The following is a 222,275-nucleotide window of genomic DNA, read 5'->3' on the forward strand; positions in this document are numbered from 1 at the left end:
CGAAGGTGCGCGCCTGGCTGCTGGTCACGTCCATTTCGAGGAAACCTTCGCAGATCGCGCCGATCCAGTAGTCCAGGCGCTGGGGCTGCGGCACGGCGTCGGTCGACCAGGTCTGGATGGCGGCGGGAGTGACTTGGGTGACTTGAGCGACGGCGTGGGTCATCCCGCAACATAGCCAGCCCGGGCGCGTTTGCCAAGCGGGTATAGACGCCCTCCGACGGCGGGCGGCGATGGCCCCCGGCACAATGACCGTCACTACGACCACCACCAACCGCATACGCATGAAGGGCGCAACGAACATGAGCAAGCAAAGCGATTTCGGACTGATCGGCCTGGCCGTGATGGGCCAGAACCTCGTGCTGAACGTGGAAAGCCGAGGCTTCCAGGTCAGCGTCTACAACCGCACCGAGGCCACCACCGAGGCCTTCGTCGCCGCGAACCCGGGCAAGAAACTGGTCGGCGCCAAGACGCTCGAGGAGTTCGTCCAGAGCCTGGCCAAGCCCCGCAAGATCCAGATCATGGTGAAAGCCGGCGCGCCGGTGGACCAGGTGATCGAACAACTCATTCCGCTGCTGGACAAGGACGACATCGTCATCGACGGCGGCAACAGCCTCTACACCGACACCGAGCGCCGCGACGCGTACCTCTCGAGCAAGGGCCTCCGCTTCATCGGCGCGGGCGTCTCGGGCGGCGAGGAAGGCGCGCGCAAGGGGCCCTCGATCATGCCGGGCGGCCCGCTCTCCACCTGGGAGGTGATGAAGCCGATCTTCGAGAGCATCGCGGCCAAGGTGGACGGCGAGCCCTGCGTCATTCACATCGGCCCCGGCGGCGCGGGCCACTACGTGAAGATGGTGCACAACGGCATCGAGTACGGCGACATGCAGCTGATCTGCGAGGCCTACAGCCTGTTCAAGGCCGCGGGCTTCACGACCGACGAGATGGCCGCGATCTTCAACGAATGGAACGACGGCGAACTGCAGAGCTACCTGATCCAGATCACCGCCAAGGCGCTCGAGCAGAAGGACCCGGAAACCGGCAATCCCATCGTCGACATGATCCTGGACAAGGCCGGCCAGAAGGGCACGGGCCAGTGGACGCTCATCAACGCGGCCGAGAACGCGGTGGTCATCAGCACCATCAACGCCGCGGTCGAGGCGCGCGTGCTCTCCTCGCAGAAGAAGGCGCGCGTGGCGGCCAGCAAGGTGCTGCAGGGGCCGAAGGTCGAACTGTCCCTGGAGAAGAAGGCGCTGGTGGCCAAGGTGCACGACGCGCTCTATGCCTCCAAGGCGATCAGCTACACGCAGGGCTTCGACCTCATCAAGACGATGGGCGACAAGAAGGAGTGGAAGCTCGACCTGGGCGGCATCGCGTCGATCTGGCGCGGCGGCTGCATCATCCGCGCGCGCTTCCTGAACCGCATCACCGACGCCTTCCGCACCGATCCGGCGCTGGGCAACCTGATGCTCGATCCGTTCTTCAAGGACCTCCTGAACCGCACGCAGCAGAACTGGCGCGAGGTGGTGGCGCTGGCGGTGAGCAACGGCATCCCGGTGCCGGCGTTCAGCGCCTCGCTCGCCTACTACGACAGCTACCGCACCGAGCGGCTGCCGGCGAATCTCCTGCAGGCGCAGCGCGACTTCTTCGGCGCGCACACCTACGAGCGCACCGACAAGCCCGAAGGCCAGTTCTTCCACACCGACTGGCCCGAAGTCATCGGCTGAACCGGCTTCGGCCCGGCGCCGCGTCAGCGTCTTGCGGACCTGCCAGAATCGCGGCCACGCGCTGCCGGGGGGCGGCGCGGCCTTCATGTCGGGTAGGGACTCATGGACACAAGAAAAAAATGGATGGTCGCGGCGCTCGCGGCCATCGTGCTGGCGGGTGCGGGCGTGGCCGTCGTCAAGATGCGGCGGCCGCATTTCGAGGGCGACATCAACGCCCTGAACGTGGACCTCGCGGCGCCCTTCGCCTACGTCTCCACCCCCGCGCTCTCGCGCCTGCCGCGCGACATCGTGCAGGCACCGGTGGTGCGCGACGTGCTCACCGAGGATTTCGCCTTCTATTACGAAGACCAGGAAGACCGGCTGAGCCTGCGCGGCGCGATCAAGCGCATCGCCTACGAGCGCGAAACCACCTGGTCCGACCAGCTGCTGGCCACCGCCCTGGACGAGCCGGCCGAGATGGCCTGGTGGCCCGACGCCAAGGGCGCCCCGCGCTACTGGGCGCTGACCATGACCCGCGGCGCCGTGGCCACCGCCCTGCAGGGCCTGGCGGGCATCGCCGCCAAGGATTCGCAGCTGAGCATCATCGGCACGCTGAAGGCCAACGGCAGCGACGTCGATGCCTACGCATTGGTGCTGTCGCCGCGCCGCACGCTGGTGCTGCTGTCGCAGGGCAACCGCGTGGTGGTGCTGAGCGATGCGGGCCTGCTGTTCAACAACGAGAGCCAGGCCAGCGCGTCGGCGCTGGAGGTGGTGGCGGGTCTCCTGTCCGGCGACGCCCGCTCGCAATCGGCCTGGCGCCGCGGCTTCGGGCTGGGTGAACAGGCGGCCGGCGCAACGGGTGCAACGGGCGGCTCGGCGATCGTGGCCGATGCGCGGCTGCTGTCCTTCGGCTACCAGCATTTCTTTCCGGGCGTGCAGACGGTTCGCTTCGACGTCGCGCCGAACGGCGCCACGCTGCGCACCTCCGTGCGCGTGAAGGCATCCGGCACGCTGCCCGCCGCGCCGGGCGACCGCGAGCTGTGGTCGGCGCTGCCGGCCAACCCGGCCGCCTGCACGCTGCTGCCGGTCGAATGGGGCCAGATGGAAAAGCTGATGGAAGACGCCCCGCCGCCGCCCTCGGCCACCGGCGACACCCAGCCGGTCGAACCTCCCAACGCCGATGCGATGAAGGCCCTGGCCGCGCAGTTCGACGGCCCCGCCGCCATCTGCTGGTATGCCCGCTCGCAATTGCACACGCCGCTCTTCGTCGCGCGGCTGAAGGCGTCCGCCGGCCCCGAGACCGATGCGACGCTCGCGGGCCTCGCGAGCTGGGTGATCTCGACCAACGCCGCAAGCACCGACCCCGCCGCGAAACCCGGCATCGGCAAATGGCAAAGCCAGGTGAAAGGTCCGTGGGGCCCGTATGCCGATGGCGATGACAAGGCCTACCGGCCCACCCTCACGCGGCAGGGCCGCTGGGTCGCCTTCTCGCCCGATGACAAGCTGGTCGAACTCGCGCTGAACACCCAGGCCAAGCGCTACCCGGGCGTGGCCGATACGCTGCCCCCGGCGGGCGGCGCCACGCTGGTGGTCGGCGCGCCCGCGCAGATCGCCGACCTGCTGCAGCGGGAAGCCATGGCCGTGCTGCCCGCCGACCAGGAGATCCTGCGCCAGGCCGCCCGCCAGCACCTGGTGCCGCGGCTGGATGCGCTGCGCAAGCTGCCGCCCGCACGGGCCGTGGCGCAAGGCGCGGGCGACGGCAACGGCTGGGTGCCGGTCGAGTGGCAGGCGATGACGGCCGCGGCACCGGCGCAGCAGCCCAAGTGACGCGCCCGTCCATCACGGCCGGCATCGACCGCCGGACGGCGCTCGGCCGGGGCGCGGCGCTGGCGCTGGCGTCCGCGATGCCGGCGCTGCCCGCGCTTGCCGCAGCGGCGGCAACGCCATCGCTCGATCGCGAACAGTCCGCGCATTTCCGCGACTGGATGACCCTGCTGATCCACGAGCAGATCGAGCGCGGCCCCACGCCGCGCTGGACGCACCGCGACTGCGCGGGGCTGGTGCGCTTCTCGGTGGCCGAATCGCTGCGCGAACACGACGTGGCCTGGCGGCGCGCCAACGGCCTGCTGGCGCGCCGCCTGCCGCCCGACATCGACCCGGCCGCCGCGGCGCCGCTGCGCAACACCTGGCGGCGCGCCGACGGCACGCGCGACGCCTACGTCGGCGCGCTCGAGCTGGTGCAGGAGAACACGCGCTTCGTCACGCGCCAGCTGCAGCAGGCGCTCCTGGGCGACATGCTGTTCTACGACCAGGGCGACGAGCAGCACCTGATGGTGTGGATGGGCAACTACATCGCCTATCACACCGGCCGCGTGGAGCCCGGCGACAACGGCCTTCGCGCCGTGCGCGCCACCCAGCTGCTCGGCTGGAGCGACACGCGCTGGCGCCCGTCCGACGACAACCCCAATTTCGCCGGCGTCTACCGGCTCGCCTTTCTCGCACGATGACCATGCACACACCCGTCCAGTCCCTGCGGCCCTTGTTGCGGCGTCTCTTTCCACTGGCGCTCGCGGCGGCCACCGCGTTGGCGGCGATGCAGCCGCTCGCCACCCACGCGGCGCCCGATGCGCAACCCCAGCCGCTGGAGAACAGCCGCTCGCCCTACGCCGGCGAGCCCTTCTTCCTGCTGTCTGACGCCACCTTCGCGAGCGACCAGACGGCCCTCGTGCGCCTGGAGGTGAACCAGCCCTCGGCGCTGGAGCAGGTGGGCGGCGTGGACGTGCTGGTCTACCGCATTCCCGACGCCCTGGCCTTCCTGCAGAAGCAGAAGAACCTGCACCGCGTGCAGGTGGGCGCGCGCCCCGCCGACGAGGGCCTAGCCAACACGCTGACCCATCTGTGGGACAGCTGGGTGGTCAAGTCGCGCCTGGCCTGGCAGCGGATGTTCTCGGCCAGCGCGCGCCGCGCGGTGACGCAGCAGGCGCCCGAACTGAAGACGTCCGCCAAGCTCACCCAGCCCTCGGTCTTCGAGGAGCCCCGGCAGTTCCGCCCGATCCCGGGCCTGCCGGTGGTCGAGCGCTTCCGCTACCCGGTGCACAAGGCCCAGCCGATCGGCCTGCCCAAGGGCGTGAAGCTGGAAGGCTCCAGCAGCGAATTCATCACCGCCTCGCAGGGCAACGTGTTCGTGCCGGTGGGCAAGCGCGCGCCGGGGCTCTACCTGGTGGAAGCCATCAGCGGCCAGTTCCGCGCGACCACGCTGCTGTTCGTCTCGGACACCGTGGCCATCACCAAGGTCTCGGGCGACCAGATGCTGGTGTGGGCCGCGCAGCGCGCGGCCGGCGCGCCGGTGGCCGGCACCAAGGTGGTGTGGACCGACGGCGTGGGCGTGCTCAAGAGCGGCGAGGCCGATGCCCAGGGCCTGGTCAAGCTCGACCGCCCATCGCCCGAGCAGACCTACGTGTTCGGCCAGGACCCCGCGGGCGGCGTCTTCATTTCCGAGAATTTCTACTACGACAGCGAGATCTACAACGCCAAGGTCTACACCGTGACCGACCGCCCGCTGTACCGCCCGGGCGACTGGGTGAACGTGAAGGTGAGCGGGCGCGAATTCCGCAGCGCCCGCGAATTCGTCGCGCTGAAAGACGCCGACCTGGCGCTCGCCGTGCTCGACCCGGCCGGCCAGGTGGTGCATGCGCAGAAGCTCGCCTTCTCCGGCGCCAAGGGCGCCGACGCGCGCTTTCCGCTGCCCGACAACGCGGTGGCCGGCGGCTACGAGCTGCGCCTGGCCATGGGCGGCGACACCTACACCGCGGCCTTTCGCGTGGCCGATTACCAGAAGCCGCATTTCGACATCGTGCTGCTGCCCGAGAAGGCCGACTTCAAGACCGGCGAAGCCGTCGGCGGCAAGCTGCAGCTGAACTACCCCGACGGCAAGCCCGTGGCGCGGGCGCGCGTGAGCCTCACGGCGCGCTCGCAGAAGCTGGCCATGGTGAACGGCGAGCTGGACTACGCGGGCCAGTTCTCGGTGAAGCTGCAGCAGGCCGAGCTGGAGACCGACGGCGATGGCGTCGCGAAGTTCTCGCTGCCCGCGGCCACCGAGCCCAGCCGATACCTGCTCACCGCGCTGGCCACCGACGGCGCGGCCTACCGCGTGCGCACCTCGCGCGAGCTGCTGGTGGAGCGCGGCGCGGTCTCGTTCCGCCTCGCGGCCGAGCGCCAGTTCTCCCAGCCGGGGCAGGCGGTGGCCTTCAAGCTCGCGGCGAGCCAGCGCAGCGGCGCCACTGCAGCAGCGGACACACCCGCCGCGGCCGCCACGCCAGCGCGCCCCGCCACCTGGGAATGGGTGCGCCTGGAAGACCGCACCAAGCAGTCCGGCCCCATGCCCGCGGGCGACATGCTCTCGGTCAACTTCCCGGCGTCGGGCAGCTACACGCTCTCGCTGCTGGACGACAAGGGCCGCATCGTCGGCGCGGCCAGCCATTGGGTGAGCGGCGACGGCGTGAAGGCGCCCGCCGGCAGCGTGGGCATGGTGCTCGATCGCGCGAGCTACCGCGCGGGCGACACGGCCCAGGTGCTGGTGAGCTTTCCCGAGCCCGTGGACAACGCGCTCCTCACGCTGGAGCGCGACCGCGTGGAAGCCACCGCGCTCATGGGCCGCAATGCCGACTGGATCAAGAGCGAGCGCGTGGCACCCACGCAGTGGAAGTTCACGCTGCCCGTGCGCGACGCCATGAGCCCCAACATGACCCTGTCGGTCGCCTACGTGAAGAACGGCGACTACGTGTTCCAGAACCAGGGAATCATGGTCGAGCAGGAGCGCATCGCGCTGGCCTTCACGCCCGACAAGGCGGTGTACGCGCCGGGCGACACCGTCACCATCGACGTGAGCGCCACGCTGGCCGGCAAGCCCGTGGCCACCGACCTGGCCGTGGGCGTGGTCGACGAGATGATCTACGTGCTGCAGCCCGAGATCGCCCCGGCCATCGGCGATTTCTTCTATCACCCGCGCCGCAACAACGTGCGCACCAGCGCGAGTCTTTCCTTCATCGGCTACGACCTGGCGACCAGCAAGCTGGGGACGCTGCCGGGCGCGCGGCAGGTGAACGACCGCGCGGTGAAGGTGCTGGAGCGCCCGCGCCGCGACAACATCGACACCGCCGCCTGGGAGCCGCGGCTGGCGACCGATGCTTCCGGCCACACCCGCTTCAGCTTCACCATGCCCGATTCGCTCACGCGCTGGCGCATCACCGGCCGCGCCATGAGCGCCGCCGGCGCGGTGGGCCAGCAGGTGAGCTGGGTGCGCTCGGACAAGGCCTTCTACGCCAAGTGGACCAGCCCCGACTGGCAGCGCCAGGGCGACAGGGCGCAGGCCTCGCTGGCGCTCTTCAACCAGACCGGGCGCGACGCCAAGGTCGAATGGACCGCCAGCGGCGCGGGCGTGGAGCGCAAGGACACCGTCACGGTGCGCCCCGGCGTCAACTTCATCGCCCTGCCGCTCGCCGCCGGCGACGCCGACAGGACCGGCGCGGTCGCCGTCACGCTGCGCCAGGACGACCGCGTGGTCGACAAGCTCGACGTGCCGGTGCGCCGCATCCCGGTGGCGTGGCGTGCACCGCGCGACAAGGCGCTCGACATGTCATCGGGCAATGCGCCGCTGGCCCTTCCGTCCGACGCATCGCGCGTGCGCGTCTCGCTCGCGCAGGACGCCGCGGCCGGCGCCTTCAGCCAGCAGATCGACGCATTGATCGACACCCCGCGCGGCGGCGTGGAGCAGACCGCAAGCCGCATGCTGCCGCTGTCGCTCGCGCTGCAATCGCTGTCGGCGGCGCAGCAGCCGATGGCGCCGGCGCTCGCGCAGCGCCTGGCCACCGCGCGGCTCGCGCTCGCGCAGATGGCCGGCCCGCAAGCGCAGTTCGGCTGGTGGGGACGCGGCATGCCCAACGATGCCTTCCTCACCGCCTACGCCTACTACGCCGACTGGCGCGCCACCCAGGCGCTGCGCGTGACGCTGCCGGCCTCGAACTGGCAGCGCCTGCTCGACGTGTACGCCAAGGACGGCCAGAAGCTGCCCCCGCTGCAGCGCGCGCTGGCGCTCTCGTGGATGCAGGAGATGGGCCTGCCCGTGGGCTCGATGGCCGGCGGCCTCGCCGACCAGTTGGCCGCCCAATCGGCCAGCGACGCCACGCAGCTGGCGCAACGCCGCGGCAGCCTCGCGATGGTGGACACCGCCGCGCCCAATCCCCCGGACACCCGCGACATGGCGCTCGTGCTGGCGGTGCAGACCGCCGGGCCGGCGGTCGCCAGCGCCAAGGCGCGCGCCGCCGCCGACGAAGCCGCCGCGCGCCTGGCCGCCGTGGATGCACCGCTGGTGCAGGCGCTGCTCATGGCCACGCAGCGCGCCGGCGCCGACAAGGCCGCGGCGGTGCTCGGCCAGATCCGCGCCGACACGCCCTCCATCGACCGCGCGCAAACGCTGCTGTGGCTGCATCGCGCACTAGGCGGCAGCAGGCTCGCCGCCACGGATGCGCCGTCCCTCGGCGCGCCCTGGGTGCGCGCGACCGACGGCACCGGCACGGGCTGGCGCCTGCCGCCCGGCACCGCCGCGCCGGCCACGCTGGAGCTGCCCGCCGGACAGAAGGCCGCCTGGGCCTTCGTGCGCTACGAGAGCAACGAAGCGCAGGCGCCCGCACTCGATGCGAAGGTCGAGCGCACGCTGTGGCGCGTGGTCACCCAGCCGCGTCCCGCGCCCGAGCCGCCAGCAGCGGCAGCGGCGCCGGGCCAGCCCACGCCGGCACCGGCGCCGAGCGCACCCGCCTCCACGGTCAACGACGGCCGCATCACGGTGAAGCTCGAGGCCGTGAAGCCCGGCACGCCGCTGGACACCAATGCGCTCTACCTGGACCAGCTCACCGTCACCGCCCCGAAGGCCATGCGCTGGAGCCTCGTGGAGGCCGCGCTGCCGCCGGGCGCGGCGGTGGAAGAAAGCACCTGGGGCATCGACATGGCCGACAGTGCCGGCAAGCTGCAGCCGATGGAGCGCGCGCAGAGCCAGTCCACCGCGCAGGGCTACGCCGTGCCGGTGGACACGCTCGCCGCGGGCACGCCGCTGACCGTGCGCCACCTGGTGCGCTTCGCGCAGCGCGGCACCTTCAAGCTGCCGCCGGCGCGCCTGTTCCGCGTGTATGAGCCCGAGGCCAAGGCCTTCGAAGGCAACGGCCACTGGGCCAGCGTCGAAGTGCGCTGAGCGGCGGACGGCGAGCCCCCATGAAAGCGGCACGAATGCTCTCGCGACTGGCGATGCCGGGCGCCGGTGCGTTCGCGCTTGCGGCCGCGCTGGTGCTGCCCGCCCTCGCGGCGGCGCCCTCCAAAGTGCCGCCGCGCCTGGCCTGGCTCACCGACGAAGGCATGGTCGCGGTCGAACGCACGCCGCGAGGCACCGAGGCTCTTGCGAATCCGACGAATCCGACGAATCCGACGAACGCGACGAACCCGACGAATGTGCCGAACGCAGCGGGCGGTTTGCAGACGCCGCTGGGCAGCGTGTGGAAGCTCTTCGTCTACAGCTACCTCGCCGTCAACGCCACGCAGGAGCCGGCCTACCGCTGCGCCAGCGCGGAACGCCGCACCGACGACGAGTACTGCTGCGACCCCGGCGCCAGCATCGGCCGCGAACAGGCGCTGGCCCAGTCCTGCGGCCCCTATTTCGAGCCCGCGCGCCTGGGCCTGGACGCCGGTGGCTGGACGCGCTTCTGGCGCGACAACGACGCCCCCGACTGGCTGCAGCGGCTGGACGCCATGAAGCCCGAGACGCAGGTGCCGGTCGCCGACCTGCTGGCCGCGCTGCGCCAGGTGCCCGCCCCCGCGCGCACGGCCGCGCGGCAGGCGCTGCAGCCCGTCACGGTGCGCGACGACGAAGTGCTCGCCGCGCTGGGCGGCGGGCCGCGCCTGAAGACCTGGTCGTGGCGCGAAGGCACGCAGCCCGTCGGCGGTGCCGCCGGCTGGCTGGCCGACGGCACGCCCTTCTGGTTCGGCGACGCCGGCACCAGCCGCAGCGCGCTGCGCGCCGAAGCCCCGTGGATGGCCGCGCAGTGGGCCGCGCACGGCCTGGCCGCGCCCGTGCCGGACGCCGCGGCCGTGAGCGCGCAGCCCTGCATCGCGGTCGATTTCTTCCAGCGCTATCCGATCGCCAGCGTGCAGCGCGCCGCCGCGGGCAACACCGCCGCCGCGCCGGCCGGCCCGTTGCGCGGGCGCTACCGCATCGCCTTCCAGAACGGCTCGCAGCTCGCGATGGAGGCCGTGCCGGCGCAGGTGCTGCGCTACGGCGCGGACGGCCCGCGCATCGCCGCGCGCCTGCCGCTGGAGGACTACGTGGCGCGCGTGGTCGATCGCGAAGGCGATGCGCGCCAAACCGAAGCCGCCCGCGCCCTGGCGATCGCGGCGCGCAGCTACGTGCTGCAGAACGCCACCGAAACCGAGGGCTGCCGCCAGATCGCCGACGACAGCCGCGCACAGCGCGTGAGCCCCAATCCACCGAGCGCCGCGGCGCGTGCCGCGGCCGCTTTCACCGAAGGCCTGGTGATCGACGGGCAGGCGGTGCGCTATCACGGCGACCAGGCATCGCCCGGCGTCATGTCCTGGCAGGCCGCGGTCGCCGCGGGCCGCCAGGGACAGCCGTTCGCGGCCATCCTGCGCACCGCCTACCCGCGCGGCAGCCTCGCGCCCTTCCGCGCCGAGGCCGACTGCACGCCCCTGCCCCTGGCGCAGCAATGGCTGGCCGAACGCCAGCAGCGCTGGCGCCGGGTGCTGCGCGCCGAGGCCGGCTTCCAGCCCGTGGACGACACGCTGCGCGTGTGCCAGCTGGCCATGGGCGTGCCCCATTCCGACCAGCGGCGGCTGGTGATCCGGGTGCGCGAGTGGCACAGCCGCGAAGGCCGCGTCTCGCTCATCCACGAATACCTGCACCTGGCCTTCCGCGACCATCCCCACGGGCAGGACGAAACCTTCATCGAACGGCTTGCGCAGCAACTGGCAGACTCATGAATCACTCTTCGACGGCGCGCCGCGCCACCCTTGCGGCCATCGGCCTTCTCTGCGGTCTCTCCAGCGTCGCGGCGCTGGCCCAGGCCACGCTCGACACCCCGCGCGGCGGCTGGCGCAACGCGCCGGCCCAGCAGCAGGACTTCGTGCAGGAAGTGCACTACCCGGCCAGCAGCGTGAACGCCAACGGGCGCTCGGAAGCCTCGCTGATCCGTGGCCGCATCGCCGCCACCCCCAAGACAAAAGACGCCAAGGACACGGCCCCGCGCACGCCCGCGCGCCTCATCGTGGACGGCATCGCCATTCCGCTTTTGACCGACGAGAAGGGCAACTTCGCGCGGCCCTGGTCGTTCGGCAGCGGCAGCCACGGCGTGGAGGTGCGCTCGCCCAACGGCGAAGTGGCGCGCTCCCAGTTCTACGAGACGCAGGCCAGCCGCGTGCCCGTCAAGCTGCGCGTCGTGCTCAGCTGGGACAGCGACAGCACCGACCTGGACCTGCACGTGGTCTCGCCCGACGGCCAGCACGTGTTCTACGGCGCGCGCGTGGCCCCCAACGGCGGCGCACTGGACGTGGACGTGACGACCGGCTTCGGCCCCGAGATCTTCGCCACGCCCAGCCCGGTGCAAGGGGCCTACCACGTGTTCGTGAACTACTTCGGCGCGGGCGAGCAGCGCGAGGCGGTCACGACCGCGCAGGTGGCGATCCTGCAGGACGAGGGCACGCCCCGCGAAAAGCAGCAGGTCTTTCGCGTGCCGCTGCGCAAGCCCGGCGAGCTGACGCTGGTGCATTCGTTCCTCGTGCCCTGAACATTCCTGAAGAGGGAGCGAGGGAGCAAGGAAGCGAGCGAGCGAGGGGATGCCACGTTGACCTGCCCCGGGGTGCGTGGCACAACCGGGCGATGGCAACGCAAGCGCCCTCCCCCGATCCTTCGTCACGCTACCCGCGCCACCTGGCCGAGGACTGGCAGCTGGCCGACGGCACGCATGTGCGCATCCGGCCGATCCACGCGGACGACCTCGCGATGCACACGGCGTTCGTCGCGGGCCTGTCGAACGAAACGGGCTACCACCGCCTGCTTTCGCCGCGCAAGCCCCAGCCCGACGAGCTCTGGCGCATGACCCACATCGACTACGACCGCGAGCTCGCGCTCATCGCGACCACCGTGGTCGATGGCGCAGAGCAGCAGATGGGCGTGGTGCGCTACGTGCGCGGCGACACGCCCGAGACGGCGCACGTCGCCGAGTTCGCCGTGGTGATCGGCGATGCGTGGCAGCACCGCGGCGTCGCGATGAAGCTCTTGCGCAAGCTGATCGATGCGGCGGCCGCGGCCGGCGTGCAGCAGCTGGCGGACATCACGCTCTACGACAACATCGGCATGCTCGCGCTCGCGCGCAAGCTGGGGTTCAAGGTGCAGCGCGACCCGGGCAATCCGAACGTCACGCGGCTGCGGCTGGCGCTGGATGCGCCCGCGCAGTGAACAGGCCCTAGCCCAGCAACCCGAGCTTGGACACCACCTTGCCCAGCGGTTTGCGCTCGCCGACAAGCGCCACCGCCACATAGCGAAGCGCCTCGCCCGGCACGGCAGCCACGGCTTCGCCGAAGGCCGTGTAGTTGGTGGTCTGCTGGCCCTGCACCGGAAAGTCGACCACGTCGCATTCGGTCGTCGCCATGGCCTTGTGGCGCACCGCGGCCAGCTCCTCCTGGCTCGCGCCGAGCACGGCGATGCCGATCGGGATGAGGCCCGGATGCACGCCGCCCGACGCATCGACCAGCGGCGCGCCGACCAGGCCCGGATGGCGCTGGCCCACGGTAAGCGCCACCACGGCCGCGGCGTTGGCCGCGAGCCCGGCGGGCAAGGCGTTGTCGACGACGATCACGCAGCGCTCGGGCAGCGTGGACGAAAGAGAAGGTACGGAATCGTTCATGAAAAGGCTTTGCGAGATTTCGAAGACGAAGAAGACGGTGATGGCGGGGAAGGCGCATCGAGCCGCCGCAGCGCATGGCCCACCTCGGCGCGGAACTGCGAGAGCGCGTGCAGCGACGCATCGGCGGGCACGAGGGCGCTCCACAAGAGCTCGGTGAGCTGCGACGCGGTCTGCTCGATGTCGGGTTTCTTGCCGGAGACCACGTAGTCCCAGAGCACGTGCTCCATCGCGCCGAACACCATGTCGCGCACGAGCCGCAGCGGCACGCCGTCCCGCAGCTCGCCGGCCTCGCGCGCGGCCGACAGCGCATGCATGAACGGCGCGGTGTAGCGCCGCTTGAGGTCGGCGATGACGCCGCCGAACGCCGCATCGGCCGTGCGCCCTTCGCTCAGCACCAGCGCGCAGAGGCCGGCGCCCTCGCCCATCAGGTTGACCAGGTGCTTGCGCACGACGAAGGACAGCTGCGCGCGCAGGCCGCCCAGCTGCGGCAGCTCGCGCTCGACCTCCCCGGAGATCTGGTCGTACCAGCGGCGGATGACTTCCAGGCACAGCTCGCGCTTGCTGCCGAAATAGGTGAACACGGTGGCCTCGGAGACGCCCAGGCGCTGGGCGATCTCCAGCGTGGTGGTGCGCTCGAAGCCCTTCTCGGCGAAGACTTCTTTGGCGACCGCGAGCAGGCTCTCGATGCGGCGGCCGGCTTTTTCGCTGCGCGCGGCGCGGGGCGGCTTCGTGGTGTCGACTTTGGGCATGGTCAGATTTTTGAGTATTACTTGATCATAAGTCACTCTCAAAAATACCGAACACTCAAATAAATTGAGCATTACTTGAAAATCTGCGCCATGCCGCCCCGCGGCCGGCGCCGCGCTCTGCCACCGCGCGACTACCAGCCGGACCCCCTCCACATGCGGCCTTTTGGTAAAGCACCACACCAAAGAGATGGCGAGAGCAAACTTAAATCTACTTCCTTATGATGCGAAACCTTTTTCCGCCGGAAGCAGAGAACCCTCGCCATGGTCCAGCTCGCGTTGCGTCGTCCTTACACCTTCATCGTCATGGCGATGCTGATCGTGCTGGCCACGCCCTTTGTCCTGGCGCGCATGGCCACCGACATCTTTCCGGAGATCAACATCCCGGTGGTCAGCGTCATCTGGAACTACACGGGCCTGCCGGCCCAGGAGATGGGCCAGCGCATCTCGGGCCAGGTCGAGCGGGGCCTCACGACCACGGTGAGCGACATCGAGCACATCGAGTCGCAGTCGCTGGCGGGCGTCTCGATCATCAAGGTGTTCTTCCAGCCCACGGCCAACATCGAGATGGCGATCTCGCAGGTGGTGGCCTCCATGCAGGCGCAGGTGCGGCAGCTGCCGCCGGGCATCACGCCGCCGCTGGTCATCAAGTATTCGGCCTCCAGCGTGCCGGTGATCCAGCTGGCGCTCTCCAGCCCCACGCGCTCTGAGAATTCGCTCTTCGACGCCACCGTCAACCAGCTGCGCCCGCAGCTCATCACCGTGCCGGGCGCGGCCATTCCCTTTCCCTACGGCGGCAAGAACCGGTTGATCTCGGTCGACCTGGACACCCAGGCGATGCAGGCGCGCGGCCTGACGCCGGCCGACGTGGTGAACGCGGTCAACACGCAGAACCTGATCCTGCCCTCGGGCACCGCCAAGTTCGGCGCCACCGAATACAGCGTGCGCATGAACGGCTCGCCCGACGCCATCGCGGGCCTGAACGACCTGCCGGTGCGCACCGTGAACGGCGCCACCACCTACCTGCGCGACGTGGCCTACGTGCGCGACGGCTTCTCGCCGCAGACCAACATCGTGCGCCAGGACGGCGTGCGCGGCGTGCTGCTGTCGGTTCTGAAGAACGGCGGCGCCTCCACGCTGGACATCGTGGCGAACATCCGCGCGATGCTGCCGATCGCCACCCAGTCGATGCCGCAGGACATCAAGGTCACGCCGCTCTTCGACCAGTCGGTGTTCGTGAAGGCGGCCGTGAAGGGCGTGGTGTTCGAGGCCATCCTGGCCGCCGCGCTCACGGCCGCGATGGTGCTGCTGTTCCTTGGCAACTGGCGCAGCACGCTCATCATCGGGCTCACGATTCCGCTGTCGATCCTGGCGTCGATCCTGGTGCTGTATTCGCTGGGCGAAACGCTCAACCTCATGACGCTGGGGGGCCTGGCGCTCTCGGTGGGCATATTGGTGGACCAGGCGATCGTGACCATCGAGAACATCGAGCGCCACCTGCACATGGGCACGCCGCTCAGGGAAGCCATCGAGGTCGGCGCGGGCGAAATCGGCAGCGCCGCCTTCGTCTCCACGCTGTGCATCTGCATCGTGTTCGTGCCGATGTTCTTTCTCTCGGGCGTGGCGCGCTTTCTGTTCGTGCCGCTGGCCGAGGCGGTGGTGTTCGCGATGCTGGCCTCCTACCTGCTCTCCCGCACGCTGGTGCCCACGCTGGTGATGCTGCTGATGGGCGGCGTGCATGCGCAGCCGGTCCACGGTGCCGTGGCCAAAAAACCCAGCGCACTGCAGCGCGTCTACCAGAGCTTCGACCGCCGCTTCGAGCGCGTGCGCCGCGCCTACACGCTGCTGCTGTCGGTGGTGCTGTCCAAGCGCGGCGGTTTCATCGGCCTCTTCCTCGGCTTCTGCCTTCTTTCCTGCCTGCTGTATCCGGCGCTGGGCCGCGACTTCTTCCCGACCGTGGACGCGGGCCAGATCCGCCTGCATGTGCGCGCGCCCACCGGCACCCGCATCGAGGAAACCGCGCGCCTCACGGACCGGGTGGAAGTGGCCATCCGCGAGCTGGTGCCCGCCGACCAGCTCGAAACGATCCTGGACAACCTGGGCATTCCCAACAGCGGCATCAACCTCTCGTACAGCAACGCCGGCACCATCGGCACCTTCGATGCGGAGCTGCTGCTCTCGCTGAAGGACGGCCACCGGCCCACCGAGGAATTCGTCTCGCTGCTGCGCGCGGAGCTGCCCAAGCGCTTTCCGGGCATCGAGTTCTTCTTCCAGCCCGCGGACATCGTCACGCAGATCCTGAACTTCGGCCTGCCCGCGGCCATCGACGTGCAGTTCAGCGGCGCCGACACGGCCGGCAACGCGGCCCGCGCGGCCGAGCTCACGAAAGCGATCAAGCAGATCCCGGGCGCGGTCGATGCGCACGTGCACCAGCGGCTCGATGGCCCCAGCCTCAACCTGCAGATGGACCGCACGCGGCTGCAGCAGTACGGCCTCACCGCGGCCAACGTCGGGCAGAACGTGCTGATCGCGCTCTCGGGCAGCTCGCAGACGGCGCCGGCCTTCTGGCTCAATCCGGTGAACGGCGTGGTCTACAGCATCGCGGTGCAGACGCCGCAGTACAACATCGACTCGCTCGATTCGCTGCTCAACATCCCGGTAGGAACCGGCGGCGCTGCGGCGGCAACTGGCGCCTCGCAGCAGCTGCTGGGCAACCTGGTCGATGCGCAGGCGGCGCGCCAGCCGGCCATCCAGTCGCGCTACAACATCGCGCCGGTGATCGACGTCTACGTGAGCGTGCAGGGCACCGACCTCGCGAGCGTCGCCTCCAAGGTGCAGGTGCTGGTCGACCAGATGCGGCCCAAGCTCTCGCGCGGCAGCCAGGTCACCATCCGCGGGCAGGTGCAGACGATGCAGTCGTCGTTCATCGGCCTGGGGGTGGGCCTCGTGATGGCGATCGTGCTGGTGTACCTGCTGATCGTGGTCACCTTCCAGTCGTGGCTGGATGCGGCCATCATCATCACCGCCCTGCCCGCGGCGCTCGCGGGCATCGCGTGGATGCTGTTCATCACCGGCACCACGCTGAGCGTGCCCGCGCTCACGGGCGCGATCATGACCATGGGGGTGGCCACGGCCAACTCCATCCTGCTGGTGTCGTTCGCGCGGGAGCGCCTGCAGGCGGGCATTCCGCCGCTCTCGGCCGCGCTCGAAGGCGGCGCCACCCGCATCCGCCCGGTGCTGATGACGGCGCTGGCCATGATCATCGGCATGATCCCGATGGCACTGGGCCTGGGCGAAGGCGCCGAGCAGAACGCGCCGCTGGGCCGCGCGGTCATCGGTGGCCTGCTTTTTGCCACGGTGTCGACATTGTTTTTCGTACCCGCCGTGTTCGCGGGGGTGCACAGTCGGCTTGCGCACCGCAAGGCAGCACGTGAAGAGGCCGGCCATTCGGCTCACACGCCAGCGGGCGCAGCGCCCCAGGAGAACTAGTACGTGACCCCCACGCTCATTCACTTCATGTATTCGCTGCCCCCCGAGGGGGCCGCAGCTCGCCTTGGGGGCGGCCCGGCGCCGAGCTGGTCATGACGGAGCAACGCCACTCGGCATTGGCCATCCACCCCATCGCCGCCGAAGAGGGCGAAGGCGAACTGCTGCGCCGCCGGCAGATCGTCAAGCGCACGCGCTGGCTCGTCGTGATCGTGCTCGTGCTGCTGGCGCTCGGTGCGGCGCGCACGGTGTTCGTGCGCATCGCCAACGCGCGCGCGCTCGAAGCGGGCACGAGCGAACGCGCCAAGCTCCATGTGCAGACCGCGCTGCCGCGCACGCCCACCGCCGGCCAGACGCTGGCGCTGCCGGGCACGCTGCAGGGCTTCGTGCAGTCGCCGATCTCGGCGCGCGCGAGCGGGTACCTCAAGCGCTGGACCAAGGACATCGGCAGCCGCGTCGAAAAGGGCGAGCTGCTCGCGGAAATCGAAACGCCCGAAATCGACCAGCAGCTCTCGCAAGCGGTCGCCGCACGCGCGCAGGCCGCCTCGGGCCTCGGGCTCGCGCAGAGCACCGCCGAGCGCTGGGAAAACCTGCGCAAGAAAGACGTGGTCTCCCAGCAGGACCTGGACGAGCGCCGCAGCGCCGTCGCGCAGGCCACCTCGAACGTGGCCGCCGCCGATGCCAACGTGCAGCGCCTGAAGCAGACCGAAGGCTTCAAGCGCGTCGTCGCGCCGTTCGCGGGCGTCATCACGCGCCGCAACGTCGACGTGGGCGACCTCATCGACGCGGGCGCGGGCGGCGGTGCCGGGCGCGCGCTCTTCATGCTGGCGCAGACCGATCCGCTGCGCGTGTACATCAACGTGCCGCAGGCCTATGCGCAGCTCGTGAAGGCCGGCCAGCCGGTGGTGGTGACGCAGGCCGAGCTGCGCGGCCAGAGCTTCAAGGGCGAAGTGGCGCGCACCTCGGGCGCCATCGACGCGAGCACGCGGATGATGCAGGTCGAGGTGTCGCTGCCGAACCGCGACGGCGCGCTGCTGCCGGGCGCCTACGTGCAGGTGTCACTGCCGCTGGCCGCGGCCCGCACGATCACGGTGCCGGCCAATGCGCTGCTGTTCCGCGCCGAGGGCACGCGCATCGCGGTGGTCGATGCGCAGGGCCGCATCGGCTTGCGCGCAGTGACGCTGGGCCGCAACTACGGCGAGAGCGTCGAGGTGACCGACGGCCTCGGCAACAACGACCGCATGGTGCTCAACCCCTCCGACTCGCTGGCCGAAGGCGACGTGGTGACCGTGGCGCCCGATGAACCCGCCCCCGCCGCGAAGGCAGCCGCGAAGAAGGAACCGGCGTGAGACTGCGGGTCATTGCCGCCGCGACCCTGCTCGCCGCGGCGCTGCTCGCCGCGGGCTGCGCGGTCGGGCCCGACTACAAGACGCCCGAGACGCCCCTGCCCGTCAGCTGGACGCTCGAGGCGCCCTGGCGCGAGGCCACGCCGAACGACATGGCCGATAAGGGCCCGTGGTGGAAGCGCTTCAACGATGCGCAGCTCGACGCGCTGCAGGACAAGGCCCTCGCCGGCAGCCCGACGCTGGTCATCGCCAACGCGCGGCTGGCCCAGGCGCGCGCCAATCTCGATGCCAACTCGGCCAGCCGCTTCCCGCAGCTGGGCCTGGGCGCCCGCGCCTCGCGCCTGAAGATCTCCGCCAACCGGCCGCTCACCAACTACGCGACCACCAATGCGTCGACCGTGCAGAACGACTTCGCGCTGTCGCTCAACGCCAGCTACGAACTCGACCTCGCGGGCCGCGTGCAGCGCACGGTCGAAGGCGCCACGGCCTCGGCCGAGCAGTCGGCCGCGGACCTTGCGAACACGCGCCTCGTGCTCACCGCCGACGTGGCGAACAACTACTTCAACCTGCGCTCGACCGACGTCGAACTCGATGTGCTCTCGCGCTCCATCGGCCTGCAGCGCCGCGCGCTCGAGCTGGTCACGGCGCGGCACGACCTGGGCGCGATATCGGGCCTGGACGTCGCGCAGCAACAGGCGCTACTGGAGACCACGCTCACGCAGGTCGACGTGCTGAGAAAGCAGCGCGCGCAGTACGAGCACGCGCTCGCCACCCTCACCGGCACGCCCGCGCCGAGCTTCGCGCTGCCCGCGGACCTGCGCGAGATCCGCCCGCCCGCGGTGCCGCTGGGCGTGCCGTCCGAAATCCTCCAGCGCCGGCCCGACGTGGCGTCGGCCGAACGCTCGATGGCGGCCGCGAACGCGCAGATCGGCGTGGCGACCGCGGCCTTCTATCCGAGCTTCATCATCTCGCCGACCGTGGGCGTGGACAGCCGGTTGATCGAATCGCTGTTCAACGGGCCCAGCCTCCTGTGGTCGGTGGGCGTGTCGGCCACGCAGGTGCTGTTCGACGGCGGCCGCGTGCGCGCGAACGTCGATTTCGCCAAGGCCGGCTACGACGCGACCGTGGGCAACTACCGCCGCACCGTGCTCACCGCGATGCAGGAAGTGGAAGACGGCATCACCGGCCTCTCCGCGCTCGACAGCGCCACCACGCAGGCGCAAGCGGCCGTCGCCGCCGCGCGCCGCGTGCTCGACATGGCGACCAGCCGCTACGAAGGCGGCGCCTCGACCTACCTGGACGTGATCACCGCGCAGCAGTCGCTGCTGACGGTGGAGCGGCAGGCCGCGCAGCTGCAGGGGCAGCGCCTGCTGACCGCGGTGTTTCTCGTGAAGGCATTGGGCGGCGACTGGGAAGGTGCCGCCACGCTGGGCTCGGTCGCGCGAAAGGAATGACGGCAGCGCGCCGTGCACGCCATCGCGCGTGAACGGCGCTGCGCCGCGGGTTCATCTCGAAGTGGTAGAAGGCCATCGGCCATCAGGCATCAGCCATCAGCCATCAGCCATCGAAGAAGGCGATGTCCGATGGCCGCTTCAACCATCAGAGAAAGAACAAACAATGACATCACATCTCTCGATCCTCACCCGGCTCGCCATCGGCGGCCTGATCGCCACCGCGGCGCTCGCCGCCTCGGCCGAGGACGCGCACACGCACTGGGACTACCGCGGCAAGCTCGGTGCCAAGGCATGGGGCGACCTGGAGCCGGGTTTCGCGACCTGCAAGCTCGGCAAGCACCAGTCGCCGGTCAACATCAAGGCGCGGCAGGCGAAGAAGGCGGCGCTCACGCCCATCGGGTTCGACTACGCCGAGGGCAGCGGCGAGACGGTCAACACCGGGCACACCATCCAGGTCAATCTCGCGAACGGCGGCACCCTGCACCTGGCCGACGGCGACTTCAAGCTCGTGCAGTTCCACTTCCACACGCCGAGCGAAGAGCGCATCGACGGCAAGGCCTACCCGATGGTTGCGCACCTGGTGCACAAGAGCGATGCGGGCCAGCTCGCGGTGGTCGCGGTGCTGCTGAAGGAAGGGCATGAAAACGCGGCGCTGAAGTCCGTGTTCGATGCGCTGCCGTCCAAGGCCGGACAGGCCGAGCCGCTGAAGGCAGCGCTGAACCCGTCGGACCTGCTGCCGGCCCGGCGCGACTACTACCACTTCACCGGATCGCTGACCACGCCGCCCTGCAGCGAAGACGTCAGCTGGCAAGTGCTCAAGCAACCGGTGGAAGTTTCCAGAGGCCAGCTCGCGGCATTCCGCAAGCTCTACCGGATGAATGCACGGCCGGTGCAGCCGCTGAACGGCCGCGTGCTCGAGCAGAGCTGAGCGCCGGACGTCACCGCCCGCAGGCTCGCTAGAACAGATTGCCCTGCCCCACCGCCCCCGGCGGCCGGAACGCGGTGATATCCAGCGGAATGCGCTCGCGGTTGAAGCCCAGGCGCTTCGTCGCCTTCTGGAAGCGCTGGTGGATCAGGTCGGCCCAGAGGCCCGAGCCCTTCATGCGCGTGGCGAAATCGGCGTCGTAGTCCTTGCCGCCGCGCATCTCGTGGATGCGCGCCATGATGCGGTCCGCGCGCTGCGGGTAGTGCAGCGCGAGCCATTCCTTGAAGAGCGGCGCCACCTCCCAGGGCAGCCGCACCACCGTGTAGAAGGCGCTGCGCGCGCCGGCCTCCCAGGCGGCTTCGAGCACGTGCTCCATGTCCTCGGTGACGAACGGAATCTGCGGCGCCACGCTCACGCCCACCGGCACGCCCGCCTCGGCCAGCGTGCGGATGGTGCGCAGCCGCCGGTGCGGCGCGGCCGCGCGCGGCTCGAGCTTGCGGGCGAGTTCGCCATCGAGCGTGGTCACCGTGATGTACACGGCCACGAGGTGCTCGGCCGCCATCGGCGCGATCAGGTCGAGGTCGCGCTCGATGGCGCTCGATTTGGTGACCAGCGCGAACGGGTGCCGCACTTCCTTCAACAACTCGATGACCGAGCGCGTGATCCGCAGCTCGCGCTCGATGGGCTGGTAGCAGTCGGTGGCGGTGCCGATCGCGATGTAGCTGGGCTTGTAGCTCTTGCGCCCGAGCTCGGCGCGCAGCACCTCCACGATGTTGCGCTTGGCGATGAGCTTGGTCTCGAAATCCAGGCCCGGCGAGAGATTCAGGTAGCTGTGCGTGGGCCGCGCAAAGCAGTAGATGCAGCCGTGCTCGCAGCCGCGGTAGGGGTTGAGCGAGCGGTCGAAGTAAATGTCGGGCGATTCGTTTTCGGTGAGCACCGACTTCACGTCCTCGAAGCGCACCTCGGTCGCGAGCGGCATGAGCTCCTCGGCCTCGGCCACGCCCTCTTCGAGCGTGCCCCAGCCGTCGTCGAAGGCGTCGCGTTCGTCCTTGGAGAACCGGTGCGCGAGCCGCGTGGCCGCGCCTCGGCCCTTGATGATGTGGATGGGAATGGTGGATTCGGATGCCATGGCAAATCCTCGGAATGGAATTTACTGTTTATTCATACAGTATTTCACCATTCTCCGGCGCCCGGTGATTTTTCTATTTCTCTATTGACAGAAATTTAGGAAATCCTAGACTCGACCGCATGGAACTCACAGAAATTCAACGCAAGTTCGTCGTCCACTGGGGCGAAATGGGCTCCATGTGGGGCGTCAACCGCACCGTCTCGCAGATCCACGCGCTGCTCTTCGCCCACGGCAAGCCGATGCACGCCGAAGAGCTCTCCGACACCCTGGGCGTGGCCCGCTCCAACATCAGCAACAGCCTGAAGGAACTGCAGGCCTGGAACCTCGTGCGCGTGACCCACATCCTGGGCGACCGGCGCGATTATTTCGAGACCAGCGTCGATGTGTGGGAGCTCTTTCGCACCGTGGTGCGCGAGCGCAAGGAGCGCGAGTTCGACCCCACCATCCGCGTGCTGCGCGAGCTCGTGTCCAGCCCCGATTTCCAGAAGGAGCCGGCCGATGCGCAGGACCGCATCCGCTCCACCATGGACCTCATGAACAAGCTCGCCACCTGGGCCGACGAGATGCTGCGGCTCTCGCCCGGCACGCTGGACAAGGTGCTCACGCTCGGGGCGAGTGTGCAGAAGTTCGTGCGCGGCGATGCGCCCGCGGCACCCGCTGGCAAGGGCGACGATCCCGATGCGCACCACGCCAGCCTGCCGATGATCTAGCCACCCCTTTTTTTGCTTATCTATTTCTGTTTTGACTGAAATATCGAGAACCAAGAACACCATGAGCCGCACCGCCGCCACGACCTACCCGCTGACCGTCTACTACGACGCCACCTGCCCGCTCTGCGTGGCCGAGATGGGCGCGATGCGCGCACGCGATGCAGCCGGCCGGCTGGACCTCGTCGACTGCTCGCCCCTCGGCTTCGCCGCCGGCCCGGCGCCGCGCGAGGCGCTGATGACCGCGATGCACGCGGTCGATGCGAATGGCCGCGTGCTGTCCGGCGTCGCCGCGATCCGCGCCTGCCGCGCCGCCGTCGGCCTGCCCGCGGGCGGCGCACTGCTCGATGTGCCGCTCGTCGGCGCCCTCGCCGACCGCGCCTATGCCGTGCTCGCGCGCAACCGCTACCGCCTGCCGCGCTGGCTCGTCGCGCGCCTGGCGGGCCGCGGCGCCATCGCGCCCGCCACCTGCGCCGACGACCACTGCCGCCTCTGAACCGATCACGCTGTCACGCCCCCAGGGAACACAAGAACCAACGTCCGAAAGCGCCTCGATGCCCACCGTCTTCCAGCCCGACTTCCGCATGCCCTCCACCGCAACGCATCCGCCGGCGCAGGCCACGCCCATCACGACCGAGGACACGCAGGACTACTTCACCGAAGTGGCGGTCGACTACAGCGCCTGGAGCCCGAGCTACAACATGCACTTCGGCTTCTGGCGCGCGGGGCTCAACCCGCTGCGCCGCGAAGGCATGCTGGTGGAGATGAACCGCGCCGTCGGCCGCGCGCTGCGGCTCGATGAGATGCAACCCGCCGCAGGCCAACGCCGCTGCGTGATCGACATGGGCTGCGGCGCCGGCGCCACCGCACGCACGCTGGTCGGCGACGACGCCTCGCTCTATGCGGTCACCGTCACCAACGTGCCGGTGCAGAACCGCATCGCCGCGCGGCTCGATGCCGCGGCCGGCGTGGCCGATCGCGTCGCGCACATCGAGGCCGACTACACCCGCACGGGCCTGCCCGCCGCGCAGGCCGACGGCGCCTGGGCGGTGGAGAGCGCCTGCTACGCCGAAGGCACCGCCAAGGCCGACTTCGTGCGCGAGGCCGCGCGCCTGCTCAAGCCCGGCGCGCGGCTCGTGGTGGTCGATGGTTTCCTGCTGCGCAGGAACCCGGGCCGCATCGCCCACTGGCTGCACCGCCTCTGGGCCGACAGCTGGGCCGTGCCCACGCTGGCCACGCGCGACGACTTCATCGCGGCGCTGCGCGACCACGGCTTCGGGGACATCGAATTCAAGTCCCTGCGCTGGCGCGTCGCGCCGAGCGCGCTGCACATCCCGGTGCTGGCCACGCGCTTCACGCTGGCCGAGCTCTGGAAGGCGCGCGGCAGGTTGAGCCCGTGGCGCCGCAAGCACATCGTGGCGAGTTATTGCGCGCTCGCGCTGGGCATGTTCTGGCGCGACTTCGACTACGCCATGGTGACCGCCACGCGCAACAGTTGATAAAACACAAAGAGGAGAAGATTTTTCGATGAGCACCGAACCCGAAGAAAGCAGGCTCTCCGAGCTCGCCCCCCTCCACGCCGATTCGAACGACGCCGAAGAGCCGCCCCGCCGCCGCATGCCCTTCGCCTGGTTCTGGCCGCTGCTGGTCGGCGCGGCCGCCGCGCTCGTGCTGCGCATCGCCTTCAGCGGCGGGCCGGGCCATCCGTTCTCCGCCATGCTCGGCGCCTTCGTGTACCTCGCGCCCGCGGTGTGCGGCGCGGTCACGGTGTACATGGCCGAGCGCATCGAGCGCCGCAGCTGGGGCTACTACATCTGGGCGCCGTGGGTCTCCACGGCCCTCTTCGTCATCGGCACGCTGCTGGTCTTCATCGAGGGGATGATCTGCGCGGTCGTCATCGTGCCGCTCTTCGCGGTGATGGGCAGCATGGGCGGCCTGGCGATGGGCCTGGTGTGCCGCGTCACCAATTGGCCCAGGCCTGCGCTCTACAGCTTCGCGATGCTGCCGCTCGTGCTCGGCGCCATCGAGCCGCACCTGCCGAACCCCGACCAGTTCTCCACCACCTCGCGCACGCTCTTCATCGCCGCGCCCACCGAGCGCGTGTGGCACGAGCTCAACAATGCGCGCGACATCCAGCCCGCCGAAGTCGATGACGCGTGGGCCTACCGCATCGGCGTGCCGCTGCCCCTGGCCGGCGTGACCGAGGAGACGCCCGAGGGCCGCGTGCGCAAGGTGCTGTGGCAGAAGAACGTGCACTTCGAGGAGGTCATCACCGAGTGGCAGCCCGGGCGCCTCCTGAAGTGGCGCTACCGCTTCGCGCCCGACTCCTTTCCGCCCGGCGCGCTGGACGACCACGTGATGATCGGCGGCCAGTATTTCGACCTGCGCGACTCGGCCTTCACGCTGACCCCGCGCGATGGCGGCACCGAGCTGCGCGTCGATGTGGCGTGGCGCGTGAGCACGCGCTTCAACTGGTATGCGGACCGCGTCGCGGGCTTCCTGCTGAACGACGGCGCCGAGCACATCCTGCGCTTCTACAAGGCGCGCAGCGAAGGCACCGTGGCGGTGGCTGCGCAATGACGCGCGACACCGCGCCACCGGTCTTCCAACAAGCGCTCGGCGCGGACTGGGAACGCCTGGGCGACGTGATCCGCCGCCACTACACGATGACGCCGTTCTCCGACGACTACGTGTGCGTGCGCGGCACCATGAACGAAGTCCATCACGCGCCCTGGGCCGCGCTGCTCATGCCCTTGGGCCGCCTCTTCGGCGCGCTCGTTCCCTACACCGGCACCGGCGTGCCGATCGAGGTGCACTACCGCTGCCACCCCGAAGACGCGAACCTGTACTGGGACCGCGTCTTCCACTTCGCGGGCCGCCAGCCCTTCCACTTCCGCTCGCACATGGAACACACCGCGCCGCACGGCGCCGAGGTGATCGAGTACGTGCGCTTCGGCATCGGCATGCGCCTGGCAGTGAGCGCCGAAGACGGCGCGCTGGTGTTCCGCGACCGGGGCTACATCTGGCGCATCGCGGGCCTGCGCATTCCGCTGCCACTCGGCCTTTTCATGGGCACGGCCTACGTCGAGGAACGCCCCGACCCCGCGAGCCCCGAGCACTTCACGATGAAGATGCTGCTGCGCCACCGCTGGTTCGGCGACGTGTTCCGCTACAGCGGGCGATTTCACCTGCCCGCGCACCCGGCATCGCGCGTGGGATCACAATGAGCGCACCATGCCGCGCCGCCCCGAAAACCTCTACCCCCAGTACCACGCCCACGTCTACTTCGCACCCGACACGGTGGCGCAAGCGCGTGAACTCTGCGAGCGCGCGGGCCGCGAGCTGATGGTCGTCGTGGGCCGCGTGCACGAGCGCCTCGTCGGCCCGCATCCGCACTGGAGCTGCCAGATCGCCTTCGACGCGGCCGAGTTCGACCAGGTCATCGCATGGCTCGATGCCAACCGCAAGGGCCTCGATATCTTCGTGCACGGCGTGACGGGCGACGACCTCGCCGACCACACGGCGCATGCGATGTGGCTCGGTGAAGAAAGCGCGCTCGACCTGCGGATGTTCCGGCGCTAGCACCTGCGCCGGTCGCCTTACGGCAGGCTGCGGATGCGCAACGCGGCGGACGCCGTCTCGTCGAATGCGAGCCGCCCCGCGAGCGCCTTGTGCTCGTCGTAGGGCACCTCGTAGCTCCACGCCACGTCCTTCGCGTGCTTGTGCCGCGTCTCCGCGTCGAAGTAGCTGGCCTGGCCCTTGAACGGGCACTCGGTGACGGTGGCCGAGGGCTTCAAGAATTCCATCCGCGCGTCCTCGCGCGGAAAGTAGAAGCGCGGCGGATGGCCGTCCTCGTCCACGCGCAGCACGTTGCGCGAATCGGCGACGGTTTCGCCGTCGATCTCCACCGTCATGCGGGCGTCGACGATGGATTCTTCGACCTTGTGCTCGGGCGAGTTGTGATGGCCTGGGGACTTGCTCATGGGTTGGGTTCCTCTGTGTCGGGTTGTCAGGTTGTCAGGTTGTCAGGTTGTGAAGGGATAGGTGTCGGGCAGGTCCGCCGCATCCGATGCGGCGTCCCACGCGGCATGCGCCTCGAGCGGGCGCACCGCCCGCGTCGTGTCGATGTGCACCAGCGCATCGAACTGGCCCGCGGGCTCGGCCTCGAAGTAGTGGCTCTGGCGTTCGGTCTCGGGCCGGTAGATGACGCCGATCGCGCGCTCCAGCAGGCGCTGGCGCAGCAGCGCCACGTGGGCGCCGTCGCCGCGCAACGGCAGCATGAAGCGCCCGATGCCGGTGTCGTGCAGCAGGCGCTCCACGCTGCCCGCGAGCGAGGGCACGACCTCTTTGCGCTCGAGCGGCGCATCCCAGTCGGAGGCCGCCGCCACGGTGCCGCGGTGCGTGGTGAAGCCGACCAGGAAGGCGTCGCCGCCATGGCGCTCGCGCACCAGCTGGCCCAGCGTCAGTTCGCCGCGGCGCTGCCCCATCTCGGTGGCGCGCGCGTCGCCGACGTGCGAGTTGTGCGCCCAGACGACGATCTTCGCCGGCGCGTCCGCGCGGCCGAGGTGCTGGGCGATCGCATCGAGCGTCCCGGCCATGTGCGTATCGCGCTGGTTCCACGACGACGCGTTGCGCATGTACATGCCGCGGTAGTACGACTCGGCATTGCGCACGAGCCGCGCGTTCTGCTCGGCGTCGAACGCGGCCTCGGCGTCGAGTGGCCCGGTGCGTTCCCGCGCGGCGGCGCGCTGCACGTCCACCAGCATGGCGACGACCTCTTCCTCGCAGCCCTCGGCGCCGCGCAGGCCCGTCATCATTCCGTAGACCTGGCTGTCGTCGCCGAAGCGGTCGAAGCACGCGTAGCGCTCGCGCGCGAGCGGCGCGACGTCGGGCCGATGGCGTTCGAGCCAGGCGAGCACGCGCGCCATCGAGGCGTGCAGGCTGTACATGTCCAGGCCGTAGAAGCCGCACTGCGCGGCATGCGCGCGGCCAGCGTCGAAAGCGCGCAGCCAGCCCACGAAATCCAGCACATCGGCGTTGCGCCACATCCAGGTCGGAAAGCGCTCGAAGCCCGCGAGCGCCTCGTTCGCCGAGGCAGCGGACGCATCGCCGCCCGTGCCGCGCACGAAGGCGTTGACGCGGTAGGCGTCGGGCCAGTCGCCCTCCACGGCGACCGCGCGAAAGCCGCGCTCGGCGATCAGACGTTGCGTGATGCGTGCGCGTTCGCGATAAAACTCGTGGGTGCCGTGCGAGGCCTCGCCGAGCAGCACGAAGCGCGCATCGCCGATCGCATCGAGCAGCGCCGAATGATCGTCGTCGGGCGACAGCGGCACTGCGGCGGCGCGAATGGCCTCGACGTCGGCAGAGCGGTTCATGGCACCGCATGCGCGTGGCGCGCAGGTTCAAGATGCCGGGCTTCGGCCAGGAGCCGACGGACCTCCTCGTCGGTGGTCTGCGAAAAATCCGCGTACCACTCGCCAACCGAGAAAAAGGTCGCGGGGCAACGCACCCCGAGCACCTCGTCGGCTTCGGGCCGCAAGAGCGCGATCGCGTCCGGCGACACCACCGGCGCCGCCGCGACCACGGCGCCCGCACCCAGTTGCCAGAGCCCGCGCACTGCTGCCAGCATCGTGGCGCCCGTGGCCAGGCCATCGTCCACCACGAGCACCTGGCGTTCGCAGACGTCGTGCGGCGGTTGGCCGCCTCGGTAGTCGCGCTCGCGCCGTTCGAGCTCCGCGCGCTCGGCCTCGATCACTTCCTCGATAGCGGCGGGACCAAGGCCAAGCCCCCCCACCACGCCCTCGTTGATCACCGAGACGCCGCCTCCGGCAATGGCGCCGAAGGCGTACTCCTCGTGCCCGGGAATGCCGAGCTTGCGCACCACGTACACGTCCAGCGGCAGTCCCAGCCGACGGGCTACTTCCCACGCGACCGGCACGCCGCCGCGCGGCAGCGCCAGCACCACGGCGTTTGAAAAGTCGCCATGCGCGCTGAGCACCTGGGCCAGCAGGCGGCCTGCGTGTGCGCGGTTGCGGAATTCCATGCCTCGATGTCCTTCGATGGCATTTCAATCTCCGCGCAACGCGCAGCGGCGTCTGTCGGAAGCGGCGTGTACGGGCGTAGGAATGGTCGGACCCGGCGCGGCCCGCGCGCGCCTAGAACTCCGCGTCGAGCTCGTCGATTTCCTCGGGCTCCTGCTTGGCCGCGGCCACCCATTCCTTCATCGCGGGCAGTTCCATCACGCGCTTGCAGTAGGCCGCGCAGGTGCTGTCGAGCGCCACGTCGTAGCTCAGGAACCGCGTGACCACCGGCGCATACATCGCATCGGCGATGCCCGGCTGCTTGCCGAACAGGAACGGCCCCCCGTAGGCCTTCAGGCACTCGCGCCAGATGGCCACGATGCGGTCGATGTCCGCCTGCGCGCGCGACCACACCTTGAAGTTCTTGAAGTGGGCCTTGATGTTCATCGGCAGCGCGCCGCGCATCGAGGCGAAGCCCGAATGCATCTCGCCGCAGATCGCGCGGCAGTGGGCGCGCGCGGCCGCATCGGCCGGCAGCAGCCCGGCCTTGGGCTTGATCTCGTTGAGGTACTCGCCGATGGCCAGCGTGTCCCACACCTTCACGCTGCCGTGCTGCAGCGAGGGCACCAGCATCGAGGAGGACAGCAGCAGCATCTCGGCCTTCATGGCCGGGTCATCGGGCGGAATGATCTTCTCGCTGAAGTCCAACCCCGCCAGCCTGCACATCAGCCAGCCGCGCAGCGACCACGCGCCGTAGTTCTTGCTGCTGATGGTGAGAACGGGTTTGGCCATCGGGAAGCTCCTTGACGTTGCATGCCCTGCGTGCAAGCGCCATGCCACCCGGTTGGCCCGCAACTTGCCTGCACCCCCTGCATGCTGTACCGGGCCTACCAGAACCAAGCCGACCTTCTCTCGCCCTTGCGGCTCGCGGCGCAGTACTGGGGCAAGGCCCTCTGGAAAGACGGCGCCGACCGCACCATGTCGCGGCGCCTGGCGGCCCAGTTCGAGGTGTTCTCGCGCATGCGGCTGACCCACTCGCGGCCGGCCTACGGCATCGATTCGGTGATGGTCGATGGCACGCAAGTCGTTGTCCACGAAGAGAAAACCCTGGTCTCGCCGTTCGGAACGCTGTTGCACTTCCGAAAGGACATCAGAGCGGTGCACCCGCCCGTGCTGCTGGTTGCACCACTGTCGGGCCATTTCGCGACGCTGCTGCGCGAAACCGTGCGCACCCTCTTGCGCGACCACGACGTGTACCTGACCGACTGGCACAACGCGCGCGACGTGCCGCTGTGGCACGGCGGCTTCAGCCTGGACGACTACACGCTGCAGCTCATCCAGTTCCTGGAGACCATCGGCCCCGGCGTGCACATGGTGGCGGTCTGCCAGCCCTGCGTGGCGGCGCTGGCCGCGACCGCGCTCATGGCCGAGGACGACAACGCCGCCACGCCGCGCAGCCTCACGCTCATGGCCGGGCCGGTCGATTGCCGCATCAACCCCACGGGCGTGAACGTGCTGGCCACCAGCAAGCCCATCGAGTGGTTCCGCCGCAACCTCATCAGCCACGTGCCGTGGCCGCACGCGGGCGCGATGCGGCGCGTGTACCCGGGCTTTTTGCAGCTCTCGGCCTTCATGAGCATGAACCCCGAGCGCCACAAGAAGCAGTTCCAGGACATGTTCCAGCACCTGGTGGAAGGCGACATCGAGAAGGCCCGCACCATCGGCAGCTTCTACGACGAGTACCTCGCGGTGAACGACCTGCCGGCCGAGTTCTACCTGGAGACGGTCGAGCGCGTGTTCCAGACCTACGACCTGCCGCGCGGCGTGCTCACCGTGGGCGAGCGCACGGTGAACCCCGCGGCCATCCGCCGCACCGCGCTGCTCACGGTCGAAGGCGAGCGCGACGACATCTGCGCGGTCGGGCAAACCGTGGCCGCGCAGGACCTGTGCACCGGCATCCGGCCGTACCTGAAGACGCACCACCTGCAGGCGGGCGTCGGGCACTACGGCGTGTTCAGCGGCAGCAAGTGGAACGCGCAGATCTATCCGCGCGTGCGCGAGACGATCCACGCGGCGGCCGAGCTGCACTGAGGCCGCAGCGGCCTCACGCGGGTTTCAGTCCCACCGTTTCGCGGCCGCCTCTTCGTACTCCTGCGGCGTTCCGCAGAACACGATCTCGCTGCGGTCGACGAGCTCGTAGGCCACGCGCCCGCCCTTCTCGATCAGCGCGTTGTAGCAAGGCGCGATGTAGTACTCGCCGCGCGTCATCGCCTGCCTCGCGCGCTGGTGCGCGAAGGCCTCGTCGAAGACCCGCGCATCCGCGAAGTGATAGAGGCCGTCGCTGCAGAGGTTGGAGATGCGCTCCTTCTCCGTCGTCCGAAGCACCGCATGGTCCGGGCCCGGTTCCACGAACGACCAGTGATCGCCCTCGCCCTCGAACACCTCCAGGTACCCCAGCGCATCGGCCGCCCGGGGCGACTTGCTGAAGCCCGGGCGGATGGTGTCGATGTTGAAGACGTACAGCGCATCGCCCGGCGGCATCTGCCGCAGCCCCTGGTGCACCGTGTCGGCCTGCCCGAGCGTGTCGCCCTCGATCTCGACGATGCGGAAGTCCTTCACGCCCAGGGTCTTCAGCTCCTGCTCGATGAACCCCGCGACGTCGTGGTCGCGCCGCACCACGAAGAGAAAGAGATCGTCCGCGAAGTAGCGCTCGAACGACTTCACGACGTGGAAGAACACCGTCTGCCCATGCAGCGGCAGGCGGTACTTGGGCAGCGCGTAGCCGGCCTCGGTGAAACGGCGGCTCTTGCCGACCATCGGTATGACGAACATTTTTTTCTCAGTGCTCCATGTGCGCCATGAGCTCGTAAAGGCGCAGTGCGTTGGCCAGCATCGCGCGCTGGCGGCGCGGCGTGTCCTGGTGCAGCGGCAGCATCGACAGAAACAGCATGACGGTGATGGGCGCCACATGCCGCGCCGTCATGCCGTTCAGAAGCGGCAGGCCCGCGAACAGTTTCTGGATCGCCGCTGCGTCCTCGTCGGCATGGATGCGCAACTGGAAGTCCAGCCCCGTGCCCTCGTCGATGTCGAAGGCATCGGCCACGATGTAGTCGTACAGGCCCAGCACCGAATGCGCGAGCTTCGCGAGGTCGTAGCGCAGGTCGCCCACGAGGCGCGCCTCGCCGCGGAAGTTGAGGCCGCGCGGATCGATCACCTTGATGCAGTCCGAGCGCGTGTCGAACAGGATGTTGCTCAGGCACAGGTCGCCATGCATCACGCCCGGCACCAGCGGCACGCGCGCCGCGGCCTCGATGCAGCGCGCGAGGATGTCCGAAAGCGACGGCAGCGCACGCCCGTTCAACCGCGTGGGCGCCGACACGCTCAGGCCGCAACCGTCGGCATAGGCGTTCATGCGCGCGCGGGTCTTTTCCGCGAGCATGCCGCGGCTGTCTTCGGCCACCACCTGCCGCTGGCTGTCGCTCAAGGGCACGGCCGACTGGCAGGCGGCCAGCCAGTCGGCCAGGTGCTTGAACACGCGCGACCAGAACGCCGTCGAGTTGCAGCCGTGCACGTACAGCTCGTTGAGCGGCGCCATGCACAGGTACTCCAGCTCGTAGCCGTAGCCATCGGGTGCGACCGGGCCGTGGTCCAGCAGCTGCGGCGCGTAGACGCGAAGGCGCGGCGGCAGCGCGCCGAACCACTGCGCCTCGGCCTTGATCTTCTCGGCGGGCCTGCCCGTCTTGCGCACGCGGCGATCGCCGATCGCCAGGTCGTTGAACGCGCGCTGCGTGGTGATCTGCGCGCGCGAGCGGTAGAAGGTGTTGACGTGCCCGAAGTCCGACCACTTGTCGGTGTGCACCCGCTCCAGGTAGCAGGCCTCGTCGTAGGCCGAGACGGCTTTCTCGAACGCGCCGCGCGCCGCCACCAGGCACTTGGCCAGCCGCCCCACCGAGTGGAAGGCGAAGTAGCCGCACCACACGCGCGTGCCGGCGTCGGGGCCTTGGTCGACGTGCCAGTCGTAATCGTCCGCGGACTCGGCCACGCACAGGCAATCCCAGGCGGCCGGCAGGTCCTCGATCAGCGTGTCGCCGTGCAGGATGCGCAGCCCCTCGCCGTAGTTGCCGATGGTGTTGATCGAGAACAGCACCGAATCGGCCAGCGTGAGCCCGTCGGGCACGCGCAGCACCTGCACCGCCTGCGCCTGAAGCGCGCGCACGTCGCGGTGCGGGATGGCGTAGCTCTCGGGCAGCGAAAGATAAATGCTCTCGCCGGGAAAGCGCGCCTGCAGCACCGCGAACTGCCGCAGGAACAGGCGCCGGTTGCCCACGGGCAGAAACGCCGGCGGCAGGCGGCCGAATTCCGATTGCAGTTCCGAATCGACGTAGGCGGCGGAAGTGATGACGATCACTGCGCTGGCCCCAGGTCGATGGCGAGGAATTGTTTGACCTCCGCGCCCGAAATCGAATAAGAGGCCAATGCGCGCTGCACGATTTTCATGAGCCGGGGGTTGTGGATCGCGGCGCGCTGGTCTTCGTTGGCCCAGGCGTAAGGCGGCAGGTTCTTTTCCTGGCCCACCACGTCGTCTTCGTCGTCCAGCCCTTCCAGGATCTTGAGCATCAGCGAGCGGCCGCGCCAGATGTTGTCCTTGATCACCGGCGTGCCATCGGCGAATTTCCGGTCCCGCAATTCCGGGGGAATGATCATGGGAAATTCCTTTTTCTTGACAAGTTCCGCCAACCGGTTCCAGAAATGCCGAACGTCATAGGGATTGGGATTGAGAAAGACCTGCTCATTCAATTCCTGCAATGACGATGGCAATGGCGTATTCCACAATTTTGGATTGCGGTCGTTTTCCGCCAGCGTGACCCATTCTGCCCATTTGGCCATGCCTTCCAGGAACCAGCTGGCGCGGAACATGGTGTAGCCGTATTGATAGAGATGGAACAATTCATGCGGAATGAGAAAATCCTTCTCGCGCTCGTGATTGCCTTTCAATGCGGAATTGATGGCCATTGAAATCGAGCATTTGTCGGCGCGAATACTGCTGCCTGGATAGCGGATCACCGCCGAAAACGACAGGCCGCGCTTGTCCGTGATCTCGGGGCTGTAGACATCGAAATTCAGGAAATCGATGTCGATCGATTCGGCCTGCCGGAATCTCGGGCTGGTGAGCGGATCGCGGAAGCCGTTGCGGTTGAAGATCTGCCGCACGGTGTCCAGATGGAGCGCCGCGTCCTCGACGATATCGGGCATGCCATTGCGATTGATATCTGCATTGCTATACAGCGCGTGCGGGCCCGATTGCGTATAGAACACGCGAATGCCATTGAATTCGAATTTCTGTTCCAGTTCGAGCCGGTGCTGATTCCTGGAATTGCGGCATCCCGGCGCTTCCTGCAATTCCCGTGCGGACACCGAAGGCACGCATGCGGCGTACGCAATCGCGCCGCCCGCGAGAATCTGCCTCCAGGGCAATCGGATGGCCAGCATCGGGGCGCCTGCGGCGGATATTCGCATGGTTATTCCGGTGAATTCTTCAATTCAGGGAATTCCAGAGCAATTTATCCATTTCGCTCGATGGTCCCGAGGGTAAATCGATGGCGAGCAATTTCCGCAATTCATTCTTTCCATAGGACGCCGCGGGCATCGCCTCGACGGGCACGATGTTTTCGAGGGGGCGGCGGCGTACCCCCTGGAACAACAGCGAATGCGCGAGCGAGCAGTGCGAGCGCAGACGCCTCGGAAATCCGAACCATTTTTCGTCGATCGCCTGGGTCTGGAGCTTCAGCGTATTGGCGTAGCAGCCGATGGCTTCCGGAGATCCGATGGCGAATTGATCGCCCGCATAAAGCGTCTTGGTGACCATCAAATGATTGAAATAAATGACGCGTTGTTTGCGGCATTCTTCGGCCATTTTTATCCAGTCCGGTTTTTTGTCGCTTGCCCGGAATGTGCGGTCCGGCCTTATTCTGAGCACGAGATCGAAGGCTGCGCCGTCGTCCATCATCAGGCGGTGCGCTTCCTGGATCTTGTAGAACATCTTGCGCTGGTTGTTGGCATCGTTCTCGAATTCGGGCCTTCGATGGCTTTCAATGACAATTGCAGTGTCATTTCCGTAGACCGCTTTGATATCCGATTCATTGACCGTCGAAGATACCGCCAGCATCGAAAAGAAATTCGGATAGGCCTTCTTCATCGCTTCGAGGCCGTATTGAAATCCCGCCTGCTTATAGGCCTGGGCAAATGCTGCATGCTTGAATATGCGATCGACGCCATTTCCGGACAGCGGATCGGGAAATCGCCAGCCGGTGTCTTCCCAGGTGTGGACGAAATATTTCACGCGATGCCCGTCGAGGTGCAGGTGCTTCCAGGTCTCGAAAGCCTCTGCATAACCGCGCATCTGGCCCGAAATACAAATCGCGATATCGAGTTGCTGCCTGTTCAATTCGCGGGGCGGGCTTTGGACGGCGACGCCAAATGCACTGGCAATTCTGGCGCTCGACAGCGCTGCGCCACCTTTTTCAACCGCGACAGACTCGCGCACCTGCTGAAGCGCACGATCGTAGACCGCCTCGTCCAGCAATGCATACCCCAGAATCAGCACGCGGCAGATGGCTGCATCCTTCAGCCGTCGGATTCCTTTTTCGTCCTGCAGGATATCCGCGACAAATTCCCTGAATATCTTTCCATTCGCCGGAAGCGAGGTCTGGAAGAATTTGCACAGGGTTTCGTGGTTCTGGCTTTCAAAGAAATCGATCAGGGTTTCTTTTTGGATATCTTCCCCGTAACCCTCGAATCCTTCAATTGCCAGTTTCAGTGCGACCAAATCCTGAGGATTCTCGAACGATTTCTCCCCGATCAACGGCCGGGCAATACCGGCAATGCTTTGATAAGTCGCCGCGTGATGCCTTTTCAGCCCCGCTAGATAGGTAGCGAATTCAAACGGAAACGCATCGATCACCTGCGCCAGCCGCTGCGCCAGCTGCGCGATCTGCCCCGCGATCAACTGCGTGAACGCGACGTCCATCCCCTGCTGGTCCTTCTGGAACGCCGCTTTCCACGGCGCGCTGCTCCGCAGTTCCAGCGCCGCGTTGACGTTGCCCGAGAGGATCAGCGCGTCCTGGTACCTCGGAAGAATCTCTTTGCTGAACGCGTGGTCCTCCTTCAGCGCGCTGCGAAGGCGGTAGAGGCCCAGCTCCAGCTGGTCCGACTTGCCCAAGGCGTGCAGGTCGGCGTCGATGTCCGCCGCGGATGTCCAGGCGCCGAAACCGTTCAGGTCATCGGTGGGCATCGGTCAGTCCGTCGCCGCGAAGGCGTCGGTCTTCTGGAACACTGGCAGCCATGGCTCGGCCAGCATGCGCAATTCAGGCCCCGGGTTCAGGCCCATCAAGAGGTGCGCGCGGCTGGAGGGCTGGTTGCTGCGGTTCACGGCGCGGTGGTTCACGTCCACCCGCACCAGCCAGGCCGAGCCGTCGGCGGGCAGGTGCACGCTCTCGATGCTGCCGTCGGCGCGCTGCCACTCGAAAAAGCAGTTCGGGTTCGTGACGATCGGGATGTGCAGGCGCCAGGTTTCCTTGAGCGCATCGGTGTGCAGCGGCATCTCGGCGCCTTCGCTCTCCAGCTGCATGATGCGGGCGCGGAAGGGCGCCAGGCCCGTCTCGCGCAGCGCATCCATCACCTCGGCGAGATACCCCGAGCAGGCGTCGGTCGGCGCGGTGCCGGGCACGAAGGGCTGCTTGCCGGGGATGCGGCGGATGCCGTCGGTGAGCGTGCCGTCGCGGCTGGTGACGGCCCAGCCGATGTAGTCCACGCGGTTGTCGCGGTACGGCATCGAGGGCAGCGTGCAGACGTGCGCCAGGAAATGGCGCCGCAGCGCATCGGCATCGATGCGGAAATCGGCCAGCCTCGCGAACATGACATCTCGTGAGTGCTTCATGTCTTCTCCTCGTTCCTCTTTCTTGTCGGTGCCATCGCGAACGGATGGCGCGGATCGCGCGAGGCGCTTGCACAAACGATGAGGCAAGGCTGCGCGCACAAGCGCGGGGTCGTCAGGCCGAAGGCCCGGACCTACGCGAGGGAGGCTAGAGACTGGGGCGGCCGCGTGGGCCGCTCGAGGTACGTCAGCGAGACGAACGCCGGCGCAAATTCCGGCTGCGATGCCGGCAGCGGCGCGAAGCCGAACAGGTGCTCGACAAAGGGCGCTTCGATGCTGTGGCCGATGTCCAGGTCCGCGTCGTCCGCGGGCTGCGTCGTACCGGCCACGCCGGCCGTGTTCACTGCGTCGGCGGTGGCGGACGCATCGGCAAAGAGCACGTGCGCCACTTCGTCGCGCTGGTTGGCCGCGTCGACCAGGCCCTGCGCGAACACCACGAGCCCGTGGCAGCACAGGAGGATCGCGAACACGGCGGCGACGAGCGGGCGAGGCATGTGCGGCGCATCTTAGCCGCGGCTAGGGCTGGCGTCGAACGCGTGTTCCCCGAGTGACACGGCGCACTTTGGGCTCTCCACTTTGGGGCAAGCGGTTACGCAGTAATGCGATGAGGTCCTGCGCCACCACGTTGCGCATCGGGCCCGGCAGGTAGGCGAGCACCACGCGGCGCTCGATGCGGGGCTTGAGCAGCGGCACCACCACGAGCTCCGGGTCGCGCAGCGACGTGGTGTACAGGCGCGGCATCAGCCCGAGCGCCTGGCCGCTGCGCACCAGCGCGTAGAGCGTTTCGGAATAGCTGACGCGGTAGGGCTCGGCGCCCTGCGCGCCTTTCGCAAATTGCGCACGCGCGGGGTTGCCGAGCGCCGGCATGCTGCCGCTCTCGAACAGCACGAGGCGCTCGCGGCCGATGGCCTCCCAGTTGGCATCGCCGGCCGCGGCCAGCGGATGGTCGCGGCGCACCACCAGCACCAGCGGATCGCGGAAGAGGTCGATGCAGGTGAGGCCCCCCGGCGGCTCGGTGATGGCGGCCACCGCCATGTCGAGCTGGCCGCTGCGCAGCTCGGCCAGGAGGGTGGTCGAGGGCGCATCGCGCCAGGCCAGCTCGACCTCGCGCTGGCCGTCTTGCTCGAGGAATTCGCTCACGACCGCGGCCACGCGCGCGCTGGCCGAAGGGATCACGCCCACGCGCACGAAGGCACGGCCGCGCTGCACGGTGCTTTCGATGTCGCGCAGCGCCACCTCGAAGGTGTTGACCAGGAAGTCGGTGCGCGCGAGCACCTCGGCGCCCACGGGCGTGAGTTCCAGGCGGTGGGTGGAGCGGGTGAGGAGCTCCGCGCCGAGCAGCTTCTCCATCTGCTTGATGGCGTTGCTGAGCGCGGGCTGCGTGATGGCCAGGCGGCGCGCGGCGCGGCCGAACTGGCCCTCTTGCACCAGCACCGAGAAGAACTGCAGCTGGCGCAGCGTGAGCGCGCGCAGGGGCAAGGCGGCTGTGGCCATGGCATCTCCAGAGAGCGGCGGTTATTGATCGGGTGAATCAAATTATAGAAATTCAAAATTTTCCTTATGAGCCCCCGCTGCCTAGACTGGTCAGCATGACCAGCCCCTCCATGCCGCATTCGCCGCCCTTCACGCTGGAATCGTTCCTCCGCGCGATCCCCAAGGTCGAGCTGCACTGCCACCTGTTCGGCACCGTGCGCCACGAGACCTTCAAGCAGCTGAACCTGCGCGCCGGCGCGCCGCTCGCGGCCGACGAGATCGAGGGCTTCTACACGCGCGGCGAAAAGCCGGTCGGCGTGCTGCGGGTGCTGCGCGCGCTCGATGCGCAGCTGGTGCGCGGCCCCGGCGACCTGTACCAGCTCACGCTCGAATACCTGCAGGACGCGGCCTCGCACAACGTGCGCTACGCGGAGTTCTTCTGGAACCCGACGGGCACGGTGCACGGCTCGGGCATTCCGTATGCGATGGCGCAGGCCGCGATCGTTCGCGCGGTGCAGGATGCGCAGCAGGAGTTCGGCATCACCGGCCGGCTCATCGCGGCCATCGACCGTGAGGCGAGCCCCGAGGCGGCGGCGGAGATGGTCGAGTGGGTCGTCGCGCACCGCTGCGAGGAGGTGATCGGCATCGGCATCGATTACCGCGAGGTCGACCGGCCGCCGGAGCTGTTCACGCAGGCCTATGCCGCGGCGAAGAAGGCGGGCCTCAAGACCACCGCGCATGCCGGCGAATTCGGCATGCCCTGGACGAATGTGCGCACCGCGCTCGACGTGCTGCAGGTGGACCGCATCGACCACGGCTACACGGTGGTCGACCAGCCCGATTTCGCACGCGAATGCGCCGAGCGCGGCGTGCTCTTCACCGTGGTGCCGACCAACTCGTACTACCTGCGCACGCTCTCGCCCGAACGCTGGGCCATCGACCATCCGATCCGCCGCATGCCGGGCCTCGGCCTGCGCATCCACCCCAACACCGACGACCCGACGCTGCACAAGGTCACGCCCACCGGGGCGTGGCTGATGATGGTGCGCGACTTCGGCTTCGGCCTGGACGACCTGCGCGGCTTCATGCACAACGGCCTCGATGGCGCATGGATCGACGACACCCAGCGCCGCGCATGGCGCACGCAGTGGAGCGAGGCGTTCGACACGCTGCGCGCCCGCCTCGACACCGAACCCACGCCTTCCACCCTCGGATGAACCACGCCATGAACACGCCCCGCCGCCTTCTTCTTGCCGTCGCACTTTGCGCTGCATTGCCTACCGCCGCGCTCGCGCAGGCGTGGCCGGGCGCCAAGCCCATCACGCTGATCGTTCCGTACACGGCCGGCGGCAGCGTGGACGTCAACGCGCGGCTGGTCGCGCAGCGCCTGGGCGAGCGCCTGAAGCAATCGGTGGTGATCGACAACGTGAGCGGCGCGGGCGGCGCCATCGGCGTGGCCAAGGCGGTGAACGCGGCGCCCGACGGCTACACGCTGGTGGTCGGGCCGGACAGCGCGATCGCCATCGGCAAGCTGGTGAACCCGACGGCCTTCCGCTTCGATCCGCTCAAGGACCTGGCGCCGGTGGGCCTCCTGAACACCGCGCCGATGGTGCTGGTGGCGCGGCCCGGGCTCGAAGCGCAGACCTTCGCCGATTTCGTCAAGCTCGCCAAGGCCAAGCCAGGCCAGTACAACTACGCGACCTCGGGCGTGGGCACCGTGCTGCAGCTGGCGATGGAGCTGCTCAAGGAGCGCAGCGGCATCTTCGTCACGCACGTGCCGTACCGCGGCGGCGCGCAGATCGCCACCGACGTGATCGGCAACCAGGTGGACCTGGCGATGCTGGTGAGCACCAGCGCCATTCCGCACGTGAACGGCAAGCGCCTGAAGGCGCTGGGCATCACCAGCAACAAGCGGCTGGCCGCGCTGCCCGGCGTGCCCACCTTCTACGAGATGCCGGGCCTGAAGGGCTTCGACATGGTGAGCTGGACGGGCATCTTCGCGCCCGCGAAAACGCCGCCGGCCGTGGTCGCGCAGATCAACCAGGAACTCAATGCGGTGCTGCAGGAGGAAGGGGTGCGCTCCAAGCTGATGGAGCAAGGGGCGCTGCCGGGGAGCGGCACGCCGGAGGCGTTCGGCAAGTTCGTGCAGGCCGAATACAGCCGCAATCAGAAGATCGTGCAGACCGCCAACATCAAGGAATAACTGGGCTCGCCCCCAGGCTGCGCGCACTGCGTGTCGCTTCGCCAACCCCCTACCGGGGGCAACACCTGAGGCCCGGCGAAGCCGGTTCCTCGGTGTTCTTGCATTGCATCGGGCGTTGCACCCGACGCGTGCGGATCAACCGGTCTTGCTCTCGTCTTCCGCGGGCCAGTCGCGGATGTAGGCCTTGAGCATCTTGTTCTCGAAGTTCTGGCTGTCCACCACGGCCTTGGCCACGTCGTAGAAGCTGATCACGCCCATCAGCATGCGCTTGTCCATCACGGGCATGTAGCGCGCGTGGCGCTCCAGCATGATGCGGCGGATTTCGTCCAGGTCGGTTTCCAGGGTGCAGGTGACGGGGGCGTCGTCCATGGCCTTGCGCACCAGCGTGGTCCCGACCTGGCCGCCGTTGCCCACGATGGCCACGATCACTTCGCGGAAGGTGAGCATGCCCACCAGGTCGCCGTGTTCCATGACCACCAGGGAGCCGATGTCCTTTTCCGCCATCGTGGTGGCGGCTTCTGCCAGCAGGTCGTCTGGCGTGATGGTGAAGAGCGTGTTGCCCTTGACGCGAAGGATGTCGCTGACTTTCATCGTGTGCTCCTCTCGGGACTCTCGAACTCTCGAACTCGGCGGTGTGCCTGGGCGGGGTGCCGATTTGAATATAGCCCACAATCGACGCCGACCCGAACGCCCCTGTCGCCCGCGCATGCTTTGCAGACGTAACGGGGCATTGCGAAGAGACAACAGAAAGGCCCTCATGCCCGGCTATTCCGACCCCGGTTTCGACACCCTCGCGCTGCACGCCGGCGCCTCGCCCGACCCCGCCACCGGCGCCCGGGCGGTGCCGATCCACCTGACCACCTCGTTCGTCTTCGAGTCGAGCGACCACGCGGCCGCGCTCTTCAACCTGGAGCGCGCGGGCCACGTGTATTCGCGCATCAGCAACCCGACCAATGCGGTGCTGGAGCAGCGCGTGTCGGCGCTGGAAGGCGGCATCGGCGCCATCGCCACCGCGAGCGGACAGGCGGCGCTGCACCTGTCGATCGCCACGCTGATGGGTGCGGGCTCGCACATCGTGGCGAGCACGGCCCTCTACGGCGGCTCGCAGAACCTGCTGCACTACACGATGCGCCGCTTCGGCATCGAGACCACGTTCGTCAAGCCCGGCGACCTGGATGGCTGGCGCGCCGCGGTGCGGCCCGTGACCAAGCTCTTCTTCGGCGAGACCGTCGGCAACCCCGGGCTCGATGTGCTCGACATTCCCGCCGTGAGCGACATCGCGCACGAAGCGGGCGTGCCGCTGCTGGTCGATTCGACGCTGACCTCGCCCTACCTCATCAAGCCCTTCGACTGGGGCGCCGACCTGGTCCACCACTCGGCGACCAAGTTCCTCTCGGGCCACGGCACGGTGATCGGCGGCATCGTCGTGGACGGCGGCAGCTTCGACTGGGAGAAGTCGGGCAAGTTCGCCGAACTGACGCAGGCCTACGACGGCTTCCACAACATGGTCTTCAGCGAGGAGAGCACCGTCGGCGCGTTCCTCCTGCGCGCGCGGCGCGAGGGCCTGCGCGACTTCGGCGCCTCGATGAGCCCGCACACCGCGTGGCTGATTTTGCAGGGCATCGAGACGCTGCCGCTGCGCATGGAGCGGCACATCGACAACACGCAGAAGGTGGTGGAGTTTCTCGCGAGCCACCCCTTCGTCTCGCGCGTGGGGCATCCGCTGATCGAATCGCATCCGAGCCATGCGCTCGCGCAGAAGCTCCTGCGCCACGGTGCGCGCGGCGCGGGCGCGGTGTTCAGCTTCGACATCAAGGGCAGCCGCGCGCAGGGCAAGGCCTTCATCGAGGCGCTCAAGCTCTTCAGCCACCTGGCCAACGTGGGCGACTGCCGCAGCCTGGTGATCCATCCCGCGAGCACCACGCACTTCCGCATGACCGACGAGGCGCTCGCGGGCGCGGGCATCTCGCAGGGAACGATTCGCCTGTCGATCGGGCTGGAAGATCCGGCCGACCTGATCGACGACCTGAAGCGCGCGCTGAAGGCCGCGGAAAAGGTGGGTGCCTGACATGCACTACACCGTCAACGGCCACGCCACCTACTGCTACACCGGCGGCAAGCCCTTCGATGCGGCCAGGCCCACGGTCGTGTTCATCCACGGCGTGCTCAACGACCACAGCGTGTGGATCCTGCAGAGCCGCTGGTTCGCCAACCACGGCTGGAACGTGCTCGCGCTCGACCTGCCGGGCCACTGCAAGAGCGAAGGCACGCCGCCCGCGAGCGTGGAAGAGGCCGCGCAGTTCGTCGTCGCGCTGCTCGATGCGGCCGGCGTGCAGAAGGCGGCGCTCGTGGGCCACAGCTTCGGCTCGCTGATCGCGCTCGAAACCGCTTCGCGCGCGCCCGATCGCGTGACGCATCTGGCGCTGGTCGGCACGGCCTATCCGATGGTGGTGTCGCCCGCGCTGCTTGAAGGGGCGCTCAACGATCCGCAGCGTGCGATCGCGATGGTCAACACCTTCTCGCATTCGCTGCTCGCGCCGCCGCCCTCGTCGCTGGGCCCCGGCACCTGGCTGTACGGCAGCTCGCGCGCGCTGATGCGCCGCGTGCTCGCGAGCAATCGCGACCACAACGTGTTCCACATCGGCTTCAAGGCCTGCAACGACTACGCGGGGGGCGAGGCCGCGATCGAAGCGGTGCAATGCCCGGTGCTGTTCCTGCTCGGCGATGCCGACCAGATGACGCCGCCGCGCGCCACCAAGGCGCTGGTCGGCAAGGCGCGCAACGCGAAGGTGGTGACGGTGCATGCCGGCCATTCGCTGATGAGCGAGGCGCCGGACGAGACGCTGTTCGCGCTGCGCGATTTCCTCGGCACGCCGGCGAACTGAGCCTGCAGAAAGGGCCCGCGGGCTACTCGTTCGCGACGATGCCCGCGCGGTGCGCCAGCGCGCGGTAGCGCGGAATCTCCGTCTCCACCTGCCGCAGGAAACTGGCCGCGCCGACCATCGCCGGCTCGATGCCCTGCGCGCGCAATTCGGCCTGCAACGCGGGGCTGGCGAGCGTCTGCGCGATGGCGTGCGTCAGCGTGGCGAGCACCGGCGCGGGCGTGCGCGGCGGGGCGGCAAAGCCGTACCAGGCGTCGAAGCTGGCCTCGGGCAGCCCCTGCTCGGCCAGCGTGCGCACGCCGGGCAAAAGGCCCGAGCGCGCGGCGCCCATGATGCCCAGCGCGCGCAGCTTGCCCGAGCGCACGTAGGGCGCGACCGAAGCCACGGTGTCGATGCCCATTTCGACCTCCCCGCCCATCACGGCCACCAGCGCATGGCTGCTGCCGCGGTATGCGATGTCCTGCAGCCGGATGCCCGCGGCCAGCGCGAACAGTTCGCCCGTGAGGTGCGAGCCCGAGGCGTTGCCGAAGGTGGCGTAGCGGATGCGTTCGGGACGCGCCCTGGCCGCCTCGACCAGCTCGGCGAGCGACAGCCACGGCGTGCCGCTGCCCGCGACCAGCACCAGCGGCACCCGCGCGACGATGGCGATGGGCGCCAAGTCGCGCGACGGGCGGTAGGCGCGCTCGGCCCGCAGCGCAGGGTTCACGCTGTAGCTGGTGGAGCCCGCCAGCAGCAGCGTGTAGCCGTCGGGCCGCGCGCGGGCGACGATCTCGGTGCCGATGAGGGTGGAGGCGCCGGGCCGGTTGTCGATCACCACGGGCTGGCCCAGGTGCTGCGAGAGGGCCTGGCCGATCATGCGCGCCACGATGTCCGTGCCGCCGCCGGCTGCGAAGGGGACGACGAGGCGGATCGATTTTTGCGGCCAAGCATCTTTTGCCGTCGCCGCTGCATGCGCCACGAGCGCCGCGCCCGAAACTCCGCAAAGAAGCACGCGGCGCGAGATGCCGGCGGCGGTCTGTTTCAAGGCACGCGCGGGCACGAGAGACAAGGGGCCGCGGCCGGTCGCGAGGGACGATCGATCAACGCAGCGCGTTGATGTCCGCCGGGTCGAGCAGCACCTTCGGCGCGCCGCCGCGGGCCACGGCCAGCATGGCCAGGCCGATCTGCTCGGAGGTCGTCACCTTGCCGGGCCAGAACCGGTAGGCCAGGCTCAGCAGCGGCGAGAGCACCATGTAGACGCTGTGGTACAGCGGCGTCTTGGAACGCGCGCCATGCAGCGGCTGGATGATGCCGGGGCGGAACATGTAGGCCGCCTTGAACGGCAGGCGCAGCAAGGCGTTTTCGGTCGCGCCTTTCACCCTTGCCCACATGCTGCTGCCGCGCTCGCTGCTGTCGGTGCCGGAGCCCGTCACGTAGGTGAAGGTCATGCCCGGGTTGAGCCGCGCGAGCACGGTGGCCGCTGCCATCGTGAGGTCGTAGGTGACGTGGCGGTAGTCGTCTTCCTTCATGCCGACCGACGAGACGCCCAGGCAAAAGAAGCACGCGTCGAAGCCCTGCAGCTGCGGCTCGATGGCGGAGTAGTCGTACATGTCCTTCACGATCAGATCCTGCAGCTTGGGATGCTGCTGCCCCGTGGCATTGCGCCCGACCGCGACGACGCGTTCCACGTCGGGGGCCAGGAGGCACTCGCGCAGCACGCCCTGCCCCACCATGCCGGTGGCGCCGAAGATCAGGATGTTCATGGGAGGACGGGTCCGGTTAAACCGAGAACGTCGCCGGCTTCTTGTTCAGCACGGCGAGGAGCAGATCGACATCCAGGCTCGAAGGCTGCGGCGACTGCAGGGCGCCGAGCATGCGCGACAGCGTTTCGGCATGCGGCAGCAGCGGGCCCAGGAAACGCGTGCCGTCGGCACCGGCGACCAGCAGCGTGGGGAAGGTCTCCACGTCGAAGCCGTCGGCGATGTCGGCGTGGTCCTCGATGTCGACCCAGCCGAAGCGCAGCTGCGGATGCGCGCGCGCCACCTGCTCGAACAGCGGCCGGTAGTCGCGGCAGGTGCCGCACCATTCGGCGCAGAGGCACACGACCCACAGCGCATCGCTGGCCGGATCGGCGCGATCGACGGAGTTGGTGGCTGCGGAGGAATCGGGCAAGGCGCTCAAGGCTGATGCGTCGGTGGTGTGAAGGGGGACCGGGGTGGTGCGGCCGCAAGGTCGTGGCTATTATGGACAAAGCCTGCACAAAAGGCGCTCCGGCGCCAAGGAGACCCGCACGATGAACACCACGACTGCCCCGGAATCTGCCGTCGATCCGCGCCGTTTCAAGAGCTTTGCGCAGTTCTATCCCTTCTACCTGACCGAGCACGCCAACCGCACCTGCCGGCGCCTGCACTTCGCGGGCTCGACGCTCTCGCTGCTGTGCCTCGTGGCGCTGGCGGTCACGCTCAACCCCTGGTGGTTGCTGGCCGGGGTGCTGGTGGGCTATGCCTTCGCCTGGGTCGGGCACTTCGCCTTCGAGAAGAACAAGCCGGCCTCGTTCAAGCGGCCGCTCTATTCCTTCATGGGCGACTGGGCGATGTACCGGGACATCTGGCTGGGGAAGGTGAAGATCTGAGCGGCTTGGGCAACCCGCGCGCATTGCGCTCGCTTTCGGCGTTGCACGTTGCCGCTTGGGCAATGGATGTCGGAGCCGCTCGATTCAGTCGGCTGTGTTGGCATTGATCGAACTGTTCTGGAACTCGGAGTTCTCGAAGAAACTGCCGTAGTAATAGACCCGCTCACCGGTGATGCCATCGCCCTTGATGCCGTCGCAGTGGCAGTCGAGGATGTCCACCTGGTTCCACTGGCAGTTGGCGAAGCCCAGGTTCTTCCAGGTGCAGCTCTGAAACCTGCAGCCGGTCCATTGGGTGCCCGAATAGACCGCACCTGCCAGGGTCGCGCCGGTGAAGGTACAGCCGGACATGCCTGCCCCGCTCATGTCGCAGCCGCTCATGGTGCCGCCGCCTCCCCCGGTGCAATCGATCATGCGCGAATCCTGCATCCGGCACTTGTCGTAGTTGCTGCCTTCCAGCCCGCAGTGGGACATTTCCAATGCATGCATGTCGCACTCGGTGAAAGTGCAGCCCTTGAATGAGGACGTCGTGATGCTGCCGGACTGGAAGCGGCAGCCTGTGAAGATGCACCCGCTGAAGCTGCATGCCGAGATGCTGATGCCGCTGAGGTCGCAGTCGCTGAAGCTCGCACCGGTGAACTGGCAGGACGACCAGTCGGCCTCCTTGAAGGTGGTGGACGCGAAACTGCTGCCGCTGAAGCTGGCGCCTGCGAAGGTGACGAGGTTCAGATCGAGGCCGGAATAGGCATTGCCGTCGCTGCCGGAGACGCCGGCTGGGGCGCCGCCGGTGCCGCGACGCCATTTGTCGTGGTCGATGATGAGTTGATGGGCGCTCACGAAAAAATGTCCTTGGTGGTCTCTGTCATCACGTCGCTCAACTCGTCTCCCTTGAGAAGGCGCTCGATGGCCGTCCAGCGTGGCGAAGGCGTGCCCCCGCGGCCGATGTAGACCAGGGCATGGACACGCATTCGGATCTCGTGCAGCACACGCGCGCCATCGGACGCCTTTCGATAGAGCCCCTCGAATCCCAACGCCAAAAGGAGCAGCGTCAGTTCCAGCAGATCCAGATTCTTCTGCGGCTCGTTGACGAGGAACCCGAGGATTCGAAAGACGCCTTCACCGCCTCTCGCGTCCCCGTGGAAATGGGGCGCAAGGCCGCCTGCCCATGGCTGTGGTGCGGGTTCGCCGGCGTTGCCCCGTGCCGAGTTGCCGGCAGCCTCATCGAGCGCCGTGCAGAGCATGTAGCTGGCCGCCACGATGTGTTCATGAGGACGTCCTGCGTCCTGGCACACGGACTGGAATGAGACGACCTCGCGCAACAACACCTGATGAAGGACTTCGAGTGGCATCGCATCGGACTGGCCCGGCATCCTGGCCAAGGCATCCAACAGCGGCCGGGCCGCTTCGAGCAGTGGCACGCGCGCGGCCTCGACGGTCACCAGGCGATCGGGCTGCGGGGAAATGCGCGCGAGGTCACCCCGCCCGGGTAAGACGGGCTGAAGTTTGAGCTTGGGGACTGCCGCCGCTGCAAGGGTTTGAGCAGCCCGGTCAAGCTGGCGATGCGCCGCGACCGTTACTGCTTCAAGAAGAGGCATGGTGGGTGCTTTCGATTCGAGTTGCGATCAAGGTCGGCCTTGATGGTTGGCGCCGATTGGGTTGGCTTGCTCGAGCCCTCTCTTGGCTGCGCTCATTTGGCCTCCCACCGCAATGGCTCTTCCGGCCCGATGCCGCGCTCGCGCCGCTTCTGTCCGCAGTCGCTGTTCCACTCCTTCGGGAAAGTCGGCCACCAGCACAGCCACTGCGCCCAGCTGTTGAAGATCACAAACGGCCCTTCGCGCAGCCAGTCGTCCAGGCCGACAGCAGTCTCGGGCTTCTTGTTGCCCAACAACCGCGCCTCGCGGATGGTCGTGTCGAAGCCCTCTTCCCACAGGTACTGCCACATGCTGCTGCGGCGCTTGCGGCGGTACTCGTGCGGCTCGGGCGCGGGCACCGCTTGCATGCCTTCTTGCATGAAGGTGCGGATGTATTCCCACAGCGGAGTGCCGGAGAGCCATTTGCCCACCCAGAGGATGTCTTCGCCTTTGCGTTCGGGATCGTTGGCATCCAGCGGGGGCCAGTACAGCACGAGGCCGCGGCGCATGGAGAAACCTCCGCCAGCCTGCTTGCGCTTGTCGCGTTCGGTTTGGTTGTGTTGCCAGCCGGGTTTGACTTCGAGGGGCGTGCACCACTTGGGATGGGCCTTGACGCGATGCCAGTCGAGCACCGCGTTGCCGCCGAACTTGTTGGGGCGCAGTACGTAGACCTTGCCGGTGGTGCGGTTGAAGCGGTAGCGGGCTGTCAGGGCGGTGAGGAGGGAACTACGGAGGATGATGCCCCAGAGAATGCGAAACAAGAAAATCGCTGAGGCAAAGATGATCGCGAGAAAGAAAACAAACCACAGGGGTGATCGATCTTGATCTTGTGAAATTAATCGGTCGTAACTTGCAACTGCAAAGAAGCCACCCATAAAAACGACGATAGAAGCAAACAACCCAAAGAGCATGAAGCTCAATGACCGTCCCCCTTGAATCGCTGTTCCCAACTCAATGAAGTGCTCATTGAAGTCAAACACCTGCCGCCCATTCAGGTAAGGCACGCCGGCGGATTCCTCCGGGCCGTAAAGCTCGGTGTACTCATGAATGTCTCCTGCGATCTCCATCGCAGCCTGTTGACCGTACTTCCGCCTGTCGCCAGCTAGAAGGTTTGCGCCTTCAAACATGCTCACTCCGCTTCGGCTTCATGAATGGATGGCCGCCAGCGCGCGCCCCGGAGGTCGTGCAGGCGGATGTGGCTGTTAATGCGCCCTTCATGCCTTGGCCTCCCACCGCAATGGCTCTTCCGGGCCAATGCCACTCTCGCGCCGCTTCTGCCCGCAGTCGCTGTTCCACTCTTCGGGAAAAGTCGGCCATCTGCAAAGCCGCTCTGCCAGACAGTGCAGAGGCGCCCACACCGCGTTGAGCATGAAATTGAAGTCGGTTTGTATCGAGGTCTTGCCTTCCTCGGCACGCCCGCCGATGCGGTCGAGCGCGCGTGACGGGCCGAGCACCGTTTCCTCCACGTGCTCCCCCGGCGTCTGGAAGCCTTTGCGCAACCACTCGTATTCCGAGGGCTCGGGCACTGCATCGATGCCCTCTTCCATGAAGATGCGGATGTACTGCCAGAGGCCTTCTCCGGCCAGCTTGGGCCCGACCCATAGCACTTCTTCGCCCTTGCGCTCTTCGTCCGCGCGATTAAGGGGCGGCCAATACAGGAGCAGGCCGCACATACCGAACTCACCACCTCGATTGTCCTGGCGGGCTTGGCGCGCTAGCGGGTTGTGCAGGTCCTCATACGTCATCTCGCGCGGCGCACACCAGTTCACATGAGCTTGCACGCGGTCCCAGTCCAGCACCACGTTGCCGCCGTAGCGCGCGGGGCGCAGTACGTAGACCTTGCGGGTGGTTCGGTTGAAGCGGTAGCGGGCGCGGAGAGAGGTGAAGAAGTTGGGGGCGAATGTCTGTGGCCAGAGCATGTAGATAAACCACGTGAATCCAAGAACGGCCCCTCCCCCTGCAAAAAAAATGAAGTACCAATCCGATGAAAGAAATTCTGTCTCTAAGACCAGTAATGCCATAAAAGGCGCGAACCATCCCAAAGTAATCGCAAACATTGCTCCCACCATAAATATCAACGACCTGTCCTCCTCTCCCATGTTGGACATCTCGATGAAGTGCTCGTTGCGATCAAAAAGCGTTCGCGACCAGCCAAGGCCAGGTTGCGGCCCCCTGCCTTTTTTCTTTTTCTTCAGCTTGTCTTTGGGAGACTTAAGCATCGTGTAGTCGTTGATATCCGCAAGAAACTCGACAGCTTTGCTCTGCCCATGCTCCCTGCTATATGCAAAAAAACCAGCTTCACAATCAAACATGTCGGCACTTATTCGACTTTGGGCGCGCATTGGGTATGGTCATTTGGCCTCCCACCGCAACGGCTCTTCCGGCCCAATGCCACTCTCGCGCCGCTTCTGCCCGCAGTCGCTGTTCCACTCTTCGGGAAAAGTCGGCCACGAACACAGGCGTTCAGCCAGGCTATGTACTGGAGTCCACATGAACGAGAGCAGTCCGTTTCCGATGGCACCAAGAACTTCAGAACTCTCTTGGCCTCTGCTTCGCGCACGTGCCTCCTCGGCACGCGACAGGTGCAAGTCCACTTCTTCGAAATACTCGTCAGGCCTGCTGTAACCCTTGCGCAACCACTCCAACGCATTGGGCACCGGCACCGCGTCGATGCCGTCTTCCATGAATGTGCGGATGTACTGCCACAGAGACTCGCCAAAAACGAAGTTGTCGCCGGTCCACAAGACCTCCTCACCTTTGCGCTCGGCGTCGTTGGCATCGAACGGCGGCCAGTACAGAACCATGCAGCCAGATTCCAGATTGTTCTGGCGCATCTGCCGAGCGACCGGGTCGCGAAGCTGTTCATACGTCATCTGCCCGCGGTCGCGCCAATTGACGTGGGCCTGCACCCGGTCCCAATCAAGCACCACATTGCCGCCATAGCGCGCCGGGCGCAGCACGTAGACCTTGCGGGTGGTTCGGTTGAAGCGGTAACGGGCGCGCAGGGCCGTGAAGATGAGGGGGCCACTGATGATTGGCCAGAGATAGCAAGTCAGGATTAGCGCGCCTGACAACACCAGCAGCATGAAGATCGTCGTAAAACCAAAGCCCCCCAAGGAATAGATGGCGACAACTCCAACGGATGGAATCCCGGGGACAACTACACACTGCATCACTGTCAGCATGAAGAACAGCGTCCTCAGATACTCCTTGCAGTTCGACAGCTCGATGAAGTGTTCGTTGTAGTCAAGCAAGACTCGGTTGCAGTTCAGGCTCGGCTTGGCCGTCTGGTCTGTGACGGGCTCTTTCGGCGTGTAGAGCCGGGTGTACGGGTTGATGTCGGCCATCAGTTCCACCGCTTGTTTCTTGCCGTTAGCTTCGATGTGCCTCAAAAACCCGCCTTCGATATCAAACATTGGCGCCTCCTTTTATTTAAATGCTGACAACGCATCGGAGAGCTTGCCCATCATCTCGGCCTCGCTCTCGAACGGCGACTCGATGTTGACTTTCAAGACTTGGCTCTCGGGTGCTGAAGGGGGATAGGCAGGGGGCCGCTTGGGAGGCACTGGAACATACACACCGCTCATGCCTGCCGCCACGGCGCCAAGATGCCCAAGAGTGTTCCTGAGCTCCGGCATCGCTGCATTGAACCTGTCCTCGACATTGCCCCTGAAAGCGTTCTTCTCGCCATCGCGCACCTGGGCTACCCGGAAGGGCTGGGCCAGCAGCCATTTGACCCAGGCTTCGCCCTGAAGCTTGCCAATGGCAAAGGTGGCGCCTGTGGAGACAACGGCCAGATATATGTTGATGCGCGTGAGAAGCGCCAGCAAGGCTTCGGACGCATACACCCCAGCGATGGTGGTAACGATAGTCCCAGCGCCAACCGCAGCACGAGCGAAGTAGGCCGCTAGAAGCACTAGATCATTTTCCTTGTAGGCCGTTCTTGCATCCACCAAATCCCACCACACGGCCACCACCGAGCCGGCAACAGTGAACACCGCTGCCTTCGCCTTCAAACTCTTTAGGGTTTGGCTGGCCGCCTCAAGCTTGCTGGCCTGCTGCTCTAACGCAACCTTGTTCGGCACTTCCTTGAGCACCGTCTCGTTGTAGAAATCGGCCTTCCAGCCTTTCACAGCGCCAATGCTGCTGGAGATGCTTCCCGCCGCATCGCTCGTGCTGCGAGCATCCCGCTTCACTGCCGCAATACCCAGCTTCGGAACGATCGACAGCATGCTTAATCCGCCCAGCACCAAGGGCACCCGCTTGCCCTGAACCGCCGTGGTCAGATCGCTCTTCACAAATCGCTGTGCGTCCGAGCCCATGCCGTGGGCCAGCAGCAGAAGTTGACCTTTTGCAATGTGCTTCTCGAGCGCGGTGGCCTCCATTTTCTTGACGCTCGCGAGCGTGGATACCAATAACACCGAAGCGATGTTGTCTTTGGCCGCCCTTCCGATGTCCCAGTACGAACTCATGCGCGCCATCCAGCCCTGGGTCAGCGGATCGTTCAGTTTGCTCTGCGCTTTGCCAATGGTGTCTGCTCCTTTGAGCAGCTTCGACAAGCTGCCCAATGCCGTTGCAGCTTTGCCGATGGCCTGTTGATTCTTCACATCGCGTTGCGCATCCTCGATCTCTTGTTCGCCATAGGTCAACGGATCGGTTGCTTGTTTCAGCGCCTGCGCGAGTTCGTCGCTGATGGTCTTGTTGTTGAAGCTGAGCATGCGCCAGACCAGGTTTTTCCGGCCTGGCGTGAAGGTGTTCAGGGCTGCATACCATTCCCGCCCCTTGGGAGTGCTGTCCATTTGCAGAAGGATGGCGCACAACTGGCCTGCGCAGTGCAGGCCGTCCGGGCTCTTGGTCGGATCGGCGTTTTCGTTGTAGCGGCCCAGCGCCTTCTCGACGAAGGCATCGGCCTTGAGCCAAAGTTGCAGATCGGCATTGATCGTGTCCATCAGATCGTCGCGCGTCTTGATCCGGATTCCATGCGCCTTGTCGAACGCGCCCACTGCCGCAATGTCGTAGAGGTCGCGGGTCTTGCGCGCCGCATCTTCGCTCGCGGCCTTTTCAGCCTGGGCTCGGTCGCGATCTCGCTGTTCAGCGCTCTGATTCCATTCAGCGCGACGCTGCCTGTTCTGTTCGGGAAAAGTCATGTCCTTGTAGCTGCCGTCAGCTTGCCGGACCTTGGTAGTTCCCGGCGCATCAGAGCCTGGATAGGGCAGCATCACGTTTTCGGCGGCACGACGAAAGCTCTCGGTCTGGCCGTCGTAAACGGTCATGACGGCCTTGCTCAGCCCTTGCTGGATCGTGCGGATGCTGGCGCTGGCCGCCTGCTTGAACTGGTTGCTGATCTTCTTGCCATCGGTCTCCTGCAGCCAGTGCGCGTATGGCACTGCAGCTGTCAGGTGATGCATGCTGAGTTCTTGCGCAATCCCGATCGAGTCTTCGCAAGCGGCGATTACGCCCCTGTTTGTCTTCAAGAACTCGACCATCTTGCGCAACCGCGGGCCGTGTACATGTTCGTAGTCGGGCTGAGCGTGCTTGATGATCTCCTTGATCACGTCACCGCGACCGTAATCATCGACAAACCGAGGGGGACTGATTTGCTCTTCCTCCCAATCGCCCCACTGGCGCTCGGCGGTAGTACAGCCCATGAGCCCAAAGACTTGTTCATTGCCCACGGTCTGAAGCGCCTCGTTGGACAGCGCCTTGAACTCCATGACCATGGTGCCTAGCGTGTCAGGCAGCATGGTGTCGCTTTGGCTGGTCGCACCCTTCACCCAGGCTTTCACGTCGAAGCTCTGCATGTACTTGTCCGGGGCTTGGCCGATCACCGTCTTGAGGTGGTCCGACTCGATTGGGTCCGGATGAAACATGAACTGGAACTTGGTGATGTTCTCGGCATCCTTGATCCACACCAGGCTCCTGTTGGCGCCCCATTCGTTCGGCCTGCAAGCGGCCTCGCTGCGGGTCTGCTCTGGATGGTTGATGTCGATCTTGGTGAGATAGCCGTGCGGATGCACGACAAAGGCCAGCCATTCGGGCGTGCGGTACACGGATTCCAGCCGCAGGTACAAATAGCCGGTGCGCAGCATGCGCACGTTGTATTTGGCGGTCTTCAAGTGCACGCCGCCGGGCTCGGCCTTGAGCGTGCCGGCGGGCTTGAGCCTGTCGAGCTCGTCCATGCCCTCGCGCGTCGCACTGTAGGCGGCGGCATAACGCGTGAAGAGAATGGGCAGTCCGGTTTGCGAGCATTGGCTGCAGGGCGATGTGTGGTCCATGAATATCTAGCGAGGAGGCTGGGTGGCTTTGGCAAAGAGGGTGGAGAAGCGGGCATGGGGCTGATCGCGCATCTGCTCCTCGATGCGTCTCAATATCGGAACCAGATGCGGCAAGCTCCAATCCAGGGCGCGCGGTGGGCCACCCTTGGGGTTGTGCTGCCAAGTGATCCAGACATAGTCCTCAAGGTTGAGGTCATCCAGCCGCATGCGAGCGGCGTCGGTCAGCATCCGCATCAGGTTGTTTGGATCGGGCTGCTTATCGATCGGCACGCCGTTGTCGGCATAGCTGCGCCAGATCAGATTGGCCTGCGGCGAGATGCCCGCGAGAAACCACTGCGCTTCATCGAACAGATTGCGCGGTGAACTACCGACCTCTGCGCCGTGTGGCAGGAATGGCGCTTTCGCGTGGAACCATTGGGCCGGCTCCGATGTATCGCTGAACGGGCCCCAAGGCTGCACCAGCGACCACCAATGCGTGACAGGCCCCAGCCACCTGCTCTGCCGGGATGCATCCAGAGCGGGCCACACGCGCTGCATGACGCGCGGATCGTGATAACGAAAAAGCGCGCTTTCATCTTTGTACGGTGGCCGCTGGTCGCCCAAGCCAACCCAGTGCCGAACGATGGCCTGCGGTTTCTCGGGGCTGACGACGACGCCGCAAAAGTCTTGCTTGTCGGTGCGTCGATGCTTCTGCTGCGCCGCATATTCAAGACACTGCGCCAGCCATTCCCGCACCGGCCGACTCTGGAAGTCGGAAGTGGGAAGAACCAGTTCCTCGGGCAACTCCACCAGGAACGGCGCGTGCTCGCCTCGATGCTCGAACTGCCGATCGGGCACGATGACGCGGTCACGTGCCCATTTGGGAAATTGCTCGTCCAGCGCCTGAGCCAACGGGTTGTCGTCCCATCGGTTGAACAGCAAGTAGGCCCGCTGCGGCACGAGCCGTTCGATGGTCTTGAGCGCATCCCGGCCTCCCCCATGGTCCTTGGGCACGGACACTGTCTGGCCACGCCAATCCTCTATGAACGCATCGACCAATTGAAGGTATGGCGTATCCGAGTTGTCGGTCATGAGCGGGACACCGAACTGCCACCGTTGTCCGCAGCTCTTTCCTTGGTTCCGCAAGCCTCCCCATTCAGCGGCTTGGTGGGCTTGGAGTCGCCCGGCACATGGCTGTGGACCTTCGCGTAGTTGGTGTACTTGCCGGTCGTGCCCGTGGTGATCTGGCCGGCGCTGTACTCCTCGTAGCTCGTACCGCCATTCAGAGTCAGCTTGGTCTTGGCGACGATGTTGATGTGATCGGCCGTGAGGTTGATGGTGTCCTTGGCCATCATGTGGATCGAGTTCTTCAGGGCCTTGATCTCGATGTCGGCCTGCGCGGCGATGACCTCCATGCCGTTCTGCATGGCGTAGACCTTGAAGGCCTCCAGTGCGACGGCGATCAGGCTCTGGCCGCTGTTGATGCTGGTGTGTTTCGAACTGGTGATTTGCGTGTGCTCGGTGCTGGCGATGTGGGTCGAGCCTCCGGAGGTCAAGGCCATGCCGCTGGGGGTTGCGAGGACCATGTGCGGCTCCGCCAGCTCGGGGAACTGGCCGGCCTCGGGGTTGCCGCCGCTGCCCCTGATGCTGTCGTTGAGCAGCTTGAGCGCCTTGGCCACGGCATCCTGATCGCCCTTGATCTGGGCCTGGCTCGTGCGCGCGGCATCGGACTGGCCTTCGACCAGTTCGCGCGCGAGCGTCAGGCGCTGAATGGCCTCGCCGAGATCTTTCGCGTGTCCCAATGCGTCCATGCGGGCCTCGGTGCTGATGAGCATGCCGTCGGCAGCGCGCACAACGCCATGCCCATCGGTGCGCAGCTCGAAGCCTTCGCCGCGCGGGTCCTTGCGTCCGGCGTTGTCCTCGATGCGGGTGATGTGCCCGAGGCTCAACTGGCTGTGCTGATGGTCGCTCTTGAGCTGAACCTGAAGCCTTGCCGGCGTGTCGTCCAGCACCAGATGGTTACTGCGCCCCGCCGCGCTGTTGCCGCCCTCCGGGGTCAGCTCTCGGCTCCTGAAGCCGCTCAGCGCCGATTGCCCTGGCAACGCCCACGGCGGCAGGTTGCTCTGGTTGTGCAGCCGGCCCGTGCACACCGGCAGGTCCGGATCGCCGCCGATGAAGTCGACGATCACCTCCTGGCCGATGCGCGGAATGTGCACGCCGCCCAGCTGGTTGCCCGCCCACGGGCTCGATACCCGAATCCAGCAGGTGCTGTGCTGGTTCTTGGGTCCGAGGCGGTCCCACGGGAACTGCACCTTGATGCGGCCCAGTTCGTCGGTCCAGAGGTTTTGCCCCTCGGGGCCGACCACCAGCGCGGATTGCGGCCCGTGCGTGAAGGGCTTGGCCTGCAGGAGCACCGGCCGCAGTGGCTCTGCCATCGGATGCGCGGTGAAGTCCACTTCGACCTTCCAGCGCTGGCCTCTGTCGGGTACGGCCTCCTTGATCTGGCTGTCCAGCGCCACATCCTCGATCAGCAGTTGCGTGTCCAGGATCAGGTACTCGGCATTGGCCTTCTGGCGCGGATGCTTGCGCAGCTCGAAGCTGCAGCCAGGGACCATGCCGCGCAGGTTGCCACTGACCCTGGCGCGCGCACCGTGGGTGCGCAGCGCCTGCATGCGCAGCAGCGCCAATTGGCGGCCTTCGCCTTGCGGGTCATTGGCCTCGGCCCTGCCCGCGCGCGGCTGCACGTAGTGACTGCCGGCTTGACCGGCATGCCACTGGTAAATCTCGCCATCGGCCTGACCCGTCGGACGCGGATCGCTGCGGCCGACGCTCAAGTCAGCCCTCGGGCGCGTGTAGTCGTAGTCGCGCGTCGCGTACCTGCCGCTGGTGAGCTGGCTGTGCGGCACGAAGCTGTGCACGTACTCGGCATCCAGCTTCCAGCCCGGGGCGTGGTACTCCACCTCTTGGTAGGCAGCGCTCGCGTTCTTCTTGTACGCGCCCATGTTGTCGATGAGCACGAGGCGGTGCATGCCTTCGCTGTGCGCGAAGAAATAGCTGATGCCCCATTCCTGGCACAGGCGGCTGAAGAACTCGAAATCGCTCTCGTTGAACTGCGTCTGGTAATCGCGTGGCGGGTAGGTCTCGATCAGGCGTTTGTCGACGGCGAAGTCGTAGCCGGCCAGCAGTTCGTCCAGCACCTCGGCAACGGTCTTGTTCTGGAAGATCTTGCAGTCGGTGGTCAGCGTGGCAAGGTGCAACGACGGGCGCAGCGTGAGCCTGTACCGGACGTGGCGGCCCTCTTCGCCCCACATGGCGGCGTCGGTGATCAGCGCGTTGATCTGGCGCACGCCCGCGCCGATGTGATCGACCGATGCACCGACAGCGCCCGCAACGAATTGCCCCGCGCCGTCCAGCTGGATGTTGCAGGTGATCTCGCGGCCGATGAAGCTGTCGAGGTCGAAGTCGGCGGCCCCGCTGGCCCCGAGGTTCAGGGCATCGGGCGTTTTCAGAAGCAGTTCGTATTCGAACAGTGCGTTCAGGCCCTCGTGGCCCGAAAGGCGCGCCGGCTCCAGCGCAGGCCGGCCCGCGATCACGGGGATCGCCGCGCTCTGTATGGCCAAGGTATGCGCCATCCTTTTCCCTCCATTTGATTCAGGACGGGCAGTCTGCTGTGTGCGGAGCCGCACCATTGCAAACAATGGTCAAACGCCCGTTTGCTTGAAAAGCCGTTGGGCAGAGCGTGGAAAATTCCCGCGGCCAGCGAAGGCCGCGCAATTCAAAGTTCGTTGCGGGAGGGGATCAGGCGCTCAAGCGCAGCGCGCATCGATCGCGATGCAGGCACCTCGCGAGACCTGTCGAGATGCGCTCATCCACATGCCGCCGCCGCGAGCTGGCGCAGGCGCAGCACACCGCTGCTGCAACGCAATACCTCAGGAATGCCGGCGGCGTTGCGAACTGAAGACTCGGGCGATCCCGCTAGATCAGCAACACGTCGCCCAGGCGCAGCGACCGCAGCGGCCCCTTCTGCCAGAGGTCTTCGAGCGGCTCGGCCTGCGGCATCAAGAGTTCCTTGAGCAGCGGCTCGATGGATGTCGAGGGGTCGGCCAGCAGCACATAGCGCGGGTCCTCGTTGGCGGGCTCCTCGGCCAGTGGCGCGATCCAGTCGAGCGCGACCAGCGTCTCGATCACCGGCACGAGCTGCAGCGCATCGACGCGCATGCGCGTCACCAGTTCGCCCGCGCCGATGCCCTTGGCCGGCGTGGCCTGCGCGCGCGCCAGGTGCTGCAGCGTTTCCATGGCCAGCTGCAGCGGCCAGCCCGCCGCGCCGCCGCGCCGCGCCACGCCCGTGAGCAGGCTCGGCAGGTAGGCCGCGATGACCGCGCCGAGCAACACGATCACCCACGCCACGTAGATCCACACCAGGAGGATCGGGAAGGTCGCGAACGCACCGTACAGCACCGAATAGGTCGGCACGAGGCTCAGGTAGTAGGCCAGCACGCGCTTGGCGATCTCGATGGCCGCTGCCACAAAGATGCCGCCGGCCCAGGCGTGCGACCAGCGCACGTTGGTGTTGGGCACGTAGTGGTAGAGCGAGGCCATGCCGACCGCGAGCAGGACGAATTCGAAGGTGTCGAAGAACAGCTTGACCATGCCGCGCCCCACCACGTCGCTCGTGGCCGAGACCACGTACGAGGTGGTCGACAAACTCACCGCGAGGATCACCGGCCCGAGCGTGATCGCTGCCCAGTAGATCAGCACCCGCTGCGCGAAGGGCCGCGGCGTTCGCACGCGCCAGATGTTGTTGAGCGTCTTGTCGATCGTGAGGATCAGCGCGATGGCGGTGATCAGCAGCACGATCAGGCCCGCGATCCCGAGGCCACTGGCCTTGCTCGCGAACTGGTTCAGGTAGCCGAGCACCTGGCGCGCGATGTTGTCGGGAATCAGGCTCTCGATGAGCCAGCGCTGCAGGCGGCCCTGCATCTTGGCGAACATCGGGAACACGGTGAAGAGCGCCAGCGCCACCGTGAAGAACGGGACCATCGCGATGGTGGTCGTGAAGGTCAGGCTGCTGGCCGTGAGACCGAGCCGGTCTTCGCGAAAGCGCTCGCCCAATACCGCAGCGGTGTTGCGCCACGGAAAACGCGAAAGATCCCTCCAAAGCTGCCGACGATTCATGGCCGGTATCATAGGATCTGAACTCTCCCCCAGTCTCCGCGCACTTCGTGTCGCTGCGCCAACCCCCTTCCGGGGGCAACACCAGCGGCCCGGCGAAGCCGGTTCCGCGGTGTCCGCCCATGCAACCCAATTCGCCGCTCCCGCCCTCTTCCGTCCGCGCCACCCGATGGCTTGCCGTGGGCAGCCTCGTCGGGCTGATCGTGCTGGGCCTGGCCTGGGAGCTGTGGCTCGCGCCGCTGCGGCCCGGCGGCTCGCTGCTCGCGCTGAAGGTGCTGCCGCTGGTGATTCCGCTCGCGGGGCTCTACAAGAACCGCATGTACACCTACCGCTGGGTCAGCCTGATGATCTGGCTCTATTTCACCGAGGGCGTGGTGCGCGCCTGGAGCGACACCAACGGCGTGGGGCAGGTGCTCGCGCTGGTCGAGGTGCTGCTGTGCCTGGTGCTCTTCGCGGCCTGCGCGTGGCATGTGCGCCTTCGCCTGCGCCATGCCAAGGCCGCTGCCGCTGCCCGCCAACTGGAGGCTTCCGCCCAATGACTTCTTCTTCCGTTGCACTGATCGACCAATTGCGCGCCATCGTCGGCCCGACGCATGTGCTCAACGAGGGCGACCTCACCGCCTACGAGCAGGACTGGCGCAAGCGCTCGCGCGGCAAGTCGCTCGCGGTGGTGCGGCCGGCCAATGCGCAGCAGGTGGCCGACGTGGTCAAGGCCTGCGCCGCGGCCGGCACGGCCATCGTGCCGCAGGGCGGCAACACGGGCCTGGCGGTCGGCTCGATTCCCGACGACAGCGGCACGCAGGTGGTGCTGAGCCTGCAGCGGCTGAACGCGATCCGCGCCATCGACGGCGCCAACCTCACGATGACCGTGGAGTCCGGCTGCATTCTGCAGACGCTGCAGGAGGCCGCGGAGCAAGCGGGCTACCTGTTCCCGCTGAGCCTGGCGGCCGAGGGCAGCTGCACCATCGGCGGCAACCTCGCGACCAACGCGGGCGGCACGCAGGTCGTGCGCTACGGCAACACGCGCGAGCTCTGCCTGGGCCTGGAAGTGGTCACGCCGCAGGGCGAGATCTGGGAGGGCACGAGCGGCCTGCGCAAGGACAACACGGGCTACGACCTGCGCGATCTCATGATCGGCAGCGAAGGCACGCTGGGCATCATCACCGCCGCGACCATGAAGCTCTACCCGCTGCCGGCCGCGCAGCTCACGGCCTGGGCCGCGGTGCCTTCGCTGGACCACGCGGTCACGCTGCTGGGCCTCGCGCACAAGCATCTGGGCTCGGGGCTCACGGGCTTCGAGGTGATGGGCAAGTTCGCGCTGAGCCTGGTCGACAAGCACATGCCGCAGCTGCGCGTGCCCTTCATCGATGATGCGGCGGTGCCCTACTGCGTGCTGCTGGAGAACTCCGACAGCGAATCCGAAGACCACGCGCGCGCCCGCTTCGAGGCGCTGCTGGAGACCGCTTTCGAAGACGGCTGCGTGAGCGACGCGGTGGTGGCCGAGAACCTCACGCAGGCGCACCAGCTCTGGCACATCCGCGAGAGCATTCCGCTCGCGCAGGCCGAGGAAGGGCTGAACATCAAGCACGACATCTCGATTCCGGTGTCGCGCATTCCGGCCTTCGTGGCCGAGACCGATGCGCTGCTCCAACGCGAGATCGCCGGCGTGCGCCTGGTGAACTTCGGGCACCTGGGCGACGGCAACCTGCACTACAACGTGCAGGCGCCGGAGAACATCGACACCAAGGCCTTCCTGAAGAACGAGGAAGACCGCATCAACACGCTGGTGTACGACGCGGTGGAGAAGTTCGGCGGCTCGTTCTCGGCCGAGCATGGCGTGGGATCGCTCAAGGTCGACAAGCTCGAGAAGCACAAGTCGCCGGTGGCGCTGGAGATGATGCGGGCGATCAAGCGCGGTCTCGATCCGAAGAACACGCTGAACCCGGGGCGCGTGATCCGCGTCTAGCCCGGAAAGTCCTCGCCGCGCAGCTCGATCGGCTGTCCGTGCGGCGTGCGGTCCGCCGCGTGGTCCCAGGCGTGGCGGTAGCGCGCGAGTTCGTCGCCCGAGCTCGCGCCCTTGCGGGCCACGAGTCCTTCGAGTGCGGCGAGCCAGTGGCGGTAGTAGGTCTCGCCGGTGTCGGGGTCGCCCGCGGCCTGCGCGGCGGCGATCTCCGATGCGAGCGCCTCGGCCCACTCGACCCAAGTGAAGAGGCCGCGCTCGTGCAGCGCGAGCGTCATCGCGAAGGCCTGTGCTTCCCAGGGCTCCTTGAACACCGGGCCGTCGGCATCGCGCGGCATGCCGGGTGCGAGCGGCATATCGCCCGTCATGCGACCGCTTCCAGATAGCTCTCCCACGCATCGACCGACACGGAGAGATTCTGTGTGACCACCTGCTCGCCCCAGAGCTCGGCCTCCTCGAAGACCACCGTGTAGAGCCACTGCGGCTGTTCGCCCAGGCCTTGCGCATGCGCATCGGCGAACACGTGCGCGCCGTGGATGTGCTCGATCGTGCCGCGCTTGCCCTGCACATAGCCCGGCAGCCGCGTGTGATGGTCGACTTTGCCGAGGTGCATGCGCACGGCCTGCCCGACGGCGAAGCGCGCGGGGCCGGGCTCGGGGCGTTCGGTGGGCGAGCCCTTGGCGAGCACCGCGGGCACGTTCGCGGCCTGCAGCACGCGGGCGACCGGCGCGGGCGGATGCTTCATCTCGCCGGTCGCGATCTCGTCGGGAAAGACCTGCGCGCGCTGCAGCATCAGCTGCTCCAGCGCGCCGAGCCAGATCTGGTAGTAGCTCAGGTCGCGGTAGTCGGGCAGCGTCTCGCGCACGGCGCGGCTTGCATCGATGTTCCAGGAGCCGGTCGCGCCCATCGCGAGCGTGAGGGCCAGCGCGCGCGGCTCCCAGCCGGCGTGAAAGAGTTCGCCCTCGGCCTCGGGCGTGACCGGGCCGAAGCCGGGCTGGCCGCCGAGGTCGGCATGCGTGACATAGCTCATGCGGCACTCCCCGCCGAGGGCGCTTCGACCAGCCGCGTGCCGATCATCGAATCGCGCGAGACCAACGCTGCGAGTTCCTCTTCGCTCATTCCCTCTGTGCCCACGGGGCGCTGCGGAATCACGAGGTAACGCACCTCGGCGGTCGAGTCCCAGACGCGAATGCGCGTGGTCTCGGGCAGTGTCGTGCCGAAATCGGCCAGCACGCCGCGCGGGTCCTTCACGGCGCGGGAGCGGTAGGGCGCGCTCTTGTACCAGGTGGGCGGCAGGCCGAGCACGGGCCAGGGGTAGCAGCTGCAGAGGGTGCAGACGACCATGTGGTGCTGTTCATCGGAGTTCTCGACCGCCACCATGTGCTCGCCCTGCCGGCCTGTGTAGCCGAGCGAGGCGATGGCGGCCGTGGCATCGGCCATCAGCCAGTCGTGGAATTCGCGGTCGACCCAGGCCCGCGCCACCACCCGCGCGCCGTTGCGCGGGCCGATGCGGGTCTGGTAGGTGTCGATCAGCGCGTCGAGCGCGGCGGGGTCGATGTAGCCCTTCTGCGTGAGCACGCTTTCCAGGGCGCGCACGCGCAGGTCCATCTCGCCGAGTTCGCTGTGGTCGTGGCCGTGTTCATGGCTGTCCGTGGGGTGGTCTTGGCTCATGGACGCCATGCTAAGCGGTGGCACTTAAAATCCAAAAACCCGCCCCTGACAGCCCCTTATCCCAGTCCGTCCATGACCTCCACGCCCACCCGCCCCGTCCGCTCCCAGTACGAAGATTTCATGCGCCACGTGGACACCCACGGCGTGTTCAAGAGCGACCGCACGGGCACGGGCACCAAGAGCGTGTTCGGCCACCAGATGCGCTTCGACCTGAACGAGGGCTTTCCGCTGGTGACGACGAAGAAGGTGCACCTGAAATCCATCATCCAGGAACTGCTGTGGTTCCTGACCGGCTCGAGCAACAACAACTGGTTGAAGGAACGCGGCGTCACCATCTGGGACGAATGGGCGCGCGAAGATGGTGACCTGGGCCCGGTGTACGGCGTGCAGTGGCGCAGCTGGCCCACGCCCGACGGCGGGCACATCGACCAGATCTCCGACGTCATCAAGACCCTGAAGACCAACCCCGATTCGCGCCGCATCATCGTGAGCGCCTGGAACGTGGCCGAGCTCTCCAAGATGGCGCTGATGCCCTGCCATGCGTTCTTCCAGTTCTACGTCGCGCCGCCGCAGGCCGAGGGCGAACGCGGCAAGCTCAGTTGCCAGCTCTACCAGCGCAGCGCCGACATCTTCCTGGGCGTGCCCTTCAACATCGCGAGCTACGCGCTCCTCACGCACATGGTCGCGCAGCAGTGCGACCTCGATGTGGGCGACTTCATCTGGACCGGCGGCGACTGCCACATCTACAGCAACCACGCCGAGCAGGTGAAGCTGCAGCTCAGCCGCGACCCGTACCCCTACCCCACGCTGAACATCAAGCGCAAGCCCGATTCGATCTTCGGCTACCAGTACGAGGACTTCGAGGTGCTCGACTACAAGCACGGCGATCCGATCAAGGCGCCGGTCGCGGTCTGAGCGCATGAGTGCCCGCATCAACCTCATCTACGCGCGCGCCGCCAATGGCGTCATCGGCGCCAACGGCACGATCCCGTGGCACCTGCCCGAGGACATGGCGCACTTCAAGCAGCAGACCGCCGGCGCGCCGGTGATCATGGGCCGCAAGACCTGGGATTCGCTGCCGCCGCGCTTTCGTCCGCTGCCGGGGCGGCAGAACATCGTGGTCACGCGGCAGGCCGACTGGCGCGCGGAAGGCGCGCTGCCGGTCGGCCATCTTCGCGATGCGCTCGCGCTTTGTGCGAAGGCCGCATCGCCCGAAGTGTGGGTGATCGGCGGCGCACAAATTTATGCCGAGGCCGAGCCGCTCGCGCAGCGCGCGGTCGTGACCGAGATTGCGCGCGACTACGAAGGCGATGCACACGCGCCCGTGCTCGACGGCGCCGCGTGGCGCGAGACGCAGCGCACATCGCACGTCTCGGCCAAGGACGGCCTGCCCTACAGCTTCGTGACCTACGAACGCATCGCCGCCGCGAACGCATGAGCGACGACAGCCCCATCCACCCGCCCGCGCTCCAACTGAAGCGCCGGTCCGTGGTGATGGGTGCGGCCTTGCTCGCGGGCCTCGCGCCGATGCAGGCGCTGCGGGCCGCCGAACCGCTCGAGGCCGATGAAGAAGCGCTCTTCATGCCCGGCACGGCACGGCCCACCGCCGACGGCCGCCTCGAGGTCGACATCCACGCCTGGATCTTCGAGCGCGAACGGCGCTGGGGCCTGGACGGCGCGCTGGCGCGCTACCTCGGGCTGAACCTCAAGAAGCTCTCGCCCACGGCGCGGCTGCGCTTCAACCAGCGCACCGCGCTGTTCCATGCCGAATCGGAAGAAGGCAAGCTGATCGACGTCGTCTTCGACGGCACGCAGACCCGCGTGAAGATGCCGGCCTCGACCGCGGACGGCCGCACCAACCTGCGCGTGGTGGTCGATGCGCCGCGCACCACGGCGCCGCTGCAGTGGCTGCAGTTCCACGGCGTGACGGGGCCGGGCGAACTGATCCCCCGCTTCAGGGGGCAGGCGCTGGTCGTGCCTGCAGAGGGCGTGTCGGTGATCTCGGACATCGACGACACCATCAAGCGCACGCAGGTGCGCGACCGGCGCGAGATGCTGCTGAACACCTTCGCGCGCCGCTTCGAGGCGGCGCCGCGCATGGCGGCGTACTACCGCGCGCTCGCGCAGGTGCCGGACACGCGCTTTCACTACCTCTCGGCGAGCCCCATGCAGCTCTATCCGGCGCTTGCGGATTTCGTTCGCGACAACGACTTTCCCGCCGGCAGCATGCACCTGCGCGAGAGCACCACGTGGCGCACGCTGATCCCCGGCGCGGAAGATTCGCGCGCGCACAAGCTGGGCGTGATCGACCGGCTGCTCACCGAATTTCCGCAGCGCCGCTTCGTGCTCGTGGGCGATTCGGGCGAGGCCGATCCGGAGATCTACGCGCAGGTGTGGCGGGCGAACCCGCAGCGCATCGACAGCATCGTGATCCGCGACGTGACCGATGAAGGGCGGCGCTCCGATCGCTACCGCGCGACCTTCGAGGGCATCGATCCGGTGCTCTGGCACATCCTCATGCCCGACACCACCGCCTGGCCGCTTCAAGCCAACAGATAGCTTGCTGCGGTGCAGCGGCAAACGGTTGCGCACGCACTGCGCGCACAAAGTGAAAACTTCAGTACAAGTGTCAAAAGGGCATGCCCGGCAGAGGGATTAGCCACAGCTAATTGTTTGTGCGCACAATGTCCGAACCGCCATCAAGACAAGGAGACGGCTCATGTCCATGGAGTTTCTTCGGGTGATTTCGGAGCAGAGATTGCCCTATGTGATCCACACGCCCGCAGACATCGACAGGCTGCGCGTGCTGCGCGCGGCCGACCTGGTCACCGCGTTCATTCCGCCTTCCGAGCGCACGCCCCACGAGCGCGCGATACGCCAGCTCGCGCAGGTCGAATCGATCACCGCCAAGGGCAAGCTGGCGCTCAACAAGGCCACGTCGGCATTCATCGAGTTGTGAGTTCGCGCGGCTTTTTTCATCCGCATCAGGGCTGCGCATTGTCCAGCGGATGGCTCGACGCATACCGCTCCAGAAACACATAGAGCACCATCCCGCCGGCCAACGGCAACAGGTAATAGAGCGCGCGGTACGCGAGCACCGCCCCCATCAGCGCACCCTGCTTCACGGTGCCTGACAGCAGCGCGAGATACACCGCTTCGAGCACCCCGAGCCCCGCGGGAATCGGCGTGATCACACCGACGATCGATGCGGCCATCAACACGCCCAGCGTGGTCGCATACGGCACCTGCTGGCCGAGCAGCAAATACATCGCCGAACCCATCAGCGCCCAGTTCGTGGTCGACAGTGCCAGCTGCACCAGCGCGAGCCGCGCGCTCGGAAATTTCAGCCGCCGGTTCTTGATGCGCCACTCGCGGCCGCGCAAGACCGCGCAGGCCACGACATAGGCCACGGCCAGAAGAATCATCACCACACCGATCGCACGCAGCGCGCCCGACCCGATGGGCGCGCGGCTCGGCGGCGCGATGGCGCCCGCCGCGAACAACCCGCCCGCGAGCAGCCCGTAGCCGAGCCAGTTGGTCGCGAGGCTGAGGCCGACGATCTGCGCCACGGCGGCCTCGTCCAGGCCCGCGCGCGCATACAACCGCGCGCGCATCGCGATGCCGCCCACCAATGAGCCGAGGTTCAGGTTGAAGGCGTAGCTGGTGACCGCGATCGCCCAGGTGCGCCAGCGCGGCAGCGGATGGCGCGTGTGGCTCCGCCCGATCAGGTCGAAGCAGCCGTACAGCGCGTGGCTTGCGGTGGCCAGGCCCAGCACGCCGAGGAGCAGCCAGGGCGAGTAGCGTTGCAGCGCATGCCAGGCGCCGGCCCAGTCCACCTTGTGCGCATGCGAGAGCAGGAGGCCGAGGATGGCGATGCCGACCAGCGGCAGCACCCAGCGGCGGCTGCGCTGCCAGAGCGAGGTGGCTGAAGTGGGCGCCGTGGGCGCCGTGGGCGACGCAGCGGGTGCGGACGAAGCTGCGACGGGGACGGTGGCTGCGTTGCCGTTCATGGGCGCGCCTTGTGGTTCGTATTTCAGGAATGCCGCCGCGGTGTCAGGACTTGTCCTTCTTCGATTTCTCCGGCGTCTTTTCTTCCGCGGACCCTTCGTCGTGGAGCTTGCGGTTCTTCACCTCTTTCATCAACTCCTCGCCTTCGGTGTCCCGGCCGTCGCTGGGCACGGATTCCTCTTGCGTGATCTCGGGCTCCTCATGGGGGCGCGCTTTGGAATTCATGGGCATCTCCTGTTGAAGGCACGAGTTTCCGGATGCGCGGCGCGCGGCTCGCCAGCCGCCGGCGACGCGGCGTGCAGGACATTGCCCCTAGTTGCGCCGCGTCAGGCGCTGCTGACCAGCGCCCACAGCGCCTCTGCCACCGGCGGCATCGGCGCGAGTTGCCGGTACAGCCGGATGTCCACCGGCACCCGCCAGCCGCCCGCGCCGGCATCGACCAGCGCGCCGGTGCGCAGGTCTTCCGCCACGAGGCTCATCGGCAGCCACGCGAGGCCGCGCCCTTCGAGCGCCATGGTCCGCAGCAGCGCGGCATGGTGCGCCGTGAAGACCACCGAGAGGGACGGCGCGAAGTCCTTGCCGAATTCGCTGTCCTGGATCGACCGCATGATCCGGCCGAGGCCCGAGGCCTCGCTGTACGCCAGCACCGAAGGCGCGCGGTCCGCGCCCAGCGCGTGCTGCGGGGCGCCGCTCGCACCGGGCGCCGCGACCGGCACCAGCAGGTCTTCGCTCAGGCGCTGCACCGGGTACTGCGCTTCATCGAGCCGGCCGGGCGCGCCGGCGTGGCCGTGGCACAGCACGAACTGCACGCGACGCTGCAGCATCAGGTCTTCGCAGGCTTGCGAGCTGTCGGAGATGGTCTGGATCGGCCCCATGCTCAGCCGCGCCTCCACGCTGCCGAGCCAGCGCGGGAAGAAGGTCAGCGAGAGCACGTGCGTGGCCGCGAAGCTCAGGCTGGCCGCATCCAGGTCGTGCGCGTGGCGGGCCTCGGTGCGGGCCGCTTGCAGGCCGGCCAGCACCTCCTGCAGCAGAGGCTGGAAGCGCTTGCCCGCCGCGGTCAGCGCGACCGGGTGCGCGCTGCGGTCGAAGAGGTCGACGCCCACCCATTCCTCCAGCGCGCGGATGTGCCGGCTGAACGCGGGCTGGGCGATGGAGCGGGCCTGTGCCGCGCGCGAAAAGTTGCCGGTCTCGGCCAGGGCCTGGAAGTCTTCCAGCCATTCGAGATCGAGGGGTCGGTTGCCGGGGCCCATGTGCAGCGCGGTTGAATAGTTCTATGCAATTGGAGTATTGGACGGTGCGAGCCCCGCCGGAAAAAGATGCATGCCTTCCTGCACTGCACCTTGAACCACGGCGGAGATTCTCCCCACCCTCCTCATGAAAATCGTCGACATCCTCGAATCCACGCGTCCCATCAAGTCGGACATCCGCAACGCCTACATCGACTTCTCCAAGATGACCCTGAGCCTCGTGGCCGTGGTCACCGACGTGATCCGCGACGGCAAGCCGGTCATCGGCTACGGCTTCAACTCGAACGGCCGCTACGGCCAGGGCGGCCTGATCCGCGAGCGCTTCCTGCCGCGATTGCTCGAGGCCGAGCCGGCGTCGCTCCTGGACGAGACCGGCGAGAACCTCGACCCCCACAAGGTCTGGGCCCGCATGATGATCAACGAGAAGCCCGGCGGCCATGGCGAGCGCTCGGTGGCCGTGGGCACCATCGACATGGCCGTGTGGGACGCGGTCGCCAAGATCGCCGGCAAGCCCCTGTACCAGCTGCTGGCCGAGCGCTACGGCAGCGGCACGCCCGACCCGCGCGTGTTCGTCTATGCGGCGGGCGGCTACTACTACCCCGGCAAGGGCGTCGAGGGCCTGCAGCGCGAGATGACCAGCTATCTCGAGCGCGGCTACTCGGTCGTGAAAATGAAGATCGGCGGCGCAACGCTGGCGCAAGACTGCGAACGCATCGAGTCGGTCCTGAAGATCCTCGGCCCCGGCCAGCAGCTGGCGGTGGACGCCAACGGCCGCTTCGACCTCCCCACGGCCATCGACTACGGCCGCGCGCTCTCGCAGTACCCGCTCTTCTGGTACGAGGAGGCCGGCGACCCGCTCGACTACGAACTGCAGGCCAAGCTCGGCCAGGTGTACGCAGGGCCGATGGCTACGGGCGAGAACCTCTTTTCGATGCAGGACGCGCGCAACCTCATCCGCCACGGCGGCATGCGGCCCGACCGCGACTGGCTGCAGTTCGACTGCGCGCTGAGCTACGGCCTGGTCGAATACCTGCGCACGCTGGACATGCTGAAGGACCACGGCTGGTCGCCCTCGCGCTGCATTCCGCACGGCGGGCACCAGATGTCGCTGGCCATCGCCGCGGGCCTGGGGCTGGGCGGCAACGAGAGCTACCCCGATCTGTTCCAGCCCTACGGCGGTTTCCCCGACGGCGTGAAGGTACAGGACGGCTACGTCACGCTGCCGGCGCTGCCGGGCATCGGCTTCGAGGGCAAGGGCGATCTCATCGCCGAGATGCGCGCCCTCGCCAGCTGATACGCCAGCTGGTACGGCAGCTGGCCGGTCAGCCGATGCGCCAGGCCTGCGTCCACAGGGCCAGGCCGTCGAGCACTTCATCCAGCGCTTCTTCGCTCGTGCGTCCGCTGCGCTTGGGGACGCCGAACGAGTGATCGGCGTCGTCGATTTCCATCGACGTGGCCAGCGGTCCCAGGCCGCGCAGCGTGGGGCGCATCTGCTCGGGCTCCGCGAGCTTGTCGCGCGTGCCGTGCATGAACAGCATCGGCACCTCGACGTCGTGCAGATGGGCGGCGCGATCGATGGACGGGGCGCCGGCCGGATGCAATGGAAAGCCGAGAAAGACCAGGCCCTGGACGCCCGGCAGGGGGGCGAGCGCCTGGGCCTGCGAGGTCATGCGGCCGCCGAACGATTTGCCGCCGGCGAACAGGCGAACGCCATCGAAATGCTGTGCGGCGCACCGGACGGCCGCTCGCACAGTGGCATGAGCGAGCGCCGGCGAATCCACGCGCTTGATGCCTTTTTCCATGTACGGGAACTGGTAGCGCAGCGTCGCGATGCGCCGCTGCGCCAGGCCCTCGGCAACGGCGTTCATGAACGGATGCGCCATGCCCGCGCCCGCGCCGTGCGCAAGGACGAAGCAGGCTTCGGCATCGGCCGGCGCTGTTGCCAAGGCTGAGACGTCGATGCCGGGTGCGACGGGAATTGCGATCTGCTCTGTTTTCATTCGGCCTGTCGGCTTTCGCGTTTCTTGCGGGCCAGCTGGCGCCGGCGTTCGGCCTCGGCGAGCGTCCTGGCCTTGTCGTAGCCATGCTCGGCCACCGAGAACGCCTTGCTCGTCGCGCCCTTCCCCGCGGTGTAGGTGATGGCCATCCAGTAGCCCGGGTGCTTGGGCCGGGGCGACTTGAAGGTCACGCCGGAAACGCCGCTGCGGTTGTTCTTGCGGACGATTTCGGACTTCGACCGCTTGGGCGGCAGCTTCGCGGACGAACGGGCGGGCGCCTTCCGGATCGCCTCTTCGGCGGGATGCACCTTGGCCAGCCCCGACATCTGGCCCAGTTGCCGGCCGCGCTCCTGGACTGCCATCGCCCGCGCGGCGCTTCCCTGGTCGCTCGCGAGAAACAGCGCCCGCAAAATCTGGTCGTGGGCGATGTAGGTCTTGGCGAGCCAGCCGAGAATCTTTCCGCTGGGCGTGAGGAGGCGGAACACGCCGGGTACGCCGGTCTTGTTGTTGGGCCGGACCTTCTCAGCCCGGGAGCGGCGCGTGGACGGCGGCAGGCTTTTCACCAGCGCATCGCGCCATCGTTGCGCATGCGCGAGGGCTTGCGCGATGCCGCCGTAGCTGGCCCGGCCGAACACCTCCCGGTGCCGCACGCCGGCCCTGACGATGGACACCTCGAAGCCCCAGGGCCTGGTGTAGATGCCGTACATCTCGGCTGGGTTCGGAACCCCTTTGGGCATGCCTGGAAAGCTCTAGTCCGTGGTTTGGTTACTCATAGTAACAGTAGATAACAGGCAGTGCGTGCGTGACGTTTGGGCCGTGATCCGACAAGGCACACGCGGCGCGGCAACGTACATTTCTGGCTCGGGCATCGCGCGCCGCCAATTCCGATGGACGGTTTGATGCCGATCCGGCGTATCGTTCCGCAAATACCATTGAAATCAACAGCTTAGCGATTCATGAAAATAGCCACCTGGAATGTCAATTCCCTCACGGCCCGCCTGCAGCACGTGCTCGACTGGCTGATCGCCAACCCGGTCGACGTGCTCTGCCTGCAGGAGCTCAAGATGACCGACGACAAGTTTCCGCTGGAGGTGCTCAAGTCGGCCGGCTACGAGGCCGCGGTGTTCGGACAGAAGACCTACAACGGCGTCGCCATCCTGAGCCTGGCGCCGGTGCGCGACGTGGTGAAGAACATCGGCGGCTTCACGGACGACCAGTCGCGGGTGATCGCCGCCACCATCGAGACGCCCTCGGGCCCGCTGCGCGTGGTCAACGGCTACTTCGTCAACGGCCAGGCGCCGGGCACCGACAAGTTCGAATACAAGATGAAGTGGCTGGACGGATTGCGCGAATGGCTGCGGCAGGAGCTGGTGGCGCATCCGAACCTCGTGCTGCTGGGCGACTTCAACATCGTGCTGGAAGACCGCGACAGCTTCGACCCGGTGGGCCTGAAGGAAACGATCCACCACACGACCGAGGAGCGCAACCATTTCAAGGCGCTGCTGGCGCTGGGCCTGACCGACAGCTTTCGCCTGTTCGAGCAGCCCGAGAAGAGCTTTTCGTGGTGGGACTACCGCATGCTCGGCTACCAGAAGAACCGGGGCCTGCGCATCGACCACGTGCTCGTGAGCGCGCCGCTGGTGCCGCGCGTGAAGGGCTGCGTCATCGACCGCGTGCCGCGCAAATGGGAGAAGCCGAGCGACCATGCCCCGGTGGTGCTCGACCTGGACCAGGGCGCCTGATGGGGATGACCGTCATGACCGCTTTTTCCGATTTCGCCTTGCCCCGGGCTGGCCGCGCCTTCGCGGTCCTGGCCCTTTCGCTGACGCTCGGCGCCTGCTCGCTCCTCAAGCCCGCCGAGAAGACCGAAGACGGCAAGAGCGCCGCCGCGCCCACGGACGAAGCGGCGCCGGCCCGCAGCGACGTGCCGACGGTGCGCCTGATCACCGCGCAGACGCCCGCCGTGCGCGCCTACCGCAAGACCGGCGCGCGCCACATCTACAAGGCGTACGCGAACCGGATCTACAAGGGAAAGATTCCACCGCTGGTCTACGCCGTGGTGGTGGTCGAGACCGACATCGACGCCGACGGCAAGGTGAACAACGTGACCTTCAGCCGCGTGCCGAGCCACGCGCCGGAAGTGCCGCCGATGATTGCCGAGCTCATCAAGGCGACGTCGCCGCTGCCTTCGCCGGGCAAGCTGGGCGGCCACACGTATGTCGATACCTGGCTCTGGGACAAGAGCGGGAAGTTCCAGCTCGATTCGCTGACGCTGGGCCAGCGAAGCAGATAACCGCCGAGGCGCGATGCCTCGGGCCGGCGTTCACTCGATGCCCAGTTCCTGGATCTTCCGGGTGATGGTGTTGCGCCCGATGCCCAGCTTCTGAGCCGCCTCGATGCGGCGGCCGCGCGTGTTGGCCAGTGCCGTGAGGATCAGGCGCGATTCGAAGCGGCGCGAGAGCGCATCCCAGACGTCGGTGCGGCCGGCGGCCAGCAGGGCCTGGGCTTCGAGCTCGAGGCCGCTTTCCCAGCTGCTCACGCTGGCAGGCGCTTCCACGGTTTCAGGGGCAGTGGAGACAGACACCGATTCGCGTTCGATGCCCGTGCCCGGCAGCGGCGCAGCCAACGGTTGCGCAGCAACGGCCACCGGTGCCGCCGCCTCGACCGCGTGCGTGTCGGCGCTGACCGCCATCACCTCGGGCGGCAGGTCCTTGGTTTCGATCAGCTGCGCGGGCGCCATCACGGTCAGCCAGTGGCAGATGTTCTCGAGCTGTCGCACGTTGCCCGGGAAGCCGAAGGTCGCGAGCTTGACGAGCGCCGCATCGGATATCCGCTTGGGCTCGACGCCGAGCTGGCGCGCGCTCTGCTGCAGGAAATGGCGGGTGAGCGCAGGCACGTCTTCGCCGCGTTCGCGCAGCGCCGGCAGGCGCAGGCGGATCACGTTGAGGCGGTGGAACAAGTCTTCGCGGAAACCGCCGAGCTTGACGCGCTGCTCCAGGTCCTGGTGGGTCGCGGCGATCACGCGCACGTTGGCCTTGACCGAGTTGTGGCCGCCCACGCGGTAGAAGTGGCCGTCGCTCAGCACGCGCAGGAGGCGCGTCTGCAGGTCGAAGGGCATGTCGCCGATTTCGTCGAGAAAGAGCGTGCCGCCCTCGGCCTGTTCGAAGCGGCCGCGGCGCATGGTCTGCGCGCCGGTGAAGGCGCCGCGCTCGTGGCCGAAGAGTTCGCTCTCCAGCAGGTCCTTCGGAATCGCCGCGGTGTTGATGGCCACGAACGGGCCGTTGGCGCGCGGCGAGTGCTTGTGCAGCGCACGCGCCACCAGCTCCTTGCCCGAGCCCGATTCGCCGGTGATGAGCACCGTCACGTTGCTTTGCGAGAGCCGGCCGATGGCGCGGAACACGTCCTGCATCGCGGGCGCCTGGCCGAGCATTTCGGGGGCGGCGACCATGCGCTCTTCGGAGACTTCCTCGCGCTGGCTTTCGTCGACCGCGCGGCGGATGAGCTCGACCGCGCGCGGCAGGTCGAAGGGCTTGGGCAGGTATTCGAAGGCGCCGCCCTGGAAGGCGGAGACGGCGCTGTCCAGGTCGGAGAACGCCGTCATGATGATGACCGGCAGGCCGGGGTGCTTGGCCTTGATCTTGTCCAGCAGATCGAGCCCGGAGCCGCCGGGCATGCGGATGTCGCTCACCAGGACCTGCGGGCCCTGCTGCTCGTCTTCGCCGGCCTGCTCGAGCGCTGCGAGCACCTCGCGCGTGTTGGTGAAACTGCGCGTGGGCAGGTCTTCGCGCAGCAAGGCCTTCTCGAGCACGAAGCGGATCGATTGGTCGTCATCAACTATCCAGATCGGCTTCATGCATCTCCTTGTTGCCGTGCTGCGCTAGGGCAGCGGTATCAGTATCTTGAAATCGGTTCGGCCCGGGACGCTGTCGCACTCGATCACGCCGTGATGCTGTTGCACAAAAGTTTGCGCAAGCGTCAGCCCGAGGCCTGTTCCGCCCTCCCTGCCCGATACGAGCGGATAGAAGATGCGGTCCTTGATCGTGTCCGGCACACCCGGTCCATTGTCGATTACATGCAATTCCAATGCCAATCGATACCACTGCTTGTTGAATATCACCTGGCGCGCGATGCGGGTCTTGAAAGTGATCTGCGCATCGCCCGCCGCGCGGCGCTCCGCAAGGGCCTGTGCGGCGTTGTGAACGATGTTGAGGGTGGCCTGGATGAGCTGCTCGCGATCGCCCCGGAACTCGGGGATCGACACGTCGAAGTCGCGCTCGATGTGCAGGTCGCGTGGAAACTCCGCCAGGATCACCGAGCGCACGCGCTCGCAGACTTCGTGGATGTTGACGTCGCCCACCACGTGCGGCCGGCGGTGCGGTGCCAACAGGCGGTCGACCAGCGTCTGCAGCCGGTCGGCCTCGTGGATGATGACCTGCGTGTATTCGATGAGGTCGCGCGACTCGACCTCCATCTGCAGCAGCTGCGCCGCGCCGCGGATGCCGCCCAGCGGGTTCTTGATCTCGTGCGCGAGGTTGCGGATGAGCTCCTTGTTCGCCTGCGCCTGGTCGATGAGCCGCTCTTCGCGGTCCTGCCGCACCTGGTGCTCCAGCGGCGACATCTCGATGATGAGCTCGCCCTTCTTGTCGCCGTGCGCGAGCGTGACCTGCACCGGCATCAGCTCGTGATTGACGCGCCGCAAGAAGGCTTCGTAGCGCAGCGTGGCGAAGTCGTTGCTGCTGGCGCCGTCGATGGCGGTGCGCAGCACCTGCGGCTCATGAAAACATGCGCCGAACTGCGAGCCTTCGAGCGTGCGGCGCGAGGTGCCCAGGGCGTCTTCGAGGCCCGCGTTGGCGAACAGCACGGAGCCGTCGCTGTTGACCACCGCGATCAGCGTGGACAGCAGGTCGAAGGTCTGAAAGCGCGTGTTGGCGCCGACCGCCTTCTTCCCGAATGCCATGCGTTGTTTACTGGTTACTGGGACTTGTTGGCGGGCAGCCGGCCGATTTCGCGGCGGATGCCGGCGATGTCGCTCTCGTTGCGCGCGAGTTCGGCCTTCATTTCGGCCACGCGATCGAGGTACTTCTGGTAATTGCGGCCTTCGCTGCCCTGCTTTTCGGGCTCGCCGTTGTTGAATTCCTTCTGCAGCTCGGCCTGGCGGGTCTCGGCCTTCTTGAGCTCGGACTCGAGCACCGAGCGGGCTTCGCCGTCCCGGGCGCGCTGGTCGACGCCTTCGACGCGGGGGCTGCCGGCCGGCGCGCGCGCGGCCGAAGAGCCCGAACCGCCGGAGCTGCCCGACGACTTCGTCGTGCCGCCGCCGCCCTGGACCACGGTGACGTTGCCGCCCTCCATGACCTTGCAGCCCTTTTGCTGGGCGATGGTGGCGTTGTTGGTGTATTCATTGCCGCAGCGCCACACGCGCTCCTGCGAGGCCGCCGGAAGGGCGGCCAACAATGAACCGGCCAGGAAAATGAGAGAAGCAGTCTTCATGTGAATCGGTGGGTGGCGCAACAAAGGCGCATTTTCATGCAATTCGGGGCCACCGGTGACAAGATGTTCCGCGCCAAGGAAAAAGGACGGCCGGAGCCGTCCTTTCGTCTTACTTCCCCGTGAGGGGCCGCTTTACAGCGAGTAGTACATGTCGAATTCGACCGGATGGGTCGCCATGCGGAAGCGCGTGACTTCCTGCATCTTCAGTTCGATGTACGCGTCGATGTACGAATCGGTGAACACGCCGCCCTTGGTGAGGAACGCACGGTCCTTGTCCAGGTACTCCAGCGCTTGGTCGAGGCTGTGGCACACGGTGGGGATCAGCGCGTCTTCTTCCGGCGGCAGGTGGTACAGGTCCTTGCTGGCGGCTTCGCCCGGGTGGATCTTGTTTTCCACGCCATCGAGACCGGCCATCAGCAGCGCCGCGAAGCCCAAGTACGGGTTCATCAGCGGATCGGGGAAGCGCGCTTCGACGCGGCGGCCCTTCGGGTTGGCCACGAACGGGATGCGGATCGAGGCCGAGCGGTTCTTGGCCGAGTAGGCCAGCTTCACCGGGGCTTCGAAGCCGGGCACCAGGCGCTTGTAGCTGTTGGTGCCGGGGTTCGTGATGGCGTTCAGGGCACGGGCGTGCTTGATGATGCCGCCGATGTAGTGCAGCGCGAAGTCCGAGAGACCTGCGTAGCCGTCGCCGGCGAACAGGTTCTTGCCGTCCTTCCAGACCGACTGGTGCACGTGCATGCCCGAGCCGTTGTCGCCGACGATGGGCTTGGGCATGAAGGTGGCGGTCTTGCCGTAGGCGTGGGCCACGTTGTGGATCACGTACTTCTGCAGCTGGACCCAGTCGGCGCGCTGAACCAGCGTGCTGAACTTGGTGCCCAGTTCCATCTGGCCGGCGTTGGCCACTTCATGGTGATGCACTTCGACCGGGATGCCCAGCGATTCGAGCACCAGGCACATTTCCGAGCGCATGTCCTGGAAGCTGTCGACCGGGGGCACCGGGAAATAGCCGCCCTTGACTGCGGGACGGTGGCCGGTGTTGCCGTGCTCGTATTCCTTGTCGGTGTTCCAGGAGGCTTCTTCGGAATCGATCTTCACGAAGCAGCCGGACATGTCGTTCTTCCAGCGAACGCCGTCGAACACGAAGAATTCGGGTTCCGGACCGAAGAAGGCGGTGTCGCCCAGGCCCGAGGCCTTCATGTACGCCTCGGCGCGCTTGGCGAGCGAACGCGGGTCGCGCTCGTAGGCCTTGCCGTCTGCCGGGTCGATCACGTCGCAGGTCAGGATCAGCGTCGTTTCTTCGAAGAAGGGGTCGATGTTGGCTGTGTTGGGGTCGGGCATGAGCTGCATGTCCGAAGCTTCGATCCCCTTCCAGCCAGCGATGGACGAGCCGTCGAACGCGTGGCCCGAGGTGAATTTGTCTTCATCGAAAGCCGAGACCGGCACGGTGACGTGCTGCTCTTTGCCACGGGTGTCGGTGAAGCGGAAGTCGATGAACTTGACCTCGTTTTCCTTGACGAGCTTGAGTACATCGGCGACGGTCTTTGCCATCAGTTTCTCCTGAGTTGGATGGTGGTTTGGAATACGGGAACGAAGGATGCAGTTTCTGTGCCATTGTCGCCTCACGGATTGAGGCCTTCTTGGCAGATGCACCGCTTAAATACAGAAGTAAATTCCCCAATTTGGTGCAATGACTTCTAACGCACCAATTCTGGGCCAAGCTTGGCATCGAAAGTGTGCAACCCTTCGATCAGCTGGGTATACGCCGCATCGAGCCGGCCCGGGTCGCCTTTGACGCCCAACTCGATGTGACGGCCGTATTGCGGGTGATCGACGCTGGGCAGGCTGAACACCTTGATGCCGGCGTGGGCCTCCTCGATCGCCTGCATCAGGGGCGTGAGGGTCGCTTCCATCGCACCGAAAACGATCACCGACTTCTCGGCGATGGCGTTGCGGGCGAAGAGATCGGCATAGCGGCTGTCGAGCACCGATTCGATCATCGGCCAGGCCATGACCGGGAAACCCGGCACGAAATGCACGTGCTCGACGCTGAAACCCGGGATCTTGTTGTACGGGTTGCGGATGATCGTCGCGCCTTCAGGGAACACGCCCATGTTCAGGCGGTGGATGTTGTCGGGCCGGTCGGGCTCGTAGACCACGCCCTGCTCCTTGGCCGTGTCCTGCATGCGCTCGCGGATCAGCACCTCGGCCTCCGGATGCAGCGCGAGCGGCACGCGCAGCGCCTTGGCGGCGCACTGGCGGGTGTGGTCGTCGGGCGTGGCGCCGATGCCGCCGGTCGAGAACACGATGTCGCCCGAGGCAAAGGCGCGCATGAGCGCCGCGGTGATGCGCGTGGGCTCATCGCCCACGTATTCGGCCCAGCCCAGCTGCAGGCCGCGCGCGGCGAGCAACTCGATGACCTTGGGCATGTGCTTGTCGGCGCGCTTGCCGGAGAGGATCTCGTCGCCGACGACGATGAGACCGAATGCGCGTGTCATGGTGAACCCCATTGAGAAAGAGCGGCCTGGTTGGCTTCGGCGGCCTCGAGGGCCGGCGTGCCGCCCTCGGCCGAGGCCAGCGCCGCGGCGCGCTGCGTGCGCAGCTGGGCCAGGGCATCGAGGCAATAGTGCGCGAACCAGAGCGCGGAAAAGGCGAAGACCAGTGTGTAGATCCAGATGGCGATCGGCACCAGCACGAAGAAGGCGGCGGCGAACAGCAGGCCCGAGGCCCAGACGATGCTCGGCGCGGCACCGAGGTAGCCGCACAGCACCCCGATGCACAGGAGCGGCAGCCGGTGCGCGCGCAACAGCGTCGCGCGCTCCTCGGGGCTCGCGTGCTCGGCCAGCGCATCGAAACTCATGACCCGGTAGGTGAGCCAGCCCCAGATGAGCGGCGGAAGAATCAGCACCAGCGGCGGAATGAGCCAGAGCGGCATCGAGACCACCAGCGCCACAAGCGCCAGGAGCGTCACGCCCAGCGAGCGGGCCACGCTGCCGAAGAAGGAGGCGCCCTTCTTCTGCTCCAGCGTGGGAAAGCGGCGCTCGCCCACGAGCTTGGTGAGGGCCGGGGACATCAGCCCCGCCACGATCAGCAGCGACACCACCACGATCAGCGGCGTGGCGGCGAACACCACCACCATCGAGGCCAGCACGGAGGTGATGTCGCTGGAGAAAAGCCGCCCGATCCAGGCCCAGAAGCTGGACAGCAGCGGCCAGGCGTCGAGCGCGCCGCGCGTCCAGGTCACGGCCGAATCCCAGTAGAAATAACCGAGGCCGGCACCCAGCACCACCATCACGCCCAACGGCAGCAGCGACAGCACGATCACGCGCGGCAGCATGCAATAGGCGACCGCGCGCCAGAAGGAGTCGAGGAGCAGGCGCATGAGGCAGCGAGGATAACGCCTGGGATCGGACCCGGGGCGATTCAGCCGCGACCGACCATGCGTTTGAGGCCCAGCCACTGCTGCGCCCAGAAGCCCCGGCCGTAGTCGCGCGTGCGGCCGCCTTCGCCGGGCTCGACCTGGTCGCGGATGCCGGTCGGGTCGTAGCGGTCCTCGAAGTTCGCGGTGCGAAACAGCATGTCCCACCACGGCAGCAGCACGCCGAAGTTGTGGCCGCCCAGCGTGCTCCTGCCATGCGACTCGTGACCCAGGCCGATGCTGTGGTGCAGCCGGTGGAAGCGCGGGCTGATCCACAGCCGCTCGCCAATGGCGCCGAAACCCAGCTTCAGGTTGGCGTGCTGCAGGCTTTCGCTCAGTTGCGTGAAGGCGACGAAGGCGATGAACTGCCCCGGCGCCACGCCGATCAGCTGCGCCACGATGACGATGAGCGTGTCGTGGATCACATCGTCCAGCAGGTGGTTGCGGTCGTCGCTCCACATGGTCATCTGGCGCTGCGAGTGGTGCAGCGAATGCAGGCCCCACCACCAGTTGAACTGGTGCTGGCCGCGGTGGATCCAGTAGCCGACGAAATCGAGCACCACGAGGTAGATGGCAAAGGCCACCCACGCCACGTCGGTCACACCGGGCCAGACCTCATCGAGGTGGAAAGTGCCCCACCCCGCCGTGCGCAGGCTCCCCAGCGCATCGTCGAAGAAAGGCTGCAGCGTGAAGAAAAGCGCCAGGCGAAAGAGCCCCAGCCGATGGATCAGCGTGTAGAGCACGTCGATGCGGATCGCGTGGCGATCGACCACCGGTTCCACCGAACGCCAGCGCTGCAGCGGCCCGATCACCGCGAGCAGCACGACGATCTGGATGAAGCCGACCAGCAGCCAGCCGGTGGCGTCGAAGGCGTCCTCGGTCCAGCCGCCCAGGCCGACGGCGTACACCAGCGGCTGCACGGCCGTCTCGAAGAACCAGCCCTGCAGCGCGGAGAAAAGGTCCGTCAACCAGTCGATCACGGCCGCTTCCTCAAGGGTGGGATGCGATCCAGGCGCGGTAGTCGGGATGCTGGCGCAGGGTCTGGAAGCAGAAGCCCTTGGCCTTCAAGCCGACGATCAGCGGCTCCAGGTTGGCCGGCGCCCATGGGTCCTTGCGCGACCAGATGCCCAGGTGCGCGAGCAGGATGTCGCCGGGGCGGATGGTGTCCAGCGCCTGCGTGAGCAGCTTCTCGTTGCTGAATTTTTCGCTCGGCAGCTCGTCGCCGAGAAAGCCCGCGGGCGCCCAGCCCACGTACTCGTAGCCGCAGGCCTTGGCCGCCGCCAGCAGCTTGGGCGAGGTCTTGCCGCCCGGCGCGCGGTACAGCGGCAGCGGCTTCTTGCCGGTGATGAGCGCGAGACGGTCGGAGGCCTTGCTGATGTTGGCGCAGTACTCGGCGGCGGTCCAGGTGAACTCGCGGCCGGCGAACGCGCCCGCCGAGGGCTTCACGCGGAAGGTGGGCGTGGTGCCCTTCAGATCGGCGCGCCAGTAGGTGTGGTCGTAGGTGTGCGAGGCGAACTCGTTGCCCTCGGCCGCCCTCGCCTTCCACCACGGCGCCCAGTGGTTGTCCAGGCTGTCACCGTCGGTGGTGGTGCGCTCGGCGGCGGCGAAGAAGGTGACGCGCACGTCCTGGCGCTTGAGCACCTCGGCCACCAGCGGCGCGATGCCCATGTGGCCGGTGTCGAAGGTCAGGTAGACAGGCTTCTCGCAGGTGCCGCCCTGCGCCCAGGCGGCGGGGACGACGGAAACGGCCATCGCCAGAGCGACGGCCCTGCGGACCCGGCTAGACACGCTTGGCATGGTCGAGGGTCCAGACGCCGTGGGGCGAGCGGCCGACGTTGACTTGCCGTACCACCTTCTGCGTGGCCAGGTCGATCACGCTGAGCTTCTTGGCCCAGCGCGAGGTGACGTAGAGCGTCTTGCCGTCGGCCGAGACGTCCATGCAGTCGGGGCCGCCGGGCACCGCGTAGGTGGCGCTCACCTTCAGCGTCGCGATGTCGATGCGGCTGATGGTGTTGGCCACCCGGTTGCTCACGAACACGCTCTTGCCGTCGCCGGCCGAGCGGAAGGCGTGGGCGCCCTTGCCGGTGGGGATCTTGCCCACCAGCTTGGGCTCGGCGCCGGCCACGTCGAACACCTGCACGCCGTCGCTGCCGGTCAGGCCCACGAGCAGGGTCTTGTCGTTGTGGATGCCGTAGATGTCGGCCGGCATGGCGCCGGTGGCCACGCGCCAGCGGATGGCCTGCGTTGCGAGGTCGATGGCGATGAGCTCGTCGCTGTCCTGCATCGTCACGTAGGCGATGGTGCTGGTGTTGTCGATCCAGATGTGGCTGGGCGTCTTGCCCGAGGCGATGCGCTTGGCGAGCTTGAGGTCCTTGCCGTCCCAGCGGTAGATGTCCACGTGGTTCAGCCGGTTGCCCGCGGTGACGAACCACTTCATGTCGCGCGAGAACTGCAGCTGGTACGGATCGATGATGCCGTAGACCACCCGCTGCACTTCGGCCGTCTTCGGGTTGAGGAAGGTGAGCGAATCGCCCGCCGAATTGGCCACGATGACCGACCTTTCGTCGGGCGTCATGTAGATGTGGTGCGGTTCCTTGCCGGTGGGAATGCGCAGCTTCTCGGTCCAGTCGACCGGATTGATCACGCTGACGTTGGCGTCCAGCGAGTTGAGAACGAAGATCGGGGAGAGTTCGGGCGGTGCAGCGGCGGCGGCCGTGTGGACCAGCAGGGCTGAGAGGACTGTCAGGGAAGAAAACAGGAAGGCCGCGATGCGGCCGTTCGGGCGGGCTGGGAGTCGCAAGGGAAGGTTCCGGGAAAGAGCTGACGATCTTAACGGCCAGCCCTGAAGGCTGGCTGACCGCTCGGGCGCTCTTTCTCTCCCCTATTTCGGTGGTTTCTCGGGCTTCGTCGGCGCACGCAACGCCGCGACCTCCTCGGCCGTCAGCCAGCGCCACTGCCCGGGCGCCAGGTCCGCGGGCAGCGACAGGTCGCCGATGCGCGAACGGTGCAGCCCCTCGACCCGGTTGCCCACCGCGGCCAGCATGCGCTTGACCTGGTGGTACTTGCCCTCGGTGAGCGTGAGCCGAAGGTGCAGCGGGCTGTCCGATTCGCAGGCGGCCGCGCGCACCGGCTTCGGGTCGTCGTCCAGCACCACGCCGGCCAGCAGTTTCGCGATCTGGGTTTCGTCCACCGGGTGCTTGGCCGTCACCTCGTAGACCTTGGGCACGTGGTGCTTGGGCGAGCCCATCTTGTGGATGAACTGGCCGTCGTCGGTCATGAGCAGCAGGCCCGTGGTGTCCTGGTCGAGCCGGCCGATGGCCTGCACGCCCTGCACCGCGCCCTTGTTGGGCCGAAGCCGCAGCGGCGAGGGCAGCAGCGTGTAGATGCTCGGGTAGGTCGAGGGCTTCTGCGAGCACTCGGTGCCCGCGGGCTTGTGCAGCATCAGGTAGGCCTTCTCGTGGTACGCCCACGGCGTGCCCTGCACGGTGTAGAGAAGGCCCTCGGGATCGAGGTCGGCGAAGGGGTCCGTCACGGCCTTGCCGTCGATGGTCACGTGGCCTTGCTGGACGAGGCCGGCGCACACGCGTCGCGTGCCGAAGCCCTGGGTGTAGAGGATGTCTTGCAGGTGCATGAGAAATGAAAAAGGCGGCCGCGCCAGCGTGGCACGACCGCCCCTGAGTTTGCAGGATCAGTAACCGGCAGCCAAACCGGTGTTGCGGCGCGGGTCGTTCGCGCCGTAGAAACGGTTGGCGCCCACTGGCTTGCCGCCCAGTGACGGCGCACCAACGATGATCGCGGCCAGGTGGTTGGCCGGCTGCGGCACGCCCAGGTTGTGGCCCATGTCGGTCAGGATCTTGCGGGTGTCGGGGCTGATGGCGAAGGTCTCGACATTGGTGACGTCGGGCAGCCATTGCTGGTGGAAGCGCGGCGCATCGACGGCTTCCTGCACGTTCATGCCGTAGTCGACCACGTTCAGGATCGTGTGCAGCACCGCCGTGATGATGCGGCTGCCGCCGGGCGTGCCGACCACGAACACCGGCTTGCCGTCCTTGGACACGATCGTCGGGCTCATCGAGCTCAGCGGGCGCTTGCCCGGGGCGATGGCGTTGGCCTCGCCCTGCACCAGGCCGTACATGTTGGGCACGCCGATCTTGGAGGTGAAGTCGTCCATCTCGTTGTTCAGCAGCACGCCGGTCTTGTCGGCCGTGACCTTGGCGCCGAACCAGTCGTTCAGTGTGTAAGTGACCGAGACCGCGTTGCCCCACTGGTCGGTGATCGAGTAGTGGGTGGTGTTGCTGCCTTCGTGCGGCGCGACGCCGGGCTTGATGTCCTTGGAGACGCCGGCCTTCTTCGGGTCGATGGCCGCGCGGATCTTCTCGGCGTAGCCCTTGTCGAGCAGGCGATCGAGCGGGTTCTTCACGAAGTCGGGGTCGCCCAGGTAGCTGTTGCGGTCCACGTAGGCGTGGCGCATGGCCTCGATCTGGTAGTGCACCGACTGCGCCGAGCGAAAGCCCAGGTCCTTGAGCGGATAGCCCTCCAGGATGTTGAGCATCTCGCAGATGATCACGCCGCCCGAGCTCGGGGGCGGCGCCGACACCACGCGGTAGCCGCGGTAGTCGCACTCCACCGGCGCGAGTTCGCGCGTCTTGTACTGGTCCAGGTCGGCCTGCGTGATGATGCCCTTGCCGGCCTGGCTCGAGGCCACGATCGCCTTGCCGACCCAGCCCTTGTAGAAGCCGTCGGGGCCCTTGGAACTGATTTCCTTCAGCGTCTTGGCCAGGTCTTTCTGCACCAGCTTCTGGCCGACCTGGAAAGGCTGGCCCTTGTTCAGGAAGATTGCGCCGGAGACCGGGTCTTTCTGGAAGTCGGCGGTGGAGGTCCACAGCATGTCGATGTCGCCCTGCTCCAGCGCGAAGCCCTTGTCGGCCAGCTGGATCGAGGGGGCGATGAGGTCGGCGCGCTTCATCGTGCCGTACTTCTCGCGCGCGTATTCCATGCCCGACACCGAGCCCGGCACGCCCACGGCGAGGTGGCCGTTGGTGCTCAGGCCCTTGACGACGTTGCCGTCCTTGTCCAGGTACATGTTGGCCGTGGCGGCCAGCGGCGCCTTCTCGCGGAAGTCGAGGAAGGTCTTGCGGCCGTCGGCCAGCTGCACGGTCATGAAGCCGCCGCCGCCCAGGTTGCCCGCCGCCGGGTACACCACCGCCAGCGCATAACCCACGGCGACCGCCGCATCGACTGCGTTGCCGCCGCGCTTGAGCACGTCGACGCCGACCTTGCTGGCCAGGTGCTGCGCGCTCACGACCATGCCGTGCTCGGCCGCGACCGGCGCCTGCGAGGCCGCCTGCGACACGCCCGCAGCCGTGAGAGCGAGCGCGGCCGCGACGGCGGCGCGCAGTGTCGGGGTCCAATGGAATTGCTGCATGGGAAGTCTCCTCTTTGAGTTGGATGAAGAAGATGGATGGGGTGTTCGGCTCAGGCCGTGAGCAGCGCCTTGCGCCGCAGGTCCTTCAAGGCCAGCGCCACCTGCTGCTGCGCGAATTCCTTCAGCGCCTCGGGCTCGGTCAGCGGCTTCTCGTCCTTGATGAAGCGCAGGCGATCGGCCCGCACTTCGCCGGCCAGGTGCTCGGCGAGCGCTTCGTGCGAATGCGCGCCGTCCAGCAGCGGCAGCAGGCTACGCTCCAGCAGCGTGAGGCCCACGGGCTCGTGCCACTGGTTGCAGGCCTGCGCGTTGGCGCCCGCCGTGAGCGAGAGGCCAGGCGCGCCGCGCACAGCGGCGAGGGCTTGCGGCAGGCCGGAGACTTCGGTCGCCGCCGGCACCGGCGTGCGCCGGAAACGCAACGCGCCCAGGATCACCAGCTCCTCGAGCATGGCCAGCACGACGCGCTCGACCGCATCGCGCGGCTCGCCCGTGAGCCTCGCCGCACCGTCGATCAGGGCCTCGGCCGATGCGGATGCCGGATAGCGTGCCTCGAGCACCTGCGCCACGGCCTTGTGCACGGGCAGGCGCAGCGTCACCTTGAGGTTGCGGATCGCATGGCAGGGCTGCTCGCGCGCATCGAGCGTGAGCGCGCCGCCGTCTTCGGTGGTGAACACGCCGGCAAATTCGAGGGCACGGATGCGCGCCGGATCGAGGCGGTAGCGGATGTCTCTCGCGCGCTCCTGCTTGACCAGCAGCGTCTGGCGGAACGTGCGGTTGACCAGGAAGTCGAGGTACTGCTCCATCATGATCTGGCTGCCGCCGCATTCGCGCAGCAGCGGATCGCGCACCTTCTCGCCGTAGTTCTGCACGAACATGGTCGAGGGCTCCGCGTCGCACAGGTAAGCCAGCCCGCGGGCATCGGCGCGCGCGGCGAACTCCTTGAAGTAGCAGGGCTCGTTGCAGGGCTCCAGGAACTCGTGCAGCAGGTAGTAGCCGCTGGAGCCGCGCACGATGGGCATGGTCTCCTCGAGCGTCTTCTTGAGCACGCTGTCGGGGCGCGCCGACTGCTCGAGGAACTCGAGCATGCCGCGCGCATAGGCCAGCTTCTCGTCGGGCGTGTCGCGCGGACCGCCGCGCAGGATCATCGCGTCGCGCACGATCTCGCGCGCCTTCCAGCCGGGGTACACGTTGTAGCTCACGTAGGCCACGCCGTTCGGCGCGAGGTTCTCCGCGCAGATGCGCAGGATCGCGTCCTGCACCGGGCCCGGCACCCAGCTGTAGACGCCGTGGCAGACGATGTAGTCGAACTGGCCGAACGAGGCATCGATGTCGGCGATGTTGAACGCTCTCAACTCGACGTTCGAGAGGCCCGCATGCGCGATGGCCGCGACGCCTTGCGACACCTGCACGGTGGACAGATCGACGCCGATGGCACGCGCCTCGGGATGGCGCGCCGCGAAGGGAATCAGGTTGCCGCCGGCCGCGCAGCCCAGCTCCAGCACGCGCGCCGTGGCGGGTGGAGGGGCATCGAGTCCGAACAGGAAGGCCAGCGCTTCCAGATGCTCCATCGCGGACTGTGGAAACGGATGCGAGTCGTAGGGCACCGAGTCGTAGTAGCTGGTCAGCGTGGAGGTCAGTGAATCCGGCACGTGTGTCCTTGGGGATCTGGGAGGTTCTGGGGTCGCGATGTGACAGCGCTGGCCGACTATAGCCCCGCGATCAGGCAAAAAAACCCAGCGGTGACGCTGGGCTCAAGCCTTTCTGCTGGCATGGCATCAAGGACCCCGCACAGGTTGACCGGCGGAGGACGGCGAACCCGTCAAGGAGAAATTGGGTGCTGCCCCGAAGGCAGTTGGCGAGAGGAAACGGCAGGTGCGAGCCCGGAGGCCTCCGTGAGAGGACGAAGCCAATCGATGGCGGCCTCGTCGGGGAGCATGGCCCGCAGCCGCGCATCGCGCCGGAGCGTGCGCGCGACGTCCTCCAGTTCGAGGGCGTCCACCGTGTGCCAGCGCTGCCGCAACCGATGCGCGCAGGCGGCGATCCAGAGGGTGGCCGGGATGTTTTCCATGACGGTATTTTACTGTATATTTGTACAGTCTTTTCATCAAGGATGCCGCCATGTCTACGACCGCCGAAGATAACGACCCCGCCCCCGCGACCAATCACGCGTTGACCGAGGCCCTGGCCTGGATCTCGAAATTCGCGCACGCGTGGAAGGCCATCGAGCCAGCGCCCCGAAGCCTGAGCATCGACGGCTTCATCATCTGGGGACCGGTGCTGTATGAGAAGCACCAGGGCGAAGACCCGGTGAAGCTTGCGCAGCAGCTGTTCGGCAAGTCTGGCGCGTATTTCAGGTATCTCTATCCCGGACGCAAGCCAAGCGCGGGCGCAGAGCTGGCGTCTTAGAATGCCTCGATGAATTGGCGCACCACACTGCTTCCGCTTGCCTTGATCACCACCGTCATCACTGGTTGTTCGGCCCCGAACGAGATCGTGCCGTTCCGCGAAGGCGTGCTGCGTGCGCCCAGCTACACGCTGGCCGCGGACTACTGCAGTGCGAAGGACCTGACGCCGAAGTGGATCGGCAGAGCGCCTGCGGAATCCGGCGTTTTGTTCCAGTGCTACTGAAGCTCTACGCTACGGGCTGAAATGAAAACGGCAGCCGTTGGTGACAACGGCTGCCGTTCTGTTGAGTGGTGGAGCTGGGGGGATTTGAACCCCCGTCCGCAAGCCTTCATCGCGCAGTTCTACATGTTTAGTGATCTGATTTGAGTCTCGCTTCCGGAGTCGCGCAGTCACACGCTAAACCGGACGCCAGCACCCTATTTTCTCGCCCCGACCCAAGGTACCCGGATCGGAGCCAGCCCATGTAATTATCTTTGCAGCCGGGAGGATTCAGATTGCTCTGTCACCCCCTTGCCCAGCCCATCGGCCTGCTGTTGCAAAGCTCACTGGCAATTAAGCAGCGAGTGCGAAACGTTCGTCGTTTGCAGTTAGTTTGTTTGAATCTGTTTTACGAGCGCATTCAGCTCGACATGCCCCGCTGCGACTCCGAACCCACGTCGAAACCAGTGCAGCCCCAAGCCTTGCATTTTAGGCGCTATTGAGTAAATGCAAGAGCTCCATGGGCGAAGATATTGACGCATCGGCCTGCCAGAGCGTCGCATCGGCCTGCGAACCCATGTAGCCGTAGGTCGCGGCCACCGTGCGCATGCCGGCGGCGCGGCCCGCGATGATGTCGCGCTCGTCGTCACCCACGTAGATGCATGCCTCCGAAGGAACGCCCAATCGACGCGCCGCTTCGTGCAGCGGTTCGGGATGCGGCTTGGCATGCGGCGTGGTGTCGCCGCTCACGATGGCGCCCGCGCTGGCGAAGAGCGGCATGGCACGGGTCAACGGGTCGGTGAATCGCATCGACTTGTTGGTGACCACGCCCCAGAGGAGGCCGCGCGCCTGAACGGCATCGATCAGCGCCTGGACGCCATCGAACACCTGTGTGTTGAGCAGCATGCGGCGCTCGTAGGCGACGAAGAACTCCTCGCGCAACTCAGGAAATTCAGGCGAATCGGGCGTGATGCCGAAGGCCACGCCGAGCATGCCGCGCGCACCCGAGCCCGCATGGGGGCGATAGCGATCGAGGGGATAGGACTCGAGGCCGCGATCGGTCCGCATCTTGTCGGCCGCGGCGCCCAGGTCGGGCGCGCTGTCGATCAGCGTGCCGTCCAGGTCGAACAGCACGGCTTGTGTGAGTGAGCCCTTCATCCCTGCGAACCCGGCAGCGCTGGCCTCTGCGTGGCGAACATGTAGTTGACGCTGGTGTCATCGCTGAGCCAGTAGCGGCGCGTCAGCGGGTTGTGCTCCATGCCGCGGGTGTGCCGGAGATCCAGGCCCGCAGCGCGGCAGTAAGCGGCGAGTTCGCTGGGGCGAATCAGCTTCGCGTACTCGTGCGTGCCGCGCGGCAACATGCCAAGGATGTATTCCGCACCCACGATCGCCAGCGCGAACGACTTCAGGTTGCGATTGATGGTCGAGAAAAACACCCATCCGCCGGGCTTGACCAGCGTGGCGCAGGCCTGGATCACTGAGGCCGGCTTGGGCACGTGCTCCAGCATTTCCATGCAGGTGACGACATCGAAGCTGCCCGGCTGCTCGGCGGCCAGCGCCTCGGCGCTGATCTCGCGGTACTTGACGCCTCGCGTGCCGGCCTCGAGTGCATGCAACTGGGCCACCTTGAGCGCCTTGCCCGCCAGGTCGATGCCCAGGACGTCCGCGCCTTTTCGGGCCATCGAGTCGGCCAGGATTCCGCCGCCGCAACCGATATCAAGCACGCGGCGCTGCGAAATAGGGGCAATACCGTCGATCCATTCCAAGCGCAATGGATTGATTTCATGCAGCGGGCGGAATTCGCTTTCCAAATCCCACCACCGATGCGCCAGTTCTGAAAACTTGGCGAGTTCAGCCGGATCGGCATTCACATTTTCTGTCATATGGCAATTATGAAGCGGGCAATGCCCGACATGCGCAGGACGATCTTGTTCAATTCTTGCCGTCAAATTCGACGGGCATAAAAAAACCCCGCCGAGGCGGGGTTTTCATCATCGATGGAATCGATCGATTTAGTTGGCGCGGGTGCCGACCACTTCGATTTCCACGCGACGGTTCTTGGCGCGGCCTTCCTTGGTGCGGTTGTCAGCCACTGGCTGCTTCTCGCCCTTGCCTTCGGTGTAGACGCGGTTGCGTTCGATGCCCTTCGAGACCAGGAAGGCCTTGACGGCTTCGGCGCGACGCACCGACAGACGCTGGTTGTAGGCGTCCGTACCGATCGAGTCGGTGTGGCCCACAGCGATGATCACTTCGAGGTTGACGCCACGGATCTTCTCGACCAGGTCGGTCAGCTTGGCGCGACCTTCAGGCTTCAGAACCGACTTGTCGAAGTCGAAGAATGCGTCGGCAGCGAAGGTCACCTTCGAAGCAGCGACGGCCGGCGGTGCGCCAGGAGCAACGGGAGCTGCGCCAGGTGCTGCAGGCGCAGCAACTGCGGGAACCAGAGCGCCGTCGCAACCGGCGGCGGCGGTAGCCGGCGTCCAGTTGGCATCGCGCCAGCACAGTTCGTTCGTGCCGTTCTTCCAGACCAGCTCGCCGGTGCCGTTTTGCCAGTTGTCGATCGTAGGACCGCCGTCCGCAGCGGTGACACGGGTCTGCGCGCCGGCGGCAGTGGCGAGCGCAGCGACTGCAAACATCATCGCCACTTTATTCAGTTTCTTCATGGTTCTCCTCTTGGGGAAAAAGCCGCAGCCGCGCTGCGAATCAAGGACGCTTTAAGTGACCACCACCCAAAACGTTGAGACGATTGTGCCATAGGGTCTTTGGCAAACAGGCCGCTGGACGCCCCCGAAGCGTAGGACGGAGGCGGAATAGCCGGCTTGTGTTGCGGCGGAGCGACACCCCTCACAGCGTAAAATTTCGCCTTCCTGCCGCCAGCCTCTTGCCCATGACCTCCTTCGCCAAAGAAACCCTGCCCATCAGTCTTGAAGAGGAAATGCGCAGCAGCTATCTCGATTACGCCATGAGCGTGATCGTGGGCCGAGCGCTCCCCGACGCACGCGATGGCCTCAAGCCCGTGCATCGGCGCGTGCTCTTCGCCATGCACGAGCTCAACAACGACTGGAACCGGCCGTACAAGAAGTCGGCCCGTATCGTCGGCGACGTGATCGGTAAATACCACCCGCACGGCGATCAATCGGTCTACGACACCATCGTGCGATTGGCGCAGGACTTCTCCATGCGCCACATGCTGGTGGACGGCCAGGGCAACTTCGGCTCCGTGGATGGAGACAACGCAGCCGCAATGCGTTATACGGAAATCCGGCTGGCCAAAATTGCGCATGAAATGCTGGCCGATATCGACAAGGAAACTGTCGACTTTCAAGACAATTACGACGGCTCCGAAAAAGAACCGAAAGTTTTGCCGAGCCAGTTGCCCAATTTGCTGGTCAATGGCTCGGGCGGTATTGCGGTCGGCATGGCCACCAATATCCCGCCGCACAACTTGAATGAAGTCGTTGACGCCTGCCTGCACCTCTTGCGCAACCCCGAGGCCAGCATCGACGAGCTGATGGAAATCGTGCCGGCGCCCGACTTTCCCACGGCCGGCATCATCTACGGCATCAACGGCGTGAAGGACGGCTACCGCACCGGCCGCGGCAAGGTCGTGATGCGCGCCAAGTGCCACTTCGAGGACATCGACCGCGGCCAGCGCCAGGCGATCATCGTCGACGAGCTCCCCTACCAGGTCAACAAGAAGACGCTGCAGGAGCGCATGGCCGAGCTGGTGCACGAGAAAAAAATCGAAGGCATCAGCCACATCCAGGACGAGTCCGACAAGTCGGGCATGCGCCTGGTGATCGAGCTCAAGCGCGGCGAAGTGCCCGAGGTCGTGCTCAACAATCTCTACAAGCAGACGCAGCTGCAGGACACCTTCGGCATCAACATGGTGGCGCTGGTCGACGGCCAGCCCAAGCTGTGCAACCTGAAGGACCTGATCCAGGTCTTCCTGCAGCACCGCCGCGAAGTGGTCACGCGCCGCACGGTCTTCACGCTGCGCAAGGCCCGCGAACGCGGCCACGTGCTCGAAGGCCTGGCGGTGGCGCTGGCCAACATCGACGAATTCATCCGGATCATCCGCGAGTCGCCCACGCCGCCGGTCGCCAAGGCCGAGCTGATGACCCGCAGCTGGGACAGCAAGCTGGTGCGCGAGATGCTCACGCGTTCGCGCGCCGACGGCGGCGTGATCAACGCAGACGACTACCGCCCCGAAGGCCTGGAGCGCGAATTCGGCATGGGCTCGGATGGCCTGTATCGCCTCTCGGACACACAAGCGCAGGAAATTTTGCAGATGCGTCTGCAGCGCCTGACCGGTCTCGAGCAGGACAAGATCGTTGCCGAGTACAAGGACGTGATGGCCGAGATCGACGACCTGCTCGACATCCTGTCCAAGCCCGAGCGCGTGTCGGTCATCATCGGCGACGAGCTGGGCACCATCAAGCAGGAGTTCGGCCAGAGCAAGCTCGGCGCGCGCCGCAGCCTGGTGGAGCACAGCGCGTTCGACCTCTCGACCGAAGACCTGATCACGCCGACCGACATGGTGGTGACGCTCTCGCACAGCGGCTACATCAAGAGCCAGCCGCTGGGCGAGTACCGCGCGCAAAAGCGCGGCGGCCGCGGCAAGCAGGCCACCGCCACGAAGGAAGACGACTGGATCGATCAGCTCTTCATCGCCAACACGCATGACTACATCCTGTGCTTCTCCAACCGCGGCCGGCTCTACTGGCTCAAGGTGTGGGAAGTGCCGGCGGGCTCGCGCGGTTCGCGGGGCCGGCCGATCGTCAACATGTTCCCGCTGCAGGAAGGCGAGAAGATCAACGTGGCGCTCGCGCTCACTGGCGAGAAGCGCAACTTCCCGGCCGACCAGTACGTGTTCATGTCGACCTCGATGGGCACCGTCAAGAAGACCGCGCTCGACGAATTCAACAATCCGCGCAAGGGCGGCATCATTGCCGTGAACCTGGACGACGGCGACTACCTGATCGGCGCCGCCCTCACCGACGGCAAGCATGACGTGATGCTCTTCAGCGATGGCGGCAAGGCCGTGCGCTTCGCTGAAGACGACGTCCGTCCGCTCGGCCGCAATGCGCGCGGCGTGCGCGGCATGTCGCTCGACCCGGGCCAGGGCGTGATCGCCATGCTCGTGGCCGAGGACGAACAGCAGAGCGTGCTCACCGCCACGGAAAATGGTTACGGAAAGCGAACAAGCATTACGGAATACACGCGTCACGGCCGTGGAACCAAAGGCATGATCGCGATTCAACAGAGTGAGCGCAACGGCAAGGTCGTTGCCGCCACTCTCGTGCATGCGGACGATGAGATCATGCTCATCACCGACAAGGGCGTGCTTGTGCGCACCCGGGTTGCCGAAATTCGTGAACTGGGTCGCGCGACGCAAGGCGTCACGCTGATCGGGCTTGACGAAGGCGCCAAACTCAGCGGGCTACAGCGTATCGTCGAAAACGACGCGAACGGCGAGAGCGAGCCGGACGCAGACGATACTTCCACATCTTCAACGGAGAATCCTCAGTGAAAAAAATCAAACTCGCACTTCTGACGGTAGCTTTGGCCAGCAGCTCGATGGCCGCCATGGCCCAGGACAAGGCCACGCTGATCAAGCAGTTCATCGACATCCAGCGCCCCGGCATCGAATCGCTGGCGCGTGGTCTGGTCGAGCAGTCGAGCGCCCCGATCGCACAAGCCGGTTCGCAGTACCTGCAGACGCAAGTGCCTGAAGCCAAGCGCGAGTCCGCCGCCAAGGCCGCCGACGCCGAACTCAAGAAGTACTTCGACGACGCCTACCCCCTCGTGCGCGACAAGGCCGTGCAACTGGCACCGGGCGCCCTCACCCCGCTGCTCGAGCAGAACTTCAGCGAAGACGAACTCAAGCAACTGCTGGCCTGGATCAACTCCCCGCTCAGCAAGAAGTACCAGGACCTGAACCCGAAGATGCAGACCGCATTGACGGAAAAGCTGGTGGCCGAAACCCGCGCTTCCATCGAACCCAAGATGCGCGCGCTCGACACCAACGTGGCCAAGGCCCTCGGCGCTCCGACCGACGGCGGCCAAGGTTCCGCACCCGCCAAGGCGCCAGCCAAGGCCCCAGCCAAGAAGTAAAGCAACGTGACCCAGCAGCAGACGCCGGCCGGCAAGCGCCCCTACAACTTCTCGGCCGGTCCGGCTGCCATGCCGGAGGCGGTGCTGCAGCGCGCCGCCGCCGAAATGCTCGACTGGCAGGGCAGCGGCATGAGCGTGATGGAGATGAGCCATCGCGGCAAGGAATTCGGCGCGATCGCCACGCAGGCCGAAGCCGACATCCGCACGCTGCTGGCCGTGCCCTCCCATTTCCACGTCCTGTTCATGCAGGGCGGCGGCCTTGGCGAAAACGCCATCGTGCCGATGAACCTGTCGCGCGGCACAACCGCGGACTTCGTCATCACCGGCAGCTGGAGCATCAAGTCGCACAAGGAAGCGCAGCGCTATTGCACGGCGCGCGTGGCCGCGAGCAACGCCGACGACCAGCACACGAAGCTTCCCGATCCCTCGACCTGGCAACTCACCAAGGACGCCTCGTATGTGCACCTGTGCACCAACGAGACGATCAACGGCATCGAGTTCCAGCAGTTGCCCGACCTCGCCGCGCTCGGCAGCGATGCGCCGCTCGTCATCGATTTCTCGTCGCACGTGGCTTCGCGCAGCGTCGACTGGAGCCGCGTGGGCCTCGCCTTCGGCGGTGCCCAGAAGAACCTCGGCCCGGCAGGCCTCACGATCGTCGTCGTGCGCGACGACCTCCTGGGCCATGCGCTGGAGATCTGCCCGAGCGCGTTCAACTACAAGACCGTGGCCGACAACAACTCCATGTACAACACCCCGCCGACCTGGGGCATCTACATGGCGGGGCTCACCTTCCAATGGCTGCTTGAGCAGACCGAGGGCACGCTCACTGGCGTGGCCGCGATGGAGCAGCGCAATATCGAGAAGGCGACGCTGCTGTACGACTTCATCGACGGCTCCGACTTCTACGCCAACCGCATCGATGCGAGCTGCCGCTCGCGCATGAACGTGCCGTTCTTCCTGGCCGACGAAAGCCGCAACGAAGCCTTCCTGGCCGGCGCGCGCGAGGCCGGGCTGCTGCAGCTCAAGGGCCACAAGTCGGTCGGCGGCATGCGCGCGAGCATCTACAACGCCATGCCGCTGGCAGGGGTGCAGGCCCTCGTGGGCTACATGCGAGAATTCGAGCGATCGCATGCCTAGGCGCATGCCCTAGCTCTGCTCGCACGATGACCGCCTCCGCACCCACACCGCCCTCCTCCAACGACAACTCCGAAAGCCTTGCCGATCTGCGCGTGCAGATCGACTCGCTCGACCAACGCCTGCTGAGCCTGCTCAACGAGCGGGCCCACGTGGCCGAACTGGTCGGCGAGGTCAAGAAGCGCGAAGGCACGCCGTTCTTTCGCCCCGACCGCGTTGCCGCCGTCATCGACAAGATGCAGAAAAGCAATGGAGGTCCGCTCAAGGACCTCCATGTCGCGGCCATCTGGCGCGAGATCATGTCGGCGTGCCTCGCCCTCGAATCGCCGCAGCGCGTGGCCGTGCTGGGCCCCGAAGGCACCTTCTGCGAGCAGGCTGCCATCGAGTACTTCGGCGGCGCCGCCGACCTGATCTACTGCGCCAGCTTCGACGAAGTCTTCCACGCCACCGCCGCGGGCAGCGCCCAGTACGGCGTGGTCGGCGTCGAGAACTCGACCGAAGGCGTGGTCACCCGCTCGCTCGACCTCTTCCTGCATTCGCCCACGCATGTGGTCGGCGAAGTCAGCCTGCTGGTGCGCCACCACCTCCTGCGCAGCGAGAACTCGCTCGAAGGCATCGAGGCGGTGCTCGCCCATCCGCAGGCGCTCGCGCAGTGCCAGACCTGGCTGTCCAAGCACCTGCCCAACGCCGAGCGCCGCGCCGTCTCGAGCAACGCCGAAGGCGCGCGCCTCGCGGCCACCAACCCGGCCTGGGCCGGCCTGGCCGGCGAACGCGCCGCCACCCGCTTCGGCCTGCACATCGTGGCGCACGCCATCCAGGACGATTCGTACAACCGCACCCGCTTCTCGGTGATCTGCCTGCCGCAGACGCTGGCCATGCCGCCGGCCTCGGGCAAGGACTGCACGAGCCTGATCGTCTCGGTGCCCAACCGGCCCGGCGCGGTGCATGACCTGCTGGTGCCGCTGAAGGCCAACAACGTGTCGATGACGCGCTTCGAATCGCGCCCCGCGCGCACCGGCCAGTGGGAGTACTACTTCTACATCGACCTGGACGGCCACCCCTCGCAGCCCAACGTGGCCGCGGCGCTGGCCGAACTGCGCGGCCTCTGCGCGTTCTACAAGGTGCTTGGCGCCTACCCCGTCAAAGCCTGAGCCGGACAGACACGATGTTCGAGCAACTGGGATTGATCGGCTGCGGCCTCATGGGCGGCTCCTTTGCGCTCGCGCTCAAGCGCGCGAAGCTGGTGAAACGCGTGGTCGGCTACAGCAAGTCGCCCTCCACCACCGAGCGGGCACGCCAGCTCGGCGTGATCGACGTGGCGGCGCCCTCGGCGCTGCTGGCGGTGTCGGGCGCCGACCTCGTGCTGCTCGCGGTGCCGGTGGCCGCCTCGGAAGCCATGTTCAAGGCGATCCGCCACGGCATCTCCAACGACACGCTGGTGATGGACGTCGGCTCGACCAAGGGCGACGTGATCGAGGCGGCGCGCAACGGCCTGCAAAAGCAGTTCGCCAACTTCGTGCCGGCGCATCCGATCGCCGGCAAGGAAGTCTCGGGCATCGAGCACGCCGAAGCCTCGCTCTTCACCGGCCGCCAGGTCGTCCTGACGCCGGTCAAGGCCACGCTGCGATCCAATGTGCAGCGCGCCTCGCAGGTGTGGAGCGGCATCGGCGCCAACGTGGTCACCATGACGCCCGAGGCGCACGACGCCTCGTTCGCCGCCGTGAGCCACCTGCCCCACCTGTTGGCGTTCGCGTACACCAACGCCCTCACCGCGCAGCCGCAGGGCGATCGTTTCCTCAGTCTCGCGGGACCGGGCTTTCGCGACTTCTCGCGCATCGCCGCGAGCGACCCGGTCATGTGGCGCGACGTGCTGCTCGCCAACCGCGAGCAGGTGCTGCTGCAGTCCCAGGCCTTCCGCAAGGCGCTGGAAGACCTCGAGGCGCTCATGACCGCGGGCGACCTGCAGGGGCTGGAGCAGTCCATCGCCGCCGCCAGCAAGGCGCGCGCCGCGTGGCGGCCGAACGCGAGCACCGATGCCTCGGCCCAGCAGGACAGCTGACATGTTCTCGACCGCCTTCCTCGATCTCCCGCCCCTCGTGGGCGCCGCCGGCACGGTCCGGCTGCCGGGCTCCAAGAGCATCTCCAACCGCGTGCTGCTGCTGGCCGCGCTCGCGAGCGGCACCACCACGATCCACGACCTGCTCGATTCCGACGACACGCGCGTGATGCTCGATGCCCTGCGCGCGCTCGGCTGCGGCATCCAGCCCGCAGGCAGCACGCTGCAGATCACCGGCCTGGGCGGCCAGCTGAAATCCGGTGGGGCGCTGCTGCCCCTCTTCCTCGGCAACGCCGGCACCGCGATGCGTCCGCTGACGGCTGCGCTCTCGCTGCTCGGCGGCGAATTCGAGCTGAGCGGCGTGCCGCGCATGCACGAGCGGCCGATCGGCGACCTGGTCGACGCGCTCACCCAGCTCGGCTGCAACATCGACTACCTCGGCAACCCGGGCTATCCGCCGCTGCGCATCCACCCGGTCCACCACGACGACCTGGCACTCCATGCACCGATCCGCGTGCGCGGCGACGTCTCGAGCCAGTTCCTCACGGCCCTGCTGCTGGCGCTGCCCCTCGCGGCCCGCAACGACATCGTGATCGAGGTGGTTGGCGAGCTGATCTCCAAGCCCTACATCGAGATCACGCTGAACCTGCTGGCGCGCTTCGGCATCACGGTGCGGCGCGACGGCTGGGAGCGCTTCACCATTCCCGCCGGCAGCCGCTACACCTCGCCGGGCGACATCCACGTGGAGGCCGACGCCTCCTCCGCCAGCTATTTCATCGCGCTGGGCGCCATCGCCACGGGCGTGTCCGGAAAGAACGGCATCCGGATCGAAGGCGTGGGCGCCGATTCGATCCAGGGCGACATCCGCTTCATCGACGCCGCCCGCCAGATGGGCGCCGAAGTCGACAGCGGCCCGAACTGGCTCGAAGTGCGCCGCGGCGCCTGGCCGCTCAAGGCCATCGACCTCGATGCGAACCACATCCCCGATGCAGCGATGACGCTCGCCGTCATGGCGCTCTACGCCGACGGCCCGAGCACGCTGCGCAACATCGCCAGCTGGCGCGTCAAGGAAACCGATCGCATCGACGCCATGGCCAACGAGCTCAAGAAGCTCGGCGCCACCGTCGAGGCCGGCCCCGATTTCATCCGCGTGCACCCGCTCGCGCCGGCCGGCTGGCAGGCGGCGAGCATCCGCACGTACGACGACCACCGCGTGGCGATGTGCTTCTCGCTCGCGCCGTTCAACCCGGCGGGCATGCCGGTGCGCATCCTCGAGCCGCACTGCGTCGCCAAGACCTTTCCCGATTACTTCGAAACCCTGTTCTCGGTCGCCGAAGCCGCCGAAGTGCCGGTGATCTGCATCGACGGCCCGACCGCCTCGGGCAAGGGCACGCTCGCGGCCGAAGTGGCGCGCCTGCTGGGCTACCACTACCTGGATTCGGGCTCGCTCTACCGAGTGACCGGCCTGGCCATGCGCCGCGCTGGCCTCGTCGCCGATGCGCAGCACGAGGCGCAGATCGCCGCCCTGGCGGCTGCCCTTCCCCTGCAGTTCACCGAGGGCAACGTGATGCTGAATGGCGAAGACGTGAGCGACGAGATCCGCACCGAAGCGGCCGGCATGGACGCCTCCCGCGTCTCGACGCTGCCCGCGGTGCGCGAGGCGCTTCTGGCGCTGCAGCAGCGTTTTCGCCAGCTCCCGGGCCTGGTGGCCGACGGCCGTGACATGGGCACCGTGATCTTCCCGGACGCGACGCTCAAGGTCTTCCTCACGGCCAGCGCCGCCCAGAGGGCGGAACGGCGTCATAAGCAGTTGATTTCAAAGGGTATTTCGACTACACTCGACAGTCTTCGCTCCGACTTGGAAGCACGTGACGCCCGGGACTCCTCCCGCAGCGTCGCCCCTTTGAAGCCGGCGCAGGATGCCCGCCACCTCGACAACTCCCAGCTGTCCATCGAGCAATCGATCGATACGGTGTTGGACTGGTGGCAGGAAATTCAACCGTTCAAGCCCGCTTGAGCGGTTTGAAGTGCAGCCTTTCAAGTCCGCTTGAAAAGCTAGCGCCAACCGGTGTTATCGGCTGGCGCCTACCGCTCCAGCAGGCTCTTTTCGCGCGACAGCGCACCAGCCTTCTGGTTGTTCAACCAACCCGGGCACCAGCCCACAAAACCGCCGTCTCCAGATCCACAGCAGCCGCACGCAATTTCGCAAGAGCGCCTGCCAACCCTGCCTGACGGAAGGAACCATAAATGTCTGAATCTTTTGCCGACCTATTCGAAGAGTCCCTGAAGCGTTCCGAAATGCGCACCGGCGAGGTCATCACGGCCGAAGTCGTGCGCGTCGAACACAACCACGTCGTCGTCAACGCCGGTCTGAAGTCCGAAGCGTATGTGCCGATCGAGGAGTTCAAGAACGACAAGGGCGAACTCGAAGTCCAGGCCGGCGATTTCGTTTCCGTTGCCATCGGCAGCGTTGAAAACGGCTACGGCGACACCATCCTCTCGCGCGACACCGCCAAGCGTCTGGCTTCGTGGCTCGCCCTGGAGAAGGCCCTGGAATCGGGCGACTTCGTCACCGGCACCACCAGCGGCAAGGTCAAGGGCGGTCTCACCGTCCTGGTCAACGGCATCCGCGCATTCCTGCCGGGCTCGCTGATCGACACGCGTCCCATCAAGGACCTGACCCCGTACGAGAACAAGACCCTCGAATTCAAGGTCATCAAGCTGGACCGCAAGCGCAACAACGTCGTGCTGTCGCGCCGTGCCGTGGTCGAAGCCAGCATGGGCGAAGAACGCGCCAAGCTGATGGAAACCCTGAAGGAAGGCGCTGTTGTCCGCGGCGTGGTCAAGAACATCACCGAATACGGTGCGTTCGTGGACCTCGGCGGCATCGACGGCCTGCTGCACATCACCGACATGGCATGGCGCCGCGTCCGCCACCCGAGCGAAGTCGTTCAGGCCGGCCAGGAAATCACCGCCAAGATCCTCAAGTTCGACACCGAGAAGAACCGTGTCTCGCTGGGTCTGAAGCAAATGGGCGACGACCCGTGGATGGGCGTTTCGCGCCGCTACCCGCAATCGACCCGCCTGTTCGGCAAGGTCACGAACATTGCCGACTACGGCGCGTTTGTCGAACTCGAACCCGGCATCGAAGGCCTGGTGCACGTCTCCGAAATGGACTGGACCAACAAGAACATCGCTCCGAACAAGATCGTCTCGCTGGGCGACGAAGTCGAAGTCATGGTCCTGGAAATCGACGAAGACAAGCGCCGCATCAGCCTGGGCATGAAGCAGTGCAAGGCCAACCCGTGGCAAGAGTTCGCGCAGAACACCAAGCGCGGCGACCGCGTCAAGGGCCCGATCAAGTCGATCACCGACTTCGGCGTGTTCGTGGGTCTGGCTGCCGGCATCGACGGCCTGGTTCACCTGTCTGACCTCTCGTGGAACGAAGCCGGCGAAACCGCCGTTCGCAACTACAAGAAGGGCCAGGAAGTCGAAGCGATCGTGTTGGCAGTCGACGTCGACCGCGAGCGCATCTCGCTGGGCATCAAGCAACTGGACAGCGATCCGTTCACCACGTTCACCACTGTGAACGACAAGGGCCAGATCGTGACCGGCAAGGTCAAGACGGTTGACGCCCGCGGCGCTGAAATCGACCTGGGCGAAGACATCATCGGCTACCTGCGTGCTTCGGAAATCTCGCGCGACCGCGTCGAAGATGCCCGCAACGTGCTCAAGGAAGGCGACGAAGTCACCGCCATCGTCGTGAACGTGGATCGCAAGACCCGCAACATCCAGCTGTCCATCAAGCAGAAGGACATGGTCGACGAACAAGGCGCCATGGCCAACCTGAGCCAGCAGTCGGCACGCGAAAACGCGGGCACGACGAGCCTGGGCGCCCTGCTGCGCGCCAAGCTCGACAACAACGACAGCAAGTAAGCTGAGTCCGAAGACAGAGCAGGCCAGGCTTTGAGCTTGGCCACTCTGTCTTTTTTTTCGTCCACGTTTTCTCTGCACTGGCCTTTATGACCCGCTCTGACCTCGTCGAAGAACTCGCGGCGCGCTTTGCACAACTCACGCACCGCGATGCCGAGTACGCCGTCAAGACCATCCTGGACGCGATGAGCGACGCGCTGGTGCGCGGGCACCGCATCGAGATCCGCGGGTTCGGCAGCTTCTCGGTCAACCGACGTCCGCCGCGCATCGGGCGCAATCCGCGTTCGGGCGAGAGCGTGCAGATCCCCGAAAAGCGGGTGCCGCACTTCAAGCCGGGCAAGGCCCTGCGCGAGGCTGTGGACGCGAAAACCGCCGAGCTCGACGCCAAGGAAGCCAAGGGCCGCAAGGCCTGATCCGCGTGGATGCAAACGTAGAATGCCTCCGGCAACGGGAATGGCTATGAAATACCTCCTGTGGCTGCTCAAGGCAGCCATTTTTTTTACGCTCTTCGCCTTCGCGCTGAACAACCAGCACGACGCGACCGTCTATTTCTTCTTCGGCACCCACTGGCGCGCACCGCTGGTGCTCGTCGTGCTCGCGGCCTTCGCCGGCGGGCTCGTGGTGGGCGCGCTCGGCATGCTGCCCGGCTGGTGGAAACACCGCGCCGCCGCGGCCGCCCAGGGGCCCTCGGCGAACGAAGCCCTCTCCACAACAACGGCACCGACGGCCGTGACCGCTCAGGCAGCGGCACCGTCCATCTCCGCCACCGACCTCCCCGCCGTACGTCAACATGGACTTTGATCCCAGCTGGCTGCTGATCAGCCTGCCCGTCGCCTTCGTGCTCGGGTGGCTCGCATCGCGCTTCGACATCCGCCAGCTCAAGCTCGAGAACCGGCAGGCGCCCAAGGCCTACTTCCGGGGCCTGAACTTCCTGCTCAACGAGCAGCAGGACCAGGCCATCGATGCCTTCATCGAGGCCGTGCAGAACGACCCCGACACGCAGGAGCTGCACTTCGCGCTCGGCAACCTGTTCCGCCGCCGCGGCGAATACCAGCGCGCCGTGCGCGTGCACGAGCACCTGCTGGGCCGCGGCGACCTGAGCCGCACCGACCGCGAGCGCGCGCAGCACGCGCTCGCGCAAGACTTCCTGCGCGCCGGCCTGCTCGACCGCGCCGAAGCCGCGCTGCAGAAGCTCGAAGGCACGCGCTACGAGAACGAGGCGCGCCTCTCGCTGCTCGCCATCTACGAGCGCTCGCGCGAATGGGCCCAGGCCGCCGACGTGGCGCAGAAGCTCGATGAGTCCGACCAGGCCAGCTACGCCACGCGCCGCGCGCACCACCTCTGCGAACAGGCGACCGAGCGCGTGGCCGCCGGCGACCTCCCCGCGGCAGCGAAGCTGCTCGCGCAGGCCGTCGAGCTGGCCCCGCAAGCGCCGCGCCCCGCCATCGACACCGCCAACCTGCAACTGCGCAACGGCGATGCCGCCGCAGCCTTCGACACGCTCGTGGCACTGAGCGACACCGCGCCCCTCGCACTGCCGCTCTACGCGGCCGCGCTGCAACAGGCAGCCGTGGCCGCACACCGCGAGGCCGACGCGCTCGCGCTGCTGCAGCGGCGCTACGTGGACTCACCGTCGATCGACGTGCTCGAGGCGATGATCGCGCTCGGCGGCACCCCCAGCGCCACCGTGGACGCGCCCGAACCCGCCCCGCGCGACGGCTACATCGCCCACCTCGCGCAGCAGCCCTCGCTGGTCGCCGCATCGCGCTGGCTCGCGGGTGAGAAGTTCGAGCACGAGCAGTTCCATCCGCAGGTGCAGCGCGCGCTCGACCAGGCCACCCGGCCGCTCATGCGCTACCGCTGCGCCGCGTGCGGCTTCGAGGCGCACCAGTACTTCTGGCACTGCCCCGGCTGCCAGGCCTGGGACAGCTATCCGCCGCGCCGCGTCGAAGAACTCTGAGCAAGGTTCCGACCACATTCCGGAACAATGGTCACCCGGGCGGCGACCTCGTCAACGCCCCTTTCCCTGACCTCGTTGAACGCCGGCCGACGCTTTTGTCGGCTGTCGGTCATACCTACAAATCAGGGAGTTTTTCAATCATGTTCAAGAAGATCCTGGCCCTCTCGGCCCTGCTGTTCGCGGTCGTTTCGTTCGCCGCCGTCGATGTCAACAAGGGCACCGAAGCCGAGCTCGATGGCCTGAAGGGCGTCGGCCCCGCGATGTCCAAGCGCATCCTCGATGCGCGCAAGCAAGGCGAGTTCAAGGACTGGCCCGACCTCATGCAGCGCGTGAAGGGCGTCAAGGAGAAGAAGGCCGAGAAGCTCTCGGCCGAAGGCCTCACGGTGAACGGCCAAGCCTTCGGTGGCGCAGCGCCTGCGGCACCGAAGGAAGCGAAGGCCGCCAAGCCCTGACCCCGCGCATGCAGCGATAGCCAAAGCCGCCCTCGAGGCGGCTTTTTCATGGGCGCACCAAGGCAGGGAAATGCCTCAGAGATGGCCCGGAATTTGCACGTATGCTCATTTTCGTTTTCACTTTCATACGTTCCGGAGCGCTCATGAATCACAAGTTCGGCATTGCCCTCGCTGGCCTGACCCTCGGCGCAGCAGCCTTTGCGCAGACCAAGTGGGACCTGCCCACCGCCTACCCCGCAAGCAACTTCCACACGGAGAACATCACCCAGTTCGCCAGCGACGTGGACAAGGGCAGCGGCGGCAAGCTCAAGATCACGGTGCACGCCAATGCGTCGCTCTTCAAGGCGCCCGAGATCAAGCGCGCGGTGCAGGGCGGCCAGGCGCAGCTGGGCGAAATCCTCTTGGTGAACTACCAGAACGAGTGGCAGATGTTCGGTGCCGACGGCATTCCGTTCCTGGCCGACAGCTACGACGCCGCGTGGAAGCTCTACCAGGCGCAGAAGCCCGTGCTCGAGAAGAAGCTGGCCGAGCAAGGCATCCAGCTGCTCTACACGGTGGCCTGGCCGCCGCAGGGCATCTTCGTGAAGAAGGAGATCGCCTCGGCCGCAGACCTGAAGGGCGTGAAGTGGCGCGCCTACAGCCCCGCCACCGCGCGCATCGGCGAACTCGTCGGCGCGCAGCCGGTCACCGTGCAGCAGGCCGAGCTGTCGCAGGCCATGGCCACCGGTGTGATCGAGTCGTACATGTCCTCGGGCTCCACCGGCTACGACACCAAGACCTACGAGTACATCAAGAACTTCTACGACACGCAGGCGTGGCTTCCGAAGAACGCGGTGCTCATGAACAAGAAGGCCTTCGATGCGCTGGACAAGCCCACGCAGGACGCGGTGCTCAAGGCCGCCGCCGACGCCGAGAAGCGCGGCTGGGACCTCTCCAAGAAGAAGAACGTCGAATACCTGGACCTGCTCAAGAAGAACGGCATGACGGTGCACGTGCCCTCGGCGCAGCTGAAGGCCGACATGAAGAAGGTCGGCGACACCATGATCAAGGAGTGGACCGAGAAGGCCGGCCCCGAAGGCCAGGCCGTCGTCGATGCATACAAGAAGATGTGAGGCGGACTCGAACTGCACCCGATGCGCAAGACGCTTGATCTTCTCTACATGAGCGCCGCCGCATTGGCGGCGCTTTTCATGGTCGGCCTGCTGGTGATGGTGCTCTTGTCCATCATCGGCCGCCAGCTTCACTTCAACATTCCGGGCATCGATGCCTACGCCGGCTACCTGATGGCCGGCGCCGGTTTCCTCGCGCTCGCGCACACGCTCAAGCGCGGCGAGCACATCCGCGTGACGCTGGTGCTGCAGCACCTGCCGCTCGCGGCGCAGCGCTGGCTCGAACGCTGGGCGATGGGCGCCGCGGCGCTGCTCGCGCTGCTCTTTGCCTGGTACAGCGCGCGGCTGGTCTGGCAATCGTTCGACTACCACGACATCTCCACCGGCAACGACGCCACGCCGCTGTGGGTGCCGCAGCTGTCGATGGCGCTGGGCACCATCGTCTTCGCGGTCGCCGCGCTCGACGAATTCGTGATCGAGTGGCGCGGCCGCCCAGCCAAGCCCGTCGAGACGGAGGCGCTGCGCCATGAGTGACATCGCCATCGCGGGCCTCCTGATCGCCGCGCTCTTTCTCATCCTGGGCAGCGGCGTGTGGATCGGCCTCACGCTCTCGGGCGTGGCGTGGATCGCCATGCAGATCTTCTCGTCGCGCGCCGCCGGCGACGCGATGGCCGTGACCATCTGGGGCTCGGCCTCGAGCTGGACGCTCACCGCGCTGCCGCTGTTCGTATGGATGGGCGAGATCCTCTTTCGCACGCGGCTCTCGCAGGACATGTTCAAGGGCCTCGCGCCCTGGATGCAAAGCCTACCGGGCCGGCTGCTGCACACCAACGTGGTGGGCTGCGCGGTGTTCGCCGCAGTGTCGGGCTCCAGCGCCGCCACCTGCGCCACCATCGGCAAGATGAGCCTGCCCGAGCTCAAGCGCCGCGGCTACCCCGACGACATGGTCATCGGCACGCTGGCCGGCGCGGGCACGCTGGGCCTCCTGATCCCGCCCTCGATCATCATGATCGTCTACGGGGTGAGCGCGGACGTGTCGATCGCGCGGCTGTTCATCGCGGGCGTCATCCCGGGGATCCTGCTCGCGCTGCTGTTCTCGGGCTACATCGTGGTCTGGGCGCTGCGCAATCCCGACAAGGTGCCCGCGGCCGACGCGAAGCTGCCGTTCGTGGAGAAGCTCAAGGCCTCGATGTCGCTGATCCCCGTCGCGCTGCTGATCCTGTCGGTGCTCGGCTCCATCTACGCGGGCATCGCCACGGCGACCGAGGCGGCGGCCGTGGGCGTGGTCGGCGCGATGGTGATCTCCGGCGTGCAGGGCTCGCTGACGTGGAGCAGTTTCAAGGAGGCGCTGCTGGGCGCCACGCGCCTGTATTGCATGATGGCGCTGATCCTCGCGGGCGCGGCCTTCCTCACGCTGGCCATGGGCTACATCGGTCTCCCACGGCACCTGGCCGAATGGATCGGCTCGCTGGGCCTGTCGAAGTTCCAGCTGATCGTGATGCTCGCGGCCTTCTACATCGTGCTCGGCTGTTTCCTGGACGGCATCTCGATGGTGGTGCTGACCATGGGCGTGATCATGCCGACCGTCACCGCGGCGGGCATCGACCCGGTGTGGTTCGGCATCTTCATCGTGCTGGTGGTCGAGATGGCGCAGATCACGCCGCCGGTGGGTTTCAACCTCTTCGTGCTGCAGGGCATGACCGGCAGGGACCTGCTCTACATCGCGCGCGTGACGCTGCCGATGTTCTTCCTCATGGTGGCGGCGGTGCTGCTCATCTACTTCGTGCCGCAGCTGGTGACGTGGCTGCCCCAGCAGATGGCACCCTGAACCCCGCGAAGCCAGGACCCTCGCGCCGACAATAGACGCATGCTTCTTCCGATTCTTGCGATCTGCGTCGGCGCCTCCATCGGCGCCCTGGCCCGCTGGGGCCTGGCCCTGTGGTTCGGCGCCGGCGGCCTCATGCCCTGGGGCACGCTGGCGGCCAACCTGATCGGCGGCTACCTCATCGGCATCGCCATCGCCGCGTTCCAGTTGCTGCCCGACCTCGATCCGGTCTGGCGGCTCGCGCTGGTGACAGGCTTTCTCGGCGGGCTCACCACCTTCTCCAGCTTCTCGGCCGAGGTCACGACCATGCTGCTCGAAGGCCGGCTCGGCGTGGCCATGCTCACGGCCGCGGCGCACCTGGGCGGCTCGCTTTTTTGCACCTGGCTCGGCATCCGCACGGTGCAGGCCTTCGCGGCCTGATCGCGCCGGAAACTGCCTTATGTCCTGCGGTTATAGATAGGCCCTCCCAGAGGGGCCGCCGATAGAATCGACCCCAATGCCCCTGGTCTTTCTCGTCGCACTTCCATTCATCGCCAGCGTGCTGGCCGCGTTGATGCCGTCCAACGCGCGCAACAGGGAGTCGACCCTCGCGGGCCTCGTCGCATTGGGCTGCGCCATCCAGGCCGCATGGCTCTTTCCACAGATCGCGCACGGCAACGTGCTCAGGCAAGAGATCGAATGGCTCCCCGCCCTCGGCCTGAACCTCGTGTTCCGCATGGACGGCTTCGCGTGGCTCTTCTGCATGCTGGTGCTGGGCATCGGCGCGCTGGTGGTGCTCTATGCGCGCTACTACATGTCGGCGTCCGATCCGGTGCCGCGCTTCTTCTCGTTCTTCCTCGCGTTCATGGGCGCGATGATGGGCGTGGTGCTCTCGGGCAACCTCGTGCAGATGGTGCTGTTCTGGGAGCTCACCAGCCTCTTCTCGTTCCTGCTCATCGGCTACTGGCACCACCGGCGCGACGCGCGGCGCGGCGCGCGCATGGCGCTCACGGTCACCGGCGCGGGCGGGCTGTGCCTGCTGGCCGGCGTGCTGGTGCTGGGGCGCATCACCGGCAGCTACGAGCTGGACGTGGTGCTCGCCTCGGGTGACCTGATCCGCGCGCATGCGCTCTACCCCGTCGCGCTGGTGCTGGTGCTGCTGGGCGCCTTCACCAAGAGCGCGCAGTTCCCGTTCCACTTCTGGCTGCCGCGCGCCATGGCCGCGCCCACGCCGGTGTCGGCGTACCTGCACTCGGCCACCATGGTGAAGCTGGGCGTGTTCCTCATGGCGCGCCTGTGGCCCGTGCTCTCGGGCACCGAGCAGTGGTTCTGGCTGGTGGGCGGGGCGGGCGCGATCACGCTGCTGCTTGGCGGCTTCATCGCGATGTTCCAGCGCGACCTGAAGGCGCTGCTGGCGTACTCGACCATTTCGCACCTGGGGCTCATCACGCTGCTGCTGGGCCTCAATAGCCCGCTCGCGGCCGTGGCCGCGGTGTTCCATGTCATGAACCACGCGACCTTCAAGGCCTCGCTCTTCATGGCCGCCGGCATCATCGACCACGAGACCGGCACGCGCGACATCCGCAAGCTCAGCGGCCTGATGCGGCTCATGCCGATCACCGGCACGCTGGCCATCATCGCCAGTGCCTCGATGGCCGGCGTGCCGCTGCTCAACGGCTTTCTCTCGAAGGAAATGTTCTTCGCGGAGACGGTGTTCATCCAGTCCACGCCGTGGGTCGATTTCAGTCTGCCGGTCATCGCCACCATCGCGGGCATCTTCAGCGTCGCGTATTCGGCGCGCTTCGTGTTCGACGTGTTCTTCGGCCCGCCCTGCGGCGACGAGGTGCCCAAGCATCCGCACGAGCCGCCGCACTGGATGCGCGTGCCGGTCGAGCTGCTGGTGCTGGTGTGCCTCGTGGTGGGCGTGGTGCCGGCCTGGTCGGTCGGGCCGCTGCTCGCCGCGGCCGCGACGCCGGTGGTCGGCGGCACGCTGCCCGAGTACAGCCTGGCGGTGTGGCACGGCTTCAACCTGCCGCTCGTGATGAGCTTCGTCGCGCTCGCGGGCGGTGCCGCGCTCTACCTGCTGCAGCGCCGCCGCCGCGCGGGAGGCGGCCTCGAACACACGCCGCTCCTGCATCGCTTCGACGGCCAGGTCATCTTCGAGCACCTGCTCGCGCTGCTGAGCGAAACCGGCCGCCGCAGCCGGCGCCTGTTCGGCACGCGCCGCATGCAGTCGCAGCTGCTGCTGCTCGTGGCAGTGGCCGTCGCGGGCGCCGCGGCGTCGCTCTGGGCCACGCCCGCGGCCCCCGGCACGCGCGAGCTGCTGCCCTTCTCGCCGATGTTCGCGATGATGTGGCTCATCGGCGGTACCTGCGCGCTGGCCGCCGCCTGGCAGGCCAAGTTCCACCGGCTCGCCGCGCTCATGCTGGCCTCCGCTGCCGGGCTGGTCTCGTGCGTGACGTACATCTGGTTCTCCGCGCCGGACCTCGCCCTCACGCAGCTGGTGGTCGAGGCCGTGACCACCGTGCTCATCCTGCTGGGCCTGCGCTGGCTGCCGATGCGCAGCAAGGACGTCATCCAGCCCGCCCGCGCGCGCCTTCGCCCCTGGGGCCGGCGCGGGCGCGACCTGCTGGTGGCCACCATCGCGGGCTGCGGCATGGCCGCGCTGGCCTGGGCCCTGATGACGCGCAACTTTCCGCAGAGCATTTCGCCCTTCTTCCTCGAACACGCGCTCACCGAAGGCGGCGGCACCAACGTGGTCAACGTGATGCTGGTCGATTTCCGCGGCTTCGACACCTTCGGCGAGATCACCGTGCTCGGCGTGGTGGCGCTCACGGTGTACGCGCTCTTGCGGCGCTTTCGCCCGGCCATCGAATCGATGGCGCTGCCGATCCAGCAGCGCCAGCAGATCGACGACGGCAGCAGCGACCTCCTGAACCCGCGTCTGGCGAAAGACACCGCCGTCGGCTACCTCATGGTGCCGGCCGTGCTGGTGCGCCTTTTGCTGCCGCTCGCGGTGCTGGTGTCGGTCTACTTCTTCATGCGCGGGCACAACGCGCCGGGCGGCGGCTTCGTCGCGGGGCTGGTGATGTCGGTGGCGCTGGTGCTGCAGTTCATCGTCTCGGGCACCGAGTGGGTCGAGGAGCACCTGCGCATCTACCCGCGCCGCTGGATCGCCATCGGCCTCCTGTTCGCACTGGCCACCGGCAGCGGCGCGGTGTTCCTGGGCTACCCGTTTCTCACCACGCACACCGCGCACGTGCACCTGCCGCTCCTGGGCGAGATCCATGTGCCCAGCGCCCTGTTCTTCGACATCGGCGTGTTCGCGCTGGTGCTCGGCGCCACGATGCTGATCCTCACCGCGCTGGCCCACCAGTCCATCCGCAGCCACCGCTGGGCCGACGAGCAGGCCGAGAAGGAAGCGCAGGCCCAATCCGAAGCCGTGGAGGGAGCGCACTGATGGAAATCGTGCTCGCCCTGGCCATCGGCGTGCTCACCGGCTCGGGGGTCTACCTGCTGCTGCGCCCGCGCACCTTCCAGGTGATCATGGGGCTCACGCTGATCTCGTACGCGGTCAACCTCTTCATCTTCAGCATGGGCCGCCTCAAGGTGGACAGCGAGCCGGTGCTCATCAAGGGCATCGAATCGACGCTGGCCAACACGGCCGACCCGATGCCCCAGGCGCTGGTGCTCACCGCCATCGTGATCGGCTTTGCGATGACGGCGCTGTTCCTGGTCGTCATGCTCGCCTCGCGCGGCCTCACGGGCACCGACCATGTGGACGGTGAAGAGCGCAAGGAGGCGGAATGACAGAGGTCTTCCACCTGCTCGACCGGTTTCTCGAGTTCAGCATGCCGCATCTCGTGGCGGTGCCGATCCTCGTGCCGATGCTCACCGCCGCGCTCATGCTGCTGCTGGGCGAGAACCGCCGCCGCGCCAAGTCCGCGTTGAGCGTGGTCTCGGGCCTGGTCGGCCTCCTGGCCGCGCTCGCGCTGCTGCGCTGGGTGAACGCGCCCGACACCGGCGGCGGCCCCGGCTCCATCGGCGTGTACCTGCCCGGCAACTGGCGCGCGCCCTTCGGCATCGTGCTGGTGGCCGACCGGCTCTCCACGATGATGGTGGCGCTCACCGGCGTCATCGCCTTCGCCGCCTCGATCTATTCCACCTCGCGCTGGGACCGCGCGGGCGTGCACTTCCATCCGCTGCTGCAGCTGCAGCTCATGGGCCTGAACGGCGCGTTCCTCACGGGCGACCTGTTCAACCTGTTCGTGTTCTTCGAGGTGATGCTCGCAGCGTCCTACGGCCTCCTGCTGCACGGCTCGGGGCGCCTGCGCGTGCAGGCGGGGCTGCAGTACATCGCGATCAACCTCGCGGCCTCGTCGCTGTTCCTGATCGGCGCGGCCATCCTCTACGGCGTGACCGGCACGCTCAACATGGCGGACCTGGGCGTGCGCATCGCCGAGCTCGCGCCGGGCGACCGCGGCCTCGTGCATGCGGCGGCCGCCATCCTCGCGACCGCGTTCTTCGCCAAGGCGGGCGCCTGGCCGCTCAACTTCTGGCTCGTGCCGGCCTACAGCGCGGCGGTGTCGCCCGTGGGGGCCGTGTTCGCATTGCTCACCAAGCTGGGCGTGTACACGGTGCTCAGGCTCTGGACCGTGCTCTTCGCGCCCGACACCGGCGACTCGGCCGCCTTCGGGCAGGCCGCGCTGGTGGGCATCGGTCTCGCGACGCTGTTCGTCGGCGCCATCGGCATCGTCGGCACGCAGCGGCTGTCGAACCTCGCGGGCTTCAGCGTGCTGGTGTCGGCCGGCACCTTGCTCGCGGCGGTCGGGCTCGGACAACCGGAGGTGTGGGCCGGCGCGCTCTATTACCTTCTGAGCTCGACGCTCGCGGTGAGCGCCTTCTTCCTCCTGATCGACATGATCGAGCGCTGGCGCAACGCCGGCATGAGCGTCGCGCCGCACGAGGCGGCGGGCAACGCGCCCTTCCTCGCCGAAGACCTGAGCGCCATGTCCGACGTGAACCTGGACGACGAGGCGCAGGCGCTCTACGGCCGCGCGATTCCCGCCGGCGTCGCGTTCCTCGGCCTGAGCTTCATGGGCTGCACGCTGCTGCTGGCGGGCCTGCCGCCGCTGTCGGGCTTCGTCGGCAAGTTCGCGATGCTCTCGGGCCTGCTCGGCGCGAAGGGCGTGGCGACGGCCGGGTGGATCTTCCTGGCGCTGCTGATCGTCTCGGGCTTTCTCTCGCTGATCGCCTTGAGCCGCACCGGCATCCGCCATTTCTGGACGCAGCCGCATCCCACGATGCCGTCGTTGCCCGCGCTCGAAGTGCTGCCGGTGGCCGCGCTGCTCGCCGCCTGCGTGGCGCTGACCGTGTGGGCCGAGCCCGTGATGCAGCATGCCAAGGCCACCGCCAACGGCCTGAAGAATCCCGAGACCTACCGCAATGCCGTGATGGGCGCCACGCAGGTGCCCAACCCGGTGGTGGCGCCCGCCAAGGTGCCGGTGAAGGGAGCCGCGCCATGAAGCGCTGGATTCCGTCGCCGCCGCTGTCGTTCGCGCTCTTCATCGTCTGGCTGCTGCTGAACCAGTCGCTGGACGCGCCCACGCTGCTCATGGCGCTGGTGCTGGCCATTGCCGTGCCCCTCCTCACCAAGGGCCTGCGCCCGGCCACCGTGCGCATGCGCAAGCCCGGCGTGGCGCTGCGGCTCTCGTTCGTCGTCACCTTCGACATGCTCAAGTCCGCCTGGGACGTGGCCCGGCTGCTGCTCACGCGCCGCAGTTCCCGCATCGGCGCGAGCTTCGTGCAGATCCCGCTGGACATGCGCGACCCCAACGGCCTGGCGGTGCTCGCGATGGTCCTGTGCCTCACGCCGGGCACCGCCTGGGGCGAAGTGGCGTTCGACCGCAGCACGCTGCTGATCCACGTGTTCGACCTGGACGACGAGGCCGCCTTCGTCGCGATGATCAAGACGCGCTACGAGCGCCCGCTGATGGAGATCTTCGAATCATGACGCCGATCCTTTTCTGGGCCTTGAAGGCCGCGCTCTTCCTGCTCGCGGTGGCCATGCTCTGCGCGGTCTCGCGGCTGCTGATCGGCCCCTCCGCGCAAGACCGCGTGATGGCGCTGGACTGCCTGTACGTCAACGGCATGCTCATGATGCTGGTGCTGGGCATCAACTACGCGAGCAACGTGTACTTCGAGGCCGCGCTGCTGGTGGCGATCTTCGGCTTCGTCGGCTCGACGGCGATGGCCAAGTTCCTGCTGCGCGGGGAGGTGATCGAATGACGGATTTCATCGTCGGGCCGCTGCCGCTCTGGGCGGAGATCGTCACCGCCGTGTTCGCCGTGCTGGGCGCGGCCTTTGCGGCGATCGGCTCCTTCGGCCTCGTGCGGCTGCCCACCTTTTTCCGCCGCATCCACGCGCCGACGCTGGGCGCGACGGTGGGCGTGTGGTGCATGACGATCGCCACCATCGTCTACTTCTCGGTGCAGGGCTACAGCCTGTTCCTGCACGCGATATTGATCGTGCTGTTCATCGCGCTCACAACGCCGATCACCACCATCTTCCTGATGCGTGCGGCGCTCTTTCGCGAACGGCAAAAGGGCGGCAACGTGCCGCCGCAGGCGAAGTCGGGCTGACGCGCCTGCGCGCCCGCGTCGCCTGTCCTCGCTGTCCTCAGCTCATCGCGAGCTGCTGCATGCCCTTGGCGCGCGCCACTTCCACTTCGCGCGGCAATGTGACTGCGTTCTTTACCGCAAGAATTTCCGCCATCACGCTCACCGCGATCTCCGGCGGCGTCTTGCTGCCGATGTAGATGCCGATCGGGCCGCGCAGCCGCGCGAGCGATTCGGCCGTCTGGTCGAAGTGCTCGATCATGCGATCGCGCCGCGCGTCGGCATTGCGGCGCGAGCCGATCGCGCCCACGTAGAAGGCCTCGGTCTGCAGCGCCTCGAGCAGCGCGAGGTCGTCCAGCTTGGGATCGTGCGTGAGCGCGACCACGCAGCTGCGGCGGTCGGGCCGGAAGGCCAGCACCGCGTCGTCGGGCATCTCGGTGGTGATCGTCACGCCCGGCAGCGACCACGCGGTGCGGTACTCGGCGCGCGGGTCGCACAGCGTGACCGCGAAGCCGCTGAACTTGGCCATGGTCGCGAGGTATTCCGCGAGCTGGCCGGCGCCGATGAGCAGCATGCGGTACTCGGGGCCGAAGGTGTTGGTGAGCTCGGTGTCGTCCACCTTGAGCTCGTCGGGCGCGGTGGCCTCGGCGAGCGTCACGGCGCCGGTCGCGAGCGTCACGGTGCGCTGCATGAGCCGGCCTTTTTCGAGCTCGGCCACGAGGGTGTCGAGCGAGGCGGCGTCGGGGTCGTATTCGAGCAGCAGCTCCAGCGTGCCGCCGCAGGGCAGGCCGAAGCGGTGCGCCTCGTCGGCCGTGATGCCGTATTTCACGAGCGCGGGCGGGGTGCCAAGGGGCACTTCTTCGCCGTTGCCGTGCGCGTGGCTGTAGCGCGCGATCAGGTCGTCCTCGATGCAGCCGCCCGAGACCGAGCCGACCACCGCGCCGTCGTCCGCCAGCGCCATGATCGAGCCGACCGGGCGCGGCGACGAGCCCCAGGTGCGCACCACCGTGGTCAGCAGCGCGCGCTTGCCGGCCTGCCGCCAGTCGCGCAGCGCGCGCAGGACCATGACGTCGAGGTTTTCCATGGCGTCGTTGTCTTCAGTTCGTGTCGTCCGACGCGGGATCGCCATCCTTCTTGCCCAGACCCATCTTCTTCATGAGGCCGGACATCATGCCGGCCTTCTCGGCGGGCGCCTCGGCCGCGTCCGCGGCGGCGGCCGGCGGCGGGCCGTAGCGGCTCTGCATCTCGGCTTCGAAGCGCTTGAAGAAATCGTCGGCGGTGGACTTGGCGGCGCCGTCGATCAGGCGCTGGCCCAGCTGGGCGATCTTGCCGCCGACCTGCGCCTGCACGGTGTAGTCGAGCTCGCAGCCGACGGGCGCCGCGACTGCTTCGGCGGGGGCACCGTCGACGGGCGCGGCATCCGCCGCAACGGGCGCTTGCGTTGCGCCGGCGAGCTGCTTGAGCGTCACGCTCGACGATCCCTTGGCAAACCCCGCCACGCCGCCCTGCCCCTCGAAGGTGAGCTTGTAGCCATCGGGCGCCACGATGTCCGACAGCACCACCTTGCCGCTGAACTTGGCCGACACCGGGCCGATCTTCAGCGCGAGCGCCACGCTGTACTGGTTGTCGCCGGTGAGCTCGAACTTGTCGCAGCCGGGAATGCACTTCTTGAGCGTCTCGGGGTCGTTGAGCGCTTCCCAGGCCTGTTGTTGCGTGACGCCGAGGCGGCGGTTTCCGAGCATTTCCATGGTGGTTCTTCCTTGTTGTCTTGCGGCCCTAGCGGCCGGACCGCATCAGGGCGGCGAGGCTCGTGGCGAGTTGTTCGAGGGCACTGAGATTGTGGACCGCGAGCATCGCGTCCGCATGCCGGTGCAGCACGGTGGCCCCACGCGCCAGAGGGGCGTAGCCCTCGAAGCGCAGCAGCGGGTTGAGCCACAGCAGCCGGCGCGAATGGCGCTTGAGCCAGAGCAGTTCGTTCTCCAGCACCGCGGGCTCGCCGGTGTCCAGGCCGTCGCTGATCACCAGCACCAGCGTGCGGCGGCCCGTGAGGCGGCGTGCGTGGAAGCGCCGCAGCTCGGCCAGCGAACTGCCCAGCCGCGTGCCGCCCGCGAAATCGTCGATGGCGAGGCTGGCCGCGCCGAGCATCGCGTCGGTGTCGGCAAGCCGGAAGGCCGGCGTCAAATCAGTCAGCCGGGTGCCGAAGGCGAACACGTCGCGCCGCCCCGCCCGGCGCGTGGACGCATGCAAAAACGCGAGCAGCAGGCGCGCATAGCGTTCCATCGAGCCCGACACGTCCACCAGCACCAGCAGCGGCAGGGGTTGCTCCCGCCGGGCCAGGCGCGGCAGCCGCAGGATCTCGCCGCCGGTGCGCGCGGCTTCGTGCAGCACGCCGGGCCAGTGCATGCGCGCATGCTGCCGGCCCGCATCGCCCGCCACGCGCAACCGGCGCGAGGGCAACGAGGGAATCGGCAGCGTCACGTCGCGCGCGAGCCGTTCGACCAGCCGGTATTCGGAGGCGCCGAGCGCGTTGAAGTCCGCATGCTGCAGGCGCTGGCGGTCGCTCGATGTCATCGCGGCATCGAACTCGATCTCCTTGTCGGGCTTGGCGGCCACGGCCGGCTTCGCGGGATCGCGCGGCGCGGTCAACGCCTCGCGCACGCGCGGGCGCCGCTTGGAGGGCTCAGCTTTTCCTTCGGCGCTCGGCAGCATCTGCGCAAGCAGCTTATTCGCGAGTTCCGGATCGCGAAACCATGCATCGAAGAGTTCGCGGAACACCATGCGGTCCTGCTCGCGGCTGACCATCACGGCTTCCATCGCGGCACTCAGGTCCAGCTTGTCTTCCACGCCCACCAGCGTGACCGCCTCGGCGGCGAGCGCGATGCGCATGGCATCGGTGCGCACGCCCGCACGGCGCAGAGCACGCCCGAACGCGGTGATGTTGCCGGCCAGCTTGCCGCTGCGGACGTCGCCCAGTTGCTGGATGCCGGCCATGCGGAGCCGCCTCGAACGTCGGCCACGCTCAGGGCGCGACCGGCTCCTCGGGTTTCAGCAGGTCCGACGCCAGCTCGCGCGTGAGCGCCGCCACGTCGTCGCGCTGCTTGAAGAGGATGCCGGCGGTGTCGACCACCACCTCGGGATCGAGCTCCACGGTGTCGAGCGCGATCAGCGCCCTCGCCCACTCGACGCTCTCGGCGATGCCGGGGGCGCGCTGGAAGGCGTTGATGAACGGCGCATCGCGCAGCCGCGCGACGAAGGCCGCCACCTGCGCGGAGAGCTTTTCGCTCGCCTGCGGCACCTGCGCGCGCACGATCGCCAGTTCGCGCTCGCGCTCGGGGTAGTCGAGCCAGTGGTAGAGGCAGCGGCGCTTGACCGCATCGTTGAGTTCGCGCGTGCGGTTGCTCGTGAGGATGGTGACCGGCGGCACGACGGCGCGCACCGTGCCGAGTTCGGGAATGCTCACCTGGTATTCGCCGAGGTATTCGAGCAGGAAGGCTTCGAAGGGCTCATCGGCGCGATCCACTTCGTCGATCAGCAGCACGGCGCCGGGCGCGGGCGTCTGCAATGCCTGCAGCAGCGGGCGGCGGATCAGGTAGTGCGGCTGGTAGACCTCGGCCTCCACGTCGCGCGCCGCGCCCGTCGCTTCGGCCGCGCGCATGTGCAGCAGCTGTGCCGCGTAGTTCCATTCGTAGAGCGCCTCGCGCTGCTCCAGCCCGTCGTAGCACTGCAGGCGCAGCAGCTCGCGGCTCAAGGCCTTCGACAGTGCCTTGGCCAGCTCGGTCTTGCCGACGCCCGGCTCGCCCTCGAGCAGCAGCGGACGCTGCAGCTTGAGCGCGAGGAACACGGCGGTCGCCAGCCGCCGGTCGGCGAAATAGCCGGCCTGCATCAAGCCTTCGGAGAGGGAGTCGATGGTCGGGAAGATCATGGCCAAGGGTAGCGGAAGACGCGGGGGTGTCGCGGCTTCCGGCAGTCAGCTTGCGGCTCGCTGCTTCAGCCGAGGGCCTTGGTCACGGCGCGCTGCGTGAGCACGCTGATCAGGTTCGCGCGGTAGGCCGCCGACGCATGCAGGTCGCTGTTGAGTTCGCTCGCATCGATCTTCACGGCCGCGGCGGCCGCCGCGGTGAAGCTCTTGTTGAGCGCATCCTCGAGCCCCGCATGGCGGAACACGCCGTTGCCCGCGCCGGTGACGGCCACGCGCACCCCGCTGTCGGACTGCGTGAGGAAGATGCCCACGAGCGGGAAGTGCGAGGCCTTCTGGCGCAGCTTCTCGTACACGGCGCGCTTGGGGACCGGAAAGCGAATGGCGGTGATCAGCTCGTCTTCTTCAAGCGCCGTGGTGAAGAGGCCGAGGAAGAAATCGTCGGCCGCGATCTCGCGCTTGGAGGTGACGACGGTGGCGCCCGAGCCCAGCACCGCGCTCGGATAGCACGCAGCCGGATCGTTGTTGGCCACCGAGCCGCCGATGGTGCCCATTGCGCGCACCTGCCGGTCGCCGATGCGCGAGGCCAGGTCGGCCAGCGCGGGGAAGGCGGCTTTCACGTCGGCGTTGTTCGCCACGTCCAGGTGGCGCGACATGGCGCCGATGGTGAGCGTGCCGCCATCCTTCCTGATGCCGGTGAGTTCCTTGATGCCGCTCAGGTCCACGAGCTGCTCGGGCGCGGAGAGCCTGAGCTTCATGGAGGCCAGGAGCGTCTGGCCGCCGGCGAGCGGCTTGGCGCCCGCGGCGATGAGTTTGGCCGCATCGGCCACGGTGGCGGGCCGTTCGAGTGTGAAGGCGTACATGGTGTGTGATTCCTTCTGTGTTGTTATGGAGCGGGACGGCCTTGGGTGCTGGCGGCGAGCGAGGGCGCTTGCGCGTCCTGCGGGTTGCCGCCCTTCTGCATCGCCTCCCAGACGCGGCTGGAAGAGGCAGGCATGTCGAAATCCTTGACGCCCAGCGGCGCCAGCGCATCGAGCACCGCGTTGATCACGGCCGGCGGCGAGCCGATGGCCCCCGCCTCGCCGCAGCCCTTGGTGCCCAGCGGGTTGTGCGTGCACGGGGTGCACACGGTGTCCAGCTTGAACTGCGGAAAGTCGCCGGCGCGCGGCATGGCGTAGTCCATGAAGCTGCCGGTGAGCAGCTGGCCGGTCTCGTTGTCGTAGACGCAGTTCTCCAGGAGCGCCTGGCCGATGCCCTGCACCAGCCCGCCGTGTACCTGGCCCTCCACGATCATCGGGTTGATGATGGTGCCGAAGTCGTCCACCGCGGTGAAGCGGTCGACCTTCACTTCGCCGGTCTCTTTGTCGATCTCGACCTCGCAGATGTAGGTGCCGCCCGGGAAGGTGAAGTTGGTCGGGTCGTAGAAGGCGGTTTCGTTCAGGCCCGGCTCCAGCTTGTCCAGCGGGTAGTTGTGCGGCACGTAGGCCGTGAGCGCCACCTGGCCGAACGGGATCTTCTTGTCGGTGCCCTTGACGGTGAATTCGCCGTTGGCGAACTCGATGTCGGCGTCGCTCGCCTCCATCAGGTGCGCGGCGATCTTCTTGGCCTTGGTCTCGATCTTGTCGAGCGCCTTCATGATGGCCGCGCCCCCCACCGAGATGGAGCGCGAGCCGTAGGTGCCCATGCCGAAGGGCACGCGGCCGGTGTCGCCGTGCACCACGTCCACGTTGTCCACCGGAATGCCCAGGCGCGCCGCGACGACCTGCGCGAAGGTGGTCTCATGGCCCTGGCCGTGGCTGTGCGAGCCGGTGAACACCGTCACGCTGCCGGTCGGGTGCACGCGGATCTCGCCGCACTCGAAGAGACCCGCCCGCGCGCCGAGCGCACCCGCGATGTTCGAGGGCGCGATGCCGCAGGCCTCGATGTAGCTGGAGTAGCCGATGCCGCGCAGCTTGCCCTTGGCTTCGGTCGCCGACTTGCGCTGCGCATAGCCCTCGACGTCGGCGAGCACCCGCGCCTTGTCCATGCACGCATGGAAGTCGCCGGTGTCGTACTGCAGCGCCACGGGCGTCTGGTACGGGAAGGTGGTGATGAAGTTGCGCTTGCGGATCTCGTCCTGGCCCAGGTTCATTTCCCAGGCGCAGCGCGACACCAGGCGCTCCAGCAGGTAGGTGGCCTCGGGCCGCCCCGCGCCGCGGTAGGCATCGACCGGCGAGGTGTTGGTGAACCACGCATCGACCTCCACGTAGATCTGCGGCGTCGTGTACTGGCCCGCGAGCAGCGTCGCATAGAGGATGGTCGGCACCGCGGTCGAGAAGGTCGAGAGGTAGGCGCCCAGATTGGCGTCGGTGTGCACGCGCATCGCGAGGAACTTGCCGTCCTTGTCCATCGCCATCTCGGCATGGCTCACATGGTCGCGGCCGTGCGCATCCGAGAGGAAGCACTCCGAGCGCTCCGCCGTCCACTTGATGTTGCGGTTGAGCTGCTTGGCGGCCCAGGTGAGGCACACGTCTTCGGCGTACAGGAAGATCTTCGAGCCGAAGCCGCCACCCACGTCGGGCGCGATCACCCGCACCTTGTGCTCGGGCAGGCCCAGCACGAAGGCCGTCATCAGCAAGCGCTCGACGTGCGGGTTCTGGTTCGACACGTAGAGCGTGTAGTCGTCGGTGCCGCGGCTGTAGCTGCCGATGGCCACGCGCGGCTCGATCGGGTTGGGAATGAGCCGGTTGTTGACCAGGTCGAGCTTGGTGATGTGCGCGGCCGTGGTGAACACGTTGTCCACCGCCGCCTTGTCGCCGAGCACCCACTTGTAGCACTGGTTGTCGGGTGCCTCGTCGTGCAGCGTGGTGCTGCCGGTCTTCTTCGCGGCGTCGGCCACGCTCACCAGGGCGGGCAGCACGTCGTAGTCGACGACCACCGCTTCGGCCGCGTTCTTGGCCTGCTCGACCGTCTCGGCCACCACCATGGCCACGTGGTCGCCCACGTAGCGCACCTTCTTGATCGCCAGGATCGGGTGCATCGGCTCCTTCATCGGGGTGCCGTCGGGGTTGTTGATGAGCCAGCCGCAGGGAAGGCCGCCCATCTTTCCCTCGATGTCCTTGCCGCTGAAGATGCCGACCACGCCGGGCATCTTCAGTGCCTCGGCGATGTCGATCGACTTGATCGCGGCATGGGCGTGCGGCGAGCGCACGAAGACCGCATGGCTCTGGTTGGCCAGCGTGATGTCGTCGGTGTAGTTGCCCGCGCCGGTCAGGAAGCGGTAGTCTTCCTTGCGCCTGAGGGCCTCGCCGATATGGGGCAGGTTCGAGAAGTCGGAAGCACCCATGATGTCGCTCCCTTCAGGCCGTGACGGTGGCTTTGACCGGAGTGCCCGAGGCCATCGCCTCGCCGCCCATCTTCACGGCCTTCACGATGTTCTGGTAGCCGGTGCAGCGGCACAGGTTGCCGTCCAGCAGCTCGCGGATCTCCGATTCGCTCGACTTGGGGTGGTGGGTGCACAGGTCGATGGCGCTCATGACCATGCCGGGGGTGCAGAAACCGCACTGCAGGCCGTGGCACTCCTTGAAGGCCGCCTGCATGGGGTGCATGGTGCCGTCGGCTTCGGCGATGCCCTCGATGGTGGTGATGTCGGCGCCGGCCGCCTGGGCGACCAGCACGTTGCATGACTTGACGGCCCGGCCGTTGACGTGGACGGTGCAGGCGCCGCATTGGGCGGTGTCGCAGCCGACGTGGGTTCCGGTGAGGTGAAGGTGCTCGCGGATCGCGTGCACAAGGAAGGTGTTTGGCGGTGCGTCGACCGTGACTGGGCGGCCGTTGACCTTGAAAGCTACCTGCATGTGGCTGTCTCCGTGATAGGTGATGGCTGGTTCAGCGAAAGGCATCTTGGATGCCCACCTTTCGCACTATCCTAGGCAAAACCCTTGACACTTGCGCAGTGCCCGCGAAATTCTCAAAATGAAACAGCTTGCCCCCCGGTGAGCCCGGAAAAGCCGCCCCACCCGCGCGAACCCACACGATGAACGCCTCTCTCGTTTCGCCCCCTCCCGAGCGTTCCCTGGCCATTGCCCAAGCCCGGCGCGAGCTGCTCCACGGCGATGCGCCGCGCGCCCGCAGCGCCCTGCGCATCGACCCCTGGATCACCCGTTCATGGCAGCGCTGCATCGAGGCCGGCCGCCGCCCGCAGCAGCGGGTGAGCTTCGAGCCGGTGAGCTCATCGGCCGTGCGCGAGCTCGCCGAGCGCAACCGGGCGCTGGTCGCGGCGGCCCGGCCGGTGATCGCCCGGCTGTCCCGCGCCATTGCCGACACACGCTATTTCGCGGTGCTGACCGACGCCGCGGGCATCGTGATCGACGTGGGCGCGCTGCCCGACGGCACCGACACCGCCAGCCGCTATGCGCGCGACATCGGCCGGATCGGGGTCGATCTTTCGGAACGCGCGATCGGCACCTCCGCCATCAGCACCGCGCTGGCCGAGCAGGAATCGGTGTGGCTGCACCGCGGCGAGCACTTCTTCGACGACACCAGCGTCTACAGCTGCGCCGGCGCGCCGCTCTTCGGCCCCCGGGGCGACTGCATCGGCATGCTCGACCTGAGCGGCGTGCAGACGGTGGAGCGCCCCGAGCTGCGCCACCTGGCGGCGCTGTCGGCGCGCAGCATCGAGAACATGCTGGTCATGCAGGAGGCCTGCGAACTGCGGCTGCACCTGGCCTGGCCCGGCCATCCGGGCGGCGAGGCCACCGAGGGCCTGGTCTGCATCGACGCCAGCGGCAACGTGACCGGCGCCAACGCCACCGCGCGGCAGATGCTGCACCAGCCCCTGGCGCGCGGCCAGCAGGCCCTGCATTTCAACGACCTCTTCGCGCTCCCGCTGCACATGATGTTCGACGCCGCCCGGCGCGGCGACGCGGCGCTCGAGGTGCCGCTCTGGTCGGGCCTGCGGGTGCAGGTGCGCCCCCAGCGCGGCGGCAGCGGCACGGCCGATGCGGCGCCCGATGCGCGGCCGCGCCTTCGCGACGTGGAAACCGCGCTGATCCGCAAGGCCGTGGCCGATGCGCGCGGCAACGTGGCGGAGGCTGCGCGCGCGCTGGGCATCAGCCGCGCCACCGTCTATCGCAAACTCTGGCGCGGCCGGCCTGCCGGCGCGCCGGACTGAACCACCGGCGTTCAGCTTTCGTTCAGGCGCCGACCGGCACCTTGTCCAGAAAGCCCGTCACCGACCGCAGCTTGCCCGCATCGATCTGCGCGAAGTCGGTGCCCTGGATCAGGTCTTGCGCACCGCTCGGGCCGAGCGTCCACGAAAAGCGCAGGTTGTCGCCGTGCGCCTCGGCCTTGCCGAGCAGGTTGAAGCGAAAGCCCGGGTAGCGCTGCTGCACCGCGCCGACCAGCGCGCTGATCTGCTCGCGGCCGCTGGCCTGGGCGATGGGGTCCACGTAGTGCGCATCGGCGGTCCAGCCGGCCTCGATCAGCGCGGCGCGGCGCGCGCCGTCGGTTTCGTTCCAGACGGCGATGTAGCGTTGGGCGATCGTGGTGGCGTCGTGTGCGGCGGTGTTCATGGTGACCATTCCTTTTCGAGGGTTCGACCCGCAACATCGCGGGGTGAAGGAATGGTCGCGCCGCACGCGCGCAGCGTCCATGACGCGGGAGGTTATGCGGCCAGTTCCGCGTCCAGCGGAAACACGGGACGACGCACCTTGCTGAACGGGAACAGGCTGTAGTCCGAGCTCGTCACGCCCGGGCTGTCGCACTCCACCAGCGCCGCAGAGAGCGGCACGAACACCGGCCGGCAGTACATGCGCGACTTCAGAAGAAGAAAGCGTTCATTGCGCGGATCGAGCCCCGCGCATTCGAAAACGCCGATGTCCCACGGCTCCTGCGTGCGCTCGGTCACCACGATGCGCGCGGCGCCGATGTCGAACAGCACCGTGCGCCCCATGCTGCTGCGCTGGCCGGTGTAGGTGGGGCCGGTGATCACGTACTCACCATTGCTGATGAACCGCACCGTGCCGGTCAGTTGCACCGGCGTCTTCGCAAGGCCGATGCCTTCAAGCGAGACCTTGTTGCCGAGCGCGACCGTCACCTCGGCGCCCTCGCCCGCCGCGATCAGTTCGGCCACCGCCTCGGGGTCGCACAGCGGGCCGACGCCGATGCCATGCAGGCCCTGTGCGAGCGCTTCCTGCAGCACGTCCATCGTGTCGCAGCTGCCGCCCGACATGCAGTTGTCGCCGTGGTCCAGCAGCAGCACCGGTCGCGTCGCACCCTCGGCAATCGCCTTGGCGCGCGCCACCGATTCGGCCAGCGGCTCGCTGCGGTAGATGAAGGCTTCGCGCTCGGCCCACATCTGACCGGCGATGCGGTCGGCCGTGGCCTGTGCGCGCTCGGGCGATTGCGCATCGACCACCACCACGCTCATGCAGGGCGCCTCGATGTCCGACAGCGAGAAGCCCGCGAAGATCGAGACCGCGAGCGATTCCGAGGCCTCGGCCGCGCGCGCCGCGTCGATCGCCCGCTGCATCGCGCCGGTGAACGAGGCGCTGCGCAGCGTGTGCGCCATCAGCGGCAGCGGATGCCAGCGCAGCGCGGGCCTGCTGCGCCCGGCGAGCAGGTCGAACAGCAGGCGTCCGGCATGTTCGCCGGTCTCGTACATGTCGATGTGCGGATAGGTCTTGAAGCCGACGATCACGTCGGCATGGCCGACCATCGCGGGCGTCACGTTGGCATGCAGGTCGAGCGCGACGCCGATGGGCACGCCGGGTGCCGCGGCACGCAGCCGCACGAGCAGGTCGCCTTCGCCATCGACGCTGTTCTCTGCCACCATCGCGCCGTGCAGGTCGAGCAGGATGGCGTCGCAGCCCGGCGCCGCATCGACGATGCATTGCGTGAGCGTGGTGTAGGCCTTGGCATCGACCGGCCCGCTCGGATTGGCCGAGGCCGACACCGGCGTGACCAGCGTCGCGCCGGCCGCTTCGGCCAGGTCGATGAAGGCCGACATCGCGGTGCGCATGCCCTTGTTGTCCCGATAGGCCTCTTCGCCGAACGTGGGCCCGTCGGGCCCGAAGGCCGCGAGCGGCGTGGGCACCGGCGAGAAGGTGTTGGTCTCGTGGTTGAGACGCGCGACGAGGACTTTCATGGCTGTCATTGCTGTCATTGGGCGAACTTCCCGGCGCTTCCGAGCATGGTGATGTCGCCGAAGCTGGAGCCGTTGCGGTTGTCGGGGCGGAACGCGACCTGGAAGCCGTTCAGGTTCATGGGCGGCGAGTTCTCGATGCTGCGGCGCAGCGACTCGGTGGTGATCGGCCCCTTCACGCGCTGCAGCGATTCCGCAAAGGCCTTGGCCGTGATGTAGCCCTCCAGCCCCAGGTAGGAGCCTTCGCTGGTGCTGCCCGCGGTCTTGAGCGCGCGCTGGTATTCATCGACGATGGGAAAGCGCGTCTTCCAGAACGGCGGCATCACCTGCGACAGCACGATGCCTCGGCTCTTGTCGCCCAGCTCCTTGTAGAGGAGGAACGAGCTCGCCACCGAATTCGTGTAGATCTGCGGATGGATGGGCGCGGCCACCAGCGAGCGGATGATGTTGATCGCCGGCGTGCCGGCCGCGATGACGTACACCGCCTGCGCCCCGCTCGCGATCACCTGCTGCGCAATCGCCGGGTGGTCCTTTTCCTTCGGGTCGAAGCGCAGCGACAGCAAGGCCGGATGCTGGTTCTTCTCCAGCGCGGCCACGGCGTCCTTCTCGATGCCCTTGCCATAGGCGTCGTCGCTGGAGACGATCGCGATGCGCGTCACGCCGATGGTGGTCAGGTGGGTCATCACCCGCAATACCTCGTCGGCATACGACTCGCGCACGTGATAGATCGGCACCTTCGGCCCGCGCAGCACCGCCGCGCCGGTCAGCCCGCCGAAGATGAAGCTGTCGTACTTCGCCGCCACCGGCACCATGGCCGCGCCGATGCCCGTGCCCATCGTGCCGAAGAGGCACACGACGCGGTCGGTGCCCAGCAGCTTCTCGGCATTGGCCGCGGCCTTCTCGGCGATGTAGGCATCGTCGTAGGTGATCATCTTGACGGGCCGGCCGCCGACGCCGCCCGCCTTGTTCAGCTGGTCGAAGAACAGCGTCTGGCCTTCCATGAACGCGAGGCTATTGGGCGTGAACGGGCCGGTGAGCACCGCGGACTGGCCGACCAGGATCGGCTCGCCGGCCGCCAATGCGGCCGCACAGGCCGTCACCATGCCCAGCGCCAGGATGCGCCCAAGCAGCGCCCTCATGCCGCCACTCCCGCGCTCTGCAGCATCGCCTGCAGCAGCACGTTGCAGCCGGCCTCCAGGTGCGCGGGCTCGGCGTCCTCGATCTCGTTGTGGCTGATGCCGTCCAGGCACGGCACGAAGATCATCGCGGTGGGGCACACGCGCGCGAGGTACACCGCGTCGTGGCCCGCGCCGCTGATCACGTTCATCCAGCTGAGGCCCTGCGCCTGTGCCGCCTCGCGCACCGCGGACACCAGCCCGGGCGTGAAGGGCTGGGGCGGGAAGTACACGACCTGCTCCACCGTCGCCCCCACCTTGCCTCCGCCGGCCAGGCGGTGCACGGCCTCCTTCAGCGCCGCGTCCATGGCCAGCAGCACCATGTCGTCCGCCGCGCGCAAGTCGACGCTGAGCTTCACGCGCCCCGGGATCACGTTGCGCGAGTTCGGGTAGTTGTCGATCCAGCCGACCGTGCCGCGCGCATGCGGCGCGTGCGCGAGCGCGATGCGGTTCACCTCGATCACGAGTTCGGCGGCGGCGAGCAGCGCGTCCTTGCGCAGTTCCATCGGCGTCGGGCCGGCATGCGCTTCCATGCCCTGCACCACCACGTCGTACCAGCGCTGGCCGAGCGCGCCTTCGACCACGCCGATCACGCGTTCGTTGGCTTCGAGCACCGGGCCCTGTTCGATGTGGGCTTCGAAATACGCGCCCACGGGCGACGTTGCGGCCGAGGCGGGCACCTGGCCCGCGTAGCCGATCGCATCGAGCGCCTGCGCCACGCTCACGCCCTCGGTGTCGCGCTGCGCGAGCGCATGTTCCAGCGTGAAGGCATCGACGAACACGCCCGATCCCATCATCACCGGCACGAAGCGGGAGCCCTCTTCATTGGTCCATACCGCCACTTCGAGCGGCGCCTCGGTGACGACCTTCGCATCGTTGAGCGCGCGGATCACTTCCAGCCCCGCGAGCACGCCGTAATTGCCGTCGAACTTGCCGCCCGTGGGCTGCGTGTCGATGTGGCTGCCGGTGGTGACGGGCGGCAGCGCGTCGTTGCGGCCCGCGCGCCGCGCAAAGATGTTGCCGATGGCGTCCACGCGCACCTCGCAACCCGCCTCGCGCGCCCAGCGCGTGAAGAGGTCGCGGCCCTGGCGATCGAGGTCGGTCAGCGCAAGGCGGCACACGCCGCCCTTCTCGGTGGCGCCGACCTGGGCGAGCTGCATCAGCGAATCCCAGAGGCGCTGGCCGTCGATGCGCAGGGCGCGCACATCGGGTGCGGAAGAAAGTTCAGTGGTTGAGTTCATGGCTTTGAGAAAGATCCGGGAGGCGAAACGCTGGTGCGAATGGGTGATTGCTCAGCAAGACAAGAGCCATTGGGCTGAAACAAGAGCCGTTCGGGCTGAAACAAGAGCCGTTCGGGCTGAGCTTGTCGAAGCCTTGCGCGGCGCTTCGACAAGCTCAGCGTGAACGGGCGGGAGGCAAACGCGCCGGCCATCACGCGAGACCGACGCCGAGGTAGCGGTCTTTCACTTCGTGGTCGGCCATGAAGGCGGCGTTGCCGGCCTCGTGCACGATCACGCCCTGCTCCACGATGTAGTGGCGGTCGGCGAGCTGCACGCACACCTCCAGGTTCTGCTCGACCAGCAGGATGGCGACGCCCGCGGCCTTGATGGTTTTCAGCTGCGCGACGATCTCCTCCACGATCACCGGCGCGAGGCCTTCGACGGGCTCGTCCAGGATCAGGAGGCGCGGATGGTTCATCAACGCGCGGCCGATCGCCAGCATCTGCTGCTCGCCGCCCGAGAGCTGCCCGCCGCCATTGCGGCGCCGCTCGTTCAGGCGCGGAAAGATGCGATAGATGTCGGCCAGCTGCCAGGGCGAATCGCGCCGCTGGCCGAGCAGCAGGTTCTCCTCGACCGTGAGCAGCTTGAAGATGCCGCGGTGCTCGGGCACCAGGCACACGCCGCGCGTGGCGATGCGGTGCGCAGGCTGGCCGGCGATGTCGGCGCCTTGGAAGCGCACGCGCCCTTTCGTCGGCGTGACCGCGCCGGCAATGCTCTTGAGCGTGGTCGACTTGCCCGCGCCGTTGCGGCCCAGCAGCGTGACGAGCTCGGCCTCGCCCACGGTCATCGACACGCCCTGCAGCACGTGGCTCTTGCCGTAGTGCGCGTGCAGGCCCTCGACCTCGAGGATGTTCCCGCCGCTCATGCCTTGCCCCCGGTGATCATGTTGCCGAGGTACGCCGATCGCACGCGCGCATCGGCGCGGATATCGCCCGGCAGTCCTTCGGCCAGCACGCGGCCCAGCTGCATCACGGTCACGGTGTCGGAGATGTCCATCACGATGTTCATGTTGTGTTCGATCAGCACCACCGTGTGCGCATCGCGCAGGCTGCGGATCAGGCGCTTCATGTCATCGAGGTCGTCGATGCCCATGCCCGAGGTCGGCTCGTCGAGAAAGATCGCCTTCGGTTTCGCGGCCAGCGCCATGCCCACTTCGAGCCGGCGCTGCTGCCCGTGCGAGAGCACGTTGGCGGGCGTGTCGGCCAGCCGCTCGAGGCCGACGCGCGCGAGCACCTCGGCCACGGTCTCGGCGCAGGCGCGGTCGCCGACCGGCGCGCGCCAGCAGTTCATCGCCTGGCGCGGCGCGATGCCCTGCGCCGCGACGCGCAGGTTCTCGCGCACCGAAAGGCTCGGGAACAGGCTGGTGACCTGGAACGAGCGCGCCATGCCGCGCTGCACGCGCCGGTGGTCGGGCTCGTGCGTCACGTCGTGGCCGTCGAACAGGATGCGCCCGCCCGTGGTGGTGCCGGTGCCCGTGAGCATGTGGAACAGCGTGGTCTTGCCCGCGCCGTTCGGGCCGATCACCGAGTGCACGGTGTTGGGCTTGATCTTCAGGTCCACGCCGCCGAGCGCGGCGAACTTGCCGTAGTGCTTGGTGACGCCGATGGCTTCGATGAGAACGGGCTGCGTCATGCTTTTTCTCCCTGCGCTTCGGATGCGGCCGGGGCGGAAGGCGTCCTGCGGAACACGCGCCGCCATGCGGCCTCGCCCAGCCCCCAGAGGCCGCGCTGCATGCCGATGCTCACGCCGATCAGCAGGAGCCCCAGCAGCAACAGCCACCGCGGCCACAGCGTGGAGAGCCAGTCGGCCAGCAGCACGTAGAAGGCCGAGCCCAGCACCGAGGCGAAGAGGTTGCCGGTGCCGCCGATCACGGTGATGACCAGGATCATCTCGCTCGTGTGGTACTCGGCGTTCGACAGCGGCGCGATGCCGGTCATCATCGCGTGCAGGCCGCCGGCCAGGCCCGTGACGGCGCCCGAGATCACGAAGGCCAGCAGCTTGAAGCGCTTGAGGTTGTAGCCCACGGCCGCGGCGCGGTCCTCGTTGTCGCGGATGGCCAGCAGCGTGCGGCCGAAGACCGAATCGGTCACCTTGAGCAGCAGCGCGAACGCGATGAGGAACATGACCGCGACGAAGGCGTAGTACTTCCACGGCGTGTCCATGAACGCGGGACGCGGCACGTCGAGCAGGCCGTTGTCGCCACCCGTGAGACCCGAGGCGGTGTACGCCACGAAATAGAACATCTGCGCGAAGGCCAGCGTGAGCATCACGAAGTAGGTGCCGCGCTGGCGGATGGCGACCCACCCGACCACCGCCGCGCCGACCGCGCCCATGCCGATGGCAGCGAGCAGCGCAAGAGGCATCGGCAGTTGCAGCCGCGTGAGCAGGATCGCGATGGTGTAGCTGCCCAGGCCAAAGAAGATGCCCTGCCCGAACGACAGCAGCCCCGTGTAGCCCAGCAGCAGATTGCAGCCCAGCGCGGCCAGCGCGTAGATCAGCACCTCGCTCGCGAGCGAGCCCGAGCGCATCAGGAGCGGCAGCGCGAGCGTGACGGCGAGCGCCAGCAGGAATGTGTATTTTCTCGGCATGGCCGTCATCCTTTGCGGCCGAGCAGGCCATGCGGGCGCAAGAGCAGCACGGCCGCCATCGCGATGTAGATCATCAGGCTCGCGCCGGGCGGCCAGATGGTGCTCATGAGGCTCTGCACGATGCCGATCAAGAGGCCGCCGACCAGCGCGCCGCCGAAGCTGCCCAGGCCCCCGATCACCACCACCACGAAGGCGACGCCGAGCGCCTCGACGCCCATGAACGGTTCCGCGCCGCGAATGGGTGCGGCCAGTACGCCGGCCAGCGCCGCCGTGGCCGCGCCCAGCGCGAACACCAGGCTGAACACGCGGAACACGTTGATGCCCAGGAGCGACACCATCTCGGTCGATTCGCTCCCCGCGCGCACCGCGCTACCGAGGCGCGTGCCTTCGAGCACCCACCACAACAGCACCGCGAGCACGGCGGTGAAGCCGATCACGAAGAGCCGGTATTTGGGATAGACGAAGTCGCCCCACATCACCACGCCCTGCAGCAGGTCGGGCGTCGCCACGCTGTTGCCCAAGGGGCCCCAGAACACGATGACGATCTCCTGCACCGCGAGCGCCAGGCCCACGGTCACCAGGATGTGGAACTCGTGCGGCTTGGCGTACACGCGGCGCAGCAGCAGCTTCTCGGCCAGCCAGCCGAGCGCGCCGACGAACAGCGGCACCAGCACGAGCGCGGCCCAGAAGTTGAGCCCCCACTGCATCGCCTGGAAGCACAGGTAGGCGCCCAGCAGGTAGAAGGCGCCGTGCGCGAAGTTCACGAATCGCAGCAGGCCGAACACGATGGACAGGCCAACGGCCAGCAGGAAATACAGCATGCCGATGCCGATTCCGTTGATGGTCTGGAGCAGGTAGACGGTCATGGAGATTCAGTGGATTCGTGGACCGCGAAGGATCGGAAGCAGGCAGGCGCCTCCCCACCCCGTTCGCCCTGAGCCTGTCGAAGGGCTGGGCGCGGCGTGAAAGGCTTCGACAAGCTCAGCCCGAACGGTGGGCGGGCACTGCCAAGGCTGCCCAGGCGGGGTGGGATGCACTTGGGTTCAGGCCAGCTTGCAGCCGGTCTTGTCTGCGGCGAGGAACGACTTGCCCGAACTCACCACGTCCACGTAGTCCGCCGCGTCCTTCATCTTCGACTTGGCCTTGCCCTTGAGCAGGTAGTAATCCTTGATGACCTGGTGGTCGGCCTTGCGGATTTCCTCGGTGCCCGTGAGCCCGTCGAACTTCATGCCTTCGAGCGCGGCGATGACGGCCTTCTGGTCGACCGTGCCGGCTTTCACGATGCCGTCGATCAGGATCTTGGTGCAGATGTACGAGCCCGCGAGGCTGTAGTTGGGCACGATCTTGAGCTTGTCGGCGGTGCGCTTGACCAGGTCCTTGTTGAGCGTGGTGTCGGCGGTGTGCCAGTACTGCGCGCCGAAGTAGACGCCGTCGCACAGGTCCGCGCCCAGTTCGTCGAACTGCTCCAGGCCCGAAGCCCAGGCCATGAGGATCGTCATGTTCTTGTGCATGCCGAAGCTCACCGCCTGGCGCAGCGCGGCCGACGACTGTGCGCCGAAGTTCAGGAGCAGCAGCACGTCGGGCTTGGCGGCCATCGCGTTGGTGAGGTAGCCGCTGAACTCCTTCTCGTTGAGCGAGTGGTAGCTGTTGCCCACGTGCTCGACGCCCTTCTCCTGGAAGATGTTCTTGGCGGCACTCAGGAGGCCATCGCCGAACACGTACTGCGGCGTGATGGTGTACCAGCGCTTGGCCTTGGGCATCGAGGCGATCAGCGGGCGCACCGTCTGCTCGATCGCGCCGAAGGTGGGCACCGACCAGCGGAAGGTGGCGGGGTTGCAGTCCTTGCCCGTGATCTCGTCGGCACCCGCGGTGGTGATGAAGAGGCCGCCGGCCTTCTCGGCTTCCTTGCCCATGGCGAGCGCTTCGGACGAGAGGATGCCGCCCGCGAAGAACCTGGCGCCCTGCTGCTGCGAGGCTTCCTGCACCTTGCGCACGGCGGTGGCGGGCTTGCCCTCGGTGTCGAGCACCGTGTAGGCCAGCGGGCGCTTCAGGACGCTCCCGTACTGCTCGATCGCCAGCTTCATGCCCAGGTCGGCGAACTTGCCGTTGGCCGCGAAGGCGCCCGACATCGGGACCGGGCAGCCGAAGCGGATGGCGTCCGCCGATTGCGCGAAGACCGAGCGGCTCGCCAGGAGCGAAGCCGGGGCGGCCGACAGGGCGGCCAGCTGAAGAAGGTGTCTGCGTTGCATGGGAGTTCTCCGGTCGTGGTGTGGAAGTAAGTGGAAGGGGTGCCTGAAAGGGGGGTCTGCGGGTGCCGGCGAATTTAAGCGGATAAATAGGATTAATATGTTGGTAAAAACCCGCTAGCAAGCCTTGTGCCCAAAACCAACCGGACCCACCCATGACGCCGTTTAAGATCGCGCGCTGTTGCGCATCCCGCGCATCTCCCGATGGGCATGGAGCGTGTGAATGACAGTGGGCCAACACCGCCCCAAACGGCAAAAGCTCTCGGACGTCATCGTCGAAGACGTCAAGCGATGGATCGTTGCCGAGAGGAAGCAACCCGGCGATCGCCTGCCGAACGAGAAGGAACTGATCGAGCTCTTCGGCTATTCGAAGAGCACGGTGCGCGAGGCATTGAAGGCACTGGAAGTGCGCGGGCTCATCTCGATTCGCACCGGCCCCGGGGGCGGTGCCTATCTACAGCAGGTGTCCGTGGACCATGCCTCGGAACCGCTGCGCAACTTCCTGCACTTCCATCACCTGGACGGGCACCACATCTACCAGCTGCGCAAGGTGCTGGAGCCCGAGCTGGCCGTGAGCGTGGTCGGCCGCCTGACGCCCGCGCAGTTCGAGCAGCTCGAAGAGAACGTGCGCCTGTGCACCATCGAGCCCACCAACGAGGACGAGCTGCGCATGCAGCGCGAGGCCGAGCTGGCGTTCCACACGATGCTGGCGGAGAGCTGCCCCAACCCGGTGCTCTCCTTCATGTGCCGCTTTCTCAACGACCTGCTGCGCGACCTCGTGGTCTACAAGAAGGCGCTGGACCATCACCACTTCGGCGAGGCCAACGTCGACTATCACACGCAGCTGCTGGCGGCCTACCGCAAGGAAGATGCGGAGGAAGTGCGGCGCCTCATGGCCGAGCACATGGTCGATGCCGAGGCGCACATGCACGAGATGGAGGCGCACATCGGCGCCAAGCACCTGTTGCTGCCGAGCGGGCAGCGCTGAACGAACCGCTAACGCGCGTGCGCCTTCTCCAGACACGCCTGAAACGCCAGCACCGCGCGTGACGGCTTGGGCGAGCGCCGCAGCAGGCTCACGAACCGGCACGCGTAGTTGAAGCGCGCCGGCAGCACCGCCTTCATGAGCCCGCGCGCTTCGAACACCTGTGCGTAGTGATCGGGCAAAAAGCCCAGGAAGCGCCCCGAAAGAATCAGCGTCGCGATCGCCTCCTGGTCGAAGCCGGTCGCCTTGCGCGAGAGCCGCGCGCGGTGGCTCAGTTCCATGTTCGGCGAGTGATAGCCGAGGCCCGCGAAATGGTGTTCTCCGAGCTTCGACCACGTGAGCTTCGCGTGCGGGCTGTCGAACAGCGGATGGCCCTTGCCGCAATACAGCAGCATCGTCTCGTCGAACAGGTCCGCATACACGAGGCTCTTGGAGCTGCGGTGCGCCGGGATGATGCCGATCTGGAAGTTGCCCTCCAGCACGCCCTGCTCGATCGCGTTGATCGAGCCCACATGCACCGCCAGGTTCACCTCGGGCGCGATGGCGGTGAAGCGCGCGATGGCCTCGCCGATGCGCGCCTTCGGGTTGGTGGCGGTCTTGTCGAACAGCGCGACCTCCAGCTGCCCGCCCATGCGGTTGTGGATGTCGTCGATGCTGCCGCGGAAGGCATCGACCGAAGCCAGCAGCCTGAGCGTCTCGTCATAGACGCGCTGCCCCTCGGCCGTGAGCGCGAAGCCCGCGCGCCCACGCCGGCAGAGCACGAGGCCCAGCCGGGTCTCCAGGTCCTTCACATGGCGGCTCACGGTCGAGGTGCCGATGTTCAGCTCGAGCTCCGCGGCCGCCATGCCGCCGCAATCGACCACGCTCTTGAACACCTTGAGCAGGCGCAAGTCCATGTCGCTGAGTTGACCCAGGACCGCACGGTTTCGGGCGCTGGGGGCACTGTTTTGGGAGGCTTGCGGAGCTTTGGCCTTTACTTGCATGGATCGTCAAGTGAACATTGATATTGCGCCATTCTCCACACTGAAGGCACTGCGAACAATCGGCGCATTCCTTCACCCTCCGGAGCCCGCCTGCATGCGGGAAGCGCCATGACCCTCGCCACGCCCGCCATCGAACCGACGCCCACCGCGCGCACCGACGCCGCCTGGCTCGAAGCGCACTGGATGCCCTACACGGCCAACCGCAGCTTCAAGGCCGATCCGCGGATCATCGTGGAGGCCAAGGGCGCCTACTTCACCGACAACGAAGGCCGCAAGATCTTCGACGGCCTCTCGGGCCTGTGGTGCTCGGGCCTGGGCCACGGCCGCCCCGAGATCACCGAGGCGGTGAGCCGCCAGATCGCCAGGCTCGACTACTCGCCCGCCTTCCAGTTCGGCCACCCGCTCTCGTTCGAGCTGGCCAACAAGATCAAGGAGCTGACGCCCGCGGGCCTGGACTACGTGTTCTTCACCGGCTCGGGCTCCGAAGCGGCCGACACGTCCCTGAAGATGGCGCGCGCCTACTGGCGCACCAAGGGCCAGGCCAGCAAGACGCGCCTGATCGGCCGCGAGAAGGGCTACCACGGCGTGAACTACGGCGGCATTTCCGTCGGCGGCATCGCGGCCAACCGCAAGCTCTTCGGCCAGGGCGTCGAAGCCGACCACCTGCCACACACGCAGCTCGCATCGAACGCCTTCACGCGCGGCATGGCCGAGAGCGGCGCGGAGCTGGCCGACCGCCTGCTCGACCTGATCGCGCTGCACGACGCCTCGAACATCGCGGCCGTGATCGTGGAGCCCTTCGCGGGCTCGGCCGGCGTGGTGATCCCGCCCAAGGGCTATCTGAAACGCCTGCGCGACATCTGCACCGCGAACAACATCCTCCTGATCTTCGACGAGGTCATCACCGGCTTCGGCCGCTGCGGCGCGCTCACCGGCGCGGAAGCCTTCGGCGTGACGCCCGACATCATGAACATCGCCAAGCAGGTGACCAACGGCGCGCAGCCGCTGGGCGCGGTGGTCGCGAGCAAAGAGATTTACGACACCTTCATGGCGGCCGGCGGCCCCGACTACATGCTCGAATTTCCGCATGGCTACACCTACGGCGCGCACCCGGTGGCCTGCGCCGCAGGCATCGCCGCGCTCGACGTGCTGCAAAAGGAAGACATGATCGGCCGCGTGCAGACGCTGGCCCCGCACTTCGAGAACGCGGTGCACAGCCTGAAGGGCAGCAAGCACGTCACCGACATCCGCAACTTCGGCCTCGCCGCCGGCCTCACGATCGCGGCGCTGCCGGGCGAGCCCGCGCGCCGCCCGTACGAGATCGCGATGAACTGCTGGAAGAAGGGCTTCTACGTGCGCTACGGCGGCGACACGATCCAGCTCGCGCCGCCCTTCATCGCGGAGAAGGCCGAGATCGACCGCATGGTCAACGCGCTGGCCGACGCGCTGGCGGAAACCAACTGATCTCACTCATCCGTTCGCTCTGAGCCTCGCCCCTACCCGTTCGCCCTGAGCTTGTCGAAGGGCTGTTCGACGCGGGCGCAAGGCTTCGACAAACTCAGCCCGAACGGTGCCCGTAGCGTATCTGCGGCTCAGGCCTTGTCGGCCTTGCCCGCGGCGTTCGCGAGCTTGCTGAGCATGCGGTCCACCAGCCACGGCTGGCGGTCCTGGTCCTCGGCGAGTTCCTTGCGGCGGATCGCGTTGCGCACGACGATCGAGCCCACGTAGCGCATCGGCTCCGGCGGAAAGTGTCCGAGCGGCCCGTTCGTGATCGGGCTGCGCGTCCATGCGTTGTCTTGGTCGAGCACCAGCGACGAGAGGATCTGCCCGCCCATGTAGGTCGGCCCGACGCCGTTGCCCGAATAGCCGAAGCCGTAGTAGATGTGCGGCGCCCCATCGAGTTTTCCGAAGAACGGAAAGCCGGTGACCGAGCGGTCCGACGGACCGTTCCAGCTCGCGGTGATCGGCGTCTCGCGCAGCGCCGGAAAGAAGGAATGCAGGGCCTGCGTGAGCTCGGCCTCGTAGGGCGAGCGCTCGTCGAACACCTTGGCCATGCGCCCGCCCCACGCGAAGGTGTTGCCGCCCTTGCCCAGCATGATGCGGCCGTCCACCGTGCTGCGGTAGTAATAGACGAAGGTGCGCGAGTCGAGCACCGAGACGCCGTCGGCCAGGCCGATCTGCTGCAGCAACTGCGGGCACCGCTCGGTGATGATCATGTCGCTCGACACGATGGCGATGGTCCGCTCGAACTGCGGGAAGGTGCTGGCCATCCATGCATTCATCGCGAGGACCAGCTTCTTCGCGCGCACGCTGCCGGCCGGCGTGCGCACCACCACCGGATGGCCGGTGCTGAAGTCCAGCATCGGCGTGCGCTCGTGGATGCGGATGCCCATGGCCAGCGCCACGCGCCGCAGGCCCCGCACCAGCTTGCCCGGATGCACGGTGGCGGCGATCGGCGAATACACGCCCGCCAGGTTGCGCGCGGAGCCCGAGCGCCGCGCCACTTCTTCGGGCGACAGCGTGCGGTAGGAATGAATGCCGCGCGCTTCCAGCGCCTGCATCATCGGATCGAGCGTGCCGATCTGTGCCTGCGAGGTCGCGGTGTAGAGCGTGCCGTCCTGCCGCAGTTCGGCATCGATGCCGTGCGCCACGCAGAAGTCCGCGATGTGCTGCACCGCTGCCTCCGACGCCTTCACGAGACGCACTGCCTCGTCTTCGCCGAACAGGCGGCGCAGCGTCAGGAACTTGGCCGACCAGGTGAGGAGACAACCACCATTGCGGCCGCTCGCACCGGCGCCGCAAAGGTCGCTCTCGAGAATAACGATATCGAGCCCAGGCGCTTGCAGCTTGGCTTGAATGGCCGTCCACAGGCCGGTGAAGCCGCCGCCGACGATGCAGACATCGGCGCTGTGTTCGCCCTGCAGCGCGGGCGCGAGGTCGCCGTCGTTGAAGAGGGCCTGTTCGATCCAGAAAGGGCGCATGGCGGGCTCGCAGGTTTTCAGGGCTTGCGCCGCATGTCGAAGGAAAACTCGGACTCGCGCTCGACGACGAACCCGAAGCGTTCGTACAGCGCCTTCGCCGGATTCGCCTTCAGCACGCTGAGCGTGAGGTCGACGCGGGCGCGCGCGGCCTGGTCGATGACTTCGGCCAACAGGCCGGCTCCGATGCCGCCGCCCTGGTAACCAGGTGCCAGCTGGATCTGGATGACCACCCACTCCTGCGGATCGCGCGACACCTTGAGCAGGCCGACCGGCGCGCCCTCGTGCAGCAGGATCTCGGCGCACTCGAAGCGATGCATCAGCCGCGTCATGTGATGCGCGTCGCTGACCTCGCCTCCGGACGCCAGCACGTGGCCGTTCATCGTCTGCTGCCGCAGGTCGAGCAGGAAGGGAATGTCCTCCGGCCCGGCCTTGCGGCGCTGCATTGCCGATGCCCGCGGGACGCTCACGGCTGCGCCGTGGCAACGGGCTTCGCGGCGATCGCCAGGTGTCGCGCGTAGTGCGCGAGGTCGGGCGTCTTCGCATCGGCCAACTTGGCTGTGTCGTCCCAGCGCCGCAGGCGCACCGCATCCATTGCATACGGCAGGGCCTCGAAAGCGCTGGCCTGCGCGGAGTCGAACACGCCGCCCTGCAGTTGCAGGCTGCGCTTCGAATCGGGCGACAGCGCCTCCAGGTAACCGGGCACGCGCGCGCACAGGAAGCGCTTGGCATCCACATGCAGGCGGATCGGCTCCAGCGTGGCCGGCCCGAACAGCGCGCGAAGAAATGGCAGGCAGCGGTACTGGTGCAGGTCGTCGAGCCCCTGCTGCGTCGGCGTGCCGCCGAAGTCGTGCAGCAGGTGGCCCAGGTCGTGCAGCAGCGAGGCCGCGATCAGCGCGCTGCCGGCGCCCTCCTGCTCGGCCAGGTGCGCCGACTGCAGGGCGTGTTCGAGTTGCGTGACGGGTTCGCCGTCGTACTGCGCGTGGCCCTTCGTTTCGAAGAGGCCGACGATGTCGTCAAGGCTCAGGCTCATGATGCTTGCGATTACCAGGGCAGCGAATAGGTCTTGGTGTTGGTGAAGCTCTTCATCGCCTCGAGCACGCCTTCCTTGTAGCCCAGGCCCGAGTCCTTGATGCCGCCGAAGGGCGTGAGCTCCAGCCGGTAGCCCGGCACTTCGCGCACGTTGACGCTGCCGACATTCAGCTCGCGGATGAAGCGCGTGATGTAGTCCAGGCGATTGGTGCAGACCGCCGACGAGAGGCCGTAGGCCGTGCCGTTGGAGATGCGGATCGCCTCGTCGATGCTCTTGAAGCGGATCACCGGCGACACCGGCCCGAAGGTCTCGTGCTTGGCCACGGTCATCTCCGGGTCCACATGGTCGAGCACCGTCGGCGAATAGAGCGCGCCGCGGCGCTCGTTGCCGTAGCGCAGCTTGGCGCCGGCGGCGATGGCTTCATTGACCACGGCCTCGAACTGCTTGGCCGCGGCCTCATCGATGACGGTGCCCATGTCCGTTTCAGGGTCCATCGGGTCGCCATATTTCAGCGCACGGGTCTTGGCGACCAGCAGTTCGACGAACTGATCGGCCACCGACTCGTGCACCAGCATGCGTTTGACTGCTGTGCAGCGCTGGCCCGAGTTCTTGTACGAGCCGTTGGCCGCGAGCGTGGCGGCCTCCTCGACGTCGGCGTCTTCCATCACGATGATCGGATCGTTGCCGCCCAGCTCCAGGATCTGGCGCTTGTAGACGGCCTTGCCCGCGATGTACTTGCCGATGGGCACGCCGCCGGTGAAGGTGACCAGGTCCACGTCGGCGTTGGTGAGCAGCTCGTCGGCGATCTCCTTCGGGTCGCCGGTGAGCACCGACAGCATCTGCGGCGGCAGGCCCGCTTCGTAGAGGATGTCGGCCAGCAGGAACGCGGTGAGCGGCGTCTTCTCGCTGGGCTTCAGAACGATGCGGTTGTTGGTCGCGATGGCCGGCGCCACCTTGTGGATCACCTGGTTCAGCGGATGGTTGAACGGCGTGATGGCAGTGATGGCACCCAGCAAGGGCTCGCGCATCGTGTAGACCTTGCGGCTCTTGCCGTGGTGCGTGAGGTCGCACGAGAACACCTGGCCATCGTCCACCAGCGCCTGGTTGGCGGCGAACAGCAGCACGTCGGACGCACGGCCCACTTCGTACAGCGAGTCCTTGCGCGAGAGCCCCGACTCCAGCGTGATGGTGCGCGACATCTCGTCCAGGCGCGAGGCGATGATCTCGCCCGCGCGCATCAGGATCTTGTAGCGCTCGTAGCGGGTGAGCGTGGGCTTGTAGTCGCGGGCGATGCGCAAGGCGTTGCGCACGTCGTCCAGCGTGGCCTTGGGCACGGTGGCGATCACTTCGCCGGTGTAGGGGTAGGTCACGTCGATCGTGCGATCGCGATGGACCTTTTCTCCGGCGATGCGCAGGGCCTCGCGGTGGATGGTGCCTGGCTTCAGGATGGCTTGGCTCACTTGGCTCATGGAGGTGCTCCGGATGACGTTTCGTTATGGGGCGTGGTTCAGCGCGATGTCCAGCGCATCGAAGTTGCGCAGGCGCCGGCCGGCGGCGATGCCGGTCACCGGACGGTTGCAGATCAGCGGCACGCGCTGCTCCGACACGCCGCCGTGCGAGCGCAGCGGCACTTCGAGTGCCGACAGGTCGTGGCGGCTCGCCGAGGTGCCGATGACCGTGTTGCGCTCGCTCACGACCACGATGTCGCCGATGCGGTCGGGCGGCAGTTCGAAGCGCTGGGCGGCGTCCTTGCGCGAGAGCACGAGCTCCATGCCCGGCACCTGCCTGATGCGATCGATCCAGCCGGGCGCGCTCGCCTCGTCGGGCGCATAGACGGTGGCGAACGAGCCGAGCGCACCGTGGTGCACCACGTAGGGGTCGGTGATCGGCAGGATCACGCGCGCCGTGCCGGCGCCGTACCAGCCGTCCAGCACGTCCTGCAGGTAGATGACGTTGGGCGAGCCGTCGGCGCCGTGCTTGTCGTTCATGCCGTGGTCGGCGGTGACCACGATGGTGGCGCCCAGCGCATCGAGCTGCGCGAGGTAGCCGTCCATCATCGCGTAGAAGGCGTTGGCCGCGGGGCTGCCGGGCGCGGCCTTGTGCTGCACGTAGTCGGTGGTCGAGAGGTACATGAGGTCGGGCCGCTGGCGCTCCATCAGCTTCACGCCCGCCGCGAACACGAACTCCGACAGCTCCGCGCTGTAGACCGAGGGCACCGGCATGCCGACCATGCCGAGCACGTCGTCGATGCCGTTTTCTTCCATCGTCACCTGGTCCGACTTCTCCGACGAGAAGCAGATGCCCTTCATGCGGTGGCCCAGGAGCTTGCGCAGCTTGTCCTTGGCCGTGACCACCGCCACCTTGGCGCCCGCATCGGCGAACGCAGCCAGCACGGTGCCGGCGCGCAGGTACTTGGGGTCGTTCATCATCACTTCCTGGCCCAGTTCGCGGTCGAAGAAGTAGTTGCCGCAGATGCCGTGCACCGCGGGCGGCACGCCGGTCACGATCGACAGGTTGTTCGGGTTGGTGAACGAGGGCACCACGCAATCGCCCAGCAGGTTGGCGCCCGACCTGATCATGCGATCGAAGTACGGGGCGACGCCGGCCGCGATGGCCGCGTCGAGGTAGGCCGGCTCGCTGCCGTCCACGCACACGACCACGACGGGGCGTGCCATCCAGCGATAGCTTCGGGCATTGACTTCGAGTGTCTCCGGTGTCATTTCAGACTTCCTTCTGGGGTGGGTTGTTCGATGCGGGGGCCGCGTCGGAATCGGCGCGGCCGAAGGCCTTGTGCATGCGCGCGCGGCTGCCCGCGACGTGCTCGCGCAGTGCGCGTCCTGCCGTCTCGGGATTGCCGCTCGCGATGGCGTCGACGATGTGGCTGTGCTCGTCGGCCGAGACCCGGAGGCCCCCGCCGCTGTCGAGCGCGCGCATTCTGAAGAGGTGCAGTTCCTTCACGAGGCGCTTGTAGGTTTCAGTGAGCTTCCTGCTGCCGGCGGTGTCCAGCAGGATCTCGTGGAACTGCAGGTTGAGTTGCGCGTACTGCTCCACGTCCTGTGCCTGGCCGGCCGAGCGCATCGCATCGACCATGGCGCGCAGCCGCTCGATCGCGTCGGGTGCGATGGCCAGCGCCACGCGGCGGCCGATGATTTCCTCGAGCGCTTCGCGCAGCTCATAGATCTCGTCGGCTTCCTCGAACGCGATCTCGCGCACGAAGACGCCGCGGTTCTTTTCGTTGCGCACGAGGCCGGCTTCTTCGAGGGCGCGCAGCGCCTCGCGGATCGGGCCTCGGCTGGTGTTGAAGCGCTGCGAGAGCTCGCTCTCGTTGATGCGGCTGCCCACGGGGAGCTCGCCGGTCATGATCAAACGCTCGATTTCTTCCTGCATCAGCATCGGCAGCGAGCTGGACTGGAGAAACGCGAGGGCGGCGGAGTGATTGCTGGTGACCATGGGGCGTATTTTCCCGAAGGATTGAAAATTGTCAACAATCTTTTATTGACAGTCATCAATCGTCAATCTACATTGCGTTCACCGACCTTGGCGCGCCCATTGCCGGAGCCCGCCACTCACCCCTTCAGTGACAGCAAGCCCTCTCAGGAGAAACAGATGACGATGAAACAAAGCACGCGCCGTCTCACGGCGGCCCTGTGTGTCGCGGCCCTCGGCCTCGTGGCCGGTACGGCGTGGGCGCAGAAGACCCCGCTGCTGGTCTACACGGCGCTGGAGACCGACGCCATGAAGCTCTACAAGGACGCCTTCGAGAAGGCCAACCCCGACATCGAGGTGAAGTGGGTGCGCGACTCCACCGGCATCGTCACCGCCAAGCTGCTGGCCGAAAAAGCCAATCCGCAGGCCGACGTGGTGGCCGGCCTGGCCGCCAGCAGCCTCGCGCTGCTGCAGCAGGAAGGCATGCTCCTTCCCTATGAGCCCAAGGGCTTCAAGGACCTGAACCCCGCCTACTCCGATGCCGCGCGCCCACCGGCCTGGGTCGGCATGGACGTGTGGGCCGCGACCATCTGCTTCAACCGCATCGAAGCCCAGAAGCTCGGCCTGCCGAAGCCCGAAACCTGGAAGGACCTGGCCAAGCCCGTCTACAAGGGCACCATCTCGATGCCGCACCCGGCCTCCAGCGGCACCGGCTACCTGGACGTGTCGTCGTGGCTGCAGAACATGGGCGATGCCGAAGGCTGGAAGTACATGGACGCGCTGCACCAGAACATCGCGCAGTACGTGCACTCGGGCTCCAAGCCCTGCAAGCAGGCGGGCGCGGGCGAATTCCCGATCGGCATCTCGTTCGAGTTCCGCGCGCACCAAGTCAAGAAGTCGGGCGCGCCGGTCGACCTGATCTTTCCGAAGGAGGGCTTGGGCTGGGACATCGAGGCCACCAGCATCATGAAGACCAGCGCGAAGCTGCCGCAGGCCAAGCGCTTCGCCGACTGGATGGCCAGCAAGGAAGCCAACCAGATCACCTCCACCTGGTGGGCCGTGGTCGCCTACCCCGGCGTGGCCTCCAAGCTCGAAGGCATTCCCGAGAACTACGAAAAGCTGCTGGCCAAGAACGACATCAACTGGGCTGCGAAGAACCGCGAACGCATCCTGGCCGAGTGGAGCAAGCGCTACGAAGGCAAGGCCGAACCGAAATAAGGCTCGCCCCCAGGCTGCGCGCACTTCGTGTCGCTTCGCCAACCCCCTACCGGGGGCGACACCAGCGGCCCGGCAAAGCCGGTTCCGCGGTGTCTCGCGAAGAAGCCCGATCCGGCCGCCGTCCTTCTTCAACCCGCGACGCCGATCCTTGCGGCGCCCGCCAACGACGAGTGCGAAAAATGGACATGACCGACACCCGATTCATTGCCAGCCCGGTACCGACGAACGCTCCCGCAGCGCTGGAGATCGTCGGCGTGCGCAAGGACTTCGAGACCTTCAGCGCGCTGCGCGACGTGCACCTGCGCGTGAACCCGGGCGAGATGCTGTGCTTTCTCGGCCCCTCGGGCTGCGGCAAGACCACGCTCCTGCGCATCATCGCGGGACTGGAGACGCAGACCGCCGGACAGATCCTGCAGAACGGCAAGGACGTCTCTTGGCTCTCGCCGGACAAGCGCGACTACGGCATCGTGTTCCAGTCGTACGCGCTCTTTCCCAACCTCTCGATCGCCGAGAACATCGGCTATGGCCTGGTCAACAGCCGCGCGAAGAGGGGCGAGATCAAGGCGCGCGTCGAAGAGCTCCTGAAGCTCGTCGGCCTGCCGACTTCGGGCAACAAGTACCCGAGCCAGCTCTCCGGCGGCCAGCAGCAGCGCGTGGCCCTGGCCCGCGCGCTCGCCACGCGCCCCGGCCTCCTCCTGCTCGACGAGCCGCTCTCGGCGCTCGACGCGCTGGAGCGCATTCGTCTGCGCGGCGAGATCCGCCGGCTGCAAAAGCAGGTCGGCATCACCACCATCATGGTCACGCACGACCAGGAAGAAGCGCTCTCGATGGCCGACCGCATCGTGGTCATGAACCACGGCGTGATCGAGCAGGTGGGCACGCCCATGGAGGTCTACGAGCAGCCGGCCACGCCCTTCGTGGCGGACTTCGTGGGCAAGGTCAACGTGCTGCGTTCGGTGGCGCTGGGCAACCACCGCTTCCAGGTCGGCGACATGGAGCTCGAATGCGATGCCTGCGACGGCGCCTTCGAGCCCGGCGAGGCCGTCAACCTGTACCTGCGTCCCGAAGACCGCGCGGTCGAGCACCTGGGTGACGACACGCCCAACCGCCTGCAGGCGAAGGTGACGAAGGTCGAGTTCCTCGGCGGCCTCTGCATCGCCGAGGTGACCGCCGATGCGCTGCACGGGCAGGTGCTGGGCCTGCACTTCTCGCTCAACCAACTGCACGACCTGGACATCCGCGAAGGCAACACCATCGACATCGCGCTGCGCGCCAATCGCATCCGCGCCTTCTCCGCCGCACGCACGCCCAAGCCATGAACACGCTGGCCCACCCCACCGCCATGAAGGCGTCGTTCGGCGCGCGGCCCGCGATGCGCTGGAGCCGCGACGAGACCATCGCGCGCTGCATCCTGTTCGTCGTGATGGCGATGCTGTTCGTGTTTCTCGTCGCGCCGCTTTTCACCATCCTCGCGCACGCGGTGCAGGACAAGGACGGCCGCTTCGTCGGCCTGGCGCACTTCATCACCTACTTCCAGACGCCGAGCCTGCTGCGCGCGGCCTGGAACTCGATCTGGGTGTCGGCGGCGGTGGTGACGATCTCGGTGCCCACGGCGTTCGTCTTCGCCTATGCGCTCACGCGCAGCCGCATGCCGGTGGCGCTCAAGGCCGTGTTCCGGCTCATCGCGCTCATTCCGCTGCTCGCGCCCTCGCTGCTGTCGGCCATCTCGTTCGTGCAGTGGTTCGGCAACCAGGGCGCGCTCAAGTTCCTCCTGGGCGGCATGTCGATCTACGGCGCGCCGGGGATCATCATGGCCGAGGTCTACAACACCTTTCCGCATGCGCTGATGATCCTGGTCACCGCGCTGTCGCTGGCCGACGGCCGGCTCTACGAGGCGGCCACCGCGCTGCGCACGCGGCCGCTGCGCCAGTTCATGACCATCACGCTGCCCTCGTGCAAGTACGGCCTCATCAGCGCGGCCACGGTGGTCTTCACCTACGTGGTGAGCGACTTCGGCGCGCCCAAGGTGATCGGCGGCAACTTCAACGTGCTGTCGGTCGATGTGTTCAAGCAGGTGGTGGGGCAGCACAACTTCTCCATCGGCGCGGTGGTGGGCATGCTGCTCCTCTTGCCCTCGATCGTCTCGTTCGTGATCGACTATGTGGTGCGGCGCAAGCTGAAGGCGCAGCTCACCGCGCGCTCGGTGCCCTACAGCCCCAAGCGCCGCAAGGTGGCCGATGCACTGCTCACGCTCTTTTGCACCGTGGTGTGCGCCCTCTTGCTGGCCACCATCGGCATGGCGATCTACACCTCGCTGATTTCGCTCTGGCCCTACGACCTGTCGCTCACGCTCAAGCACTACCACTTCGTGCTGGTGGAGAGCGACATGGCCGCGGCCTACGGCAACAGCCTGCTGGTGGCGATGGTCACTGCCGTGGCCGGTTCGCTGATCGTCTTCGTGGGCGCCTACCTGATCGAGAAGACGCGCAACCTGGGCCTCATGCGCAAGGGCATGCACCTGATGGCCGTGCTCTCGATGGCGGTGCCGGGCCTGGTGCTCGGCCTGGGCTACGTGATGTTCTTCAACCATCCGGCCAACCCGCTGAATTTTCTCTACCAGACGATGGCGATCCTGGTCATCTCGATGGTGGTGCACTACTACACCTCCAGCCACCTCACGGCGGTGACGGCGCTCAAGCAGATCGACAACGAGTTCGAGGCCGTGTCGGCCTCGCTCAAGGTGCCGTTCTTCAAGACCTTCCTGCGCGTGACGGTGCCGGTGTGCCTGCCGGCCATCCTGGACATCGGGCGCTACTTCTTCGTGGTGTCGATGGCGAGCCTGTCGTGCGCCATCTTTCTCTACACGCCCGAGACCATCCTCGCGTCGGTCGCAATCATGCACCTGGACGACGCCGGCGACATCGGCCCGGCCGCGGCGCTCGCGAGCCTGATCGTGGTCACCTCGACGCTCGTGTGCATCGCCTATTCGCTGCTCACGCGCGTGCTGCTCGCGCGCACGCAGGCCTGGCGCAACCTCAGCCGCGGCTGAGGCAGGCCTTGCTTCTCTTTCCTCATTTCCTTTCCCCGCCTGGAGACACCATGAGTCAAGCCCCCCACCCCATCCTGCTCACACCCGGCCCCCTCACCACCTCGGACCGCACGCGCCAGGCGATGCTGCGCGACTGGGGATCGTGGGACGCCGACTTCAACCAGATCACCGCGCGCATCCGCAAGAACGTGCTGGACATCGTGCACGGCACGGGCACGCACGAATGCGTTCCGCTGCAGGGCAGCGGCACCTTCTCGGTGGAAGCGGCCATCGGCACCCTCGTTCCGCGCAGCGGCCATGTGCTGGTGCCGAGCAACGGCGCGTACTGCCAGCGCCTGGCGAAAATCTGCAAGGTGCTGGGCCGCAAGCTCACCACCATCGACTACACCGAAGACAAGCAGGTGTCGCCCGCCGACGTCGACCGCGCGCTGGCCGCCGACCCGGGCATCACGCACGTGGCACTGGTGCATTGCGAAACGGGCGCGGGCGTGCTCAACCCGCTGCACGAGATCGCGCTGGTGGTTGCAAAGCATGGGCGCGGCCTGATCATCGACGCGATGAGTTCCTTCGGCGCGCTGGAGATCGATGCGCGCAAGACGCCCTTCGACGCGGTCGTCGCGGCTTCGGGCAAGTGCCTCGAAGGCGTGCCGGGCATGGGCTTCGTCGTCGTCAAGCGCAGTACGCTCGAGAAGTGCGAAGGCAACTGCCACTCGCTGAGCATGGACCTGTACGACCAGTGGGTCTACATGGAGAAGACCACGCAGTGGCGCTTCACGCCGCCCACGCACGTGGTCGCCGCGCTCGACACGGCCATCGCGCAGTACATCGAGGAAGGGGGCCTGGCCGCGCGCGGCGGGCGCTATGCGCGCAACTGCAAGGCGCTCATCGACGGGCTGGCCACGCTGGGCTTTCGCAGCTTTCTCGATCCGGCGATCCAGGCGCCGATCATCGTCACCTTCCATGCGCCCGACGATGCGAACTACGACTTCAAGACCTTCTACCAGGAGGTGAAGAAGCGCGGCTACATCCTCTACCCGGGCAAGCTCACGCAGGTCGAGACCTTCCGCGTGGGCTGCATGGGGCACTTCGGCGATGCGGGCATTCCGGGCGCTGTCGCGGCCATTGCGGACACGCTGAAGGCCATGGGCATCCGGCAGGTGTCGGCAACCGCCACGGCCTGAACACGCCTGCGCGGCGGACGCAGACTGCGCTACAGCGCGCAGGTCCTGAAACCGAAGAAACCGTCGTCGCGCTCGGGCAGCGCGAAGCTCCGGCGGCGCGGCGAACGCAGCCGCGCACGCGTGGCGAACGACGCGCCGCGCAGCACGCGCGCGCGGCCGAAGGCGGCCACCGGATCGAACTCGCCGCCCGCGCTCCATGGGTCGGCGCGGAACCCGGGCCAGGGCTGCAACGTGCCCGCGGTCCACTCGTGCACGTCGGCCCAGCGAAAGCCGCGTCGCGCGGCGGTGTGCGCCGCGATTTCCCACTCGACCTCGGTCGCGATGCGGCGTCCGGCCCAGCGCGCCCACGCGTCGGCCTCCCACCAGCTCAGGTGCACGGCACTGTGGTGTCCCGCCGCGCGCACGGTGACGCCGAAGCGTTGCTGCAGCACCGAGCCGCCGGTGCCGTTGCGCGCCACGCCGATCTGCTCGACATGGCGCGGCCCGCGCCGCCCCTCGACCTGCGCGGCCAGCCAGCGCCAGCCGTCGGCATGCCACAGCGCCTCGCGGTCGTAGCCGCCGTCGTCGACGAATTCGATGTACTGGTTCCAGGTGACGGGCTGCGCATCGATCTCGAACTCGGGCACGTCTACCTGGTGCGCAGCGCGCTCCTGCGCGAAGGCGAAGCCGCGCTCGGCCAGGCCCAGTTCCCAGCGCGTGGCGGGCACCAGGAGCGGCTCGCGCGTGACGGCGATGGGCGCCTGCTCGATGCCCAACGGCAGCCCGAGCGTCTGCGCCATCACCACGAACTGCTCGCCGCGCAGGTCTTCGTGGAACAGCGCGAGGCGATAGAAGTACAGGCCCGCATCGGTCTCGGCCGCGTGCTCGAGCAGCTCGAGCGTGCTCTCCAGCGTTTCGAGCAGGTAGGCCTTGGTCTGGCCGAGGTAAGGCAGGTCGGCCGACCAGCGGCGGCCGGGCGAACTCTGCGCCGGGTTCCACCAGTCGTCGGCACTGGGCTCGATGGCGGCCAGGCGCGTGGGCCGCACCGGGCAGTCGATGCCGAAGGCGCGCTGCGTGTTGCGCCCGATCCACCACTCGGCGAACCAGCCGATGTGCCCGGCCAGCCACACGGGGGGCACCACGCCTTCGTCTTCGGGAACGGGCGGCACGGCGAGGGCTTCGGAGCCCAGCGCTTCTTCGTAGAGGGTCAGCAGGTGCAGCGTGTGGTTGCGCGCGTCGATCAGGGCCAGCGAGAGCAGGTCGCGGCCAGCGCGGCACATGTCGGGCGAATCGATGGAGTGCGGCGCCGCCCCGGCGGCAGACGAGGTGTGTCTCGGTGTCTGGGCCATGACGGCATTATGACCAGCCGCAGCCCCTGGGTAGGCCCTCAAGGAACTTTTCCACTACACCGATAGAATTCGCACCGCCTCACGCACCCGACCCGCTGGCATACAAGGCCAGAGCGTCGGGTGCGGTCGTATCTGGGGGCATCCAATACAAAAATGGAGATGTAATGCAAGGCTTGCTCAAGCTGTCCCGAGCCATCGACTGGCTCAATGCCCAGGTGGGCAAATACGCCATCTGGCTCATCCTGGCCGCCACGGTGATCAGCGCCCTCAACGCGATCGTGCGCAAGGTCTTCAACACCAGTTCCAACGCCTTCCTCGAAGTGCAGTGGTACCTCTTCGCGTGGTCGTTCCTGATCGCCGCGGGCTACACGCTGCTGCACCGCGAGCACGTGCGGATCGACGTGCTCAACAGCCGCCTGTCCAAGAGGAAGCAGGTGTGGATCGACATCATCGGCTTCTCATGTTTCCTCACGCCGCTGTGCATCGCGGTGCTCTACCTGTCGATGCCCGTGGTGATGCAGATGTACCGGTCCGGCGAGATGTCGGGCAACTCGGGCGGCCTCATTCGCTGGCCCGTGTGGGCGGCGCTGCCGTTCGGCTTCACGCTGCTGCTGCTGCAGGGCTGGTCGGAGCTGATCAAGCGCATCGCCTTCCTGCGCGGCGAGGGCCCCGACCCGATGGGCCGGCTGACCGACAAGACGGCCGAGGCCGAACTCATCGAGGCGCTGCGCCTGCAGGCCGAGGCGGACGCCGCCAAGGCCGCCGCTGCCGCAGCAGCCACGGGCACGGGCGCCGCGCCCAAGCCGCAACACTGAACCGCCAGGCGCCAGAAAAAACACCATGGAATTCATCGTTGCCAATTTCGCCCCGATCATGTTCGCGGGGCTCATCTGCTTCCTGCTGCTGGGTTTCCCGGTGGCCTTCAGCCTCGGGGCCTGCGGCCTGTTCTTCGGTTTCGTGGGCATCGAGCTGGGCGTGTTCCAGTCGTCGGTGATGGCGTGGCTGCCCCAGCGGCTGATCGGCATCATGGCCAACGACACGCTGCTGGCCGTGCCCTTCTTCACGCTCATGGGCCTCATCCTGGAGCGAAGCGGCATGGCCGAGGACCTGCTGGACACGGTCGGCCAGGTCTTCGGTCCGATGCGCGGCGGCCTCGCGCTGGCGGTGATCTTCGTCGGCGCGCTGCTGGCGGCCACCACCGGCGTGGTCGCGGCCTCGGTCATCTCGATGGGCCTGATCTCGTTGCCGATCATGCTGCGCTACGGCTACGACCGGCGCCTGTCCAGCGGCGTGATCGCGGCCTCGGGCACGCTGGCCCAGATCATTCCGCCCTCGCTGGTGCTGATCATCATGGCCGACCAGCTCGGCAAGAGCGTGGGCGACATGTACAAGGGCGCGTTCCTGCCCGGCTTCATGCTGATGGGCCTGTACGTGCTGTACGTGGTGTTCCTCGCGATCTTCAAGCCCACGCAGGTGCCCGCGCTGCCGGCCGAGGCACGCACCTTCCGCGAACCGAACGGCAGCGGCGGCTACACCTCGCTGGTGGGCATCACGGCGCTGTCGGCGGTGGTGGCGGTGATCCTCGCGCGCAACATGGAAGCGGTGCACACCTGGTTCCAGGGCCATGAAGTGACCTCCGTGGCAACCGACGAGAAGGTCGTGGTCGCCATGTGTGGCGGCGTGTTCGTGGCGCTGGTGATCGCGCTCATCAACAAGGGCCTGAAGCTCAACCTGCTGTCGCGCCTGGCCGAGCGGGTCACCTTCGTGCTGATCCCGCCGCTGCTCCTGATCTTCCTGGTGCTGGGCACCATCTTCCTGGGCGTGGCCACGCCCACCGAAGGCGGCGCGATGGGCGCCATGGGCGCGCTCATCATGGCCTGGGTGCGCCGTCGCATGAGCTTCTCGCTGTTGAAGCAAGCGCTCGGCTCGACCACGCGGCTGTCCAGCTTCGTGATGTTCATCCTGATCGGCGCGACGGTGTTCAGCCTGGTGTTCCAGGCCGCGGACGGCCCGATCTGGGTGGAGCACCTGCTGACGTCGCTGCCCGGCGGCCCGGTGGGCTTTTTGATCGCGGTGAACGTGCTGGTGTTCTTCCTGGCGTTCTTTCTCGATTACTTCGAGCTCTCTTTCATCGTGGTGCCGCTGCTGGCGCCGGTGGCGCACAAGATGGGCATCGACCTCATCTGGTTCGGCGTGCTGCTGGCGGTGAACATGCAGACCTCGTTCATGCACCCGCCCTTCGGCTTCGCGCTCTTCTTCCTGCGCTCGGTCGCGCCCGAGAAGCAGTACGTGGACCGCGTGACGCAGAAGGTCATGGAGCCCGTGACGACGATGCAGATCTACAAGGGCGCGATCCCGTTCGTGCTGATCCAGCTGACCATGGTGGCCATCCTCATCGCGTTCCCGCAGATCGTGACGGGCGCCCTGGACAAGGAAGTGAAGGTCAACCTGGACGACATCGGCGCGCAGATGCGCGACAGCCTGAAGTCCGACGAGGGCGCGACGCCGACCGACCCCTACGGCGGCCCCGAGGAGGCCGCGCCAGGCGCCGAGCCCAAGACCGAACCTGCCGCGCCGGGGGCCGCGCCAAGTGCCGCCCCCGCTGCGCCGGAACCCTCGGCGGAAAGCACCGAGAGCGATCCGATGAAGGCGATGCAGGACGCGCTCAAGGCGCAGAACCCCAAGCCCTGAGCGACAAACTCACCCGCCTCTTCTCCAAGAGGCGGCCCATGAAAAAAGGCCGGCCCGCGAAAGCGGCCGGCCTTTTTGCTGCGCGCCGCCGGCGAACCGGCGGCAGCGCGAGGCGTCAGATCTTGATCGAGTTCATGTACTGGTTGAACGGGTACTCCGAGAAGCGGTTCCACAGGATCTGGTCGCGCTGGAAGGCGCGCATGTCCTGATGGATCTTCTTGAAGTCGGGCGACTTGGCTTCGTGCTCGGCGAACACTTCCATCGAGGCCTTGAAGCCCGCATCCATCACGGCCTTGGGGAACGGCTTGAGCTGCGTCTTGGCGGCCACGAGGCGCTTGATCGCGAGCGGGTTGAAGGCGTCGTACTTGGCGATCATGTCGCGCGCGGCGACCTTGGTGGCCGCATCCAGGATGGCCTTGTTCTCGTCCGACAGCTTGGCGTAGGCCTTGTTGTTGATGAAGAACTCCAGGTCGGCGCCGCCTTCCCACCAGCCGGGGTAGTAGTAGTACGGGGCGACCTTGTTGAAGCCCAGCTTCTCGTCGTCGTACGGGCCGACGAATTCGGCGGCGTCCAGCGTGCCCTTCTCCAGGGCCTGGTACACATCGCCCGCGGGCATGTTCTGCGACACCACGCCCAGCTTGGCCATGGCCTCGCCGAACACGCCGCCGCCCATGCGCATCTTCAGGCCCTTCAGGTCCTCGACGGTCTTGATTTCCTTGCGGTACCAGCCGCCCATCTGCGTGCCGGTGTTGCCGGCGCTGGCGGTGCGGAAGTTGTATTGCGCGAAGAAGGCGTCCAGGAGCTTGCGGCCGTTGCCGTAGTCTTTCCACGAATCGGTCTGGCGTGCGGTCAGGCCGAAGGGCACGGCGCAGCTGAACGCGAAGATCGGGTCCTTGCCGGTGAAGTAGTAGGCGGCGGTCTGCGCCATCTCGAGCGTGTCGCCCTGCAGCGCATCGACCACGCCGAACGCGGGCATCAACTCGCCGGCGGGGTGAGCCGAGATTTCGAACTTGCCGCCGGACAGCGCCTTGACGGTCTTGGAGAGCATTTCAGCGCTTCCGAAAATCGTGTCGAGCGAACGGGGGAAGCTCGAGGCGAGGCGCCAGCGCACGGCCGTCTGCGCGTGCACGGCGGGCGCGATGCCGGCGGCCAGAACGCCGGCGATGCCGGCGTTTTTGATGAGGGAACGACGATCCATTGATTCACTCCGGGTTCTTTTGAAAAAACGAAACGCGGCTTGTGACCGCGTTGGGGACTTTTGTATAAGTCTTCTTGATTGTAAAAACCGGCTTACAGGCGCCCGGCGGGGGTTTACCCTGCGACGGTGCCGAAGCGTTGCGCGATCGACGCAGTAATGCCTGCTGCATCCAGGCCGATCGATGCCAGCAGCTTGGCCGGATCGCCGTGTTCGATGAAGCGGTCGGGCAGGCCCAGCTGCAACACCGGCTTCTGGACGTTCGCGGCCTGCAATGCTTCCAGCACCGCGCTGCCCGCGCCGCCCATGGTGGCGCCCTCTTCGAGCGTGACGATGGCATCGTGCGTGCCCGCCACCTGCAGCAGCAGTTCGACATCGAGCGGCTTGGCCCAGCGCATGTTGACCACCGTCGCGTCGAGCGAGTCGGCGGCGGTGAGCGCGGGATACAGCAGCGAGCCGAACGCGAGGATCGCGATGCGCTTGCCTTCGCGACGCACCTCGCCCTTGCCCAGCGGCAGCGCGTCGAGCGTGAGGTGCGGCGCAACGCCGGCGCCCGCGCCGCGCGGGTAGCGCACGGCCACAGGATGGTTCTGTTCGTAGGCGCTCGTGAGCAGCTGGCGCAGCTCGCGCTCGTCCGCGGGGCAGGCGATGCTCATGTTGGGAATGCAGCGCAGGAACGGGATGTCGTAGGCGCCCGCATGCGTGGCGCCATCGGCGCCGACGAGGCCCGCGCGGTCGAGCGCGAACACCACCGGCAGGTTCTGGATCGCCACGTCGTGGATCAGCTGGTCGTAGGCGCGCTGCAGGAAGGTCGAGTAGATCGCGACCACGGGTTTCAGGCCCTCGCACGCGAGGCCCGCCGCGAAGGTGACCGCGTGCTGCTCGGCGATGCCGACGTCGTAATAGCGATCAGGGAAACGCTGCTCGAACTCCACGAGCCCCGAGCCTTCGCGCATCGCGGGCGTGATGCCCACGAGACGGCCGTCGTGCGCGGCCGTGTCGCACAGCCACTGGCCGAACACCTGCGTGAAGGTCTGCTTGGCCACCGCGGCGGACTTGACGAGGCCCACCTGCGGATCGAACTTGCCCGGCCCGTGGTAGGCCACCGGATCGGCTTCGGCCAGCTTGTAGCCCTGCCCCTTCTTCGTGACCACGTGCAGGAACTGCGGGCCGCTCAGGTGCTTCAGGTTCTCCAGCGTCGGGACCAGCGAATCGAGGTCGTGGCCGTCGATCGGGCCGACGTAGTTGAAGCCGAACTGCTCGAACAACGTGGCCGGCACCACCATGCCCTTGGCATGCTGCTCGAAGCGCTTGGCCAGTTCGAAGAGCGGCGGCGCGGCGCGCAGCACGCTCTTGCCGACGTTCTTGGCGGCGGCGTAGAAATTGCCGCTCATCAGTTGCGCAAGGTAGCGGTTGAGCGCGCCGACGGGCGGGCTGATCGACATGTCGTTGTCGTTCAGGATCACCAGCAGCTTGCAGTCGCACACGCCCGCGTTGTTGAGCGCCTCGAAGGCCATGCCGGCCGTCAAGGCGCCGTCGCCGATGATGGCCACGGTATAGCGGTCTTCGCCCTTCTGTTTGGCGGCCATCGCCATGCCGAGCGCGGCCGAGATGCTGGTGGACGAGTGCGCGGTGCCGAAGGTGTCGTACTCGCTCTCGCTTCGCTGCGGAAAGCCCGAGATGCCGCCGATTTGCCGCAGCGTGGGCATGCGCTCGCGCCGGCCGGTGAGGATCTTGTGCGGATAGGTCTGGTGGCCCACGTCCCACACCAGCCGGTCGTGCGGCGTGTTGAACACGTGGTGCAGCGCGACCGTGAGCTCGACCGTGCCGAGGTTGGAACTCAGGTGCCCGCCGGTGCGCGAAACGTTGTCGAGCACGCAGGCGCGCACCTCGTCGGACAGCTGACGCAGCTGTGCGCGGTCGTACTGGCGGATCGGCGAGGGGTCGTGGAGTGTGGGAAGCAGCGGAGCCATGTGGGTTTCTTTTCTCAGTTTTCCATCACGCTTCGCATGACCCGCGACGCATGAAACTGCCGCGATTCAGTCGGGAGACATCGCGGAACCGGCTTTGCCGGGCCGCTGGTGTCGCCCCCTGAAAGGGGGTTGGCGAAGCGACACGAAGTGCGCGAAGACTGGGGGTAAGTTTCATCCTAGCGGTCGCGGTCGACCACCATGTGGGCGAGAGCGCGCAATGCGGCGGTGTCGGCCAGGCCGCTCTTCGCAAGCGCGGCGAGCGCATCGGACAGCAACTGGCGCGCCTGCGTGCGCGCGCCATCGAGGCCGAGCAGCGACACGTAGGTGGGCTTGTCGGCAGCAGCGTCCTTGCCGGCGGTCTTGCCGAGGGTTTGAGAATCGGCGGTGACGTCCAGGATGTCGTCCACCACCTGGAACGCGAGGCCGATGGCCGCGCCGTACGCGCACAGCGCCTTCAGCGCGGCGGACGAAACGTTGCCGCAGGCGGCGCCCATCTCGACGCTGCCCTGCAGCAGCGCGCCGGTCTTCAGTCGGTGCATTTCGCGCAGCTGTGCTTCGTTCAGTGCGATGCCGACGCTGGCCAGATCGATCGCCTGCCCGCCCGCCATGCCCTGGCTGCCCGCGGCGCGCGCGAGCAGGCGGCACAGCGTGGCCTGCGTGGCCGCGGGAATCTCGTCGCCCTCGGGCGTGAGCAGCTCGAAGGCCAGCGCCTGCAGCGCGTCGCCCGCGAGCAGCGCATCGGCCTCGCCGAACTTCACATGCACCGTGGGCTTGCCGCGGCGCAGCACGTCGTTGTCCATGCAGGGCAGGTCGTCGTGCACGAGCGAATAGGCGTGGATCAGTTCGGTGGCACAGGCCGCGCGCAGCGCAGCAGCTTCGTTGCCGCCGACCGCCTCGCTGGCCGCGAGCACCAGCAAGGGCCGCAGCCGCTTGCCGCCGTCGAGCACCGCATAGCGCATCGCATCGCCCAGGAGCACCGGCGAATCGACGCCGACCCAGCGCGAGAGCGCCGCTTCGACGCGCGCCAGGTGCGGCTCGCTCCAGCCGGCGAGCCGGGCGGCATTCCATTCGGTCATGGTGGCCGCGCTCATTCGGCCGTCCAGACCTTCAGGCTGCCCGCATCGAGCACCTTGATCTGGTCTTCGACCGCCTGCAGCTTGTCGCGGCAGAAGGCGAGCAATGCGGCGCCGCGCTGGTAGCTGCCGAGCAGCTGGTCCAGGGGCAACTGGCCCGATTCGAGTTCTGCAACCAGTTGCTCCAGTTCCTGAAGCCCGGCTTCGTAACTGGCGGGCAACGGCCCCGTATCGGGCGTGGCCGCCGGGCTGGATGAGGAAGGGGAAGGCACCTTGGGCATGCAACGGAACGTGGGTGAAACAGGGCATTTTAGGACGGGGGGACAAATGGGGGCCCGCAGGTACAATGCGAACTCTTCTTGTTGGCAAACCAACACACCTCTCGGGCCGTTGCACCTTCAGACGGCGCCTTCCGTTATTTCCTTTTTTTCTCCCTGTGGGGAGCTTGGTCAGGTCCTCCATGTCTGATTTAAGTCTTCAACTGCAGCAGGCCGCGAGCCAACTTCCAGTTTCCGCGTATTTCGACGAGGCCCTGTACGCCCGCGAAATGCAAAACCTTTTCTCGCGAGGGCCCCGCTACGTCGGCCATCGCCTCGCCGTGCCCGAAATGGGCAACTTCCACACCCTGCCGCAGGAGCACCAGGGCCGCGCGCTGGTCCACACGCCCAAGGGCGTGGAGCTGATCTCCAACGTGTGCCGCCACCGCCAGGCGCTGATCCTGCAGGGCCGCGGCCAGCTGGACAACCAGGCCGGCGGCAACATCGTCTGCCCGCTGCACCGCTGGACCTACGCCGCGAGCGATGCGCGCACCACCGGCACCCTGATCGGCGCGCCGCATTTCGACCAGGACCCGTGCCTGAACCTGCACAACTACCCGCTCACCGAGTGGAACGGCCTGCTGTTCGAGAAGAATGCCGACGGCACGGGCCGCGACGTGGCCGCCGACATGCGCGGCCTCGGCCCGCAGGCGGACCTCGACTTCTCGGGCTACGCGCTGGACCGCGTCGAGCTGCACGAGTGCAACTACAACTGGAAGACCTTCATCGAGGTCTATCTGGAGGACTACCACGTCGGCCCGTTCCACCCGGGCCTGGGGAGCTTCGTCACCTGCGACGACCTGCGCTGGGAGTTCAACCAGAACTATTCGGTGCAGACCGTGGGCGTGGCCAACCGCCTGGGCCGCGCGGGCAGCCCGGTCTACCAGAAGTGGCAGGAGCAATTGCTCAAGTACCGCGACGGCAAGCCGCCCAAGTACGGCGCGATCTGGCTGACCTACTACCCGCACGTGATGGTCGAGTGGTATCCGCACGTGCTCACCGTCTCGACGCTGCACCCGGTGAGCCCGACCAAGACGCTCAACATGGTCGAGTTCTTCTATCCCGAGGAAATCGTCGCCTTCGAGCGCGAATTCGTCGAAGCCCAGCAGGCCGCCTACATGGAAACCTGCGTGGAAGACGACGAGATCGCCGAGCGCATGGACGCCGGCCGCCGCGCGCTGATGCTGCGCGGCGACAACGAGACCGGCCCCTACCAGAGCCCGATGGAAGACGGCATGCAGCAGTTCCACGAGTGGTACAAGGCCGCGATGCAGCAGCAACCCGCGTGACGCCGGTCTCGCCCCGGGGCCTCCGGGGCATTCTTTCCCCTTACATGAAGTAGAGACGATGCAAGCGCTCTGGATGGTGCTCGGCGCCTTTTTGTTCGCGACCATGAGCGTCGTGGTGAAGATCGCGTCCCAGTGGTTCAACAGCGGCGAGATGGTGCTGGGGCGCGGCCTCATCGGCATCGTTTTTCTCTGGCTGCTCGCGCGCAGGATGCGTATCTCGCTGGCCACCAAGTACCCCGGCATGCACGCCTGGCGCAGCACCATCGGCGTGATCTCGCTGGGCGCTTGGTTCTACGCCATCGCGCACATGCCGCTGGCCACCGCCGTCACGCTCAACTACATGAGCAGCGTGTGGGTCGCAGCCTTCCTCATCGGCGGCGCGCTGCTCGCGTGGGTGCCGGTGCCCGGGCGCGACGGCCGAGTGGCGCGCCCGCCGCTGCAGGGCGCGCTTGCGATGACCGTGCTCGCGGGCTTCATCGGCGTGGTGCTGATGCTCAAGCCCACGGTCAGCGGCAACGAAGGTTTCGCGGGCATGCTGGGCCTGCTGTCGGGCCTCACGGCCGCGTTCGCCTACATGCAGGTGGTGGCGCTTTCGCGCATCGGCGAGCCCGAGCTGCGCACGGTGTTCTATTTCGCGGTCGGCTCGGCCGTGGCGGGCGCGTTCGCGACCGCGGCCACCGGGTTTTCGGGCAGCAGTTCGTGGACCTGGCAGCATGCGCTGTGGCTGCTGCCGATCGGCCTCCTGGCCGCCCTCGGACAACTCTGCATGACCCGCGCCTACGCCACCGCCAAGACCGAGGCCGGTACGCTCGTGGTGGCCAACCTGCAGTACTCGGGCATCATCTTCGCTGCGTTCTACAGCGTGGTGGTGTTCGACGACCGCATCGACGCCGCCGGCTGGGGCGGCATGGCGCTCATCGTGGTGAGCGGCATCGCGGCCACCGTGCTGCGCCAGCGGGCGGTGCCCAAGGCGCCGGCCGAAGAACACTGAAGCATCTCACCCCCAAGGAGAACACGCCATGTACACCACCCTCGTCAGCGTCGAACAACTCCAGCAACTGCAGAACAGCGAAACGCCTCACATGGTGTTCGACTGCAGCTTCGAACTCATGAAGCCCGAGGCCGGCCCGCAGCTCTACGCGGCGGCCCACATTCCCGGCGCGCTGTACGCCAACCTGGACACCGACCTGAGCGCCAGACACGGCGTGCCCGGCGCGCACGGCGACGTGGTGGTGGCGCAGGAAGACGGCGTGCCCGCCTCGGGCGGTCGCCATCCGCTGCCCAGCCGCGAGAAGTTCGCGGCATGGCTCTCGGGCATCGGCTTCTCCAACGACATGCAGGCCGTGGTGTACGACCGCAACGGCGCCAACTACTGCGGGCGCCTGTGGTGGATGCTCAAGTGGATGGGCCACGATGCGGTCGCCGTGCTCGACGGCGGCCTGCAGGCCTGGCAGGCCGCGGGCGGCGAGGTGACCGACCGCGAGGAGCCCGCACGCTTCCAGTCGAATTTCGTACAGGGCGAGCCGTTGGCCAGGCTCGTCACTACCGACACCGTGTTGCATCGGCTCGGCCAAGCTGACCAGCAGCTGATCGACGCGAGAGCCGGTGCACGGTATCGCGGCGAGATGGAACCTCTGGACCCGATTGCCGGTCACATCCCCGGGGCCCTGAACCGGCCCTTCGCCGAGAACCTCGGCCCCGACGGCAAGTTCAAGCCGGCATCGCAATTGCGTGCCGAGTTCGAAGCGCTGCTCGCGGGACGCGACGCGGCGACGGTCGTCCACCAATGCGGCAGCGGCGTGAGCGCGGTGCCCAACCTGCTTGCGATGCAGATCGCCGGGCTCGGGACGACCGCGCTCTATGCCGGCAGCTGGAGCGAATGGAGCAACACGCCGGGGCTGCCGACCCGGCAAGGCGCAGAACCATGAAACACCACATCCGACTCCGACGCATCTCCGGTCTCGCACTCCCCTCCTTATTCGCCGCAGCACTGTTCGCTGCAGCCCCCTTCGTTTCCGCGCAAGCCCAGCAGCAGCACGCCCACGTGCACGGCCAGATGAAGCTGGACGTGGCCATCGACGGCCCCACCGTGGTGATCGACATGGAGTCGCCCCTGGACAACATCGTCGGCTTCGAACGCGCCCCGAAGACCGATGCCGAGAAGGCCACCGTCGAGGCCGCCGTCGCCCAGCTGCGCGCGGCCGACAAGCTCTTCGCCATCGACCCCGCGGCCAATTGCAAGCTCGGCCCGGTCGACCTGCGCTCCGGCGCGCTGGGCCTGGGCAACCCCGACCCGAGCGAGCCCGTGGGCCATGCGGACCTGGACGCCACCTTCTCCTTCAACTGCACCAACGCGGCCGCCGCGAAGTTCATCGACCTGAACCTGTTCAGCGTGTTCAAGGGCCTGCGCCAGATCGATTCGCAGATCGCTTCGTCGCAAGGCCAGTTCAAGCGCCAGCTCAAGCGCCCCGCCGGCGCGCAGGCGGCCCAGCCCGCACGCCTTGGCTGGGGCAAGTAAAACTGTGAGCACCGCTTCGCAGGCCGATGCGACGCCCTTGCGCGTCGTGCTCTCGGCCGAGTCCCTGCGCTTCGCATGGCCCGGCGTGAAGGCGCCGTGCATCGACATCGAGGCCTTCCGCATCAGCGCCGGCGAATCGGTGTTCCTGCACGGCCCGAGCGGCTGCGGCAAGAGCACGCTGTTGTCGCTGCTGGCCGGCGTGCTGGTGGCCGACGAAGGCCGTGTCATGCTGCTGGGGCACGACTGGTCGCAGCTCTCGGGCGCCGCGCGCGACCGCAGCCGCGTGGCCCACGTGGGCTACATCTTCCAGCAGTTCAACCTCCTGCCTTACCTGAGCGTGCTGGACAACGTGCTCTTGCCCTGCCGCTTCTCGGCCCGGCGCGAAGCGCAGGCCGCGCGCAACGGCAGTTCGCGTGAAGAAGCCGAGCACCTGCTCGACCAGATGGGCCTGGACCGCAACCTCTGGAAGCGCCAGGCGCTGCAGCTCTCCGTAGGCCAGCAGCAGCGCGTGGCCGCGGCGCGCGCGCTCATCGGCCAGCCCGAGGTGGTGATCGCCGACGAGCCCACCTCCGCGCTCGACGAAGACCGGCGCGAGGCCTTTCTCGACGTGCTGCTCACGGCCTGCGCGGTCAATCACAGCGCGCTCGTGTTCGTGAGCCACGACCAGCGCATCGCGCAGCGCTTTGCGCGGCATGTGCTGTTGCCGGAAATCAATCGCGCAGCTTCGACTGCTATGGCGGTGGACGCATGAAGGCGCTCTTTTCGATTGCGTGGCGCAGCGCCTGGAACCGCCGCTTCACGCTCGCGCTCACCGTCTTCTCGATCGCGCTCTCGACCTTCCTCCTGCTCGGCGTCGAACGCATCCGCACCGAGCTGCGCGAGAACTTCGCCTCGTCCGTCTCGGGCACCGACCTCATCGTCGGCGCGCGCACCGGCTCCACGCAGCTCTTGCTGTACTCGGTGTTCCGCATCGGCGCGGCCACCAACAACATCTCGTGGAAGAGCGTGCAGGCATTGGCCGCGCACCAGGGCGTCGACTGGGTCGTGCCGCTGTCGCTGGGCGATTCGCACCGCGGCTTCGCGGTGCTGGCCACGTCGCCCGAGTACTTCGCGCACTTTCGCTATGGCGACAAGCAACTGCTGAAGCTGCGCGAGGGCAAGCCCTTCAGCGAACTGTTCGATGCGGTGGTGGGCGCCGAGGTGGCCGACAAGCTCGGCTACCACGTGGGCCAGAAGATCACGCTCGCGCACGGCAGCGGCGAGCTCAACGTGGCCGAGCATGCCGACAAGCCCTTCACCGTGGTCGGCGTGCTCGCGCGCACCGGCACGCCGGTGGACCGCACGGTGCACATCGGCCTCGCGGCCATGGAAGCCATCCACCTCGAATGGGTCGGCGGCGCGCCGATGCCGGGCGTGAAGATTCCCGCCGAGCAGGTGCGCAAGTTCGACCTCACGCCCAAGAACGTGACGGCCGCGCTCGTGGGCCTGAAAAACCGCGCCGCGGTGTTCGGCGTGCAGCGCTGGATTTCCACCTACAACGGCGAGCCGCTGATGGCCATCCTCCCCGGCGTGGCGCTGGACGAGTTGTGGAGCGTGATCGGCATCGGCGAGAACGCGCTCCTGCTGATGTCGGCGCTGGTCGCGCTCGTTAGTCTCGCGGGCCTCGTCTCCGTGGTGATGGCGGGCCTGAACGAACGCCGCCGCGAACTGGCCGTGCTGCGCGCCGTGGGCGCCGGCTTGCGCCATGTGCTGGCGCTGCTCGCGCTCGAAGGCGCGATGGTCACCGTGCTGGGCGTGGCCCTGGGCGTGGTGATGGCGGTGCTGGGCATCGCCCTCCTCTCGCCGTGGCTGCAGTCGCAGTTCGGGCTGACACTGAGCCTCTCGGAACCTACACTCAACGAATGGCTGCTGATGGCGAGCCTGCTGGTGGCAGGCTGGCTGGCCAGCCTTTTGCCCGGCATTCGCGCCTACCGACTCTCGTTGGCCGACGGCCTCTCACCGAGGATTTGAACCATGCGCATCGCAAAGAAGACTTTCCCGACCGACGCTTTCACTCGCCTTTCATTGCTGCTGGCGGGCGCCGGCCTCGCAGCACTGACGTGGGCCGCCGAGCCCGCCCCCAAGGACACCACCGCATCGAACCCGCTCGGCGGCAAGGCCGCTGCACCCGCCGTGGCCAAGGGCACGCCGGGCCAGCCGCGCCAGATCACCTGGGAAGAACTGGTGCCCAAGGACTGGGACCCGGCCAAGGACTTCAAGGACATGGACCTGAGCGCGCTGGACGACGGGGACCCGCGCGCCAACGAGATGCTCATGAAGATGCAGGAGGTGTCGAACAACGCACCGACCAACCCCGCGATGAACGGCGCCGAGATCAAGATCCCCGGCTTCATCGTGCCGCTCGAAGAGGCCAAGGGCGAAGTCACCGAGTTCCTGCTGGTGCCCTACTTCGGCGCCTGCATCCACACGCCGCCGCCGCCGGCCAACCAGATCCTGCACGTCATTCCGCAGAAGGGCGCCAAGTTCCGCGCGATGGACACCGTGTGGGTCACCGGCAAGCTGCAAACGCAGCGCAACGATTCGATGATGGGCGTGAGCGGCTACCACGTGAGCGCCAGCAGCGTCACCAAGTACTCGGGCGGCTCGAAGTAACGCTCTCCTGTAGGCCGTAGGGCCTCATCCGCGCCGCCGGCACAGGCCGGATGGCTTAGCCGCCGGCCGTGCCTACAACGCACGGCGGCGCCGCATCCCGCGTTCGATGGATGCGCGGCGCGCCCGCCGCGCCTAGATTGGCCAGCGTCGTCCCAGATGGAGAAGGCGCCATGCGGGTCCTGCCGGTCTTTCCTGTCCTCGTGCTTGTGCCGTTGCTCGCCGCGAGCCTGGGCGATGCGCTCGCGCAGCCCGCCCCGCGCATGGCGCGCAGCGACCGCGCCGCCACCGCCATTCCGCTGGAGCGCAGCCCCGACCGCGCAGCGCCCGCCGCGCAATGGTCGGCACCTCAACGCCCACCCCAGCGCCACATGCCCGCGGCCTCGGCGCTGCGCCCGCCAACCGACACCGGCATCGTCCGCCAGGTCGAGATCGTGCCGCGCCAGCAGACGGTCAACCAGTACCTGGAGCGCCGCGGCGTGGTGGCCGACCGGCCCACCGTCGAGGCCTTCCGCGCGATGAACCCGCAGGTCACCGCCACCAACCGCATTCCCGCGCAGACGCGCGTCTCGGCCTTCGTGCCCGAGGCCGCCGCCACACGGCCCGCGACCGCGTTGCAGCCCCGCGCGCGCGTCGACATGGCGCAGGCCGCGCGCTACACGGCGGCCGTCGAGGTCGATCGCACAAGCCTCATCCAGGCCAAGGCGCTGCAGCTGCCGTCGAGCGCCTACCGCCGGCCCGTGGACATCGACCAGCACCGCAACCTGCTAGCGAGCGTCGACACCACCGCGCGGCTGGTCGCGCAGCGTGCGCCCGCGTTGCCTTCGCGCGAGCTCGCGCTCTCGCGCTACTACCTGCGCAATGCCAACGGCGTGGCGCAGCAGATCAACGCGCAGGCCGCCACGCGCCCCATCGGCGAGCCCGAGCTGCAGAAGCTCGCCGACGCCTCCCGTCCGGTGCAGGCCATGCAGGCGCGCATGGTCAACGGCGAGAAGCCGCTGGAGTTCCGCCAGGTCACGGTGAAGGTGCGCGGCGAGGACGGCAAGGACCTGGGCGAACCCCTGCGCGTGTACGTGCTGCCCGCGGGCCTGGTGGACCAGCCCGACGACCCGGAGCTCATCCTGGAGCTGCTCACGCTGCTGAGCTTCGAGCGCCCGACCTCGCCCTCCACTGGCGAGGTGCAGCGCGGCGAAATGCGGCTGTGGGTCGGGCCCGATTTCAAGTACCGCGAGATGGCCGACCTCGTCATGGCCCGCGGCCTCACGCGCTTCATGCCGGTCCACGGGCACCTGCTCGATGCGACCAGCCCCGACCTGCTGTTCATGGCGCCCGCAAGCATCACGGTGCCGCCCGCGCGTTGATCCACGCTTGATCACCATGGCCACCGAAGCACGCCCCGGCGGACCGTTCGACAGCCTCGTGGCGATCGTCGCTTCGGCGGCCGCGTCGGTGGTCGCCACGCTTGCGCTGTTCAACTCCTTCCTCTCGGAGCTCGTGCCGCCCATCGAGGGCGCGCAGCTGTCCATCGGCATGGTGTCGTTCGGCACCACCATCGTGCTGCTGGCGTTGAGCCTGTTGATCCGCAAGCGGCTCTCGTCGGCCAACCAACGCTGGCTCGCGGTGCTCGCGCTGGTGTTGCTGGCCGCGGCGTTCTGGGCCTTCTTCACCTACCGCGACGTGGTGCGCACCTATGTCTACGCGTACCCCGCCGAGCGCCCTGCGAGCGAGCAGACGCGCCACATCCGCGGCGAGCTGCACGAGATGGGCGCAAAGCGCAGCAAGGGCATGCGCATCGCCGAGGCCGTGAAGATGTTCGGCGGCCCGCAGCTCGTCGAGAGCCGCGAGCTGCTGTGGGAAGAAAGCGCGCAGCACGCCATGACCGGGCGCCTGGAGCGCTGGTACATGTTTCTCTCGATGCTGCTGACGACCGCGCTCTACGTCGTCGCCATCACCGTGTGGCGCGCGCTGCCGGGCAAGCCGCGCGCCGCACCCGTAAAGAAACCTGCGGCCGCAACGCCGCCATCACCTCCGGAGGAACAGCCATGAAGGAACTCATCGACCAGATGCTCGAGATCGCGCGCACCGAAGTCGGCACGCGCGAAGCGGCCGTCAACAACACCGGCGCGCGCATCGTCGAATACCAGGGCGCCACCTGGCTCGCGCCGGGCGCGTGGCCGTGGTGCGCGGCCTACACCGCGTGGGTCATGCGCGAGTGGCTGGAGAACGAGGCCGTGCGCGAGGCGCTGCACCTGGACTCGTTCTCGCTCGCCGACAAGTGGCGCTGCCGCGATGCCAGCGCCTTCGGCTGGGAGAAGTGGGCACGCCAGCGCAAGCTCCAGGTGCTCGACGAAACGCAGAAGGCGCGCGCCGGCGACTTCGTGGTGTTCGACTTCTCGCACATCGGCATCGTCACCGACGACCAGCCGCTCGCCAGCCGCAAGCTCTCCACCATCGAGGGCAACACCAACGGCAAGGGCGAGCGCGACAGCGTGACGGGCGATGGCGTGTGGGTGAAGGAGCGCGCACCGAGCCTGGCGAAGAGCTACATCCGCATCTTCAGCTGATGGGTCGGCCACGCCCGTTGTGGGCCATGCCCGACACGGGCAGCAGCGCACGGACGACACAGACGGTTGCATCACCGGCGCAGGGTTGGTCATCGCAGACCGTCAGGGACCGTTGAGAGAGTCGGGCGTGACGTCGGCGCCTTGATGGAACTCCAGATGAACCTCCAACGTCCCCCCCATCCGCTGCTGCCCAGATTGCTTGCGGTCTCGCTGTGCATCGGCTCCCTCGCCCTCGCAGGCTGCGACAAGGCCGCGACGCCGAGCCCCGCCGCGGACCCTGCCATCTCGATACCCGCGCCCACGGTGCCGCAAGCACCCGCCGCCGCGCCCGCAGCACCGGTGCCCGTCGCCTACGCGCCGCCCACGGCCGAGCAGCTCTACCAGCTGGTCGCGCCCATCGCGCTCTACCCCGACAAGCTGGTCGCGCAGATCCTCGCCGGCGCCACGTACCCCGAGCAGGTCACCGCCGCGCACGAGTGGCTCGACCAGAACAAGACGCTCAAGGCCGGACCGCTCGCCGATGCGGCCAACCAGCAGCCGTGGGACCCGAGCGTGAAGTCGCTCACCGCGTTTCGCCCCGTGCTCGACCAGCTCGCGGGCAACATCGCGTGGACCGAATCGCTCGGCAAGGCCTACTACAACGACCCGGCCGACGTGATGAACGCGATCCAGGTCATGCGCCAGCGCGCATCGGCCGCGGGCCGCCTGAAGAACAACAACAGGCTGCGCGTTGCGAGCGCCGCCGCGCCGCGCGACTACGTGCCCGCGCCGGACATGCAGCCCGTGTACGGCGGCCCGGCCGTGATCGAGCCGCCGCAGCAGCTGATCACCATCGAGCCCGTGCAGCCCGACGTGGTGTATGTGCCCAGCTATGACCCGCAGGTGATCTACGGCGAGCCCCTGCCCGTGTACCCCGGCTATGCCTACGCACCGCCGCCCGTGGAGGTCGCGCCCGGCTACAGCCGCGGGCAGATTGCTGCGGCCGGTGCGCTGGCGTTCGGCACGGGCGTGATCGTGGGCGCCGCGCTGGAGCGCCACGGCTGGGGCTGGAATTCATGGAACATGAACTGGGGCGCGCCGCGCGACCGCAGGCAGGGCCGCGGGCCCGACCGCGACCGCGTGGCACAGCCGGCCTTCGCGCGGCCGGCGGTGGTCTACAACAACAGCACCTACATCTCGCGCTCGACCACGGTGGTCAACAACAACGTGCGCAACGTCTACAACAACGACCGTGGCGACCGCAACGGCGCGCCGCGTGGCATGCCGCCCGGCGCGCCGCCGCCCAACTTTGCGCAGCAGCAGCAAGCACAGTTCGCGCAGCAGCAGCAGCAACAACAGCAGGCGCGACAGCAGCAGGCCTTGGCGCAACAACAGCAGCAGTCGCAGCAGCAAGCCCAGCAACGCGCGCAGCAACAGGCTCAACAACAACAGGCGCAGCAGTTGCAAGCCCAGCAAGCCCAACAGCAACAGCAAGCCCGGCAGGCGCAACAGCAGCAACGGCAGCAGGACCAGGTACGGCGCCAGCAAGCGCAGCAGGCACAGCAACAGGCCCAACAACAAGCGCGCGCCGCCAACCAGCAACCGCAGCAACAACAAGCCCGTCTCCAGCAGCAACAACAGCAGGAGCAACTGCGGCGCCAGCAGATGGAACAGCAACAGCAGGCACGCAACGCGAGCCAGCAAGCCCAGCAACAGCAGCAGCGCGCGCTGCAGGACCGGCAGCGCCAGCAGCAGCAATCGCAACAAGCTCAACAGGCGCAGCAAGCTCAGCAGGACCAGTCACGGCGCCAGCAGATGCAGCAGCAACAGCAGGCGCAACAGCAAGCCCGCGCGGCCCAGCAGCAACAGGCCCAACAGCAGCAGATACAGCGGCAGCAGGCGCAACAACAACAACAGCAACAACGCCAGCAGCAGGCCCAGAACGAGGGCCGGCAGCAGCAGGAGCAGGCGCGCCGCCAGCAGCAACAACAACAGATGCAGCAACAGGCACAGGCCGCACGCGCGCAGCAGCAACAGGCGATGCAACAACAGCAGCAGCAACGCCAGCAGCAGATGCAGCAACAGCAGCAGCAGGCCCATCAAGCGCAACAGGCACAGATGCGCCAACAGCAACAGGCACAACAGGCGCAGGCGCGACAGCAGCAACAGCAACAGGCTCAACAGCAAGCCGCTGCGGCCGCGGCCCGTCGTCAGCCGGGCGGCCGCCCCGGCGATCCGCGCCAGCAGCCTTGAGCGTGCTGCGCGCGACGGAATCGACATTGCTGCGAAAAGCGTTGCTGTCGCAAGCTTGACTGGCGTCGCCGAGAACGCGTACATTGCCTTCGCCTCGTGATGAGCGAGGCCGGGATTGGCGTCCCGACGACATCTGCGACGAAAGCCGCAGTTACCGCAACAGGTCTGCGGCTTTTTCGTTCCTGCTTCCTTTTTTAGGCGGCTCGAGCGGGAGGGCTCACGCCCTGCCGGTTTTCGCAAGATGTCCCGGTACGCCAACCCGTTCGAGCTGCCGCCCCCGATTGGCGTCGGGTGCGTCGGTTTTTGCAAATCGACATCTTGGGAGGCCCATGGCCACAACTACAAATGCGAGCACCGACGCTGGCTGCTCTTGCGCGTCTTCTTCCTTTTCCGTCGCCCAGTTCAAACCCTTCGAATGGGTCCAGATCGAAGGGCTCGATATCGACCGTCAACGCCGCGCCTCGTTCCTGAACGATGCACGCGACGTGGTGCAAGGCACGCAGACGCTGGCCCAACTGCTCAGCTGGGACGAAGACCGGCGCGACACCGCGTCATCCGATGCAGGCCCGCCCCCGCTGCTGGACGCCTGCCAGCGCGAGGCGCTGCAGCGGCTGCTCGCGGTATCGCTGGGGCTGCTGCACGCGCGGATCGAAGCGCAGTGCGATGCGCTGACGCCGTAGTTCATTCCATCTGAATTCATTGCATGACGGGCTCCGTCAGCGCTCAGCGAGGGGGCTCGTATTGCTGCCAGAAAATGCGCTCGAAGTTTGCGCAACCTAACTACATTAGGGCGTCATGAACATCGGCCTCTGGCTCCTTCTCTACATCGCCAACACAGGCTTTGTGTGGTGGGTCGTCTGGGGCGGGGGCGCCGCATGGTTTGCAGGGTGGCGTTCGCTCGCCATCGTCGACTGGTTGCACGCATACAGCTGGAGTCCGGAGCAGATAGCGCTCTACACACTCATCTGTTGGGTCGGTCACACCATCTGGTTCATCATCGGACTGTTCGTGCCTGAGGCAAGGACACTTTTCTGGTAGCGAAGGTGTGCACTTATGTCGTTCGTCAGGTCTCATGGCGTGTCTGAGCCCACGACACTGATCGTCAGAGGATGGGACGCGTCCCGCGCCTGGTTTCCGGGGATGGACGGCTACGTGAAGGACATGCTCATGAAGCACCTTCAGCTGTCGTCGCCGATGTCGCGCACCGAGGCCAAGGCCATCGTGAAACGTGCTCTGGCAAGGGAGCTTGTGCAAATTGAACTTGCCAACGGACAGTACGCGGATGCGATGCGCCATTGGCTCGAATCCATCGGCGCACAGGTCGAGGTGCTCAACGGCGAGAGGAGTCTCAAGTGATACCTCGGAATTTGAATCGACCTGTTGTCGGCCGACACGGGGCGAGAGCCATGAGCTTCATTCGTTGGTCCGCCGCATTCGCATCGCTGGCGCTTGCCGGCTGCTTCTTCTCCAAGCCCGTCCTGGTCGACGAAGGATGCCCGTCTGTCTGACGGACAACGATCAGGTGCACTTGCGATGACCGGTGCCGGCAAGCACAACATGCAGTCGAAGGAGGCTTGAATGGACGACGTTGTTCGCGGCATAGAGGCCATCTGGAAAGTCCAGAGCCTGCGGCCCTGGCTCCTGGGCAGCATCGCAATGGCATTGGCGATCGGCGGCTTGGTGGCCGCCATGCATTCGTGGGCGCGCCGCAAGGGCGCGGACGATGCAATCGAGCGGCGGGTACATCCAGCCTTGCGTTTTGCGATATCGCTGTTGCTCGGATTGGGGTGTGCCGCCGAGCTGGTGCGCAACGATGTGCAGTGGCCGGTCCCTGTGGCAGGAATCGCGCTCTCCATCTTCTTCGTGGCGTTTTTCGGAATCCAGGTGTTGCGCGGTACGCGCGAGTAGAAGCGATCGAACGGAGATAGCGAAATGCATGGCACTCTTCATCGCGGCTGCATCGCATTGATCGCCAGCTGCATGGTGGCGGGAAGCGCCTTGGGCGCAAGCAAAGCAAGAAGGGGCGACACGCTCACCGCACCATGCAAAGAGCTTCCCATCGGAAAGAGCCTTGCCGTGCAATACCACCCGACGGATGGCTCGACATACCTCGTCGCCCAGGTGTGGGTGTCGGTTGCAGACGCAGAGCGCGGACTGCGCGCTTCGGCAAGGAAGCGGATGTACGGTGGTCCCTATGCCGTCGGCAATGTCCTGATCCCGCAGCGCGGTCAGTTCTCGATGGAGGACCAGATCGCGATCAAGGAGCGCGGCGCCACGCGTCGTGGTAACGGCTTCGGGGCGTCGGCTTATCGCGAACTGATGCAGCGCCCGCTCGATCCGGGGGAGCGCCAGTACATGCTGGCGCCCGATACGACAACGAATGCGGGCGATGGCACTCTGGCGTACTGGCAAACCGCCTCGTACACGGTGAACGGCAAGCCGGCGACGATCTCATCGAACTTCGTCGTGTCCTTGCGAGCCCTTGGTCCCTCGAAGACGGAACTCAGCGTTTACCAGCCCCGCGTGAAGATTTTCGTCGGACGAAGAGTCGCGATGAATGTCCACACCTTCACGCCCTACGTCGACTGCCGCGAACAGTCCGATGACCGAACGGTTCCCGAGGATCTCGACGCGGTGATGCAGTGGGCACGCGATGCCATCCATGCAGCGCCGCCCCTTGGTGCAAATTGAGAGGCTTCGTTGAAGCGCCCGGCATCGAGCCCTACGCGGCCGGGGGCTTTCTGCCCATGATCTCCATGCAACGGCTTGCAAGAACCCATATGACACCGATGAAACAACCCGAAGACGCGCCCCTCGCATTCCAGACCGCCTGGAACAGCCACGACATGGCCGCCCTCGGCGCGCTGTTCCATGAGGACGCGACGTTCGTGAACAGGTTCGGCCACTATGTTCGCGGCGCCGAGAAGATCGTCGAACTGCACACGCCCATCCACGCCACCATCTACAGCGACTCCACGCTCCAGAACGAGTTGATCGACATGGCCGAGATCGGCGACGGCGTGGCGGTCACGCATTTCTGGAGCCGCCTCACCGCTGGTGCGGCGCACCCGGCGGGCCCGCACGCCGTCGACACGCTGATCCTTGCCGTGCTGACGCGGCAGGCCGGCGAGTGGCGGATCAAGGCGCTGGAGAACGTCACGCTGACGAACCCTCGCACAGGGGAAATCGTGTTGAGGGACGACCGGCGCTCCTGATCGCGCGGCGGCGCTTCTTCGACCTGCCCGTTCCGATATCGAACCCGGGCCTCGAAGAACACTGTTGGTAGGGGGCTCGGTACAACTGGTCGCAATGGCCTCGTGGCGTACGATGGGTCGCGGTCCACCCCGGACATGCAAGGACCATTTCCATGCGCCTGGCGGACTTCATCGACGCGAACGTCGAACCCATTCTTTCGTCCGCCGAGGCATTTGCCGCGACCATGCTGCCCGCCTCCTCGCACCTCGATGCGGAGGCCCTGCGCGATCACATGCCCATGATCCTGGCCGCGGTGGCGAAGGACCTGCGCTCGGCCCAGACAAGCCACGAGCAACTGGCCAAATCGCTCGGCCAGCAGCCGCACATCCACGGCGCGCCTGAAACCGCCGCGCAGACCCACGCGCTGCTGCGGGCCAAGGCCGGCTTCGACATTGCCCAGCTCGTGGCCGAGTACCGGGCGCTGCGGGCTTCCGTGCTGAGCCTGTGGTTCGAGAGCGGCAAGATGGGCGACGCACAGACGCAGGACGACCTGATCCGCTTCAACGAGGCCATCGACCAGGCGGTCGCGGAGTCGGTGACCTACTTCACCGCCGAGATGGACCGGTGGCGCCACGTCTTCCTCGGCGTGCTCGGACACGATCTGCGCGGCCCGCTCAACGCCATCCTTCTCACGGCCGAGGTGCTTTCGAAGATGACCACCGAGGCGCCATTGGAGCGGCACACGGTGCGTCTGATCCAGAGCGGCAAGCGCATGAAGACGCTGCTGGACGACCTGCTCGACTTCAGCCGCGCCTCGCTCGGCCTGGGCTTGAGCCTGCACCTCACGCCGGTCGATCTTGCGAGCGTCTGCGCCGAAGAGGTCGAACTGCTTCGCGCCGCCCTGCCCAACGCCGAGATCAGTTTCCGCTCGGCGGGAGAAACCGCCGGCAGCTTCGACGGATCGCGCGTGCGCGAGGTCCTGGGCAACCTGGTCAGCAACGCCGCGCGCTACGGCACGCAAAAGGCGGTGATCGACGTGGCGCTGGTCGGCGACGAACGCGACGTGCGGCTTTCGGTGACGAACACCGGGGAGCCGATCCCCGAGGAACACGTCCAGGCGCTGTTCGAGCCGTTGCGAAGAGGTCGCCCGTCGGACGAACTTGCCGAGTCCGCCAACCTCGGGCTCGGGCTGTTCATCGTGAGGGAGATCGCCAAGGCGCACGGCGGAGAAATCACGGTGACCTCCGCGGGCGGCACCACGGTCTTCACGCTGATGCTGCCGCGCTCGGCGGCCCAGTAACCGCAGCGGCCGGGCACAACGAACGCCGGGCAATGGAAGGAACGCGGACACGTTCCCCGAGCGCGGGAGACCACGGCGCTATTCGCTGCGGTCCAGCCGCAGCGACGGCAGCAGGCACAGCGCCACGCAGGTCGCGCCGGCACCCACGAGAAATGCCGCGGTGATGCCGAACCACTGGATCGCGAAGCCGACGACGGGCCCGGTCACGCCCATCGCGATATCGGCGAAGGCGATGAAGTTGCCCACCGCGCGGCCGCGCTGCTCGGACGGCACGGACTGCGTCGCGAGCACGCCCATCGCGGGGAACACAAGCGAGAAGCCCAGGCCCGTGAGCGTCGCGCCCAGAAGCGCCATGCCCGGCGCATGCGCGCCCCAGACGAGCAGTTGCCCGATGGCCTCGAACACCAGTGAGCCGATGGCAACGCGCGTAGCACCGAAGCGGTCCGGCAGGCCCGAGCCGACCAGCCGCACGAGCACGTAGGCCGCGCCGAAACCGATGAGCGCCGTGCCCGCATGCGGCCAGCCGTGCGCGGCGTAGTCGAGCGTGAGGAACGCGGCCATCGCGGCATAAGGCACGGTGGCCAGCGCGAGCACGAGGCCCGGCCGCCAGATCAACCCGAGCACGCGGTGAAACGCCACGCGCTGCCCACCGGCGCCGGGAACGGCCGGCAGGCGCAAAGCGATGGCCCAGGCGAGCATCGGCGTGAGCACCGTCAAGGCGCCGACGCCGACGAAGCCATACGCCGCCTGCACAACCAGCCCGAGCGATGCACCGAGACCGAGCGCGGCGTAGATCGCGATGCCCGTCCAGGACATGACCTTGCCCGTGCGCGCGGGGCCCACGCGCGCGATGCCCCAGCTCATCAAGCCGGTGAGAAAGAGGCTCTCGCCGAGGCCCGCCACCAGCCGGCCGAGCACCAGCACGGCGAGCTTTGCAGAAGGGTCGATGGGCAGCACGCTCGACAGGCCATAGGCCAGGCCCGAGCAGGCCGTGAGCGGAAGCCCGAGCAGCACGGCAGTGCGTGGCCCGCGCTGGTCGCACAGCGTGCCCGCCCGATGGCGTGTGAGCAATGTGGCGAGCGACTGCAGGCCGATGGTCCAGCCCACGGCGGCCGCGCCGAAGCCCAGGTGGTCGCGCACATGGAGCGCGAGCGCCGCCAGGGGAACGCTGATTGCAAGGAATCCGAGGAAGACCGCCAGCACCACGGGCGCAAGCCCCGTCAAAGCTGAGGGGGTCCCGAACGGGCGAACGGATGCAGGGGAAAAATTTGATGTCATGCCAAGGCGCGTCTTTATGGATCGAGATATTCCCTACTGGGATCCTCTCGACAAAGGACGCGTTGGATGACGGTAACGCTTACGACAGTGCCGTGGAGGCGCTGCGGCGGCGACTATAACTTCGCCGCTTCGATGCGGTCAATAACCTTTGTGCGGGCCGGTTGTTCGTTCGCTCGCGACGCGTTGCGCCTCGCGAGGATCGGCGAGTCGCCTTGTCAGCCCTTGCCGCCGCGTCCAGATTTTTTCGCCGCCGCCACCTTGCGCACCGTCTTGAACACAGGCGCCTCACGCGCCGACTTCATGTGCCCGCTCTCCCCCGAAGTCACCCCGACGATCTTCGCGAGCTGCCGGCTCACGCTCACGTACGCATGGCCGATGCTGCTGTCGTAGTACAGCGAATCGCCGCGCGCCAGGTGCACCACTTCGCCCGTGTCGAAGTGCACATCGATCTCGCCCGAGAGCACATAGGCGAACTCTTCGCCTGGGTGCCGCGCAAAGTCGTCCGGTCCGTTGATGCGGCGCGCGTGCACCGTGCCGACGACCGGGCTCATCTGCTTGCCGGCGGCCGAGGTGCCGAGGAACTCGTAGGCGAACGAGAGGCCGCGGTAGACCACGCCCTTGCCCGCGCGCGTGACCACGGGCCCATCGAACTGCGCGGGCTTGACGCCGGCGCCCGCGAACATCGCGTTCATGTCCATCTCGAGCGCGCGGCCCAGCGCGGCGAAGTTCTCGTAACCCAGCGCGAGCTGGCCGCGCTCGGCACGCGAGATGGTGGTGATCGACACGCCCGATCGTTCGGCCAGCTGCGCCAGCGTCCAGCCGAAGCGCTTGCGCGCGGTGCGCAGGCGGTGACCGAAAGTGGTGCGGTCCAGCGTGGGCGCCTCGTCTTTTTGCTTCGTCCCCGGCTTGGTCGCTGTGTGTGGATTCACGCTTGGCTTTCTCTTTGTGGTGCATGGCGATTCTGCCAGCGGGGCCGCCCGCCATCCATGCCAACCCGGATGACGCAGGCGCGGAAGTTGCGTATACGCAAATTGCATTGACGCAAATTTCCCCGATGCGGTGCACCATGGTTTCCCCTTGGTGCGCTGTAAATAATTTGCGTATCCGCAAATTTCTTCCTACACTTTTCGGCAATGACCTTCAGTACAACAGCGCCCACGGTGGCCGACTACCTCGTGATCGGCGGCGGCATTGCCGGGGCTTCGGTGGCCCACTGGCTCGCCCCGCATGCCCGCGTGATCCTGCTCGAACGCGAAGCCCAGCCGGGCTACCACTCGACCGGCCGCTCGGCCGCGCTCTTCATGGAAAGCTACGGCACGCCGCAGGTGCGCGCCCTCACCATGGCGAGCCGCGCGTTTCTCCAACATCCGCCCGAAGGCTTCTCGGAGCACCCGCTGCTCACGCCGCGCGGTGCGCTGATGGTCGGCGGCTCGGCGCAGCTCGCCGAGCTCGATGCCCATTGGGACGTGCTGCGCGCCATGGACACAGGTGCCAAACGCCTGAGCAGCGAGGAAGCCCTCGCGATGGTGCCCGCCCTGCGCCCCGAGCAAGTGGCCGGCGCCGTGTACGAGCCCGATGCGGCCGACATGGACGTGCACGCCATCCACCAGGGGTACCTGCGCGGCATGCGCCGTGCCGGCGGCAAGCTCGTGTGCGATGCGGGCGTCACGTCCATGGAGCGCATCGGCGACGTGTGGCGCGTCGTGGCCGGCGGCAACGTCTACGAAGCGCCGGTTGTGCTCAACGCCGCGGGCGCCTGGGTCGACACGGTCGCCAAGCTCGCGGGCGTGCGGCCGCTGGGCATCGAGCCGCGCCGCCGCTCGGCGTTCATCTTCGCGCCGCCCGAGGGCCAGAGCGTCGCGCACTGGCCCATGGTCTTCAATGCCGGCGAGGGCTGGTACATCAAGCCCGACGCCGGCATGCTGCTCGCCTCGCCGGCCAATGCCGACCCGGTCGATCCGCAGGACGTGCAGCCCGAGGAGATGGACATCGCCATCGCGATCCACCGCATCGAGGAGGCGACCACGCTCGCCATCCGACGACCCACGCGCACCTGGGCGGGCCTGCGCTCCTTCGTGGCCGATGGCGATCTCGTGGGCGGCTTCGAGCCCGATGCGCCCGGCTTCTTCTGGGTCGCGGCGCAGGGCGGTTACGGCATCCAGACCTCGGCCGCCATGGGCGAAGCCTGCGCGGCGCTCGCACGCGGACTGCCGCTGCCCGAGCGCATCGCGGGCTTCGGGCTCACGGCCGAGATGCTCGGACCGCAGCGGCTGCGCGCCACGGCCGCCGCCTGACAAGAACACCCCACAACCCTCACAGAGTCCATCCCCATGCGTGTCTTCAGTGCCTCCCTCGCCACCGAAACCAACACCTTCGGTCCGATGCCCACCGGCCTCTCCTCCTTCAAGGACCGCGGCCACTTCCCCGCCGGCAAGCACCCCGATGCGATGACGCTGTTCTCGGGCCCGCTGTGGGCCGCGCGCATGCGCGGTGCGGACAGGGGCTGGCAGCTGTTCGAAGGCATGGTGGCCGGCGCGCAGCCCAGCGGCACGACCACGCGCCACGCCTACGAAACCCTGCGCGACGAGTTGCTCGACGACCTGCGCGCCGTGCTGCCGGTGGACATGGTGCTGCTCGGCCTGCACGGCGCGATGGTGGCCGACGGCTACGACGACTGCGAAGGCGACCTGCTGGCGCGCGTGCGGCAGATCGTCGGGCCGAAGGTGGTGATCGGCGCCGAGCTCGATCCGCACAACCACCTCACGCCCGAGATGGTCGCCAACTCGGACCTGATGATCTCCTTCAAGGAGTACCCGCACACCGACGTTCTGGAGCGCGGGCTGGAGCTGGTGGACATCTGCGCCGCGATGGTCGAAGGCAAGGTCAAGCCCACGGCCGCGGTCGTCGACTGCGACATGATTGTCACGGTGCACACCTCGCGCGAACCTGCGCTCGGCTTCGTCAAGCGCATGCAATCGCTCGAAGGCAAGGACGGCGTGCTCTCGGTTTCGCTCACGCACGGCTTCTCGTGGGGTGACGTGCCGGAGATGGGCACCAAGGTGCTGGTCTATACCGATGGCGACCAGGCCAAAGCTGATGCGCTCGCGCGCCAGCTGGCGGACGAAGTGATCGCGATGCGCGACGGCCTCACCGTGAACTACCCGAGCATCGACGCCTCGCTCGACGAAGCGCTGGCCTTCGACGGCGGCCCCGTGGTGCTGTCCGATGGCGCCGACAACCCCGGCGGCGGCGCGGCGAGCGACTCCACCTTCATCCTGCGCCGCATGGTCGAGCGCGGCATCGCCAATGCGGCGCTCGGCCCGCTGTGGGACCCGATCGCGGTGCGCATCGCCTTCGATGCGGGCGTGGGCGCGAAGCTCGCGATGCGCATCGGCGGCAAGATCAGCCCGCTCTCGGGCGATCCGCTCGATGTGGAATGCACCGTGAAGGCACTCAAGCGCGACCTGGTGATGACGGGCCTTGCGGGCACGCCCACACCGATGGGCGACTGCGCGCTCATCGAAACCAACGGCATCCAGATCGTGCTGATCACGCTGCGCAACCAGGCGATGGGCACCGACCTCTTCACGCAGCTGGGCTGCGATCTGGCCGCGAAAAAAATCATCGTCGTGAAGTCGTCGCAGCACTTCTATGCGTCGTACTCGAAGGTCGCGAAGCACGTGATCTACGCGGGTGCGCCAGGCGCCGTGACGCTCGACCTCAACACCCTGCCCTACAAGAAGGCGCGCCTGCCCAAGTGGCCGATCGGCGTCGCCGCGTGATTCCCTTTTCTTTTTTCTTTCGCCCACCCGGAGTACCGACGATGAAACGACGAACGCTTGCCGCCTTTGCCGCCCTGGCGCTTTGCGCCGTGAGCCTCCCGGCCCTCGCCCAGACACCCGCGCCCAAGACGCTCAAGGTGGTGGCGCATGCGGACCTGAAGATCCTCGACCCGACCTTCACCACCGCCTACATCTCGCGCAACTTCGGCTACATGGTCTACGACACGCTGTTCGCGCAGGATTCGAGCGGCAAGCCGCAGCCGCAGATGGTCGAGAAGTACACGTCGTCCAAAGACGGCAAGCAGTGGAGCTTCACGCTGCGCCCGGGCCTGAAGTTCTCCGACGGCAGCGCCGTGACCTCGGCCGATGCGGTCGCCTCGCTGCAGCGCTGGGCCGCGCGCGACAGCCTGGGCCGCGCGATGACCGCGAGCGGCGGCGAGTGGAAACAGGTCGATGCGCGCACCTTCACGCTCACGCTCACCGAGCCCTTCGGCATGGTGCTCGACGCGCTGGCCAAGCCCTCGGGCTTTCCGCCGGTGGTGCTGCCCGAGCGACTGGCCAAGCTGCCTGCCACCGCGCCGCTCACCGAGGTGCTGGGCTCGGGCCCCTTCATCTTCAAGCGCGACGAGTGGGTGCCGGGCAACAAGGCGGTGTTCGTGCGCAACCCCAACTACGTCGCGCGCAGCGAGCCGCCCAACGGCCTCGCGGGCAGCAAGAAGAGCAACTTCGATCGCGTCGAGTGGCTGTACCTGCCTGATTCGAACAGCGCCATCGCGGCGCTCAAGCGCGGCGAGGTCGACCTGGTCGAGCAACTGCAGCCCGACTACATCGCACCGCTGCGCACCGACAGCACGGTGAAGATCGGCTCGGGCGGCGCCTACCAGGGCTTCCTGGTGATGAACCAGCTGCACCCGCCCTTCAACAACCCGAAGGTGCGACAGGCGCTGTTGCAGGCGGTGAACCAGGAGCGCTTCGTCGCGGCCATGGGCTATCCGCTGGACATGCGGATGGCCTACTGCCCGACCTTCTTCATCTGCGGCAGCCCCAACGAAACCTCGGCCGGCGCCGAGCCCTACCGCAAGGCCGACGTGGCCAAGGCCAAGAAGATGCTGGCCGATGCGGGCTACAAGGGCGAGAAGGTGGTGCTGCTGGTGCCGAGCGACGTGCCCTACCTGAACGCCGAGGCGCTGATGGCCGCGCAGACGATGAAGAGCATCGGCATCAACGTCGATGCGCAGAACCTGGACTGGGCCTCCATCGGCGCGCGCCGCGCCAAACGCGATGCGCCCGAGGCCGGCGGCTGGAACATGTACGTGACGGTGGCCGGCGAGTTCGATGCCAACTCGCCGATCAGCAACGCCTACCTGGGCGCGGCCTGCGGCAACACGCTGCCCGGCTGGCCCTGCGACAAGCAGCTGGACGACCTGCGCACCGCGTGGCTGAAGGAGACGGTGCCCGCCAAGCGCCGCGAACTGCTCGATGCCTTCCAGGCCCGCGCCTACGAGGCGGTGCCGTACATCAACGCGGGCCAGTACTCGGCCGCCTTCGCCGCGCGCGCCAACCTGAAGGGGCTGGACAAGCTCTGGGCCGGCATGCCGATGTTCTGGGCGCTGGACCGCTAACGGCTTCGCGACGCGCGCACTGCCATGGGCTACATCGTTCGACGCTTTCTCTCGACGCTTCCCGTCATGGCGGTGGTGGCCGTGGTGGTGTTCCTGCTGATCCACCTGTCGCCGGGCGATCCGGCCGCGCTGATTGCGGGCGACCTCGCGAGTGTGGAAGACATCGAGAAGCTGCGCGCCGCGCTCGGGCTGAACCTGCCGCTGTGGCAGCAGTTCGCGGTGTGGCTGGGCAAGCTCTTCACCGGCGACCTGGGCACCTCGATCTTCACGCAGGTGCCGGTGTCGAAACTGCTGGGCCAGCGGCTGGAGCCCACGGTGTCGATCGCGGCGCTCACCATGCTCATCACGCTGGTGGTCGCGGTGCCGCTGGGCACGCTCGCGGCCTACCGCGCGGGCAGCTGGGTCGACCGGCTGGTGATGGTGTTCGCGGTGCTCGCGTTCTCGGTGCCGGTGTTCCTGGTGGGCTATCTGCTGATCTATGCGTTCGCGATCCAGCTGCCGTGGTTTCCGGTGCAGGGCTATGTGCGCTTTGCCGAGGGGCCGGGCGAATGGCTGCGCTCGCTGGTGCTGCCGTGCGTGAACCTGGCGCTCGTGTACATCGCGCTCGTGACGCGCATGACGCGCGCCACGGTGCTCGAAGTGCTGCACGAGGACTACATCCGCACCGCGCGCGCCAAGGGCCTGGGCGTGCTGCCGGTGCTGGGGCATGCGCTGCGCAATGCGGCCATTCCGATCGCGACGACCATCGGCGTGGGCATTGCGCTCTTGATCGGCGGCGTGGTGGTCACCGAGACGGTGTTCGCCATTCCGGGCGTAGGGCGCCTGGTCATCGATTCGGTGCAGCGCCACGACTACCCGGTGATCCAGAGCGTGCTGCTGCTGTCGGCGGGTGTGTACGTGCTGATCAACCTGCTGATCGATTTGAGCTACCGCCTGTTCGATCCGCGCATCCAGTACTGAACGAGCCCATGTCCACCGTACTCCCGATGAGTGACCTCCCCCTCCCGGCTGCACAGGCGGCCCCGGCCGACGAAGCGCCCTTCGTGCCCCCGCGCTGGCGCTGGGTGCGCAAGCACCCGACGCTGATCATCGGCGCGCTGCTGCTCATCGCCGTGGCCGCGCTCTCCATCGCCGCGCCCTGGATCGCCACGCACGACCCGCAGGACATCGACCCGCTCGCGCGCATGCAGGTGCCATCGGCCGAGCACTGGTTCGGCACCGATGCGCTGGGCCGCGACGTGTTCAGCCGCGCGGTGTGGGGCGGGCAGGTGTCGATGATCGTCGGCGCCTCGGTCGCGGTGCTGGCGACGGTGTTCGGCGTGTTGATCGGCCTGTTCGCCGGCTTCGTTCGCTGGGCCGACGGGCCGGTGATGCGGGTGATGGACGGGCTCATGGCGATCCCCGGCATCTTGCTGGCCATTGCGCTCATGGCAGTGACGCGCGCGAGCCTCACGACGGTGATCGTCGCCATCACGGTGCCCGAGATTCCGCGCGTGGTGCGGCTGGTGCGCTCGCTGGCGCTCACGCTGCGGGAGCAGCTGTACGTGGAGGCCGCGCATGCCGTGGGCACGCGGCTGCCGGTGATCCTGTTTCGCCACGTGCTGCCCAACATGGTGGCGCCGCTGATCGTGCAGTCGACCTTCGTCGCGGCCGCCGCGGTGCTGACCGAGGCCGCCCTTTCCTTCCTCGGCGTGGGCGTGCCCGCGCAGACGCCCAGCTGGGGCAACATGATGGCCGAGGGCCGCAACTTCGTGGCGGTGGCGTTCCACATCATCCTGTACCCGGGGCTGCTGCTGGCGGCCACGGTGCTGGCGATCAACCTGCTGGGCGACGGCCTGCGTGACGCGCTCGATCCGCGTCTCGCGCGGCAACTGTGAAATTGGGAAAAGCGCCATGAAGCCCATGTCTCACGTCGCACTCGCCCCCGGCGAGCCCCTGCTCGAAGTCGACAACCTGCGCACGCATTTCCATACGCTCAACGGCGTGGTGCGCTCGGTCGATGGCGTCTCGTACACGGTGCGCGCGGGGCGCACGCTCGGCGTGGTCGGCGAATCGGGTTGCGGCAAGAGCGTGACCGCGCTCTCGATCCTGCGGCTCGTGCCCACGCCGCCCGGCCGCCATATGGGTTCTGTGCGCCTGCGCGGCACCGACCTCATGCAGCTGAGCGAGCGCGAGATGCGGCAGATCCGCGGCAACCGCATCTCGATGATCTTCCAGGAGCCGATGACCTCGCTGAACCCGGTGCTCACCGTGGGCCGGCAGATCGCAGAGACGGTGCAGCTGCACCAGAAGGCCAGCCGCGCCGAAGCGATGCAGCGCGCGGTCGAGATGCTGCGCGTGGTGCAGATCCCCGAGCCCGAGCGGCGCGTGAACGAGTACCCGCACCAGCTCTCGGGCGGCATGCGGCAGCGCGTGATGATCGCGCTGGCCCTCGCGTGCAACCCCGAGGTGCTGATCGCGGACGAGCCGACGACGGCGCTGGACGTGACGATCCAGGCGCAGATCCTCGACCTCATCCGCCGGCTGCAGAAGGAGCTGGGCATGGGCGTGGTGATGATCACGCACGACCTGGGCGTGGTGGCCGAGAGCTGCGACCGGGTGGTGGTGATGTATGCGGGCAAGAAGGTCGAGGAGGCCGATGTGATCGACCTCTTCGACCGGCCGCTGCACCCCTACACGCGCGCGCTGATGGCCTCGATGCCCGCGATGAACACCGCGAGCGCGCGGCTCACGGAGATTCCGGGGCTGGTGCCGGCCGCGCACGAACTGGGACTCGGCTGCGCGTTCGCCGCGCGCTGCAGCCACGCGCGCGAGCGCTGCCGCGTCGAGACGCCGCAGCTCACGCAGCACGGCGGCGACCATGTGGTGGCGTGCTTCGCCGTCGAAGAACAATGGGCTGATGCAGCCGATGCAACAAATGCCGCCGAGGTGACCGCATGACGACGACCGCAGCCCCGCTGCTCCAGGTGCGCAACCTGCGCAAGCACTACATCTCGCCCAAGCGGTGGCTCCGGCCCGCGAAGCCGGCGATCCAGGCGGTCGATGGGGTTTCGTTCTCGGTCGCGCGCGGCGAAACGCTGTCGCTGGTCGGCGAGTCGGGCTGCGGCAAGACGACGACCGCCAAGTCGGTGATGCGGCTGGTCGAGCCGACGTCGGGTTCGGTGTCGCTCGATGGCGAAGAACTGCTGACGCTCTCGGCCAACGAGATGCGGCTGCGTCGTCGCCAGTTGCAGATCATCTTCCAGGACCCCTATGCCTCGCTGAACCCGCGCCTGACGGCCGGCGACATCGTGGCCGAGCCGCTGCGCAACTTCGGCATGGGCGCGGCGGCCGAGCGGCGCGAGCGCGTGCAGTGGCTGTTCTCGCGCGTGGGCCTCAGGCCCGAAGCCGCGAAGAAGTTTCCGCACGAGTTCTCGGGTGGCCAGCGGCAGCGCCTGGGCATCGCGCGCGCACTGGCGGTGAACCCGAAGCTCATCGTCTGCGACGAGCCTGTGTCCGCGCTCGACGTGTCGGTGCAGGCGCAGGTGGTCAACCTCTTGATGGACCTGCAGGCGGAGTTCGGCATCGCGTACCTCTTCGTCGCGCACGACCTCGCGGTGGTGCGGCACATCAGCCATCGCGTGGCGGTGATGTACCTCGGGCACATCGTGGAGATCGCGGACCGGGACACGCTCTTTTCCGCGCCGCTGCATCCGTACACCGAGATCCTGCTGTCCGCCGTGCCCGTGCCGAACCCGCGCACGCCCGCGCGCCGCATGCTGCTGCAGGGCGATCCGCCGAGCCCCGCGAACCCGCCTTCGGGCTGCCGCTTCCACACGCGCTGCCCGATGGCACAGGCCCTGTGCAAGGAGAAGACGCCCGAGCTGAGCGAGCGCCCGTCATCTTCGAATGGTGGCACCGGCACACACCTGGTCGCCTGTCACTTCCGCTGAATTGCCGCGGATTTCCGCTGAAGAAAGAACCTCACCGATGACCGACAAGACATCCCACTACGACCTGCTGATCCGCGGCGGCACCGTGATCGACGGCACCAAGGCGCCGCGCTTCGATGCCGACGTGGGCATCACCGGCGGCCGCATCGCCGCCATCGGAAAGCTCGCGGGCCACACGGCCGACCGGACGCTGGACGCCACGGGCCGCATCGTCGCGCCGGGCTTCATCGACTCGCACACGCACGACGACCAGGCCGTGCTCTCGCAGGCGCAGATGCCCTTCAAGGTGTCGCAGGGCGTGACCACGGTGGTGGCGGGCAACTGCGGCATCAGCGCCGCGCCGCTGCGCGTGGACATGGACCTGCCGATGCCGTTGAGCCTGCTCGACACGCCGGCCGAGGGCCGCTTCACCACGTTCGCCGCCTACCTCGATGCGCTGCGCGCCACGCCGTCGTCGGTGAACGTGGCCGCGATGGTGGGGCATTCGACGCTGCGCGCGGTGGTCATGTCGGACCTGGACCGCCCCGCGAACGACGCCGAGATCGCCGCGATGCAGGCGCTGGTCGAGGAGGCGATGCAGGCCGGCGCGATCGGCCTCTCGACCGGCACCTTCTACCCGCCGGCCGTGAAGGCGACGACCGAAGAGATCATCGAAGTCTGCCGCCCGCTCACCTCGCGCAAGGCGCTCTACGTGACGCACATGCGCGACGAGAGCGACCGCGTGATGGAGTCGCTGGAGGAGACCTTCGACATCGGCCGCGCGCTCGACATTCCGGTGGTGGTGTCGCACCACAAGGTGCAGAACGCGCAGAACTTCGGCAAGACGAAGGTGACGCTGCCTTTCATCAAGGAGGCGATGCAGCACCAGTGCATCGGCCTGGATTGCTACCCGTACACCGCGGGCTCCACGATGATCCGCACCGACCGCGGAATGATGGACGGCCGCGTGCTCATCGCCTCGAGCGTGCCGCACCCCGAATGCGCGGGCCGCGACCTGAAGGACATCGCGGCCGAATGGGGCGTCTCGGGCGAAGAGGCGGCAAAGCGCCTGCAGCCGGGCAGCGCGATCTATTTCATGATGGACGAGGACGACGTGCAGCGCATCCTCGCGTTCGACGACACCATGATCGGATCGGACGGCATTCCGCTCGGCGAGAAGCCGCATCCGCGCCTGTGGGGCACCTTCCCGCGCGTGCTGGGGCACTACAGCCGCGACGTGGGTTTGTTTCCGCTGGAGACGGCCGTGTGGAAGATGACCGGGCTCACCGCGCGCAACTTCGGCCTGCACGAGCGCGGCACGCTCAAGCCGGGCCACCACGCGGACGTGGTGATCTTCAATGCTGCGACGGTGCGCGACACCGCGAACTACGAAACGCCGACGCAGCCGGCCGAAGGCATCGATGCGGTGATCGTGAATGGCGCCCTCACCTGGCAGCACGGCGTGCACAGCGGTGCGCGCAATGGGCAGGTGATCGTGCGTCAGTCCTGAAGGCGGAAATTTTCAGGGCGCGTACACAGGCCACCGGGTACTCCCCTCCGCGAATGTCCCCCGGCCTGCGGCCTCCTCCTTGATTTCGCTGCGGGGAACACCCGATGCCCTGCGTACCTGGACGTGCTGCTGGTGTTTCGCTGATCAACGCCGCTGCGCACAGCTAGCACGCCGATGGGGTGCCTTGCGCAGCGAAATCAAGGAGGAGGGGCGAAGCCCCGGGGGACATTCGCGGAGCAAGGTGCCCCGTCGGTGTGATCGCCGCCCCGAAAGCAGCCGATATCTCAGTCGGGAGCGTTCATTACGCGATCGAACTCTTCGTCCGCGGGAACGTTGTCCGCATCCAGCTCGCTGGCATCGGTGAGATCGATGCCAGTTTCTTCCGAGAGGTCGTCGGTGACGTCGCTGTCGGTTTCCTCGAAATCGTCGGCTGGCGTGTTGTCGTCATCGTCTTCGGATGGCGAAGCGGCGCGCGCGGTGGCGTCGACGTGATTCATGATCGGCTCCTCGGCAGATGAATGCTGTACGGCCCCCTATGGTGCGCCTGTTTCGGCCGTTCCGGTTCATCCGCGCGGAGGCGTCGGTGTCGGAAAGTTTCCCGACTTGCCCTCTCCCCGACGATGCGGGCCTGCGTCGTCAGTCCTTGTGGACGTGGCCGGTTTCGCCGTGGCCCGCGTCGTGGCCATGGTCATGGCCGTGCTCGCCGTGCGCGAGCCGGCTCACCAGCGTGACCAGCACGATGCCCGCGACCAGCCACAGCACCTGCGCGGCGGTCTGGCGGGCGGGCAAGCGTTTTTGCAATTGCGGAATCAGGTCGGCCAGCGCGACGTAGACGAAGCTGCTGCCGGCCAGCACCAGGAAGTACGGCAGCCAGCTGTGCAGCTGGTCGACCAGCCACCAGCCGGCGATGCCGCCCAGCATGGTCATGGTGCCGGCGAGCGACACCTTCACGAGCGCCACGCGCTGGTTGGCCGAGCTCTGGCGCAGCACCACGAGGTCGCCGATGTGGTGCGGCACTTCATGCGCGAGCACCGCCAGCGCCGCCACGAGGCCCAGGCGAATGTCGGCGACGAACGCGGAGGCGATGAGGATGCCGTCGCCGAAGCAGTGCACGCTGTCGCCGGTGAGAACGGCCCAGCTGCCCCCGCCCTTGGGGGCATGGTCGTGTCCATGGCCGTGATGGTCGTGCGCGTGATCGTGGCCGTGATCATGGTCAGCGCCCTTGTGCGCATCCGCCCCTTCGGGGGTGTTGCCATGGTGATGCTCGTGCCCGTGGTGCCAGAGCTCCGCCTTGTCGAGCAGGAAGAAGAACACGAGACCGAAAAGCAGTACCGCGAACAGCAGCGCCGGCTCGATGCGGCTCTCGAAGGCCTCGGGCAAGAGGTGCATGAAGGCGGTGGCCAGCAGCGCACCGGCCGCCAGGCTCAACAGGTGCTGCGGATTCACCCCGCCCGAGCCGCTGCGCACGCCCACGCGCAGCAGCAATGCCGCCAGCCAGACACTTCCGATGCCCGCGACCAGGGTCGCGGCGATGATGACTATCAAATTCATAGCTGCTTGCGCAAGAGGAGCGGTCGTGAGGACCGCATACCGTTCATAAAAAGGAAAAGGCCGTCACACAGGACGGCCTTCGGCGGAGAGTGGCTACAAGGCGCCGTCGTCAGGCGACGCCATTGGCTTTGAACCAGGCGGTGGCGCGCTGCCATCCGTCGTCTGCTGCGCTCTTCACGTAGCTCGGGCGGTAGTCGGCATGGAACGCGTGGCCTGCTTCGGGGTACACGACGAAGCTCGATGCCTTGGCCGCAGGAGTCCCATTGGCCAGAGCAGCTTTCATCTTATCAACCGTGTCAAGGGGGATGCCCTGGTCTTTTCCGCCGTAGAGGCCGAGCACCGGCGCCTGCAGGCTGGCGGCGATGTCGATGGGGTGTTTCGGCTGCAGATCGCTGGCCTGCCCGACCAGCCGGCCGTACCAGGCCACGCCGGCCTTGACCTTGCCGGTCGCCGCATAGAGCCACACGATGCGCCCGCCCCAGCAGAAGCCCGTGATGCCGGCCTTGCCGGTGTCGCCGCCGTTGGCCTTGGCATAGGCCAGCGCGCCGTCCAGGTCGGCGATGACCTGCGCATCGGGCACCTTGCTCACGATGTCGGCCTGCAGCTTCGGAATGTCGGTGTAGCCGCGCGGATCGCCCTGGCGCGCATAGAGCTCGGGCGCGATGGCCAGGTAGCCCAGCTTGGCGAAGCGGCGGCAGGTGTCGGCGATGTATTCGTGCACGCCGAAGATTTCCTGGATCACCAGGATCACCGGCAGGCCGGTCTTGCCGGCCGGCGCCGCCGCATAGGCGGGCACCTCGAAGCCGTTGACGGTGTACTTGATCGGGCCGGCCTTCAGGCCTTCGGCCGAGGTGGCAATGGCGGTCTGCGCCATCACCGGCATCACGGCGGCTGCGTAGCCGACGCCGATGGCCGCCTTCAGGGCGGTGCGGCGCGTGGCGCCCTGCTCGGTGCTGTCGCCGGGGCGAAGCGAATCGAAGTCGGAACGGCTGTCGTCGAGTGGGGACATTGGAGGGGCTCCAGTTGAATCGTCGGACAAGGGGCGTCGCGCGAAAAAACGCACGCCGCAATGTAGGCGAAATCGGCCGGGCGCCTCTATGACCGGAAATTCAGTGGGGTCGGGACGATGCGCCGTACGCCCCATGCGCCCCATACGCCCCATAGGCCCGATTGGCCAATGCGGCCGCCAGCACCTGCGCCGGATCGACCAGGCTCAGCCCGGCCACCGCAGCCGAGCCCTGCAGCCCCAGCGGCACCTCGGTGCAGCCCATGATGATGGTGACGGGCCCATGCCGCTCGGCCAGCCGCAGCGCGACCTCGGAGAAGCACTGCTCGGCCAGCGGCATGTTGCCGGCCTTCACCCCGTCGAAGATGCCGCGCATGATGGTCTGGCGCTCATCGGCCAGCGGCACGTGGCAGGCCAGGCCCGCTTCGGCCAGCGCCTGTTCGTAGAGACGCACGCGGTAGGTGCCCTCGGTGGCCATCAGCGCCACATCTGTCGCGCCCTGCGCGGCCAGTTGCTGCGCGGTCTCGCGCGCCATGTGCAGCAGCTCGACCTGCGGAAAGCGCTCCTGCAGGTTCGCATGCCAGGCATGCGCAGTGTTGCAGGCGATGGCCACGGCGCGGCTGCCGAGCGCGGCCAGCCGGCCCAGCGCCTGCAGCATCGGCTCCAGCGGCTGGTGCGCACCGCTCGCGTCCGAGGCCAGCGCGCCGGTGCGGTCGGGCACCGGCACCTGCGCGAGCCAGTGTTCGGGAAAGGACTGGTCGCGCACCGGCTCGCCGCGCGCCCGCATCTGCTGGGCACAGGCCTGCACGAAGAGCCGGACGAAGTCGGCGCCCGCCGCGGGGCCCATGCCCCCCAAGATGCCAACTACGTTTGTCGAGACCATGTCTTTCTCTGTTTCAGGAATACCGCGGAACCGGCTTTGCCGGGCCGCAGGTATTGCCCCCGGCAGGGGGTGGGCGAAGCGACACGAAGTGCGCGTAGCCTGGGGGCGAGCTCAGGTTGCGGGTTTGTCGCTGAAGGCCTTGAGGTTTTCCTTCAGCTGATCGCTCATCGGCAGGTTCAGCGGCACGTTCTTCGGCGGAATCGGCTGCATGAACCACTTGGTGTAGAGCTTCTCGAACTCGCCGCTCTTCATCATGTTGGTGAAGGTGTCGTCCACCAGCTTCTTGAAGGCCGGGTCGTCCTTGGGCAGCATGCAGGCGTAGGGCTCGACCTGCAGCGACTCGCCCACCACTTCGTAGTCGGCCGGGTTCTTGGAGTTGGCGATCAGGCCGAACAGCAGGATGTCGTCCATCGCGAAGGCGACGGCGCGGTCGCTCTCCACCAGGAGGAACGCATCGGCGTGGTCCTTGCCGAGCACGATGTCCATGCCGAGGTTCTTCTCGGCGTTGTACTTGCGCATGACCAGCGCGTTGGTGGTGCCGGTGGTGCTGGCCACGGTCTTCTTGGCGAGGTCGGCGTAGTCCTTGATCTTGGAGGACTTCTTGGTCAAGAGGCGCGTGCCGGTGTAGAAGTGATTGACCGCGAAGGCCACGTCCTTGCCGCGCGCGGTGTTGTTGGTGGTGGAGCCGCACTCCAGGTCGACGGTGCCGTTGGTGATCAGCGGAATGCGGTTCTGCGAGGTGACCGCCATCAGCGAGACCTGCAGGTTGGGCTTGTTCAGCTTCTTCTTGACCGCTTCGACCACGGCGTTGGAGAGCTCCACCGAGAACCCGATCGGCTTGTTGGGGCCGTCCAGGTAGCTGAAGGGCACCGACGACTCGCGGTAGGCGAGCGTGATCTTGCCGGACTCGGCAATCTTGGCGAGCGTGTCGGCGGCTTGCGCGCCAGTGGCGGTAAAGAGCACCGCGGCAGCCATGGATGCCATCAAGACGGAGAGTTTCATTCGAGCCTTCATTCGGTTGGATTGAACAGAGAAGCGCAGTGTAAGAAGGAGTGACACATCGCGACAATTCCAAATAACCCCGGGGTCATGCCCAAAGGTTATGGGCGGGGGTTCTTTTGGCATTTCCGGGCCGCGCGGGGCGCCTCTACAGTCGCTGGCTCCCCTCCTTTTCTGTCTTCACTTCATTCCCGGAAAGTTGCCTTCATGCATGTGTGTGTGCTCGGTGCCGGCATCGTGGGCCTGGCAACTGCCTGGCAACTCGAACGCCGGGGTCATCAGGTCACGGTGATCGATCGCGCGACGCCGGGCGCCGGCGCGAGCGGCGGCAATGGCGCCCAGCTCAGCTACTCGTATGTGCAGCCGCTGGCCGACGCATCGATCTGGCGGCAGTTGCCCAAGCTGCTGCTGTCGCCGAGTTCGCCGCTCAAGCTGCGGCCCCAGCTCGATCCGCTGCAGTGGCGCTGGGGCATGGAGTTCCTGGCGGCCTGCAACGCCGAGACCTCGCGCGACACCACCGCCAAGCTGCTCGCGCTGGCCGCGTCGAGCCGCGCGGAGTTCGAGGCCATGCGCGCGGAGCTCTCGCCCGACTGCGATTTCTCGGCCACCGGCAAGCTGGTGCTCTACGGCAATGCGTCGTCGCTCGAAGGCGCGCGCGCGCAGCTCGAACTGCAGCGCACCATGGGCAGCCAGCAGCGCATGGTCACGCCGCAGGAGTGCGTGGTCATCGAGCCCGCGCTCGCGAGCTACCGCGGCCAGATCGCGGGCGCCGTCTACACGCCCAGCGAATGCGCGGCCGATTGCCTCAAGGTGTGCGCCGAACTCATGGGCGCATTGCGCGCGCGCGGCGTGCGCTTTCTGCTGGGCACCGACGTGCACGGCTTTGCGCGCAACGGCGCTCGGGTGGCCGCGGTGAATTCGAGCGAGGGCGACATCGAGGCCGATGCCTTCGTGATGGCGCTGGGCTCGGCCTCGCACAAGCTCGGCCGCGCGCTGGGCGCGTACCTGCCGGTGTATCCGCTCAAGGGCTACAGCATCACGGTGGAGGTCGATCCCTCGCCGGGCGCGGCGCCCCGCGTGAACGTGACCGACAGCGCCCGCAAGGTGGTGTTCGCGCGCATCGGCTCGCGCCTGCGCGTGGCGGGCATGGCCGAGCTGGTGGGGCACGACGCGAGCATTCCGGCGACGCGCATCGAGACGCTGGCGGCCGCCACGCGCGCGGTGTTCCCGCATGCGAGCCGGCTGGAAGAACTGCACCCGTGGACCGGCATGCGGCCCGCCACGCCGAAGGGGCTGCCGATCATCGGGCGGCTGCCGAGCGCGCCGCCCAACATGCTGTTCAACACCGGCCATGGCGCGCTGGGTTTCACGCTGGCCTTCGGCTCGGCGCTGAAGATCGGCCAGGCGCTGCAGGCCTGAACCGAGCTTCTCAGTTGCTGGAGACCAGCTTCAGCCCGATGACGCCCGCCAGGATGAGCGCGATGCACAAGAGGCGCATCGGCGCGGCCGAGTCGCCCATCACCAGCACGCCGACGATCGCGGTGCCGGCCGCGCCGATGCCGGTCCACACCGCATAGCCCGTGCCCATCGGCAGCGTGCGCATCGAGAGCGACAGCAGCACCACGCTCGAGAGGCCCGCGCCGACCGTGAACAGCGCAGGCACCAGCCGTGTGAAGCCTTCGGACGATTTCATCGCGAAGGCGAACACGATCTCCAGAAGCCCGGCGACGCCGAGCAATGCCCAGGCCATGGCTCAGGCCCCGGCCGCAGCAGCCACCGTGGCCGCAGGCGTCGAGCGGAACGTGACGCCGAAGCGGGTGAAGGCGTTCATGAGGCCGATCGCGTAGGTGAGGTCGGCCAGTTCCTTGTCGCCGAACTCGGCGGAGGCGGCCTCGTAGTCGGTGTCCGGCACGCCCGTCTCGGCAACGCGCGTCACGGTCTCCGCCCAGGCGAGCGCCGCGCGTTCGCGTGCGCTGAACACCGCACCCGCGTCGTGCCACACGGGCACCAGCACGAGCTTGTCGACCGCGAGGCCGGACTTCAGCAGGTCGCGCGAATGCATGTCGATGCAGTAGGCGCAGCCGTTGATCTGCGACACCCGCAGGTAGACGAGGTCGACCAGTTGCTTGGGAAGGCCGCTTTTCTGGACGGCGACGTACACGCCGCCGAAGGCCTTGTAGACGTCGGGCGAGATCTTGGCGTAGTCGATGCGATGGCTCATGGGGAGTCCTTGTGTGTGCTGGTTGAGAAGGACTCTATCGTCGAAGATCTTGGTCCAGTCCAGAAGAGCCAAGAATGGCATCCGGTTCTAGGCCATGATTTCCCGGCTCACATCAAGGCCAGGATGCGCTTGCCCAGTTTCTCGGCCGTGGCCCGGGAGTCGATGTTCGTGAAGTTGACGAGCAATGCCGAGGGGCCCTTGCCGATCTGCTGCCACTCCGACAGCGCCTCGGCAAAGAGGCCGTCTTCCCGCATGCGCAGCATGAGCTTGCGGTCCGACTGGCGACCCGTGAGCCGCAGGATGAGGTGCATGCCGCCGGGCAGCGCATCGATCTTCACGTGCTTGCCCAGCACCTTCTCCAGGCCCGCCTTGGTGGCCTCGCGACGCTCGGCGTAGAGCTTGCGCATGCGCTGGATGTGGCGCGCGAAATGGCCCTCCTTGATGAAGGCGGTGACGATGGACTGCGTGAGCTCGGGGCTGCCGCCCGCGAAGGTCTGGACGATCTGCTCGAAGCGCTCGACCTGGGGTTCCGGCACCACCAGATAGGCCAGCCGCAGGCTCGGAAAGAGCACCTTGCTGAAGGTGCCCGCATAGAGCACGCGCCCGTCGCGGTCCAGGCTCTTGAGCGCGGGCAGCGGGCGGCTCACGTAGCGGTACTCGCCGTCGTAGTCGTCCTCCACGATCCATGCGTCGTTGCGTCCCGCCCAGTCCAGCAGCGCCAGGCGCCGCTGCAAGGAGAGCGACACGCCCAGCGGGCTCTGGTGCGCCGGCGTGACCACCGCCATGCGCGCACGCGGCGCCGACCGGATGCCCTCGGCAACGACCATGCCGTCTGCATCCACCGGCACCGGCACGGTCGCGATGTGCATCTGCGCGAGCAGTTCGCGCGTGGGCGGATAGCCGGGGTCCTCAAGCCACACGCGGTCTCCCGCCTTGAGCAGCGCGAGGCCGACGAGCTCGATGGAGTGGCGGTACCCCGAGGTCACGAACACCTGCGATGCCGTGCAGTGGATGCCGCGCGACATCTGCAGGTAGGCGGCGATTTCCGCGCGCAGCATCGGCTGGCCGAAGACCGAGGGGTGCGTCATGTCGGACGGCTGCATGGCACGCGCGCACCGCGCCCCGAGGCGGGCCCAGATCTTCCGGGGAAATTCGTCGAGGGCGGGCAGGCCCATCTGGAACGGAAGGATCGAGTACGGGCGAAAGCCGATCGAGGACGTCCCGCTGTCGATCACGGGCGGCGGGGTCGCCACGGGCGTGCGGGGTTTGAGGCCCGGCGTGACGACTGTGCCGGCCTGGCCGCGGGCCTGGATGTAGCCCTCGGCGGACAGCAGCGAATACGCGGTCTCGATGGTGCCCCTGGCCAGGCCCAGCTCCTTCGTCAGCGCGCGCGCCGAAGGAATCCGGTCGCCGGGCTTGAGCAATCCGCCGGCGATGGCGCTGCGAAAGCGCTCGTAGATCTGGCGGTAGTAAGGCTCGGTCGCCGTGGGGTCCAGTGGCGAGATGGGGGTGGTCTTGCCGGGGTTCGTCATGCCGGATTATGGATCAGTCCCAATCTTCATTCATGGCTCTATGAGATAGGCCATGCGCTTCCTAGACTGCCTTCTTTCACAAGCATCCGAAGTGGTCACCATGAAGATCCTGCATGTCGTCTGCAGCCCCCGCGGGGAAGCCTCCGAGAGCTTCAGGCTCTCCCGAAAAATCGTCGCGCGCCTGATGGGCCGCGAGCCGGCCGCCACGGTGGTGAACCGGGTGATCGGCGGCAACGCCCTGCCCCACATCGACGCGAACTACGCGCTCGGCCAGCATTCGGCCACGGCCGAGATCGCGCAGGACGGGGCCGTGGCCCTGTCCGACGAACTGATCCGGGAGCTGGAGGATTCGGACGCCTTGGTCATCGGAACGCCGATGCACAACCTGGGCGTGCCCTCGGCGCTGAAGGCGTGGATCGATCATGTCGTTCGCGCGCGCCGAACTTTCAATACGGGTCCGGGCGGCAAGGTCGGCACGCTGCGCGACCGGCCGGTGTTCATCGCTGTGGCGTCGGGCGGGAGTTTTTCTGGCGAGTACGCGCGGCAGCCGGATTTCCTCACGCCCTACCTCACAGTCATCCTGGCCCAGATCGGCCTGAAGGACCTGCACTTCTTCTCCGTCCAGGGAACGGGGCTGGGGCCGGAGATCCTCGCGAAGTCGAGGATGCTCGCCGACGAGGCGCTTCAAGCGTATTTCTTGCCGCGCGCCTAGCGCCTGCTAAAGCGTTTCCTGGATCGCCTGCTGCATGCAGCGCGTGATGCCGCGCACCGCCACCGAATCGGGGCGGCCGGTGAAGCGCAGCGCGCGCACCGGCACCGGGATGTGCGGCTCAAGCGTGAGCACGTCGACCTTCTCGCGGTCCGCCGAGCGCGCCGTGCAGCCATCGACCAGCGCCACGCCCAGGCCGTGGTGCGCCATGGCCAGGGCCGCGTGGTAGGTCTGCACCGTCACCACCGCCTGCTGGAAGCCGACGCCGGCCTGCCGGCAGGCCTGGCTCAGGCTCGTGCCGACGGGGTCGCGGCTGTCCAGCCCGATCACCGGGCGGTCGACCAGGTCGTGCAGCGCCACCGAGCCGTTGCGCACCAGCGCGCGCGGGAGCATCCCCTTGGGCGCGATGCACACCATGCGGCTGTCGGCCAGCGTCTCCTGCGTGAGCGAGGGGTGCACCGCGGGGCTGAAGACGAAGCCCACGTCGGCCTCCTGCAACAGCAGCGCCGACATGATCTGCGGCGAATGCAGCGACTCGACGGTGATCGCATAGCCCGGGTGTTTTTCGCGGAACGCCTTGAGGGCGCGCGGCAGGATCTCGTAGCTCAGCGCGAGCACGCTCAGGATGCGCAGCTCGCCCGTGTCGCTGCCGGCCTTGAGGTTGGCGGCCAGCCGCTGCACCTCGTCCAGCTGCGCGAACAGGCGCTCGATGTGCGGGTACAGCGTGAGCGCCTCGGTGGTCGGCGAGAGCCGCCCCTTGGCGCGCTGGAACAGCGGAAAGCCCAGCTGCAGCTCGGCATGCTGCAGCGTGCGGCTGACCGCCGGCTGCGTGATGTTGATGAGCCGCGCGGCCGCGCTCACGCTGCCCGTGAGCATGATCGCGTTGAAGACCTCGATGTGGCGCAGCCGCATGAAGGGGCCGGCAGGGTCAGTTGCCGGTCTTGCCGCGTGCGATGTCCATCACCATGCGGGTGGCCAGGTACAGGCGCGGCTCGATGGAGTCGACCAGCACGTATTCGGCATCGGCCGAGTGCGCACCGAAGCCCTGCAGGCCGAAGCGCTCCACGACAGGCGCCTTGGTCTTGAGCGAGGCGAAGGCGGCATCGGTGCCGCCGCCGGCGGCCTTGTCGTCGGCGCCCAGCGGGCGGCCCAGCTCGTCCTTGTAGATGCCCTGCGCATGCTTGGCGAACGCGATCGAGGCGGGGGTCGCTTCGAGCGGCGGACGGCGGCGCTCGAACTTCAGCTCGACCTTGGCTTCGGGAATCAGCTGTTTCTTCACGCGCTCGTTGACCTGCTGCTCGATGCGGTCGTAGTCGGCCACCTTGAGCACGCGCACGTCGGCGCCCGCGGTCGCCGATGCCGGGATCACGTTGCGGTTGGTGCCCGACTTGGAGATGGTCCAGTTCATCTTCAGGCCTGTGGCGGGGTCCGAGAGATCGCGCATCTGCAGGATCTGGTGCGACAGCTCGTACAGCGCGTTCACGCCCAGCTCGGGCGCGGAGCCCGCGTGCGAGGCCTTGCCGGTGACGTGCAGCGTGACCGAGGCGATGCCCGCGGTGGCCAGCGAGAGCTTGTCGTCCTTGATGGAGGCGCCCTCGAACGACATCACCGCATCGTGCTCGCCGCCCATGCGCGTGATGAGCGCACGTGCGCCGGGCGAGCTGATTTCCTCGTCGCCGTTGATGAGCACGGTGAGCGTGCCGTACTCCTTGAACTTGAGCGCCTGCAGCATCGCGACCGTGTGCGTGATGACCGCCACGCCCTGCTTGTCGTCGGCGATGCCCAGGCCGTAGGCCTTGTCGCCCTCCACGCGGAACGGCTGCTTGTTGAGCATGCCCACGGTATAGACCGTGTCCATGTGCGCGATGAGCAAAATTTTCTTCTTGCCCGTGCCCTTGAAGGTGGCGCGCACGACGCGGCCGATTTTCTCGGGCGTGTCTTCCATGCGGTAGGCCTCGGCGCTCGGATCGATCAGCTCGACCTCGCCACCCAGGGCCTTGAACTTCGCGGCGATGAGGTCGGAGATCTTCTCCAGGCCTTCGAGATCGCGGCTGCCCGATTCGATGGAGACCAGCTCTTTCAGCGTATCGAGCAGCGCGGGCTTTTCTTTGGCGGCAAGCGCTGCGACGCGGGCATCGGGGGCGGCGAAGGCGGTGCCGATAAAGGCGGCGCAGACGGCGGCGAGCAGGAATTGGCGGGGCTGGATTTTCATGGGCGTGATTTTTCTTTCGTTCGTTGTCTCTTGTCGATGACGCGGGGGATCAATGGGCGCTCCGTGCGCCCTCAATGCGCTTTGTCCCAGTTGGGACCGATGCCGATCTCGGCGAGCAGCGGCACCTTCAGCGCCGCCACGCCGGCCATCAGGCGCGGGATTTCGGTGCGCACCCATTCGACCTCGGCCTCGGGCACTTCGAACACCAGTTCGTCGTGCACCTGCATGATCATCTTGGTGGCGCGCTTCTCTTCGTCAAGCACGTTCTGTACCTTGACCATGCTCAGCTTGATGAGGTCGGCCGCCGTGCCCTGCATCGGCGCGTTGATGGCCGCGCGCTCGGCGCCGCCGCGGCGCGGGCCGTTGGGCGAATTGATCTCGGGCAGGTACAGGCGCCGGCCGAACACCGTCTCCACGTAGCCCTGCTCCTTGGCGAGCGCCTTGGTCTCGTCCATGTACGCCTTCACGCCCGGGTAGCGCGCGAAGTAGCGCTCGATGTAGGAGGCCGCGGCCTTGGTCTCGATGCCCAGGTTCTTCGCGAGGCCAAAGCTGCTCATGCCGTAGATGAGGCCGAAGTTGATGACCTTCGCATAGCGGCGCTGCTCGCTCGATACCTGGTCGGGCGTGGACCCGAACACTTCGGCGGCCGTCGCGCGGTGCACGTCGATGCCTTCGGTGAAGGCGCGCAGCAGCGTCTCGTCGCCGCTGATGTGGGCCATGATGCGCAGCTCGATCTGCGAGTAGTCGGCGCTCGCGATCACGCTGCCCACCGGTGCCACGAAAGCCTCGCGCACGCGACGGCCTTCGGGCGTGCGGATCGGGATGTTCTGCAGGTTCGGGTCGTTGCTGCTCAGGCGCCCCGTCACCGCCACGGCCTGCGCGTAGTGCGTGTGCACGCGCCCGGTGCGCGGGTTGGCCAGCTGGCCGAGCTTGTCGGTGTAGGTGCCCTTGAGTTTGGAGAGGCCGCGGTGCTCCAGGATCTTGGCGGGGAGCGGATAGTCCTCGGCCAGTTTCTCCAGCACTTCTTCGTCGGTGCTGGGCGCGCCGCTCGGCGTTTTCTTGACCACCGGCAGGCCCAGCTTGGTGAAGAAGATCTCGCCGATCTGCTTGGGCGAGCCGAGGTTGAACGGCTGCCCCGCGATCTCGTAGGCCTCCTGCTCCAGCGCCATGATGCGCGTGCCCAGTTCGTGGCTCTGCGAGGCGAGCGTGGCGCTGTCGATCATCACGCCGTTGCGCTCCACGCGGTAGAGCGCCTCGCTCGAATCCATCTCGAGCTGGTAGACGTAGCGCAGCTTCTCGTTGGCTTCGAGTTGCGGCCACAGCGTGCGGTGCACGTCCAGGGTCTGGTCGCTGTCTTCGCACGAGTATTCGGCGGCCTTGGCGATATCGACCTGGCTGAAGGAAATCTGGTGCGCGCCCTTGCCGCAGAGGTCTTCATACGAGATGCCGCTGCGGCCCAGGTGGCGCTCGGCCAGGCTCGCGAGGCCGTGCGGCTTGTGCACTTCGAGCACGTAGCTCTGCAGCATGGTGTCGTGCGCGTAGCCCTGCACTTCGATGCCGTGGTTGGCGAACACGTGGCGGTCGTACTTGATGTGCTGGCCGAGCTTTTTCTTGTCGGCGTTCTCGAGCCAGGGCTTGAGCTTGGCGAGCACCTCGTCGATGGGCAACTGCGCGGGCGCGTCGGGGTAGTTGTGCGTGAGCGGAATGTAGGCCGCCTCGCCGGGCTCGACGCTGAAGCTCACGCCCACGATCTGCGCGACCATTTCGTCGAGCGAGGTGGTCTCGGTGTCGATGGCCGCGAGCTCGGCGGCTTCGAGCCTCGCGAGCCAGCCGTCGAACTGTTCCCAGGTGGTGATGGTGTCGTACTTGAGGTTGCTCGCGGGCGCGGCGGCATCGAGCGCGCTCAGGTCCGAAGGCTCGTCGAACAGGCCGCCCTGGTCGGTGTTGGCCTTGGCGGCCTTCTTCTTGATGTTTTCCTCGATCAGCTCGGGCGGCACTTCCTGCGCTTCGAGCGACTTGACGAGGCTCTTGAAGCCGAACTTCTCGTAGAAGGGCTTGAGCTCGCCGGTCTGCGGCGCGCCGACGGGCAGGCCTTCGAGGGATGGCAGCCCCACGACGTGGCCGTCGAGGTCGCAATCGGTGCGGATGGTGACGAGCCTGCGGCTGAGCGGCAGCTTGTCCAGCGCCTTGCGCAGGTTCTCGCCGGCGGCGCCCTTCACTTCGGCGGCGCGTTCGACCAGCGCGTCGAGCGAGCCGTATTCGAGCAGCCATTTGGCGGCCGTCTTGGGGCCGACCTTCTCGACGCCGGGCACGTTGTCCACCGTATCGCCGACCAGCGTCTGGTAGTCGACCATGAGGTTCGGCGGCACGCCGAACTCGGCCGTCACGCCGGCCACGTCGCGCTTCTTGCCGTTCATCGTGTCGATGATGGTGATGTGCTCGTCCACCAGCTGGCTCAGGTCCTTGTCGCCGCTGGAGACGATCACCTCGACGCCTTGCGCGGCGGCGATCTTGGCGAGCGTGCCGATCACGTCGTCGGCCTCCACGTCGGGCACGCTGAGCACCGGCCAGCCCAGGAGCTTCACCACTTCGTGGATGGGGTCGATCTGGCTGCGCAGGTCGTCCGGCATCGGCGAGCGGTTGGCCTTGTATTCGGGGTACCAGTCGTCGCGGAAGGTCTTGCCGGGCGCATCGAAGATGCAGGCCGCATAGTCGGCGCGCACCTCGCGGCGCAGCGCCGTCATCATGTTGATCATTCCCCGGATGGCGCCGGTGGCGGGGCTCTTCGAATCGCCGGGCACGGCGCGCAGGTCGGGCATGGCGTGGAAGGCCCGGTACAGGTAGCTCGAGCCATCGACGAGCAGCAGCGTTTTCTTGTCGGTCATCGGGCCATTTTGCCGTGCCCGGACCGGCGCGCCGAACCACGGCGCCATGCGCTGCGCGCCGACACCCCTGGCGCGAGGGCGCGCCTACAATCAAGGCATGCCTAGCTCCACACTCCTGATCGCCCGCCGCATCCTGCTGGCGCTGGCCTTTGCAGCCCCCTTCGCCGCCGTGCACGCGCAAACCGCGCCCGCTGCCACCCCGGCCCCGGCGGAGCCGCTACAAAATCAGGAGCAGGCCGACGGCCGGCGCAACCAGAAGGTCGAGCACATCCACACCGAAGACAGCGGCGCCTCGGTCGACGAGGTGCGCTACGGCGGCCGCACGCAGAGCATCAACGTCAAGCCCAAGTCGAACATGCCGGGCTACGAAGTGCTGCCCAACGACGCCGGCACCGCTCGCGGGAACGACACGAACTCCACCGGCACCGGCGCCCGCGTGTGGAACGTGATGAAGTTCTGACCGTGCCGCAGCCGCTCCCGTCCACCGCATTCCCGGCTCGTCGCTGAGCACCCCCTCATGGCAGTTTTTACCGAAGTGCAATTCGGCGAGGCAGACGCGCTCGTCCAGCGCCTGGGCATGGGCGCGCTGCGCGACCTGCGCGGCATCGAGGGCGGCATCGAGAACACCAACTACTTCGCGACCACCGAGTCCGGCGAGTTCGTGCTCACGCTGTTCGAGCGTCTGAACGCCGAGCAGCTGCCTTACTACCTTTGCCTCATGAAGCACCTGGCCGCCCGCGGCCTGCCGGTGCCCGAGCCCGTGGCCGACCCGGCCGTGCAAGCGCCCAAGGGCCACGCGCTGACGGTTCCCGCCAATGCGCCCTGCGAACTGCTGCACATCGTGGCGGGCAAGCCGGCGGCGCTGGTGCAGCGCCTGTCGGGCCGCAGCGAACTCGCCCCGACCGCCGCGCACTGCGCCGAACTGGGCGAGATGCTGGCGCGCATGCACATCGCCGCGCGCGACTTCCCGCGCATCCAGCCGAACCTGCGCGGCCTCGCATGGTGGAACGAGACCGTGCCGGTGGTGCTGCCCTACATCGACGAGCCGCAGGCCGCGCTCCTGCGCGCCGAGCTCGCCTACCAGAACCACATCGCCGAATCGTCGGCCTACGCGGCGCTGCCGCGCGGGCCGGTGCATGCCGACATGTTCCGCGACAACGTGATGTTCGCGACCGGCGACCAAGCGGGTTCCGCGCCGCGCCTGACCGGCGTGTTCGACTTCTACTTCGCCGGCACCGACACCTGGCTCTTCGACCTCTCGGTGTGCCTGAACGACTGGGCCATCGACCTGGCCACCGGCGTGCACCACGCCGAACGTGCCGACGCCCTGCTCTCGGCCTACGAAACCGTGCGCCCGCTGAACGCCTCCGAGCGCGCGCTGCTGCCCGCGATGCTGCGCGCCGCGGCGCTGCGCTTCTGGATCTCGCGCCTCTGGGACTTCCACCTGCCGCGCGAGGCCAGCATGCTCAAGCCCCACGATCCCACGCACTTCGAGCGCGTGCTGCGCGAGCGCGCCACCCATCCGCATGCCATGGCGCAGGCCCTCGAGCCGCTCATGGCCGCATGATCCGCAACCCATGAAACTCAACCTCGTGCCGGCGCGAACCGGCGCCGCCTGGGTCCGCTCCGGACTCAAGACCTTCTGGCGGCAGCCGCTCGCCTTCATCTCGCTGTTCTTCCTGCTGATGGCGGTGATCTCGACGGTGTCGGTGCTGCCGCTCATCGGCAGCATCGTCGCACCGGTGTTCCTGCCCTTCATGACGCTGGGCCTGATGGTGGCGACCTCGGTGGCCCACGACGACAACGCCGATGGCGTCGGCAATGCCGGCACCCTGGGCGATGCGCAGCGGCCCACGGGCTCCGCGATGTTCGTGGCCGTGTTCGGCGCCATGCGCGCGGAGTGGCGCTCGCTGGTGGTGCTGGGCGTGATCTCGGCCATCTACTTCGTCTTCGCGGTGATGGTCACCGCGCTGGTCGACGGCGGGCAGCTCATGCGCGCCTACCTGCTGGACGACGCGATCACCCCCGAGGTGATGGCCAGCAGCGATTTCCAGCTCGCCCGCGTGCTCCTGATGTGCCTGAACCTGCCGCTGTCGCTGGCCATGTGGCATGCGCCGGCGCTGGTGCACTGGCACCGCGTGGAGCCGGTCAAGAGCATCTTCTTCAGCATCGTCGCGCTGTTCCGCAACTTCGGCGCCTATGCGCTCTTCGTGCTCTCGTGGTTCGGTGTGTTCCTCCTGGCCGGCATCGCGATGGGCCTGGTCGCCACCGTGCTGGTGGGCGTCGGCGCGCTGGGCGCGGGCGGCGCGGCCGTGGCGGTCGGCAACATCCTGATGATCGGCACGGCGCTGGTGCTGGCAGCCATGTCGCTGAGCTCGACCTGGTTCACCTTCCGCGACAGCTTCGATCCGAACTGACCGCGGCGAGCCGGCTCAGTCGGTTGCAGCGCTGTCCTTGCGCAGGCTCGCGAACAGCGACCACGCCATGCCTGCGAGCAGCAGCAGGCCGACACCCAAAGCCCCCCAGAGCCACCACTTGCGCGACGGATCGTGCGGCGCCGTTTCGGGAACGGGCGCGAGGGCTGCGACAGCGGCATCGACCGCAGCCACCGGCAGCGTGACCGAGGCGCCGTCCGCCGCGACGGGCTTGTCCGCGGCGTAACCCGGAATCAGCGTCGACAGCGCGAGCGGCGCACCCGGCACCGCCCCCTGCACAGCGCCCGTGTCGGGTGCCGCGCGCCACGCGAGCGAGAACGGCGCGCTGCCCTGCGCAAGAAACACCAGCGTGCGCGGCGTGGCCCCCACGGCGATCGTCGGTGGCGTCGCGCCGAGCACGCTCACCGGGCCGGAAGTGCGCAGCCGCAGGCGCGAATACACCGCGCCGTCGAGCGCCAGCACCGGCGAGCGCGCCTCGCCGCCGGCTTGCGCGAGGCGGTACACCACCGTGTCGAGCAGCGGCGCCTCGCCCGGGCCCGTGGGCAGCGCAGTCGCGCGGCGCTGCGAGTGCCGCAATGCGTAGAGCGGGTTGCGCGGCACGAACTGCGGCGGCGGCGCCGAAGCCGGTGCGGCATCGACGAGGCCCGACACGCCGACCTGCGCCAGCGTGTTGATGTCCGCCAGGTCGATGCGCAGGCTCTGCACCGGCAGGCCGCGCGGCAGCACGTAATCGCAGAAGTCCTCGGCGCAGCGCTCGGGCTTCAGAGCGTCGGACCATTCGATCGGCGCCACCGGCTCGACCTCCTGCACGCTGTCGATCTCCACCTTGGCGAGCGGCGCGCCCTGCTGCGGATCGCTCCAGCGCAGGCGCAGGAAGCGCGTGCGCAGGTTGCCCAGCTCGACCGCCATGCGCTCGATGGTCTGGCCGCCGTGGGCCAGGCGCACCAGTTGCTCATCGCCGCCGACCGGGCGCCATTGCTGCAGGTCCTCGCTGGCCTCCAGCCGGAAGGCGAACAGGCCGCGCGCATCGGGTGCCACCTCGAAGCGCGCCTGCAGCAGGCTGCCCTTGACCTGGCTCACGTCGATGAGCCATTGGGTCGCGTCGTTCGCCTTGGCGGCGGTCTTGTTGTCGAGCGCCAGGGAGCCGTCGGCACGCACGGTGAAAGCGAGCGCGGTGTCTGCCGATGCGGTGTTGCCGGGCAACGCGAAGATCGGCACCGCTTGCGAGGCCGTGCGCGGCGCCGCCGCCTCGTTGCGGAGCCACGCGTAGGGCACGGCATGCCCGGCGGCGTTCTGGACGCGCAGGTCGCTGAGGTCGCCATAGGCAGCGCGGCCATAGATGGCGAGCGGCAGCGTGAGCCGGTGGTACGGCCCGGTGCCCTGCAGCGCGATGGGCGCTGAAGTGACCGGCTGCGCCTGTGCGGCGCCCGCCACCGCCATCAGCGCGACGAAGACGACATGAATCGAACGGCCGCTCATGCCGCACCTCCTTCGGCCGGCGCCGTCTTCGGCTCCGCCTCTTCCTTCTTCGGCGGCACCGGCGCGAAGTACCCCACCAGCAGCAGCAAGGCGCCGACGGCAATGAACGACACGATGCGGAACAGCCCGCCGCGGTCCGCCAGCTCGACGAAGAACAGCTTCAGCACCACCACGCCGAGCAGCGCGGCACCCGCGATCCACAGCGTGCGCACCCGGCGCCCGTGGCCCAGCACCATCGCGACCACGCCGCAGATCGCCCAGGTGATCGACAGCGCCGCCTGCGTGAGCCACGAGGCGTAGAGCGCGTCGAAGCGCCATTCCACGCCCGCGTAGTGATGGCAGGCGCGCAGCACCATGCCGGTCAGCAGCGCGAGGCCGGTGAAGCCGACCGCGCCCTTCGCGACCATCGGCTGCACGCGCGCGAAGGAGCCTTCTGGCAGCGCGCGCCACCAGAGCACCATCGCGAACAGCACGAGCCATTGCGCGAGTTCAAGCGGATTGAGCAGCGGCACATAAGGCAGCGGCGCCGCATCGCCGGGGCTCACGGCGTTGGTCACCCACACCCATGCCAGCAGGTACACCGCCACCGGCGTCGCGGCGAACTCCAGATAGGCGCTGCGGTATTCATTGAGCGGCCAGCGCTGCAGCAGCACGCGCGAGCGCAGCGCCCACAGAACGAGCGCCGGCACGATCGCCCAGCCCAGCAGTTGCCAGCTCGACCACTCGGCACCGATGCGGCCGAGCTGCCACTGGCATTCGCGCGCCGCGAGCAGCAGGAAGAGCCAGAAGCCCGCGACGTGGAACGGCGTCAGCACCGAGGCGTCGAGCCAGCGCTTCTGCGCACGCAGCAGGCGCAGGTGCCACACGAGCGCCAGCGGCCAGGCGATCCAGCCGAGCGCGCTCGACGGCACGTAGAACGGCGTCGGGCCGCCCGCGATGCCGTAGGCGGCGATCAGCCCGAAGCCGGGCAGCGTGGCCAGCGTCGCGCGGCCGAGCTGCGGCCAGTCGCGCCGGTGCGCCGCGAGCGCGGACAGCACGGAGGTCACCAGCACCACCGCCATGGCGGCCGCGGGCACGTGGCTCGCCAACGCGTGGAGATTCAGCGTCCGGACGCTTTCGTCCAGCATGCCGAAGAGCCACCAGCCCAGGCCCCAGACCACCGGCGTCCACAGCACCGCAGGCAGGGCGCACCACGCGTTGACCCAGCGCTTGCGCGCCGTGCCGACGACCCCGGCTTCGCGCGGCCGCGCCTCGTCGCGCAGCCAGTCGCCGGCCAGCAGCGCCGTGAGCCCCAGCACCACCGGCGTCCAGAAGCCCAGATGCCCGAAGGCGGGGCGCAGCACGCGCATGTCGCCGCCCATTTCCGCCAGCACGATGAAGAGGACCGCCGAGACCGCATGCAGCACGCCCGCGAACGCCGCGAGCGGCAGGTGCGCCATGCGCAGCGCCACCCACAGCACGACGGTGGCGGTCAGCGGCCACAGCAGCGCGGCCTGCGTGAGGCTGATCTGGAACAGCATCGCCAGGTGCAGCAGGCCCACGCCCGCGATCACGCCCACCACGTTGCCGACCGACCACACCGGCTGCACGCCGCGCGCCAGTGCCGCGCGGTGCGCCTGCCGCATCGACCAGGCGGCGCTGCCGAGCACGCTGAGCGCGATCAGGCACGCGGCCGCGGCGCCCTGCCAGCCGCTTTCGAGCGCCTGCGTGGCATCGAGCCCATCGCCCGCGCGGTGCAGCGTGGCGACGAAACCCGCCACCGCCAGCGCCTGCATGCCGAAGCTCACGGAGGTGAGCGGCAGCAGCGCAAAGCGCACGGCCACCGCGAAGGTGACCGATGCGAGCACGGCCGTCGCCGCGGCGGCCCAGGGCGGCGTGAACCACTGCCACAGCAGCAGCGTGAGCGCGGCCATGCCGAGCCACGGCAAGGCGCTGCCGACGATGGCTTCGAGGCCGTCGCCCTCGTCGAGCTTCGCGCGGCGGTGCATGGCCCACATCGCGAAGGCGCTCGCCGCGACCAGCAGCGGGCCGATCACCGAGCCCTGCAGCAGCGGGTGCCCGGCGGCCCCATCGACCTGCGTGGCTTCGAGCAGCTTCCACACGGCGCCCGCGAACACCAGGAACGAGAAGGCGCGCGCATAGACGCGCCCCTGCCGCGCGCCCAGCCAGTACATGCCGGCCGCTTCGACCGCCCACGCCGCACCGGTCCACTGCCCTTCGAGGCCGAGCGGAATGGCGAGCGTGCCGAAGATCACGCCGACGATGGCATAGGCCTCCGCCAGCAGCGCGAGGCCCTTGGGCTGCGTGGCGAACACCAGCCGGCCCATCACGAGATAGAACGCCGCGAGCGCCATCGCCGAGAACGCGGCGCCGTATTCCCACGGATGCATCAGCAGGTACTGCATGCCGAAGGCGACCATCGGCGTGCCGAAGACGAGCGAGCTGTCGACCCGGCCGGCGCGTCGCAGCGTGTCGAGCGCGCGCGTCGCGAGCGGTTGCGCGGGCTGCACCGGCGCGTCGAACAGCGTGCGGCGCGCGAAGAACAGGCCGATGGCCGTGAACAGCAGGAAGAACACGACGAGGAACGGCTGAACAATGCCGTACTGGTCGTCGGTGTAGTACTTGTGCGCCCAGCCGGCCGCGAGCGTGAAGGTGCCCACGAAGCCGATCAGGTTGAGCACGCGCCAGGCCTTGAACCACGCGATCAGCACGATGCCCACGTCGAGCACCAGCAGGTAGGTGAAGAGGCCCACCGGCTGGTTGGAGCCGGTCGATGCCAGCACTGGCGCCGCGAAGCCTTCGAGTGCGGCGACGATGGCGAGCAGAGGCGCGTTCTGCAGCACCGCCAATGCAGCGCTGAGCACCGCCACGCCGAACAGGAACGCGAAGCCCACGCTAGCCGGCAGCAGGCCGCTGAGCTTCATGGCCGCGAGCGTCGTGAGATAGAAGACGCCGATGCCCGCGCCCTGCAATATCAGCGCATAGCCCGCGCGCTTGTGGCGCAGCAGCCAGCCCAGCACCAGGAGACCCGCGCCGACCAGCGCGACCGCGGCGTAGCGCAGCTCGATCGGCACCGTGACGCGTTCCGCCGTGTAGCGCAACAGGAAGGCCAAGCCGAGGAACAGGATCAGCACGCCGAGCTTGACCAGCATGTTGCCGCCGAAGATCAGGTTGGCGATCGGTGCGGGCAGGCGGTCGCGCAGCGGGACCGGTGGTGGCGCAGGCGGTGGGGGCGCACGGCGCACCAGCGGCGGCACGGTGACCGGCGCGGGTGCGACGACGGTTTCGGGCGGGCGCGGTGCGGCGGGCTTGTCGAAGACGGGCGCGGCGGGTGCGGGCGTGGCCTGCGGCTCTGCGATGGGCGTCTTGGCGACGACGGCGGGCGGCGGAACCTGCATGGTCGCGATGCGCGGCCGCGTCATCTCGGCGGCGCGTGCGGTCGCCGGTTGGCCCAACGGCAGCGAAGGCGCCTCTGCGACGGGCTTGCCGCCCATGGACGTGGCGAGATCGGCGGCCGGCGCGATGACCGGTACGGGTGCGGGTGCGGCGATCGCCTCGCCCGCGCCCCGCGCGAGCCGGCGTTCGAGCTGGTTCACCCGCTCTTCGAGCTCGGTCACCCGCTGCTGCAGCTTCAGCACGCCACCCGCGGGTGCCCCTGCGGCCGGCGTGCCGACGGCGCGCCCTTCCGGCAGGCCGCCTTCAGCTTCGGTGCGCTGCGGCGCGTCTTTTTTCTTCTTGCCGAACAGCTTCGAGAACGCGAACGCGCCGACGAGTGCGAGAACCAGCGCCACGGGCACCGATTCGAAGATCGCCCCAATGAACAGGCCGGCAATCATGCCTATGAACCACATCCCTGACTCCCCATGTTTTGGCGAGTTCGGAGTGTACGGCTGATCCCGGCGAAAACCGCCGTGATGCCCGTCCTGCCTATGCCGTCAGCTATAGCTTTGGTAGCAACTTCAGACGGGTGCGAGTCTGACCGGTGCGAGTCAGACCGGCGTGAGCTTGGCCACCGAGAGCGCCAGCCACTTCACGCCGTGGCGCGTGAACTTGACCTGCGCGCGCGCATCGTCGCCCGAGCCTTCGAGCGCCACCACCGTGCCCTCGCCGAACTTGTTGTGGAACACCTGCATGCCCGAGCGCAGGCCGTGCGACGGCGCGGTCTTCTGCGGTGGCACCGGCGGGCTGGCGAAGGTGTCCTTGCTGCCGCCGTAGCTGCTTGCGCCGCTGTAGCCGCCACTGCCGCCGCGCGTGCTCCCGTAGCCGCCGCCGTAGCCGAAGGCCGACGGCGTGAAGCCCTGGTTCTTGGGCGTGAGCCACTTGAGCGCGCCCTCGGGCAGCTCGTCGAAGAAGCGGCTCTTGACGTTGTAGCGCGTCTGGCCGTGCAGCATGCGCGTCTGCGAATGGCTCAGGTACAGGCGCTTGCGCGCGCGGGTGATCGCCACGTACATCAGGCGGCGCTCTTCCTCCAGGCTCTCGAAATCGCTCATCGAGTTCTCGTGCGGAAAGAGGCCCTCCTCCATGCCGGTGATGAACACGCAGTCGAACTCCAGGCCCTTGGCGGCGTGCACCGTCATGAGCTGCACCGCGTCCTGCCCGGCCTGCGCCTGGTTGTCGCCCGATTCGAGCGCGGCGTGCGTGAGGAACGCAGCCAGCGGGCTCAGCGTTTCGCCGGTCTCGGCGTCGGGGGCGAGCGGCTCGTCGAGCACCGGGCGGGTCGGGTCGATGCCCTGGCTCGCGGGCGACTGGCGCAGCTCGTCGACCGGCAACGCCACCGCATCGCGGCCGAAGCCTTCCTGCGTGACGAAGCTCTCGGCCGCGTTCACCAGTTCGTCCAGATTCTCCAGGCGGTCCGCGCCTTCGCGGTCGGCCTTGTAGTGCTCGACGAGGCCGCTGTGGTCGAGCACCAGTTCGATGATCTCGCGCAGGCTCACGCCCTGGGTTTGCTCCCGCAGCACGTCGATCTTGGCGACGAAGCCCGTGAGGTTCGCGCCCGCCTTGCCGCCCACGACGCTGACCGCGTCGTGCAGCGAACGACCGGCCGCGCGCGCCGCGTCCTGCAGGGTTTCGAGCGTGCGCGCGCCGATGCCGCGCGGCGGGAAGTTGACGACGCGCAGGAAGCTGGTGTCGTCGTCCTTGTTTTCCAAGAGGCGCAGGTAGGCCAGCGCATGCTTGATTTCGGCGCGCTCGAAGAAGCGCAGGCCCCCGTACACGCGGTACGGCACCGAGGCATTGAAGAGCGCCGTCTCGATCACCCGGCTCTGCGCATTGCTGCGGTAGAGCACGGCCATCTCCTTGCGGTCGAAGCCGTCGCGCACGAGCTGGCGCATTTCCTCGACCATCCACTGCGCTTCGGCCAGATCGGTGGGCGACTCGTACACGCGCACCGGCTCGCCCGGGCCCTGGTCGGTGCGCAGGTTCTTGCCCAGGCGCTTCTTGTTGTGGCTGATGAGCTCGTTGGCCGAGTCGAGGATGTTGCTGTAGCTGCGGTAGTTCTGTTCCAGCTTGATCTGGTGCTGCACGTCGAACTCGCGCACGAAGTCGGCCATGTTGCCCACGCGTGCGCCGCGGAAGGCGTAGATGCTCTGGTCGTCGTCGCCCACGGCGATCACGCTGTTGTTGGGGTTCGGCGTGAACTGTCCGCCGGCGGTGTTGCCCGAGAGCATCTTGATCCACGCGTACTGCAGGCGGTTGGTGTCCTGGAACTCGTCGATCAGGATGTGGCGAAAGCGCCGCTGGTAGTGCTCGCGCACCGGGTCGTTGTCGCGCAGCAGTTCGTAGCTGCGCAGCATGAGCTCGCCGAAATCGACCACGCCTTCGCGCTGGCACTGCTCTTCGTAGAGCTGGTAGAGCTCGACCTTCTTGCGGTCGTCGTCGCTTCGGATCTCCACGTCCTTCGGGCGCAGGCCGTCTTCCTTGGCGCCGGCGATGAACCACTGGGTCTGCTTGGCGGGAAAGCGCTCGTCGTCGACGTTGAACTGCTTCATCAGGCGCTTGATGGCCGAGAGCTGGTCTTGCGTATCGAGGATCTGGAAAGTCGAAGGCAGGTTGGCCAGCTTCCAGTGCGCGCGCAGGAGGCGGTTGCACAGGCCGTGGAAGGTGCCGATCCACATGCCGCGCACGTTCACTGGAAGGATCGCGGTCAGCCGCGTCATCATTTCCTTGGCGGCCTTGTTGGTGAAGGTCACGGCCAGGATGCCGCCGGCGGAGACCTGGCCGGTCTGCAGCAGCCAGGCGATGCGGGTGGTGAGCACCCGCGTCTTGCCGGAGCCGGCGCCTGCCAGGATCAGCGCATTGCCCTGCGGCAAGGTGACCGCAGCGCGCTGCTCCGGGTTCAGGTTCTGCAGCAGCGGCAGTTCCGGGGGGTTGGCATCAGCCGCGAGATCGTTAAACAACATCCACCGATTGTAGAAACCACCGCGTATGCGGGTTATACGAAGAACTGGAAGACCCGCCCTTGCGACACCGCGTAAAATCAATCACCGGGCCCAAGATTCTTGCGCCCGGTTTTTTGTGGGCGTTTTCTTTTCGAGACGCACGCGAAAGCCGGCCGGACCAAGCGCTCATTCGTTTTTTTCAACGATCCCGGCCGCCGCCGGGCCGCCCCAAGGCGGCTCGAGCCTCCCCCTCGGGGGGTGGCGAAGCACACGCAGTGGCAAGCCGGGGGGCCATATTTACTGGAGCCTTGGTCATGCAGATTTTCGATTACGACAACATCCTTTTGCTCCCGCGCAAGTGCCGCGTGGAGAGCCGCTCGGAGTGCGATGCCGGCGTCACGCTGGGCGAGCGCACGTTCCGCCTGCCGGTGGTGCCGGCCAACATGAAGACGGTGGTCGACGAGTCGATCTGCCTGTGGCTCGCGCAGAACGGCTACTTCTACGTGATGCACCGCTTCGACCTGGACAACGTGAAGTTCGTCAAGGACATGCAGGGCAAGGGCGTGTTCGCCTCCATCTCGCTGGGCGTGAAGAAGCCCGACTACGAGACCGTCGACCAGTTGGTGGCAGAGGGCCTCGTGCCTGAATACATCACGATCGACATCGCGCACGGCCACGCCGACAGCGTGAAGAACATGATCGGCTACCTGAAGGAAAAGCTGCCCAAGGCCTTCGTGATCGCCGGCAACGTCGGCACGCCCGAAGCGGTGATCGACCTGGAGAACTGGGGCGCGGACGCGACCAAGGTGGGCATCGGCCCGGGCAAGGTCTGCATCACCAAGCTCAAGACCGGCTTCGGCACGGGCGGCTGGCAGCTGTCGGCGCTCAAGTGGTGCGCGCGCGTGGCGACCAAGCCGATCATCGCGGACGGTGGCATCCGCGACCATGGCGACATCGCCAAGAGCGTGCGCTTCGGCGCCTCGATGGTGATGATCGGCTCGCTGTTCGCGGGCCATGAAGAATCGCCGGGCAAGACGGTGGACGTGGACGGCACGCTCTTCAAGGAGTATTACGGCTCGGCCAGCGACTTCAACAAGGGCGAATACAAGCACGTCGAAGGCAAGCGCATCCTGGAGCCGATCAAGGGCAAGCTGGCGAACACGCTGGTGGAGATGGAGCAGGACGTGCAGAGCTCGATCAGCTATGCGGGCGGCCGCACGCTGATGGACATCCGCAAGGTCAACTACGTCACGCTGGGCGGCGACAACGCGGGTGAACACCTGCTGATGTAAGCGCCAAGCCTGTAGTCCGGCGCTGTGCCGGTCAGGCTTCGAGCAATTGCACCGCGTGGCGGTGCAGCGCGTGGGCCGGATCGGCAAATGCGTCGACCACGCCGAAGTGGTCCAGGCCCGGGAGCACCTCGCACACCGGCACGGCGTTGCGGCCCCAGGCGTCGCGGATCATCGCGTTGTGGCGGAGGAATTCGGGGCTCTCGTTCCCACCGGCCGCTGCGTAGAGCTGGCCGCGCGGCGGCGCGGGCCAGAGCGCGGGGCTCGCACGGTGCGCATCTGCATCGGTCAGCCTCAGCGTGTGCTCCAGGAACGGCGTGCGCTGCAGCGGCCGCAGGTCGTAGAGGCCCGAGATCGAGAGCGCGTTGCGCACCAGTTGCGCGGGCAGATCGGGCGCGACCGCTTTCCAGTCGCAACACAACAAGGCCGCCGCCATGTGGCCGCCGGCCGAGTGACCCGCGACGGTGATGCGCGACGGATCGCCGCCATAGGCCGCGACGTGGCGCCAAGTCCACTCGAGCGCGCGCACCATCTGCATGAGGATGCCCGGCACGGTGACGGGCGCCTCGAGCGTCCCCGGACACAGCGCGTAGTTGGGCACGACCACGCAGATGCCGCGGTCGTTGAACGACGGCGCGATGAAGGAATGCTGGCTCTTGTCCATCGCGCGCCAGTAGCCGCCGTGGATGAAGACCAGCACCGGCGCGTCGGGGATCGGCGCGGGGAAGATGTCGAGCGTTTCGTTCGGGCCGTCGCCATGGCGCAGGTCGATCCGGCCGGGCAAGGCATCGCGCACCGCGGCCGATTCGCGCGTCCAGCGCTCGAAGTACGCCGGGTGGTCTTTCACCCGCGCGAGGTTGTTGTACATGCCTTCCAGCCAGGCGGGGTCGTAGGAGGCCATGCGGTTGCTGCTCTTGGTTTTTGGGAGGCGCGAATCTTGGCACGACAACGTGCGCGGGGACGGGAGTCTGGTTAGAATTTGCGCTGTGTTGGGGGGGTAGCTCAGCTGGGAGAGCGCCGCGTTCGCAATGCGGAGGTCGTGAGTTCGATCCTCATCCTCTCCACCAACCGATTTGAAAAAGGCCTTGGCAACCGCCAAGGCCTTTTCTTTTGGGTGGCTCAGGTATCGAGCGACAGATGCTGGCCATGCAACGCCGCGGCCGCGGGCGATGCGAGGAAGCCGATGGTCTGCGCCGCGACCGACGTCGACACCCACTCGGCCGGATTGGCATCGGGCATGGCCTGGCGATTCGCCGGTGTGTCCAGCACGCTCGGCGCCACGCTGTTCACGCTGACGCCATGCGGCGCGGCTTCGGCCGCCATCGCTTCCACCAGGCGCTGCAGCGCGCTCTTCGACGCGATGTACGCGGCCATCGCCGGCACGCCGCGCGAAGCGACCTTCGCCGTCACGGCGACGATGCGGCCGGCCTTGCGTTCGATCATCGAAGGCAGCACGGCCTGCGTCACCGCGACGAACGACCATGCGTTGAGATTCATCATCCGGTCCCAGCTCGCGCGCGAGAGCGCATGCGTGGCCTCGCCCATCTCGAAACCGCCGGCGATGTGCACGAGCGCGTCGACGCGGCCGAAGGCCTTGAGCGCCTGGCCGGTCAGTTCGGCCATGTCGGGCGCCGAGGTCACGTCGCCTGCGAGCAGCAGGTGCTGCGAGTTGTCGAGCCCCGGAAAGACTTCGGCCAGACGGCCCGCGTGGTGGTCGACCAGCGCAAGGCGCGCGCCCTGGTCGAGGAAGTGCTGCGCCACCGCGCGACCCAGTGCGCCTGCGGCACCTGTGATTACGACGTGGGGCGTGGTGTTTGCATCGCTCATGAAAATGCTCCTGTTTGAGGAGGGGCGAGGCCCCGTCGGTGGCGCATCCTAACGCCGCGGTTCACAATTTTTTTGGACGCCGGAAAATTCTGGGATATACTCGTGGTCTTGCCTGAAAACGCTAGTCGTTTACAGCGCTGGGGCTCTTAGCTCAGTTGGTAGAGCAGCGGACTCTTAATCCGTAGGTCGAGTGTTCGAGTCACTCAGGGCCCACCACCAACATGGCGGAAACGCTGAAAAAGCCTGCTACCTCACCGGTAGCAGGCTTTTTTATTTGCTCGCCGACATCACGGCGAACTCGCCCCGTCCTGCCGCGTGGCCCAGTCGTCCACGAATCTCGCGAGCACCTCGCGCTTCTCGCCGATCTCGGCCGCCAGATATTGGCGCGCATGCGCCTGGGCCAGTTCGTTCGACAGGAACCACTGCTCCCGCGCGGGGCTGCCTTGCGGCGGCGGCGTGCCCCAGGTGGCAACGCTCCTCCCAAGAAACGCTTCGGTGACGGGCAACCGCCCATCGGTCTTGCCGATGTCCGACAGCGCATTGCGCGGACCGCCGAGCGCGACACGCACCTGGACGACGTCGCTCTCCGCATGAACAGACGCGCCGAGCCCACCCGCCTGGTGCACCTGCCAGAGCTGCGCCGCGGACGCGTTGCGAACCCAGCTTTCGAGCGCGCGCGTCAAACTCTCGAGGATGATTTCTTTGTTCATATATGCACTATTTCACATTTAGGACTGCCAACCCCGGTCTTCGACCACGCAAATCTACAAAGTCCAACGCGTGACATGGCATCTTGTACCTGCTGTCACGCATCACAACAATCAGGATTCCAGGGACATCCCACTTCGAAGCAAACAGCTCGTTCGACCCGCTTCGGCGGGTTATTTTTTGCCCTCCAGCATCCAGGCCGAACGGCGACGTTCGGCGACAACACAATCCATGGTTCCGGCGAAGTGATTGCTGGCCTGCGCTATATTTCTCCCATGGAAAAGGCGTCCGACATAGGCAAACCCACCGTCCCCATCGACCTGATCGGGCCGGAACACTGGGGCCGCTCCAGGCGCGGCAATGGTCGGGTCACCAAAGTTCTCTGCATCATCGTCGGCGGCCTCGCGGCTGCGGGGGTGATCGCCTACCGGGTCTTCGGCGTGGGGCGCTGAGCGTTCCGTCCGCACAAGAAAAAGCCCGCTGTCCGACGACAGCGGGCTTTTTGCATGAGGGTCGAGCCGATGCACAGCAGCACCCTCTCACTGAAGCCGCGAGCCCTTGGGCAGCCGCCTGGCCAGCCACTCGTGCACGTCCGCGCGGATGTTGCGGCCTTCGAGCAGGAAGTTCTCGAAGCGGCTCGGCACATACGGCAGGTAGACCAGCGGCATGCCGGCTTCCTCCGGCGTGCGCGCGGCCTTCCTGTTGTTGCAGACGGCGCACGCGCTCACCAGGTTGGTCCAGGTCCACGGACCGCCGCGTGACTCGGGCAACACGTGCTCGCATTGAAGATCGCGTTCGGCGAACACGCCCGCGCAGTATGCGCAGGTGTGGCGGTCGCGGCGCACCAGCTTGCTCTTGGTGACGCCGGGCACCACGTCGAACAGGTTGATCTTCGACGCGCCGCGCAGCGCGATGATGGGCGCCACGTCGATGCGCGACTGCACACCGCGCGCCACGTTGAAACCGCCACGCAACGTGGCCAGCGGCAGGTCGCCGTCTTCCCACGCGACCGATCCGGTGGCGTAGTGCAGCACCGCCTGCTCCAGCGAAATCCAGGCTTGCGGCGTGCCCTGAATATCGAGTTGCAGGACGTGAGGTTGCATGATGGCTCGCCTCCTTTTGCGGCGATGGTCGAATGAGTGAAGAAAAAAAGAGATGGGGTACACGAACGGAATCGAACCGTCGTCAGCGGGACCACAACCCGCGGCTCTGCCATTGAGCTACGCGCACCATGAAGAGAAGAATGCCGATCGGCCCGCTACCACTCGCCCACTTCGCGCACGCGCTGGTCGAGATCGAGGCACTCGCGCAGTCGCGAATGGCCAAGCGAAGCGGACGCATCCGCCGTCGCACGCCCTGCATCGGCGCCGATGCCGAAGCGGCGGAAGAAGGCGAGCACCCTGCGGCTGCGCGGCTGGGCCGGGCGCACGGTGATCATCCGGATCGGGGTGTTGCGCTTGCGCATGGTGACTCCTTGGTTGTGACAGCAAACAAAAAACTGGCCCCACGTGCACGACTCGAACGTGCAACCCCTTGCTTCGTAGGCAAGTGCTCTGATCCATTGAGCTAACGCGGGATGAAAAACAAAAAGTGTCCGGTTACGAGTTCCGGCGCCGCCCAATCTTTGCGGCCGGTTTCCGCGGAAGGACCATCTGCAATGGCCCGGTCCCGCTCGGGTTCGGTGCGAAAAAAACGAATGACCGCTTTTCCATTTCGGTTGTGTCCTCACGCGACGGACAGCGCGCTGGGCGCTGCCCCGTACGACGTCGCTGCACAGGAGGGATCAGTTCCTGCACATCCCGCCAGACCGTCTACGCGGTGGGTCCTGGCGGTGTGGTGAAGGCACACCCGAAATGACAAAGCACGACAAACAAAGCAAAAACAAAACAAAAAGGCCCGGAAACCTTTCGGTGTCCGGGCCTCTGCTGGAGAGAGCTTGGAAGGTCTGCGCCTATGCGCAACCTCCACCCGGTAGCACCTGATCCTCGAACTTGCCAACGCGCAGGCGCGCTGCGGTTTGCGTGGCATGCACATAGCTCTGGCGCAGATTCGATTTCGACGACGGCATGCCGAACCCACCGCCACACGACCACACGCGCACGAACGCCCGGCCCGATGCGGGTCGAATGTTGGTGAGGGTCAATGCGGTGTTCACGATGGGTCCTGGTCAAAAATTGCCGCTGTCGGCTGTTGAGGATTGGAAAAAGGGGACGGCTTGCGCCGCGAATGAGGGCAACTGTAAATAGTGTTTACTGCAACGTCAACAACCGGGACAATCTTTTCTTGTCTTGTTGTTGTTTTTGAACAGAGTGCCCAATACCACCGTCGCGCGCCGTCGCAATGTCCTTGCGCTGCATCGCCGCTTTCTCGAGGGCGCCATTGCCGCCGGCCTGCCAGCCAAGGGGCTGGACCAGTCCTTCGCGAAGAAGATCGAAATCTCCCCCAGCATGTGGAGCCAGATCAAGAGTTCTCGCCCGATCGGCGACAACCTCGCGCGGCAGATCGAGCGGCATTGCGACGTCGAGTCCGGCTGGCTCGACAAGGAAGACCGCCCCTCCGAGGTACCGGACGCGGCGGAAGAGCGCTTCGTCGCGGCCGCACGCGAGGCGTGGCGCGCCGCCAATGCCAAAGGAAAAAGAGAGCTCAGCGGTTGGCTGAAGAAACACGCGCAAGACGCCGAGCCGGCGCCCTGAAGCTCAAGCCAGACCAGGCGCCTCGCGAAGGATCGCCGCGCGCATGTCGTCCGGAATCGCGACCGCGCGATGCGTCTCGAGCGATGTCGTCACGATCACCTGCGCCATCTGCATCCGCACTTCGCCACTTTCGGCACCGAAGCAGCGCACCGCCAGCGTCATCGAGCGCGAGCCCAGCCGCTCCACGACGAGCCCGAGCGTCACTCGATCGCCCATCCGGCTCACCGCACGAAAGTCCACCTCGAGCTTCACGGTCGGCAGCCCGATGCGGCGCTCGGCCACGAGCCCGTGATAGCTGAGCCCCAGCCCTTCGTTCACCCAGTCTTCGACGAGCCCGTTGAGCATCACGAAGTACTGCGGATAGAACACGATGCCCGCCGGATCGCAGTCCGAAAACCGGATCAGCCGCGGCCGCCGGAACTCCGCGCTCGCCGCAGCAAGGTCGACATGCGTGGCGTCGCTCATGCTCAACCCTCCTCGCTCCCGGCCTCGCCGCGCATCACATGCACGCGCAGCAGCCCGAGCTGACTGTGCATCTGCTTGACCGTCTTCATGTCCAGGCCCGAGAACATCTCGAGGATCCATTGCTCGTGCTCGCTCGCCATCGTCTCGAAGGTGCGGCGCCCGGCGGGCGTGAGGCTCACGATCCATGCGCGCCGGTCGTCGGGGCTGGGCGCGCGCGCCACCATGCCTTCGCGTTCGAGCTCGTCGGTCAGGCCGGTCACATTGCCGCCGGTCACCATCAGGTAGCGCGACAGCACGCGCATCTTGAGCCCGTCCTTGTAGCGGTGCAGCTGCGCCATGTAGTCGAAGCGCGCCAGCGAAATGCCGAAGCGCTCGCGCAGCCGGCGGCGGATCTCGGCCTCGATCTGCGTGGTGCTCGCGAGCATGCGCAGCCACAGCTTGAGCATCGCGTGGTCCTCGTGGCCAGCGCGGCCCTCGTGGCCGAGTTCTTCGGCGTCGCTGAGCGCGGCGTGCGAGGCATCGTTGCGTGTCATGTCACTTCTCCTCCCGAAACCGAAATCGACTGGCCGGTGACCGACGCGGCGCCCTCCCCGCACAGCCATCGCACGGCATCGGCCACTTCGGCCGGCTGCACGATGCGCTTCTGCGGGTTCACGCTGGAGAACTCCGCCAGCGCATCGGCCTCGCTGCGCCCGGTCTTGCCGACCACGTTGGCGACGCTGTTGCGCAGGATGTCGGTGTCCGTGTAGCCAGGGCACACGGCATTCACCGTGATGCCCTTGCGCGCCACTTCGAGCGCGAGCGATCGCGTGAGGCCGATCACGCCGTGCTTGGCCGCGGTATAGGCCGAGACGTAGGCGTAGCCCTTCTGCCCCGCCGTGCTCGCGATGTTGACGATGCGGCCCCAGCCCGCTTCGAGCATGTCGGGCAACGCGGCCTGCGCGCACAGGAAGCTGCCGGTGAGGTTCACCGACAGCATCCGCTGCCACAGCTCGACCGAGGTCTTGAGGAACGGCGCACTCTCTGCAGCGCCCGCGTTGTTGACGAGGATGACGATCGGGCCCCGCGCCGCACGCGCCTGCGCGAAGGCCGCCTGCACGCCCTCCGGATCGGCCACATCGGCCGTCGCCACGCCATGTCCGCTGCCGGCCAGCGAATCGGCCACGCGCTGAAGTGCCTCGCGGTCACGCCCCAGCAAGGTCAGCACAGCGCCTTCGGACGCCAGGGTGCGGGCGATCTCGGCGCCGATGCCGCGCGCCGCGCCGGTGACGAGTGCGTGACGGCCAGTGAGTAAATTTGATTGCATACCTGAATTGTTTAGTTCTGAATCATTTTAGCGATGTCCGATGGCCCGGACTGTCACTGCATGAAACGCCCTACGACCGCGCCGGACGGCCATCCCAGGTCTGCGGCCCCACCCCGCGCTCGCGCAGCTTGAACTTCTGCACCTTGCCGTTCTCGGTGCGCGGCAGGTCGGGCAGCACGTCGATGTAGCGCGGCACCGCGAAGTAAGGCAGGCGGCCTTCGCAGAAGCGCGCCAGTTCGACCGGGTCGATATGGGCACCTTGGCGGGCCACCAGCGCGGCCATCACCTCGTCCTCGGCCAGTTCGGAGCGCACCGGGTACACCGCGCACGAAGCCACGGCCGCATGGCTCAGCAGCACCTGCTCGACCTCGAACGAAGAGATGTTTTCGCCACGCCGGCGGATCGCATCCTTGATGCGGTCCACGAAGCGGAACGCGCCGTCCGCATCGCGCACCACGCGGTCGCCCGTGTGGAACCACAGGTTGCGCCATGCCTCGACCGTCTTCTCCGGCATGTTGAAGTAGCCGCTCGCAAAAGCGTAGGGCTCGTCCGCGCGCAGCAGCAGTTCGCCGGCTTCGCCGGGCGGCAGCGCCACGTCGTCCTCATCGGCCACGCAGGCCTGGAAGCCCGGCCGCAGCCAACCCATGACGCCACCACGCGGCGAATCGGGTGCAGTGGCGATCGCGAAGTTGGTTTCCGTCGAACCGTAGCCCTCGAGCAGCGACACGCCTGTGCGCGTCTTGAACGCCTGCCCCGCCGCCGCCGGCACGCCCGGCCCGAGCCCGATGCGCACGCGGTGATCGCGCTCGCCTTCGCCCTCGGGCTGCGCGAGCAGGATCGGCACCATCGCGCCCAACAGATAGACCACGGTCGCGCCGCTTGCGCGCATCGACGGCCAGAAGCCGGACGCCGAGAAGCGAGACTCGAAAACGACCTCGGCCCCGGTCAGCGCGGCCTGCGCGAAGGTGTTGAGCGCGTTGATGTGAAAGAGCGGCAGCGTGGTGCACAGCACGTCGTCGCCCCCGACACCGAGCACCTCGGCGCTGTTCACGCCCCACCAGAAATACTGCGCATGCGGGCAGATCACGCCCTTGGCCGGGCCGGTCGTGCCCGAGGTGTAGAGGATGGCGAGCGGATCGCCCGGCTGCACCGCGGCAGGCGCGATGGCCTCCGAGCCTTCCGGATAGTGCGAGACGCGCACCCCTGCAGGTGCCTCCCACGATGCAGCGCCCTCGCCGACCACCCACACTTCGCGCAATGCGGTGCGGCCGAGATCGGCCGTCTTCAACCGCTCTAGAAAACCCGCTTCGATCACCAGCAATTTCGCCGCACTGTTGGCCAGGAAGTATTCGATCTGCGGCCCCATCGACGCCGTATTGACCGGCACCACCGACGCGCCCATCCATCCCGCGCCGAGAAAGGTCTCCAGAAACTCGATGCGGTTGCCGCACATCACCGCGATGCGATCGCCGCGCGCCACGCCGGCCTGCGCCAGCGCTCCAGCGCGCACGGCTGCCGCCTCCGCTGCATCGCCGTGCGTCCACTGCCGCCCCGCGATCCGCAGCAGCGGTCGCGCGCCGAACTGCGCCGCCTGCCGCTGCAGCATCGCGGGCAGCGTGCGCTGGGCCGGCGGCAGTGCGCGCACCTCACTCGTCATCGTGCGTGCCTCCGCCGAGATAGGTCGCCTGCACGCGCGGATCGCTCGCCAGTTCGGCCGAGGCGCCCGAGAGCGCGATCTCGCCCGTCTCCAGCACATAGCCCTCGTCCGAGCTTTCGAGCGCGGCGCGCGCGTTCTGCTCCACCAGCAGGATCGAGACACCGTCTTCGCGCAGCTTGCGCACGATGGTGAGAATGTCCCGCACGATCAGCGGCGCGAGGCCCAGGCTCGGCTCGTCGAGCATCAGGAGGCGCGGCGCCGACATCAGCGCGCGCCCTACCGCCAGCATCTGCCGCTCGCCGCCCGAGAGCGTGTCGGCGCGCTGCGCACGGCGCTCCGCCAGCCGCGGGAAGCGGTCGTACACCGACTGCAGCTGCCGCTTCATTGCATCGCCGCGCAGCCGCTTGGCATAGGCGCCCAGCTGCAGGTTGTCGAGCACGGTGAGCTCGCCGAACAGCTCGCGCTTCTCGGGAACGAGGCACAGGCCCCGCTCCACGCGCGCCTCCACGTCGAGCCCTTGCAGGTCTTCGCCCTCGAAGCGCAGCGTGCCCTTGCACGGCAGCAAGCCCATGGCGGCGGCCAGCAGCGTGGTCTTGCCCGCGCCGTTCGGACCGATCACCGAAATGATCTGCCCCGGCTGCAGGTCGAGCGACACGCCGCGCACCGCCTCGACCTGCCCATAAGAGACATGCAGGTCACCGATCTCCAGCATCGCGGTCATTTGCTCACCCCCAGGCTTGTCACTTCGTGTACTTCTCCTACCCCCTGAAGGGGGCCCGCGCCTTCGGGCGGCCGTGCGGCGCTCATACGACGCTCCCCAGGTACGCCGCCTGCACGCGCTCGTCGGCGCGCACCGCCGACGGCACGCCCTCCACGAGCTTGGAGCCGAAGTTCATTACCACCAGACGGTCCACCAGTTTCATCACGAAGTCCATGTCGTGTTCGACGATCAGGATGGTCACGCCCTCCTCCCTCAGCTTGCGCAGCAGGTCGCCGAGCGCCATCTTTTCCTTGCGACGCAGGCCCGCCGCGGGCTCGTCGAGCACCAGCAGCACCGGGTCGGCGGCCAGTGCGCGCGCGATCTCCAGGATGCGCTGCGTGCCCAGCGGCAGGCTGCCCGCGAGCTCGTGCGCGCGGTCACCCAGGCCGATGCGGTCGAGCTGGCGCTGCGCCTCCTGCAGGATCTGCATCTCCTCCTTGCGATCGAGCCGCAGGCCCGCCTTCAGGATGCCCGAGCGCGTGCGCGAATGCGCGCCCAGCGCCACGTTGTCCAGGAGGCTCATGCGCGGCCTGAGCTTCACGTGCTGGAAGGTGCGCGCCAGGCCCAGCCGCGCCACCTGCCGCTGCGGCATGCCGGCGATGTCGTGGTCGAGAAAGCGCACCTGCCCCGAGGTCATCGGCAGCGTGCAGGTCAGCAGGTTGAACATGGTCGACTTGCCCGCGCCGTTCGGCCCGATCAGCCCGACGATCTCGCCGGCCTTCACGTCGAAGCTCACGTCGTTCACCGCCACGAGACCGCCGAAGCGCTTGACCGCGCCGTTCACCGACAGCACCTGCGTGCCGCGCGCCGGCAGTTGCCGGTGCGCGAGCGGCTCGACCGCCGGGGCATCGTGGCGAGACACACCCTGCGTGCCGCCGCGCCGGCGCGTCCAGCGCCGCAGCAAGCCCATCAACCCGCCGCGCGCAAAGTGCAGCAGCAGGATGAAGAGCGCGGCGAAGGCCACGGCCTCCAGCTGGCCCGCGCGCTGCGTGAGCATCGGCAGCACGTCCTGCAGCCCGTTCTTGAGCACCAGCACCAGCGCAGCGCCCACCAGCGCACCCGCCAGCTGCCCGAGCCCGCCGGCCACGGCCATCAGCAGGTACTCGATGCTCGCGCGCACGTCGAAGGGCGACGGGCTCACGAAGCGGTTCATGTGCGCATAGAGCCAGCCCGCGAGGCCCGCGAAGAGCGCGGCCGTCACGAACAGCGTGAGCCGCACGCGGTACGCATCCGCCCCCACGCTCGCCAGCAGCGTCGCGCCGCCGCGCAGCCCGCGGATCGCGCGCCCCGGCCGGGACTGCAGCAGGTTGTGACTGAAGAGGCACGCCAGCCCGACCACCAGCCAGATCAGGTAGTACATCGACCGCGGATCGGCCAGCGACCACCCCCCGACCTGCAGCGCCGGAATGTTCGACAGCCCCGTGTGCCGGCCGAGCGCATCGACGTTGCCGAACAGCATCGCGATCGACAGGCCCCACGCAATGGTGCTCAGCGGCAGGAAGTGCCCGCCGAGCCGCAACGTGAGCATGCCGATGGCCAGCGCCGAGAGGCCCGTGAGCAGCAGCGCGAACAGGAGCCCGATCCACGGCGACATGCCTTGCGCCGTCGTGAGCCACGCCGTCGCATAGGCCGCGATGCCCACGAAGGCTGCCTGCCCGAACGAGGTCGCGCCACCCACGCCGGTGAGCAGCACCAGCCCGAGGGCCACCAGCGCGCCGATGCCGATGTCGTTGAGGAGCGATACCGTGAAGCTGCCCGCCACCGCCGGCACGAGGGCCAGCACGACGACCACCACGGCGATCCACATCATGCGTTTGCGGTTGCCGTTCATTGGTCCACCTCGTCTTCTTCCTCTTCCGAATGGGTCACCATGAACGACCGCAGCATCAGCACCGGGATGAGCAGGCTGAACACGATCACGTCTTTCAGCGCGCCGCTCCAGAACGAGGCGAAGCTCTCCACCACGCCGACCGCGAGCGCGCCCACGGCCGTCATCGGATAGCTCACGAGCCCGCCGATGATCGCGGCCACGAAGGCCTTCAGGCCGATGATGAAACCCGAGTCGTAGTACATGGTCGTCACCGGCGCGATCAGCACCCCGATGAGCCCGGCCAGCAGCGATGCGCAGCCGTACGCCAGCAGCGCCGTGCGCACCGGCCGGATGCCGACCAGCCGCGCGCCGACGCGGTTCACCGCCGTCGCGCGCAGCGCCTTGCCGGCCACCGTGCGTTCGAACACGAGAAAGAACAATCCGCTCAGCACGATCGCCGCGCCCACCATCAGCACCACCTGGCCGCTGACCGTGAACCCGTCGCCGAGCGTGAACACCGCGCTCGTGAGCGGCGTGGTGCGCGAACCTTCAGGACCGAAGAACAAGAGACCCAGGCCCGAGAGCAGGAAGTGCAGCGCGAGCGACACGATCAGCAGCACCAGCACCGACGCATCGGCGATCGGCTGGAACACCACGCGTGCCAGCAGCGGCGCGATGGGCACGACCAGCAGCACCGCCACCGCGATATGCACCGCCACCGGCACGCCGGGCCGCGCCGCGAGCCATGCGAGCACGCACGGAATCGCGGGCAGCACGCCCCACATCAGCACCGCCTTCGGAATGCGCGCGCCCTCGCCGCGCCGCAGCAGGCTGCCGATTTCCGTTGCCAGCGCCAGCGCTGCGAGCACCGCCACCATGCCGATGGTCGCCGGCACGCGGCCGGTTTCGAAGGCCGCGAGCGACAGCGCCGCGAAGGCCGCGATGTCGCCGAACGGCACGAACACCACGCGTGTCACGGAAAAGATCAGCACCAGCCCCAGCCCGGCCAGCAAATAGACGGCACCGTTGGCCAGGCCGTCGGTGATGAGGATCAGCGCGACGTCCCACGTCATAGGAAAACCTCAGGAAAAAACATCGTCGTCGTCAAGCGGTTCAAGGTGCGAGCTTCCATTGGCCGTTGTCCAGCTTCACGATCACGCGGGCGCGCTCGTCCACGCCGTAGAGGCTGCCGGGCTTGAAGCTGTAGACGCCGTGCGTGCCCACCACTTCCTTGGTGCTGAAGATGGCATCGCGCAGCGCGACACGGAACTCGGCGGTTCCCGGCTCGGCCTTCTTCATGGCGCGCGAGGCGGCATCGGCGAACACCAGCCAGCCGTCGAAGGAATAGGCCGAGAAGGCATCGCTGGTCGGCGCGTTGTTGACCTTCTGGAACACCGCGCGGAACTCGGTCGCGATCTTCTTGGTCGGGTAGCTGTCGGGCAGTTGCTCGGCGACGATCACCGGGCCGGTGGGCATCAGCGCGTTCTGGCCCGCGGTGCCGACCACGCGCACGAAGTCGGGGTTGATCAGCCCGTGCTGGCCGTACACGCCGCCCTTGTAGCCGCGCTCCTGCAGCGCGAGGAACGGCAGCGCGCCCGGCGTGCCGGCGCCGCCGGTCATCACCGCGTCGGGGCGCAGCGCCACGATCTTGAGCACCTGGCCGGTCACCGAGGCATCGGCGCGCGCGTAGCGCTCGTTGCTCACCACCTTGATGCCCGCGCCGGGCGCGGCCTTCATGAGCGCGTCGTACACCAGGTCGCCCCACGCGTCGGTGAAGCCGATGTAGCCCACGGTCTTCACGTTGTTGCGCTTCATGCGCTCGACCACCGCGTCGATCATCAGCTGCGTGGGCTGCGCGACCGTCATGACCCAGGGGTTCTCGCTGGGGTCGAGCAGGATGGGCGTCAAGCCGATCATCGGCGTCTTCGCATCGCGGCCGACCTGCGCCATCGCGATGGCCGCCGGCACGCCCGAGGTGCCCATGAGCACGTCGACCTTTTCCTCTTCGACGAGCTTGCGCGCATTGCGCCCGGCGGTCGTGGGGTCGGAGCCGTCGTCCAGCACGATGAGCTGCACCTTGCGGCCGTTGATCTCGGGCTTGTAGGCAAGGGCCGCCTGCATGCCCTTCGCATAGGGCACGCCCAGCGAGGAGTTCGGCCCCGAGAGCGACACGCTCAGCCCGACCTTCAGGTCGGCCGCGAAAACGCTCGCAACGCCACAGGCGGTGAGCGCCGCGGCGAGGGCACCGCGCGTCAGGGTCAGCATCAGGCTCTTCATGTCGTAGCTCCAGTGAGGATGGTTGGAATGAACAGGTAACTCAGATGAACAACTGGATCGCCGGCAACGCGCGCGCGGCATTGAGCAGGTCGATGCGCTTCTCGCGGATCGACCAGCCCGAGGGTGTAGCTGGCGAACGCACGAGGTGGTGGCGGGCCGTGCCGCTCAGCAGGATCTGCGATTCGCCGCGCGCCTCGACATAGAGAAACGGCGTGCGCAGCCGCACCTCGTCGCCCGTCTCTTCCTCGATGCGCGAGGGCTGCAGCACATGCTGGCTGTGGCTCGCGGGATGCTGCGAATGCGCGCGCGGGTTCTTCAGGCGATCGACGCGCAGCTGCAGCAGCAACCGGTCTTCGTAGGCCAGCGAGTTGTGCGAGAACGGATCGGCCTGCGCCGCGCCGAGCAGCGGCACCCAGTAGTAGCCGTCATCGGCAAAGAGCGCGAGCCACTCGTCCAGGCGGCGCTCGTCGAGCAGCGCGGCCTCGTGGGCGATGAAGTCGCGGGGGTCGTTCATGCCGCGCCCTCCGATGCCATCGCCTTCGCCCAGGCGCGGAACTGGTTGCGCATGAGCAACTCGTTCGTGCCGTTGGTGGTGATGGTCGATTGCGCGAGCTCGGCCGCATCGAAGTTGCGGTGCAGGCTCACCCATTCGTTGCCGCCGGCGCGCAGGCCCTGCTGGATGCTCTCGAAGAGGTGCACGTCGTCATGCGCCACCACCGACATCGGCGAGAACACGAGCCGGTTGTAGCTCATCGCGCGCTCGAACAGGAGCGCGGGCGCACCGGCCGCGCGGAAGCTCCAGGCCTCGATCAGCGTGCGGTCGGCCGCGAGCGGGCGGATCACGCGGATGGCCTGCGGCGAGCCCTTCACGGAAAGGCTCGGATAGAAGACCGAGTTCTGCGGCGATCGCTGCAGGATGTCGGCCGCGCGCTCGGCGCCGTGCGCGGCCTGCATCGCGGCCTCGTATTCGGGCAGCTGCGCGTAGTTGGAGTGGATGCTGAAGTTCACCCCGAGCACGCTGTGCCCGTTGGCGAACACCCGCCCGCCCATCCTGTCGAAGAACTCGTAGCCCGAGCCGAAGGGCAGGATCTGCTCCATCGCCATCGGCTTGGGATCGGTGGGCGCGTGGCCCTCCCACAGCGCCTCGGCCGCCTTGGTGGCCGACTCGTGCGTGGACATCGGATGCACCGTGTCGTTGATGTTCTCCAGGTACATCTTCCAGTTGCAGTGGACGATGTTGCGCAGCACGCCGCCGCCCACGGTGAGCTTGCCTTGGGGCGAGCGATCGACCATGTTGTCGATGGCACCGAGCACCTCGCCGAAGTAGTCCTCGAACGCGGGGCCGGTGTCGGCCAGGCGCACGAACACGAAGTCGCGGTACACCTTCACATGCTTCACCACGGAAAGGCCCTGGCCCGATTCGCAGGCCTTGAGCTGCGTGCCCTCGTAGCCGTTCTTCAACGGCAGGCCCAGCGGCGCGCCGTCCAGCTTGTAGGTCCACGCGTGGTACGGGCAGCGAAAGAAGCGGCCGGTGTTGCCGCTCTCGTCCGTCACCAGCTGCGTGCCCTTGTGGGCGCAGCGGTTGTACATGACATGCACCGCCCCGTCGGGCTGCCGCACCATCAGCAGCGGCCGGCCCGCGACCTCCTGCGTCACGAAATCGCCCGCCTCGGGCACCTGGCTCGCGTGGCCGAGGAAGACCCAGGTGTTGGCGAACAGGCGCTCCTGCTCGAGCGCGAAGATCTCCTCGCTCAGGTACAGGTCGCGGTGCACGCGGTCGTCCTGCACCAGGGCGGCGATGCGGTCGGGATGATGGCGGTAGCTGGTCATCGGCGGGCGCTCAGCTTCTTAAGGAACGAGCTTCCACTGGCCCTTGTTCATCTGCACGATCACCACGCCGCGCTGGTCGGAGCCGTAGCGGTCGTCGGGCTTGAAGGTGTAGATGCCGTGCGTGCCCACCAAT

At 67.3% G+C, this 222,275-nt stretch carries 211 protein-coding genes, 4 tRNA genes and 1 other RNA gene (2 of these 216 only partly in view); 100 read left to right on the plus strand and 116 right to left on the minus strand.

Annotation, left to right across the window (positions count from 1 at the left end):
* A protein-coding gene (locus tag ACZYRS_RS23750) for a helix-turn-helix domain-containing protein (protein ID WP_463421214.1) crosses the window boundary here: on the minus strand, positions 1–163 show its 5' end (the start). Its footprint begins 818 nt before the window's first position; the window shows 163 of its 981 coding nt (coding positions 1–163); the start codon lies at positions 161–163; its stop codon lies off the left edge, out of view.
* A gap of 136 nt (positions 164–299) precedes the next feature.
* Here ACZYRS_RS23750 and gnd point away from each other — a divergent pair, with 136 nt between their 5' ends.
* From gnd to ACZYRS_RS23785, 7 genes are all read left to right on the plus strand, one after another.
* Positions 300–1,721, plus strand: coding sequence for a decarboxylating NADP(+)-dependent phosphogluconate dehydrogenase (gnd, locus tag ACZYRS_RS23755; protein ID WP_463422530.1), 1,422 nt, complete (start codon positions 300–302; stop codon positions 1,719–1,721).
* A gap of 102 nt (positions 1,722–1,823) precedes the next feature.
* Positions 1,824–3,527: a DUF2138 family protein gene (locus tag ACZYRS_RS23760; RefSeq protein ID WP_463421215.1), complete on the plus strand. Its 1,704-nt coding sequence runs from the start codon at positions 1,824–1,826 to the stop codon at positions 3,525–3,527.
* Positions 3,524–4,207, plus strand: a complete 684-nt coding sequence (locus ACZYRS_RS23765) for a DUF1175 family protein (protein ID WP_463421216.1) — start codon at positions 3,524–3,526, stop codon at positions 4,205–4,207. Before ACZYRS_RS23760 ends, ACZYRS_RS23765 begins: the two co-directional genes overlap by 4 nt.
* 2 nt (positions 4,208–4,209) lie before the next feature.
* A complete protein-coding gene (locus ACZYRS_RS23770; RefSeq protein ID WP_463421217.1) occupies positions 4,210–8,943 on the plus strand; it encodes an MG2 domain-containing protein in 4,734 nt (1,577 codons plus the stop codon).
* Between the two features lie 20 nt (positions 8,944–8,963).
* On the plus strand, positions 8,964–10,739 hold the full coding sequence (locus ACZYRS_RS23775) for a DUF2300 domain-containing protein (RefSeq protein ID WP_463421218.1): 1,776 nt from the start codon (positions 8,964–8,966) through the stop codon (positions 10,737–10,739).
* Positions 10,736–11,542, plus strand: a complete 807-nt coding sequence (locus ACZYRS_RS23780; protein WP_463421219.1) for a YfaP family protein — start codon at positions 10,736–10,738, stop codon at positions 11,540–11,542. The genes ACZYRS_RS23775 and ACZYRS_RS23780 overlap by 4 nt, the downstream gene beginning before the upstream one ends.
* Positions 11,543–11,634: 92 nt before the next feature.
* Complete coding sequence (locus ACZYRS_RS23785; RefSeq protein WP_463421220.1) at positions 11,635–12,213, plus strand: N-acetyltransferase family protein; 579 nt, start codon at positions 11,635–11,637, stop codon at positions 12,211–12,213.
* A 7-nt stretch (positions 12,214–12,220) separates the two neighbouring features.
* Here ACZYRS_RS23785 and ACZYRS_RS23790 read toward each other — a convergent pair whose 3' ends face one another.
* Both ACZYRS_RS23790 and ACZYRS_RS23795 read right to left on the minus strand, forming a co-directional pair.
* Positions 12,221–12,661, minus strand: coding sequence for a DUF2000 domain-containing protein (locus ACZYRS_RS23790; protein WP_463421221.1), 441 nt, complete (start codon positions 12,659–12,661; stop codon positions 12,221–12,223).
* Positions 12,658–13,410, minus strand: a complete 753-nt coding sequence (locus ACZYRS_RS23795; protein ID WP_463421222.1) for a TetR/AcrR family transcriptional regulator — start codon at positions 13,408–13,410, stop codon at positions 12,658–12,660. Before ACZYRS_RS23795 ends, ACZYRS_RS23790 begins: the two co-directional genes overlap by 4 nt.
* A gap of 261 nt (positions 13,411–13,671) precedes the next feature.
* Here ACZYRS_RS23795 and ACZYRS_RS23800 point away from each other — a divergent pair, with 261 nt between their 5' ends.
* The 4 genes from ACZYRS_RS23800 (at position 13,672) to ACZYRS_RS23815 (ending at position 20,621) form a co-directional block, all read left to right on the plus strand.
* A complete protein-coding gene (locus ACZYRS_RS23800) occupies positions 13,672–16,896 on the plus strand; it encodes an efflux RND transporter permease subunit (protein WP_463421223.1) in 3,225 nt (1,074 codons plus the stop codon).
* Between the two features lie 92 nt (positions 16,897–16,988).
* The gene (locus tag ACZYRS_RS23805; RefSeq protein WP_463421224.1) at positions 16,989–18,242 is read left to right on the plus strand and encodes an efflux RND transporter periplasmic adaptor subunit; all 1,254 of its coding nucleotides are present in this window, start codon (positions 16,989–16,991) and stop codon (positions 18,240–18,242) included.
* A complete protein-coding gene (locus ACZYRS_RS23810; protein ID WP_463421225.1) occupies positions 18,239–19,693 on the plus strand; it encodes an efflux transporter outer membrane subunit in 1,455 nt (484 codons plus the stop codon). Before ACZYRS_RS23805 ends, ACZYRS_RS23810 begins: the two co-directional genes overlap by 4 nt.
* A 163-nt stretch (positions 19,694–19,856) precedes the next feature.
* Positions 19,857–20,621: a carbonic anhydrase gene (locus ACZYRS_RS23815; protein ID WP_463421226.1), complete on the plus strand. Its 765-nt coding sequence runs from the start codon at positions 19,857–19,859 to the stop codon at positions 20,619–20,621.
* Positions 20,622–20,649: 28 nt separating this feature from the next.
* Here ACZYRS_RS23815 and ACZYRS_RS23820 read toward each other — a convergent pair whose 3' ends face one another.
* Entirely contained in the window at positions 20,650–21,747 is a 1,098-nt protein-coding gene (locus ACZYRS_RS23820) for a PA0069 family radical SAM protein (protein WP_463421227.1), read from the minus strand.
* A gap of 119 nt (positions 21,748–21,866) precedes the next feature.
* Here ACZYRS_RS23820 and ACZYRS_RS23825 point away from each other — a divergent pair, with 119 nt between their 5' ends.
* From ACZYRS_RS23825 to ACZYRS_RS23850, 6 genes are all read left to right on the plus strand, one after another.
* Complete coding sequence (locus tag ACZYRS_RS23825) at positions 21,867–22,457, plus strand: GbsR/MarR family transcriptional regulator (protein WP_198787846.1); 591 nt, start codon at positions 21,867–21,869, stop codon at positions 22,455–22,457.
* A gap of 61 nt (positions 22,458–22,518) precedes the next feature.
* On the plus strand, positions 22,519–22,950 hold the full coding sequence (locus ACZYRS_RS23830) for a thiol-disulfide oxidoreductase DCC family protein (protein ID WP_463421228.1): 432 nt from the start codon (positions 22,519–22,521) through the stop codon (positions 22,948–22,950).
* Between the two features lie 58 nt (positions 22,951–23,008).
* The gene (locus ACZYRS_RS23835) at positions 23,009–23,953 is read left to right on the plus strand and encodes an SAM-dependent methyltransferase (protein WP_463421229.1); all 945 of its coding nucleotides are present in this window, start codon (positions 23,009–23,011) and stop codon (positions 23,951–23,953) included.
* Between the two features lie 28 nt (positions 23,954–23,981).
* Entirely contained in the window at positions 23,982–25,034 is a 1,053-nt protein-coding gene (locus ACZYRS_RS23840; RefSeq protein ID WP_463421230.1) for an SRPBCC domain-containing protein, read from the plus strand.
* A complete protein-coding gene (locus tag ACZYRS_RS23845) occupies positions 25,031–25,681 on the plus strand; it encodes a DUF4166 domain-containing protein (RefSeq protein ID WP_463421231.1) in 651 nt (216 codons plus the stop codon). Before ACZYRS_RS23840 ends, ACZYRS_RS23845 begins: the two co-directional genes overlap by 4 nt.
* A 7-nt stretch (positions 25,682–25,688) precedes the next feature.
* Positions 25,689–26,036 (plus strand): DOPA 4,5-dioxygenase family protein, encoded by a 348-nt coding sequence (locus ACZYRS_RS23850; protein ID WP_463421232.1) that lies wholly within the window; start codon positions 25,689–25,691, stop codon positions 26,034–26,036.
* Between the two features lie 17 nt (positions 26,037–26,053).
* Here ACZYRS_RS23850 and ACZYRS_RS23855 read toward each other — a convergent pair whose 3' ends face one another.
* From ACZYRS_RS23855 to ACZYRS_RS23870, 4 genes are all read right to left on the minus strand, one after another.
* Positions 26,054–26,437, minus strand: a complete 384-nt coding sequence (locus tag ACZYRS_RS23855) for a DUF427 domain-containing protein (RefSeq protein ID WP_198787840.1) — start codon at positions 26,435–26,437, stop codon at positions 26,054–26,056.
* Positions 26,438–26,479: 42 nt separating this feature from the next.
* Positions 26,480–27,829 carry an erythromycin esterase family protein gene (locus ACZYRS_RS23860; RefSeq protein WP_463421233.1) on the minus strand — a complete coding sequence of 450 codons (1,350 nt, stop codon included), beginning with the start codon at positions 27,827–27,829 and terminating at the stop codon, positions 26,480–26,482.
* Positions 27,826–28,497: a phosphoribosyltransferase gene (locus ACZYRS_RS23865; RefSeq protein ID WP_463421234.1), complete on the minus strand. Its 672-nt coding sequence runs from the start codon at positions 28,495–28,497 to the stop codon at positions 27,826–27,828. The genes ACZYRS_RS23860 and ACZYRS_RS23865 overlap by 4 nt, the downstream gene beginning before the upstream one ends.
* 112 nt (positions 28,498–28,609) lie before the next feature.
* Entirely contained in the window at positions 28,610–29,266 is a 657-nt protein-coding gene (locus tag ACZYRS_RS23870) for a glutathione S-transferase (RefSeq protein ID WP_463421235.1), read from the minus strand.
* An 81-nt stretch (positions 29,267–29,347) separates the two neighbouring features.
* Between ACZYRS_RS23870 and ACZYRS_RS23875 the strand changes: the two genes are divergently transcribed.
* Complete coding sequence (locus ACZYRS_RS23875; RefSeq protein ID WP_463421236.1) at positions 29,348–30,565, plus strand: polyhydroxyalkanoate depolymerase; 1,218 nt, start codon at positions 29,348–29,350, stop codon at positions 30,563–30,565.
* Positions 30,566–30,589: 24 nt separating this feature from the next.
* Here ACZYRS_RS23875 and ACZYRS_RS23880 read toward each other — a convergent pair whose 3' ends face one another.
* The 7 genes from ACZYRS_RS23880 to ACZYRS_RS23910 form a co-directional block, all read right to left on the minus strand.
* Positions 30,590–31,306: a glycosyltransferase family 2 protein gene (locus ACZYRS_RS23880; RefSeq protein WP_463421237.1), complete on the minus strand. Its 717-nt coding sequence runs from the start codon at positions 31,304–31,306 to the stop codon at positions 30,590–30,592.
* Positions 31,307–31,313: 7 nt separating this feature from the next.
* Positions 31,314–32,882, minus strand: a complete 1,569-nt coding sequence (locus ACZYRS_RS23885) for a phosphotransferase (protein WP_463421238.1) — start codon at positions 32,880–32,882, stop codon at positions 31,314–31,316.
* The gene (locus tag ACZYRS_RS23890) at positions 32,879–33,991 is read right to left on the minus strand and encodes a hypothetical protein (protein WP_463421239.1); all 1,113 of its coding nucleotides are present in this window, start codon (positions 33,989–33,991) and stop codon (positions 32,879–32,881) included. The genes ACZYRS_RS23885 and ACZYRS_RS23890 overlap by 4 nt, the downstream gene beginning before the upstream one ends.
* Before the next feature lie 19 nt (positions 33,992–34,010).
* Complete coding sequence (locus tag ACZYRS_RS23895) at positions 34,011–35,765, minus strand: hypothetical protein (RefSeq protein WP_463421240.1); 1,755 nt, start codon at positions 35,763–35,765, stop codon at positions 34,011–34,013.
* Between the two features lie 3 nt (positions 35,766–35,768).
* Complete coding sequence (locus ACZYRS_RS23900; protein WP_463421241.1) at positions 35,769–36,410, minus strand: aspartyl/asparaginyl beta-hydroxylase domain-containing protein; 642 nt, start codon at positions 36,408–36,410, stop codon at positions 35,769–35,771.
* Between the two features lie 131 nt (positions 36,411–36,541).
* A complete protein-coding gene (locus tag ACZYRS_RS23905) occupies positions 36,542–36,901 on the minus strand; it encodes a hypothetical protein (protein WP_463421242.1) in 360 nt (119 codons plus the stop codon).
* A gap of 22 nt (positions 36,902–36,923) precedes the next feature.
* Complete coding sequence (locus ACZYRS_RS23910) at positions 36,924–37,901, minus strand: LysR family transcriptional regulator (RefSeq protein WP_463421243.1); 978 nt, start codon at positions 37,899–37,901, stop codon at positions 36,924–36,926.
* Between the two features lie 95 nt (positions 37,902–37,996).
* Here ACZYRS_RS23910 and ACZYRS_RS23915 point away from each other — a divergent pair, with 95 nt between their 5' ends.
* Both ACZYRS_RS23915 and ACZYRS_RS23920 read left to right on the plus strand, forming a co-directional pair.
* The gene (locus tag ACZYRS_RS23915) at positions 37,997–39,097 is read left to right on the plus strand and encodes an adenosine deaminase family protein (RefSeq protein WP_463421244.1); all 1,101 of its coding nucleotides are present in this window, start codon (positions 37,997–37,999) and stop codon (positions 39,095–39,097) included.
* A gap of 8 nt (positions 39,098–39,105) precedes the next feature.
* A complete protein-coding gene (locus tag ACZYRS_RS23920) occupies positions 39,106–40,083 on the plus strand; it encodes a Bug family tripartite tricarboxylate transporter substrate binding protein (protein ID WP_463421245.1) in 978 nt (325 codons plus the stop codon).
* A gap of 135 nt (positions 40,084–40,218) precedes the next feature.
* Here ACZYRS_RS23920 and ACZYRS_RS23925 read toward each other — a convergent pair whose 3' ends face one another.
* Complete coding sequence (locus ACZYRS_RS23925) at positions 40,219–40,674, minus strand: CBS domain-containing protein (protein WP_042578619.1); 456 nt, start codon at positions 40,672–40,674, stop codon at positions 40,219–40,221.
* A gap of 166 nt (positions 40,675–40,840) precedes the next feature.
* On the opposite strand from ACZYRS_RS23925, the gene ACZYRS_RS23930 reads away from it, so the two are divergent.
* Positions 40,841–42,151, plus strand: a complete 1,311-nt coding sequence (locus tag ACZYRS_RS23930; protein ID WP_463421246.1) for an O-acetylhomoserine aminocarboxypropyltransferase — start codon at positions 40,841–40,843, stop codon at positions 42,149–42,151.
* A 1-nt stretch (position 42,152) separates the two neighbouring features.
* Entirely contained in the window at positions 42,153–42,968 is an 816-nt protein-coding gene (locus tag ACZYRS_RS23935; RefSeq protein WP_463421247.1) for an alpha/beta fold hydrolase, read from the plus strand.
* 22 nt (positions 42,969–42,990) lie between these two features.
* Here the strand turns inward: ACZYRS_RS23935 and ACZYRS_RS23940 are convergent, their stop codons facing one another.
* From ACZYRS_RS23940 to ACZYRS_RS23950, 3 genes are read right to left on the minus strand one after another with little or no spacing between them, the layout of a single operon-like run.
* Positions 42,991–43,989: a Bug family tripartite tricarboxylate transporter substrate binding protein gene (locus ACZYRS_RS23940; protein WP_463421248.1), complete on the minus strand. Its 999-nt coding sequence runs from the start codon at positions 43,987–43,989 to the stop codon at positions 42,991–42,993.
* 55 nt (positions 43,990–44,044) lie between these two features.
* Positions 44,045–44,707, minus strand: coding sequence for an NAD-dependent epimerase/dehydratase family protein (locus ACZYRS_RS23945; protein ID WP_463421249.1), 663 nt, complete (start codon positions 44,705–44,707; stop codon positions 44,045–44,047).
* Between the two features lie 16 nt (positions 44,708–44,723).
* A complete protein-coding gene (locus ACZYRS_RS23950) occupies positions 44,724–45,125 on the minus strand; it encodes a thioredoxin family protein (RefSeq protein ID WP_463421250.1) in 402 nt (133 codons plus the stop codon).
* Between the two features lie 112 nt (positions 45,126–45,237).
* On the opposite strand from ACZYRS_RS23950, the gene ACZYRS_RS23955 reads away from it, so the two are divergent.
* Positions 45,238–45,576 (plus strand): Mpo1-like protein, encoded by a 339-nt coding sequence (locus ACZYRS_RS23955; RefSeq protein WP_463421251.1) that lies wholly within the window; start codon positions 45,238–45,240, stop codon positions 45,574–45,576.
* 84 nt (positions 45,577–45,660) lie between these two features.
* Here the strand turns inward: ACZYRS_RS23955 and ACZYRS_RS23960 are convergent, their stop codons facing one another.
* The 9 genes from ACZYRS_RS23960 to ACZYRS_RS24000 all read right to left on the minus strand — a co-directional run bounded on the left by ACZYRS_RS23960 (position 45,661) and on the right by ACZYRS_RS24000 (position 58,645).
* Positions 45,661–46,410 carry a pentapeptide repeat-containing protein gene (locus ACZYRS_RS23960; protein WP_463421252.1) on the minus strand — a complete coding sequence of 250 codons (750 nt, stop codon included), beginning with the start codon at positions 46,408–46,410 and terminating at the stop codon, positions 45,661–45,663.
* A complete protein-coding gene (icmH, locus tag ACZYRS_RS23965; protein ID WP_463421253.1) occupies positions 46,407–47,168 on the minus strand; it encodes a type IVB secretion system protein IcmH/DotU in 762 nt (253 codons plus the stop codon). The genes ACZYRS_RS23960 and icmH overlap by 4 nt, the downstream gene beginning before the upstream one ends.
* A gap of 92 nt (positions 47,169–47,260) precedes the next feature.
* Complete coding sequence (locus tag ACZYRS_RS23970) at positions 47,261–48,331, minus strand: MFS transporter (RefSeq protein ID WP_463421254.1); 1,071 nt, start codon at positions 48,329–48,331, stop codon at positions 47,261–47,263.
* Between the two features lie 87 nt (positions 48,332–48,418).
* The gene (locus ACZYRS_RS23975) at positions 48,419–49,546 is read right to left on the minus strand and encodes an MFS transporter (protein ID WP_463421255.1); all 1,128 of its coding nucleotides are present in this window, start codon (positions 49,544–49,546) and stop codon (positions 48,419–48,421) included.
* Positions 49,547–49,555: 9 nt separating this feature from the next.
* On the minus strand, positions 49,556–50,620 hold the full coding sequence (locus ACZYRS_RS23980; protein WP_463421256.1) for an MFS transporter: 1,065 nt from the start codon (positions 50,618–50,620) through the stop codon (positions 49,556–49,558).
* Positions 50,621–50,632: 12 nt separating this feature from the next.
* Positions 50,633–53,479 carry a T6SS effector BTH_I2691 family protein gene (locus ACZYRS_RS23985; protein ID WP_463421257.1) on the minus strand — a complete coding sequence of 949 codons (2,847 nt, stop codon included), beginning with the start codon at positions 53,477–53,479 and terminating at the stop codon, positions 50,633–50,635.
* A gap of 6 nt (positions 53,480–53,485) precedes the next feature.
* Entirely contained in the window at positions 53,486–54,550 is a 1,065-nt protein-coding gene (locus ACZYRS_RS23990) for a DUF4123 domain-containing protein (RefSeq protein WP_463421258.1), read from the minus strand.
* On the minus strand, positions 54,547–57,078 hold the full coding sequence (locus ACZYRS_RS23995; protein WP_463421259.1) for a type VI secretion system Vgr family protein: 2,532 nt from the start codon (positions 57,076–57,078) through the stop codon (positions 54,547–54,549). The genes ACZYRS_RS23990 and ACZYRS_RS23995 overlap by 4 nt, the downstream gene beginning before the upstream one ends.
* Before the next feature lie 355 nt (positions 57,079–57,433).
* Positions 57,434–58,645 (minus strand): YihY family inner membrane protein, encoded by a 1,212-nt coding sequence (locus tag ACZYRS_RS24000; protein ID WP_198787820.1) that lies wholly within the window; start codon positions 58,643–58,645, stop codon positions 57,434–57,436.
* Between the two features lie 107 nt (positions 58,646–58,752).
* Between ACZYRS_RS24000 and ACZYRS_RS24005 the strand changes: the two genes are divergently transcribed.
* Both ACZYRS_RS24005 and ACZYRS_RS24010 read left to right on the plus strand, forming a co-directional pair.
* The gene (locus ACZYRS_RS24005) at positions 58,753–59,169 is read left to right on the plus strand and encodes a DUF2069 domain-containing protein (protein ID WP_198787819.1); all 417 of its coding nucleotides are present in this window, start codon (positions 58,753–58,755) and stop codon (positions 59,167–59,169) included.
* On the plus strand, positions 59,166–60,596 hold the full coding sequence (locus tag ACZYRS_RS24010) for an FAD-binding oxidoreductase (protein WP_463421260.1): 1,431 nt from the start codon (positions 59,166–59,168) through the stop codon (positions 60,594–60,596). Before ACZYRS_RS24005 ends, ACZYRS_RS24010 begins: the two co-directional genes overlap by 4 nt.
* On the opposite strand, the gene ACZYRS_RS24015 is transcribed toward ACZYRS_RS24010, so the two are convergent.
* Genes ACZYRS_RS24015 through nthA form a run of 3 tightly spaced genes read right to left on the minus strand, consistent with a single transcriptional unit; the run spans position 60,593 to position 62,270 of the window.
* On the minus strand, positions 60,593–60,958 hold the full coding sequence (locus ACZYRS_RS24015) for a nitrile hydratase accessory protein (protein WP_463421261.1): 366 nt from the start codon (positions 60,956–60,958) through the stop codon (positions 60,593–60,595). The two genes, ACZYRS_RS24010 and ACZYRS_RS24015, sit on opposite strands and share 4 nt — an antisense overlap.
* The gene (nthB, locus tag ACZYRS_RS24020; RefSeq protein ID WP_463421262.1) at positions 60,955–61,620 is read right to left on the minus strand and encodes a nitrile hydratase subunit beta; all 666 of its coding nucleotides are present in this window, start codon (positions 61,618–61,620) and stop codon (positions 60,955–60,957) included. The genes ACZYRS_RS24015 and nthB overlap by 4 nt, the downstream gene beginning before the upstream one ends.
* Positions 61,617–62,270, minus strand: coding sequence for a nitrile hydratase subunit alpha (nthA, locus tag ACZYRS_RS24025; RefSeq protein ID WP_463421263.1), 654 nt, complete (start codon positions 62,268–62,270; stop codon positions 61,617–61,619). Before nthA ends, nthB begins: the two co-directional genes overlap by 4 nt.
* Before the next feature lie 63 nt (positions 62,271–62,333).
* Between nthA and ACZYRS_RS24030 the strand changes: the two genes are divergently transcribed.
* The 4 genes from ACZYRS_RS24030 to ACZYRS_RS24045 all read left to right on the plus strand — a co-directional run bounded on the left by ACZYRS_RS24030 (position 62,334) and on the right by ACZYRS_RS24045 (position 65,220).
* Complete coding sequence (locus tag ACZYRS_RS24030; RefSeq protein WP_198787815.1) at positions 62,334–63,176, plus strand: thymidylate synthase; 843 nt, start codon at positions 62,334–62,336, stop codon at positions 63,174–63,176.
* A 4-nt stretch (positions 63,177–63,180) separates the two neighbouring features.
* Positions 63,181–63,699 (plus strand): dihydrofolate reductase, encoded by a 519-nt coding sequence (locus ACZYRS_RS24035; protein ID WP_463421264.1) that lies wholly within the window; start codon positions 63,181–63,183, stop codon positions 63,697–63,699.
* Complete coding sequence (locus tag ACZYRS_RS24040; protein ID WP_463421265.1) at positions 63,696–64,820, plus strand: phosphatidate phosphatase App1 family protein; 1,125 nt, start codon at positions 63,696–63,698, stop codon at positions 64,818–64,820. Before ACZYRS_RS24035 ends, ACZYRS_RS24040 begins: the two co-directional genes overlap by 4 nt.
* A gap of 160 nt (positions 64,821–64,980) precedes the next feature.
* Complete coding sequence (locus tag ACZYRS_RS24045) at positions 64,981–65,220, plus strand: hypothetical protein (protein ID WP_198787812.1); 240 nt, start codon at positions 64,981–64,983, stop codon at positions 65,218–65,220.
* Positions 65,221–65,245: 25 nt separating this feature from the next.
* Here ACZYRS_RS24045 and ACZYRS_RS24050 read toward each other — a convergent pair whose 3' ends face one another.
* From ACZYRS_RS24050 to ACZYRS_RS24060, 3 genes are all read right to left on the minus strand, one after another.
* Positions 65,246–66,271, minus strand: a complete 1,026-nt coding sequence (locus ACZYRS_RS24050; protein WP_463421266.1) for a lysylphosphatidylglycerol synthase domain-containing protein — start codon at positions 66,269–66,271, stop codon at positions 65,246–65,248.
* Between the two features lie 43 nt (positions 66,272–66,314).
* Positions 66,315–66,494, minus strand: coding sequence for a hypothetical protein (locus ACZYRS_RS24055; protein WP_463421267.1), 180 nt, complete (start codon positions 66,492–66,494; stop codon positions 66,315–66,317).
* 101 nt (positions 66,495–66,595) lie between these two features.
* Positions 66,596–67,519 carry a LysR family transcriptional regulator gene (locus ACZYRS_RS24060; RefSeq protein WP_463421268.1) on the minus strand — a complete coding sequence of 308 codons (924 nt, stop codon included), beginning with the start codon at positions 67,517–67,519 and terminating at the stop codon, positions 66,596–66,598.
* 124 nt (positions 67,520–67,643) lie between these two features.
* Here ACZYRS_RS24060 and ACZYRS_RS24065 point away from each other — a divergent pair, with 124 nt between their 5' ends.
* Positions 67,644–68,810, plus strand: a complete 1,167-nt coding sequence (locus ACZYRS_RS24065; protein WP_463421269.1) for a mandelate racemase/muconate lactonizing enzyme family protein — start codon at positions 67,644–67,646, stop codon at positions 68,808–68,810.
* A 28-nt stretch (positions 68,811–68,838) separates the two neighbouring features.
* On the opposite strand, the gene ACZYRS_RS24070 is transcribed toward ACZYRS_RS24065, so the two are convergent.
* Both ACZYRS_RS24070 and ACZYRS_RS24075 read right to left on the minus strand, forming a co-directional pair.
* Positions 68,839–69,516, minus strand: coding sequence for an alpha/beta hydrolase family protein (locus ACZYRS_RS24070; protein ID WP_463421270.1), 678 nt, complete (start codon positions 69,514–69,516; stop codon positions 68,839–68,841).
* Positions 69,513–70,220: an AP2 domain-containing protein gene (locus ACZYRS_RS24075; protein WP_463421271.1), complete on the minus strand. Its 708-nt coding sequence runs from the start codon at positions 70,218–70,220 to the stop codon at positions 69,513–69,515. The genes ACZYRS_RS24070 and ACZYRS_RS24075 overlap by 4 nt, the downstream gene beginning before the upstream one ends.
* A gap of 249 nt (positions 70,221–70,469) precedes the next feature.
* Between ACZYRS_RS24075 and xth the strand changes: the two genes are divergently transcribed.
* Positions 70,470–71,255: an exodeoxyribonuclease III gene (gene xth, locus ACZYRS_RS24080; RefSeq protein WP_198787802.1), complete on the plus strand. Its 786-nt coding sequence runs from the start codon at positions 70,470–70,472 to the stop codon at positions 71,253–71,255.
* Between the two features lie 14 nt (positions 71,256–71,269).
* On the plus strand, positions 71,270–71,806 hold the full coding sequence (locus ACZYRS_RS24085) for a hypothetical protein (protein WP_463421272.1): 537 nt from the start codon (positions 71,270–71,272) through the stop codon (positions 71,804–71,806).
* Positions 71,807–71,836: 30 nt separating this feature from the next.
* On the opposite strand, the gene ntrC is transcribed toward ACZYRS_RS24085, so the two are convergent.
* The 13 genes from ntrC to ACZYRS_RS24150 all read right to left on the minus strand — a co-directional run bounded on the left by ntrC (position 71,837) and on the right by ACZYRS_RS24150 (position 85,905).
* The gene (gene ntrC, locus ACZYRS_RS24090; protein WP_463421273.1) at positions 71,837–73,366 is read right to left on the minus strand and encodes a nitrogen regulation protein NR(I); all 1,530 of its coding nucleotides are present in this window, start codon (positions 73,364–73,366) and stop codon (positions 71,837–71,839) included.
* 24 nt (positions 73,367–73,390) lie between these two features.
* Positions 73,391–74,470, minus strand: a complete 1,080-nt coding sequence (glnL, locus tag ACZYRS_RS24095; RefSeq protein WP_198787799.1) for a nitrogen regulation protein NR(II) — start codon at positions 74,468–74,470, stop codon at positions 73,391–73,393.
* A gap of 14 nt (positions 74,471–74,484) precedes the next feature.
* The gene (locus tag ACZYRS_RS24100; RefSeq protein WP_463421274.1) at positions 74,485–75,000 is read right to left on the minus strand and encodes a hypothetical protein; all 516 of its coding nucleotides are present in this window, start codon (positions 74,998–75,000) and stop codon (positions 74,485–74,487) included.
* 132 nt (positions 75,001–75,132) lie between these two features.
* A complete protein-coding gene (gene glnA / locus ACZYRS_RS24105; protein WP_013540245.1) occupies positions 75,133–76,548 on the minus strand; it encodes a type I glutamate--ammonia ligase in 1,416 nt (471 codons plus the stop codon).
* Positions 76,549–76,694: 146 nt separating this feature from the next.
* Positions 76,695–77,495 (minus strand): competence/damage-inducible protein A, encoded by an 801-nt coding sequence (locus tag ACZYRS_RS24110; RefSeq protein ID WP_463421275.1) that lies wholly within the window; start codon positions 77,493–77,495, stop codon positions 76,695–76,697.
* On the minus strand, positions 77,492–78,379 hold the full coding sequence (locus ACZYRS_RS24115) for an EI24 domain-containing protein (RefSeq protein ID WP_463421276.1): 888 nt from the start codon (positions 78,377–78,379) through the stop codon (positions 77,492–77,494). Before ACZYRS_RS24115 ends, ACZYRS_RS24110 begins: the two co-directional genes overlap by 4 nt.
* 41 nt (positions 78,380–78,420) lie before the next feature.
* The gene (locus tag ACZYRS_RS24120; RefSeq protein WP_463421277.1) at positions 78,421–79,395 is read right to left on the minus strand and encodes a sterol desaturase family protein; all 975 of its coding nucleotides are present in this window, start codon (positions 79,393–79,395) and stop codon (positions 78,421–78,423) included.
* A gap of 10 nt (positions 79,396–79,405) precedes the next feature.
* Positions 79,406–80,212: a polysaccharide deacetylase family protein gene (locus tag ACZYRS_RS24125; protein ID WP_463421278.1), complete on the minus strand. Its 807-nt coding sequence runs from the start codon at positions 80,210–80,212 to the stop codon at positions 79,406–79,408.
* The gene (locus ACZYRS_RS24130) at positions 80,196–81,215 is read right to left on the minus strand and encodes a YncE family protein (RefSeq protein ID WP_463421279.1); all 1,020 of its coding nucleotides are present in this window, start codon (positions 81,213–81,215) and stop codon (positions 80,196–80,198) included. The genes ACZYRS_RS24125 and ACZYRS_RS24130 overlap by 17 nt, the downstream gene beginning before the upstream one ends.
* Before the next feature lie 81 nt (positions 81,216–81,296).
* Positions 81,297–82,046 carry a pseudouridine synthase gene (locus tag ACZYRS_RS24135; protein WP_463421280.1) on the minus strand — a complete coding sequence of 250 codons (750 nt, stop codon included), beginning with the start codon at positions 82,044–82,046 and terminating at the stop codon, positions 81,297–81,299.
* A gap of 57 nt (positions 82,047–82,103) precedes the next feature.
* Positions 82,104–83,840 carry a gamma-glutamyltransferase gene (ggt, locus tag ACZYRS_RS24140; protein WP_463421281.1) on the minus strand — a complete coding sequence of 579 codons (1,737 nt, stop codon included), beginning with the start codon at positions 83,838–83,840 and terminating at the stop codon, positions 82,104–82,106.
* A gap of 50 nt (positions 83,841–83,890) precedes the next feature.
* Positions 83,891–85,486 (minus strand): methyltransferase regulatory domain-containing protein, encoded by a 1,596-nt coding sequence (locus ACZYRS_RS24145; protein ID WP_463421282.1) that lies wholly within the window; start codon positions 85,484–85,486, stop codon positions 83,891–83,893.
* Between the two features lie 170 nt (positions 85,487–85,656).
* Positions 85,657–85,905, minus strand: coding sequence for a hypothetical protein (locus tag ACZYRS_RS24150; RefSeq protein ID WP_463421283.1), 249 nt, complete (start codon positions 85,903–85,905; stop codon positions 85,657–85,659).
* 50 nt (positions 85,906–85,955) lie between these two features.
* Between ACZYRS_RS24150 and ACZYRS_RS24155 the strand changes: the two genes are divergently transcribed.
* Together ACZYRS_RS24155 and ACZYRS_RS24160 are read left to right on the plus strand one after the other, a co-directional pair.
* The gene (locus ACZYRS_RS24155) at positions 85,956–86,243 is read left to right on the plus strand and encodes a hypothetical protein (protein ID WP_463421284.1); all 288 of its coding nucleotides are present in this window, start codon (positions 85,956–85,958) and stop codon (positions 86,241–86,243) included.
* Positions 86,244–86,252: 9 nt separating this feature from the next.
* On the plus strand, positions 86,253–86,465 hold the full coding sequence (locus ACZYRS_RS24160; protein WP_093434490.1) for a hypothetical protein: 213 nt from the start codon (positions 86,253–86,255) through the stop codon (positions 86,463–86,465).
* A 66-nt stretch (positions 86,466–86,531) separates the two neighbouring features.
* Here the strand turns inward: ACZYRS_RS24160 and ssrA are convergent.
* The 4 genes from ssrA to ompA form a co-directional block, all read right to left on the minus strand.
* Positions 86,532–86,918, minus strand: a transfer-messenger RNA (tmRNA) gene (gene ssrA / locus ACZYRS_RS24165).
* A gap of 12 nt (positions 86,919–86,930) precedes the next feature.
* Positions 86,931–87,599: an HAD family hydrolase gene (locus ACZYRS_RS24170; RefSeq protein ID WP_463421285.1), complete on the minus strand. Its 669-nt coding sequence runs from the start codon at positions 87,597–87,599 to the stop codon at positions 86,931–86,933.
* Positions 87,596–88,324, minus strand: a complete 729-nt coding sequence (gene ubiG, locus ACZYRS_RS24175) for a bifunctional 2-polyprenyl-6-hydroxyphenol methylase/3-demethylubiquinol 3-O-methyltransferase UbiG (protein ID WP_198787780.1) — start codon at positions 88,322–88,324, stop codon at positions 87,596–87,598. Before ubiG ends, ACZYRS_RS24170 begins: the two co-directional genes overlap by 4 nt.
* A gap of 129 nt (positions 88,325–88,453) precedes the next feature.
* The gene (gene ompA / locus ACZYRS_RS24180) at positions 88,454–89,104 is read right to left on the minus strand and encodes an outer membrane protein OmpA (RefSeq protein ID WP_198787779.1); all 651 of its coding nucleotides are present in this window, start codon (positions 89,102–89,104) and stop codon (positions 88,454–88,456) included.
* A gap of 224 nt (positions 89,105–89,328) precedes the next feature.
* Here ompA and gyrA point away from each other — a divergent pair, with 224 nt between their 5' ends.
* The 21 genes from gyrA (at position 89,329) to mnhG (ending at position 111,647) form a co-directional block, all read left to right on the plus strand.
* Entirely contained in the window at positions 89,329–91,974 is a 2,646-nt protein-coding gene (gyrA, locus tag ACZYRS_RS24185; protein ID WP_198787778.1) for a DNA gyrase subunit A, read from the plus strand.
* Positions 91,971–92,558, plus strand: coding sequence for a DUF2059 domain-containing protein (locus tag ACZYRS_RS24190; protein ID WP_198787777.1), 588 nt, complete (start codon positions 91,971–91,973; stop codon positions 92,556–92,558). Before gyrA ends, ACZYRS_RS24190 begins: the two co-directional genes overlap by 4 nt.
* A gap of 69 nt (positions 92,559–92,627) precedes the next feature.
* A complete protein-coding gene (gene serC / locus ACZYRS_RS24195; protein WP_463422531.1) occupies positions 92,628–93,695 on the plus strand; it encodes a 3-phosphoserine/phosphohydroxythreonine transaminase in 1,068 nt (355 codons plus the stop codon).
* Positions 93,696–93,721: 26 nt separating this feature from the next.
* Entirely contained in the window at positions 93,722–94,843 is a 1,122-nt protein-coding gene (gene pheA / locus ACZYRS_RS24200) for a prephenate dehydratase (protein WP_198787775.1), read from the plus strand.
* A gap of 14 nt (positions 94,844–94,857) precedes the next feature.
* Positions 94,858–95,751: a prephenate dehydrogenase gene (locus ACZYRS_RS24205; protein ID WP_463421286.1), complete on the plus strand. Its 894-nt coding sequence runs from the start codon at positions 94,858–94,860 to the stop codon at positions 95,749–95,751.
* Between the two features lies 1 nt (position 95,752).
* Positions 95,753–97,765 (plus strand): bifunctional 3-phosphoshikimate 1-carboxyvinyltransferase/cytidylate kinase, encoded by a 2,013-nt coding sequence (locus ACZYRS_RS24210; protein WP_463421287.1) that lies wholly within the window; start codon positions 95,753–95,755, stop codon positions 97,763–97,765.
* Positions 97,766–97,995: 230 nt separating this feature from the next.
* Positions 97,996–99,684, plus strand: coding sequence for a 30S ribosomal protein S1 (rpsA, locus tag ACZYRS_RS24215; protein WP_012746757.1), 1,689 nt, complete (start codon positions 97,996–97,998; stop codon positions 99,682–99,684).
* Positions 99,685–99,770: 86 nt separating this feature from the next.
* Positions 99,771–100,094, plus strand: a complete 324-nt coding sequence (locus ACZYRS_RS24220; protein WP_013540224.1) for an integration host factor subunit beta — start codon at positions 99,771–99,773, stop codon at positions 100,092–100,094.
* 46 nt (positions 100,095–100,140) lie between these two features.
* Positions 100,141–100,482: a LapA family protein gene (locus ACZYRS_RS24225; RefSeq protein ID WP_198787772.1), complete on the plus strand. Its 342-nt coding sequence runs from the start codon at positions 100,141–100,143 to the stop codon at positions 100,480–100,482.
* Positions 100,472–101,641 carry a lipopolysaccharide assembly protein LapB gene (gene lapB, locus ACZYRS_RS24230; RefSeq protein ID WP_463421288.1) on the plus strand — a complete coding sequence of 390 codons (1,170 nt, stop codon included), beginning with the start codon at positions 100,472–100,474 and terminating at the stop codon, positions 101,639–101,641. The genes ACZYRS_RS24225 and lapB overlap by 11 nt, the downstream gene beginning before the upstream one ends.
* Positions 101,642–101,781: 140 nt before the next feature.
* Positions 101,782–102,093, plus strand: a complete 312-nt coding sequence (locus tag ACZYRS_RS24235) for a ComEA family DNA-binding protein (RefSeq protein ID WP_463421289.1) — start codon at positions 101,782–101,784, stop codon at positions 102,091–102,093.
* A 143-nt stretch (positions 102,094–102,236) separates the two neighbouring features.
* Positions 102,237–103,205, plus strand: coding sequence for a TRAP transporter substrate-binding protein (locus ACZYRS_RS24240; protein WP_463421290.1), 969 nt, complete (start codon positions 102,237–102,239; stop codon positions 103,203–103,205).
* A 21-nt stretch (positions 103,206–103,226) separates the two neighbouring features.
* Complete coding sequence (locus tag ACZYRS_RS24245; protein ID WP_463421291.1) at positions 103,227–103,736, plus strand: TRAP transporter small permease; 510 nt, start codon at positions 103,227–103,229, stop codon at positions 103,734–103,736.
* Complete coding sequence (locus ACZYRS_RS24250; protein WP_198787767.1) at positions 103,729–105,030, plus strand: TRAP transporter large permease; 1,302 nt, start codon at positions 103,729–103,731, stop codon at positions 105,028–105,030. The genes ACZYRS_RS24245 and ACZYRS_RS24250 overlap by 8 nt, the downstream gene beginning before the upstream one ends.
* A 39-nt stretch (positions 105,031–105,069) precedes the next feature.
* The gene (crcB, locus tag ACZYRS_RS24255; RefSeq protein ID WP_463421292.1) at positions 105,070–105,447 is read left to right on the plus strand and encodes a fluoride efflux transporter CrcB; all 378 of its coding nucleotides are present in this window, start codon (positions 105,070–105,072) and stop codon (positions 105,445–105,447) included.
* A 76-nt stretch (positions 105,448–105,523) separates the two neighbouring features.
* A complete protein-coding gene (locus ACZYRS_RS24260; protein ID WP_463421293.1) occupies positions 105,524–108,466 on the plus strand; it encodes a monovalent cation/H+ antiporter subunit A in 2,943 nt (980 codons plus the stop codon).
* Complete coding sequence (locus ACZYRS_RS24265) at positions 108,466–108,816, plus strand: Na+/H+ antiporter subunit C (protein ID WP_042582397.1); 351 nt, start codon at positions 108,466–108,468, stop codon at positions 108,814–108,816. The genes ACZYRS_RS24260 and ACZYRS_RS24265 overlap by 1 nt, the downstream gene beginning before the upstream one ends.
* The gene (locus ACZYRS_RS24270; RefSeq protein ID WP_463421294.1) at positions 108,813–110,531 is read left to right on the plus strand and encodes a monovalent cation/H+ antiporter subunit D; all 1,719 of its coding nucleotides are present in this window, start codon (positions 108,813–108,815) and stop codon (positions 110,529–110,531) included. The genes ACZYRS_RS24265 and ACZYRS_RS24270 overlap by 4 nt, the downstream gene beginning before the upstream one ends.
* The gene (locus ACZYRS_RS24275; protein WP_198787763.1) at positions 110,528–111,019 is read left to right on the plus strand and encodes a Na+/H+ antiporter subunit E; all 492 of its coding nucleotides are present in this window, start codon (positions 110,528–110,530) and stop codon (positions 111,017–111,019) included. Before ACZYRS_RS24270 ends, ACZYRS_RS24275 begins: the two co-directional genes overlap by 4 nt.
* On the plus strand, positions 111,016–111,294 hold the full coding sequence (locus ACZYRS_RS24280) for a K+/H+ antiporter subunit F (RefSeq protein WP_198787762.1): 279 nt from the start codon (positions 111,016–111,018) through the stop codon (positions 111,292–111,294). The genes ACZYRS_RS24275 and ACZYRS_RS24280 overlap by 4 nt, the downstream gene beginning before the upstream one ends.
* The gene (gene mnhG, locus ACZYRS_RS24285; RefSeq protein WP_198787761.1) at positions 111,291–111,647 is read left to right on the plus strand and encodes a monovalent cation/H(+) antiporter subunit G; all 357 of its coding nucleotides are present in this window, start codon (positions 111,291–111,293) and stop codon (positions 111,645–111,647) included. The genes ACZYRS_RS24280 and mnhG overlap by 4 nt, the downstream gene beginning before the upstream one ends.
* A 37-nt stretch (positions 111,648–111,684) precedes the next feature.
* On the opposite strand, the gene ACZYRS_RS24290 is transcribed toward mnhG, so the two are convergent.
* From ACZYRS_RS24290 to ACZYRS_RS24320, 7 genes are all read right to left on the minus strand, one after another.
* The gene (locus ACZYRS_RS24290) at positions 111,685–112,707 is read right to left on the minus strand and encodes an XdhC family protein (RefSeq protein WP_463421295.1); all 1,023 of its coding nucleotides are present in this window, start codon (positions 112,705–112,707) and stop codon (positions 111,685–111,687) included.
* Positions 112,708–112,720: 13 nt separating this feature from the next.
* The gene (locus ACZYRS_RS24295) at positions 112,721–113,371 is read right to left on the minus strand and encodes a CoxG family protein (protein WP_463421296.1); all 651 of its coding nucleotides are present in this window, start codon (positions 113,369–113,371) and stop codon (positions 112,721–112,723) included.
* Positions 113,372–113,399: 28 nt separating this feature from the next.
* Positions 113,400–114,614, minus strand: a complete 1,215-nt coding sequence (locus ACZYRS_RS24300; RefSeq protein ID WP_463421297.1) for a vWA domain-containing protein — start codon at positions 114,612–114,614, stop codon at positions 113,400–113,402.
* Positions 114,615–114,642: 28 nt separating this feature from the next.
* Positions 114,643–115,545, minus strand: a complete 903-nt coding sequence (locus ACZYRS_RS24305; protein WP_198787751.1) for an AAA family ATPase — start codon at positions 115,543–115,545, stop codon at positions 114,643–114,645.
* A 65-nt stretch (positions 115,546–115,610) separates the two neighbouring features.
* Positions 115,611–116,402 (minus strand): FAD binding domain-containing protein, encoded by a 792-nt coding sequence (locus ACZYRS_RS24310; protein WP_463421298.1) that lies wholly within the window; start codon positions 116,400–116,402, stop codon positions 115,611–115,613.
* Between the two features lie 23 nt (positions 116,403–116,425).
* Positions 116,426–118,864 carry a xanthine dehydrogenase family protein molybdopterin-binding subunit gene (locus ACZYRS_RS24315; RefSeq protein WP_463421299.1) on the minus strand — a complete coding sequence of 813 codons (2,439 nt, stop codon included), beginning with the start codon at positions 118,862–118,864 and terminating at the stop codon, positions 116,426–116,428.
* A gap of 13 nt (positions 118,865–118,877) precedes the next feature.
* Positions 118,878–119,375, minus strand: a complete 498-nt coding sequence (locus tag ACZYRS_RS24320) for a (2Fe-2S)-binding protein (protein WP_042582408.1) — start codon at positions 119,373–119,375, stop codon at positions 118,878–118,880.
* 179 nt (positions 119,376–119,554) lie between these two features.
* Here ACZYRS_RS24320 and ACZYRS_RS24325 point away from each other — a divergent pair, with 179 nt between their 5' ends.
* Positions 119,555–120,691 (plus strand): helix-turn-helix domain-containing protein, encoded by a 1,137-nt coding sequence (locus ACZYRS_RS24325; RefSeq protein WP_463421300.1) that lies wholly within the window; start codon positions 119,555–119,557, stop codon positions 120,689–120,691.
* Positions 120,692–120,713: 22 nt separating this feature from the next.
* Here the strand turns inward: ACZYRS_RS24325 and ACZYRS_RS24330 are convergent, their stop codons facing one another.
* The 9 genes from ACZYRS_RS24330 to ACZYRS_RS24370 form a co-directional block, all read right to left on the minus strand.
* The gene (locus ACZYRS_RS24330; RefSeq protein WP_463421301.1) at positions 120,714–121,091 is read right to left on the minus strand and encodes a nuclear transport factor 2 family protein; all 378 of its coding nucleotides are present in this window, start codon (positions 121,089–121,091) and stop codon (positions 120,714–120,716) included.
* 92 nt (positions 121,092–121,183) lie between these two features.
* Complete coding sequence (locus ACZYRS_RS24335) at positions 121,184–122,665, minus strand: M81 family metallopeptidase (protein WP_463421302.1); 1,482 nt, start codon at positions 122,663–122,665, stop codon at positions 121,184–121,186.
* A gap of 14 nt (positions 122,666–122,679) precedes the next feature.
* A complete protein-coding gene (locus ACZYRS_RS24340; protein ID WP_463421303.1) occupies positions 122,680–123,801 on the minus strand; it encodes an ABC transporter substrate-binding protein in 1,122 nt (373 codons plus the stop codon).
* Positions 123,798–125,078: a Zn-dependent hydrolase gene (locus ACZYRS_RS24345; RefSeq protein ID WP_463421304.1), complete on the minus strand. Its 1,281-nt coding sequence runs from the start codon at positions 125,076–125,078 to the stop codon at positions 123,798–123,800. The genes ACZYRS_RS24340 and ACZYRS_RS24345 overlap by 4 nt, the downstream gene beginning before the upstream one ends.
* Positions 125,079–125,268: 190 nt before the next feature.
* Positions 125,269–125,982, minus strand: coding sequence for an ABC transporter ATP-binding protein (locus ACZYRS_RS24350; protein WP_463421305.1), 714 nt, complete (start codon positions 125,980–125,982; stop codon positions 125,269–125,271).
* The gene (locus tag ACZYRS_RS24355; RefSeq protein WP_198787742.1) at positions 125,979–126,749 is read right to left on the minus strand and encodes an ABC transporter ATP-binding protein; all 771 of its coding nucleotides are present in this window, start codon (positions 126,747–126,749) and stop codon (positions 125,979–125,981) included. Before ACZYRS_RS24355 ends, ACZYRS_RS24350 begins: the two co-directional genes overlap by 4 nt.
* The gene (locus tag ACZYRS_RS24360) at positions 126,746–127,705 is read right to left on the minus strand and encodes a branched-chain amino acid ABC transporter permease (protein ID WP_463421306.1); all 960 of its coding nucleotides are present in this window, start codon (positions 127,703–127,705) and stop codon (positions 126,746–126,748) included. Before ACZYRS_RS24360 ends, ACZYRS_RS24355 begins: the two co-directional genes overlap by 4 nt.
* Positions 127,706–127,710: 5 nt before the next feature.
* On the minus strand, positions 127,711–128,571 hold the full coding sequence (locus tag ACZYRS_RS24365) for a branched-chain amino acid ABC transporter permease (protein WP_198787740.1): 861 nt from the start codon (positions 128,569–128,571) through the stop codon (positions 127,711–127,713).
* Between the two features lie 177 nt (positions 128,572–128,748).
* Positions 128,749–129,954: an ABC transporter substrate-binding protein gene (locus tag ACZYRS_RS24370; RefSeq protein ID WP_463421307.1), complete on the minus strand. Its 1,206-nt coding sequence runs from the start codon at positions 129,952–129,954 to the stop codon at positions 128,749–128,751.
* Between the two features lie 220 nt (positions 129,955–130,174).
* Here ACZYRS_RS24370 and ACZYRS_RS24375 point away from each other — a divergent pair, with 220 nt between their 5' ends.
* Positions 130,175–130,939: a FadR/GntR family transcriptional regulator gene (locus ACZYRS_RS24375; RefSeq protein WP_463421308.1), complete on the plus strand. Its 765-nt coding sequence runs from the start codon at positions 130,175–130,177 to the stop codon at positions 130,937–130,939.
* A gap of 8 nt (positions 130,940–130,947) precedes the next feature.
* On the opposite strand, the gene ACZYRS_RS24380 is transcribed toward ACZYRS_RS24375, so the two are convergent.
* Entirely contained in the window at positions 130,948–131,919 is a 972-nt protein-coding gene (locus ACZYRS_RS24380; protein ID WP_463421309.1) for a LysR family transcriptional regulator, read from the minus strand.
* Positions 131,920–132,027: 108 nt separating this feature from the next.
* On the opposite strand from ACZYRS_RS24380, the gene aptA reads away from it, so the two are divergent.
* A complete protein-coding gene (gene aptA / locus ACZYRS_RS24385) occupies positions 132,028–133,383 on the plus strand; it encodes an omega-aminotransferase AptA (protein WP_463421310.1) in 1,356 nt (451 codons plus the stop codon).
* Between the two features lie 128 nt (positions 133,384–133,511).
* Here aptA and ACZYRS_RS24390 read toward each other — a convergent pair whose 3' ends face one another.
* The 6 genes from ACZYRS_RS24390 to ACZYRS_RS24415 are packed head-to-tail and all read right to left on the minus strand — an operon-like array spanning position 133,512 to position 139,380.
* Complete coding sequence (locus ACZYRS_RS24390) at positions 133,512–134,900, minus strand: FAD-dependent oxidoreductase (RefSeq protein ID WP_463421311.1); 1,389 nt, start codon at positions 134,898–134,900, stop codon at positions 133,512–133,514.
* A 17-nt stretch (positions 134,901–134,917) separates the two neighbouring features.
* Positions 134,918–135,343 (minus strand): GNAT family N-acetyltransferase, encoded by a 426-nt coding sequence (locus ACZYRS_RS24395; protein WP_463421312.1) that lies wholly within the window; start codon positions 135,341–135,343, stop codon positions 134,918–134,920.
* A 20-nt stretch (positions 135,344–135,363) separates the two neighbouring features.
* The gene (locus ACZYRS_RS24400; RefSeq protein WP_463421313.1) at positions 135,364–135,930 is read right to left on the minus strand and encodes a phosphonate degradation HD-domain oxygenase; all 567 of its coding nucleotides are present in this window, start codon (positions 135,928–135,930) and stop codon (positions 135,364–135,366) included.
* A gap of 11 nt (positions 135,931–135,941) precedes the next feature.
* The gene (gene phnY, locus ACZYRS_RS24405) at positions 135,942–137,399 is read right to left on the minus strand and encodes a phosphonoacetaldehyde dehydrogenase (protein WP_198789811.1); all 1,458 of its coding nucleotides are present in this window, start codon (positions 137,397–137,399) and stop codon (positions 135,942–135,944) included.
* Positions 137,400–137,423: 24 nt separating this feature from the next.
* Positions 137,424–138,650 carry a phosphonoacetate hydrolase gene (gene phnA / locus ACZYRS_RS24410; protein ID WP_463421314.1) on the minus strand — a complete coding sequence of 409 codons (1,227 nt, stop codon included), beginning with the start codon at positions 138,648–138,650 and terminating at the stop codon, positions 137,424–137,426.
* A 1-nt stretch (position 138,651) separates the two neighbouring features.
* Complete coding sequence (locus tag ACZYRS_RS24415) at positions 138,652–139,380, minus strand: phosphonate utilization associated transcriptional regulator (protein WP_463421315.1); 729 nt, start codon at positions 139,378–139,380, stop codon at positions 138,652–138,654.
* A gap of 156 nt (positions 139,381–139,536) precedes the next feature.
* Here ACZYRS_RS24415 and ACZYRS_RS24420 point away from each other — a divergent pair, with 156 nt between their 5' ends.
* From ACZYRS_RS24420 to ACZYRS_RS24435, 4 genes are all read left to right on the plus strand, one after another.
* Entirely contained in the window at positions 139,537–140,574 is a 1,038-nt protein-coding gene (locus ACZYRS_RS24420) for a putative 2-aminoethylphosphonate ABC transporter substrate-binding protein (RefSeq protein WP_443083371.1), read from the plus strand.
* A 179-nt stretch (positions 140,575–140,753) separates the two neighbouring features.
* Positions 140,754–141,893 (plus strand): putative 2-aminoethylphosphonate ABC transporter ATP-binding protein, encoded by a 1,140-nt coding sequence (locus ACZYRS_RS24425; protein ID WP_198788045.1) that lies wholly within the window; start codon positions 140,754–140,756, stop codon positions 141,891–141,893.
* Entirely contained in the window at positions 141,890–143,623 is a 1,734-nt protein-coding gene (locus tag ACZYRS_RS24430; RefSeq protein WP_463421316.1) for a putative 2-aminoethylphosphonate ABC transporter permease subunit, read from the plus strand. Before ACZYRS_RS24425 ends, ACZYRS_RS24430 begins: the two co-directional genes overlap by 4 nt.
* 50 nt (positions 143,624–143,673) lie before the next feature.
* A complete protein-coding gene (locus ACZYRS_RS24435) occupies positions 143,674–144,804 on the plus strand; it encodes a 2-aminoethylphosphonate--pyruvate transaminase (RefSeq protein ID WP_198788048.1) in 1,131 nt (376 codons plus the stop codon).
* A gap of 29 nt (positions 144,805–144,833) precedes the next feature.
* Here ACZYRS_RS24435 and ACZYRS_RS24440 read toward each other — a convergent pair whose 3' ends face one another.
* Entirely contained in the window at positions 144,834–146,132 is a 1,299-nt protein-coding gene (locus ACZYRS_RS24440) for an SUMF1/EgtB/PvdO family nonheme iron enzyme (RefSeq protein ID WP_463421317.1), read from the minus strand.
* Between the two features lie 164 nt (positions 146,133–146,296).
* Between ACZYRS_RS24440 and ACZYRS_RS24445 the strand changes: the two genes are divergently transcribed.
* On the plus strand, positions 146,297–146,947 hold the full coding sequence (locus ACZYRS_RS24445; protein ID WP_198788051.1) for a TRAP transporter small permease subunit: 651 nt from the start codon (positions 146,297–146,299) through the stop codon (positions 146,945–146,947).
* Between the two features lie 25 nt (positions 146,948–146,972).
* Entirely contained in the window at positions 146,973–148,823 is a 1,851-nt protein-coding gene (locus ACZYRS_RS24450; RefSeq protein WP_463421318.1) for a TRAP transporter large permease, read from the plus strand.
* Between the two features lie 115 nt (positions 148,824–148,938).
* Here ACZYRS_RS24450 and ACZYRS_RS24455 read toward each other — a convergent pair whose 3' ends face one another.
* The 4 genes from ACZYRS_RS24455 to xseB form a co-directional block, all read right to left on the minus strand.
* On the minus strand, positions 148,939–150,021 hold the full coding sequence (locus tag ACZYRS_RS24455) for a TRAP transporter substrate-binding protein (protein WP_198788053.1): 1,083 nt from the start codon (positions 150,019–150,021) through the stop codon (positions 148,939–148,941).
* Between the two features lie 113 nt (positions 150,022–150,134).
* A complete protein-coding gene (gene dxs / locus ACZYRS_RS24460) occupies positions 150,135–151,991 on the minus strand; it encodes a 1-deoxy-D-xylulose-5-phosphate synthase (RefSeq protein ID WP_198788054.1) in 1,857 nt (618 codons plus the stop codon).
* 176 nt (positions 151,992–152,167) lie between these two features.
* On the minus strand, positions 152,168–153,082 hold the full coding sequence (locus ACZYRS_RS24465) for a polyprenyl synthetase family protein (RefSeq protein ID WP_463421319.1): 915 nt from the start codon (positions 153,080–153,082) through the stop codon (positions 152,168–152,170).
* Positions 153,079–153,345, minus strand: a complete 267-nt coding sequence (gene xseB, locus ACZYRS_RS24470) for an exodeoxyribonuclease VII small subunit (protein ID WP_093434602.1) — start codon at positions 153,343–153,345, stop codon at positions 153,079–153,081. The genes ACZYRS_RS24465 and xseB overlap by 4 nt, the downstream gene beginning before the upstream one ends.
* 179 nt (positions 153,346–153,524) lie before the next feature.
* On the opposite strand from xseB, the gene ACZYRS_RS24475 reads away from it, so the two are divergent.
* The 18 genes from ACZYRS_RS24475 to ACZYRS_RS24560 all read left to right on the plus strand — a co-directional run bounded on the left by ACZYRS_RS24475 (position 153,525) and on the right by ACZYRS_RS24560 (position 169,128).
* Entirely contained in the window at positions 153,525–154,670 is a 1,146-nt protein-coding gene (locus tag ACZYRS_RS24475; protein ID WP_463421320.1) for an aromatic ring-hydroxylating oxygenase subunit alpha, read from the plus strand.
* Between the two features lie 58 nt (positions 154,671–154,728).
* A complete protein-coding gene (locus ACZYRS_RS24480; protein ID WP_233101989.1) occupies positions 154,729–155,661 on the plus strand; it encodes a DMT family transporter in 933 nt (310 codons plus the stop codon).
* 28 nt (positions 155,662–155,689) lie between these two features.
* A complete protein-coding gene (locus ACZYRS_RS24485; RefSeq protein WP_463421321.1) occupies positions 155,690–156,598 on the plus strand; it encodes a sulfurtransferase in 909 nt (302 codons plus the stop codon).
* Positions 156,595–157,188: a DUF2796 domain-containing protein gene (locus tag ACZYRS_RS24490; RefSeq protein WP_463421322.1), complete on the plus strand. Its 594-nt coding sequence runs from the start codon at positions 156,595–156,597 to the stop codon at positions 157,186–157,188. The genes ACZYRS_RS24485 and ACZYRS_RS24490 overlap by 4 nt, the downstream gene beginning before the upstream one ends.
* Before the next feature lie 4 nt (positions 157,189–157,192).
* The gene (locus tag ACZYRS_RS24495; protein WP_463421323.1) at positions 157,193–157,939 is read left to right on the plus strand and encodes an ABC transporter ATP-binding protein; all 747 of its coding nucleotides are present in this window, start codon (positions 157,193–157,195) and stop codon (positions 157,937–157,939) included.
* Positions 157,936–159,198 (plus strand): ABC transporter permease, encoded by a 1,263-nt coding sequence (locus tag ACZYRS_RS24500; RefSeq protein ID WP_463421324.1) that lies wholly within the window; start codon positions 157,936–157,938, stop codon positions 159,196–159,198. The genes ACZYRS_RS24495 and ACZYRS_RS24500 overlap by 4 nt, the downstream gene beginning before the upstream one ends.
* 3 nt (positions 159,199–159,201) lie before the next feature.
* A complete protein-coding gene (locus ACZYRS_RS24505; protein ID WP_463421325.1) occupies positions 159,202–159,840 on the plus strand; it encodes a DUF3299 domain-containing protein in 639 nt (212 codons plus the stop codon).
* Between the two features lie 170 nt (positions 159,841–160,010).
* The gene (locus ACZYRS_RS24510) at positions 160,011–161,198 is read left to right on the plus strand and encodes a hypothetical protein (RefSeq protein ID WP_463421326.1); all 1,188 of its coding nucleotides are present in this window, start codon (positions 160,011–160,013) and stop codon (positions 161,196–161,198) included.
* A 16-nt stretch (positions 161,199–161,214) separates the two neighbouring features.
* Positions 161,215–161,883, plus strand: a complete 669-nt coding sequence (locus ACZYRS_RS24515) for a hypothetical protein (protein WP_463421327.1) — start codon at positions 161,215–161,217, stop codon at positions 161,881–161,883.
* Positions 161,880–162,401 carry a CHAP domain-containing protein gene (locus tag ACZYRS_RS24520; protein ID WP_463421328.1) on the plus strand — a complete coding sequence of 174 codons (522 nt, stop codon included), beginning with the start codon at positions 161,880–161,882 and terminating at the stop codon, positions 162,399–162,401. Before ACZYRS_RS24515 ends, ACZYRS_RS24520 begins: the two co-directional genes overlap by 4 nt.
* A gap of 156 nt (positions 162,402–162,557) precedes the next feature.
* Positions 162,558–164,633, plus strand: a complete 2,076-nt coding sequence (locus tag ACZYRS_RS24525; protein WP_463421329.1) for a DUF3300 domain-containing protein — start codon at positions 162,558–162,560, stop codon at positions 164,631–164,633.
* A 329-nt stretch (positions 164,634–164,962) separates the two neighbouring features.
* Entirely contained in the window at positions 164,963–165,313 is a 351-nt protein-coding gene (locus ACZYRS_RS24530; RefSeq protein WP_463421330.1) for a hypothetical protein, read from the plus strand.
* Between the two features lie 115 nt (positions 165,314–165,428).
* The gene (locus ACZYRS_RS24535) at positions 165,429–165,671 is read left to right on the plus strand and encodes a hypothetical protein (protein ID WP_463421331.1); all 243 of its coding nucleotides are present in this window, start codon (positions 165,429–165,431) and stop codon (positions 165,669–165,671) included.
* 129 nt (positions 165,672–165,800) lie between these two features.
* Positions 165,801–165,989 carry a hypothetical protein gene (locus tag ACZYRS_RS24540; RefSeq protein ID WP_463421332.1) on the plus strand — a complete coding sequence of 63 codons (189 nt, stop codon included), beginning with the start codon at positions 165,801–165,803 and terminating at the stop codon, positions 165,987–165,989.
* A gap of 222 nt (positions 165,990–166,211) precedes the next feature.
* Positions 166,212–166,541, plus strand: coding sequence for a hypothetical protein (locus ACZYRS_RS24545; RefSeq protein ID WP_463421333.1), 330 nt, complete (start codon positions 166,212–166,214; stop codon positions 166,539–166,541).
* A 24-nt stretch (positions 166,542–166,565) separates the two neighbouring features.
* Positions 166,566–167,324: a hypothetical protein gene (locus ACZYRS_RS24550; protein ID WP_463421334.1), complete on the plus strand. Its 759-nt coding sequence runs from the start codon at positions 166,566–166,568 to the stop codon at positions 167,322–167,324.
* A 98-nt stretch (positions 167,325–167,422) separates the two neighbouring features.
* Entirely contained in the window at positions 167,423–167,848 is a 426-nt protein-coding gene (locus ACZYRS_RS24555; protein WP_233101991.1) for an SgcJ/EcaC family oxidoreductase, read from the plus strand.
* Between the two features lie 152 nt (positions 167,849–168,000).
* Positions 168,001–169,128 carry a sensor histidine kinase gene (locus ACZYRS_RS24560; RefSeq protein ID WP_463421335.1) on the plus strand — a complete coding sequence of 376 codons (1,128 nt, stop codon included), beginning with the start codon at positions 168,001–168,003 and terminating at the stop codon, positions 169,126–169,128.
* Between the two features lie 78 nt (positions 169,129–169,206).
* Here the strand turns inward: ACZYRS_RS24560 and ACZYRS_RS24565 are convergent, their stop codons facing one another.
* Together ACZYRS_RS24565 and ACZYRS_RS24570 are read right to left on the minus strand one after the other, a co-directional pair.
* Positions 169,207–170,352 carry an MFS transporter gene (locus ACZYRS_RS24565; protein ID WP_463421336.1) on the minus strand — a complete coding sequence of 382 codons (1,146 nt, stop codon included), beginning with the start codon at positions 170,350–170,352 and terminating at the stop codon, positions 169,207–169,209.
* A gap of 269 nt (positions 170,353–170,621) precedes the next feature.
* Positions 170,622–171,335 (minus strand): helix-turn-helix domain-containing protein, encoded by a 714-nt coding sequence (locus ACZYRS_RS24570; RefSeq protein WP_463421337.1) that lies wholly within the window; start codon positions 171,333–171,335, stop codon positions 170,622–170,624.
* A gap of 204 nt (positions 171,336–171,539) precedes the next feature.
* Here ACZYRS_RS24570 and ACZYRS_RS24575 point away from each other — a divergent pair, with 204 nt between their 5' ends.
* Genes ACZYRS_RS24575 through ACZYRS_RS24610 form a run of 8 tightly spaced genes read left to right on the plus strand, consistent with a single transcriptional unit; the run spans position 171,540 to position 181,231 of the window.
* Positions 171,540–172,700, plus strand: coding sequence for an NAD(P)/FAD-dependent oxidoreductase (locus tag ACZYRS_RS24575; protein WP_463421338.1), 1,161 nt, complete (start codon positions 171,540–171,542; stop codon positions 172,698–172,700).
* Positions 172,701–172,736: 36 nt separating this feature from the next.
* Positions 172,737–174,188 (plus strand): M81 family metallopeptidase, encoded by a 1,452-nt coding sequence (locus ACZYRS_RS24580; RefSeq protein WP_463421339.1) that lies wholly within the window; start codon positions 172,737–172,739, stop codon positions 174,186–174,188.
* A 41-nt stretch (positions 174,189–174,229) separates the two neighbouring features.
* The gene (locus ACZYRS_RS24585; RefSeq protein WP_198788091.1) at positions 174,230–175,810 is read left to right on the plus strand and encodes an ABC transporter substrate-binding protein; all 1,581 of its coding nucleotides are present in this window, start codon (positions 174,230–174,232) and stop codon (positions 175,808–175,810) included.
* 24 nt (positions 175,811–175,834) lie between these two features.
* A complete protein-coding gene (locus ACZYRS_RS24590; protein WP_463421340.1) occupies positions 175,835–176,770 on the plus strand; it encodes an ABC transporter permease in 936 nt (311 codons plus the stop codon).
* Positions 176,771–176,796: 26 nt separating this feature from the next.
* Complete coding sequence (locus ACZYRS_RS24595; protein WP_463421341.1) at positions 176,797–177,687, plus strand: ABC transporter permease; 891 nt, start codon at positions 176,797–176,799, stop codon at positions 177,685–177,687.
* A gap of 16 nt (positions 177,688–177,703) precedes the next feature.
* Positions 177,704–178,750, plus strand: a complete 1,047-nt coding sequence (locus ACZYRS_RS24600) for an ABC transporter ATP-binding protein (protein WP_463421342.1) — start codon at positions 177,704–177,706, stop codon at positions 178,748–178,750.
* Positions 178,747–179,742 (plus strand): ABC transporter ATP-binding protein, encoded by a 996-nt coding sequence (locus ACZYRS_RS24605; protein WP_463421343.1) that lies wholly within the window; start codon positions 178,747–178,749, stop codon positions 179,740–179,742. Before ACZYRS_RS24600 ends, ACZYRS_RS24605 begins: the two co-directional genes overlap by 4 nt.
* Before the next feature lie 37 nt (positions 179,743–179,779).
* A complete protein-coding gene (locus tag ACZYRS_RS24610; RefSeq protein ID WP_463421344.1) occupies positions 179,780–181,231 on the plus strand; it encodes an N-acyl-D-amino-acid deacylase family protein in 1,452 nt (483 codons plus the stop codon).
* Between the two features lie 284 nt (positions 181,232–181,515).
* Here ACZYRS_RS24610 and ACZYRS_RS24615 read toward each other — a convergent pair whose 3' ends face one another.
* The 5 genes from ACZYRS_RS24615 to ACZYRS_RS24635 all read right to left on the minus strand — a co-directional run bounded on the left by ACZYRS_RS24615 (position 181,516) and on the right by ACZYRS_RS24635 (position 185,673).
* On the minus strand, positions 181,516–181,728 hold the full coding sequence (locus tag ACZYRS_RS24615) for a hypothetical protein (protein ID WP_198788100.1): 213 nt from the start codon (positions 181,726–181,728) through the stop codon (positions 181,516–181,518).
* A 139-nt stretch (positions 181,729–181,867) separates the two neighbouring features.
* Positions 181,868–182,782 carry a ZIP family metal transporter gene (locus ACZYRS_RS24620; protein ID WP_463421345.1) on the minus strand — a complete coding sequence of 305 codons (915 nt, stop codon included), beginning with the start codon at positions 182,780–182,782 and terminating at the stop codon, positions 181,868–181,870.
* A 109-nt stretch (positions 182,783–182,891) separates the two neighbouring features.
* Positions 182,892–183,791: a dienelactone hydrolase family protein gene (locus ACZYRS_RS24625; protein WP_463421346.1), complete on the minus strand. Its 900-nt coding sequence runs from the start codon at positions 183,789–183,791 to the stop codon at positions 182,892–182,894.
* Positions 183,792–183,891: 100 nt separating this feature from the next.
* Entirely contained in the window at positions 183,892–184,671 is a 780-nt protein-coding gene (locus tag ACZYRS_RS24630; protein ID WP_463421347.1) for an aspartate/glutamate racemase family protein, read from the minus strand.
* A gap of 111 nt (positions 184,672–184,782) precedes the next feature.
* The gene (locus tag ACZYRS_RS24635) at positions 184,783–185,673 is read right to left on the minus strand and encodes a transporter substrate-binding domain-containing protein (RefSeq protein WP_463421348.1); all 891 of its coding nucleotides are present in this window, start codon (positions 185,671–185,673) and stop codon (positions 184,783–184,785) included.
* A gap of 204 nt (positions 185,674–185,877) precedes the next feature.
* On the opposite strand from ACZYRS_RS24635, the gene ACZYRS_RS24640 reads away from it, so the two are divergent.
* Positions 185,878–187,089 carry a D-amino acid dehydrogenase gene (locus tag ACZYRS_RS24640; RefSeq protein ID WP_463421349.1) on the plus strand — a complete coding sequence of 404 codons (1,212 nt, stop codon included), beginning with the start codon at positions 185,878–185,880 and terminating at the stop codon, positions 187,087–187,089.
* A 10-nt stretch (positions 187,090–187,099) separates the two neighbouring features.
* Here the strand turns inward: ACZYRS_RS24640 and ACZYRS_RS24645 are convergent, their stop codons facing one another.
* The 3 genes from ACZYRS_RS24645 to pdxR all read right to left on the minus strand — a co-directional run bounded on the left by ACZYRS_RS24645 (position 187,100) and on the right by pdxR (position 189,423).
* Entirely contained in the window at positions 187,100–187,420 is a 321-nt protein-coding gene (locus ACZYRS_RS24645) for a DMT family transporter (RefSeq protein WP_093434648.1), read from the minus strand.
* 3 nt (positions 187,421–187,423) lie between these two features.
* Complete coding sequence (locus ACZYRS_RS24650) at positions 187,424–187,891, minus strand: carboxymuconolactone decarboxylase family protein (RefSeq protein WP_463421350.1); 468 nt, start codon at positions 187,889–187,891, stop codon at positions 187,424–187,426.
* A gap of 107 nt (positions 187,892–187,998) precedes the next feature.
* Positions 187,999–189,423, minus strand: coding sequence for a MocR-like pyridoxine biosynthesis transcription factor PdxR (gene pdxR, locus ACZYRS_RS24655; RefSeq protein WP_463421351.1), 1,425 nt, complete (start codon positions 189,421–189,423; stop codon positions 187,999–188,001).
* A gap of 100 nt (positions 189,424–189,523) precedes the next feature.
* Here pdxR and ACZYRS_RS24660 point away from each other — a divergent pair, with 100 nt between their 5' ends.
* Positions 189,524–190,135 (plus strand): FMN-dependent NADH-azoreductase, encoded by a 612-nt coding sequence (locus ACZYRS_RS24660; RefSeq protein WP_463421352.1) that lies wholly within the window; start codon positions 189,524–189,526, stop codon positions 190,133–190,135.
* Positions 190,136–190,141: 6 nt separating this feature from the next.
* Here the strand turns inward: ACZYRS_RS24660 and ACZYRS_RS24665 are convergent, their stop codons facing one another.
* The 3 genes from ACZYRS_RS24665 to polA all read right to left on the minus strand — a co-directional run bounded on the left by ACZYRS_RS24665 (position 190,142) and on the right by polA (position 195,229).
* The gene (locus ACZYRS_RS24665) at positions 190,142–191,044 is read right to left on the minus strand and encodes a LysR family transcriptional regulator (RefSeq protein WP_093434656.1); all 903 of its coding nucleotides are present in this window, start codon (positions 191,042–191,044) and stop codon (positions 190,142–190,144) included.
* A gap of 16 nt (positions 191,045–191,060) precedes the next feature.
* On the minus strand, positions 191,061–192,344 hold the full coding sequence (locus tag ACZYRS_RS24670) for a M20/M25/M40 family metallo-hydrolase (RefSeq protein ID WP_463421353.1): 1,284 nt from the start codon (positions 192,342–192,344) through the stop codon (positions 191,061–191,063).
* A 71-nt stretch (positions 192,345–192,415) separates the two neighbouring features.
* On the minus strand, positions 192,416–195,229 hold the full coding sequence (gene polA / locus ACZYRS_RS24675; RefSeq protein WP_463421354.1) for a DNA polymerase I: 2,814 nt from the start codon (positions 195,227–195,229) through the stop codon (positions 192,416–192,418).
* Between the two features lie 97 nt (positions 195,230–195,326).
* On the opposite strand from polA, the gene ACZYRS_RS24680 reads away from it, so the two are divergent.
* The 3 genes from ACZYRS_RS24680 to ACZYRS_RS24690 are packed head-to-tail and all read left to right on the plus strand — an operon-like array spanning position 195,327 to position 197,646.
* Positions 195,327–195,689, plus strand: a complete 363-nt coding sequence (locus ACZYRS_RS24680; RefSeq protein ID WP_198788122.1) for a hypothetical protein — start codon at positions 195,327–195,329, stop codon at positions 195,687–195,689.
* Between the two features lie 57 nt (positions 195,690–195,746).
* A complete protein-coding gene (locus ACZYRS_RS24685; protein ID WP_463421355.1) occupies positions 195,747–196,796 on the plus strand; it encodes a homoserine kinase in 1,050 nt (349 codons plus the stop codon).
* Positions 196,797–196,806: 10 nt separating this feature from the next.
* On the plus strand, positions 196,807–197,646 hold the full coding sequence (locus ACZYRS_RS24690; protein WP_463421356.1) for a BPSS1780 family membrane protein: 840 nt from the start codon (positions 196,807–196,809) through the stop codon (positions 197,644–197,646).
* A gap of 15 nt (positions 197,647–197,661) precedes the next feature.
* Here the strand turns inward: ACZYRS_RS24690 and ACZYRS_RS24695 are convergent, their stop codons facing one another.
* The 3 genes from ACZYRS_RS24695 to ACZYRS_RS24705 form a co-directional block, all read right to left on the minus strand.
* The gene (locus tag ACZYRS_RS24695; protein WP_463421357.1) at positions 197,662–199,143 is read right to left on the minus strand and encodes a DUF3999 domain-containing protein; all 1,482 of its coding nucleotides are present in this window, start codon (positions 199,141–199,143) and stop codon (positions 197,662–197,664) included.
* Positions 199,140–202,979 carry a DUF2339 domain-containing protein gene (locus ACZYRS_RS24700; RefSeq protein WP_463421358.1) on the minus strand — a complete coding sequence of 1,280 codons (3,840 nt, stop codon included), beginning with the start codon at positions 202,977–202,979 and terminating at the stop codon, positions 199,140–199,142. Before ACZYRS_RS24700 ends, ACZYRS_RS24695 begins: the two co-directional genes overlap by 4 nt.
* Positions 202,980–203,132: 153 nt before the next feature.
* Positions 203,133–205,541 (minus strand): UvrD-helicase domain-containing protein, encoded by a 2,409-nt coding sequence (locus ACZYRS_RS24705; protein WP_463421359.1) that lies wholly within the window; start codon positions 205,539–205,541, stop codon positions 203,133–203,135.
* A 293-nt stretch (positions 205,542–205,834) separates the two neighbouring features.
* Here ACZYRS_RS24705 and ACZYRS_RS24710 point away from each other — a divergent pair, with 293 nt between their 5' ends.
* Complete coding sequence (locus ACZYRS_RS24710) at positions 205,835–206,812, plus strand: GMP reductase (RefSeq protein ID WP_463421360.1); 978 nt, start codon at positions 205,835–205,837, stop codon at positions 206,810–206,812.
* Between the two features lie 31 nt (positions 206,813–206,843).
* Here ACZYRS_RS24710 and ACZYRS_RS24715 read toward each other — a convergent pair whose 3' ends face one another.
* Positions 206,844–207,710 carry an alpha/beta hydrolase gene (locus tag ACZYRS_RS24715; RefSeq protein ID WP_463421361.1) on the minus strand — a complete coding sequence of 289 codons (867 nt, stop codon included), beginning with the start codon at positions 207,708–207,710 and terminating at the stop codon, positions 206,844–206,846.
* Positions 207,711–207,800: 90 nt separating this feature from the next.
* Between ACZYRS_RS24715 and ACZYRS_RS24720 the strand changes: the two genes are divergently transcribed.
* A tRNA-Ala gene (locus ACZYRS_RS24720) sits at positions 207,801–207,876 on the plus strand.
* Positions 207,877–207,928: 52 nt separating this feature from the next.
* Here ACZYRS_RS24720 and ACZYRS_RS24725 read toward each other — a convergent pair.
* Positions 207,929–208,636, minus strand: coding sequence for an SDR family NAD(P)-dependent oxidoreductase (locus tag ACZYRS_RS24725; RefSeq protein ID WP_463421362.1), 708 nt, complete (start codon positions 208,634–208,636; stop codon positions 207,929–207,931).
* A 140-nt stretch (positions 208,637–208,776) separates the two neighbouring features.
* Between ACZYRS_RS24725 and ACZYRS_RS24730 the strand changes: the two genes are divergently transcribed.
* Positions 208,777–208,852 (plus strand) — tRNA-Lys (locus ACZYRS_RS24730).
* Positions 208,853–208,923: 71 nt separating this feature from the next.
* Here ACZYRS_RS24730 and ACZYRS_RS24735 read toward each other — a convergent pair.
* Complete coding sequence (locus ACZYRS_RS24735; RefSeq protein WP_463421363.1) at positions 208,924–209,346, minus strand: hypothetical protein; 423 nt, start codon at positions 209,344–209,346, stop codon at positions 208,924–208,926.
* Positions 209,347–209,619: 273 nt separating this feature from the next.
* Here ACZYRS_RS24735 and ACZYRS_RS24740 point away from each other — a divergent pair, with 273 nt between their 5' ends.
* Positions 209,620–209,796 (plus strand): hypothetical protein, encoded by a 177-nt coding sequence (locus tag ACZYRS_RS24740; protein ID WP_198788137.1) that lies wholly within the window; start codon positions 209,620–209,622, stop codon positions 209,794–209,796.
* Positions 209,797–209,883: 87 nt separating this feature from the next.
* Here the strand turns inward: ACZYRS_RS24740 and ACZYRS_RS24745 are convergent, their stop codons facing one another.
* The 5 genes from ACZYRS_RS24745 to ACZYRS_RS24765 all read right to left on the minus strand — a co-directional run bounded on the left by ACZYRS_RS24745 (position 209,884) and on the right by ACZYRS_RS24765 (position 211,499).
* Positions 209,884–210,447, minus strand: a complete 564-nt coding sequence (locus ACZYRS_RS24745; protein WP_463421364.1) for an HNH endonuclease — start codon at positions 210,445–210,447, stop codon at positions 209,884–209,886.
* Positions 210,448–210,500: 53 nt separating this feature from the next.
* A tRNA-His gene (locus tag ACZYRS_RS24750) sits at positions 210,501–210,574 on the minus strand.
* A gap of 28 nt (positions 210,575–210,602) precedes the next feature.
* Complete coding sequence (locus tag ACZYRS_RS24755; protein ID WP_463421365.1) at positions 210,603–210,809, minus strand: short-chain dehydrogenase; 207 nt, start codon at positions 210,807–210,809, stop codon at positions 210,603–210,605.
* 34 nt (positions 210,810–210,843) lie between these two features.
* A tRNA-Arg gene (locus tag ACZYRS_RS24760) sits at positions 210,844–210,920 on the minus strand.
* Positions 210,921–211,295: 375 nt separating this feature from the next.
* The gene (locus ACZYRS_RS24765) at positions 211,296–211,499 is read right to left on the minus strand and encodes a hypothetical protein (protein ID WP_144298954.1); all 204 of its coding nucleotides are present in this window, start codon (positions 211,497–211,499) and stop codon (positions 211,296–211,298) included.
* A gap of 136 nt (positions 211,500–211,635) precedes the next feature.
* On the opposite strand from ACZYRS_RS24765, the gene ACZYRS_RS24770 reads away from it, so the two are divergent.
* Positions 211,636–212,037 carry a hypothetical protein gene (locus ACZYRS_RS24770; protein ID WP_463421366.1) on the plus strand — a complete coding sequence of 134 codons (402 nt, stop codon included), beginning with the start codon at positions 211,636–211,638 and terminating at the stop codon, positions 212,035–212,037.
* A gap of 3 nt (positions 212,038–212,040) precedes the next feature.
* Here the strand turns inward: ACZYRS_RS24770 and ACZYRS_RS24775 are convergent, their stop codons facing one another.
* From ACZYRS_RS24775 to ACZYRS_RS24825, 11 genes are all read right to left on the minus strand, one after another.
* Entirely contained in the window at positions 212,041–212,502 is a 462-nt protein-coding gene (locus tag ACZYRS_RS24775; RefSeq protein ID WP_463421367.1) for an acyl-CoA thioesterase, read from the minus strand.
* A 2-nt stretch (positions 212,503–212,504) separates the two neighbouring features.
* The gene (locus tag ACZYRS_RS24780) at positions 212,505–213,035 is read right to left on the minus strand and encodes a MarR family winged helix-turn-helix transcriptional regulator (RefSeq protein WP_463421368.1); all 531 of its coding nucleotides are present in this window, start codon (positions 213,033–213,035) and stop codon (positions 212,505–212,507) included.
* Positions 213,032–213,808: an SDR family NAD(P)-dependent oxidoreductase gene (locus tag ACZYRS_RS24785; RefSeq protein ID WP_463421369.1), complete on the minus strand. Its 777-nt coding sequence runs from the start codon at positions 213,806–213,808 to the stop codon at positions 213,032–213,034. The genes ACZYRS_RS24780 and ACZYRS_RS24785 overlap by 4 nt, the downstream gene beginning before the upstream one ends.
* 70 nt (positions 213,809–213,878) lie before the next feature.
* The gene (locus ACZYRS_RS24790) at positions 213,879–215,465 is read right to left on the minus strand and encodes an ATP-dependent acyl-CoA ligase (RefSeq protein ID WP_463421370.1); all 1,587 of its coding nucleotides are present in this window, start codon (positions 215,463–215,465) and stop codon (positions 213,879–213,881) included.
* Entirely contained in the window at positions 215,455–216,186 is a 732-nt protein-coding gene (locus ACZYRS_RS24795; protein WP_257858566.1) for an ABC transporter ATP-binding protein, read from the minus strand. The genes ACZYRS_RS24790 and ACZYRS_RS24795 overlap by 11 nt, the downstream gene beginning before the upstream one ends.
* A gap of 82 nt (positions 216,187–216,268) precedes the next feature.
* Positions 216,269–218,056: a branched-chain amino acid ABC transporter ATP-binding protein/permease gene (locus ACZYRS_RS24800; protein WP_463421371.1), complete on the minus strand. Its 1,788-nt coding sequence runs from the start codon at positions 218,054–218,056 to the stop codon at positions 216,269–216,271.
* Positions 218,053–219,108, minus strand: a complete 1,056-nt coding sequence (locus tag ACZYRS_RS24805; RefSeq protein ID WP_463421372.1) for a branched-chain amino acid ABC transporter permease — start codon at positions 219,106–219,108, stop codon at positions 218,053–218,055. The genes ACZYRS_RS24800 and ACZYRS_RS24805 overlap by 4 nt, the downstream gene beginning before the upstream one ends.
* 40 nt (positions 219,109–219,148) lie before the next feature.
* On the minus strand, positions 219,149–220,312 hold the full coding sequence (locus ACZYRS_RS24810) for an ABC transporter substrate-binding protein (protein WP_463421373.1): 1,164 nt from the start codon (positions 220,310–220,312) through the stop codon (positions 219,149–219,151).
* 40 nt (positions 220,313–220,352) lie between these two features.
* Positions 220,353–220,826, minus strand: a complete 474-nt coding sequence (locus ACZYRS_RS24815) for an aromatic-ring-hydroxylating dioxygenase subunit beta (RefSeq protein WP_463421374.1) — start codon at positions 220,824–220,826, stop codon at positions 220,353–220,355.
* Positions 220,823–222,142 carry an aromatic ring-hydroxylating dioxygenase subunit alpha gene (locus ACZYRS_RS24820; protein WP_463421375.1) on the minus strand — a complete coding sequence of 440 codons (1,320 nt, stop codon included), beginning with the start codon at positions 222,140–222,142 and terminating at the stop codon, positions 220,823–220,825. The genes ACZYRS_RS24815 and ACZYRS_RS24820 overlap by 4 nt, the downstream gene beginning before the upstream one ends.
* Positions 222,143–222,160: 18 nt before the next feature.
* On the minus strand, positions 222,161–222,275 hold the 3' portion of the coding sequence (locus tag ACZYRS_RS24825) for an ABC transporter substrate-binding protein (RefSeq protein ID WP_463421376.1). It continues 1,031 nt past the right edge of the window; 115 of the gene's 1,146 nt are visible here — the last part of the coding sequence; its start codon lies off the right edge, out of view; the stop codon is at positions 222,161–222,163.

The sequence above is a fragment of the Variovorax sp. AC194 genome (assembly GCF_979257995.1).

Excerpts from the sequence above, each read along its gene's own strand:
- ACZYRS_RS23770 (WP_463421217.1), top strand. The coding sequence starts at position 4,210 with ATGCACACACCCGTCCAGTCCCTGCGGCCCTTGTTGCGGCGTCTCTTT.
- ACZYRS_RS24645 (WP_093434648.1), bottom strand. The coding sequence starts at position 187,420 with ATGGCCTGGGCATTGCTCGGCGTCGCCGGGCTTCTGGAGATCGTGTTC.
- ACZYRS_RS24010 (WP_463421260.1), top strand. The coding sequence starts at position 59,166 with ATGACTTCTTCTTCCGTTGCACTGATCGACCAATTGCGCGCCATCGTC.
- ntrC (WP_463421273.1), bottom strand. The coding sequence starts at position 73,366 with ATGAAGCCGATCTGGATAGTTGATGACGACCAATCGATCCGCTTCGTG.
- ACZYRS_RS24530 (WP_463421330.1), top strand. The coding sequence starts at position 164,963 with ATGGCCACAACTACAAATGCGAGCACCGACGCTGGCTGCTCTTGCGCG.
- ACZYRS_RS24305 (WP_198787751.1), bottom strand. The coding sequence starts at position 115,545 with ATGATCTTCCCGACCATCGACTCCCTCTCCGAAGGCTTGATGCAGGCC.
- ACZYRS_RS24610 (WP_463421344.1), top strand. The coding sequence starts at position 179,780 with ATGACCGACAAGACATCCCACTACGACCTGCTGATCCGCGGCGGCACC.
- ACZYRS_RS24425 (WP_198788045.1), top strand. The coding sequence starts at position 140,754 with ATGGACATGACCGACACCCGATTCATTGCCAGCCCGGTACCGACGAAC.
- ACZYRS_RS24355 (WP_198787742.1), bottom strand. The coding sequence starts at position 126,749 with ATGACGCAGCCCGTTCTCATCGAAGCCATCGGCGTCACCAAGCACTAC.
- ACZYRS_RS23815 (WP_463421226.1), top strand. The coding sequence starts at position 19,857 with ATGACATCACATCTCTCGATCCTCACCCGGCTCGCCATCGGCGGCCTG.
- ACZYRS_RS24135 (WP_463421280.1), bottom strand. The coding sequence starts at position 82,046 with ATGCACCTGCAAGACATCCTCTACACCCAGGGCTTCGGCACGCGACGC.
- ACZYRS_RS24715 (WP_463421361.1), bottom strand. The coding sequence starts at position 207,710 with ATGGCCTCCTACGACCCCGCCTGGCTGGAAGGCATGTACAACAACCTC.
- ACZYRS_RS24235 (WP_463421289.1), top strand. The coding sequence starts at position 101,782 with ATGTTCAAGAAGATCCTGGCCCTCTCGGCCCTGCTGTTCGCGGTCGTT.
- ACZYRS_RS23855 (WP_198787840.1), bottom strand. The coding sequence starts at position 26,437 with ATGAGCAAGTCCCCAGGCCATCACAACTCGCCCGAGCACAAGGTCGAA.
- ACZYRS_RS23780 (WP_463421219.1), top strand. The coding sequence starts at position 10,736 with ATGAATCACTCTTCGACGGCGCGCCGCGCCACCCTTGCGGCCATCGGC.
- ACZYRS_RS24060 (WP_463421268.1), bottom strand. The coding sequence starts at position 67,519 with ATGGGCCCCGGCAACCGACCCCTCGATCTCGAATGGCTGGAAGACTTC.
- ACZYRS_RS23775 (WP_463421218.1), top strand. The coding sequence starts at position 8,964 with ATGAAAGCGGCACGAATGCTCTCGCGACTGGCGATGCCGGGCGCCGGT.
- icmH (WP_463421253.1), bottom strand. The coding sequence starts at position 47,168 with ATGCCTCTTCTTGAAGCAGTAACGGTCGCGGCGCATCGCCAGCTTGAC.
- dxs (WP_198788054.1), bottom strand. The coding sequence starts at position 151,991 with ATGGCTCCGCTGCTTCCCACACTCCACGACCCCTCGCCGATCCGCCAG.
- ACZYRS_RS23915 (WP_463421244.1), top strand. The coding sequence starts at position 37,997 with ATGACCAGCCCCTCCATGCCGCATTCGCCGCCCTTCACGCTGGAATCG.
- ACZYRS_RS23850 (WP_463421232.1), top strand. The coding sequence starts at position 25,689 with ATGCCGCGCCGCCCCGAAAACCTCTACCCCCAGTACCACGCCCACGTC.
- ACZYRS_RS23895 (WP_463421240.1), bottom strand. The coding sequence starts at position 35,765 with ATGCCCACCGATGACCTGAACGGTTTCGGCGCCTGGACATCCGCGGCG.
- ACZYRS_RS24545 (WP_463421333.1), top strand. The coding sequence starts at position 166,212 with ATGGACGACGTTGTTCGCGGCATAGAGGCCATCTGGAAAGTCCAGAGC.
- ACZYRS_RS24680 (WP_198788122.1), top strand. The coding sequence starts at position 195,327 with ATGCCTAGCTCCACACTCCTGATCGCCCGCCGCATCCTGCTGGCGCTG.
- ACZYRS_RS23785 (WP_463421220.1), top strand. The coding sequence starts at position 11,635 with ATGGCAACGCAAGCGCCCTCCCCCGATCCTTCGTCACGCTACCCGCGC.
- ACZYRS_RS24335 (WP_463421302.1), bottom strand. The coding sequence starts at position 122,665 with ATGAAAGTCCTCGTCGCGCGTCTCAACCACGAGACCAACACCTTCTCG.
- ACZYRS_RS23865 (WP_463421234.1), bottom strand. The coding sequence starts at position 28,497 with ATGGAATTCCGCAACCGCGCACACGCAGGCCGCCTGCTGGCCCAGGTG.
- ACZYRS_RS24700 (WP_463421358.1), bottom strand. The coding sequence starts at position 202,979 with ATGATTGCCGGCCTGTTCATTGGGGCGATCTTCGAATCGGTGCCCGTG.
- ACZYRS_RS23880 (WP_463421237.1), bottom strand. The coding sequence starts at position 31,306 with ATGTTCGTCATACCGATGGTCGGCAAGAGCCGCCGTTTCACCGAGGCC.
- ACZYRS_RS24620 (WP_463421345.1), bottom strand. The coding sequence starts at position 182,782 with ATGAATTTGATAGTCATCATCGCCGCGACCCTGGTCGCGGGCATCGGA.
- ACZYRS_RS24420 (WP_443083371.1), top strand. The coding sequence starts at position 139,537 with ATGACGATGAAACAAAGCACGCGCCGTCTCACGGCGGCCCTGTGTGTC.
- ACZYRS_RS24245 (WP_463421291.1), top strand. The coding sequence starts at position 103,227 with ATGCGCAAGACGCTTGATCTTCTCTACATGAGCGCCGCCGCATTGGCG.
- ACZYRS_RS24275 (WP_198787763.1), top strand. The coding sequence starts at position 110,528 with ATGAAGCGCTGGATTCCGTCGCCGCCGCTGTCGTTCGCGCTCTTCATC.
- ACZYRS_RS24670 (WP_463421353.1), bottom strand. The coding sequence starts at position 192,344 with ATGAAAATCCAGCCCCGCCAATTCCTGCTCGCCGCCGTCTGCGCCGCC.
- ACZYRS_RS24635 (WP_463421348.1), bottom strand. The coding sequence starts at position 185,673 with ATGAAACTCTCCGTCTTGATGGCATCCATGGCTGCCGCGGTGCTCTTT.
- ACZYRS_RS24540 (WP_463421332.1), top strand. The coding sequence starts at position 165,801 with ATGAAGCACCTTCAGCTGTCGTCGCCGATGTCGCGCACCGAGGCCAAG.
- ompA (WP_198787779.1), bottom strand. The coding sequence starts at position 89,104 with ATGAAGAAACTGAATAAAGTGGCGATGATGTTTGCAGTCGCTGCGCTC.
- ACZYRS_RS24480 (WP_233101989.1), top strand. The coding sequence starts at position 154,729 with ATGCAAGCGCTCTGGATGGTGCTCGGCGCCTTTTTGTTCGCGACCATG.
- ACZYRS_RS24490 (WP_463421322.1), top strand. The coding sequence starts at position 156,595 with ATGAAACACCACATCCGACTCCGACGCATCTCCGGTCTCGCACTCCCC.
- glnA (WP_013540245.1), bottom strand. The coding sequence starts at position 76,548 with ATGGCAAAGACCGTCGCCGATGTACTCAAGCTCGTCAAGGAAAACGAG.
- ACZYRS_RS24485 (WP_463421321.1), top strand. The coding sequence starts at position 155,690 with ATGTACACCACCCTCGTCAGCGTCGAACAACTCCAGCAACTGCAGAAC.
- ACZYRS_RS24280 (WP_198787762.1), top strand. The coding sequence starts at position 111,016 with ATGACGCCGATCCTTTTCTGGGCCTTGAAGGCCGCGCTCTTCCTGCTC.
- ACZYRS_RS24110 (WP_463421275.1), bottom strand. The coding sequence starts at position 77,495 with ATGACACGCGCATTCGGTCTCATCGTCGTCGGCGACGAGATCCTCTCC.
- ACZYRS_RS23800 (WP_463421223.1), top strand. The coding sequence starts at position 13,672 with ATGGTCCAGCTCGCGTTGCGTCGTCCTTACACCTTCATCGTCATGGCG.
- ACZYRS_RS24270 (WP_463421294.1), top strand. The coding sequence starts at position 108,813 with ATGACAGAGGTCTTCCACCTGCTCGACCGGTTTCTCGAGTTCAGCATG.
- ACZYRS_RS24295 (WP_463421296.1), bottom strand. The coding sequence starts at position 113,371 with ATGGAAATGCTCGGAAACCGCCGCCTCGGCGTCACGCAACAACAGGCC.
- ACZYRS_RS24690 (WP_463421356.1), top strand. The coding sequence starts at position 196,807 with ATGAAACTCAACCTCGTGCCGGCGCGAACCGGCGCCGCCTGGGTCCGC.
- ACZYRS_RS23955 (WP_463421251.1), top strand. The coding sequence starts at position 45,238 with ATGAACACCACGACTGCCCCGGAATCTGCCGTCGATCCGCGCCGTTTC.
- ACZYRS_RS24475 (WP_463421320.1), top strand. The coding sequence starts at position 153,525 with ATGTCTGATTTAAGTCTTCAACTGCAGCAGGCCGCGAGCCAACTTCCA.
- nthA (WP_463421263.1), bottom strand. The coding sequence starts at position 62,270 with ATGGCGTCCATGAGCCAAGACCACCCCACGGACAGCCATGAACACGGC.
- ACZYRS_RS24125 (WP_463421278.1), bottom strand. The coding sequence starts at position 80,212 with ATGCCAAGCGTGTCTAGCCGGGTCCGCAGGGCCGTCGCTCTGGCGATG.
- gnd (WP_463422530.1), top strand. The coding sequence starts at position 300 with ATGAGCAAGCAAAGCGATTTCGGACTGATCGGCCTGGCCGTGATGGGC.
- crcB (WP_463421292.1), top strand. The coding sequence starts at position 105,070 with ATGCTTCTTCCGATTCTTGCGATCTGCGTCGGCGCCTCCATCGGCGCC.
- pheA (WP_198787775.1), top strand. The coding sequence starts at position 93,722 with ATGACCGCCTCCGCACCCACACCGCCCTCCTCCAACGACAACTCCGAA.
- ACZYRS_RS24710 (WP_463421360.1), top strand. The coding sequence starts at position 205,835 with ATGCAGATTTTCGATTACGACAACATCCTTTTGCTCCCGCGCAAGTGC.
- ACZYRS_RS24075 (WP_463421271.1), bottom strand. The coding sequence starts at position 70,220 with ATGTACGGCATCTACACCAGGCCCTGGGGCTTCGAGGTGTCCATCGTC.
- ACZYRS_RS24615 (WP_198788100.1), bottom strand. The coding sequence starts at position 181,728 with ATGAATCACGTCGACGCCACCGCGCGCGCCGCTTCGCCATCCGAAGAC.
- ACZYRS_RS24775 (WP_463421367.1), bottom strand. The coding sequence starts at position 212,502 with ATGAGCGACGCCACGCATGTCGACCTTGCTGCGGCGAGCGCGGAGTTC.
- ACZYRS_RS24325 (WP_463421300.1), top strand. The coding sequence starts at position 119,555 with ATGAACGCCTCTCTCGTTTCGCCCCCTCCCGAGCGTTCCCTGGCCATT.
- ACZYRS_RS24535 (WP_463421331.1), top strand. The coding sequence starts at position 165,429 with ATGAACATCGGCCTCTGGCTCCTTCTCTACATCGCCAACACAGGCTTT.
- ACZYRS_RS24515 (WP_463421327.1), top strand. The coding sequence starts at position 161,215 with ATGGCCACCGAAGCACGCCCCGGCGGACCGTTCGACAGCCTCGTGGCG.
- ACZYRS_RS23830 (WP_463421228.1), top strand. The coding sequence starts at position 22,519 with ATGAGCCGCACCGCCGCCACGACCTACCCGCTGACCGTCTACTACGAC.
- ACZYRS_RS24735 (WP_463421363.1), bottom strand. The coding sequence starts at position 209,346 with ATGAACAAAGAAATCATCCTCGAGAGTTTGACGCGCGCGCTCGAAAGC.
- ACZYRS_RS24395 (WP_463421312.1), bottom strand. The coding sequence starts at position 135,343 with ATGCAGCGCCGCAAGGCCGGGCCGGAGGACATTCCCTTCCTGCTCGAC.
- ACZYRS_RS24685 (WP_463421355.1), top strand. The coding sequence starts at position 195,747 with ATGGCAGTTTTTACCGAAGTGCAATTCGGCGAGGCAGACGCGCTCGTC.
- ACZYRS_RS24030 (WP_198787815.1), top strand. The coding sequence starts at position 62,334 with ATGACCTCCACGCCCACCCGCCCCGTCCGCTCCCAGTACGAAGATTTC.
- ACZYRS_RS24015 (WP_463421261.1), bottom strand. The coding sequence starts at position 60,958 with ATGACGGGCGATATGCCGCTCGCACCCGGCATGCCGCGCGATGCCGAC.
- ACZYRS_RS24505 (WP_463421325.1), top strand. The coding sequence starts at position 159,202 with ATGCGCATCGCAAAGAAGACTTTCCCGACCGACGCTTTCACTCGCCTT.
- ACZYRS_RS24780 (WP_463421368.1), bottom strand. The coding sequence starts at position 213,035 with ATGACACGCAACGATGCCTCGCACGCCGCGCTCAGCGACGCCGAAGAA.
- ACZYRS_RS23980 (WP_463421256.1), bottom strand. The coding sequence starts at position 50,620 with ATGTTTGATATCGAAGGCGGGTTTTTGAGGCACATCGAAGCTAACGGC.
- ACZYRS_RS24560 (WP_463421335.1), top strand. The coding sequence starts at position 168,001 with ATGCGCCTGGCGGACTTCATCGACGCGAACGTCGAACCCATTCTTTCG.
- ACZYRS_RS24740 (WP_198788137.1), top strand. The coding sequence starts at position 209,620 with ATGGAAAAGGCGTCCGACATAGGCAAACCCACCGTCCCCATCGACCTG.
- ACZYRS_RS24580 (WP_463421339.1), top strand. The coding sequence starts at position 172,737 with ATGCGTGTCTTCAGTGCCTCCCTCGCCACCGAAACCAACACCTTCGGT.
- ACZYRS_RS24810 (WP_463421373.1), bottom strand. The coding sequence starts at position 220,312 with ATGAAGAGCCTGATGCTGACCCTGACGCGCGGTGCCCTCGCCGCGGCG.
- ACZYRS_RS24455 (WP_198788053.1), bottom strand. The coding sequence starts at position 150,021 with ATGGATCGTCGTTCCCTCATCAAAAACGCCGGCATCGCCGGCGTTCTG.
- ACZYRS_RS23930 (WP_463421246.1), top strand. The coding sequence starts at position 40,841 with ATGCCCGGCTATTCCGACCCCGGTTTCGACACCCTCGCGCTGCACGCC.
- glnL (WP_198787799.1), bottom strand. The coding sequence starts at position 74,470 with ATGGCATTCGGGAAGAAGGCGGTCGGCGCCAACACGCGCTTTCAGACC.
- ACZYRS_RS23935 (WP_463421247.1), top strand. The coding sequence starts at position 42,153 with ATGCACTACACCGTCAACGGCCACGCCACCTACTGCTACACCGGCGGC.
- ACZYRS_RS23835 (WP_463421229.1), top strand. The coding sequence starts at position 23,009 with ATGCCCACCGTCTTCCAGCCCGACTTCCGCATGCCCTCCACCGCAACG.
- ACZYRS_RS24000 (WP_198787820.1), bottom strand. The coding sequence starts at position 58,645 with ATGATACCGGCCATGAATCGTCGGCAGCTTTGGAGGGATCTTTCGCGT.
- ACZYRS_RS24160 (WP_093434490.1), top strand. The coding sequence starts at position 86,253 with ATGAATTGGCGCACCACACTGCTTCCGCTTGCCTTGATCACCACCGTC.
- ACZYRS_RS24575 (WP_463421338.1), top strand. The coding sequence starts at position 171,540 with ATGACCTTCAGTACAACAGCGCCCACGGTGGCCGACTACCTCGTGATC.
- ACZYRS_RS24500 (WP_463421324.1), top strand. The coding sequence starts at position 157,936 with ATGAAGGCGCTCTTTTCGATTGCGTGGCGCAGCGCCTGGAACCGCCGC.
- ACZYRS_RS24705 (WP_463421359.1), bottom strand. The coding sequence starts at position 205,541 with ATGTTGTTTAACGATCTCGCGGCTGATGCCAACCCCCCGGAACTGCCG.
- ACZYRS_RS24590 (WP_463421340.1), top strand. The coding sequence starts at position 175,835 with ATGGGCTACATCGTTCGACGCTTTCTCTCGACGCTTCCCGTCATGGCG.
- ACZYRS_RS23820 (WP_463421227.1), bottom strand. The coding sequence starts at position 21,747 with ATGGCATCCGAATCCACCATTCCCATCCACATCATCAAGGGCCGAGGC.
- ACZYRS_RS23975 (WP_463421255.1), bottom strand. The coding sequence starts at position 49,546 with ATGCGCGCCCAAAGTCGAATAAGTGCCGACATGTTTGATTGTGAAGCT.
- ACZYRS_RS24640 (WP_463421349.1), top strand. The coding sequence starts at position 185,878 with ATGCATGTGTGTGTGCTCGGTGCCGGCATCGTGGGCCTGGCAACTGCC.
- rpsA (WP_012746757.1), top strand. The coding sequence starts at position 97,996 with ATGTCTGAATCTTTTGCCGACCTATTCGAAGAGTCCCTGAAGCGTTCC.
- ACZYRS_RS23790 (WP_463421221.1), bottom strand. The coding sequence starts at position 12,661 with ATGAACGATTCCGTACCTTCTCTTTCGTCCACGCTGCCCGAGCGCTGC.
- ACZYRS_RS24035 (WP_463421264.1), top strand. The coding sequence starts at position 63,181 with ATGAGTGCCCGCATCAACCTCATCTACGCGCGCGCCGCCAATGGCGTC.
- ACZYRS_RS23870 (WP_463421235.1), bottom strand. The coding sequence starts at position 29,266 with ATGGCCAAACCCGTTCTCACCATCAGCAGCAAGAACTACGGCGCGTGG.
- ACZYRS_RS23860 (WP_463421233.1), bottom strand. The coding sequence starts at position 27,829 with ATGAACCGCTCTGCCGACGTCGAGGCCATTCGCGCCGCCGCAGTGCCG.
- ACZYRS_RS23840 (WP_463421230.1), top strand. The coding sequence starts at position 23,982 with ATGAGCACCGAACCCGAAGAAAGCAGGCTCTCCGAGCTCGCCCCCCTC.
- serC (WP_463422531.1), top strand. The coding sequence starts at position 92,628 with ATGCCGGAGGCGGTGCTGCAGCGCGCCGCCGCCGAAATGCTCGACTGG.
- mnhG (WP_198787761.1), top strand. The coding sequence starts at position 111,291 with ATGACGGATTTCATCGTCGGGCCGCTGCCGCTCTGGGCGGAGATCGTC.
- pdxR (WP_463421351.1), bottom strand. The coding sequence starts at position 189,423 with ATGACGAACCCCGGCAAGACCACCCCCATCTCGCCACTGGACCCCACG.
- ACZYRS_RS24055 (WP_463421267.1), bottom strand. The coding sequence starts at position 66,494 with ATGAATTCCAAAGCGCGCCCCCATGAGGAGCCCGAGATCACGCAAGAG.
- ACZYRS_RS24450 (WP_463421318.1), top strand. The coding sequence starts at position 146,973 with ATGGAATTCATCGTTGCCAATTTCGCCCCGATCATGTTCGCGGGGCTC.
- ACZYRS_RS24375 (WP_463421308.1), top strand. The coding sequence starts at position 130,175 with ATGACAGTGGGCCAACACCGCCCCAAACGGCAAAAGCTCTCGGACGTC.
- ACZYRS_RS23970 (WP_463421254.1), bottom strand. The coding sequence starts at position 48,331 with ATGTTTGAAGGCGCAAACCTTCTAGCTGGCGACAGGCGGAAGTACGGT.
- ACZYRS_RS23845 (WP_463421231.1), top strand. The coding sequence starts at position 25,031 with ATGACGCGCGACACCGCGCCACCGGTCTTCCAACAAGCGCTCGGCGCG.
- ACZYRS_RS23925 (WP_042578619.1), bottom strand. The coding sequence starts at position 40,674 with ATGAAAGTCAGCGACATCCTTCGCGTCAAGGGCAACACGCTCTTCACC.
- ACZYRS_RS24650 (WP_463421350.1), bottom strand. The coding sequence starts at position 187,891 with ATGAGCCATCGCATCGACTACGCCAAGATCTCGCCCGACGTCTACAAG.
- ACZYRS_RS24380 (WP_463421309.1), bottom strand. The coding sequence starts at position 131,919 with ATGCAAGTAAAGGCCAAAGCTCCGCAAGCCTCCCAAAACAGTGCCCCC.
- ACZYRS_RS24320 (WP_042582408.1), bottom strand. The coding sequence starts at position 119,375 with ATGCAGGTAGCTTTCAAGGTCAACGGCCGCCCAGTCACGGTCGACGCA.
- ACZYRS_RS24240 (WP_463421290.1), top strand. The coding sequence starts at position 102,237 with ATGAATCACAAGTTCGGCATTGCCCTCGCTGGCCTGACCCTCGGCGCA.
- ACZYRS_RS24150 (WP_463421283.1), bottom strand. The coding sequence starts at position 85,905 with ATGGAAAACATCCCGGCCACCCTCTGGATCGCCGCCTGCGCGCATCGG.
- ACZYRS_RS24550 (WP_463421334.1), top strand. The coding sequence starts at position 166,566 with ATGCATGGCACTCTTCATCGCGGCTGCATCGCATTGATCGCCAGCTGC.
- ACZYRS_RS24800 (WP_463421371.1), bottom strand. The coding sequence starts at position 218,056 with ATGAACGGCAACCGCAAACGCATGATGTGGATCGCCGTGGTGGTCGTC.
- ACZYRS_RS24310 (WP_463421298.1), bottom strand. The coding sequence starts at position 116,402 with ATGTACGCCTTCACACTCGAACGGCCCGCCACCGTGGCCGATGCGGCC.
- ACZYRS_RS24250 (WP_198787767.1), top strand. The coding sequence starts at position 103,729 with ATGAGTGACATCGCCATCGCGGGCCTCCTGATCGCCGCGCTCTTTCTC.
- ACZYRS_RS24665 (WP_093434656.1), bottom strand. The coding sequence starts at position 191,044 with ATGCGGCTGCGCCACATCGAGGTCTTCAACGCGATCATGCTCACGGGC.
- ACZYRS_RS24370 (WP_463421307.1), bottom strand. The coding sequence starts at position 129,954 with ATGCAACGCAGACACCTTCTTCAGCTGGCCGCCCTGTCGGCCGCCCCG.
- ACZYRS_RS24390 (WP_463421311.1), bottom strand. The coding sequence starts at position 134,900 with ATGCGCCCTTTCTGGATCGAACAGGCCCTCTTCAACGACGGCGACCTC.
- ACZYRS_RS24040 (WP_463421265.1), top strand. The coding sequence starts at position 63,696 with ATGAGCGACGACAGCCCCATCCACCCGCCCGCGCTCCAACTGAAGCGC.
- ACZYRS_RS24365 (WP_198787740.1), bottom strand. The coding sequence starts at position 128,571 with ATGACCGTCTACCTGCTCCAGACCATCAACGGAATCGGCATCGGCATG.
- ACZYRS_RS24290 (WP_463421295.1), bottom strand. The coding sequence starts at position 112,707 with ATGGAAAACCTCGACGTCATGGTCCTGCGCGCGCTGCGCGACTGGCGG.
- ACZYRS_RS24745 (WP_463421364.1), bottom strand. The coding sequence starts at position 210,447 with ATGCAACCTCACGTCCTGCAACTCGATATTCAGGGCACGCCGCAAGCC.
- ACZYRS_RS24400 (WP_463421313.1), bottom strand. The coding sequence starts at position 135,930 with ATGAGCCTGAGCCTTGACGACATCGTCGGCCTCTTCGAAACGAAGGGC.
- ACZYRS_RS24300 (WP_463421297.1), bottom strand. The coding sequence starts at position 114,614 with ATGGCCGGCATCCAGCAACTGGGCGACGTCCGCAGCGGCAAGCTGGCC.
- ACZYRS_RS24585 (WP_198788091.1), top strand. The coding sequence starts at position 174,230 with ATGAAACGACGAACGCTTGCCGCCTTTGCCGCCCTGGCGCTTTGCGCC.
- polA (WP_463421354.1), bottom strand. The coding sequence starts at position 195,229 with ATGACCGACAAGAAAACGCTGCTGCTCGTCGATGGCTCGAGCTACCTG.
- ACZYRS_RS24695 (WP_463421357.1), bottom strand. The coding sequence starts at position 199,143 with ATGAGCGGCCGTTCGATTCATGTCGTCTTCGTCGCGCTGATGGCGGTG.
- ACZYRS_RS24430 (WP_463421316.1), top strand. The coding sequence starts at position 141,890 with ATGAACACGCTGGCCCACCCCACCGCCATGAAGGCGTCGTTCGGCGCG.
- ACZYRS_RS24005 (WP_198787819.1), top strand. The coding sequence starts at position 58,753 with ATGCAACCCAATTCGCCGCTCCCGCCCTCTTCCGTCCGCGCCACCCGA.
- ACZYRS_RS24605 (WP_463421343.1), top strand. The coding sequence starts at position 178,747 with ATGACGACGACCGCAGCCCCGCTGCTCCAGGTGCGCAACCTGCGCAAG.
- ACZYRS_RS23805 (WP_463421224.1), top strand. The coding sequence starts at position 16,989 with ATGACGGAGCAACGCCACTCGGCATTGGCCATCCACCCCATCGCCGCC.
- ubiG (WP_198787780.1), bottom strand. The coding sequence starts at position 88,324 with ATGACAGAAAATGTGAATGCCGATCCGGCTGAACTCGCCAAGTTTTCA.
- ACZYRS_RS24660 (WP_463421352.1), top strand. The coding sequence starts at position 189,524 with ATGAAGATCCTGCATGTCGTCTGCAGCCCCCGCGGGGAAGCCTCCGAG.
- ACZYRS_RS24820 (WP_463421375.1), bottom strand. The coding sequence starts at position 222,142 with ATGACCAGCTACCGCCATCATCCCGACCGCATCGCCGCCCTGGTGCAG.
- ACZYRS_RS24790 (WP_463421370.1), bottom strand. The coding sequence starts at position 215,465 with ATGACGAGTGAGGTGCGCGCACTGCCGCCGGCCCAGCGCACGCTGCCC.
- ACZYRS_RS23985 (WP_463421257.1), bottom strand. The coding sequence starts at position 53,479 with ATGGACCACACATCGCCCTGCAGCCAATGCTCGCAAACCGGACTGCCC.
- ACZYRS_RS23905 (WP_463421242.1), bottom strand. The coding sequence starts at position 36,901 with ATGCCTCGCCCGCTCGTCGCCGCCGTGTTCGCGATCCTCCTGTGCTGC.
- ACZYRS_RS23760 (WP_463421215.1), top strand. The coding sequence starts at position 1,824 with ATGGACACAAGAAAAAAATGGATGGTCGCGGCGCTCGCGGCCATCGTG.
- ACZYRS_RS24330 (WP_463421301.1), bottom strand. The coding sequence starts at position 121,091 with ATGAACACCGCCGCACACGACGCCACCACGATCGCCCAACGCTACATC.
- ACZYRS_RS24630 (WP_463421347.1), bottom strand. The coding sequence starts at position 184,671 with ATGGTCTCGACAAACGTAGTTGGCATCTTGGGGGGCATGGGCCCCGCG.
- ACZYRS_RS24225 (WP_198787772.1), top strand. The coding sequence starts at position 100,141 with ATGAAATACCTCCTGTGGCTGCTCAAGGCAGCCATTTTTTTTACGCTC.
- ACZYRS_RS24525 (WP_463421329.1), top strand. The coding sequence starts at position 162,558 with ATGAACCTCCAACGTCCCCCCCATCCGCTGCTGCCCAGATTGCTTGCG.
- ACZYRS_RS24555 (WP_233101991.1), top strand. The coding sequence starts at position 167,423 with ATGAAACAACCCGAAGACGCGCCCCTCGCATTCCAGACCGCCTGGAAC.
- ACZYRS_RS24155 (WP_463421284.1), top strand. The coding sequence starts at position 85,956 with ATGTCTACGACCGCCGAAGATAACGACCCCGCCCCCGCGACCAATCAC.
- ACZYRS_RS24600 (WP_463421342.1), top strand. The coding sequence starts at position 177,704 with ATGAAGCCCATGTCTCACGTCGCACTCGCCCCCGGCGAGCCCCTGCTC.
- ACZYRS_RS24755 (WP_463421365.1), bottom strand. The coding sequence starts at position 210,809 with ATGCGCAAGCGCAACACCCCGATCCGGATGATCACCGTGCGCCCGGCC.
- ACZYRS_RS23945 (WP_463421249.1), bottom strand. The coding sequence starts at position 44,707 with ATGAACATCCTGATCTTCGGCGCCACCGGCATGGTGGGGCAGGGCGTG.
- ACZYRS_RS23920 (WP_463421245.1), top strand. The coding sequence starts at position 39,106 with ATGAACACGCCCCGCCGCCTTCTTCTTGCCGTCGCACTTTGCGCTGCA.
- ACZYRS_RS24170 (WP_463421285.1), bottom strand. The coding sequence starts at position 87,599 with ATGAAGGGCTCACTCACACAAGCCGTGCTGTTCGACCTGGACGGCACG.
- nthB (WP_463421262.1), bottom strand. The coding sequence starts at position 61,620 with ATGAGCTATGTCACGCATGCCGACCTCGGCGGCCAGCCCGGCTTCGGC.
- ACZYRS_RS24415 (WP_463421315.1), bottom strand. The coding sequence starts at position 139,380 with ATGGTCACCAGCAATCACTCCGCCGCCCTCGCGTTTCTCCAGTCCAGC.
- ACZYRS_RS24100 (WP_463421274.1), bottom strand. The coding sequence starts at position 75,000 with ATGAAGACTGCTTCTCTCATTTTCCTGGCCGGTTCATTGTTGGCCGCC.
- ACZYRS_RS24795 (WP_257858566.1), bottom strand. The coding sequence starts at position 216,186 with ATGACCGCGATGCTGGAGATCGGTGACCTGCATGTCTCTTATGGGCAG.
- phnY (WP_198789811.1), bottom strand. The coding sequence starts at position 137,399 with ATGAGCCAAGTGAGCCAAGCCATCCTGAAGCCAGGCACCATCCACCGC.
- ACZYRS_RS24805 (WP_463421372.1), bottom strand. The coding sequence starts at position 219,108 with ATGACGTGGGACGTCGCGCTGATCCTCATCACCGACGGCCTGGCCAAC.
- ACZYRS_RS24595 (WP_463421341.1), top strand. The coding sequence starts at position 176,797 with ATGAGTGACCTCCCCCTCCCGGCTGCACAGGCGGCCCCGGCCGACGAA.
- ACZYRS_RS24265 (WP_042582397.1), top strand. The coding sequence starts at position 108,466 with ATGGAAATCGTGCTCGCCCTGGCCATCGGCGTGCTCACCGGCTCGGGG.
- ACZYRS_RS24360 (WP_463421306.1), bottom strand. The coding sequence starts at position 127,705 with ATGCCGAGAAAATACACATTCCTGCTGGCGCTCGCCGTCACGCTCGCG.
- ACZYRS_RS24440 (WP_463421317.1), bottom strand. The coding sequence starts at position 146,132 with ATGGCCCAGACACCGAGACACACCTCGTCTGCCGCCGGGGCGGCGCCG.
- gyrA (WP_198787778.1), top strand. The coding sequence starts at position 89,329 with ATGACCTCCTTCGCCAAAGAAACCCTGCCCATCAGTCTTGAAGAGGAA.
- ACZYRS_RS24050 (WP_463421266.1), bottom strand. The coding sequence starts at position 66,271 with ATGAACGGCAACGCAGCCACCGTCCCCGTCGCAGCTTCGTCCGCACCC.
- ACZYRS_RS23890 (WP_463421239.1), bottom strand. The coding sequence starts at position 33,991 with ATGCGAATATCCGCCGCAGGCGCCCCGATGCTGGCCATCCGATTGCCC.
- ACZYRS_RS24260 (WP_463421293.1), top strand. The coding sequence starts at position 105,524 with ATGCCCCTGGTCTTTCTCGTCGCACTTCCATTCATCGCCAGCGTGCTG.
- lapB (WP_463421288.1), top strand. The coding sequence starts at position 100,472 with ATGGACTTTGATCCCAGCTGGCTGCTGATCAGCCTGCCCGTCGCCTTC.
- ACZYRS_RS24435 (WP_198788048.1), top strand. The coding sequence starts at position 143,674 with ATGAGTCAAGCCCCCCACCCCATCCTGCTCACACCCGGCCCCCTCACC.
- ACZYRS_RS24345 (WP_463421304.1), bottom strand. The coding sequence starts at position 125,078 with ATGAACTCAACCACTGAACTTTCTTCCGCACCCGATGTGCGCGCCCTG.
- ACZYRS_RS23825 (WP_198787846.1), top strand. The coding sequence starts at position 21,867 with ATGGAACTCACAGAAATTCAACGCAAGTTCGTCGTCCACTGGGGCGAA.
- ACZYRS_RS24510 (WP_463421326.1), top strand. The coding sequence starts at position 160,011 with ATGCGGGTCCTGCCGGTCTTTCCTGTCCTCGTGCTTGTGCCGTTGCTC.
- ACZYRS_RS24210 (WP_463421287.1), top strand. The coding sequence starts at position 95,753 with ATGTTCTCGACCGCCTTCCTCGATCTCCCGCCCCTCGTGGGCGCCGCC.
- ACZYRS_RS24205 (WP_463421286.1), top strand. The coding sequence starts at position 94,858 with ATGTTCGAGCAACTGGGATTGATCGGCTGCGGCCTCATGGGCGGCTCC.
- ACZYRS_RS24220 (WP_013540224.1), top strand. The coding sequence starts at position 99,771 with ATGACCCGCTCTGACCTCGTCGAAGAACTCGCGGCGCGCTTTGCACAA.
- ACZYRS_RS24465 (WP_463421319.1), bottom strand. The coding sequence starts at position 153,082 with ATGAGCGCGGCCACCATGACCGAATGGAATGCCGCCCGGCTCGCCGGC.
- ACZYRS_RS24340 (WP_463421303.1), bottom strand. The coding sequence starts at position 123,801 with ATGAGGGCGCTGCTTGGGCGCATCCTGGCGCTGGGCATGGTGACGGCC.
- ACZYRS_RS24725 (WP_463421362.1), bottom strand. The coding sequence starts at position 208,636 with ATGAGCGATGCAAACACCACGCCCCACGTCGTAATCACAGGTGCCGCA.
- ACZYRS_RS23875 (WP_463421236.1), top strand. The coding sequence starts at position 29,348 with ATGCTGTACCGGGCCTACCAGAACCAAGCCGACCTTCTCTCGCCCTTG.
- ACZYRS_RS23910 (WP_463421243.1), bottom strand. The coding sequence starts at position 37,901 with ATGGCCACAGCCGCCTTGCCCCTGCGCGCGCTCACGCTGCGCCAGCTG.
- ACZYRS_RS24070 (WP_463421270.1), bottom strand. The coding sequence starts at position 69,516 with ATGAAAACAGAGCAGATCGCAATTCCCGTCGCACCCGGCATCGACGTC.
- ACZYRS_RS23900 (WP_463421241.1), bottom strand. The coding sequence starts at position 36,410 with ATGAAGCACTCACGAGATGTCATGTTCGCGAGGCTGGCCGATTTCCGC.
- ggt (WP_463421281.1), bottom strand. The coding sequence starts at position 83,840 with ATGCAGCAATTCCATTGGACCCCGACACTGCGCGCCGCCGTCGCGGCC.
- ACZYRS_RS24045 (WP_198787812.1), top strand. The coding sequence starts at position 64,981 with ATGTCCATGGAGTTTCTTCGGGTGATTTCGGAGCAGAGATTGCCCTAT.
- ACZYRS_RS24445 (WP_198788051.1), top strand. The coding sequence starts at position 146,297 with ATGCAAGGCTTGCTCAAGCTGTCCCGAGCCATCGACTGGCTCAATGCC.
- ACZYRS_RS24815 (WP_463421374.1), bottom strand. The coding sequence starts at position 220,826 with ATGAACGACCCCCGCGACTTCATCGCCCACGAGGCCGCGCTGCTCGAC.
- ACZYRS_RS24315 (WP_463421299.1), bottom strand. The coding sequence starts at position 118,864 with ATGGGTGCTTCCGACTTCTCGAACCTGCCCCATATCGGCGAGGCCCTC.
- ACZYRS_RS24350 (WP_463421305.1), bottom strand. The coding sequence starts at position 125,982 with ATGAGCGGCGGGAACATCCTCGAGGTCGAGGGCCTGCACGCGCACTAC.
- ACZYRS_RS24115 (WP_463421276.1), bottom strand. The coding sequence starts at position 78,379 with ATGCGCCTGCTCCTCGACTCCTTCTGGCGCGCGGTCGCCTATTGCATG.
- ACZYRS_RS24520 (WP_463421328.1), top strand. The coding sequence starts at position 161,880 with ATGAAGGAACTCATCGACCAGATGCTCGAGATCGCGCGCACCGAAGTC.
- ACZYRS_RS23795 (WP_463421222.1), bottom strand. The coding sequence starts at position 13,410 with ATGCCCAAAGTCGACACCACGAAGCCGCCCCGCGCCGCGCGCAGCGAA.
- xseB (WP_093434602.1), bottom strand. The coding sequence starts at position 153,345 with ATGCCCAAGGTGCCTTCCCCTTCCTCATCCAGCCCGGCGGCCACGCCC.
- ACZYRS_RS24785 (WP_463421369.1), bottom strand. The coding sequence starts at position 213,808 with ATGCAATCAAATTTACTCACTGGCCGTCACGCACTCGTCACCGGCGCG.
- ACZYRS_RS23990 (WP_463421258.1), bottom strand. The coding sequence starts at position 54,550 with ATGACCGACAACTCGGATACGCCATACCTTCAATTGGTCGATGCGTTC.
- phnA (WP_463421314.1), bottom strand. The coding sequence starts at position 138,650 with ATGACACCGGAGACACTCGAAGTCAATGCCCGAAGCTATCGCTGGATG.
- xth (WP_198787802.1), top strand. The coding sequence starts at position 70,470 with ATGAAAATAGCCACCTGGAATGTCAATTCCCTCACGGCCCGCCTGCAG.
- aptA (WP_463421310.1), top strand. The coding sequence starts at position 132,028 with ATGACCCTCGCCACGCCCGCCATCGAACCGACGCCCACCGCGCGCACC.
- ACZYRS_RS24065 (WP_463421269.1), top strand. The coding sequence starts at position 67,644 with ATGAAAATCGTCGACATCCTCGAATCCACGCGTCCCATCAAGTCGGAC.
- ACZYRS_RS24625 (WP_463421346.1), bottom strand. The coding sequence starts at position 183,791 with ATGTCCCCACTCGACGACAGCCGTTCCGACTTCGATTCGCTTCGCCCC.
- ACZYRS_RS24085 (WP_463421272.1), top strand. The coding sequence starts at position 71,270 with ATGACCGCTTTTTCCGATTTCGCCTTGCCCCGGGCTGGCCGCGCCTTC.